General features: G+C 48.7%; 197 protein-coding genes, 10 tRNA genes, 3 rRNA genes, 2 pseudogenes and 1 riboswitch (2 of these 213 only partly in view). Of the genes and pseudogenes, 68 read left to right on the top strand and 144 right to left on the bottom strand.

Annotation, left to right across the window (positions count from 1 at the left end; all coding sequences use genetic code 11):
• The 4 genes in view from FQV43_RS07270 to cobC are tightly spaced (at most 30 nt apart) and all read right to left on the bottom strand, a layout consistent with a single transcriptional unit that may run on beyond the window.
• Positions 1–40, bottom strand: partial view of a bifunctional RNase H/acid phosphatase gene (locus FQV43_RS07270; RefSeq protein ID WP_146339738.1) — the start only. 1199 nt of this gene lie to the left of the window's left edge; the window shows 40 of its 1239 coding nt (coding positions 1–40); it begins with the start codon at positions 38–40; its stop codon lies off the left edge, out of view.
• A gap of 30 nt (positions 41–70) precedes the next feature.
• On the bottom strand, positions 71–784 hold the full coding sequence (locus tag FQV43_RS07275; RefSeq protein ID WP_146339740.1) for a zinc ribbon domain-containing protein: 714 nt from the start codon (positions 782–784) through the stop codon (positions 71–73).
• A 22-nt stretch (positions 785–806) separates the two neighbouring features.
• A complete protein-coding gene (locus FQV43_RS07280; protein WP_146339742.1) occupies positions 807–1961 on the bottom strand; it encodes a Nif3-like dinuclear metal center hexameric protein in 1155 nt (384 codons plus the stop codon).
• A gap of 14 nt (positions 1962–1975) precedes the next feature.
• Positions 1976–3067 carry an Rv2231c family pyridoxal phosphate-dependent protein CobC gene (cobC, locus tag FQV43_RS07285; RefSeq protein ID WP_146339744.1) on the bottom strand — a complete coding sequence of 364 codons (1092 nt, stop codon included), beginning with the start codon at positions 3065–3067 and terminating at the stop codon, positions 1976–1978.
• A 79-nt stretch (positions 3068–3146) separates the two neighbouring features.
• On the opposite strand from cobC, the gene FQV43_RS07290 reads away from it, so the two are divergent.
• From FQV43_RS07290 to FQV43_RS07300, 3 genes are all read left to right on the top strand, one after another.
• A complete protein-coding gene (locus FQV43_RS07290; protein WP_144273267.1) occupies positions 3147–3614 on the top strand; it encodes a low molecular weight protein-tyrosine-phosphatase in 468 nt (155 codons plus the stop codon).
• A gap of 90 nt (positions 3615–3704) precedes the next feature.
• Entirely contained in the window at positions 3705–4559 is an 855-nt protein-coding gene (zupT, locus tag FQV43_RS07295) for a zinc transporter ZupT (RefSeq protein WP_146339746.1), read from the top strand.
• Between the two features lie 46 nt (positions 4560–4605).
• Entirely contained in the window at positions 4606–5541 is a 936-nt protein-coding gene (locus FQV43_RS07300) for an SURF1 family protein (protein ID WP_144273269.1), read from the top strand.
• Here the strand turns inward: FQV43_RS07300 and cbiB are convergent.
• The 3 genes from cbiB to FQV43_RS07315 all read right to left on the bottom strand — a co-directional run bounded on the left by cbiB (position 5470) and on the right by FQV43_RS07315 (position 7072).
• Positions 5470–6405, bottom strand: coding sequence for an adenosylcobinamide-phosphate synthase CbiB (cbiB, locus tag FQV43_RS07305; RefSeq protein ID WP_146339748.1), 936 nt, complete (start codon positions 6403–6405; stop codon positions 5470–5472). The genes FQV43_RS07300 and cbiB overlap by 72 nt on opposite strands.
• A gap of 70 nt (positions 6406–6475) precedes the next feature.
• Positions 6476–6551 (bottom strand) — tRNA-Val (locus FQV43_RS07310).
• Positions 6552–6637: 86 nt separating this feature from the next.
• The gene (locus FQV43_RS07315; protein WP_144273462.1) at positions 6638–7072 is read right to left on the bottom strand and encodes a DUF3052 domain-containing protein; all 435 of its coding nucleotides are present in this window, start codon (positions 7070–7072) and stop codon (positions 6638–6640) included.
• A 263-nt stretch (positions 7073–7335) separates the two neighbouring features.
• Here FQV43_RS07315 and aceE point away from each other — a divergent pair, with 263 nt between their 5' ends.
• Positions 7336–10074, top strand: a complete 2739-nt coding sequence (gene aceE / locus FQV43_RS07320) for a pyruvate dehydrogenase (acetyl-transferring), homodimeric type (protein ID WP_146339750.1) — start codon at positions 7336–7338, stop codon at positions 10072–10074.
• Positions 10075–10191: 117 nt separating this feature from the next.
• Here the strand turns inward: aceE and FQV43_RS07325 are convergent, their stop codons facing one another.
• A complete protein-coding gene (locus FQV43_RS07325) occupies positions 10192–11127 on the bottom strand; it encodes an alpha/beta fold hydrolase (RefSeq protein WP_146339752.1) in 936 nt (311 codons plus the stop codon).
• A 71-nt stretch (positions 11128–11198) separates the two neighbouring features.
• Between FQV43_RS07325 and FQV43_RS07330 the strand changes: the two genes are divergently transcribed.
• The gene (locus FQV43_RS07330; RefSeq protein WP_146339754.1) at positions 11199–11498 is read left to right on the top strand and encodes an acyl carrier protein; all 300 of its coding nucleotides are present in this window, start codon (positions 11199–11201) and stop codon (positions 11496–11498) included.
• 5 nt (positions 11499–11503) lie between these two features.
• Here the strand turns inward: FQV43_RS07330 and FQV43_RS07335 are convergent, their stop codons facing one another.
• The gene (locus FQV43_RS07335) at positions 11504–12346 is read right to left on the bottom strand and encodes a serine hydrolase (RefSeq protein WP_146339756.1); all 843 of its coding nucleotides are present in this window, start codon (positions 12344–12346) and stop codon (positions 11504–11506) included.
• A gap of 48 nt (positions 12347–12394) precedes the next feature.
• Positions 12395–12468 (bottom strand) — tRNA-Ile (locus FQV43_RS07340).
• Between the two features lie 217 nt (positions 12469–12685).
• On the opposite strand from FQV43_RS07340, the gene FQV43_RS07345 reads away from it, so the two are divergent.
• The 3 genes from FQV43_RS07345 to FQV43_RS07350 all read left to right on the top strand — a co-directional run bounded on the left by FQV43_RS07345 (position 12686) and on the right by FQV43_RS07350 (position 13394).
• Positions 12686–12758 (top strand) — tRNA-Asn (locus tag FQV43_RS07345).
• 85 nt (positions 12759–12843) lie between these two features.
• Complete coding sequence (locus tag FQV43_RS10125) at positions 12844–13011, top strand: hypothetical protein (protein WP_168195066.1); 168 nt, start codon at positions 12844–12846, stop codon at positions 13009–13011.
• 140 nt (positions 13012–13151) lie between these two features.
• A complete protein-coding gene (locus tag FQV43_RS07350) occupies positions 13152–13394 on the top strand; it encodes a hypothetical protein (protein WP_144273275.1) in 243 nt (80 codons plus the stop codon).
• Between the two features lie 101 nt (positions 13395–13495).
• Here FQV43_RS07350 and FQV43_RS07355 read toward each other — a convergent pair whose 3' ends face one another.
• Complete coding sequence (locus tag FQV43_RS07355) at positions 13496–13876, bottom strand: SdpI family protein (RefSeq protein ID WP_144273276.1); 381 nt, start codon at positions 13874–13876, stop codon at positions 13496–13498.
• A gap of 208 nt (positions 13877–14084) precedes the next feature.
• Between FQV43_RS07355 and FQV43_RS07360 the strand changes: the two genes are divergently transcribed.
• Together FQV43_RS07360 and FQV43_RS07365 are read left to right on the top strand one after the other, a co-directional pair.
• Positions 14085–14900, top strand: coding sequence for a PTS sugar transporter subunit IIA (locus tag FQV43_RS07360; RefSeq protein ID WP_146339758.1), 816 nt, complete (start codon positions 14085–14087; stop codon positions 14898–14900).
• Positions 14901–14903: 3 nt separating this feature from the next.
• Entirely contained in the window at positions 14904–16412 is a 1509-nt protein-coding gene (locus tag FQV43_RS07365; protein ID WP_146339760.1) for a PTS ascorbate transporter subunit IIC, read from the top strand.
• Between the two features lie 16 nt (positions 16413–16428).
• Here the strand turns inward: FQV43_RS07365 and dnaG are convergent, their stop codons facing one another.
• Together dnaG and glmS are read right to left on the bottom strand one after the other, a co-directional pair.
• Positions 16429–18321 carry a DNA primase gene (dnaG, locus tag FQV43_RS07370; protein ID WP_144273279.1) on the bottom strand — a complete coding sequence of 631 codons (1893 nt, stop codon included), beginning with the start codon at positions 18319–18321 and terminating at the stop codon, positions 16429–16431.
• A gap of 90 nt (positions 18322–18411) precedes the next feature.
• The gene (gene glmS, locus FQV43_RS07375) at positions 18412–20289 is read right to left on the bottom strand and encodes a glutamine--fructose-6-phosphate transaminase (isomerizing) (RefSeq protein WP_146339762.1); all 1878 of its coding nucleotides are present in this window, start codon (positions 20287–20289) and stop codon (positions 18412–18414) included.
• A 101-nt stretch (positions 20290–20390) separates the two neighbouring features.
• On the opposite strand from glmS, the gene FQV43_RS07380 reads away from it, so the two are divergent.
• A complete protein-coding gene (locus FQV43_RS07380; RefSeq protein ID WP_146339764.1) occupies positions 20391–20900 on the top strand; it encodes a ribonuclease domain-containing protein in 510 nt (169 codons plus the stop codon).
• 29 nt (positions 20901–20929) lie between these two features.
• On the opposite strand, the gene FQV43_RS07385 is transcribed toward FQV43_RS07380, so the two are convergent.
• The 5 genes from FQV43_RS07385 to FQV43_RS07405 form a co-directional block, all read right to left on the bottom strand.
• Entirely contained in the window at positions 20930–22204 is a 1275-nt protein-coding gene (locus tag FQV43_RS07385) for a deoxyguanosinetriphosphate triphosphohydrolase (RefSeq protein WP_144273282.1), read from the bottom strand.
• An 11-nt stretch (positions 22205–22215) separates the two neighbouring features.
• Positions 22216–22788, bottom strand: a complete 573-nt coding sequence (locus FQV43_RS07390; protein WP_146339766.1) for a hypothetical protein — start codon at positions 22786–22788, stop codon at positions 22216–22218.
• A gap of 218 nt (positions 22789–23006) precedes the next feature.
• Positions 23007–24488: a hypothetical protein gene (locus tag FQV43_RS07395; RefSeq protein WP_168195067.1), complete on the bottom strand. Its 1482-nt coding sequence runs from the start codon at positions 24486–24488 to the stop codon at positions 23007–23009.
• A 339-nt stretch (positions 24489–24827) separates the two neighbouring features.
• A complete protein-coding gene (locus FQV43_RS07400; protein WP_144273285.1) occupies positions 24828–26096 on the bottom strand; it encodes an MFS transporter in 1269 nt (422 codons plus the stop codon).
• Between the two features lie 197 nt (positions 26097–26293).
• Positions 26294–27748 carry a hypothetical protein gene (locus FQV43_RS07405; protein WP_146339770.1) on the bottom strand — a complete coding sequence of 485 codons (1455 nt, stop codon included), beginning with the start codon at positions 27746–27748 and terminating at the stop codon, positions 26294–26296.
• A gap of 342 nt (positions 27749–28090) precedes the next feature.
• Between FQV43_RS07405 and FQV43_RS07410 the strand changes: the two genes are divergently transcribed.
• The gene (locus FQV43_RS07410; protein ID WP_168195068.1) at positions 28091–30172 is read left to right on the top strand and encodes a TPM domain-containing protein; all 2082 of its coding nucleotides are present in this window, start codon (positions 28091–28093) and stop codon (positions 30170–30172) included.
• A 27-nt stretch (positions 30173–30199) separates the two neighbouring features.
• On the opposite strand, the gene FQV43_RS07415 is transcribed toward FQV43_RS07410, so the two are convergent.
• The 17 genes from FQV43_RS07415 to FQV43_RS07495 all read right to left on the bottom strand — a co-directional run bounded on the left by FQV43_RS07415 (position 30200) and on the right by FQV43_RS07495 (position 47697).
• Complete coding sequence (locus FQV43_RS07415) at positions 30200–30646, bottom strand: hypothetical protein (RefSeq protein ID WP_144273289.1); 447 nt, start codon at positions 30644–30646, stop codon at positions 30200–30202.
• The gene (locus FQV43_RS07420) at positions 30643–31185 is read right to left on the bottom strand and encodes a hypothetical protein (RefSeq protein ID WP_146339774.1); all 543 of its coding nucleotides are present in this window, start codon (positions 31183–31185) and stop codon (positions 30643–30645) included. The genes FQV43_RS07415 and FQV43_RS07420 overlap by 4 nt, the downstream gene beginning before the upstream one ends.
• Before the next feature lie 2 nt (positions 31186–31187).
• Positions 31188–32573, bottom strand: a complete 1386-nt coding sequence (locus FQV43_RS07425) for a glycine--tRNA ligase (protein WP_144273291.1) — start codon at positions 32571–32573, stop codon at positions 31188–31190.
• Between the two features lie 112 nt (positions 32574–32685).
• The gene (locus FQV43_RS07430; protein ID WP_146339776.1) at positions 32686–33855 is read right to left on the bottom strand and encodes a VIT1/CCC1 transporter family protein; all 1170 of its coding nucleotides are present in this window, start codon (positions 33853–33855) and stop codon (positions 32686–32688) included.
• Entirely contained in the window at positions 33852–34616 is a 765-nt protein-coding gene (locus FQV43_RS07435; protein ID WP_371710878.1) for an isoprenyl transferase, read from the bottom strand. Before FQV43_RS07435 ends, FQV43_RS07430 begins: the two co-directional genes overlap by 4 nt.
• 60 nt (positions 34617–34676) lie before the next feature.
• Positions 34677–35420: a DNA repair protein RecO gene (gene recO / locus FQV43_RS07440; RefSeq protein ID WP_144273293.1), complete on the bottom strand. Its 744-nt coding sequence runs from the start codon at positions 35418–35420 to the stop codon at positions 34677–34679.
• Entirely contained in the window at positions 35420–36337 is a 918-nt protein-coding gene (gene era / locus FQV43_RS07445) for a GTPase Era (RefSeq protein ID WP_144273294.1), read from the bottom strand. Before era ends, recO begins: the two co-directional genes overlap by 1 nt.
• A gap of 137 nt (positions 36338–36474) precedes the next feature.
• Positions 36475–37326 (bottom strand): pyridoxal kinase PdxY, encoded by an 852-nt coding sequence (pdxY, locus tag FQV43_RS07450; protein ID WP_144273295.1) that lies wholly within the window; start codon positions 37324–37326, stop codon positions 36475–36477.
• Positions 37327–37377: 51 nt separating this feature from the next.
• On the bottom strand, positions 37378–38799 hold the full coding sequence (locus tag FQV43_RS07455; protein WP_146339778.1) for a hemolysin family protein: 1422 nt from the start codon (positions 38797–38799) through the stop codon (positions 37378–37380).
• Between the two features lie 12 nt (positions 38800–38811).
• Positions 38812–39441 (bottom strand): rRNA maturation RNase YbeY, encoded by a 630-nt coding sequence (ybeY, locus tag FQV43_RS07460; RefSeq protein ID WP_146339780.1) that lies wholly within the window; start codon positions 39439–39441, stop codon positions 38812–38814.
• Positions 39438–40505 (bottom strand): PhoH family protein, encoded by a 1068-nt coding sequence (locus FQV43_RS07465; RefSeq protein ID WP_146339782.1) that lies wholly within the window; start codon positions 40503–40505, stop codon positions 39438–39440. Before FQV43_RS07465 ends, ybeY begins: the two co-directional genes overlap by 4 nt.
• Before the next feature lie 133 nt (positions 40506–40638).
• Positions 40639–41439: a 16S rRNA (uracil(1498)-N(3))-methyltransferase gene (locus FQV43_RS07470; protein ID WP_246846889.1), complete on the bottom strand. Its 801-nt coding sequence runs from the start codon at positions 41437–41439 to the stop codon at positions 40639–40641.
• 38 nt (positions 41440–41477) lie between these two features.
• On the bottom strand, positions 41478–42614 hold the full coding sequence (dnaJ, locus tag FQV43_RS07475; protein ID WP_146339784.1) for a molecular chaperone DnaJ: 1137 nt from the start codon (positions 42612–42614) through the stop codon (positions 41478–41480).
• Between the two features lie 75 nt (positions 42615–42689).
• On the bottom strand, positions 42690–43739 hold the full coding sequence (gene hrcA / locus FQV43_RS07480) for a heat-inducible transcriptional repressor HrcA (RefSeq protein ID WP_144273300.1): 1050 nt from the start codon (positions 43737–43739) through the stop codon (positions 42690–42692).
• A 63-nt stretch (positions 43740–43802) separates the two neighbouring features.
• Complete coding sequence (gene hemW, locus FQV43_RS07485; RefSeq protein WP_246846891.1) at positions 43803–44993, bottom strand: radical SAM family heme chaperone HemW; 1191 nt, start codon at positions 44991–44993, stop codon at positions 43803–43805.
• A gap of 17 nt (positions 44994–45010) precedes the next feature.
• On the bottom strand, positions 45011–45697 hold the full coding sequence (locus tag FQV43_RS07490; RefSeq protein ID WP_144273302.1) for a hypothetical protein: 687 nt from the start codon (positions 45695–45697) through the stop codon (positions 45011–45013).
• Positions 45698–45867: 170 nt separating this feature from the next.
• The gene (locus tag FQV43_RS07495) at positions 45868–47697 is read right to left on the bottom strand and encodes a long-chain fatty acid--CoA ligase (RefSeq protein WP_144273465.1); all 1830 of its coding nucleotides are present in this window, start codon (positions 47695–47697) and stop codon (positions 45868–45870) included.
• A 180-nt stretch (positions 47698–47877) separates the two neighbouring features.
• Between FQV43_RS07495 and malQ the strand changes: the two genes are divergently transcribed.
• Positions 47878–50079 (top strand): 4-alpha-glucanotransferase, encoded by a 2202-nt coding sequence (gene malQ / locus FQV43_RS07500; RefSeq protein WP_146339786.1) that lies wholly within the window; start codon positions 47878–47880, stop codon positions 50077–50079.
• 25 nt (positions 50080–50104) lie between these two features.
• Here malQ and FQV43_RS07505 read toward each other — a convergent pair whose 3' ends face one another.
• Genes FQV43_RS07505 through FQV43_RS07515 form a run of 3 tightly spaced genes read right to left on the bottom strand, consistent with a single transcriptional unit; the run spans position 50105 to position 52617 of the window.
• Positions 50105–50245, bottom strand: coding sequence for a hypothetical protein (locus FQV43_RS07505; protein WP_144273466.1), 141 nt, complete (start codon positions 50243–50245; stop codon positions 50105–50107).
• Positions 50246–50278: 33 nt separating this feature from the next.
• A complete protein-coding gene (locus FQV43_RS07510) occupies positions 50279–50557 on the bottom strand; it encodes a hypothetical protein (protein ID WP_146339788.1) in 279 nt (92 codons plus the stop codon).
• Positions 50558–50562: 5 nt separating this feature from the next.
• Positions 50563–52617 (bottom strand): M3 family metallopeptidase, encoded by a 2055-nt coding sequence (locus FQV43_RS07515; protein WP_146339790.1) that lies wholly within the window; start codon positions 52615–52617, stop codon positions 50563–50565.
• Here FQV43_RS07515 and FQV43_RS07520 point away from each other — a divergent pair.
• A complete protein-coding gene (locus tag FQV43_RS07520) occupies positions 52616–54172 on the top strand; it encodes a carboxylesterase family protein (RefSeq protein WP_146339792.1) in 1557 nt (518 codons plus the stop codon). The two genes, FQV43_RS07515 and FQV43_RS07520, sit on opposite strands and share 2 nt — an antisense overlap.
• A 5-nt stretch (positions 54173–54177) precedes the next feature.
• Positions 54178–55155: a phosphotransferase gene (locus FQV43_RS07525; RefSeq protein ID WP_146339794.1), complete on the top strand. Its 978-nt coding sequence runs from the start codon at positions 54178–54180 to the stop codon at positions 55153–55155.
• Positions 55156–55192: 37 nt separating this feature from the next.
• On the opposite strand, the gene FQV43_RS07530 is transcribed toward FQV43_RS07525, so the two are convergent.
• The 3 genes from FQV43_RS07530 to FQV43_RS07540 form a co-directional block, all read right to left on the bottom strand.
• Positions 55193–56926: a hypothetical protein gene (locus FQV43_RS07530; protein ID WP_146339796.1), complete on the bottom strand. Its 1734-nt coding sequence runs from the start codon at positions 56924–56926 to the stop codon at positions 55193–55195.
• Positions 56910–57614 (bottom strand): DUF3558 family protein, encoded by a 705-nt coding sequence (locus tag FQV43_RS07535; protein ID WP_168195069.1) that lies wholly within the window; start codon positions 57612–57614, stop codon positions 56910–56912. Before FQV43_RS07535 ends, FQV43_RS07530 begins: the two co-directional genes overlap by 17 nt.
• 138 nt (positions 57615–57752) lie before the next feature.
• Positions 57753–58253, bottom strand: coding sequence for a hypothetical protein (locus tag FQV43_RS07540; protein WP_144273310.1), 501 nt, complete (start codon positions 58251–58253; stop codon positions 57753–57755).
• 146 nt (positions 58254–58399) lie between these two features.
• Between FQV43_RS07540 and FQV43_RS07545 the strand changes: the two genes are divergently transcribed.
• From FQV43_RS07545 to FQV43_RS07590, 10 genes are all read left to right on the top strand, one after another.
• Positions 58400–60262: an ABC transporter ATP-binding protein gene (locus FQV43_RS07545; RefSeq protein ID WP_144273311.1), complete on the top strand. Its 1863-nt coding sequence runs from the start codon at positions 58400–58402 to the stop codon at positions 60260–60262.
• A 68-nt stretch (positions 60263–60330) separates the two neighbouring features.
• A complete protein-coding gene (locus tag FQV43_RS07550) occupies positions 60331–61458 on the top strand; it encodes a MalY/PatB family protein (RefSeq protein WP_146339800.1) in 1128 nt (375 codons plus the stop codon).
• 53 nt (positions 61459–61511) lie between these two features.
• Positions 61512–62945 carry a branched-chain amino acid transport system II carrier protein gene (gene brnQ, locus FQV43_RS07555; RefSeq protein WP_146339802.1) on the top strand — a complete coding sequence of 478 codons (1434 nt, stop codon included), beginning with the start codon at positions 61512–61514 and terminating at the stop codon, positions 62943–62945.
• Positions 62946–63015: 70 nt separating this feature from the next.
• Positions 63016–64032 (top strand): LLM class flavin-dependent oxidoreductase, encoded by a 1017-nt coding sequence (locus FQV43_RS07560; RefSeq protein WP_146339804.1) that lies wholly within the window; start codon positions 63016–63018, stop codon positions 64030–64032.
• A gap of 89 nt (positions 64033–64121) precedes the next feature.
• Positions 64122–65708 carry an ABC transporter substrate-binding protein gene (locus tag FQV43_RS07565; RefSeq protein WP_146339805.1) on the top strand — a complete coding sequence of 529 codons (1587 nt, stop codon included), beginning with the start codon at positions 64122–64124 and terminating at the stop codon, positions 65706–65708.
• On the top strand, positions 65705–66649 hold the full coding sequence (locus tag FQV43_RS07570; RefSeq protein ID WP_146339807.1) for an ABC transporter permease: 945 nt from the start codon (positions 65705–65707) through the stop codon (positions 66647–66649). The genes FQV43_RS07565 and FQV43_RS07570 overlap by 4 nt, the downstream gene beginning before the upstream one ends.
• Positions 66650–66651: 2 nt before the next feature.
• Positions 66652–67500, top strand: a complete 849-nt coding sequence (locus FQV43_RS07575) for an ABC transporter permease (RefSeq protein WP_146339809.1) — start codon at positions 66652–66654, stop codon at positions 67498–67500.
• A 37-nt stretch (positions 67501–67537) separates the two neighbouring features.
• The gene (locus tag FQV43_RS07580; protein ID WP_146340482.1) at positions 67538–69013 is read left to right on the top strand and encodes an ABC transporter ATP-binding protein; all 1476 of its coding nucleotides are present in this window, start codon (positions 67538–67540) and stop codon (positions 69011–69013) included.
• 63 nt (positions 69014–69076) lie between these two features.
• Positions 69077–69793 carry a purine-nucleoside phosphorylase gene (gene deoD, locus FQV43_RS07585; protein WP_144273318.1) on the top strand — a complete coding sequence of 239 codons (717 nt, stop codon included), beginning with the start codon at positions 69077–69079 and terminating at the stop codon, positions 69791–69793.
• A 4-nt stretch (positions 69794–69797) separates the two neighbouring features.
• Complete coding sequence (locus FQV43_RS07590) at positions 69798–71231, top strand: MFS transporter (protein WP_146339811.1); 1434 nt, start codon at positions 69798–69800, stop codon at positions 71229–71231.
• Between the two features lie 65 nt (positions 71232–71296).
• On the opposite strand, the gene FQV43_RS07595 is transcribed toward FQV43_RS07590, so the two are convergent.
• The 5 genes from FQV43_RS07595 to FQV43_RS07615 all read right to left on the bottom strand — a co-directional run bounded on the left by FQV43_RS07595 (position 71297) and on the right by FQV43_RS07615 (position 78456).
• Positions 71297–72781, bottom strand: a complete 1485-nt coding sequence (locus tag FQV43_RS07595) for a hypothetical protein (protein ID WP_146339813.1) — start codon at positions 72779–72781, stop codon at positions 71297–71299.
• Positions 72782–73166: 385 nt separating this feature from the next.
• Positions 73167–74648 (bottom strand): hypothetical protein, encoded by a 1482-nt coding sequence (locus tag FQV43_RS07600; RefSeq protein WP_146339814.1) that lies wholly within the window; start codon positions 74646–74648, stop codon positions 73167–73169.
• A 343-nt stretch (positions 74649–74991) separates the two neighbouring features.
• Positions 74992–76281, bottom strand: a complete 1290-nt coding sequence (locus FQV43_RS07605) for a hypothetical protein (RefSeq protein WP_146339816.1) — start codon at positions 76279–76281, stop codon at positions 74992–74994.
• Positions 76282–76719: 438 nt separating this feature from the next.
• Positions 76720–77934 (bottom strand): NupC/NupG family nucleoside CNT transporter, encoded by a 1215-nt coding sequence (locus FQV43_RS07610; RefSeq protein WP_146339818.1) that lies wholly within the window; start codon positions 77932–77934, stop codon positions 76720–76722.
• A 111-nt stretch (positions 77935–78045) separates the two neighbouring features.
• The gene (locus FQV43_RS07615) at positions 78046–78456 is read right to left on the bottom strand and encodes a cytidine deaminase (protein ID WP_146340484.1); all 411 of its coding nucleotides are present in this window, start codon (positions 78454–78456) and stop codon (positions 78046–78048) included.
• 129 nt (positions 78457–78585) lie between these two features.
• Here FQV43_RS07615 and FQV43_RS07620 point away from each other — a divergent pair, with 129 nt between their 5' ends.
• From FQV43_RS07620 to FQV43_RS07630, 3 genes are read left to right on the top strand one after another with little or no spacing between them, the layout of a single operon-like run.
• On the top strand, positions 78586–79878 hold the full coding sequence (locus FQV43_RS07620; protein ID WP_144273325.1) for a thymidine phosphorylase: 1293 nt from the start codon (positions 78586–78588) through the stop codon (positions 79876–79878).
• Between the two features lie 31 nt (positions 79879–79909).
• On the top strand, positions 79910–80596 hold the full coding sequence (gene deoC / locus FQV43_RS07625) for a deoxyribose-phosphate aldolase (RefSeq protein WP_146339820.1): 687 nt from the start codon (positions 79910–79912) through the stop codon (positions 80594–80596).
• The gene (locus tag FQV43_RS07630) at positions 80589–82259 is read left to right on the top strand and encodes a phospho-sugar mutase (protein ID WP_146339822.1); all 1671 of its coding nucleotides are present in this window, start codon (positions 80589–80591) and stop codon (positions 82257–82259) included. The genes deoC and FQV43_RS07630 overlap by 8 nt, the downstream gene beginning before the upstream one ends.
• 28 nt (positions 82260–82287) lie before the next feature.
• On the opposite strand, the gene FQV43_RS07635 is transcribed toward FQV43_RS07630, so the two are convergent.
• Positions 82288–83580: an alpha/beta fold hydrolase gene (locus FQV43_RS07635; protein WP_210415266.1), complete on the bottom strand. Its 1293-nt coding sequence runs from the start codon at positions 83578–83580 to the stop codon at positions 82288–82290.
• Between the two features lie 73 nt (positions 83581–83653).
• On the opposite strand from FQV43_RS07635, the gene FQV43_RS07640 reads away from it, so the two are divergent.
• The 3 genes from FQV43_RS07640 to FQV43_RS07650 all read left to right on the top strand — a co-directional run bounded on the left by FQV43_RS07640 (position 83654) and on the right by FQV43_RS07650 (position 85653).
• Positions 83654–84406, top strand: a complete 753-nt coding sequence (locus FQV43_RS07640; RefSeq protein ID WP_146339824.1) for a YggS family pyridoxal phosphate-dependent enzyme — start codon at positions 83654–83656, stop codon at positions 84404–84406.
• A 36-nt stretch (positions 84407–84442) separates the two neighbouring features.
• Entirely contained in the window at positions 84443–85393 is a 951-nt protein-coding gene (locus FQV43_RS07645; protein WP_146339826.1) for an AEC family transporter, read from the top strand.
• Positions 85394–85488: 95 nt separating this feature from the next.
• On the top strand, positions 85489–85653 hold the full coding sequence (locus tag FQV43_RS07650) for an antitoxin (RefSeq protein ID WP_144273330.1): 165 nt from the start codon (positions 85489–85491) through the stop codon (positions 85651–85653).
• 83 nt (positions 85654–85736) lie between these two features.
• On the opposite strand, the gene lepA is transcribed toward FQV43_RS07650, so the two are convergent.
• Complete coding sequence (lepA, locus tag FQV43_RS07655) at positions 85737–87584, bottom strand: translation elongation factor 4 (RefSeq protein ID WP_144273331.1); 1848 nt, start codon at positions 87582–87584, stop codon at positions 85737–85739.
• Positions 87585–87654: 70 nt separating this feature from the next.
• Positions 87655–87801 (bottom strand): hypothetical protein, encoded by a 147-nt coding sequence (locus FQV43_RS10215; protein WP_246847024.1) that lies wholly within the window; start codon positions 87799–87801, stop codon positions 87655–87657.
• On the opposite strand from FQV43_RS10215, the gene FQV43_RS07660 reads away from it, so the two are divergent.
• From FQV43_RS07660 to rpsT, 3 genes are all read left to right on the top strand, one after another.
• Positions 87758–88909 (top strand): MFS transporter, encoded by a 1152-nt coding sequence (locus FQV43_RS07660; RefSeq protein WP_246847002.1) that lies wholly within the window; start codon positions 87758–87760, stop codon positions 88907–88909. The two genes, FQV43_RS10215 and FQV43_RS07660, sit on opposite strands and share 44 nt — an antisense overlap.
• A gap of 125 nt (positions 88910–89034) precedes the next feature.
• On the top strand, positions 89035–89595 hold the full coding sequence (locus FQV43_RS07665; RefSeq protein WP_146339830.1) for a type II toxin-antitoxin system PemK/MazF family toxin: 561 nt from the start codon (positions 89035–89037) through the stop codon (positions 89593–89595).
• Between the two features lie 220 nt (positions 89596–89815).
• A complete protein-coding gene (gene rpsT / locus FQV43_RS07670; RefSeq protein ID WP_144273334.1) occupies positions 89816–90079 on the top strand; it encodes a 30S ribosomal protein S20 in 264 nt (87 codons plus the stop codon).
• 108 nt (positions 90080–90187) lie between these two features.
• Here the strand turns inward: rpsT and FQV43_RS07675 are convergent, their stop codons facing one another.
• From FQV43_RS07675 to nadD, 13 genes are all read right to left on the bottom strand, one after another.
• The gene (locus FQV43_RS07675) at positions 90188–90529 is read right to left on the bottom strand and encodes a hypothetical protein (protein ID WP_146339832.1); all 342 of its coding nucleotides are present in this window, start codon (positions 90527–90529) and stop codon (positions 90188–90190) included.
• Between the two features lie 7 nt (positions 90530–90536).
• Entirely contained in the window at positions 90537–90845 is a 309-nt protein-coding gene (locus FQV43_RS07680; RefSeq protein ID WP_146339834.1) for a hypothetical protein, read from the bottom strand.
• A 2-nt stretch (positions 90846–90847) separates the two neighbouring features.
• A complete protein-coding gene (locus FQV43_RS07685; RefSeq protein ID WP_144273336.1) occupies positions 90848–91738 on the bottom strand; it encodes a carbohydrate ABC transporter permease in 891 nt (296 codons plus the stop codon).
• Positions 91735–92580: a carbohydrate ABC transporter permease gene (locus tag FQV43_RS07690; protein WP_144273469.1), complete on the bottom strand. Its 846-nt coding sequence runs from the start codon at positions 92578–92580 to the stop codon at positions 91735–91737. The genes FQV43_RS07685 and FQV43_RS07690 overlap by 4 nt, the downstream gene beginning before the upstream one ends.
• Positions 92577–93920 carry an ABC transporter substrate-binding protein gene (locus tag FQV43_RS07695; RefSeq protein ID WP_246846892.1) on the bottom strand — a complete coding sequence of 448 codons (1344 nt, stop codon included), beginning with the start codon at positions 93918–93920 and terminating at the stop codon, positions 92577–92579. The genes FQV43_RS07690 and FQV43_RS07695 overlap by 4 nt, the downstream gene beginning before the upstream one ends.
• Positions 93921–94023: 103 nt before the next feature.
• The gene (locus tag FQV43_RS07700) at positions 94024–94422 is read right to left on the bottom strand and encodes an ankyrin repeat domain-containing protein (protein WP_370511211.1); all 399 of its coding nucleotides are present in this window, start codon (positions 94420–94422) and stop codon (positions 94024–94026) included.
• A gap of 54 nt (positions 94423–94476) precedes the next feature.
• Positions 94477–95433, bottom strand: coding sequence for a DNA polymerase III subunit delta (gene holA / locus FQV43_RS07705; RefSeq protein ID WP_144273339.1), 957 nt, complete (start codon positions 95431–95433; stop codon positions 94477–94479).
• A gap of 484 nt (positions 95434–95917) precedes the next feature.
• Complete coding sequence (locus FQV43_RS07710) at positions 95918–96925, bottom strand: IS1595 family transposase (RefSeq protein ID WP_146339836.1); 1008 nt, start codon at positions 96923–96925, stop codon at positions 95918–95920.
• A gap of 62 nt (positions 96926–96987) precedes the next feature.
• Positions 96988–98379: a ComEC/Rec2 family competence protein gene (locus FQV43_RS07715; RefSeq protein ID WP_146339838.1), complete on the bottom strand. Its 1392-nt coding sequence runs from the start codon at positions 98377–98379 to the stop codon at positions 96988–96990.
• Entirely contained in the window at positions 98376–99086 is a 711-nt protein-coding gene (locus tag FQV43_RS07720; RefSeq protein ID WP_146339840.1) for a helix-hairpin-helix domain-containing protein, read from the bottom strand. Before FQV43_RS07720 ends, FQV43_RS07715 begins: the two co-directional genes overlap by 4 nt.
• Before the next feature lie 129 nt (positions 99087–99215).
• Positions 99216–99896 carry a histidine phosphatase family protein gene (locus FQV43_RS07725; RefSeq protein ID WP_146339842.1) on the bottom strand — a complete coding sequence of 227 codons (681 nt, stop codon included), beginning with the start codon at positions 99894–99896 and terminating at the stop codon, positions 99216–99218.
• 3 nt (positions 99897–99899) lie between these two features.
• Positions 99900–100364: a ribosome silencing factor gene (rsfS, locus tag FQV43_RS07730; RefSeq protein WP_146339844.1), complete on the bottom strand. Its 465-nt coding sequence runs from the start codon at positions 100362–100364 to the stop codon at positions 99900–99902.
• A gap of 186 nt (positions 100365–100550) precedes the next feature.
• Complete coding sequence (nadD, locus tag FQV43_RS07735; RefSeq protein ID WP_146339846.1) at positions 100551–101225, bottom strand: nicotinate-nucleotide adenylyltransferase; 675 nt, start codon at positions 101223–101225, stop codon at positions 100551–100553.
• A gap of 205 nt (positions 101226–101430) precedes the next feature.
• On the opposite strand from nadD, the gene FQV43_RS07740 reads away from it, so the two are divergent.
• Entirely contained in the window at positions 101431–103080 is a 1650-nt protein-coding gene (locus FQV43_RS07740) for an MFS transporter (protein WP_246846894.1), read from the top strand.
• A 32-nt stretch (positions 103081–103112) separates the two neighbouring features.
• Here FQV43_RS07740 and FQV43_RS07745 read toward each other — a convergent pair whose 3' ends face one another.
• The 7 genes from FQV43_RS07745 to ndk form a co-directional block, all read right to left on the bottom strand.
• On the bottom strand, positions 103113–104423 hold the full coding sequence (locus FQV43_RS07745) for a glutamate-5-semialdehyde dehydrogenase (protein WP_146339848.1): 1311 nt from the start codon (positions 104421–104423) through the stop codon (positions 103113–103115).
• Between the two features lie 94 nt (positions 104424–104517).
• Complete coding sequence (gene proB / locus FQV43_RS07750) at positions 104518–105621, bottom strand: glutamate 5-kinase (protein ID WP_146339850.1); 1104 nt, start codon at positions 105619–105621, stop codon at positions 104518–104520.
• 8 nt (positions 105622–105629) lie between these two features.
• Entirely contained in the window at positions 105630–107138 is a 1509-nt protein-coding gene (obgE, locus tag FQV43_RS07755) for a GTPase ObgE (protein WP_146339852.1), read from the bottom strand.
• A gap of 108 nt (positions 107139–107246) precedes the next feature.
• Complete coding sequence (gene rpmA, locus FQV43_RS07760; protein ID WP_144273348.1) at positions 107247–107510, bottom strand: 50S ribosomal protein L27; 264 nt, start codon at positions 107508–107510, stop codon at positions 107247–107249.
• Positions 107511–107554: 44 nt separating this feature from the next.
• A complete protein-coding gene (rplU, locus tag FQV43_RS07765) occupies positions 107555–107860 on the bottom strand; it encodes a 50S ribosomal protein L21 (protein ID WP_144273349.1) in 306 nt (101 codons plus the stop codon).
• 230 nt (positions 107861–108090) lie between these two features.
• Positions 108091–111060 carry an Rne/Rng family ribonuclease gene (locus FQV43_RS07770; RefSeq protein ID WP_146339854.1) on the bottom strand — a complete coding sequence of 990 codons (2970 nt, stop codon included), beginning with the start codon at positions 111058–111060 and terminating at the stop codon, positions 108091–108093.
• Positions 111061–111311: 251 nt separating this feature from the next.
• Positions 111312–111722, bottom strand: coding sequence for a nucleoside-diphosphate kinase (gene ndk, locus FQV43_RS07775; protein ID WP_144273351.1), 411 nt, complete (start codon positions 111720–111722; stop codon positions 111312–111314).
• 244 nt (positions 111723–111966) lie between these two features.
• On the opposite strand from ndk, the gene FQV43_RS07780 reads away from it, so the two are divergent.
• On the top strand, positions 111967–112209 hold the full coding sequence (locus FQV43_RS07780; protein WP_146339856.1) for a hypothetical protein: 243 nt from the start codon (positions 111967–111969) through the stop codon (positions 112207–112209).
• A gap of 8 nt (positions 112210–112217) precedes the next feature.
• Here FQV43_RS07780 and FQV43_RS07785 read toward each other — a convergent pair whose 3' ends face one another.
• The 4 genes from FQV43_RS07785 to FQV43_RS07800 all read right to left on the bottom strand — a co-directional run bounded on the left by FQV43_RS07785 (position 112218) and on the right by FQV43_RS07800 (position 118536).
• Complete coding sequence (locus FQV43_RS07785) at positions 112218–113486, bottom strand: phosphatase PAP2 family protein (RefSeq protein ID WP_185967148.1); 1269 nt, start codon at positions 113484–113486, stop codon at positions 112218–112220.
• A 212-nt stretch (positions 113487–113698) separates the two neighbouring features.
• Positions 113699–114148: a DUF4233 domain-containing protein gene (locus tag FQV43_RS07790; protein ID WP_144273353.1), complete on the bottom strand. Its 450-nt coding sequence runs from the start codon at positions 114146–114148 to the stop codon at positions 113699–113701.
• A complete protein-coding gene (locus FQV43_RS07795) occupies positions 114145–115683 on the bottom strand; it encodes a folylpolyglutamate synthase/dihydrofolate synthase family protein (RefSeq protein ID WP_210415267.1) in 1539 nt (512 codons plus the stop codon). Before FQV43_RS07795 ends, FQV43_RS07790 begins: the two co-directional genes overlap by 4 nt.
• A gap of 138 nt (positions 115684–115821) precedes the next feature.
• A complete protein-coding gene (locus FQV43_RS07800) occupies positions 115822–118536 on the bottom strand; it encodes a valine--tRNA ligase (protein WP_146340492.1) in 2715 nt (904 codons plus the stop codon).
• Positions 118537–118823: 287 nt separating this feature from the next.
• Between FQV43_RS07800 and FQV43_RS07805 the strand changes: the two genes are divergently transcribed.
• On the top strand, positions 118824–119549 hold the full coding sequence (locus FQV43_RS07805) for a TetR family transcriptional regulator (protein ID WP_144273354.1): 726 nt from the start codon (positions 118824–118826) through the stop codon (positions 119547–119549).
• A gap of 27 nt (positions 119550–119576) precedes the next feature.
• Here FQV43_RS07805 and clpX read toward each other — a convergent pair whose 3' ends face one another.
• The 5 genes from clpX to FQV43_RS07830 form a co-directional block, all read right to left on the bottom strand.
• Positions 119577–120860, bottom strand: a complete 1284-nt coding sequence (clpX, locus tag FQV43_RS07810) for an ATP-dependent Clp protease ATP-binding subunit ClpX (RefSeq protein ID WP_144273474.1) — start codon at positions 120858–120860, stop codon at positions 119577–119579.
• Positions 120861–121051: 191 nt separating this feature from the next.
• A complete protein-coding gene (locus FQV43_RS07815) occupies positions 121052–121678 on the bottom strand; it encodes an ATP-dependent Clp protease proteolytic subunit (protein ID WP_144273355.1) in 627 nt (208 codons plus the stop codon).
• 32 nt (positions 121679–121710) lie between these two features.
• Positions 121711–122283 carry an ATP-dependent Clp protease proteolytic subunit gene (locus FQV43_RS07820; protein WP_144273356.1) on the bottom strand — a complete coding sequence of 191 codons (573 nt, stop codon included), beginning with the start codon at positions 122281–122283 and terminating at the stop codon, positions 121711–121713.
• Between the two features lie 232 nt (positions 122284–122515).
• A complete protein-coding gene (tig, locus tag FQV43_RS07825) occupies positions 122516–123883 on the bottom strand; it encodes a trigger factor (RefSeq protein ID WP_144273475.1) in 1368 nt (455 codons plus the stop codon).
• A gap of 93 nt (positions 123884–123976) precedes the next feature.
• A tRNA-Pro gene (locus tag FQV43_RS07830) sits at positions 123977–124053 on the bottom strand.
• 291 nt (positions 124054–124344) lie between these two features.
• Between FQV43_RS07830 and FQV43_RS07835 the strand changes: the two genes are divergently transcribed.
• From FQV43_RS07835 to FQV43_RS07850, 4 genes are all read left to right on the top strand, one after another.
• Positions 124345–124417, top strand: a tRNA-Ala gene (locus FQV43_RS07835).
• 379 nt (positions 124418–124796) lie between these two features.
• Entirely contained in the window at positions 124797–125945 is a 1149-nt protein-coding gene (locus FQV43_RS07840) for a hypothetical protein (RefSeq protein WP_146339858.1), read from the top strand.
• An 86-nt stretch (positions 125946–126031) separates the two neighbouring features.
• The gene (locus FQV43_RS07845; RefSeq protein ID WP_146339860.1) at positions 126032–127186 is read left to right on the top strand and encodes a DNA glycosylase AlkZ-like family protein; all 1155 of its coding nucleotides are present in this window, start codon (positions 126032–126034) and stop codon (positions 127184–127186) included.
• A gap of 36 nt (positions 127187–127222) precedes the next feature.
• Positions 127223–128647 (top strand): Fic family protein, encoded by a 1425-nt coding sequence (locus FQV43_RS07850; RefSeq protein ID WP_146339862.1) that lies wholly within the window; start codon positions 127223–127225, stop codon positions 128645–128647.
• A gap of 84 nt (positions 128648–128731) precedes the next feature.
• Here FQV43_RS07850 and FQV43_RS07855 read toward each other — a convergent pair whose 3' ends face one another.
• From FQV43_RS07855 to pgm, 3 genes are all read right to left on the bottom strand, one after another.
• Positions 128732–129496 (bottom strand): thioredoxin domain-containing protein, encoded by a 765-nt coding sequence (locus FQV43_RS07855; RefSeq protein ID WP_146339864.1) that lies wholly within the window; start codon positions 129494–129496, stop codon positions 128732–128734.
• 61 nt (positions 129497–129557) lie between these two features.
• The gene (locus FQV43_RS07860; protein ID WP_255455974.1) at positions 129558–130046 is read right to left on the bottom strand and encodes a DoxX family protein; all 489 of its coding nucleotides are present in this window, start codon (positions 130044–130046) and stop codon (positions 129558–129560) included.
• Between the two features lie 47 nt (positions 130047–130093).
• Positions 130094–131743 (bottom strand): phosphoglucomutase (alpha-D-glucose-1,6-bisphosphate-dependent), encoded by a 1650-nt coding sequence (gene pgm / locus FQV43_RS07865; protein WP_146339866.1) that lies wholly within the window; start codon positions 131741–131743, stop codon positions 130094–130096.
• A 166-nt stretch (positions 131744–131909) separates the two neighbouring features.
• Between pgm and FQV43_RS07870 the strand changes: the two genes are divergently transcribed.
• Both FQV43_RS07870 and FQV43_RS07875 read left to right on the top strand, forming a co-directional pair.
• Positions 131910–132263: a CrcB family protein gene (locus tag FQV43_RS07870; RefSeq protein ID WP_168195070.1), complete on the top strand. Its 354-nt coding sequence runs from the start codon at positions 131910–131912 to the stop codon at positions 132261–132263.
• A complete protein-coding gene (locus FQV43_RS07875; protein ID WP_146339870.1) occupies positions 132256–132633 on the top strand; it encodes a CrcB family protein in 378 nt (125 codons plus the stop codon). Before FQV43_RS07870 ends, FQV43_RS07875 begins: the two co-directional genes overlap by 8 nt.
• Here the strand turns inward: FQV43_RS07875 and FQV43_RS07880 are convergent.
• From FQV43_RS07880 to FQV43_RS07895, 4 genes are all read right to left on the bottom strand, one after another.
• Entirely contained in the window at positions 132588–133145 is a 558-nt protein-coding gene (locus tag FQV43_RS07880) for a hypothetical protein (protein ID WP_210415237.1), read from the bottom strand. The genes FQV43_RS07875 and FQV43_RS07880 overlap by 46 nt on opposite strands.
• Positions 133142–133903, bottom strand: a complete 762-nt coding sequence (locus FQV43_RS07885; RefSeq protein WP_146339872.1) for an energy-coupling factor transporter transmembrane protein EcfT — start codon at positions 133901–133903, stop codon at positions 133142–133144. Before FQV43_RS07885 ends, FQV43_RS07880 begins: the two co-directional genes overlap by 4 nt.
• The gene (locus FQV43_RS07890) at positions 133900–135300 is read right to left on the bottom strand and encodes an ABC transporter ATP-binding protein (RefSeq protein WP_146339874.1); all 1401 of its coding nucleotides are present in this window, start codon (positions 135298–135300) and stop codon (positions 133900–133902) included. Before FQV43_RS07890 ends, FQV43_RS07885 begins: the two co-directional genes overlap by 4 nt.
• 33 nt (positions 135301–135333) lie before the next feature.
• The gene (locus FQV43_RS07895) at positions 135334–135921 is read right to left on the bottom strand and encodes an ECF transporter S component (RefSeq protein WP_146339876.1); all 588 of its coding nucleotides are present in this window, start codon (positions 135919–135921) and stop codon (positions 135334–135336) included.
• Positions 135912–136014: riboswitch (TPP riboswitch) on the bottom strand. (Overlaps the previous gene by 10 nt.)
• A gap of 226 nt (positions 136015–136240) precedes the next feature.
• On the opposite strand from FQV43_RS07895, the gene cmrA reads away from it, so the two are divergent.
• The 3 genes from cmrA to FQV43_RS07910 all read left to right on the top strand — a co-directional run bounded on the left by cmrA (position 136241) and on the right by FQV43_RS07910 (position 137873).
• Positions 136241–137053, top strand: coding sequence for a mycolate reductase (gene cmrA / locus FQV43_RS07900; RefSeq protein WP_246847005.1), 813 nt, complete (start codon positions 136241–136243; stop codon positions 137051–137053).
• A 40-nt stretch (positions 137054–137093) separates the two neighbouring features.
• On the top strand, positions 137094–137744 hold the full coding sequence (orn, locus tag FQV43_RS07905; protein WP_146339878.1) for an oligoribonuclease: 651 nt from the start codon (positions 137094–137096) through the stop codon (positions 137742–137744).
• Positions 137745–137797: 53 nt separating this feature from the next.
• A tRNA-His gene (locus tag FQV43_RS07910) sits at positions 137798–137873 on the top strand.
• A 38-nt stretch (positions 137874–137911) separates the two neighbouring features.
• Here the strand turns inward: FQV43_RS07910 and FQV43_RS07915 are convergent.
• From FQV43_RS07915 to FQV43_RS07935, 5 genes are all read right to left on the bottom strand, one after another.
• Positions 137912–138418, bottom strand: a complete 507-nt coding sequence (locus FQV43_RS07915) for a hypothetical protein (protein ID WP_168195071.1) — start codon at positions 138416–138418, stop codon at positions 137912–137914.
• Positions 138396–139664, bottom strand: coding sequence for a cation:proton antiporter (locus tag FQV43_RS07920; RefSeq protein WP_146340496.1), 1269 nt, complete (start codon positions 139662–139664; stop codon positions 138396–138398). The genes FQV43_RS07915 and FQV43_RS07920 overlap by 23 nt, the downstream gene beginning before the upstream one ends.
• Before the next feature lie 139 nt (positions 139665–139803).
• A complete protein-coding gene (locus FQV43_RS07925; RefSeq protein ID WP_168195072.1) occupies positions 139804–140994 on the bottom strand; it encodes an Ig-like domain-containing protein in 1191 nt (396 codons plus the stop codon).
• A gap of 159 nt (positions 140995–141153) precedes the next feature.
• Positions 141154–142332, bottom strand: a complete 1179-nt coding sequence (locus tag FQV43_RS07930; protein WP_144273368.1) for an FAD-dependent oxidoreductase — start codon at positions 142330–142332, stop codon at positions 141154–141156.
• Between the two features lie 63 nt (positions 142333–142395).
• Entirely contained in the window at positions 142396–143544 is a 1149-nt protein-coding gene (locus FQV43_RS07935; protein WP_144273369.1) for a tyramine oxidase subunit B, read from the bottom strand.
• A 324-nt stretch (positions 143545–143868) separates the two neighbouring features.
• Between FQV43_RS07935 and FQV43_RS07940 the strand changes: the two genes are divergently transcribed.
• From FQV43_RS07940 to FQV43_RS07955, 4 genes and pseudogenes are all read left to right on the top strand, one after another.
• Positions 143869–145353 (top strand): APC family permease, encoded by a 1485-nt coding sequence (locus FQV43_RS07940; RefSeq protein WP_146339881.1) that lies wholly within the window; start codon positions 143869–143871, stop codon positions 145351–145353.
• 127 nt (positions 145354–145480) lie between these two features.
• Positions 145481–145553, top strand: a tRNA-Lys gene (locus tag FQV43_RS07945).
• Between the two features lie 241 nt (positions 145554–145794).
• A complete protein-coding gene (locus tag FQV43_RS07950) occupies positions 145795–147036 on the top strand; it encodes a Fic family protein (protein ID WP_146339883.1) in 1242 nt (413 codons plus the stop codon).
• 52 nt (positions 147037–147088) lie between these two features.
• Positions 147089–147653: pseudogene (locus FQV43_RS07955) on the top strand (isochorismatase family protein).
• Positions 147654–147705: 52 nt separating this feature from the next.
• On the opposite strand, the gene FQV43_RS07960 reads toward FQV43_RS07955, so the two are convergent.
• A complete protein-coding gene (locus FQV43_RS07960) occupies positions 147706–147981 on the bottom strand; it encodes a DUF3618 domain-containing protein (RefSeq protein ID WP_144273373.1) in 276 nt (91 codons plus the stop codon).
• Between the two features lie 137 nt (positions 147982–148118).
• Here FQV43_RS07960 and bcp point away from each other — a divergent pair, with 137 nt between their 5' ends.
• Both bcp and FQV43_RS07970 read left to right on the top strand, forming a co-directional pair.
• Positions 148119–148592, top strand: a complete 474-nt coding sequence (bcp, locus tag FQV43_RS07965) for a thioredoxin-dependent thiol peroxidase (RefSeq protein ID WP_144273374.1) — start codon at positions 148119–148121, stop codon at positions 148590–148592.
• Between the two features lie 16 nt (positions 148593–148608).
• Entirely contained in the window at positions 148609–149265 is a 657-nt protein-coding gene (locus FQV43_RS07970; RefSeq protein ID WP_144273375.1) for a TetR/AcrR family transcriptional regulator, read from the top strand.
• A 3-nt stretch (positions 149266–149268) separates the two neighbouring features.
• Here the strand turns inward: FQV43_RS07970 and FQV43_RS07975 are convergent, their stop codons facing one another.
• The 3 genes from FQV43_RS07975 to FQV43_RS07985 all read right to left on the bottom strand — a co-directional run bounded on the left by FQV43_RS07975 (position 149269) and on the right by FQV43_RS07985 (position 159430).
• The gene (locus FQV43_RS07975; RefSeq protein WP_210415238.1) at positions 149269–149661 is read right to left on the bottom strand and encodes a holo-ACP synthase; all 393 of its coding nucleotides are present in this window, start codon (positions 149659–149661) and stop codon (positions 149269–149271) included.
• Between the two features lie 118 nt (positions 149662–149779).
• Entirely contained in the window at positions 149780–158947 is a 9168-nt protein-coding gene (locus FQV43_RS07980) for a fatty acid synthase subunit beta domain-containing protein (RefSeq protein ID WP_371710941.1), read from the bottom strand.
• Positions 158948–159348: 401 nt separating this feature from the next.
• A tRNA-Leu gene (locus FQV43_RS07985) sits at positions 159349–159430 on the bottom strand.
• 374 nt (positions 159431–159804) lie between these two features.
• Here FQV43_RS07985 and FQV43_RS07990 point away from each other — a divergent pair.
• A complete protein-coding gene (locus FQV43_RS07990) occupies positions 159805–160164 on the top strand; it encodes a hypothetical protein (RefSeq protein WP_246847006.1) in 360 nt (119 codons plus the stop codon).
• 34 nt (positions 160165–160198) lie between these two features.
• Positions 160199–160549 (top strand): DUF3817 domain-containing protein, encoded by a 351-nt coding sequence (locus FQV43_RS07995; RefSeq protein ID WP_146339885.1) that lies wholly within the window; start codon positions 160199–160201, stop codon positions 160547–160549.
• A 4-nt stretch (positions 160550–160553) separates the two neighbouring features.
• On the opposite strand, the gene rdgB is transcribed toward FQV43_RS07995, so the two are convergent.
• The 10 genes from rdgB to clpS form a co-directional block, all read right to left on the bottom strand.
• Complete coding sequence (gene rdgB, locus FQV43_RS08000) at positions 160554–161189, bottom strand: RdgB/HAM1 family non-canonical purine NTP pyrophosphatase (protein WP_146339888.1); 636 nt, start codon at positions 161187–161189, stop codon at positions 160554–160556.
• 10 nt (positions 161190–161199) lie between these two features.
• The gene (gene rph, locus FQV43_RS08005; protein WP_146339890.1) at positions 161200–161967 is read right to left on the bottom strand and encodes a ribonuclease PH; all 768 of its coding nucleotides are present in this window, start codon (positions 161965–161967) and stop codon (positions 161200–161202) included.
• Positions 161968–162011: 44 nt separating this feature from the next.
• Entirely contained in the window at positions 162012–162779 is a 768-nt protein-coding gene (locus FQV43_RS08010) for an MBL fold metallo-hydrolase (RefSeq protein WP_144273485.1), read from the bottom strand.
• A 55-nt stretch (positions 162780–162834) separates the two neighbouring features.
• A complete protein-coding gene (gene murI / locus FQV43_RS08015; protein WP_146339892.1) occupies positions 162835–163671 on the bottom strand; it encodes a glutamate racemase in 837 nt (278 codons plus the stop codon).
• Positions 163668–164396, bottom strand: coding sequence for a rhomboid family intramembrane serine protease (locus FQV43_RS08020; protein WP_246846901.1), 729 nt, complete (start codon positions 164394–164396; stop codon positions 163668–163670). The genes murI and FQV43_RS08020 overlap by 4 nt, the downstream gene beginning before the upstream one ends.
• Before the next feature lie 155 nt (positions 164397–164551).
• A complete protein-coding gene (locus tag FQV43_RS08025) occupies positions 164552–166042 on the bottom strand; it encodes a hypothetical protein (RefSeq protein ID WP_146339896.1) in 1491 nt (496 codons plus the stop codon).
• A 378-nt stretch (positions 166043–166420) separates the two neighbouring features.
• Positions 166421–167866 (bottom strand): hypothetical protein, encoded by a 1446-nt coding sequence (locus FQV43_RS08030; protein WP_146339898.1) that lies wholly within the window; start codon positions 167864–167866, stop codon positions 166421–166423.
• 149 nt (positions 167867–168015) lie between these two features.
• Positions 168016–168993, bottom strand: a complete 978-nt coding sequence (locus FQV43_RS08035) for a P1 family peptidase (protein WP_146340504.1) — start codon at positions 168991–168993, stop codon at positions 168016–168018.
• Between the two features lie 41 nt (positions 168994–169034).
• Positions 169035–169577 carry a DUF2017 domain-containing protein gene (locus FQV43_RS08040; RefSeq protein WP_144273383.1) on the bottom strand — a complete coding sequence of 181 codons (543 nt, stop codon included), beginning with the start codon at positions 169575–169577 and terminating at the stop codon, positions 169035–169037.
• Positions 169578–169596: 19 nt separating this feature from the next.
• Positions 169597–169926, bottom strand: a complete 330-nt coding sequence (clpS, locus tag FQV43_RS08045; protein ID WP_210415239.1) for an ATP-dependent Clp protease adapter ClpS — start codon at positions 169924–169926, stop codon at positions 169597–169599.
• A gap of 101 nt (positions 169927–170027) precedes the next feature.
• Here clpS and FQV43_RS08050 point away from each other — a divergent pair, with 101 nt between their 5' ends.
• From FQV43_RS08050 to FQV43_RS08060, 3 genes are read left to right on the top strand one after another with little or no spacing between them, the layout of a single operon-like run.
• Positions 170028–171347: a nicotinate phosphoribosyltransferase gene (locus FQV43_RS08050; protein ID WP_256371487.1), complete on the top strand. Its 1320-nt coding sequence runs from the start codon at positions 170028–170030 to the stop codon at positions 171345–171347.
• A gap of 6 nt (positions 171348–171353) precedes the next feature.
• Entirely contained in the window at positions 171354–173333 is a 1980-nt protein-coding gene (locus FQV43_RS08055) for an ATP-dependent DNA helicase (protein WP_146339901.1), read from the top strand.
• A 19-nt stretch (positions 173334–173352) separates the two neighbouring features.
• Complete coding sequence (locus FQV43_RS08060; RefSeq protein WP_144273385.1) at positions 173353–173886, top strand: GNAT family N-acetyltransferase; 534 nt, start codon at positions 173353–173355, stop codon at positions 173884–173886.
• Here the strand turns inward: FQV43_RS08060 and FQV43_RS08065 are convergent.
• The 4 genes from FQV43_RS08065 to nrdF all read right to left on the bottom strand — a co-directional run bounded on the left by FQV43_RS08065 (position 173883) and on the right by nrdF (position 179345).
• The gene (locus tag FQV43_RS08065) at positions 173883–174668 is read right to left on the bottom strand and encodes an aminoacyl-tRNA hydrolase (RefSeq protein ID WP_144273386.1); all 786 of its coding nucleotides are present in this window, start codon (positions 174666–174668) and stop codon (positions 173883–173885) included. The two genes, FQV43_RS08060 and FQV43_RS08065, sit on opposite strands and share 4 nt — an antisense overlap.
• A gap of 44 nt (positions 174669–174712) precedes the next feature.
• Positions 174713–175987 carry a phosphoserine phosphatase SerB gene (gene serB, locus FQV43_RS08070; RefSeq protein ID WP_246846902.1) on the bottom strand — a complete coding sequence of 425 codons (1275 nt, stop codon included), beginning with the start codon at positions 175985–175987 and terminating at the stop codon, positions 174713–174715.
• Between the two features lie 126 nt (positions 175988–176113).
• Complete coding sequence (gene ctaD, locus FQV43_RS08075) at positions 176114–177847, bottom strand: cytochrome c oxidase subunit I (protein WP_144273387.1); 1734 nt, start codon at positions 177845–177847, stop codon at positions 176114–176116.
• A 442-nt stretch (positions 177848–178289) separates the two neighbouring features.
• The gene (nrdF, locus tag FQV43_RS08080; RefSeq protein ID WP_371710882.1) at positions 178290–179345 is read right to left on the bottom strand and encodes a class 1b ribonucleoside-diphosphate reductase subunit beta; all 1056 of its coding nucleotides are present in this window, start codon (positions 179343–179345) and stop codon (positions 178290–178292) included.
• 344 nt (positions 179346–179689) lie between these two features.
• Between nrdF and FQV43_RS08085 the strand changes: the two genes are divergently transcribed.
• On the top strand, positions 179690–180175 hold the full coding sequence (locus tag FQV43_RS08085; RefSeq protein WP_144273389.1) for a ferritin: 486 nt from the start codon (positions 179690–179692) through the stop codon (positions 180173–180175).
• Between the two features lie 119 nt (positions 180176–180294).
• Here FQV43_RS08085 and nrdE read toward each other — a convergent pair whose 3' ends face one another.
• The 3 genes from nrdE to nrdH form a co-directional block, all read right to left on the bottom strand.
• Positions 180295–182457 (bottom strand): class 1b ribonucleoside-diphosphate reductase subunit alpha, encoded by a 2163-nt coding sequence (gene nrdE, locus FQV43_RS08090; RefSeq protein WP_146339903.1) that lies wholly within the window; start codon positions 182455–182457, stop codon positions 180295–180297.
• Between the two features lie 3 nt (positions 182458–182460).
• A complete protein-coding gene (gene nrdI, locus FQV43_RS08095; protein WP_146339904.1) occupies positions 182461–182925 on the bottom strand; it encodes a class Ib ribonucleoside-diphosphate reductase assembly flavoprotein NrdI in 465 nt (154 codons plus the stop codon).
• Between the two features lie 79 nt (positions 182926–183004).
• Positions 183005–183238, bottom strand: coding sequence for a glutaredoxin-like protein NrdH (gene nrdH, locus FQV43_RS08100; RefSeq protein WP_144273392.1), 234 nt, complete (start codon positions 183236–183238; stop codon positions 183005–183007).
• A 133-nt stretch (positions 183239–183371) separates the two neighbouring features.
• On the opposite strand from nrdH, the gene FQV43_RS10130 reads away from it, so the two are divergent.
• Positions 183372–183533, top strand: coding sequence for a hypothetical protein (locus FQV43_RS10130; RefSeq protein WP_168195074.1), 162 nt, complete (start codon positions 183372–183374; stop codon positions 183531–183533).
• Between the two features lie 112 nt (positions 183534–183645).
• On the opposite strand, the gene ykgO is transcribed toward FQV43_RS10130, so the two are convergent.
• Positions 183646–183768 carry a type B 50S ribosomal protein L36 gene (ykgO, locus tag FQV43_RS08105; protein WP_005511141.1) on the bottom strand — a complete coding sequence of 41 codons (123 nt, stop codon included), beginning with the start codon at positions 183766–183768 and terminating at the stop codon, positions 183646–183648.
• 162 nt (positions 183769–183930) lie between these two features.
• Here ykgO and nadE point away from each other — a divergent pair, with 162 nt between their 5' ends.
• The gene (gene nadE / locus FQV43_RS08110) at positions 183931–184812 is read left to right on the top strand and encodes an ammonia-dependent NAD(+) synthetase (protein WP_146339906.1); all 882 of its coding nucleotides are present in this window, start codon (positions 183931–183933) and stop codon (positions 184810–184812) included.
• Between the two features lie 93 nt (positions 184813–184905).
• On the opposite strand, the gene FQV43_RS08115 is transcribed toward nadE, so the two are convergent.
• The 5 genes from FQV43_RS08115 to FQV43_RS08135 form a co-directional block, all read right to left on the bottom strand.
• Positions 184906–186399 (bottom strand): hypothetical protein, encoded by a 1494-nt coding sequence (locus tag FQV43_RS08115; RefSeq protein WP_146339908.1) that lies wholly within the window; start codon positions 186397–186399, stop codon positions 184906–184908.
• 330 nt (positions 186400–186729) lie between these two features.
• Positions 186730–188298 carry a hypothetical protein gene (locus FQV43_RS08120; protein ID WP_146339910.1) on the bottom strand — a complete coding sequence of 523 codons (1569 nt, stop codon included), beginning with the start codon at positions 188296–188298 and terminating at the stop codon, positions 186730–186732.
• A 302-nt stretch (positions 188299–188600) separates the two neighbouring features.
• The gene (locus FQV43_RS08125; protein WP_146339912.1) at positions 188601–189791 is read right to left on the bottom strand and encodes an MFS transporter; all 1191 of its coding nucleotides are present in this window, start codon (positions 189789–189791) and stop codon (positions 188601–188603) included.
• Between the two features lie 13 nt (positions 189792–189804).
• On the bottom strand, positions 189805–190635 hold the full coding sequence (locus FQV43_RS08130; protein WP_146339914.1) for a TrmH family RNA methyltransferase: 831 nt from the start codon (positions 190633–190635) through the stop codon (positions 189805–189807).
• 98 nt (positions 190636–190733) lie between these two features.
• Positions 190734–190808: transfer RNA gene (locus FQV43_RS08135), tRNA-Gly, on the bottom strand.
• A 294-nt stretch (positions 190809–191102) separates the two neighbouring features.
• Between FQV43_RS08135 and FQV43_RS08140 the strand changes: the two genes are divergently transcribed.
• Positions 191103–191327: an AlpA family transcriptional regulator gene (locus FQV43_RS08140; protein WP_144273397.1), complete on the top strand. Its 225-nt coding sequence runs from the start codon at positions 191103–191105 to the stop codon at positions 191325–191327.
• An 80-nt stretch (positions 191328–191407) separates the two neighbouring features.
• Positions 191408–192190, top strand: coding sequence for a DUF1542 domain-containing protein (locus FQV43_RS08145; RefSeq protein WP_146339916.1), 783 nt, complete (start codon positions 191408–191410; stop codon positions 192188–192190).
• A gap of 109 nt (positions 192191–192299) precedes the next feature.
• Here the strand turns inward: FQV43_RS08145 and FQV43_RS08150 are convergent, their stop codons facing one another.
• Entirely contained in the window at positions 192300–192785 is a 486-nt protein-coding gene (locus tag FQV43_RS08150; RefSeq protein ID WP_146339918.1) for a ribose-5-phosphate isomerase, read from the bottom strand.
• A 34-nt stretch (positions 192786–192819) separates the two neighbouring features.
• Positions 192820–193437 carry a DsbA family protein gene (locus tag FQV43_RS08155; protein ID WP_146339920.1) on the bottom strand — a complete coding sequence of 206 codons (618 nt, stop codon included), beginning with the start codon at positions 193435–193437 and terminating at the stop codon, positions 192820–192822.
• Between the two features lie 155 nt (positions 193438–193592).
• Here FQV43_RS08155 and pepN point away from each other — a divergent pair, with 155 nt between their 5' ends.
• Complete coding sequence (gene pepN / locus FQV43_RS08160; RefSeq protein WP_146339922.1) at positions 193593–196205, top strand: aminopeptidase N; 2613 nt, start codon at positions 193593–193595, stop codon at positions 196203–196205.
• Here the strand turns inward: pepN and FQV43_RS08165 are convergent.
• Positions 196202–197356 carry a cystathionine gamma-synthase gene (locus FQV43_RS08165; protein WP_146339924.1) on the bottom strand — a complete coding sequence of 385 codons (1155 nt, stop codon included), beginning with the start codon at positions 197354–197356 and terminating at the stop codon, positions 196202–196204. The two genes, pepN and FQV43_RS08165, sit on opposite strands and share 4 nt — an antisense overlap.
• 153 nt (positions 197357–197509) lie before the next feature.
• Here FQV43_RS08165 and FQV43_RS08170 point away from each other — a divergent pair, with 153 nt between their 5' ends.
• Both FQV43_RS08170 and FQV43_RS08175 read left to right on the top strand, forming a co-directional pair.
• A complete protein-coding gene (locus FQV43_RS08170) occupies positions 197510–198448 on the top strand; it encodes a mechanosensitive ion channel family protein (protein ID WP_146339926.1) in 939 nt (312 codons plus the stop codon).
• 9 nt (positions 198449–198457) lie between these two features.
• On the top strand, positions 198458–198895 hold the full coding sequence (locus FQV43_RS08175; protein WP_144273404.1) for a globin: 438 nt from the start codon (positions 198458–198460) through the stop codon (positions 198893–198895).
• Here the strand turns inward: FQV43_RS08175 and FQV43_RS08180 are convergent.
• The 5 genes from FQV43_RS08180 to FQV43_RS08200 all read right to left on the bottom strand — a co-directional run bounded on the left by FQV43_RS08180 (position 198882) and on the right by FQV43_RS08200 (position 204583).
• Positions 198882–199550 (bottom strand): hypothetical protein, encoded by a 669-nt coding sequence (locus FQV43_RS08180; protein ID WP_146339928.1) that lies wholly within the window; start codon positions 199548–199550, stop codon positions 198882–198884. The genes FQV43_RS08175 and FQV43_RS08180 overlap by 14 nt on opposite strands.
• Before the next feature lie 53 nt (positions 199551–199603).
• The gene (locus FQV43_RS08185; protein ID WP_144273406.1) at positions 199604–200026 is read right to left on the bottom strand and encodes a thioesterase family protein; all 423 of its coding nucleotides are present in this window, start codon (positions 200024–200026) and stop codon (positions 199604–199606) included.
• A 160-nt stretch (positions 200027–200186) separates the two neighbouring features.
• Positions 200187–201857, bottom strand: a complete 1671-nt coding sequence (gene ettA, locus FQV43_RS08190) for an energy-dependent translational throttle protein EttA (protein ID WP_144273407.1) — start codon at positions 201855–201857, stop codon at positions 200187–200189.
• A 111-nt stretch (positions 201858–201968) separates the two neighbouring features.
• On the bottom strand, positions 201969–202469 hold the full coding sequence (locus tag FQV43_RS08195; protein WP_168195075.1) for a single-stranded DNA-binding protein: 501 nt from the start codon (positions 202467–202469) through the stop codon (positions 201969–201971).
• Between the two features lie 134 nt (positions 202470–202603).
• On the bottom strand, positions 202604–204583 hold the full coding sequence (locus tag FQV43_RS08200; protein ID WP_144273409.1) for a cytochrome c oxidase assembly protein: 1980 nt from the start codon (positions 204581–204583) through the stop codon (positions 202604–202606).
• Positions 204584–204738: 155 nt separating this feature from the next.
• Between FQV43_RS08200 and FQV43_RS08205 the strand changes: the two genes are divergently transcribed.
• A tRNA-Arg gene (locus FQV43_RS08205) sits at positions 204739–204812 on the top strand.
• A gap of 179 nt (positions 204813–204991) precedes the next feature.
• On the opposite strand, the gene FQV43_RS08210 is transcribed toward FQV43_RS08205, so the two are convergent.
• From FQV43_RS08210 to FQV43_RS08270, 13 genes are all read right to left on the bottom strand, one after another.
• Positions 204992–205585: a hypothetical protein gene (locus FQV43_RS08210; RefSeq protein WP_146339932.1), complete on the bottom strand. Its 594-nt coding sequence runs from the start codon at positions 205583–205585 to the stop codon at positions 204992–204994.
• A gap of 257 nt (positions 205586–205842) precedes the next feature.
• Positions 205843–205959 (bottom strand): 5S ribosomal RNA (gene rrf, locus FQV43_RS08215).
• A gap of 157 nt (positions 205960–206116) precedes the next feature.
• Positions 206117–209178 (bottom strand): 23S ribosomal RNA (locus FQV43_RS08220).
• Positions 209179–209502: 324 nt separating this feature from the next.
• A 16S ribosomal RNA gene (locus tag FQV43_RS08225) occupies positions 209503–211021 on the bottom strand.
• The 16S, 23S and 5S rRNA genes sit together here, the layout of an rRNA operon.
• A 416-nt stretch (positions 211022–211437) precedes the next feature.
• Complete coding sequence (locus FQV43_RS08230) at positions 211438–212532, bottom strand: Fic family protein (protein WP_168195076.1); 1095 nt, start codon at positions 212530–212532, stop codon at positions 211438–211440.
• 127 nt (positions 212533–212659) lie between these two features.
• A complete protein-coding gene (locus FQV43_RS08235; RefSeq protein WP_144275518.1) occupies positions 212660–213427 on the bottom strand; it encodes an ABC transporter ATP-binding protein in 768 nt (255 codons plus the stop codon).
• On the bottom strand, positions 213424–214452 hold the full coding sequence (locus FQV43_RS08240; RefSeq protein ID WP_146339936.1) for an iron chelate uptake ABC transporter family permease subunit: 1029 nt from the start codon (positions 214450–214452) through the stop codon (positions 213424–213426). The genes FQV43_RS08235 and FQV43_RS08240 overlap by 4 nt, the downstream gene beginning before the upstream one ends.
• A complete protein-coding gene (locus tag FQV43_RS08245) occupies positions 214445–215470 on the bottom strand; it encodes an ABC transporter permease (RefSeq protein WP_146339938.1) in 1026 nt (341 codons plus the stop codon). The genes FQV43_RS08240 and FQV43_RS08245 overlap by 8 nt, the downstream gene beginning before the upstream one ends.
• A 6-nt stretch (positions 215471–215476) precedes the next feature.
• Complete coding sequence (locus tag FQV43_RS08250; protein ID WP_146339940.1) at positions 215477–216499, bottom strand: siderophore ABC transporter substrate-binding protein; 1023 nt, start codon at positions 216497–216499, stop codon at positions 215477–215479.
• A gap of 231 nt (positions 216500–216730) precedes the next feature.
• Complete coding sequence (locus FQV43_RS08255) at positions 216731–217564, bottom strand: hypothetical protein (protein WP_146339942.1); 834 nt, start codon at positions 217562–217564, stop codon at positions 216731–216733.
• Between the two features lie 274 nt (positions 217565–217838).
• Positions 217839–218573, bottom strand: coding sequence for a hypothetical protein (locus FQV43_RS08260; RefSeq protein WP_146339944.1), 735 nt, complete (start codon positions 218571–218573; stop codon positions 217839–217841).
• 291 nt (positions 218574–218864) lie between these two features.
• Positions 218865–219566 (bottom strand): class F sortase, encoded by a 702-nt coding sequence (locus tag FQV43_RS08265; protein WP_210415240.1) that lies wholly within the window; start codon positions 219564–219566, stop codon positions 218865–218867.
• Between the two features lie 142 nt (positions 219567–219708).
• On the bottom strand, positions 219709–221223 hold the full coding sequence (locus FQV43_RS08270; protein WP_144275502.1) for an acetyl-CoA hydrolase/transferase family protein: 1515 nt from the start codon (positions 221221–221223) through the stop codon (positions 219709–219711).
• A gap of 216 nt (positions 221224–221439) precedes the next feature.
• On the opposite strand from FQV43_RS08270, the gene dusB reads away from it, so the two are divergent.
• Together dusB and phoU are read left to right on the top strand one after the other, a co-directional pair.
• Positions 221440–222585, top strand: a complete 1146-nt coding sequence (gene dusB, locus FQV43_RS08275; RefSeq protein WP_144275568.1) for a tRNA dihydrouridine synthase DusB — start codon at positions 221440–221442, stop codon at positions 222583–222585.
• Positions 222586–222657: 72 nt separating this feature from the next.
• Positions 222658–223416 carry a phosphate signaling complex protein PhoU gene (phoU, locus tag FQV43_RS08280; protein WP_146339948.1) on the top strand — a complete coding sequence of 253 codons (759 nt, stop codon included), beginning with the start codon at positions 222658–222660 and terminating at the stop codon, positions 223414–223416.
• 111 nt (positions 223417–223527) lie between these two features.
• On the opposite strand, the gene FQV43_RS08285 is transcribed toward phoU, so the two are convergent.
• From FQV43_RS08285 to mshD, 6 genes and pseudogenes are all read right to left on the bottom strand, one after another.
• Complete coding sequence (locus FQV43_RS08285) at positions 223528–225444, bottom strand: YhgE/Pip family protein (RefSeq protein WP_146339950.1); 1917 nt, start codon at positions 225442–225444, stop codon at positions 223528–223530.
• 256 nt (positions 225445–225700) lie between these two features.
• Positions 225701–226480 (bottom strand): phosphate ABC transporter ATP-binding protein PstB, encoded by a 780-nt coding sequence (gene pstB / locus FQV43_RS08290; RefSeq protein WP_144275496.1) that lies wholly within the window; start codon positions 226478–226480, stop codon positions 225701–225703.
• A 14-nt stretch (positions 226481–226494) separates the two neighbouring features.
• A pseudogene (gene pstA, locus FQV43_RS08295) lies at positions 226495–227392 on the bottom strand (phosphate ABC transporter permease PstA).
• Positions 227393–227404: 12 nt separating this feature from the next.
• Positions 227405–228466 carry a phosphate ABC transporter permease subunit PstC gene (gene pstC, locus FQV43_RS08300; RefSeq protein ID WP_144275492.1) on the bottom strand — a complete coding sequence of 354 codons (1062 nt, stop codon included), beginning with the start codon at positions 228464–228466 and terminating at the stop codon, positions 227405–227407.
• A gap of 144 nt (positions 228467–228610) precedes the next feature.
• Positions 228611–229759 (bottom strand): phosphate ABC transporter substrate-binding protein PstS, encoded by a 1149-nt coding sequence (pstS, locus tag FQV43_RS08305; RefSeq protein ID WP_146340508.1) that lies wholly within the window; start codon positions 229757–229759, stop codon positions 228611–228613.
• A 243-nt stretch (positions 229760–230002) separates the two neighbouring features.
• On the bottom strand, positions 230003–230686 hold the 3' portion of the coding sequence (gene mshD / locus FQV43_RS08310; protein WP_146339955.1) for a mycothiol synthase. The gene runs 204 nt beyond the window's last position; only the last 684 of its 888 coding nucleotides appear in the window; the start codon falls outside the window, past its right edge; the stop codon is at positions 230003–230005.

The following is a 230686-nucleotide window of genomic DNA, read 5'->3' on the forward strand; positions in this document are numbered from 1 at the left end:
CACGCGAACCACCATCTGTTTCGAGGATAATCTCTGCCATAATTGTGTGTCCTTGATTCTTCAGCGATTTTTAGCGCACTAAATAACTATTACAATCAGGGCATTGCGCAAGCTCATCAGCTGGCGTTTGGCGAATTTTAGCAATCTCTACTGGAGGCAATGTAATAAAGCACCCACTACAACTGCGTCCATTAAACTTTGCTACCCCCACCCCATTTTCCGCAAAACTCTGATCAAAAAGAGCAACACTATCGTGGGGTAATGTCGCACGCAAATGCGCAATGCGCTCATGTTTTTCTTGTAAGCTCCAAGCCGTTGGCGCTGCGTCGGCAGCACGGCTGGCAAGCTCAATTTTGCGATCCAACTCTGATAAATGCGCCCCATGCACAGCCACATTATTGCGCAGTGCATGAATCTGATTGTGTGCTTCTTGCAACTCAGACATTAAATCTGCAATGCGCGACTTTACCGAGTAGAGGTCATGCTCTAAATCTTTACGGGTTTCCCTGTCGATACTTGCGCCAAGTTGTCGTTTATCATCAGCTTCTCGACGCCGCAGCTTTGTCTCATCAGCCTGAATGCGCGCAATCTCTAATTCCATATCATCCACAGCTAATTGTGCAGAGGATGCAGCTTGCGCCATTCTTTCTCGTTCATCAACGAGCCGAGCTAGTTCTTTATGTTCTTCGCTTGGTTCTGGCTCAATATGAGAATTATGTTTTAGAGCACGACTGAGCGTTGCCAGTTCTAAAAGTTCTTCTTGCTGTTGTGGCGATAGTTTCATATGTTTTCCTCTACTTTCCTCATTATCTTTCCGGTATCGAATACGCTGAATGTGCAGAAATAGTCCACGGATCAGTACGAATATCAAGCACTTCGACGCTTACCTCAGGCAATTGTTCTCGCAGAATCTGTGCCGCTTGCTCAGTCCAAGGAAACTCACTTGCCCAATGCGCAGTATCAATAATGAATGGTCCGCCAGCACGCAATGACTCATCAACTGGGTGGTGGCGTAAATCTGAGGTGACATATACATCAACGCCTAGTCCACGTACTGCGTCCAAGAAACTATCACCAGCTCCAGAGGATACTGCTATGGTCTGCACCATTGCATCCGGATCACCTGCGGCACGTACTCCCCACGTGGTAGTTGGCAGTGCGTTGGCGACCTGTTGCACAAAGTCACGCAAACGCATAGGCTGCGGCAATTGCCCAACGCGCCCTAGCCCATAAGCGTGTTCCAGCTCCTGAGTATCGTGCAATGCCACAACGTCGTAGGCAGGTTCCTCATAAGGATGTGCGGCACGCAATGCTGTCATAATCCGTTGCCGATCTTGTGGTTTAGCCACAAATTCCACCCGAATCTCAGCAACGCGTTCTAGTTCTCCCACTGTGCCTTGTGCTGGTTGAGCACCGGATTGTGGGCGAAATTGCCCTGTTCCAGGTGTCTCAAAACTACACTCACTGTAGTTTCCTATCTTTCCTGCACCTGCCGCAAAGACTTGTTCTTTGAGCTTGTCGACGTCCGCAGCAGGAACATATACGCCCCATTTATCTAAGGATTCAGCATGGGGTTGAATCGGTCGACCAGAGCTAATGCCCACAAGCTCTGCTAGTTTGTCGTTCACGCCGGGGCGCGCGGAATCTGCATTAGTGTGCGCGCTAAATAATGCCACACCTGAGCGAATGAGTTGATGGATAATCGCACCTTTGGGGGTATCGGCTGCTACTGAGCTTACGCCTCGCAAAAGCAACGGATGGTGTGTGATAAGCATATCAGCGCCTTGGTCCACTGCTGCTTGGGCAACTTCCTGAGTGCAATCTAGGGCTAGGACAATTTTCGACACTTCTGCAGCGGGATCACCGCACACTAAACCAACTTGATCCCAGCTTTGCGCCAAATACGGCGGATAGGCATTATCCATTACTTTTCTGACGTCTTCTACAGTGGTATTCACCATTATCAGTGTACCTGTTAGTGAACTATTCTTTGGCTCTCTTCGGCAAAAGCCGCCAAGAATGCCTTGACTTGGGATTGCTCTCGCACAGCGAGTCGCCAATACGTTACGCCAAGGCCGGGGAAGGTATCGCAGCGCCTAATTGCTATTCCTCTTTGCAAAAGTGCTTGTCGGATAGGTTCTGGATGAGGATGGGGTACTTTTACCAATAAGAATGGTGCTAGGGAATCACTTGCAAGGCGAAAGCCTGCCGTCGATAAGCTGTGTTGCATGGCTTCTCGTTGTTTGGCGACCTGTTGCTGCAATTGCGGTAATTGTGTGATGCCACGTTCATATACTGCTGCCGCAGCCGCTAATTGCATACTCCCCAGGGGCCAGTGCATTCTGCCGCGTTCTAGTTGGGCAATGAGTTTGGTACTGGCCAGTGCGTAGCCTATGCGCAAGCCGGCTAATCCCCAGGTTTTCGTAAGGCTACGCAGCACAATAATATGCTCTTCACCTGAGGAAATAGCTGCCGCCATGCTATAGGATTCTCCATTTGGAACAATATCCAAAAATGCTTCGTCGACGACGAGCAGAGGTTTCTGCTGAGTTCCTACCCTGGTATGAGTGGCAAGCTCAGCTATGTTTTCTCGGTCATGGAGAACCCCTGTAGGGTTTGTCGGATTGCCGATAATGACCAGGTCATTGTCATTGTGTTGTAGCTGCTCGGAAATATCACCTAAGTCCTTAAAAGGTTCTTGGAGAATAATCCGATCGCTCTCGACGCCACTCTCATGGAAAATAAGCTCTGGTTCGCTAAAACCAGGGTGAATAATTGCTGGTTTTTGTGCCAGGCGCGGCAAGAGGGAAAAACCTTCTGCTGCTCCATTGAGTAGCAGCACGTTTTCTGGGTGCACATTGTGATACTGGGCAATAGATGTGCGTACTTTTTGGGCAAGGCGCGCGTCGGGATACGCGGACAAGGTGGGAATATGTTTGGCCAGGCTTTCTTGAAGCCAGGTTGGGGGCATATTATCTAACACATTGACGCTAAAGTTCAGCGTTGCGCCTCTGGCATCTTCGTCGCCGTGTATTCGTACTCTGGTAGGAGGTGGTGGAACCGTCACTCGCCTATTGTATATAGCAGTGTATGTAGCTAGAGTTCTTTCCCGGCGGTTGCTCATAAAATTTTAAGGAGAAACATAAATGTACCATGTGGTTTTTGTATGTACTGGCAATATCTGTCGTTCCCCTATTGCTGATGTGGTACTAACACAGCATTTACGCAAGAGCACTATGGCTGAGGTTATGGTTTCTTCCTGTGGGATTGGTGGTTGGCATAGCGGGCAACCAGCTGATTCGCGTGCGCTTCGCACATTAGAAACTGCTGGTTATGATGGTTCCGCACATAGGGCTGCACAATTTGGTGCGTCACATCAATCAGCTGATTTATTCATTGCTCTTGATAGTGGGCATGTGCGTGAGTTACAAGCGCTTGGCGTTGCACCAGAAAAGATCCGTTTGCTGCGTAGTTTCGATCCTGCAGCAGACGGCGATCTTGACGTGGCTGATCCTTATTATGGCTCGCTGGATGATTTTGCACTCACCTTAGCTCAGGTCGAGGCTGCCATTCCAGGAATAATTGCGCATATTTCTGCAGAATATAAGGGGTAGAAACTGCAATGACCTTGTAATTTGACAACTAATCTACAGTGATAGTTGTTAGGTATTTTTACTCTTTTCTAGGTTGTTTGTTAAATAAATATGATTACTGATTATTCTGTTTCGACAGTGCTTTTTGCCTTTGCATTGACTGTTTTCGCCGGACTTGCCACAGGAATTGGTGGGTTGATTGCCATTGCAAAGAAAAACCCTGGTCCGCATTTTTTGGCAGGAACAATGGGCTTGTCTGCTGGTGTCATGCTTTATGTCTCTTTTATTGAGCTACTGCCTGAAAGCATTGAATCGCTCACCAGTCATAGTCACGATCATGCAGGGCATGCAGACCATGCAGCGCACACTGCTTCATGGATAGCAGTTTCTGTGTTTTTCTTAAGTATGGCAGCGATTGCACTCATCGATCGTCTTATTCCAGAACCCATGCACGTGTCTGAGCATGATATGTCAGATAAAGCGGCACGCCAACATCAACAAGCAATGATGAAAACAGGTTCTATGGCTGCTCTTGCGCTTATGATTCATAATTTCCCTGAAGGTGCTGCTTCTTTTGTGGCCGGTACTGCACAAGCCTCTATCGCACTCCCGGTGGTATGTGCAATTGCCATACACAATATCCCAGAAGGAATCGCAGTAGGGGTTCCGATTAGAGAAGCCACCAGTTCTAAAAAGAAGGCACTATTGTGGACGCTTATCTCTGGTCTTACTGAACCACTCGGTGCTCTTGTTTGTTTATTGTTCCTTATGCCTTTTATGAATGGCATGGCACTCGGTATCATTTTTGCTTGTGTTGCCGGCGTTATGGTTTTTATTAGTCTCGATAAATTACTCCCGGCTGCTCTATCAACCAATAAGCAGCACACAGCGATCTATGGTGTCATCCTGGGCATGGCCATTATGGCGTTGTCGTTATTATTGTTCCACCATACCCACGCGGTATAAGAGCTGGGTGCAGCAGTCAATCTCTGAGGTGTATTCTTAAGACATCATGGCTAAGCAGCGAAAAAAGCACACAGATGCTACACAACCTTGGTGGAAAACTTTTCTACACCCGGGGTGGGTTATTACTTTCCTTTTAGTTATTGCCTTTTCCTATGCTGCGCTGACTGTGTTGTCACCGTGGCAGCTGGGCAAGGATGAGGCAATTGTATCGCGTAATGAGCACGTCGAGAAGGCTTATAAAACAGACCCGCAACCGTTCACCGCGGTATTCACTAATGATGGCAGTGTCAAAGACGGGCAAGAATGGATGCGTGTGACTATTCGCGGCAGATTTTTGAGCGATAAAGAAGTGTTGCTTCGATTACGCCCGGTAGAATCTGGTCCTTCTTATCAATCTCTTGTTCCTTTTCAGCTTGACGACGGCACTGTCATGCTCATTAATCGCGGTTGGGTTCCCACTAAGGCAAGTGAAAAACCAGATATCCCCACCCCTCCTAGTGCCGAGATGACGATCACTGCCAATGCCCGTCTCAATGAACAAAAACCAGCTACCAATCCCATGAATGACGGTGGCTACCAGCAAGTTTATGGTATTAACACTCAACAAATTTCCGAACTCATCGGGGTAAGCCTGGGCACAGACTACTTGCAGCTTTCTGAGGATTCAGCTGGTGGACTTAATCCAATACCAGTGCCAAAGTTAGATCGAGGGAATCATTTGTCTTATGGTTTCCAATGGATTGCTTTTGGCATTATGGCACCGCTGGGCTTGGGCTATATGGTGTACTCTGAGCTACGCGAACGCAGACGCGTGCGCGAAGAAGAAGCAGAAATGCTTAGCGCGCCTACTGCTCAAGACCACAATGCTGACACGAAACCCTCACTCCCTAGTGAGTCCGCCCAACAGCAATCACTTCCGACGCGTAGCCGCTATGGTAATACGCGCCCCGATCATTATCGAAACAAGCGTAATCGTTACTAGGCGTTGATCCCACCGGGATAACGCCACTGCCTGCTGAATATGATGTATCTGTGGTGGGTTTCCGCTACCTAATGTTGGGCGCTGTTCTACCCCATGTGCATATTGAGTTTTCCCACCCAATTGCACGCCAAGTGCACCAGCAGCCGTTGCCTCAACCACACCAGCATTGGGGCTAGGATGTGCGGCAGCATCTGTACGCCATGCACCAAGCACCCGACGTGCATTGCCGTGCACCCACCCATAGGCAAGGTGGCTCAATGCTGTAATACGGGCAGGAATAAACGCTAATACATCGTCAAGTTTTGCTGCTGCATAACCAAATTGTGCATAGCGTTGGCTGCGATACCCCACCATTGCGTCAAGAGTATTAGCAAGCCGGTGCACGACTACTGCTACTGCGGCATAACGACCGCAGGCTGCAAAGAATAACGGAGCGATCGCTGCGTCGGAAGTGTTTTCTGCTAAAGACTCCACAGTGGCGCGAATGATACCCGCGCGATCCAATGCCTCTGGATCACGAGAACACAACCAAGGAATAAGCGCACGTGCTGCTGTTATATTGTCTTGTGCTAGTTCCTCATGCACCCGCTGACCTATTTTTTCTAGTGTTGTTCCACCAAGACTTGACCATAATCCCAACGCAAGTGCCAATTGTGGTCTTTTCTTTGCCCACAGCGCAACCACCAATGTAGGCGGCAAAATGCACGCACATACATATGTTGCTCCTGCTGCTTTGGTGGGGCGATAACAGATTTTTTCCATCTGCGCGGCATAGGAACCAAATAAGGCAACGGGATGGAGCCGCCCTCCTGGATCGCCAATAATTCTGTCGGCAATTACTCCGGCCAATAGACCACGAAACATATGACCCCCGCATTTTAAGGGTATAGGCTATATAAAAATAAAAGCACTTCCCTTTGGAAAGTGCTTTTTGTGGTGCGCCCTGACGGGATCGAACCGCCGACCTGCTGGGTGTAAACCAGCTGCTCTCCCAGCTGAGCTAAAGGCGCAGTATGCTGAGAAACTTACTGAACATCTCAGCAGCTCTCTTAGCAACGTCGTAAAGCTTAACACACAGTAGTGAAATAAAGAAAATTCACTTGTTTCCGCTGGGTACAAGGCATGAGCCTTGCCATGCTCCTAAGCGTTCTGCTTTAGTTTGCACCAATCCAGCCAACTGTGCGGATTCTGCAATAAGGCCTGGCTCTAATGAACCCGGTTTCCCAGCACCAGGAGTCAATAGCCAGATGCGACCATTACCAGCCAACGGACGAATAACGTCGACGAGGCCGTCTACTAGGTCACCATCTTCTTCGCGCCACCAGAGCAAAACGGCGTCACATACCTCATCTGTGTCCTCGTCTAAGAGTTCTTCACCGATGATGTCTTCGATTGCTTCGCTTAGCTCAGAGTAGCAATCTTCATCCCAGCCAATTTCTTGCACCACCATGCCGTCTGTAAAACCTAAACGGCGTGCATGATCCGCAGGAGTTACTGCGGCTTTTTTCTCCTTCGATACTGTTTCGTTCATCACTAGGAACAATACTCCCATTCTGTGATTTTCTCTCATTTTCTGGGGTTATTTTCTTAATTTTTAGAAAAAATTAGACCGCAGAATAGTTCGTAGAACAGTTCAAGAAATATCCACTGTCCCCTAATTGGGTTTGACCATGAGCAAAGCAACCGCAACTGGCGTATTCTAGAAAACGTAATGTGTGCCTTTTTATGCACATACATGCACATATAAATCTCATTGTGATTACACAATCATGAACTCTCACTTGGAGGTGTGGAATGGCGGACCCAACTCAGGGAAAGCACGCTGAGGACACTAATTTTGCGATGATCCGCGATGGTGTTGCGTCTTATCTCAACGACGCCGATCCAGAAGAAACAAATGAATGGATCGATTCTCTCGACGGAATGTTGGCAGACTCAAGTCCAGAACGAGCACGTTTTATCATGCTGCGTCTACTAGAACGTGCCTCAGCACAGCGAGTAGCTTTGCCTCCGCTCACCTCCACTGACTATGTGAACACCATCCCTACCAGCATGGAACCAGATTTCCCTGGTGACGAGGAGATGGAAAAGCGCTACCGCCGTTGGATTCGTTGGAATGCAGCGATTATGGTGCACCGCGCTCAACGCCCTGGGATTGGCGTCGGCGGGCATATTTCGACATATGCTGGTGCAGCTCCACTCTATGAGGTTGGCTTCAACCACTTCTTCCGCGGTAAAGATCATCCAGGTGGCGGTGACCAAATTTTCTTCCAGGGTCACGCTTCTCCTGGTATGTACGCTCGTGCTTTCCTTGAAGGACGCCTCACTGAGGACGACCTCGACGGATTCCGTCAGGAAGTATCGCGCCCACAAGGCGGTTTGCCTTCTTATCCTCACCCACATGGCATGAGAGACTTCTGGGAGTTCCCTACCGTTTCTATGGGTCTTGGCCCAATGGACGCTATTTATCAGGCACGTTTTAACCGTTACCTGCATAATCGCGGTATCAAAGATACTTCTCAGCAGCACGTTTGGGCTTTCCTTGGCGATGGTGAGATGGACGAGCCAGAATCACGCGGTCTTATCCAAATGGCAGCGCTGAACAACCTCGACAACCTCACCTTTGTCATCAACTGTAACTTGCAGCGTCTCGACGGTCCGGTTCGTGGTAATACCAAGATCATCCAAGAGCTTGAGTCTTTCTTCCGTGGAGCTGGTTGGTCAGTTATCAAAGTGGTATGGGGTCGCGAATGGGATCAGCTATTCGAGGCTGACAAAGACGGTGCCCTCGTTGAGTTGATGAATACCACTCCTGATGGGGATTTCCAGACCTTCAAGGCCAATGACGGAAAGTATGTGCGTGAGCACTTCTTCAACCGCGATCCACGTACTGCAAAACTCGTAGCAGATTGGACCGATGAGGAAATCTGGAAACTTCCTCGCGGTGGACACGATTACCGCAAGATTTACGCAGCTTATAAGCGTGCCCTAGAAACCAAGGATCGCCCTACTGTTATCTTGGCGCACACCATTAAAGGTTATGGTCTTGGTCATAACTTCGAGGGACGCAATGCAACGCACCAGATGAAGAAACTCACCCTCGAGGATCTCAAGAAATTCCGCGATAAGCAGGGCATTCCTATTTCTGATGAACAATTAGAAAAAGATCCTTATTTGCCACCTTACTACCACCCAGGTGAAGACTCGCCAGAAATTAAATACTTGCTGGAGCGTCGTAAAGCTCTTGGTGGTTTCTTGCCAGAGCGTCGGGAAAACTACACGCCACTAGAATTACCGGGTCTGGATAAACTGCGTAGTATCCGCAAGGGATCTGGTAAGCAAGAAGTTGCCACCACCATGGCTATTGTGCGCGCGTTCAAGGAGCTTATGCGCGATAAGGAATTGGGCAAGCGCATTGTGCCTATTATTCCTGACGAGGCTCGTACCTTTGGTATGGACTCCTGGTTCCCAACGCTGAAAATCTATAACCCACATGGTCAAAACTATGTGCCGGTGGACCATGACCTCATGCTGTCCTATCGTGAAGCAACAGATGGTCAGATCATGCACGAGGGTATCAATGAAGCAGGTTCTAGCGCAGCATTCATTGCAGCTGGTACAGCGTATGCAACGCATGGCGAACCAATGATTCCAATTTATATCTTCTACTCCATGTTTGGTTTCCAGCGCACAGGCGATTCTTTCTGGGCAGCAGGCGACCAAATGGCTCGTGGCTTTATACTTGGCGCTACTGCAGGACGCACCACCTTAACAGGTGAAGGTTTGCAGCACATGGATGGTCATTCCCAAATTTTGGCATCCACTAACCCTGCAATGGTTTCTTATGACCCTGCCTTTGCTTATGAGATCGCTCACCTCATCCATCGAGGCATTGATCGTATGTACGGCAAAGATGGTGGCGAGAACATCATGTACTACCTCACCATTTACAATGAGCCGATTCCTCAGCCAGCAGAGCCAGAAAACCTCGATGTTGAAGGGCTCCACAAAGGTATTTACCTTTACGAAAAGGCAGAAACTGGCACTGAGCTTGAAGTATCATTGCTTGGTTCTGGTATCGGTATGCAGCAAGCATTGCGCGCACGTGATATTTTGCGCGACGAATACAACATTGGTGCCAATGTATTCTCGGTGACTTCTTGGGTTGAGCTTGCTCGTGAAGGACGCAAGAAAGAACTCGAGCAATTGCGCCACCCAGAAGCTGAGGTAGCAGAAGCATTTGCGACAACTCAGTTGAAGAAGGCTGCTGGCCCATACATTGCAGTTTCCGACTTCGCATCTGACCTCCAAGAGCAAATCCGACGCTTTGTCCCAGGTGATTACACCACCTTGGGCGCAGATGGCTTTGGATTCTCCGATACTCGCCCTGCTGCACGACGATTCTTCAACATTGACGCTGAATCCGTTGTGGTTGCCGCTTTGGCAGCACTGGCACGCCAAGGCAAAGTTGAGCGCAAAATTGTTGCCCAGGCAGCAGAAAAGTTCAACTTGAACGACCCAACCAAAGCATAATCTATGGCGCTAGGCGCATTTCGCGCCACAAACCTCGATTAAGCTCAACGCGCTACCTCACCTAAGTGAGGTAGCGCGTTATGTATATGAGTGGCGTATGCAGCTAGAACCCAATAATTACTGAGCTATGAAATGCGCAATTGCTTTATTGACAACGGCAGGGTTTTCTAGCGGCAACATATGCCCCGCCTGCGGTATTACTTGCAACGCAGCGTGCGGCATAAGCTCACAAATCTTCTCTGCCTGTGCCAGTGGTGTCACGTCGTCTTTGTCACCAACGATGACTACAGCGGGAATATCAGCTACTGCTTGGGCTGCTGCTAACTCATCGTGTTTTTCTAGATCATCAAGGAAACCGACATAGGTTTCTATGGGAGTGGAATTGAGCAATTGTGCGTGCAGTTTCACTGCGGGGCTCATGCCACTGTTCTTGAACATGGTCACACCCAGCGTGGGGGCAATCAAAGCCGCAAACTCCGAGCGTAGTTTTTGCGCTTCTTCTGGAGAGATTTCCATAGCATTTCTAATGTCATCTGCCACGGGGAGCTTTAAGAGTTGAGGGGTACCTTTTCCGGAAAAGGATTCGATTGCGGTGGCTATGAGCACCATGCCACGTATTTGTTTGCGCAGCTTGGGGTAGCGTCGTAAGAGATTAAAACTGACCATTCCGCCTAGAGAGTGCCCGACAAGAATAATCGGTCCGGTAATGTTTGCGTCGGTGATGGCTGCATAGACATCATCGGCAGCTCCATCGACGCTGCATTCTGCCACGGGATATTGGGGGGTTTGTCCATGCCCGCGAAAATCAGGCAGCAGGCAACGAGCTCGATGTGCTATTTCTTCAGTTTGGTATTGCCATTGGGTTGCGGCAAGAGTGAAGCCGTGCACGAACACGACTGTTACTGCGCTATCTTCAGGGCCGGTGAGGAAATAGGTATTTTTGCCCACTGTGCGCTTGGTCGAAAAATGTTCTTCCCCGCGTGGCGGTGTTGCCGGCACGCTAGCAAGCCCATGATTGCGCTTGGAACGTTTCGTTAGTCGAAGAAAAGCCATGCGTTGTAGTCTAGTCGAGTGCAGCATAAACTTAGCAAGGAACTAAATCTTCATGGGCAGAAAGGACAAGGATGGCTTCGCTGCAAGAACAATTAGCAAAACTCCAGAGCACTCAGGACTCTGATGCGCGCACTGCCCAACCGACAACTGCACAAAAAATTCGTACCATCATCGCCCGCGTCCTTGGCGAAGAACCAGAATCCATTGCTACGAGCACTCTCTTGCAAGACCTCGGCGCGAGTTCGCTCGATATCATTGAGATCGCAGTGCGCTTGGAGATTGAGTTTCCACAGCAGCTACGTAGCGACAAGGTTCGGGCAACCATGAGCATTGCTGATCTTGCAGTACTTATCGACGCCACCCAAGGGTAACGTGCTCAGTGGGTTAACTCCTGCCAGATGTGGTCATTGGTTTGACCCCATACTTCTTTAGCCCACGGTCCAAAAGCTCGATCGGTCAGCGCTATCATTGCTCGCTTGCTAGGACGATGCAGCCACATATATGTTCCCGACTGCCCAAAATGCCCTACCACATCGCTGGGCATACTCTGCCCTGTCCAGTGTGGGTTCTTTGCACCTTTGATCTCAAAGCCCAACCCCCAGTCGCAGGGTTTGTACATTCCATAGCCAGGCACGATTCCGGCTAGACCAGGAAATGTGGTGTGGCAGGCTTGTGCTACTGTCTGGTCGTCGAGAAGCTGTGGGAATAGCACCTCACGAGCAAAAAGCGTGAGGTCATGAACACTCGAGCGTGCGCCGTGCCCTGCGCTGCCATGCAATAAAGAATTGTGCATACCTAATGGGGCGAATACTGCTTCATGGAGGTACTCGGGAAAGGGAATGTCTGTTTCGCGTTCTACTGCCGCGCTGAGTAGCTCGAAACCGTAGGAAGAATAGATGCGGCGCTGCTCAGGTTTTTTGATTGGGTCGTCTTGGCTAAAACCCACTCCTGCGGCATGAGCTAATAGGTGTTTTACTGTAGCGTCCGTGGGACCGCATGGGGTATCTAGCTCAACAACCCCTTCTGAGATGGCAATGAGAAATCCGTAGGCACATAGTAGTTTTGTGACGCTGGCTAGCTCAAAAACGCGGTGAATATCGCCAGCAGTAGCAACGAGTGCGCTTTCGACGCCATGAGCATGGGCATTATCGCCCCAGTCAAGCACTGCTGCTGCTTTGTTGGTGACGTCCCATTGTGCCAAATGTGCTTCAAGATCCATAGGGCATATTATAAGGCTCCGCGGCGATACTGCTGCGGAGCCTATGTGTGGGGCCACCCGGGCTCGAACCGGGGACCGACGGATTATGAGTCCGCAGCTCTAACCGACTGAGCTATAGCCCCTAACACCATTCTTATGTGTGATTGCTGGGCAACCGCACGCAAGACTAGAAAAGTATAACACTAGAATGCTCTCTAGTGAAAAAAGGGCAAGTAGCTTATGGACGGAAGAATAACTTTCGAGAAAAATATGCAATAAGCTGCAGATTTGCAAGTGCAAGATTGGGTAGATATAGTTTATTTCGGTTGAACGCGTTGATGCGTTTCAGCTAGATAACATTCCTCCATAGCTCAGTTGGCAGAGCATTCGACTGTTAATCGAAGGGTCACTGGTTCGAGCCCAGTTGGGGGAGCTTTCTTCTACCGCCTACAAAAGTGTAGGCGGTTTTTTGAGTTACTGCTGTGTATTATGCGCTCACCTATGCGATAGTGGGGTTTGTGTCGTCGGCTATATTGATGACTTCGGTGGCTGTTGGTGTAGAACTGGTGTCGGTTTTGTTGTTGAAGTCTTGGCGACCAGGAATGACAAGTGATGAGGTACGTCAGGCTTGGAGACAAACTGTTGAAATGACTAAGCGGATGACACTAGAGGAAACAAACGAGTAATGCACAAAGAGAATGCGGATAGGGGTAATTCCACGCAAGTGTGTTAACAGCTGACCTGCCACCACTTCCTTCCCCCTTCCTGTGCTAAAACCCGTATAGTGGTGGGCAGAAGGTTCACAATAATATGGGAGGCTATTTTCATGATTCAATTCGTCGTAGGTGCAGCTGCTGGCTATATTTTTGGTACTAAAGCAGGGCGACGCAGATATGAACAAATCAAGAAGGGCTATCACACAGCCGTTAATTCCCCTATTACTAAAAAGGCAGTGACCACCACTCGTCGGGTGATTGCTAATAAAATTGATCCACAGCCACGGATGAAGGAAGTAAAAAACATTAGGACTAAAGATAATTCCACTATTTTGGAACCAGATCACGACTAATACAAAAGCTCTTGGCTACCGCGATCTCAACACAATCGACGGTGACCAAGAGCTTTTTGTCGCACTAGACAAGCCGCACGACGCAAGACAGCGGAAATAAATTATGCCGCTACCTGGTTATTTACCTTTTTTGCAGCTTTATCTGCGATAACAGCTGCCCAGATGATTCCACCTATCGCTAAGACATAAGAGATAGCTCCGGTGGTCAAAGAAACAAATGGAACATCCTGCACAAAAAATGCTGAAATGAGTAGCACTGCGGTGAGGGCAATAACGAGCATTCCTGTCACTTTCAAGATAGGTGCGGCTTCTTTATGACCCTGCAGCCACGCTGCATCAGATTTTTTGGTTTGTGTTGTCCGTAGTCCCATTATTGAATTGCGATATAGTTTTCCCGAGGTAGCTGTATTAGGAATACTTAAGCACAATGTGCTCAATAGAATCAGTCCCACAGCAGCGATGAATACAGCAGCAATCTGCATGGTTTTTCCTTCCTTATTGTGAACGTCCCTGCTCTTTTATTGTAAATAACCGCGGTGACCTCGTAGTCCTTCGTGATGAAAGATTCATCGAACCTTTACTTTTTTTAACTTCGCCCCTTCTTGCGCCATATTGTGCTTAGTAACGTCGGCTGCCGCTGTTAGGATAGTTAATCACTTCGTGTTTTTACTACTTGTAAGAAAAGAGCTCATGTCTAGTCTTAATGATCTCCTTGGGGATCGGATTCTCCTCGATGTTAGCGCTGATAGCTGGCAAGAATCCATAAGCATTGCAGGTGAATTATTAGAGCGCAGCAATAGTATTACTGCCGCCTATACTCAGGCAATGATTGATAATGTCACTGAGAATGGTCCTTATATTGTCATTGCTCCTGGTATTGCTTTTGCTCATGCCCGCAGCTCTGACGCTGTTATACGCAGTTGTCTTTCTTTTGTGCGGCTGCGTACCCCCATCACGTTTGGGCACCCCAAAAATGATCCAGTGCATATAGTTTTTGCTTTGGCAGCAGCTGATTCTCACGCACATATCGACGCTATGCGCAGCCTTGCTACCCTCTTGTCCACCAAGAGCACTCGCCAAGCACTCAGCCAAGCGCAGACCCCGGAGCAGATTGCAGAGATACTTGCTGGTGGTGCCCAACCAAACACAACGAGCACAACGAGCGCAACGAGCGCAGTGAAGAAGGCTCAGGCGAACGTCGAAAAGCAAGAAAGCACTGGTCACGTTTTGACCGTGTGCGGCAATGGATTAGGTACTTCGCTTTTCCTCAAAAGCACCCTCGAACAGGTACTAGAGCGTTGGGGCTGGTCAAGCTATGTTTCGGTGGAGGCGACAGACACAATTTCTGCAAAGGGAAAAGCCCAGTCGGCTGATTTTGTTCTCACGTCCGACGCTATCGCGCGCACCTTGGGCGAGATTGGCATACCGGTGTATGTTATTGAGAATTTTTCTTCCCCACAAGAAGTAGATCATGTGCTTCGTACCATCTATGACCTTGGAGAATAACCTATGCAGATTCTAGAGTTTCTTGTTAATGAGATTTTGTCAGTGCCCGCATTTCTCATTGGTATCATCACCGCAGTCGGATTGTTTGCGCTACGACGCAGTGTTGGTGATGTCATTGGTGCTGCCTTAAAAGCTGTGCTGGGTTTCATGCTCATTGGTGCAGGCGCTGGTGTAGTATCGGGCGCACTCGAACCATTGGGGGCAATGATTAATGCGGCTACCGGTGCACAAGGTGTTATTCCCACCAATGAGGCAATCGCAGGAATTGCGCAAGCAGAATATGGCTCTCAAGTAGCCTGGCTGTTGATATTAGGTTTTGGACTTAGCCTAGTCATTGCGCGTTTTACCAGCCTGAGGTATGTGTTTCTCACTGGTCACCATGCCTTATTCATGGCAACAATGCTGACCATTATCCTTGACACCGCAGGGTATAACAGTGTGACTGTGATTCTTGTCGGCGCTATTGTGCTTGCCATTATGATGGTTTCTTTGCCGGCACTATCCCAGCGATGGACCCGCACAATCACTGGTGATGATTCCATCGCAATGGGGCATTTTGGTACCTTGGGCTATGTTAGCTCGGCGTGCGTTGGCAGCGCACTGAATAAAATAGCTCGCCCCTCCCCTTCCACAGAGGATCTGCAACTGCCTTCTGGGTTAAAGTTCTTGCGTGATTCTATGGTCACTACTGCGCTTTCGATGGCACTGATGTATGTGATCATTGCGGCAATAGCACTGCCACGACTAGGCAACACGGATGCCTTTGCCATTTTTGAGCAAGAGGCCAGTTCAGTGGGTAATTACTTTATGCAGTCTGTCACCCAAGGGCTCACCTTTGGTGTTGGTGTTGCCATTATTCTTTTCGGGGTGCGTACAGTGTTGGGTGAACTGATTCCCGCATTCCAAGGCATTGCCGATAAGGTAGTTCCTGGTGCGATTCCTGCTCTTGATTGTCCGATCGTGTTCCCTTATGCACAAAACGCAGTGCTGATTGGGTTCTTTGCTTCATTCTTAGGCGGACTGCTTGGCTTGGCTGTGCTTTCTGCATGGTTATCACCCGCATTCGGTGTGGCTCTTATTTTGCCTGGTCTTGTGCCACATTTCTTTACCGGTGGTGCGGCTGGTGTGTATGGTAATGCCACTGGTGGGCGTCGGGGAGCATTTTTTGGCGCGCTGACTAATGGACTCATCATCACATTCTTACCTGCGTTTTTGATGTCTGTTTTGGGTAAGTTCAGCTCAAACACCACCACTTTTGGCGACGCCGACTTTGGTTGGTTGGGCTTGCTCATCGGATACAGCACTCACGCCGGACAGGCTGTGGGACTGATTCTCATTCTGCTCATTGGTGTTGGGGTGCTGGGGTTGGCTCTGCTTGCGCAGAAAAATCTTGCACCGCTAGCTGCTCAAGAAACACCTAAGGTATCTGCTTCTAGGCAACAGCATGATTATCCCAAAATTCCGCGCCCGCATGGGGCTCCTATTCCACCAGCCCATATTGAGTATGAGTAGTGGCCCAAGGAGCGCCTTAGCTACCAAAAGCTAAGTCCAATAGCTCCCGACGACGCTGCTCTAATTCCACAAGTTCGGCAAATAACGCATTGTAAGTGCGCTCATCTTCTGATGGGCGCATTCTTTGCATTTTGCCCTTGAGCAGGGCAATTTGGTTGCCGATCTGTTGCTCTTGCAATCTAGCCAATGTGGTGTCGATGTGTGGCAAGAAATCTTCTTCAGTAACGTGGAATGCTTCTACTGCAAGTTCAGATACTAATGATTTTCCTACGAGATCGAGCATATGATCGCTTACCGAGGAAATCCATTGCGCCCCTGATTGCTGCGCACTGCACCCACCAGCAGAATCAATTGCTTTTTTGAGCGCTCGGTATGTCTCATGGGTAAATACTTGTGGGGCGAGGTCGTCGAATCGCTTTCCCACAGCCTCAGGGTATTGCAGGGCAATTTTCAGACATTCGCGCTGTGTCCAAAGCCGCGGATCTTTGGGGTTGGGCAAAGATAGCACTGAGTCAGGTTGAGCGGCAGGGGCAGCATTATGAAAACGCTGTGCTTTGCGCTGTGGTGTACGGGGTTTGCGTGCTTGTGCTCGTACTTGCTGCACTACCTCATGCGGGTCTTGCCAACCAATCCACCCAGCTAATAGCCTGGCGTATTCATCTTGAAGTGGTTTGTCTTTGATACTTGCGACCACTGGAACTGTGCGACGCAGTGCTTGTAAGCGCCCTTCCACAGAATCAAGAGAGTATTGGGCAATGAGGGTTTGGAGTGCGAACTCCACCATGGGAACCCTTGAGGCGATAAGTTCGCGCACAGCACTATCACCACGTTGCAGACGCAGGTCACAAGGATCCATTCCTTCTGGTGCCACTGAAACAAAGGATTGCCCAGTAAATTTTTGATCCCCCTCAAAAGCACGCATAGCTGCTTTTTGTCCAGCTTCATCGCCGTCGAAAGTATAGATGAGTTCCCCGCGGAAGAAGTTATCGTCAAGCATGAGCCTACGGATCATTTGCAGGTGATCATCGCCAAAAGCAGTACCACAGGCTGCTACTGCTGTGGTAATCCCTGCTGCGTGCATGGCCATCACATCGGTATAGCCCTCGACGACTACCGCCTGGTGTCTGGTAGCAATATCACGCTTTGCCACATCAAGGCCAAAGAGTACCTTTGATTTTTTATACAAGAGCGTTTCCGGGGTATTCATGTATTTACCGAGGTTATCGTCGTCGAAAAGTTTTCTGGCGCCGAATCCGATTACATCACCCGATATGTTTTTAATCGGCCAGAGTAGTCTGCGATGAAAACGATCAATGGGCCCGAGTTTACCCATGCGCGATAAACCAGCAGCCTCTAGTTCCTGGAAACTAAAGCCTTGACGAAGTAACTGCTTGGTGAGAGTATCCCAGCCCTCGGGGGCATAACCGCACTCAAAGGAATAGATGAGTTCTTTAGAAAACCCACGGTTGAGTAAGAAATTACGTGCAGTGGCTGCCTGAGGTGTTTCTAATTGTTCTCGGTAAAACTTATGTGCTGCTCGGTTAGCTTCAATGAGGCGTTTACGGGTTCCAGGTTCTTCTCTGCGGGCACCAGTGGAACCACCCTCATAGTTAATTCGGTACCCAATTTTGTCTGCGCATATTTCCACTGCCTCCGGGAAAGAAACGTGCTCCATTTCCATGAGGAAAGCAAACACATCTCCGCCTTTTCCAGTGGAAAAACAGTGGTAGTAGCCGTGTTGCGGACGCACGAAGAAAGAAGGGGTGTTTTCGTCCTTGAATGGGCTAAGCCCGCGCAACGAATCAGCACCGGCAGGCTTGAGCTGCACATACTCACCGACGACGTCCTCTAGGCTAATTCTCTCTCGAATTGCCTGCACATCAGATGCCGGTATTTTTCCTTTTCTCATATGTCTGCTCAACCTCCTTTCACCGCAGATGCCACCCTGGGCACCGCTACTACCTCACATATCCCACGTATCCCAGGCGCGTGCCGTGGATTATTCCACAGTAACTGCCTTAGCTAAATTGCGTGGCTGATCCACATCCAAGCCTTTAGCCGCAGCAACGGCACAAGCAAAAATCTGCAATGGCACAGTAGCAAGCAAAGGCTGCAACAGTGTTGGGGCTTGAGGAATCCGAATCACATGGTTAGCGTAAGCGTCTACGACTTCATCGCCTTCCTCAGCGATCACAATGGTAATCGCACCACGTGCCCGAATCTCTTGGATATTAGACACTACCTTTGCGTGCAAAGAATTACGCCCTTTTGCAGAAGGGACAATCACAAACACGGGTTGTCCTTCTTCGATCAAGGCAATCGGACCATGTTTGAGCTCACCAGCAGCAAAACCTTCTGCGTGGAGGTAGGCAATTTCTTTGAGCTTCAGGGCACCTTCGAGTGCTACTGGGAAACCAACATGGCGACCAAGGAAAATCACCGAGTTGGCATTTTGCATATTCTTGCCCAGGGTTTCAATACTTGCTTTAGCATCAATAACTTGCTGAATTTTATCTGGCATGGCTTTGAGCTCACGCACAATAAGCTCAATCTCATCAGCAAACATATTGCCACGCAATTGTGCTAAATACAGACCCAGCAGATAGGATGCTGTGATTTGCGCCAAGAATGCTTTGGTCGAGGCCACTGCAATCTCTGGGCCAGCATGGGTGTATAGGTTTGCGTCTGCCTCGCGTGGAATAGAGGAACCACGGGTGTTGCAGATGGCGAGTACCTTTGCGCCTTGTTCTTTAGCGTGGCGCACTGCCATGAGCGTGTCCATCGTCTCACCAGATTGAGATAACGCAACCACCAGGGTTTTCTCATTCACAATGGGGTCGCGGTAACGGAACTCATGCGCGAGCTCTACTTCAGTAGGGATACGACACCAATGCTCAATGGCGTAGCGTGCCACTTGACCAGCATAAGCAGCTGTACCACAGGCAATAACAATGATTTTGTCTATACTGCGTAGCACTGCCTCATCAATGTGGAGTTCGTCGAGAGTGAGCTTGTTATTCTCATCAAAACGCCCCATGAGGGTTTCGCGCACGGCAGTGGGTTGGTCATGAATCTCTTTGACCATGAAGAAGTCATAGCCGCCTTTTTCAGCAGCAGAAATATCCCACTCCACCACAAATTTCTTGCCCTCATCAGGGTTATTGTCAAAATCAGTAATGTCATAACCTTGTGCGGTAAGCGTAATCACTCGGTTATCTGTCAGCTCGACGACGTCTTTCGTGTATTCAATAAAACCACTGACATCAGAACTCAGGAAGAACTCCCCCTCGCCTACACCAACCAGCAAGGGTGAACCAGAGCGCGATGCCACAATACGATCCGGGCATTGCTTATGAATAGCCAGAAGGGTAAACGCCCCCTCCAAACGCTTACTGGTCAGGCGCATGGCATGGCTTAAATCGCCTTGAGCCTGCGCGTCGTGAGCAAAAATATCAGCTAAGAGCGTAGCTGCTACCTCTGTGTCTGTTTCAGAAACAAAGTTATAGCCTTTATCAGTGAGCTCTTTTTTTAACTCAGCATAGTTTTCAATAATGCCATTGTGGACAACAGCAACCTGACCATCGGCAACAATATGCGGATGCGCATTAGTATCACTGGGCGCACCATGAGTTGCCCAACGCGTATGCCCAATGCCAACCTGAGCACTGCCTAGTGGTGATTGGGTGATAGCGTCTTCTAAAACCGCAACTTTTCCAGTTTTTTTACAAAAAGCAATGCCCTTTTCAGAGGCAACGGCAATACCTGCGGAATCATAACCGCGATATTCCAAACGTTTAAGCCCCTGTAAAACAACATCTGAAGCTGTATATTCTGCAGCTGATTGCGAAGAGCCTACATATCCAACAATTCCACACATAGTGTCGCATTCTACTCCAAATATGCCTCTAGTGGGGCACGGCTTGGGGCTGCCAAAAGGTTCTACTAGCGTTCCAGGAACAACTATGCCACCATAGCACTATGAGTGGACAATCACGGTCACCCAAAACTACCTCAAAATTGATTGCCGGTGCTGGCACCACTGCACTCGCATTAGCCGGCATCTGGTTTGGCATTTCGCACAATAATTCCACCGATAATTCCACTAACGACGCTCATGCAACCAGCACAAAAAGCGCACGCCTACCCGCTGGTGCTACGCAATCCGCTAAGGCGGGTCGCGCAACACTCAAAAACTGTGAGCTGGATACTTTACCGGCAGAGGCCGAGGAAGTCGTAGCCGATATTTTGCAGGGTGGTCCCTATGAGTTTCCAGAGACTGATGGTTCTCACTTTGGCAACTATGAGCGCAAACTCCCCCGCCAAAGCAGTAGTTACTACCGCGAATATACCGTGGAAACCCCAGGTCTTGGGCACCGAGGAGAGAAAAGGATTGTCACAGGTGGCGGCACAGAAACCGACCCCGAGGTATGGTACTACACTGAGGATCATTACGAGAGTTTTTGCGCCATACCTGACGCTGAGGACTAACGCTGCGACTCTAGCGTGGCAACAAAGGACTATCCCAGGAAACCCGACCACTGTGCCGCCTGAGCAGCTACCCGCTCCAAACGCGATTCTGTCATTGACGCAATTTGATCAATAATGACTCGCTCACGTTGTGCAGCAGTATCAGCCTGCTCCCACCACAGGCGAAAGAGAGGGTCAAGAGTACCAGCGCCACCTGCGGAAAAATAATCGTAGACTCTAAAAATACGGTCGCGCTGCCGATCTTGACGCGCTAAATGCGCAGGCTGATCCATCACATAGAGCACCGCAATGGTTTTGAGCAACGTCACCTCAGCCCATACCTGTTCAGGAATAACTACCGTGCCATACATTCGCCCCAATGGCTGCCCTTGAGCTGCTTCTTGGGTAGCGCTTACTACTGCTCCTACATATCTGCCCACCAACTGCGAAGTCATTGCTTTGAGCTGAGTGTAGTCACGCAACCTACCGTGGAATTCTGCGGCACTGGCTACTACGTCAAGATCGCGCAGGCGATCCGCGGCGTCGATAAGCTGCTCTGGTTCACCGCCAAAAGCTCGTGCCCCTTTATGCGCCAATGCAGCTAATTCGACGAAGTCCCACAGCACACTTAATGTGATTCTGCCAGCAATAATGCCATCTTCTACATCGTGGACGCTATACGCAATGTCATCACTAAAATCCATGACCTGAGCCTCTGCACAAGGACGGTCATCAGTATGCCCCTGGCGTATCCACGTAAGAATGTCACGGTCTTCGTCATAGCAACCATATTTTTTATTGATACTGCCATCGGTATTGGTTTTGGTGCGCGGATATTTACAGGCAGCGTCGAGAGCTGCGCGGGTGAGATTAAGCCCAAAAGAAGTATCGCTCTCGTCAAGAATCTTTGGCTCTAGGCGAGTTAAAATCCGCAGCGTTTGCGCATTTCCCTCAAAACCACCACAGTCTTGTGCGACCTGGTCGAGCGCACGCTCACCATTATGCCCATACGGTGGATGCCCAATGTCGTGAGTAAGACCAGCCATCTCGCATAAATCAGCATTTAAGCCCAACCCGCTACCGATGCCACGCGCTATTTGTGCCACTTCAAGAGAATGAGTAAGCCGAGTACGCGGCGTATCACCAATCCCAGGTGCCACTACCTGTGTTTTATCAGCTAAACGACGCAGCGCCGCAGAATGCAACACCCGCGCACGATCACGCGCAAAAGGGTGACGGGTGTCAGTGTGCGCAATGAGCACACTTCCCTTTTCCCCTTCTGAATACCGGCGCTGACAATCCTGATCAATGTAGTGGTAGCTCACCCTTGACGATTCTAGACGATTCTCGTGCCTCGCCCAGCAATCCAGCGTCGATAGACTGCAACCAGGGCGAATATATTAACCACAAGCCACATCACACCATAAATAATCGACCGAGCACTCGGATTATTGACTTTCAGTTCCCAACCAAAAGACAACACAATGAGCACAGCAAAAGTAACCAACGCGCATAATGCCACAGGCCTACGTGCAGTAATAACAACACAACCCAAAAACGCCACCACAAAGCCACAACCAGTACCAACAATAAACCACATTGCCGCCTCTACAACCGGAGTAAAGCTAGCACCAACACCTAAGAGCACATCCGTACCAGTTTCGATTGCTAACGCTGCCCCAGTACACACAGCCCCAAGCATAATGCTCACAAACGCGCCTGCATCAGCAAAAACCAAAGCAGCACAAAAACCAATCCATAACCACAACCACGGAAAAGCAACCAAAGAAATGAGAAAATCAGAACTAATCTTCGCTTCAAGAGAAGAAAGAAAAGGTAAAACTACTAAGAAACAAAGGATATAGGATATATGCGTATGTAATTTTCCATAATTGCGGTGGTTGCGCATACTGTAATCCCTTCATAGACGCCCGACAAGCTCAGTATCACCGCCATAGGAAAGACTGTCAAAAGATATTTAAGCTATCCACCTAGCTGCACATTTCATCATGACGCGAAACAACACTCATCACATACCACCTGAGTCAACTAACGCAAAAACTCCCCGCCAGCTAAGAATCATGTACTGATCCAACCAGCGGGGAGCTTTCAACTCTTAAGCAAGAATTACGCTGCGCGCAGATGTCCGCCAGTAGTAACTTTAGGACGGTCTTTCTTCGCCACAGTCTTAGCCTGCTTAGCGACGTTATCCTTCACGCTTTCAGAAATAACGGTCTTAGGTGCAGGCTTAGATTCTGGTTTAGAATCGGCAGGTTCGTCCTGCTCAGGCTCTACAACGGTGGTAACAACCTCACCCTGCTCAACCTCTGTGTCTGTGTCAGGCACAGTTGGTGGAACAACAGGCTTAACCGGTTCCTCACGTTCTTCAGGACACTCAGCTGGCTTCACAGGTTTCTCCTGCTCAGGTTCCTGTGGTTCTTCAGAAGGAGTAGGTTCCTGAGTTTCCTCACTTGGAGTTGGTTCCTCAGACTCCCGTGGTTCCTCAGTTTCCTTGGAAGGCTTAGCAGGTTCAACCTCCTCTTCGTCAGAAGGCGTAGGTTCTTCAGATTCCTGTGGCTCGTCAGAAGGAGTTGGTTCCTCAGACTCTACAGGCTCCTCACTAGGTGGCACCTCAGTCTCTTCATCAGGACAAAGAGTAATATGCTGGAAACCCTGATCACAATTATCCTCAGCACCATATAGTGCGCCATAATAATTCACCGCAGGATTCAAGTGAAGATTAAACGTATTTACATACTTCTCATATCTATCACCACCAGCCTCGATATCGTTACCAATCATGTCAAAACGATTCGTATTACGAGTAACTGCACAGGTTCCCACACTTGTTAAACCATGGCGAGTACCCTGATCAGCATACAAAGCAGCAATCTTCTCATTCTCTAGGGCGATTTCTTTATTACGCTGAACAATCTCTGCTTTACGAGCTGAAGACGCAGACTCATCCTCATGAATCATCGGAATAGACGCAGGAGGCAACTCATTAGTAAGCCCCCAGTGATAACTTTTCAGACTCTGACACCCCTCCTCAGCGCTACCAAACACATCTTGGCTAGAGCATTTCCACATCACATTATCAACGCGAATCGGAATATAGGTATCTTCACCAACAGCCTCCACAGTACCGGTGACCTCAAAAGTATAGACACCACCCACACTGCCCAAACTAATCTGGTAGAAATTCCACTCAGGCTGATACGAAAAAGACGAAGGATTCACACCACGAGGCTGCCCTAACTTCTCTGATTCCTCGGCAGTAAACTTATAAAACGGAGTAATACCATACGTAGCATCACGCTCAACATTAGATAAATCTAATTCAGAACTATCCTTGATAGGAACCTGATAATCAACCATACGCACAGGCATAAAACTCGTATAAAGATCTATATCTTCGTTAGGCTTAACAGGCATATGCGTCAATTTGATAGACACGTCTTTGACCGTAGATGGGATCATGATCTGTGCATTCTTCGAGGTTTGGATTTGATCCTCACCCATCGCCAATGGCGCTACCTGCACTTGCCAGGTAACCTGTGTTTCATCCCCCACTTGCTTCACACAGGTAGAACCCGTATCACAGTTCACACCACCCCAAAAACCATGAACATTATCAGCACCACCGGCTAATACCGAGGGGGGGGGGATAGAAAACCCGCACCAAGCACACCAACGGCAACCACAGCCGCAGCACGCTTAGCAAAACGATTCAACAACATTATTTCCTCTATTCTCCTAGGAAAAAGAACAAAAAAAGCACTTTCCAAGCCATCCCAGCCATAACATACAAAGCTGAGAAAAACCTAAAAGCATTTCTCATCATAACCCAAGACATGAAGAAAGTCCTAGCACCAACTGGCACTAGGACTCCACAGAAGAACAGGCGGTGACAGGCAAGCAAACAGACAAACAGGGCAAGGAAGTTACTTAAGCGATTTCTGTATCTACATCGTGCTCAATAGATGGAGCAGATTTTCGTCCTAAAAACTGACTCAGCCCAATGAGAAACGTCGCAATAGCTATTGCAGTCCAAACGATGACAGAGAACGCGTATCCCACACGATCTGCACTATATCCACCCAAGATTGCTCCTAGTGGAACCACCGCCATAACAAACGTTCGCATTGAAGAAAGTCCCACGCCGATTTTCCCTTGAGGCAGCTGGCTAACAAAGTAGTTCATTGCGGAGACGTTGATGAACGTGGCTGCTATCGACCACAGTGCGCCCGAAATTGCCGTGAAAATGAATGCTGGCGCGTCACAAATAACCACGAACAGAAAAAACAGTGCTGAGAGCACCTGACCAAAAGTTGCTAGCGTAATCATTTTTGCGAAATCGAAACGGTCAATGAGTCGTACTACCAACACTGATGCAAAAAGAGCTGCAAGGGCGTCGATTATGTTCAGGGTTGAAAAGCCCGACGGATTCATTCCTACTTCCCGCAGCAAGAACAGCGATTGTGGAGAGTCGATAAAGGCCAATCCAAGGTTTCCTGCGGCAATGAGTAGTACCGGTATCAGACGTTCCTTACTCTGTGCAATGAATAAGAAGCCGCTAAGAAGCGTTCCTTTACCGTCAGTGTCCTCTAGCTGGCTAGAGCTTTCGTCAATGTTGGTATCGCTAACATTCTGAACCATTCTTCTTACCGGGAATGCAATCATTGCTAGGGCACACATCGCGAGTGCTGCTGCCCCAATATATCCTTCCCTATAGAATTCCCCTGCTGCAATCAGTGCTACCACACCAGGGGCAGCAATACCGATCATCTTGTCTGCAGATTCAAGCTGGGCAACCAGCTTGGAATTTCCCACAATTTTTTGGATTGATACCGCTGTAATTATTTGAGAGTTGTCGATGAAAATACCGACAAACGATTGAAGAACCTGAAGAACCAGAATGGTCCAAAATGACAATCCTCCAGACAAATAAAGAAAAGCAAATGCCGTGAGGAGAGCAGCCTTAACCGTCAAGGCGTAAATCAATACCTTAATCGGGTCTAAAGAGTCGACCAACTTCCCAATGGGTACAGCGGAAACTAAGTACAAGACAATCGAGAGAGAACTCAGAAATCCCAGCTCCGTACCCGTGAATCCAAGCTGATTTACTACGACAAGTTGCGTTATTAGATCTACAGTGCGTCCGGCGAAAGCGTCGAACATATTGGAACTGGCATAGTATCGTTCAATACGTCTCATACTTTTCCTCGCTGATCAATCGTGACTGTAACTCAAAACGCCCGTTAGGGCATGCAATAAACGTAGCAAAGCGCGGTTGGCTAAAGACTTTTCTCTTGAATCTAACCTAGTTGGAAAGCTCCCATCAGAACCTAAGAAACACAGAAAAGTCCTAGCACTGGTTAGTGCCAGGACTTTTAGTTTTCTAAGGAACAGGATTACGCTGCGCGCAAGTGACCACCAGTAGTAACTTTAGGACGGTCTTTCTTCGCAACAGTCTTAGCCTGCTTAGCGACGTTATCCTTCACACTTTCAGAAATAACGGTCTTAGACTCAGGGTTAGATTCTGGCTTAGAATCGGCAGGTTTATCCTGCTCAGGTTGAGCAGGTTTGCCTTCAGGTTCAACAATGGTAGTGACAACCTCAGAATCAGTGTCCGCGTCAGGAGGTGTCGACGAAACAACAGAAACCTTAGGCTCCTCACGCTCCTCAGGACGCTCACCAGGCTTCACAGGCTTATTTTCCTCAGATTCCTGTGGCTCCTCGCTAGAAGTTGGTTCTTCAGTTTCCTTAGAAGGCTTAGCAGGCTCAACCTCCTCCTCAGAAGGCGTAGACTCTTCAGATTCCTGTGGCTCGTCAGAAGGCGTTGGTTCCTCAGACTCTACAGGCTCCTCACTAGGTGGAACCTCAGTCTCCTCATCAGGACAAAGAGTAATATGCTGGAAACCCTGATCACAGTTATCCTCACGACCAAGCAGTGAACCATAATAATCCAGCCCAGGATTCAAGCGAAGATTAAACGTATTCACATATTTCTGATAGCGAGCACTACGATCAGGATAAAGATCAACACTAATCGTATCAAAGCGATCCGTATTCAGCGTTGGCACACATGTATCGGCATAATACAGACCATGTTCAGTCCCTCTATTCTTATACACATTAACAATCTCTTCATGGGTATATTCAGACTGCTCTTTCGTCATCACAGGAGGTAATTCACCGCTTTGAGCCCAATCATAATTACTCTTCAGCGGTGCACACCCTTCCTCAGCACTACCAAATTGATCTTCGGAAGAACATTTCCATATCAGATTGTCAACACGAATTGGCACATACGTATCCTCACCAACAGCCTCTACAGTACCGGTGACCTCAAAAGTATAAACACCAGCATCATTCCCCAAATTAATCTGGTAAAAATTCCACTCAGGCTGATCAGCAAAAGACGAAAGCTCAACACCCCAAGGCTGCCCTAACTTCTCTGATTCCTCAGCAGTAAACTTATAAAACGGAGTAATACCATACGTAGCATCACGCTCAACATTAGATAAATCTAATTCAGAACTATCCTTAATGGGAACCTCATAATCCACTTCCTGTGCAGGAGCAGACTTTAACTCAGCAATAACTTCCCCATCATCTTCAAGAGCCCCTCCTACAGTATTGCCCTGAATATCTTTCCCATAGGTCTTATTAGGATCCTCCCCCTTGGACTCATCACCATACTCAGGACGCGTAGGCATATGAGTTAAACGAATAGAATTCACATCAACCGTTGCAGGCACCATAATCTGCGCGCTCTTCGAGGTCTGTATATGCTCCTCAGATTGTACTAATGGTGCTACCTGTACTTGCCAGGTAACTTCTGCTTTATCACCAATTTTTTTCACACAGGTAGTACCGGTATCGCAGTTCGCACCACCCCAATAACCATGAACATTATCACCGCCGCCACCGGCTAATACCGAGGGGGGGGGGCTAGAAAACCCGCACCAAGCACACCAACGGCAACCACAGCCGCAGCACGCTTAGCAAAACGATTCAACAACATTATTTCCTCTATTCTCCTAGGAAAAAGAACAAAAAACACTTTCCAGATTCCCTCAAAACAAAGCTGAGAAAAACCTAAAAGCACACTCATCATAACCACAAATTCACTCAATACACCACAACAAGCAGATACCACACCCCTCAACCAACCTCATACCCCCAAAATCACTATGATGAACACTATGCCAACGGTTTTTTCTTCAACGTCATCATCAGGTTTCTTCGCTAAAGCTGCCCGCCTTAGCTGCGTCGCGGGGATAAGCGCTGTGGGTATTACTGCCACCCCACTCTATGCCAGTGCCACCACGCCTTCCACGCACCTGACTTACCTGGCTGAAGCACCAGCATCGTATCCGCAGTCGCTTACCGACGCAGATAATGTGCTCAGTGAAGAAGAAAAAACACGCATTACCCAGACCATCACTGATGTTGAGCAGGAACTAGGCGCTCGGATTGTCGTCGTTATTGCAAAAAACTTTGATGGCACTAATCCTACGGTGTGGAGCTCACAAGTATTGAGCAAAAACGGTGGCACACAATCAAATACCGCAGTGTATGCCTTGAGCATGGAGGAACGTAAATTTGCGGTTCAGGTTGGCGAGAATTGGCGTGGCGGCAGCGTCGATAGCCTCTATGAAAACAGTATTGCGGTACTCCAAAATGATGCCACTGCGGTCGGCGCATCTATCGATGCTTTCCTCACCGCAGCCCGAGATACTTCCACATATATACCAAGCACAGAAACGAATACCAGCGCAAACAGTGGTAACAGTGCGCTCTGGCTCGGGGCAGGAGTGGGCAGTATAGCTCTTGTCGGTGGTGGCGCATGGGCGTACAGCCGAAGCAGGCGCAAAGAAACACACCAGCAAAACCTCGAGGCTGGGCGCGCAATTGCACCGCATAAAACCGAGGAACTAGAACAGCTGCCGCTAGAAACCTTGCATACTTTGGCAGAAGAGGAATTGGTTTCCACCGATGAGTCAATCCGCAATGCAAAACAAGAACTAGAGCTTGCTCAGGCAGAGTTTGGTGCAGAACGTATCCGTACTTTTACTCGCGCAATGAACCACTCTACGATGACCTTGCAAAAAGCATTTTCGCTCATGGGTCAGATTAACTCCGGGCGTATCAAAGACCCAATTGAAAAACGCAGCGTCCTAGTAGAAATTGTCTCTACCTGCGGGCTTGCCGACGACGCTCTCGATAAAGAAGCAGAAAACTTTGCACAACTGCGCAATGTGCTCATCAACGCACCAGAGTTGCTCGACACAATCACCCAGAAAACTATCGAGGCGAGGGCACGCCTTAGCGCAGCACGACAAACCTTGGATACCCTCAATCAGACGTACCCAGCAGAAATTCTTGAATCCATTGTGCACAATCCTGACCTAGCTCAGGTAAGTATCGAGCAGGCCGAGAAAAACCTCGAAATGGGTAAAGCTCTTGTGGCTAAACCTGCTGGGCAACAGAGTGGTTTAGTAGCAGCGATTCGTAATGCGGAAGAAGCATTAGCACACGCTGATAATTCTTTGAGCGCCATTGAGCACGCACAAGACAATATCTTGTTGGCGAAAGAACAACTGCCTGCACTCAAAGCAGAAATCGATGAAGAAATCACCGAGGCATTACACCTGCGCGAACAAGGACAACAGCAAGGCACAGCTGCAGACTGGGCCGAACTTGACGCTATCGTCGCTGCTGCACAAGGCGCACTCGAAACAGTACGAAATAAGAAAAACGATCCGCTTGGCTCGTGGACACTACTGACCGACATTGACTCTCGTCTAGACGAACAACTCGATGTGCTACGCGAGCAAACAAGCCAGCATGAGCGTCAGCTGCGGATTTTTGACCAGCAAGCCGCAGCAGCACAAGCAGCAATCCAAGCCGCTAATGACTTCATCTCTACGCGTGGTCGTGTCATTGGTTCTCGTGCACGCACTCAGCTTGCCGACGCCCAGCAACTCTTTGCCCAAGCCCTACAAAATAGAATCACGCACACACGCACTGCTACCCAGCAAGCTCGACAAGCAGCAGAAAGTGCGAAAAGTGCATTGCGTCATGCGCGTCATGATGAGGATTCTTATCAGCGTCGCAATACTGGTGGTGGCTCCGGTACCTCTTTCCTCACTGGCATGGTGCTCGGGCAGATTCTCGGCGGAAACTCCGGCGGATTTGGCGGCGGTTTCGGCGGTGGTTTCGGTGGCGGCTCTGGTATGGGTGGTAGCTTTGGCGGCGGTAGTGGTCGCAGCGGCAGCTTCTAACCGGGTAGTTTCTCACCTCGCTGCCCACTAGCGATGCACGTAACCAGTAACCCCATCAATGAGAAAACAACCATAACTCATAAATACAAGATCGAGCATAGGAACCTGCTCCGCAGCCGCCAAAAGCCCCAACTCTAGCCCCCCACCAACCAAGGCTCGGATAGTTGCCACCGGAGTGGTTCCCACCTTAATCACACGCCTACGGTGCCAATGACTTGTACGAGACAACGTATATGCTCGATCCGCGCACTGAGCAATAAGCTCAAACACTGTTATCTTTTCTTTTTGTAGTGTAAACACCTGACCATCACGGTCTGTGGCACGCATCCGAAAACTCATCAGTGTCCCAGGTGATGTTTCAATAAGCAAACGCTGTTGCCCATACTCAAGCACGTCAGAGCGCACTCTGGCAATGAGAGTGCCCTCTGGGGTTATGAGATCGCCTTTTTCCCAGGTGAACGTCGATAAGCTCATAGGATAGCGAAAAGAATAATGACCGGTGTCAAAATTAACAGCGAAATACTCAGCACTAAACTGGTGGAATCAAGCCGCGCCTCAAGAATGTGGCGGGTGACCAAAGAAAAGAAGATCTTTTCGGAATCACTGAGCTGAGAATCTGGCTCAAACTCCGTAATGGCCTGGCGCACGCCCTTATTGCCACCGGAAAATTGGCCGAGCTTATCCTCAGCAGCATCAGCGCTGACATACACCCAATCTTGTCTAGCCTCATTAACAGCGTAACTATTCCGATCAGTACGCACCACGACCCGCTTTGACCTACTGAACTTCTTGCCTTCATCTTCCGGAACAGCCCGGTACACCCGACCATCAGGCAACGTGGCTCGAATTTCAGTATGCGTGGCACATATATGCCAATGGTGCCCTAAAACTTCTACATCAGCCTGCTCAGGAGTTGGTTGCGCAAAACTGGCCAATAGCACATCGTCATTGCTGCGCAGCTCGGCAACTTTGCTGCCAGCCACACGGGTGCGATTCCACCTGGTGTGCTCCATGATTAGCAACCAATCAACCGAGAAGCCAAATAAGCCTGCAGCTCATCAAGTGGCACGCGCTCCTGCTCCATCGTGTCACGTTCACGCACAGTCACCGCATTATCCTCAAGCGTGTCAAAATCAACCGTGACACAGAATGGCGTACCAATCTCATCTTGGCGACGATAACGGCGACCAATCGCACCAGAAGTGTCATAATCGATATTCCAAATCGCCCGCAATTGTGCCGCAAGCTCCTGCGCCTTAGCAGTCAACGGCTCCTTCTTACTCAACGGCAACACCGCAACTTTCACCGGTGCCAAACGATAATCGAGCTTTAACACCACACGCTTATCGACGCCACCCTTAGCATTAGGAGCCTCATCCTCATGATAAGCATCCACCAAAAATGCCATCATTGAACGCCCAAGACCAGCAGCAGGCTCAATAACATAAGGAATCCAACGCTCGCCCGTCTCCTGGTCGAAATAGCTCAGATCTTCCCCGGAGCCCTCGGAATGAACACGCAAATCATAATCAGTACGATTCGCAACACCCTCTAGCTCGCCCCACTTAGAGCCTTGGAACCCAAAAGCATATTCCACGTCAACAGTACGCTTTGAGTAATGAGACAATTTCTCTTTAGGGTGCTCATAAAGGCGCAGATTTTCTGGCTTAATCCCCAGGTCAATGTACCACTGGTGGCGAGCGTCAATCCAGTGCTGGTGCCATTGCTCATCTTCACCCGGCTTAACAAAAAACTCCATTTCCATCTGCTCAAACTCACGAGTACGGAAAATAAAGTTACCCGGGGTGATTTCATTCCTAAACGACTTACCGATATTGGCAATACCAAAAGGCGGCTTCATACGAGCCGAGGTCATCACATTCTTAAAATTAACGAAAATGCCTTGAGCAGTTTCTGGACGAAGATAGTGCAAACCTTCTTCGTCGTCGACTGGACCCAGGAAAGTTTTGAGCAATCCAGAAAAAGCCTTTGGTTCTGTCCACGCACCCGGCTGCCCGGTTTCTGGATCGTTAATATCTGCTAAACCATTTGCAGGAGGATGACCATGCTTTTCTTCATAAGCCTCCAAAAGATGATCCGCACGATAACGCTTGTGAGTATGCAACGACTCCACCAACGGGTCAGTAAATACCTCAACGTGACCTGAAGAAACCCATGTTTGTCGTGGCAAAATAACGGAAGTATCCACACCCACAACATCAGGGCGCGACGTAACCATTGACCTCCACCACTGACGCTTAATGTTTTCTTTTAATTCCACGCCAAGTGGACCATAATCCCAAGCAGAACGAGTACCACCGTAGATCTCACCACAGGGATACACAAGCCCACGACGCTTGCAAAGGTTTACCACAGTATCAATGACAGTATTTGTTGCCATGAGGTATAGCCAACTCCTTATTTTCTCTTGAAGTACCGCTGGCTGCGATACTCTATGTAGCTTCTCAGCACCAATGCCCACAAAGCTATCAGCTATCTGTGCTTAAGTTTAGCTAAGCGACGCTAACCCCGAAAATCGAACCGAGTGCATATGTCACCCCAGCAGCAGCAAACCCAATGAGTAGCTGTCGCATAGCTCGCTTGAGCGGAGGTTTACCAGACAAAATACCCGTAATTGCCCCCGTTATCATCAAAGAAAAACCCACCAAAACCAAAGCACATATTCCTGCCGTCGGTGCGCCAAGCCCCAAAATAAACGGAATAATGGGAATAAGAGCGCCAGTGCCAAAGCACAAAAAACTCGACACTGCTGCCGACCACGCCCCACCTGTATTAGCTGCTGTATGCGTAGCCAAGCCAATATCCACGGCAGCCATATGTTCCGCGCTATTATGCGCCGAGTTCTGCATAGTAGCCAAATGAGCAAAAACTGAATCAGCTTTTTCTTGAGCAGATTCTTCACTCATACCACGAGCACGATATACCAACGCTAATTCATTAGCATCCACATCAAGCTGCGGCACCGCTTTTGTAGTCTCTGGATGAGGCGTCGAAGCCTCCAATAATTCATTCTGGCTTTTTACTGAAATATACTCCCCCGCCCCCATCGACAATGCTCCAGAAAGCAACCCAGATATCCCCGTGATAAGCACAATATGAGAGGAAACACCACTGGCCATCACCCCCAACACCAACGCCAAATTAGACACCAAACCATCATTGGCGCCAAAAACCGCAGCACGGAAATTACCACTCATGCGCTCCCTGCCCCGGGCAGCCAAACCGCGCACCACCTCTGCATGGATGGCTTCATCAGCACGCATTTGTTCTGTGGCATCGTCGTCAGCACCATAAGGGCTGCGGGCTTCCGAGGCTTGCATCATTGCCAAAGCAAAAACCGAACCAAATCTGCGCGCCAAAAACCCCAGAAAACGCGTCGATAAGTCGGGACGGCGCGGAAACCCCACTTCATCACCCAATAATGTTCGCCAATGTTGCTCATGGCGCGCCTCAGCATCCGCAATGCTCAGCAAAATGTCTTTTTCTTCGCCCTCTTTGTGCTTTGCCAGTTCCCGATACACTGCTGCTTCGGCACGTTCATTAGCAAGATACTGTTGCCAACGTCTAATCTGCTTGGCACTAGGCTGCGACTGCGATCTTGGGTGCTCAGATCGCTTACCATCTCCCGAATAGTTATGGTTTGTATCCTGCGCACCGCTCATTTGCTAGTACCCCCAAAACGGCGATCACGCTGCGCATATTCTAATACCGCATCATAGAGATCAGCTGCTGTGTAATCTGGAAACAGTTTATTTTGATACACCATTTCCGCATACGCACTATGCCATAACAAAAAGTTCGAGGTGCGCTTTTCTCCCGAGGGGCGCAAAAACAAATCCACATCTGGCATATCCGGCTGATACAAAAACTGGGGAAAGTTCTTCTCGCTAATCGCATCCGCGCTCAGCTCACCTGCCGCCACCTGCCGAGCAATCTCACGCACGCCGTCGACGATCTCTGCTCGACCACCGTAGTTAATGCACATGGTCAGCGTCATCTTTGTGTTATGCTGCGTGAGCTGTTGGGCTTGTTCAATCTCTCGGATTACGCTGCGCCACAACCGTGGGCGTCTGCCTGCCCAACGAATCCGCACTCCCCATTCATGGAGAATATCGCGTTGCCTCCTGAGCACATCACGGTTAAACCCCATGAGGAAACGAACTTCCTCAGCAGATCTGCGCCAATTCTCCGTGGAAAAAGCATAAGCAGATAAGTAAGGCACGCCCAATTCCAAGCACGCACGCACCATCTCCAGCAGCACAGCCTCACCACGCTTGTGCCCTTCCGTACGAGCCAGACCACGTTCTTGTGCCCACCGACCATTGCCGTCCATCACAAGTGCAATATGCTGTGGTAAAAATTGGCTAGGAATATGCGGCGGCTGTGCCCTGTCAGGCTGTGTTATCTCAGGTGCATTACTCACAGCACCCTATTGTGCCAGTTTTCCTAGTCGCCTGGCTAGTTAGCTCGATTATGGCGTGCACTACGCTTGATCCAAAACATTAAGACTGCTCAAACTTTTTTCGACGTGCCACTGCAAATAGGCACGCGTAAGTCGATGCACACTAGCCAAACGTTGTTTGTCGAGCAACTGATCTACCTGCCCCTGGTGCCCATGCTGCAATAGCCACATAATATGCAAAACCTCTGGATCGATATCTGCCGCACCACTCGGACGACACTGCACACACACCGCACCCCCAGCACCGGGATGAAAAGCATGATGCGGACCAGCCCGCCCACATTGCGCGCAAGCAAAAAGACTTGGCTGCCAGCCAGTCATATCCATAACCTGCAGTAAAAAACTATCCAGAATCAATAACGGATGTTCATGGTGCTGTAATGTGGCAATCGTATCCTTGACCAGATCGAATAGGGATTCTTCCTCAGCAAAACTTGCTTCGCTGAGCTTTTCGACGGCCTCCAATACCGCACTAGCTGCTAAATACCGCGTCACGTCGTCGATAATGCCTGAGCCGAAATACGTAATAGTATCTGCCCCAGTTATGGACTCAAGGTTTTTACCCGGGTACAGCTGGACATCAAGCTCTACAAAAGGTTGCAGTCTAGAACCAAACCTGCTTTTTGCTCGACGTACTCCTTTGGCTACGCCACGAATAAGACCATGATTTTTTGTGAGCAAAACAATAATGCGATCCGCTTCATTAAAATCAAAAGAGCGCACCACAAAAGCACGCTCTCGATAAGATTGACCACGAGCAACCACTAGAACCCTAATCTACCTAGCTGTTTCGGATCCCCCTGCCAATTCTTAAGCACTTTGATACGCAGGTCAAGATAGATATTTTGCCCAAGGAGTTTCATAATCTCAGGACGTGCCTCATAGACAATACGCGATAATCGACGCCCTTGCTTACCAATAATGATTGTCTTTTGCCCAGGTCGCTCCACATAAATGACCGCATGAACATTAAGCGTACCGGGGCGATCATCATCGGGAAGAATCTCATCAACCTGCACCGCCACAGAGTGCGGTAATTCATCTTTGAGCCCACGCAATGCAGCTTCACGAATCAGCTCCGCAATACGAGTCTCGGTATCGTCGTCAGTAATGTGATCATCAGGATAGAACTTTGGGCCTTGGGGCAACTGAGAGATGATAACGTCGATCAGCACATCACGCTGCTGTCCAGTCACCGCAGATACCGGCACCACTTCACTATCCGAACCAAGCAATTCATGCACAGCAATAAGCTGCTCGCCAACCTGATCCCGCGATACCTTATCAATTTTGGTAACAATCCCAATGAGCTTTGTTTTAGGCGCTACCCGACGCACCGACTCAATAATCCAACGATCACCAGGACCAATTTTCTCATCTGCAGGAATAGTAACCCCAATGAGATCCATATCGGCATACGTATCCTTAACCACCTCATTGAGACGCTCACCCAATAATGTGCGAGGACGGTGCAACCCCGGCGTATCAACGACGACAATCTGCGCCTTTTCATGGTGCACAATACCACGAATAGGGTGACGAGTTGTTTCGGGCTGGTTGGCAGTAATAGCAATTTTCTGCCCTACCAAAGCATTGGTAAGAGTGGATTTTCCAGTATTAGGACGACCCACAAAACTAATAAAACCAGAACGGAAATCTGCTGGCACTTCGGTGTACGACACCTGACTCCTTCACAACATTAGGGATATAGTTTGAGCACAACAGCACAAGCACGCAAACATTCCACCATCAATTATTTTCCTCAGCCTAACACACCAGCAACAGCAACTAGCGTCTACAGCTGACAAACTTGCACCAACTACGCGATTTTTTCCACACCAAATTGCATCTCAGGGTGAGCAAAACGCTCCTGCGAGTCAATAAGAGTAAGCTCGCGCGCGTCGGCAGCAAAGGTGTCAGAAATCAAATCAAATACACTCGATGCGGTACGAGCTAAGGCATCAGCAACATCATTGCTACGCACATAATGCCCAGTAAACAGCGCTGCCGTCACATCACCAGAACCATTGCGCTTAAAATCTAAAAATGGTGTTTGTACTTTCCACGCACCAGAATCATTAGCAGCAATCATCTCCACAGTGTTATCAGGACGATCAGGGCGCAACACCGAGGTAACCAAAATAGTATCCGGGCCAATTTTACGAGCCGCCTCAATAGCATTGAGCGTACTGCTTAAATCATGCGCTGCCACACCAGTGAGATACTCCAACTCAAATTGATTAGGGGTAATAATATCGGCAATAGGCACCACCCGATCACGCAATAGCGGTGGAATAAGATCCGAGACAAAGCACCCTGACTTCGCATTGCCCATAACAGGATCACACGCATACACCGCGCGTGGATTCACCTCTTTCACCCGCTCAACTGCCTCAATAATCACATCAGCAATATCACTACCGCCTTGATAACCCGATAGCACCGCGTCGATATCGCTATAGCCACCACGTGCCTCAATCCCCTCAAGAACACTACGCACTTGAGCTGCAGGGATAAGCTCTCCGCCCCACTGGCCATAACCAGTATGATTAGAAAAGTTCACAGTGTGAACCGGTAATACCTCATAGCCAATTCTTTGCAATGGGAATACTGCAGCAGAATTACCCACATGACCATAGCTGACGTGAGATTGTATAGAAAGAATACTCATATCTTTATCTTCTCTTATCCTGTCTTATCCTGATAAATTTTTCTTAAAAAATTAGTTATCCTCTGCCGCGGGCGCAGTATCTGCCGTATCGACCGCATGCATAGCACCTGTATGTTCCTCTTGCTCTTGTTCTGGTGTCAAGAGCGTGACCACAACCGACTGCATTCGGATTCGCCCACGACGATCACGACCGCCTTCAGCCTTCAACTCCAGCATCCCCATACGCACTGTAGTACCTGGTAGCGGCACTCGACCAAGCTCATATGCCAAAAGCCCACCAACAGTATCTACTTGGTCGCATATCTCCTCATCAAACTCAATGTTGATTCCCTCATCTCCATGATCTTCGTGAATCTGCTCCACCAGATCATCAAGCGATAACCGCGACACCACCCGATACGCCATACTGCCCGCAGCAGAAGCCACACCATCAGTCTCCTCAAGTGCTAACGGCTCAATTGGGGCAACCTCAAGCTCATCATATTCGTCAGCAATCTCGCCGACGATTTCTTCGAGAATATCCTCAATGGAAATCAGCCCAGCAATGCCACCATATTCGTCGACAAGCATGGCAATGTGATTACGATCATGCTGCATTTCCTGCAAAAGAGCGTCCAGATTTTTTGAGTCCGGCACAAAAATAGCCGGGCGCATAATCTCGTCTACTGTTACACTACGCCCGCCGTCGGTGGCATAATACGTGCGCTCCACCAGGTCTTTGAGATATACCACGCCCAGAATATCATCCACTGTCTCACCGATCACCGGAATACGAGAATGACCCGAACGAACACATAAACTTGTTGCCTGACCCGCCGTTTTACCTGATTCAATCCAGAGCATTTCTGGGCGCGGAACCATCACAGAACGCGCAGTAGTAGACGCGAGATCAAAAACTGATTGAATCATCCTGCGTTCTTCTACTTCCACCACGCCTTGCTGTTGCGCCTTATCGACGAGCTCGCGCAGCTCAACCTCGGAGGCATAGGGATCGCCCTTATCGCCACCAGGAGAAATAGTGTTTCCAATGCGGATGAGTAACCGAGAAAAAGGACTAAAAATAGTGCCGAAGATATACAGCACTAAGGAAGAACCAAGCGAAATGGAATACGGATTTTTGCGCCCGACAGTGCGCGAAAACACCCCGATAATCGCAAAGCTCACCAGAGAAATAACCGCAATAGCTATCACTAATGCCCAGGTAGAGGTATCAATCAAATGGTAGACGAGCAATGCAGCAAAAACAGCAGCTGTGGTGTCTAGAATCGTGCGCCCAAGCACCAACAAGTTGATGTATTCACCTCGCCGACGCACCATGCGCAGTAAACGTCGCACAGCGTGTGAGCCTTCTTCTTTTGCCATATTTTCCACACGGGCAACAGAAATAGTGCTCAGTGCAGTTTCGATAGTGCTTACTAATCCAGACAGCAATAGCGCTGCGCAAATAATCAATGCCGCGATAAACGGACTCACTAATTAGCCACCTTATTCACTGTTTTCGTCATGCTCACGTGGTTGTGCAATAGCAGGAATACCGCCGCCAGGAACCAACAAGTCTAATTGCGCCCGATCAGCTGCAGAAGGAAAAGCCCCTGCTCCACTAGGCTTTGGTTGATAACTCACACCACGACGCTGGCAATCAGCATACCAATCGCGCAGTAATTCATTCTGCAATGCAAACATCTGTTGTTCTTGGTCTGGTTCAATGTGATCATAGCCCAACAGATGCAAACAACCATGAGTGGTCAATAATACCAGCTCGTGACCTAAATCATGACCAGCCTTTTCTGCTTGGCGCTCGGCGAACTCTGGGCAAAGGATAATATCGCCCAGAATTGTCCCCTCTTGCTCTTCCACAGGCTCAGTCATTGTTCCATGTGGTTTCCCTCGCCCAGGAGTGAGTTCATCCATAGGAAAACTCATCACATCAGTAGGACCTTCCAACCCCATCCAGCGCATATGCAAGTCACTCATAGTGTCTAGATCCACTAATGATAGTTCTACTTCTGCATGAGGGTGAACATCCATCTCGCCAAGAACGAAGGTGGCAACGTCGATAAGCGCTTGCTCATTGACACCAGCAAAACCAGATTCATTTACTACCTCAATGCTCATTGTGTACTCCCTGTCTTAGGCGTAGTGTTCTGATTTTGGTCTTGGTCTTGTTGCGTTTGAGTTTCATAATGATCATATGCCTCTACAATGCGACCAACAAGCTGATGCCGGACGACGTCCTGGCTAGAAAGTTCAGAAAAATGCACTCCAGGTACGCCACGCAAAATATGACGTACAAGGCGCAAACCGGACTTCTGCCCAGTAGGCAAATCGACCTGGGTGATGTCGCCGGTCACGACCATTTTGGAACCAAACCCCAAGCGGGTAAGAAACATTTTCATTTGAGCAGGGGTGGTGTTTTGTGCCTCATCCAAAATGACAAATGCGTCATTGAGGGTACGACCACGCATATAAGCCAGCGGAGCTACCTCAACAATTCCCGCTTCCATCATTTTCGGGATCGCCTCTGGATCAACCATATCGCGCAGTGCATCATGCAAAGGACGCAAATAAGGATCAATTTTGTCATTGAGGGTACCGGGCAAAAATCCTAATTTTTCCCCCGCCTCCACCGCAGGTCTAGTCAAAATAATGCGATTGACCTGCTTTGATTGCAAAGCCTGCACCGCTTTTGCCATTGCCAAATATGTTTTACCAGAACCAGCAGGACCAAGCCCAAATGTGATGGTGTTCTCGTCAATGGCATCAACATATTCTTTTTGGCCATAGGTCTTAGGGCGAACAGCTTTCCCACGCCGACGAATAATATCATGCGCTAGAGCTTGGGAAATTGATTGTGGCGCTTGAGTGGTGACAATGCTAATAGCATGCTTGACTGAATCAGGGCTAATGACATGACCACGCCGGGCAATAGCTTGCAGTTCTTTGAGCACTGTCAGTGCGCGGGCTAGTTCATGTTCCCTACCAATGACGCTAATTTTGGTGCCACGGACAACAAAATTGCAGTCCAGTTGGTTTTCTAGAGTTTTTAAGTTCTCATCATTGATACCCAATATCGTATGAATATGAGCAGGATCTACTTCAACTGTTCGCGTTGCATACTCAGTGTGCGCCACTATAGGTTCACCATGTACTTTCTTAGTTTTCTCTGCACTACCATACATAACTGTTTGTGTACTCTCATGCACTCATACACTCATGCACTTTGACTGCACTTCCATCATATTGCGCTTGTGCTCATTGTGCAGTATTTTCCACGCGTACACCATCCATTCAGGTCTTATCCACATAAGATCATCATGACCAGCGCGAACTCCGTGCCCCAATGGCGGCTAGCGCTACCATGCCAGCACTTGCCGTTCTGAGCACTTCTGCCCCTAATTTGATTGAGGTAGCACCAGCAGCATGGAATTGTTCCAACTCCTGATCGGTAATCCCGCCTTCTGGACCAATAATGAGTGCCACGCGTCCAGATTCCCCAAACTCTAGACTACGAAAAGCCACCGTTGCCTCCTCATGGAGCACCACGACCATATCAAACCGACCAGCAACACTGAGGTAATCAATTATTTCTGTGGTGGAAAAAGGACCACTGACCTTAGGGATATGTGCCCGTCGGGATTGCTTAGCTGCAGCTATTGCGCTTTGCTGCCATTTCAACACCGCTTTATGAGTCTTTGCCCCCTGCCATTTAGCAATACAACGATGTGCCTGCCATGCCAGAATCTCATCTGCCCCGCCTTGGGTCAGCAAATCCACAGCCAACTCGCTGCGTTCCGACTTAGGCAACGCCTGAACCACACTCACCTGCAAAGCAGGTAACTCCTGATATTCATATGCGAGCACCACACCACTTAACTGTTCTTTGCCAGACACTGCGCTTACTTCTACCTGCGCACGCGTACCCACACCGTCGATAAGCTCAATAGTCTCACCAGGTTTTATTCTTTTCACACTCACGGCATGGCGACCTTCTGCCCCACTGAGCGTTATCTGCTCCCCCACAGATACCGCCCAAGGAGTACGCGCCTGCGCGTCCTCAGTGCCGAGGGCATTCAGATAGCCCTCTAAGTCATGAATAAAAACCGGCAAAGACACATAATCTCCTTCTCGCTTATCGACGCCAACCAGAAGTTTTACCTACGGAAATGATTACGGAACTTGCCAAAGAAAGAGCTCTCATCCTCTTTGCGCTTATGCACATCCGTGCGCTCTTTACTGGTGCCGCGCAGTTGCTCGAGAAGTTTCTTCTGCTTTTCGTCGAGATGGCTAGGCACCACCACATTGATATGGGCGTGCATATTGCCGCTGCTCTGCTGACGCAACCGCGGCATACCCTGCCCTTCCACAGTGATATCCTCACCAGGTTGAGTACCAGCAGGAACAGTGACAGTAATTTTTTCTCCAGCGAGGTTTTCTACCTCAAAATCCACACCCAATGCTGCATCAACCATAGGGACACTCACGCTAAAGTGCAGATCATCACCATCACGGTGGAAAACCGGGTGGCGCTCAATAGATATTTCGATAAATAAATCACCAGCAGGACCGCCACCATGACCTACTTCACCCTGCCCAGCCATACGAATGCGCATGCCCTCTGCAATACCAGCAGGGATATTAACGCTGAGATCACGCCTTGCCGCAACACGACCATCACCAGCACACTTGCTACAAGGATCAGTGATAACCTCACCAGTACCAGAACAGCTAGGACACGGTGATGAAGTCATCACATTGCCAAGGAAAGAACGCTGCACACTCTGTATCTCACCACTACCTTGACACTGAGTACACGTAACTGGTTTTGCTTTAGTTTGCGAACCAGTACCGGTACATTCATCACACAGCACGGCGGTGTCAATAGTTACTTCTTTCTTCGTACCGTTAAAGGCTTCCTCTAACGTAATACGCGCACGCAACAGCGCATCGGAGCCTTGTTGTACTCGTGAGCGCGGACCTCGACTACCAGCGCCACCACCAAAGAAAGTCTCAAATAGATCCCCTAAGCCACCAGCACCAAAGCCGCCACTAAAACCGCCGGCACCGCCACCTTGCTCCATAGGGTCACCACCAGCATCAACGATACGACGTTTTTGCGGATCCAACAGTACCTCTTGTGCCAAAGAAATCTCACTAAAGCGCTCGGCAGCTTCTTCTGTATCGTTAACGTCTGGATGATACTTACGTGCTAATTTTCGATATGCTTTTTTAATCTCATTATCGCTTGCACCACGATCAATACCTAGAATTGCGTAATAGTCACGAGCCACGGTGTTTTAACAGCTTCCTTTTCTCATTTTGTTCTACTCCTGGCGAGGTATTTTAGCCAAGAGAAAAATAATATACTACTCGCTATTGTCCAAAACCCTGCCAACATATTGTGCAACGGCTGACACCTTAGACATAGTTCCCAAATAATCCATATATGTCGGTCCTACCACGCCCAGTCCCCCCAAAGCCTGACCTTGCAATCCATAACCCGTAGCAACTACCGACGTCTGACTAAAATGTTCGTCCTCATTTTCATCACCAATACTCACATTCACCTGCCCCAAATCAGAAGCAGCACCCAAAAGTTTCAGCACCACAACTTGTTCTTCTAATGCCTCCAACAAAGCCGGTAGTCCTTGAGGAAAACTATGGCTTGCTCTGGTTAAATGCGAAGCACCAGCGAGAATAAGTCGATCATTAGGCTGTTCTACCAAAGTTTCAATTAACACCGTGGCACAAGCAACAAGGTGCTGATGAATATCAACAGTCACGCTGCCTTCTATGCAACTGGGATCTAAAAGTTGCGTCAACGATACCGACGCATCAGAAAGAGTCTTACCACCAAGTACCCTATTGAGCACATTGCGCATAACATGAACCTGCTGCTGGGTACATTCCTGTACTAATTCCACATTGCGCTGTTCCACTCGACCAGAATCAGTAATAAGCACCAAGAGCAAACGATGAGCACCCAGTAATACCAACTCACAATGTTTTACCCGAGCGACATGGAGATTAGGTAATTGCACCACCGCTACTTGCCTGGTGAGCTGGCTAAGAAGCTGCACACTACGTCGCAAGATATCTTCTAAATCCACACCATCTTCCAAAAACGACAGGATTGCCTTGCGTTCGGCAACAGACAAAGGCTTCACCTCATGCAAAGAATCAACAAAAAGACGATATGCTTTCTGGGTAGGAATACGCCCGGAACTGGTATGTTGCGAAACAATATAACCATCAGATTCCAACGCTGCCATATCATTACGAATCGTGGCAGAAGAAACCCCAAATTTATAGCGCTCCACCAGAGACTTTGATCCCACTGGCTCCTGAGAAGAAATATAATCAGCAACAATCGCCTGCAACACTTGTTTACGTCTTGTCTGCGCTGAATATGCCATCGTTCCTCCTCTTACCTTTACCCTTATTGCCGATCCTAGTATTGCCGGTTTCTAGCTCACGATTTAGTTATCTATCTCATCAAAGAGTATGTCAGCGATAATACCGTCGGCAAGCAAACGCCCGGCATCAGTTACTGCTACCCGGTCATCAATACGCACCAAAGAACGCTCAACAAAACTCTGCGCAACACGTAATTCACGAGCACTCAACTCAGCTTTATCAATGCCCTCGCGTAATCTTAGACCCAACATCACACGTTCTTCATGACGCTGTTGCGCACTCAACCATTCACTATCTGCAATGGGCAACTGATTCTGCGCCACAGCACGCGCATAAGTAGCTGGATGTTTGAGATGAGCAAAACGCACCGACCCCATATGAGAATGCGCACCTGGACCGGCACCCCACCAGTCACCATCACGCCAATAACATAAATTATGCTCGCACTGACCACCTGGTTGCGCCCAATTAGACACCTCATACCACTCAAAACCATGACCACGCAATGCCGTATCAATCATCTGATAACGATCAGCATAAGTATCTTCATCAGGTTGCGGTAACAATCCCTTTTTTAACTTACGCGCCATCCGCGTACCATCTTCCACAATAAGTGAATAAGCACTCACATGATCTACACCTGTAGCAAGCACCTGCTCTAAAGTATGCGCAACATCAGCATCTGTCTCTGTGGGCGTGCCATAAATCATATCCAGATTGACATGGGAAAACCCCGCTGCACGTGCTTCTCTCGCCGCCGCAAAAGCACGACCAGGAGTATGCGCGCGTTCTAGCACTTTTAACACTTGTGCTGACGCGGACTGCATTCCCAACGAAATACGCGTAAAACCCGCTTCTTTAAGCTCATCGAAGAAACGCGGCGAAGTCGATTCCGGATTGGACTCAGTTGTAATTTCGCAGTCGGGCGAAATACTAAAATTATTGCGAATTGCCCGCATAATCCGCCTCAAACCAACCGCGCCAAGCATACTTGGCGTACCCCCACCAATAAAAATTGTGCGCACCAAACGAGTATCGCCCTTGTCGGCACGTAGATGCGCAGCTAATTCAAGTTCTTTTTCTAAGGCATCAAGATAAGATTCAGTAGAAGCCTGCGCCCCCAACTCCCCAGGAGTATAAGTATTGAAATCGCAATACCCGCACCTTGAGCTACAAAACGGGACATGGATATAGAGTCCAAAAGGGGTATGCTCATCAATTGAGACGGCGTCGAAAAGCGGGAAATCGACCATGAATTTACTCACCATGTCTAGGATGCGTCAGCACTAGCAACACTATTTTTCTTGCTACGCACTCTAGCGACGATAGCATCAATGCGTGCACGCTCATTAAGGAATTGAGGTGGATTGCTACCGCGCATGGTACGAGCATAGTGCGGGTGCTCTTGAGCCACAGCAGCCAACCACGCGTGCCCAACAGAAAGAACCATATTACGCGTACGGTTATACAAACGCGGCAAGTTACTCAGGCCAGGATTCCGCGCCGCATACTCTGTCTGCCCCAGTTCCCACTGAGTCACATGGGCGAGATATTCCTTTACCAGTTCAGTGCGAGAATCAAGAGCTTGAGTTAGCTCACCAACGATAATCGGTGACTGTGTGATAGGAAACCGCTCTCGCAAACTATGCGTGTTAATCAGCACAGGAGTAGGTAAAAGAGCAATGGAAGATTCCTCACCAAGTGCTACAGTACCAGCAGCAAGACCAGAAGTAAGTGCTTGGTTTAGCCCATATAGCTCAGCCAAGATAGTGCGGGAATCCTGACTAGCTTCTGCAATAATTTCCTCGAACTCTGTGATGCAGTCTTCGACGAGTTCTTCATCCCAATCCGCAATGGCCTCAGCAAGATTTTCAATATAGGTGGCGACTTCATCACCGATATTAAAAATCTCTTGCACAAGCTCACGGTGACGCAGTGTTGCATCATGTACCTTCATGGCAGCGCCACCCCTTTTCTTGATTATTCCCAACCATTCACCATGAGAGCCAGTTATGATGAATGTGAAAATATCCTTAGTCTCGTCTTCTCTACGAAAGAAAACTCTAAAGTAGTTCTTCAAGGTTTGGGTGGCGGCTCGCCGTTATTGGCAGATAAGTTAATTCAGAGTTAGCGCTTATACAAATGATCAATAGCATCAGCATAACGACGCGCAACGATATTACGCTTTACCTTCATCGTTGGCGTAAGCTCATCAGCCTCTTCACTTAAGTCCCTATCAAGAATGTAGAATTTCTTAATTGCCTCAGCATGAGAAACAGTAGAATTAACTGCATTCACGGCATCTTGAATCTCTGCACGCAACACAGGGTCAGTAGCCAAATCACTAATCGAACGAGATTCTGGGATATTGCGATCCAAACGCCACCGTTTGAGAGCTTCCTCGTCCAATGTGATCAACAATCCCACGAAAGGCTTACCATCGCCAACAACCATCGCCTGGCTGATCATCGGATGCGCGCGCAAAGCATCTTCCATAGGACCAGGTGATACATTCTTACCACCAGCAGTAACAATCAGATCTTTCTTGCGACCAGTAATAACCAAATGACCAGAATCAAGTAGCTCACCAAGATCACCAGTATTAAACCACTCACCGTCGAAAGATTCTTTGGTGGCTTCTTCATTATTCCAGTAGCCGTCGAAAACGACATTACCTTTAACGAGAATCTCACCATTTTCGTTAATTCTCAGTGATACGCCGCCCACAGGCTTACCCACAGTGCCAATCTTTTGGTCAAGGAAATCAACCGCAGCAGCAGCAGTAGTCTCAGTTAAGCCATATCCTTCATAAATAGGCACACCGATGCCGCGGAAAAAATGGAGCAACTCTGGGCTCATCGCAGAGCCACCAGAAATACAGTATTTTACCGAATTACCAATTGCCGCACGTATTTTTGCATACACGAGCTTGTCAAATGCAGCGTGCTTGAGCTTGAGGAAACGAGAAGGTCCTTCTGGGGTATCTAATGCTTTAGAATACTCCTGGGCAATTTTTTCCGCCTGAATAAATAATGCCCCCTTGAGCGAACTATCCTCATAGGCGCTGGTTGCTGCAGAATTGCGCACCTTCTCAAACACACGCGGCACTCCCAAAATCAAGTTTGGTCTAGCACGTTGGAACTCTAGTGAGATAGTAGAAAAATCAGACCAGTGAGATTGCGTCGCACCGCCAATAGCCACCGCCAACGACACCGCCCGAGAAAACACATGAGCCAGCGGCAAGAAAGTTAACACGCGAGTACCTGGTGTCGCAATGGCACCAATAGGGTTAGTCAACACGGCACGTGCCTCTGCCAGCCAATTCGCATGAGTTAATCGACACCCTTTAGGGCGACCTGTAGTACCCGAGGTATATACAAGAGACGCAAGATCACTGGAATTAGTTGCAGCAATACGCGCATCAACTTCCGAACTATCAATGCTACGCCCCTCAAACTTGAGTGTTTCCACCGCCGAACTATTGATCTCCAAAATCCGACGCAACTGTGAATTAGATCCCTGCAACGCAGGCGTACCATCTTCACCCAACTCGAGGTGTTTTACTAAATCAGTGTGATCTCGGGTTTCTGTAATGGCAAAAACAGCTTGAGAATCTTCAATGATCCACTCAATTTGTTTCAAGGAAGAAGAACCATAAATCGGCACAGTAACAGCGCCAGCAGCCCAAATCGCAAAATCTAACAAATTCCATTCATAACGAGTCTCACTCAACAATGCCACGCGATCGCCCTGCTGAACACCAGCACTAATAAGCCCCTTCGCAACATCATAAACCTCAGTAATAAACTCAGCTGCGGTAACGTTAATCCACTCATAATTCTTCGGGCGGGTAAACAGTACACCATACGGGCGCGCCTGGGCAGTAGCCATAAGGGCAGTAAGACACGTTTCCTTCTCCCCAATAGTGTACTGAGCTTCTGTAGTTATTTCCTGCATATATTCTTTCCACCTAACGCAAGCACGCGTTTTCTTGGTAGGCGTATCGTCGGCAGCCATACCAGAGAACTAAAACTGATGTTTTACTCATATTTTAATCATATTTGCCACCAAAACTGTATATTCTCGCTTATCGACGTGGCTTAGCACCAAGAATACAGCTATGGCACAATAGCGCTTGTGAGCTACCAAGAAACTCTGCATGAACTCGCCGCTGCCTATCACATTGCCACTGGCTACCACGGATTTGGTGGCGAATACATAACCGCAAGCAACGATACGATACTAAAAATCCTCCATGCCTACGGAGTGACCTTTGACAAGGATACCGCTGCCGCAGGTGCCGAAAATTCTGCAAGCTCTGACGCACCCACTGAAGATCAATTACGCCACGCAATCCAAGCACGCCACAACGCACTCTTTAGTCAACCACTGCCACCAGCAATTGTGGCCGTGGCAGGCGATCCTCATGTATTTCACGTACACGTCCACGATGGTGCCCCAGCCGACCTAGAGATTCAGCTAGAAGACGGCTCTCTGGCCTATCCAGAACAAATCGACAACTGGACTCCCCCACGCACTATCGACGGCATTACCTGGGGAGAAGCGTCGTTTAAGCTGCCCGTAGACTTACCACTGGGCTGGCACACACTTACGCTACGCTCGCATGAGCTTAGTGCGAGCGCTTTTCTTGTGATTACTCCTGAACGCTTGCATACTGCTGATACTTTCCTTGACAAACCCGCTCATGGTGTGATGGCACAACTCTATTCTGTGCGCAGCAAAAATTCTTGGGGAATGGGTGATTTTCATGATCTGGGTCAGCTGGCGCAACTGCTTGCCACTGAAGCAGAGGCAGATTTTTTGTTAATCAACCCACTGCACGCTGCCGAACCTTTCCCACCGGTGGAAGACTCCCCTTACCTACCCACCACCAGGCGATTCATCAACCCTATTTATATTCGGATAGAGGATATACCAGAATATCTCGACTTGAGTGAAGATATTAAAGCTGACGTGCATACCATCGCCAATGAACTTCGTGCCCTCAACCACAGTAGCGACACCATCGACCGTAACCGGATATATCAAGCAAAACTACAAGTGCTGCAAGAAATTTTCCATATTGGGCGCGCAGCGGCACGCGAACAAGATTTCCAAGATTTTATCACTGACCAAGGCGAAGGACTCAAAGAATTTGCCCTATGGTGTGCCCAGGAACATAAGTCACACCATGCTGACTCAGAAACTGGCGCCCATGCTTTGCCTGAAGACATCACCCAAACCGCCGAATTCTATATGTGGCTACAGTGGATTTGCGACCAGCAACTTGCTGCCGCACAATCCCAAGCACGCGACGCTGGGATGCGCATTGGCATCATAGCTGACCTAGCAGTGGGAATTCACCCAGGTGGTGCTGATGCCCATACATTAGCGTCGGTTCTTGCTCCTGAGGCTTCCGTGGGTGCTCCCCCAGATAATTACAATCAACACGGACAAGACTGGTCCCAGCCGCCTTGGCATCCAGAACGGCTTGCCGAGCAGGGCTATATTCCTTGGCGCGATTTATTGCGCACTGTCCTTGCCCATTGTGGTGGCATTCGTGTTGATCATATTCTCGGGTTATTCCGACTTTTTTGGATTCCGCGACTGCAACCTGCCGCAACGGGCATTTATGTTCACTACGATTACAATGCGCTTATTGGTATCCTCGCACTTGAAGCCACACGAGCAAATGCCGTCGTTATTGGCGAGGATCTTGGCACATTCGAGCCGTGGATTCAGCATACTCTGGCTCATCGTGGCATCATGGGCACCTCTATTTTGTGGTTCGAGAGTTCTGACCATCATCCAGGTCCACGCTATCAGGAAGAATATCGACAATTAGCGCTTAGTTCAGTGACCACGCATGACTTACCGCCTACGGCAGGTTATTTAGCTGGCGCCCATGTTGCGCTACGTCAACAACTAGGTTTGCTAGGCGCAGACAGTGAACAATCCCATGCGGATCATGCACAGGATATGCACTGGCAAGCCGAAGTGCTCAACCGAGTTAAAGAACAAGGTGCTTTTTCCGGTTTAGCTCTCGACGCTACCGATTTCCATTCCCTCACGCGCCAGGAACGTGGCGATGTGGTGGATATTCTTGTTGGGTTACATCGCTTTATTGCTGCAACGCCTTCTGCCCTGACCTGCACAGCATTGGTAGACATGGTTGGCGATACTCGTATCCAAAATCAACCAGGAACCACTAAAGATATGTACCCTAACTGGTGCATACCCCTTAGCGATGCTTCTGGGAAAGCTCTTTTGTTAGAAGATCTTGCTGGTCTAGAACAATTTGCTCGCATAGCGCAGGCAAGTCGTCGCTTAGACACATAGGTGCCACATAGGTGCGCTGACTGTTTTAGAGAAGACTCACAAGCCACGCGATGAAAACTACCGCAAGCAATAAATATAATGCCTGGGTAACACGTGATTGTGGGTATTTTCTCTTTTGCTTGGGTAGCTGTTGATCTTCTTTACGTAATTGTTCTGGGTTTGCCATAGTCGTATCGTTGTCTCTTTGTGTCACGGTAGCTCAGTCTTGACTTTGGTCAAGATGAGGTGCGCGCACTTTTGTTTTTAATCCTGTTTTTAATCCTAGCCGTCGGGCTACGAGGGAAAAAGCCCGCGTAATCCAGGTGCCGCACGCGTCCACGCAGCGCAACCAGATCAATGCTAAAACACCACAGAGCGGCAGCACGATCATAAGCACCACAGGGCTTTGCAGCCATAGTGGCGCTGAGGTTAAAAATTGACTCAGCGCATCTACTCGCGCAATAAACCACTGATATGCGCCGCTTATCACCACACCCATATGTTTTATAGCGCCCCTGATAACCCGCGACGGCGCAGCAAAGGCGTAATATCTTTTTCTCGTCCGCGTAGTGCAATAAACGCCTGGGTGTAATCATCAGCGCCACCACGAGAAAGAACCACATCTCTAAACCGCTGACCAGCTTGGCGCGCAGCGGTATCAGTTTCCCCAGTACCAGCAGCGCCTTGTTCTTGGAACCAGTCAAAGCCATCAGCGTCGAGAGCTTCTGCCCACAAATACGAGTAATAACCGGCAGAGTAACCACCAGCAAAAATATGGTTGAAGTATGTAGAGCGGTACCGCGGCGCTATCTGCTCTAGTTCAATACCTGCCGCCGCCAATGCTTCTTTCTCGAATTGTTCAATATCAGCAGCACTCAACTGTGCAGCTTGTTCGGGGCTCAAACTATGCCAGGCGAGATCAATAATGGCAGCAGCAAGGTACTCGGTGGTGGCAAAGCCCTGCCCAAATTGACGAGATTTTTCAATAGCGGCAACAAGCTCATCACTAATCACCTCACCTGTTGTGATATGGCGTGCATAGTTGCGCAAAATCACTGGATCAAATGCCCAGTTTTCATTGATTTGCGATGGGAACTCCACATAGTCACGGGGAACATTGGTGCCCGAGAAACTTGGATAGCGCACATTGGATAGTAGTCCATGCAACGCGTGTCCGAACTCATGGAAGAGCGTGGTGAGGTTATCAATGCTGAGGAGCGCTTCGCTGCCGTCGGCAGGTTTTGTAATACCCATCACGTTTACTACCACGGGTTTGGAATCTAATAGTTGGGATTGATTCACAAAAGAAGACATCCATGCCCCGCCGCGTTTCGACGGACGGGCATAGTAATCCGTCACGAACAAACCAATACCAGTGCCATCTTCTTCTTTTACTTCCCATACTTCTACGCCCTCGGCATAACCTTTAAGATCTGGGCGCGGTTCGACGCTTATGCCATAAAGGCGTTGTGCTGCGTAGAACACTCCGTCGATAAGCACTTGACGCAGCGGGAAGTAGTGCGATAGTTCTTCTTCATCGAGATCAAAGTCACGAGCGCGAACGCGTGATTCCCAATATGGCCAGTCAGCAGCTGTGATTTCTTCAGAGGTTGCCTCGCTGAGGAGTTTTAACTCATGTTCTGCATTTGTGACTGCTGCAGGAGCAAGGTCATAGAGCAATTCACGAGCAGCACGAGCGCTACCAGCTGTTTCTTCTGCAATTACGTAGTCTGCGTGCGTATCATAGCCAAGCAACCGTGCCCGTTCTGCGCGTAATTGCACTGTTTCTATCACCAACTGAGCATTGCTGGTTTTTCCTCGTTGCTGACTTGCCTCATAGAGTGCTGCGCGTGCTTGATGCGTGGTGAGATTTGCTTGCTCAGACTGTACCGTTGGCAATTCAAGGGGCAACACATATGTACCGCTTTTACCTAAAGCTGCTGCGTCTTCCGCGGCAGAGGCAATTCTGCTAGGGCTTAGCCCTGCTAATTGTTCTGGATTGTCAAAAGATACTGCTAGTTCTTTTGTATCTTTGAGTAAGTTGCGTCCAAATTGGTCACTGAGCACAGACAATCTGGTGTTAATTTCTTTAAGACGCTCGCGTTGGTGTCCCTCTAATTGAGCGCCACGACGAGTAAAAAGGCGAAGTAAATGCTCATGCAAGCGTTCGGACTCTGCGTCTTGTGGTGGGGTTACTGCTGCTATGCGTTGGTAAAGATTATGGTTGAGGTAAATATCATCGTCATGAGCAGTAAGCGCAGGGATAATTCTTTCTGCTATTCCTTCTAATTCTTCGGTGCTATCGGTGGAAAGTAAATTGAAGAAAACATCTAGAGTACGGTTGAGGATTGCTCCTGATCGCTCAAAAGCCTCGACGGTGTTTTCCCATGTTGCTTCAGCCGGATTGTTAATGATGTCTGTTATTTCTGCACGCTGTTGTGCAATGCCGTGTGCAACAGCTGGCTCATAGTGGGAAGGGTTAATTGCTTGGAAATCAGGTAGTGCATAAGGCAACGTAGAGGGGCTAAAAAATGGGTTTTGTGTGTTATGTTCGCTCATGTTTATCTATGTTAGTGGTTTTATAGGGCTAGCACTTATTTTTGTTTTGGGCATTGCTATGATGGTGTCCATGCCGCCACATTCTGCTGATTCTTATCCCGATTACACCACTGCCCAGCGGGTACTCTGCCCTGCAGGCACGTTTGTCGGAATAAAACGCAATACACATGGCACGCGTGAAACACATAACTCACGCACCTCGTATGCCCAACATAGCGCAGGCAATGCCCACAGTGAACAGCATTTTTACCCCTATATCAGCTATGGGAAACTCAGTAGCACCTATGGCGATGCGGTCTTGGCGAGCCATCCAGATCATAATGTTGATTATGGTGCTAATCAGGGTGCTGATCATGGTGCAGCAAGCGCCAGCACCACAACCGCAGTAGATACCACTATTCCTGGCTCTAGCTCCTCTTATGCCTTTCCAGGTCATGATTTGCAATTAAGTATTACTACGCCTGCCACCGTACAAAGCGGGGATGATTTACCAGTTGTGGTTTTTATTCATGGCGGAGCGTATGAGGGTGGCTCAAGGGAAGAACCGTGGTTTTCTGGCACGGGGTTTGCTGCACGCAATATCATTACGGTCACTATTAGTTATCGACTCAGTTTGGCTGGTTTTTTACCTTTTTATGCCGATACTCCTGGCCACTATCGCGGTGTTAATGACTGTTTGCTTGCTTTGGATTGGGTACAAAAGCATATTGAGGATTTTGGTGGTGACCCCACTAATGTCACGCTCATGGGACAATCGGCGGGCGCGGGAATTGGACTGTGGTTGTGCCGAAAAGATCACTATAAAGGAACTTTTCGACGTGCATGGCTCATGTCTCCTGCTTTTCCAGCTAGCAGCTTTGCTCGTCGTAAGACTCTGTTGCGGGCAAGCCTTGGTGTGCCGCTGACTCGAGAGGGTTTAGCAAAGCTCGCTCCAGAAAAACTCACGCGACGGTATCGTCGATTTCGCAAAATGTATCTGGATCTTACCGTGGGTCCGTATCCGTGGCAGCCATCTGAGCTGGCAGAGGTGCCTATTGTATTGAGTTGCTTGGAGCAAGAATTTTATAATTTTGCTCCTGCTATCAAACTTGACCAGTCTCGCTATGGTGCTACTACACCTGTGCGTGCTTTTATGCGCAGAATGTATCGGGTTGCACGACATTATCGTTGGGATTCTTATAAACAACTGCTCACTGATTTCTTTTTCCGGTGCATTATTGAAAAAACAGCAGCTGCGGCGCCGCATTCGACGTGGGTCATACAATACTCAGGAAGTGATGCTGCTCCTGGGGTGCATTGTGCAGATATACCGTGGATATTTAATTCTCAAGCAGAAATCGCTGGAACTTCCTGGGAGTTGTTACGCAATCCTGCTCAGGAATTAGTTTCGAGTTCTCATGAGCGTGCAGTGCGGTTTATTCGTGGTCATAAACCTGACTGGAACCCCTATGGTGACTCAGCTCAGGTACTTTCGGTTTCTTTGGCTGATGCGCACGCCACACTTGTTGCTGATCCTTTTGCACACTTGCGTGGTGTGTTCCGTAGAGATGAGTAATTCAGATGAAAAATCCTTTTAGTAGCGCACAGTGCGGTGACTTAATCGCGGCACTGTGTAGTGGAGATATTCCAGATGGGGTGCAGTTACATGGGTGTGTTCCTGATGAGTTCGGTATTGTTTGCACTCAAGCTCTAGATGTTGAGCAAACTAATGACTCTTTTGTGGTTAGAGCTGATCAGGCGCGGGCACCTTATCCTCAGACTATATGGAAATTTTATGCGGATTTACCTGATGGTTTGAGTCCTGAGGTGGTGTTGCCTCAGTTCATCACGAAGCATATCCCTACCTTGGTGGGCTATATGACTTACTCTCTTGATGGGAATACCTACACTCTTGGTATTATTACCGAGTTTCTTGGCACGGCACAGGATTGTTGGTCTGCGATTCATAATGATTCTATGCGTCCACGTTTGCTTGCGCGGAGTGCTGAGCTGGGGACTTGTCTTGGTGAGATTCACCAAGAACTATTCCGGAACTGCCCACACTCACATATTTCTGGTGTTGCTCTCGCCAATCAGCTCAATGTTCGACTTGATGAGTTTGCCCAGGCTAGTGAGCTCATTTCTCCTTTCGTATCATCAGCACGTCAGCTGTATAACCAGCTTACTCAGGTAGCAACGATTCCTACCCAGCGTATTCATGGCGATTTGCACTTAGGACAGATACTCTCTGATACTTCTGGTTTTTATTTCCTCGATTTTGAGGGCGAACCAGGCTCAGACAACACAGTCCTTGATTCTCCACTGCGAGATATTGCTGGTATCGCGCGTAGTTTTCATTACGCTGGTCTTGAGTTCCCACAACACGAGTTCTTATCTGGATATCGACAAACAACTTCCGACGAAACACTCAATGACATGGTGCTATCTGCCTATATTGTTGATCGGTTCTTATATGAAGTTATTTATGAGCTTAACCATCGTCCTGATTGGGTAGAGCGCCCATTATCGAGCGCTCATTTCATCCCTGTGCTGCGTTAACCATTGGTGCCGTTGTTTTCTTTAACAGTGCCGTGAGTTAATTTCTTACCCAGGCACCAATCACTCCCGGAACAACTCCTTCGCGTTTTCCTATGAGTGCCGCAATGTTGTCGTCAACCTCTACCTCAGTGATAATCCCTTTGGGCTTTTTATTGGATTTGGCACTTGAAGCAGCAGATTGCATTGGCATCCCTCCCATCATATTTGCCCCGCGTCCTTGTGCTACTGCCTGCATTGGTGGTGCAGAGTTACTTGCCATAGCTGGCAATGATCCTGCACCTGAGCCCGAACCTGACATATTCATAGCCCGTAATGCTGACGTACCTGCCAATTGCTGAGGTAACCCGGAAGTACCACTTGCAGAAAGTGATCCTGCACCACGTACACCACCGAGTGCGCCAAGACCTAGTCCAGCAGATGCTAAGGCTGCTTTCCTGTTGGCGCTTTTAGCATTGTGCGCTGTATGACTGTCGTGCGAAGTAGTTGTCGAACCAAACTGACTATGTCCGCCTAATCCACTACTTGCACTGCGTGTAGCAGTATGACCTGCTAACTCTGAACCACCATGTGTACCATGAGCAACTGGATTAAGTGCAGAGTTCATAGCTGGTGTGCTCATCGCGTTGTGAGAAGATAGCCCCTGCGGTGATGTAGGCGCAACACCAGAAGTGGGTGTTGCTGATCCAGCTCCAGTGTGCGTATTTGTTGCTGCTGGATTGCTTGCGATATGCGCCATTTCAGCATTATTGAGTTTTGCTGCTTGCGCATCAATTGCGTTGAAATTACCTGCCCCGGGTTGTGCGGCTGCGCTATGCGTAGCCACTGGTGCACCTGTGGCACCTAACCCAGATGTGTTGGTCCGCCCCTTGCCTGCAATGGCATCCATGCCAATCTCAGTACCTATTCCCCCACTGAGTGCAGCATTGTTGACCATAAGATTGTTAATCTTTGGTACCGCTGCAGCGACATAGCTTGCCAAAGAAGCCTGCATTTTTGCAAGATAACCTTGCTCTACTGCTTTACGTTCTACCGGATCAGTGATCGCCTCTATCGCTGGTAATGCTGCCGATACTTCACTGAGCATGGCTGCTTTAATCATTGATAGTTTGTCTACGTCACTGGCTAATATCTGAGCATTGGCTGCAAAGAATTCACCTTGCGTAGCCATCTCATTGATTCGAGCTACTGCTCTATCAAATACAACACCACTATTTGCTGCTGCGATTTGTCCTGCTACACCACGTAGCTGAGCAGCGACTTGTGCACAATGGTTACTCATATTTCTCCATGTAGTGCTTGCTGCCACAACATCAGCATCATTAGTTGCCGCCAACGACGCTGCTAGTGCTTCTATTGATGTTGCTGGTGCTACTACTGGTGGTGGGAAAAAGAAATTCTCGAAACGCGTTGGTGGACGCATCGGGAAAAGAGCCGCCTCTGCACCAACACTGCCACCCTCATCAGCAATATCCATTGCTCGCCCAATGTAGCTATTTTGCCCTGTTAAAGCTCGCAATGTAATACGAGCATTCTTGCTCAACCAAGAAAGCTGCTGATTAAAAGAGTTTAGAATCGTTTGTGCAGAACCAACGCCACCATGCAACACCATAGCGTGCCCAGCACCTAACTGGTCTAAGCCAGATACGCTTGAATAGCCGCCTGAGATTGTACTGACTCCGGAAAATATACTCCCTGCTAAAGAACTCTTCGATAAAACCATCAAAGTGTTCGTTACTGCCTCTAATTCTTTTGCATCAAGCGATAGATCCATTATTCCCCCACCTCATCTGATATATCTGCTTCAATGTTTGTGCTGCCATTGAACACAATTCTTCATAGTCAACTTCAGAATGAATACCTGAAGTATAAACGGTATAAAGACGACCATTAGGCGTGGCTATACTAGCCATACATTGCTCAGGTGGCCCCTGGAGCAAACTAACATACGCCCCAGCCAACATAGGATCTGTAATATCCCGTACCCTTGTTGTCTTTTCTTCCACCATCTCTCTGCTAGAGGTATCCACTCCCAAAACAACAAGATATCTACTTAGCCCTGATACATCTATATCAGGAATATCAAAAACAGAAACATCTTTTTCTTGGGAATCAAATGAACATCCGATATGTGGATACTTATGTTCTCCTTCATAAACTTCCCCCGTAAATTCCAGCCCCATCTCCCTAAACTGTTCCGTCGAAAGCTCGGCGCAGATATTGACGTAGTGAAAGTCAGGGGAATCTCGGTCAAAAGTTGCCACAGCGGACGTCGGTTTCCCTGATGTTGATGTGACTACCGATGAGGCAAGTTTTGACGAAGCAGCAGCTTTCCCCTCCTCTTTGCTGCTGCCTGCGGTAGAACATGCGCAAAGCACAAAACATATGCTGCACAGCATGAACATACTGTGCAGCGTTATGCCCAGGTAACTGCGCATATCCTTTTGCGTTGTAAAAATCATGAACATTCCTTACTCTTCTTTTTAGTGTGCTGCGTAGTAGACACAGTTCACACTCAAAAAGAAATAGACGAGTAGAAACGCAAAAGGGTTCCACGGGGCTAAAAGAGACGACTAAAAGGAAAAGTAGCAGGTAGCACGCTATGCGTTGTTGAGGTCACCGGTGAATCTAAGATTGCCAATGCTAAAGGTAGCGTCGTAAAGGCTGCCATAGCTGGTGTCAAAAGCAAAGGCTAGGTTAGTCGACGCGTGGGGACCAAGTGGCAGGTCAAGTGCGATAGTTCCTCCAGATACTCTCGAGGCTTCTGAGCCAGAAATACTTAAGGTTGGCTGCCCAAGTGCATTTGGCGGCAGTGGAACATCATTGTTGTTAGTAATAAGCACATAAACAAAGTTTCCTCCGCCTTCTTGGTTATACCCTGTTCCTTGCAGCTCTACTGAGATATGGAGTCCAGGATCTTCCGTAGGCTTTGTAAAATCCGTTACGGTAATAGGCTCAACTGGTTGGGCAACAAACGCTGGCGCAGTGGTAGTGGTCGGTGCTAGTGAGATTTCTGAATTAGCAGTTTTTTGTTCATCACTACAGGCACTTAACGTCATGGTGGCGATAATTGTCACAGCAGCAATGCTCTTTTTCTTCATTGATAATTCCTTTGTCTAACTAGCTCAATATCCACAACAATGCAGCCGCAACGCAGCGCAGTAGGCAACATGAGCGTATTGTTTTCTTCGTTACTATGATTCTAGCTTGTCTTAAGAGTTTAGAAAGTTTCGGTGTTTATTGCATAATGGGTTCGATCACAAGAATTTTACGCAGCGCAAAAACCTTATGGCCTTATTATTTGGGAGTGATAAGCAGCGCAGTTATTATTTCGCTTTTATCATTGCTTATTCCTTTTATTTTGCGCGATGCTACAGATACGATCGTCGAAGCGCTCTCCGACAAGTCGGGTAAATCGGGGTGGGCTGAGGCAAAAAGCCATCTCATGGTGCTTGCTATTGCGTTGCTCGTAGCCCAATTATTAAACACTATTTTGCGCAATGTGGGTGGATACATTGGTGATGTTATGGCTGCACGAATGCGTCAGATTCTTTCTACGAGGTATTTTGCGCAGCTTTTGGGAATGCCGCAGCGTTATTTTGATAATCAGGTAACTGGTACGATCATTGCGCGTTTGGATCGGTCTATTTCTTCCATTACCCAAGCATTGCAGTCGATGGCTAATAGTTTCTTTCCCATGCTTATTACCCTTGGCGCTGTGCTAGGTATTTCGGCATGGTACTACTGGCCTTTGGCTTTGCTCCTTGCCGCGATTATCCCAATTTATATGTGGCTTACTTCTTTGACCAGTAAACGCTGGCAGAGTACCGAGAGTAAGAAAAATGAGCAGATTGATCTTGCCGGGGGTCGGTTTGCCGAAGTTGTTGGTCAGATTAAAGTTGTGAAATCTTTTGTCTCTGAGCTGCGCGAATTAGATACTTTTGCTAAGCGCTATCGCCATACGGTGAACTACACCAAGACGCAATCCTCGTGGTGGCATCTTATGGATGTGCTGCGCGGCGGAGTGATGGATGTGATTTTCTTCGCTATCTATCTCATGCTGTTCTTCCGCACTCTCGAAGGCGCGTTTAGCCTGGGCGATATGGTGTTGTTATTGCAGTTGGTGAATATGGCGCGTCAGCCTATGACCATGATGAGTTGGGTGGTTGACACCACGCAGCGAGCGATTGCTGGTTCCAAAGATTATTTCGAGGTTATGGAGCACAATCTTGAAAATACCGTCAACAAAGAAATTGCTGCTGCTACTCAGGCTTCCGACGTTCCACAGCTGAGCACCCATAAACCAGAACAATTGCCAGAAACTGATATTGCTTCCGATGTCATGATTAGCTTCGATAATGTCAGTTTTTCCTATGAGAGCAACGAACCGGTACTGAACTCGATTAGTTTTCAAGCCGCCAAGAATCAACGTATCGCTTTGGTCAGTGAATCAGGTGGTGGAAAATCTACGATTGTTAATCTTCTCCTTGGGTTGTATCGTCCGACGTCAGGGCAGCTCATGGTTGCTGGCCATGATGTGAGGCATCTTTCAGCTGAGCAATTGCGCGCCAATGTGGGTGTGGTATTCCAAGAGGCATCATTATTCTCGGGAACGATTTTTGAGAATATCGCTTATGGTCGCCCTGATGCGTCGCTGAACGATGTGATTGCCGTCGCTAAGCGAGCGCATGCTCATGATTTTATTTCTGCTTTCCCCGATGGCTATCACACTGTGATTGGTGAGCGCGGTTTGCGTTTATCTGGTGGGCAGAAGCAGCGCGTCTCCATTGCACGAGCGATGCTCAAGGATGCGCCTATTTTGGTTCTCGATGAGGCTACGTCAGCGCTCGACGCAAAAGCAGAGATTGCGGTACAAGCAGGTCTTGATGAGCTGATGGTGGGCAGAACAACGCTTATCATTGCGCATAGGCTTTCGACCATTGCCGATGTGGATACAATCATTACGCTAGATAAAGGCGAGGTTGATGAGATTGGCAGCCCTGCTCAATTGGCTCACACTGGCGGCATTTATTCTCAGTTATTGGATTTAACTTTGCATAGTAGTGAAGAGAACAAAGCCAAGCTCAAGCGCTTTGGTTTTCACGGCTAAAGAACTCTAAGGAGTTCTAAGGAGCTTAAATAGACTAGACGGTCTAATACTGGTCTAGTATGGAGCCTATGTTATTTCCAAGTTATGCAGAATTAAAGAATCGTCGCACGTTAAAGTGGACTCGCTACCCTGATGATGTTATCCCGCTGTGGGTAGCCGAGTCTGATTTTAGCACTTGTCCAGCAATTACCGAGGCTCTTGCACGTGCCGTGGAGCATGAGAGTTTTGGTTATCCACCTGATAATGCGGGTATTGCGGCAGCAACGGCACAGTTCTACCAGGATCATTATGGTTATCCAGCGCGCCCGGAGTGGATCTTTCCGGTGCCCGATGTGGTACGTGCGTTGTGTATCGCGATTGAGCATTTTACCCGCAAAGATTCTACTGTTATTATTCCGGTTCCTGCTTATCCACCATTTTTCCAGTTGCTTTCGACGACCAACCGCGAAGGCGTGTTTCTCGACGCCAGAGATGGCATTGATTTAGCTGAGGTAGAAGCTGCCTTCCAACAAGGTGCAGGGGCGATTGTGCTGTGTAATCCTTTTAATCCATTGGGGTTTGTCTTTAAGCAGGATTATCTCATTAAGCTCTGTGACCTGGCAGCGCGCTATGATGCTCGAGTTTTGGTTGATGAGATTCATGCCCCACTGGTGTATGAGGGCACACATATTGTCGCAGCTGGTGTTTCTGACACTGCGGCTCGGGTGTGTATCACAGCCACTGCAACCTCAAAGGCATGGAATACTGCTGGGCTTAAATGTGCACAGCTTATTTTCTCTAATGCTGAGGATGTGCGCACGTGGAATGCTCTTTCCCCTATTGTCAAAGACGGTGTTTCTACTTTTGGTCTGATTGCTGCCGAGGCTGCCTATACGCATGGGCGCGAGTTTTTGGCTGAGGAATTGGCTTATCTGGATGCTAATCGACGCTTTTTGGTTGAGGAATTACCTCGTCGTTTCCCTGGTATCAAATTATGTGCACCGGCAGCTACTTATTTACTTTGGCTTGATTTTTCCGATACTGTTGTCCCTGGCAATCCGTCTGAGTTTTTCTTGGAAAAGGCAAAAGTCATGCTGAACGACGGTGAGTGGTTTGGTGAGTTGGGCAAAAATTGCGTTCGCCTTAATTTTGCTACTTCCCGTGAGATTCTTGACCGTGCTCTTTCTCGTATGGAAGAAGCAGTACAAGCACTATGAATGCCATAGTGCACACACCTAATTTTTATTCTTTGTTACTCTAGAAAATTTTTATGTCCCACAAATCTTTATTCGCTAAAACTAAACGACATCGTCTCGCTGTACCGCCTTCGGCATTGGTAGCTATTTCTCTTATGCTCTTTTCCATGTTCTTTGGAGCGGGAAATCTTATTTTCCCGCCCGTCGTCGGGGCTGGTTCGGGAGATAATTTCCTGCCCGCTACCATTGGATTCTTAATTGGTGCCGTGGTGTTGCCTGTGATTGCAATTATTGCTGTTGCACTTTCTGGTAGGGATATTCGTGACCTCAGCGCACGTGGCGGCACAGTGTTTAGTGTGTCATTCGCGGTGGCAACTTACCTGGCGATTGGAGCTTTTTATGCAATTCCGCGCACTGGTGCCGTGAGTTTTTCGATGTCGATAACACCTGTTTTTGGTCTGGACTCAACGCTTGCGTCGGTGATTTTTAATGTGTTGTTCTTTGGCGCAGCTCTTGCGTTAGCTTTTAATCCCACCGGTTTAGTCGATCACCTGGGTAAGTGGCTCACCCCTGCCCTGTTGGTTTTGCTGGGGGTGCTCATCGTCACGGCTTTCTTTCAGTTACCGGGTAGCTCTGCCATAGCCACCGAAAAGTTTGCGCAGAATCCTTTAGCCGTAGGCTTGCATGAGGGGTATATGACTATGGATTCGCTATCAGCATTGACTTTCGGCATTCTGGTTACCTCGGCGCTGCGTCATGCCGCTTTAGAGAACTCGTCAGCTATTAGTTCTCGGGAAATTGAGGCTGCCAGCGGCCCAAGTGGCATTATCGACGCTGATGATATTAAAGAACCCACCAATTTAGTGCGTATGTCTACTATTGCGGCTCTCATCTCTGGTTCTTTGCTCGCCGCTATTTATGTGGGTTTGGCTTTCATCGGGCACAATATCCCCGATGGGCAAAGTTTCGACGATGGTGCCGCACTCTTGGCACAAGCATCATATGCAATGCTTGGTCGCCCTGGTCAGATTGTCTTAGGGGCAATCGTATTGCTCGCGTGCATGACTACTGCGGTCGGATTATTAGCAGCAACGAGTGAGTTTTTTCACCGACTACTGCCGCGTTTTTCTTATCGCACCTGGGTCATCAGCTTTAGTCTGATTTCTTTTATTGTGGCTTCTTTGGGGCTTTCCACAGTGCTCACTATTGCAGTTCCTATTATTTCTTTCCTCTACCCCATTGCAATTAGCATTATTTTCCTTACTATCGTCGATAAGCTCTTCCCTGTGCTTCAGCTTCACTATGGTTTTGCGTTTGCGGTGTGGACTGCAGCGATTTTTAGTGCGCTGAGCATTGTAGTTCCTCACTATGTTGCTTGGGTACCATTGTCCGCAATGGATCTGGGCTGGATTATTCCGGTTCTGCTTGCTGCTGTCATTGGTACCGGGGTGGATTATCGACGCGGGACTGTTCTTTCTAGCGATCGTGCTAGGACTAGCCGGGAATAAAAGGCGTTGCTGCTGCGTTGTTCTGACAGATTACCGTGCTATTTATCGCTTCTTTTACTAAGGAAAAAATATGTCAGAACAGCTTACTCGCGCCCCTTTATCTATTTTGGACTTTGCCATGATTTTTGATCATGAGCGCCCAGGTACGAGTTTCCAGCGTTCAGTGGCATTAGCACAAGAGGCGGAAAAGCTCGGATACCAGCGTATTTGGTATGCCGAGCATCATAATATGTCTTCTATTTCTTCTGCTTCCCCCGCGGTGCTTATCGCACATATTGGTGCACAGACAAATAGTATTCGGTTAGGCGCTGGTGGGGTTATGCTGCCTAATCATTCTCCTTATGTTGTTGCTGAACAATTCGGCACCCTTGCTGAGCTTTATCCTGACCGTATTGATTTAGGTTTAGGTCGCGCCCCTGGTACCGATCAGCTCACACTTGGTCGTGCTTTACGACGCTTACCTGATGCTGCACAAACTTTCCCGGATGATGTGGTTGAGCTGCAGAAATATCTAGCTGATGAATCGATTATTGATGGGGTACGTGCTGTGCCTGGAGCTGGTACTCATATTCCGCTCTATATTCTCGGTTCGTCGCTTTTTGGTGCTGAGCTGGCTGCTCGTCTTGGTCTACCTTATTCTTTTGCTTCACATTTTGCCCCTGATTTGCTGGAGCAAGCAGTAAGTTTGTATCGTGCACAATTCCAACCACAGCGCTCTGGGGATAAGCCATATGTTATTGCTGCTGTCAATGTGTTAGCTGCGCCAACAAGTGCCCAGGCGCATGAGCGCTTTGTGCAAGTGCAACGTGCATGGGTGCGGAATATGGCATCTCGTGGACGTTATCTTAATGATGTGCAGCTCGATCAAGTTATGGATTCCTATGCTGGTCGTAAAATTTTGGACATGATGCGTTATACCGCAGTAGGAACTGCGGATGAGGTTCGAGACTATTTAGAAAAATTCCAGCGTCATGCGCAGGCAGATGAGCTGATGATTTCTTTGCGTGCACCACGTTGGCAAGACACTATGGAATCATTGCGGTTATTGGCTCAAGCATGGGAATTAAACTCTATAGACACGCTATAGATACTCGTGTAGACACGCGGTAGCTGCACCAATGGCTACTATCACCCCCATATTTGTGTCATGTCGCCTAGCGCAGTTACCCTACTGTCATGCTTGATAATGAGCAGCAGCATGGCAAATTGTGCTCCGTTTTAGTGCTTTTAGCAGTATGTTTTCTCAGTGCGTGTTCCGCTGGGCATACTGCTGTATCTACAGTCCCACCAGACACACAACGCACATTGACCATTGGTGCTACTGCTGCTCCTGCTTCTTTGGATTTCACTACCACCGCTGGTGCTGCTATTCCCCAAGCTCTCATGGGTAATGTGTATGAAGGTCTTGTGCGTATCAATCAACAAGGAACGCTCGAACCCCTGCTTGCGCATAGTTGGGAAGAAAATGCCCAAGGCACAGAATATATATTCCATTTAGTAAAGAATGTGTTTTTTAGCGATGGTACAGCTTTTAATGCTCATACCGCACAATTTTCCATTGATCGCGTACGTTCTGATGCCTGGACAAATGGCTTAAAAACCAAGATGTCTGTTGTTGCTCGCACAGAAGTAATTGACGACTACACCTTAAAAGTAGTGCTCCATTCTCGATCTAATTCTTGGTTATGGAATATGGGCACGGCCATTGGCGCTATGATGTCCCCTTCTGGGATCGCAACACTGGCTACCAACCCTATCGGTACTGGTCCTTATACCATCACTAATTGGTCGGTCGGGACGTCGATAAGCTATAAAGCGCGTCAAGACTATTGGGGGGCTCCCGCTAAGGCAAAGACTGTATTGCTGCGTTATTTTGCTGATCCTATTGCATTATCTAATGCGATTCGTAGTGGGGATATTGATATTGCTTATGGTCTGCAATCACCGGAGCTGCTTGAGTTCATCAAACAACAAAAAAACTTGGACATTTCTGTGGGGTCTACTCAAGGTGAAGTCCTACTCAGCATGAATAATAAGCGTGCCCCTTTTAATGATGTTCGGGTGCGCCAAGCGGTACTGTATGGTGTGGATCGTCAAGGAATTATCGACGCAGCCTGGGATGGTTTTGGTGTTGATACTGGAGGCACTCCGGTGGCTCCTACTGATCCCTGGTATGTGGGCAGTTCACCGTACTCATTTGATCCAGCCAAAGCACGAGAGCTCATGCGCCAAGCTCATGCATGGGGTGCCAAAATTACTATTTCAGTGCCGTCCTTGCCTTATGCGCAAAATATCTCCGAAATGTTGTACTCGCAATTGCGTGATATTGGTTTTGATGTGTCTATTGAGTCCACTGAGTTCCCCGCTGTATGGTTAGCAAAGGTAATGAAAGGAAAAGATTACGATATGTCGATTGTGGCTCATGTGGAACCGCGCGATATTCCGACTCTTTTCGCCGACCCTCATTATTACCTTGGCTTTGATAATAAAAAAGTGCAAGATGTACTGCGAGAAGCCGATCAGGCACCAGCAGCAGATTATAACGCACTCATGCAAGAAGCAGTATCAGAAATCATGAATGATGCAGGGGCAGATACCTTATTCAATTTGCCGAATATCGTCGTTGCACGGCGCTCAATTACCAACATTCCCATTAACATCGTCAGTGACGGCTTAGCCTTTGCCGGAATTGATACCGGAACTAATTCCCGAGTTAGCACCCACGCGCCCCCATCCACAGCTGCTCATGAGGAGCAACAATGAAAACCATTGCGCTCACCTTAGCCCGCTATGGACTCACCATATGGATAGCAAGCCTCATCATTTTCATTGCCCTACGCATTGTTCCTGGTAATCCTGCACACATTGCTTTAGGAATTAACGCCTCCCCGGAGACCATAGCTCAGCTAGAACATTCCCTAGGGTTAGATCGCCCCCTGACCGTGCAGTATTTTTCCTGGGTCATTGGGCTGTTAACTGGTCATTTTGGCACCTCACTTACCTCCGGTACTGATATTTCTCCACTGGTATTCGACCGCAGCGCCGTGAGCCTCATTTTGGTGCTTAGCTCCATGTTCTTTGCTTTAGTGATTGCTCTTCCTGCAGGTGTGTGGGCTGCGTGGCGTACGCAGCATATCGACGGAAAACTCATCGGGGTTTTTTCTCAGCTTGGCATTGCCATCCCGAGCTTTTTGGCAGCGATTCTCCTCGTTGCCTTGTTTGCCATCAAACTCAGTTGGCTACCCCCCAATGGCTGGGTAAGCCCTGATAGTGACTTCTCTGGGTTTTGTGCCAGACTCATCTTGCCGGTTTTTTCCTTAGGAATTGTGCAAGCTGCAATTATGACTCGCTACGTGCGTACCGCGATTCTCGACATCATGCATGAAGATTTTATGCGCACCGCCAGAGCAAAAGGATTATCTGCCTTGGGCGCATTAAGAGCTCATGGATTACGCAATGCTGCATTATCAGTGATTACCGTCTCTGGGGTGCAACTGACTTCCTTGATAGTGGGCGCTGTGGTCATTGAAAAAGTTTTTGTCATACCTGGTCTGGGCACAATGCTACTCAACGCGGTCAATGGTAGGGATCTCAATACGGTGCAAACTATTGTTATGGTGTTGGTGGTCTTTGCAATAGTCACCAATGCTGTCGTTGATCTACTGTGTATTCTCATTGATCCGCGTATCCGAAAGAAGGCATAACAATGAGCACCCCCACGCCTCAAGCATTGCAAGCTCCTAAGGCATTACGCGGATTTTCTGCCACTGGATATGTCGGTCTGGTCATCGTTATTGGCATTATGAGCACCGCCATTGTGTCTTTCTTTTGGACTCCCTATGATCCGCTCCACGTCGATCCAGCACTGCGGCTAGCTGCACCGTCATGGCAGCACCTGTGTGGTACAGACCGCTATGGTCGTGATATTTTCAGCCAACTTATGGTGGGGGCTCGTATTACATTATTCGTCGGAGTAATAGCAGTTGCCGTTGCTGCTTGTTTCGGTATTCCTTTGGGGATCTATGCAGGTATGCGTCGTGGGCTTGCGGAAATACTTATCATGCGTGGCGCTGATCTTTTCCTCGCTTTCCCGGCTTTGCTCATGGCAATTATCGCCAGTGCCATCTTTGGCGGCTCGACGCTCACCGCAATGATTGCCATTGGCATAGCCAGTGTGCCTGCTTTTGCTCGAGTGTGCCGCAGCGCCACCTTGTCGGTTATGACTCGCGACTTTATCGCAGCAAGCTATAGTGCAGGAAAAAGCAATATGCACGTAGCGCTACGTCATGTGGTGCCGAATATCATGGGAGTCATTATTGTTCAAGCCTCTATTGCTTTTGCCCTTGCTATTCTGGCTGAGGCCGGACTGAGTTTCTTAGGTCTAGGCACTGCTCCCCCGACTCCAAGCTGGGGAAGAATGCTCCAAGCTGCTGGTTCTTTTTTGAGTTCTGCCCCGCACCTAGCTCTGGCACCAGGAGGTGCCATTGCAGTGAGTGTCCTTGGGTTTAATCTACTCGGCGATGGTCTGCGAGATAACAATGATCCACGTGCATAACAACAAGAAAAACAACGAGGACACCAAAGCAGAGCACATGACTATGCCATGCGTGCTGCGTGTGGAAAATCTCAGCGTGCTTAACCAAGTGCACTCTGTGTCTTTTGATATTCATGCTCGGCAACGCCTGGGGATTATTGGCGAATCCGGCTCAGGTAAAACCCTCACTGCCCTGGCTATTATGCGGCTTATCGACGCCCAAGGCAGCATTATCTTCGACGGAAAAGAACTACTCACAACCGAAGAAAAGCAGCTGTGTGCCATCCGAGGCAATCGCATAGCAATGATTTTCCAAGAGCCTATGACTGCGCTCAACCCACTGATGAGCGTCGGAAAGCAAATTGTAGAAGCAGTGCGTATCCATGCCGGACGGACTATGAGCAGGCGCACTGCCAAGCGTATTGCACTGGAATTACTCAGTGATGTGGAATTAGGCGCTGAGCTTTTTGGGCGTTATCCTCATCAGCTCTCTGGTGGGCAGCGGCAAAGAATTATCATTGCGATGGCGCTGGCGCATAGACCTCAGCTGCTTATCTGTGATGAGCCTACTACTGCCTTAGACGTGACCAGCCAAGCGGCAATCATGCAGCTCATCGACTCGCTAGTGGACAAGTACGACATGAGCCTCTTGTTTATTACTCATGATTTAGGTCTGGTGGCCCAGGTATGCGAGCAGGTGCTGGTCATGAAGGATGGGCAGATTGTAGAACGCGGTGATACCCACACTGTGCTTCATGATCCACAACATTCTTATACCCGTATGCTTGTCTCGGCATCTATTCTCGACCCTGCGCCCGCACATCAACCAAGTAAGCAGGTGCTTATTGAGTTGCGTGATGTGGCGAAAAAATATAAGCACACGGTGGCAGTCGAGCAAGTTGATCTCACAGTTCATGGCGGCGAGCGGCTAGGTATTGTGGGTGGGTCTGGATCTGGAAAAACCACTACGCTCAAGATGATTGCAGGTTTAGAAAAACCCAGCTCAGGTGCTGTGCATATTCATGCGGATTTTCAGATGATTTTCCAAGATCCGTTTGGCTCACTTGACCCTCGTATGCGTATCGAGCACATTATCAATGAGACTTTGCCCACCCCTGACCGAGATAGAGTCGCTGAAGTACTGCGTGATGTAGGGCTCAAACCAGAGCATATGCACCGTTTCCCCCATGAGTTTTCCGGGGGACAGCGCCAACGCATTTCCATTGCGCGTGCTCTCGCCCCACGCCCACGCATTGTGCTTGCCGACGAACCAGTTTCTGCACTCGACATTTGCGTGCGCAAAAAAATTCTTGACCTGCTCAATGAGTTGGTCACTGAGCATAATCTCACTCTTGTGTTTGTTTCTCATGACATCACTGCTGTCCAGGCATTATGCAATGATCTTGTTGTGATGCATCAAGGCAGGATCGTCGAACAAGGCGCAGTTGCCGACGTGCTTGCCAACCCACAGCACTCCTACACCCAAGCGCTTATCGACGCAGTACCACACCTTCACCGACGCACCAGATCATAACCAGCTCCCCCTAGTTTTTCTCAGCAATTGCCAGCCAGGCATGAGACAGTTTAGGCTCACTATATGAATAACGTACAAACACCGCACATTAACCCTGGTGATGTGCCTATCGCCCCCACAGTGTTATTGCCCGGTGATCCACTGCGCGCCAAGTTTATTGCTGAGACTTATTTAGATAACGTGCAGCAATTTAACTCCGTGCGCAATATGCTTGGCTACACCGGAACCTTTGAGGGGGCGCCTATTTCTGTGATGGGTTCTGGCATGGGTATTCCCTCTATTTCGCTTTATGCCTACGAGCTCATTCATTTCTTTGGGGCGAAAAAACTCATTCGCGTAGGGTCGTGTGGTGCATTGCAGGAGAACCTCAACCTGTATGACGTCATCATTGCCCAATCAGCCTCGACTGATTCTCGATTCCTGCACCAATATGATATTCCGGGCACCTATGCCCCCACTGGTTCTTTCCGACTCATTGAAGATGTACGAGCGCGTGCACGCGCAGCAGGAATTGATACTCATGTGGGAAATATCCTCAGCAGTGACATTTTCTATAATGACACCGAAGATGCACATCTGCGGTGGGCACGCATGGGCGTGTTGGCGGTAGAAATGGAATCAGCTGGGTTGTATGCCACAGCTGCTCAAGCTGGTGTGGAGGCACTGGGTATTTTTACAGTCAGCGATAATATCCGCACCGGCGCAAAAACCAGCGCCCAGGAGCGCGAAACTGCGTTTACCACCATGATGGAATTGGCATTACCACTAGCAAAGGTCTAACACCATGACTTCTTCTCACGCACATAACCTCAGCAAACCCACAGCTAATGTGTCCTCACCAAAGGCAGCTGTGCCCATCTTATTGTTCTGCTTTGTGTTTAGCTTGGTCGTCGATAACGGCTTTAAGTTCATGACAAAACCCATTGCCGAAGATCTCAGTTTGAGCCCCTCAACAGCAAGTTTGCAAGCAACCCTGGCAGGTATCGTCATTGGTATTGGCGCTGTGGTCTACGCTGCGCTTGCCGACGCGATTTCAATCCGCAAACTCATGATTGCTGGCATTAGCATGGTAGCGCTAGGTTCCATCCTTGGTTTTGCGTTCCAAAATGTGTGGCCAATGGTTCTTGCCGGGCGAGTTATTCAGACCACAGGCTTAGCAGCAGCAGAAACACTATACGTTATTTATGTAACTAAGTACCTCAGCGAAAAGGATCAAAAGACCTACTTGGGCTTTTCCACATCTTCTTTCCAAGCAGCCATGCTGATTGGCACGCTCACCTCAGGTTTTATCGCCACTTATATCTCCTGGACAGCAATGTTCCTCATCTCTTGTGCTTTGGTGCTTGCCATTCCTTTCCTGATTAAGACTGTGCCGCCCCAGGCAAAAACCAGTGCTCATGTGGATATCTTAGGTTTGCTCTTTATTGCAGTCATTGCCACCTCGGTTATCTTATATATCCAAGCATTTAATGCGGTGTTCCTTATTCCCATTGCCGTTGGTATTGTGCTCTTTGCTGCGCACGTGAAATACAATAAGAACGCACTGGTCAAACCGGAATTCTTTAGCAATGCACAATATATTTTAATTTTGCTCATTGTCCTTATTGTCTACTCAGTGCAGCTAGGTTATACCGCCATTCTTTTGCCTTATATGGTTGATTCCTTGCATGGCATTAACCTCAGTGGTGCGTCGTATATCCTCGCACCTGGGTATATTTGCGCCATTTTGGCGGGTATTTTCGCTGGTCGGGTTGGTAGAGTGCTCAGCTCACACCGCACTATTATTCTTGGTTTGGTGCTCATTACCGCGGCACTGATTTTGCCAGCAATTTTTATCGACGCGCCAGTAGCCGTGTTGGTAGTCTCCATGATTCTCTTCCCCACTGGCTTTGCGACGATCTACGCGCCACTGGTTTCTACCTCAGTAAGCAGGATTAGCGCAGAAAAATCTGGGGTTGCCATCGGCTTCTACAACCTCACTATCAACATTGCAATCCCCGTCGGCATTGCCTACAGTGCAAAGCTACTGGAACTAGCCCCAACCGGGCTAGCTTTCCTCTCCTACGTTCCAGGAGGAGCTGCTACTCCTGAACAACAGACCGCAGCGACTCTCTTGTGGATTCTTGCCTTCATTGCGCTTGGTGGCATGGTGCTCTACTTGGCGACAAGTAAAATCATCCACCGCACAGGACGCACAGCAGCAGGTGCCGAAAACTAACTAAACATACCTAAAAGACCTTATACCAGTTAGTATAAGGTCTTTTGTTTTTCGCTAAACAGCTGTTACGCTACGCGCAAGTGACCACCCGTAGTAACTTTAGGACGGTCTTTCTTCGCTACAGTCTTAGCCTGCTTAGCGACGTTATCCTTCACACTTTCAGAGATAACGGTCTTAGGTGCAGGCTTAGATTCAGCAGGTTCTTCCTTATCCTCAGGCTCTACAACAGTAGTAACAACCTCACCCTGCTCAGCCTCAGCGTCTGTGTCAGGCACAGTTGGTGGAACAACAGGCTTAACCGGTTCCTCACGCTCCTCAGGATACTCAGCTGGCTTCACAGGCTTAACCTGCTCAGACTCCTGTGGTTCCTCAGAAGGTGTAGGATCTTCAGACTCCTGTGGTTCCTCAGAAGGTGTAGGATCTTCAGACTCCTGAGGTTCCTCGCTAGAGGTTGGCTCCTCTGTTTCCTTGGAAGGTTTAGTAGGCTCAACTTCCTCTTCCTCAGAAGGAGTAGGTTCCTCAGACTCTACAGGCTCCTCACTAGGCGGCACCTCAGACTCCTCATCAGGGCACAACGTAATGTGCTGGAAACCCTGATCACAGTTATCCTCAGCACCTTTGAGCGAACCATAAAAATTCACCTGAGGATTCAAGTGAAGATTAAACGTCTGCGCATATTTCCGATAACGATCACCAACAGTAGCCTCAATATCACTACCAATCGTATCGAAACGACCAATATCCGCTGTCACAGCACAGGTTCCCACACCAGTCACACCATGTTTCGAGCCTTGATTCTCGTATAATCCCACAATCTTTTTACGAGTATCCTCAGACTGCTCTTTGGTAGTAACAGGAGGCAACTCACCCGTACGACCCCACTCATAATCTTTCAAGGATTGACAGCCCTCTTTACCCTCACCGCTACCAAACACATCTTCACCAGAGCAACTCCATAACAGGGTATCAACGCGAATCGGCACATACGTATCCTCACCAACCGCTTCCACAGTACCGGTGACCTCAAAAGTATAAACACCAGCATTCATTCCCAAACTAATCTGGTAAAAATTCCACTCAGGCTGATCAGCAAAAGACGAAGGCTCAACACCACGAGGCTGATTCAACTTCTCTGATTCCTCAGCAGTGAACTTATAAAACGGAGTAACACCATAGGTAGCATCACGCTCAACATTGGACAGATCTAATTCAGAACTATCCTTAATGGGAACCTCATAATCCACTTCCTGCGCAGGACCAAACCTTAGCTCAGTAGCAGATTCCCAATCTTTTTCATATTCGTTTGAGGCTTCACCTACAGTATTTCCCTGAACGTCCTTCCAATACCATTTATCAGGATCCTCCCCCTTAGATTCATCACCAGAATCATTAAGAAGCGGCATATGAGTCAAACGAATAGAAGTCACATCAACCGTTGCAGGCACCATAATTTCAGCACCCTTCGAGGTTCGTACACGATCTTCAGCTTGCAGCAATGGTGCTACCTGTACTTGCCAGGTAACTTCTGCTTTATCACCGACTTTTTTCACACAGGTAGTACCGGTATCACAGTTCGCGCCACCCCAATAACCATGAACATTATCAACAAACTGGTAGCCACTATCATCAGAACCGCCACCACTATAAGCACCAGTACCGCCAGGACTAGCTAATACCGAGGGGGGGGGGCTAGAAAACCCGAACCAAGCACACCAACGGCAACCACAGCCGCAGCACGCTTAGCAAAACGATTCAACAACATTATTTCTCTCCTAGGAAAAAGAACAAAAAACACTTTCCAAGCCATCCCAACCACACAAAGCTGAGAAAAACCTGAAAGCGTTTCCCATCATAACCCAAGACATGAAGAAAGTCCTAGCACCATTAAGAAAGTCCTAGCACCATTGGTGCTAGGACTATTGTGCAAAATAAAAATTACGCTGCGCGCAGATGTCCACCCGTGGTTACTTTAGGGCGGTCTTTCTTCACTATGCTCTTCGCCTGCTTAGCGACGTTATCCTTTACGCTTTCAGAGATAACGGTCTTAGGTGCAGGCTTGGATTCTGGTTTAGAATCAGCAGGTTTATCCTGCTCAGGCTCTACAACGGTGGTAACAATCTCACCCTGCTCAACCTCAGTGTCTGTATCAGGCAGAGTTGGTGGAACAACAGGCTTAACTGGTTCCTCACGTTCTTCAGGACGCTCAGCTGGCTTCACAGGTTTCTCCTGTTCAGGCTCCTCAGAAGGAGTAGGTTCCTGAGTTTCCTCACTTGGAGTTGGCTCCTCAGACTCCTGTGGTTCCTCGCTAGAAGTTGGCTCCTCTGTTTCCTTAGAAGGCTTAGCAGGCTCAACTTCCTCTTCCTCAGAAGGAGTAGGTTCTTCAGACTCTACAGGCTCCTCATCAGGACAAATAGTGATGTGCTGGAAGCCCTGGTCACAGTTATCCTCAGCACCTTTGAGCGAACCATAATAATTCACCGCAGGATTCAAGCGAAGATTAAACGTCTGCGCATATTTCCGATAACGATCACCAACAGGTAACTCAGTATCACTACCAATCGTATCGAAACGACCAATATCCGCTGTCACAGCACACGCACCCACATTCGTTAAACCGTGCTTCGAGCCTTGATTCTCGTATAATTCCACAATCTTGTTACGAGTATCCTCAGACTGCTCTTTGGTGGTAACAGGAGGCAACTCACCCGTACGACCCCACTCATAATCTTTCAGACTCTGACAACCCTCTTGACCTTCACCGCTACCAAACTCATCTTCGGAAGAACATCTCCACATCACATTATCAACGCGAATCGGCACATACGTATCCTCACCAACCGCTTCTACAGTACCGGTGACCTCAAAAGTATAAACACCAAGATTCTCACCTAAACTGGTTTGATAGAAGTTCCACTCAGGCTGATCAGCAAAACGAGAAGGCTCAACACCACGAGGCTGATTCAACTTCTCTGATTCCTCAGCAGTGAACTTATAAAACGGAGTAACACCATAGGTAGCATCACGCTCAACATGAGATAAATCTAATTCAGAACTATCCTTAATGGGAACCTCATAATTCACTTCCTGCGCAGGACCAAACCTTAGCTCAGTAGCATATTCCCAATCTTCTTCATATGCTTTTCTAGCATCCTCTGGTTCTAGCAACAGACTGTATGATTCACCTACAGTATTTCCCTGAACGTCCTTCCAATAGAGTTTATGAGAATCCTCCCCCTTGGATTCATCACCCAACTCACCAGAAGTCGGCATATGAGTTAAACGAATAGAAGTCACATCAACCGTGGCAGGCACCATAATCTGCGCGCTCTTCGAGGTCTGTATATGATCCTCAGATTGTACTAATGGTGCTACCTGCACTTGCCAGGTAACCTCTGCTTTATCACCAATTTTTTTCACACAGGTAGAACCGGTATCACAGTTCGCGCCACCCCAATAGCCATAAACATTTTCCTTCTCAGGCCGAGTACCACCAGGACCGGCTAATACTGAGGGGGGGGGGCTAGAAAACCCGCACCAAGCATACTTACGGCAGCAACCGCCGCAGCACGCTTAGCAAAACGATTCAACAACATTATTTCCTCTATTCTCCTAGGAAAAGAACAAAAAAGCACTTTCCAAGCCATCCTCAACCACACAAAGCTGAGAAAAACCTAAAAGCGTTTCCCATCATAACCCAAGCAACACAGAAAGTCCTAGCACCAATGGTGCCAGGACTCTTAAACATCTTAAGAAACAAAAATTACGCTACGCGCAGATGACCACCCGTAGTTACTTTAGGACGATCTTTCTTCGCTACAGTCTTAGCTTGCTTAGCAACGTTATCCTTCACGCTTTCAGAGATAACGGTCTTAGGTGCAGACTTAGATTCTGGCTTAGAATCGGCAGGTTTATCCTGCTCAGATTGAGCAGATGGTACAAACTTACTCTCAGAAGAAACAGGTTCTTCACTAGAACTAGGTTCTCCAGGCTCCTGTGATTTCTTAGAAGATGTAGGCTCCCCAGACTCCTGTGACTCCTCAGATTCTTTAGAAGGCTTAGCAGGACCAACCTTTTCAGGCTCTTCAGAAGGAGTAGGCTCTTCAGATTCCTGTGGCTCCTCAGAAGGCGTTGGTTCCTCAGACTCTACAGGCTCTTCACTAGGCGGAACCTCAGTCTCCTCATCAGAGCACAACGTAATGTGCTGGAAACCCTGATCACAGTTATCCTCATCACCATTGAGCGGACCATAATACCTCACCGTAGGATTCAAGTGAAGATTAAACCTATTCCGATAAGCATGATGTTTCCCCTCGGCAGCATCCTCAATATCACTACCAATAGTGTCAAAACGATCCGTATTCTGCGTTACCGCACACGCACCAACACCAGTCAAACCATCAACTTTCCCCTGCTTCTTATATAGTTCGACAATCTTGTTACGAGTATCCTCAGACTGCTCTTTGGTAGTAACAGGAGGCAACTCACCAGTTTGTGCCCACTCAGATTCTTTTAACGAAACACAGCCTTCCATAGCACTACCAACACCATGGGAATCATTTGCACCTCCCTCGGAGGCACACCTCCACAACATATTATCCGCACGAATCGGCACATAGGTATCATCACCAACAGCCTCAACAGAGCCGGTGACCTCAAATGTAAAAATACCGATTGTATTCAGATACACCTGATAAAAATCCCAATCAGGCTGCTCAGCAAAAGAAGAAGGCTGAACACCATATATACCCGTTTTATCATCAGCTAAAGAACCATCAGGATTCTTCACAAACGACGACACTTTGTACGTATCATTATCAGTTACTTCATCTTTCGACTCCACAATTGGAACCTGATAATCCACAACCTGCGCAGGGTAATCACTCTCACCAAACTCTGCAAATTCAACAGGCATATGCGTAAGTTTGATCGACACATCCTTGACGGTGGAAGGAATCATAATCTGTGCACCATGCGTGGCTTGAATATGATTCTCAGCTATCGCCAGCGGTGATAACTGCACCTGCCAGGTAACCTTTGTTTCATCCCCCACTTGCTTTACACAGACCGAACCCGTATCACAGTTCGCACCACCCCACGAACCATGAACATTATCGACGTTATCAGCACCACCACCCTGGTAATCGCCGTCACCGCCACCACCGTAGACACTAGTACCGCCAGGACCGGCTAATACTGAGGGGGGGGGGCTAGAAAACCCGAACCAAGCACACCAACGGCAACCACAGCCGCAGCACGCTTAGCAAAACGATTCAACAACATTATTTCTCTCCTAGGAAAAAGAACAAAAAACACTTTCCAAGCCATCCCAACCACAAACACAAAGCTGAGAAAAACCTAAAAGCATTTCTCATCATAACCACAAAAGGGGCGTGACCACTAGCTCATAACTAGCAGTCACACCCTTAAATATGCGATTAAAGCACAACGTGCCTGGTCGTCGGAAAGCTCTATATGCTTTAACTGCGCCTTATAGAGCAACCACACCAACAATCGCCGCATTGAGCATATTGGTGGCAAAACCCGTCATCAAAGCCAGCGGTGCCAGACGCGCCACCTCACCACGGCGCTCGGGTACCAAAGCACCAATAGAACCAATCTGGATAGCAATGGAGGAGATATTAGCAAATCCCGCCAAAGCAAAAGTGGAAATCATCAGTGATTTCTTATCCAATTGGGCAAGATTTTCACCCATGCTGGTGTAACCGACAAACTCGTTAATAATCGTTTTCTCGCCAATGAAAGAGCCCACAAGCGGCGCCTGATCCCACGGCACACCAATAAGCCATGCAACAGGGGAGAAAATAGCACCAAATAAACCTTCCAAAGACCAATTGTCCTGCCCGAAAAGATGCCCCACCCCACCAATAACGGCAGAGAACATACTAATGCCGGCGATAAAAGCAATAAGCAAACAACCCACAATTACTGCCACACGTCCACCATTCATGGCTCCGCGACCAATGGCGTCGATAAGATTATGGGATTGCGTATCCCGCACATCGCGCACATTCGCATCCAAAGTGGATTCTTCCGTCTCCGGCATGAACGCCTTAGCTACCAAAATAGAACCAGGCGCATTCATCACGCTAGCGGCAAGCAGATATTCCAATGGTGCACCCAACAGGGAATAACCAATAAGTGTGGAACCAGCAACAGAAGCAAAACCACCAGTCATACAGGTGAAAAGTTCCGACTTTGTTAATTTCTTCAGATAAGGCTCAATAACCAGCGGCGCTTCAGACTGCCCAAGGAAAATAACCGTGGATGCCCACACGGATTCCACCTTTGATGTGCCAAGCAGTTTCTTGAGCGCCCCGCCAAAAATATCAACAAAGAACTGAATAACACGCAGGTAGTACAGTGCGCCAATAATGGCACCCAGCACAATAATGACCGGCAATACATTCAGCGCAAAGACAAAGCCATTCTCAGTATCAAAGAGGGAACCAAATACAAAAGAAGTACCTTCATTAGTGAATTCGGTGAGCTTTTCTAGGCCCTTGGATACCGATTCCATTGCCTTAAAGCCCACTGTCCACTTCAGCACCAGCAAGGACAATACAACTTGCAGTGCCAAGCCCACAGCGAGTGTGCGCCAGTTGATATTTCTGCGTGAGCGTGAGCACACAATCAGAATCGCCAAAATAGCAATAATGCCAAGCAGGCCTTGAAAGCGCTCCATATTTTTACCGCCATTCAATCTAAGAAATAACTATATAAGCCGCAATTAAGTTAAGAATTGAGCTAGGAAAATAATAAATTATCTATCAAGCAATAGAGAAATCTATGCAGCCTAGAGCGACTCAGGACCAAAAGAATAAGGCAAAATCTGCTCAAACGGAATACTGCGTGCCCCATCCTCGCTCTCGACGATCACCTGCTGGCACTCAAACTCGCGCAATACTTGACGACACGCCCCGCAAGGATAACAAGGCTGGCCAGCTTTGCCCACAATGGCAACCGCCTCGATACGAAACTTTGCCTCGTCGATAGCTCTGCCACCAGGTGTCTCATGTATTGCCGTGCCAATCGCATTGCGCTCAGCACAAATGGCTAATCCATAGGAAGCGTTCTCAAAGTTGCAGCCAGGAACTACCCTGCCGTCGGAAAGCAATAATGCTGCACCAACTGGAAAATGCGAATAAGGTGCGTAAGCGGTACGAGCAGCACGTCGTGCATATTCAAGCAATTCTTCTGGACTCATGATTCTTCTCTCTGCTTTTTGGTTATTAGTCACAAACTAACTCATTCAGCATAGCGCTTTCTCGCCAAGAAAATCGCTAGAATAAAAAGGACTTATTTTTATATTCTCTTAACGCGAAAGGCTCTCCTTATGGCAGAGAAATTTGATGTGGTAGACATCATTAGAACAAAACGCGACCACGGCATACTCAGTAAAGAACAGATCGACTGGGTTATTGACGCATACACCCGCGGCGTGGTGGGCGATGAACAAATGTCCGCCCTGAATATGGCAATTTTCCTCAACGGTATGAATCGGGAAGAAATTGCCCAATGGACATGGGCCATGATCCATTCCGGCGAAACTATGGATTTCTCTTCCCTCGGAAAAATAACCAGCGATAAACATTCGACGGGTGGCGTGGGAGATAAAATCACCTTGCCACTGGCCCCATTGGTGGCAAGTTTTGGCGTGGCAGTGCCGCAATTATCTGGCCGTGGCTTGGGGCACACGGGTGGCACATTAGATAAATTGGAGTCCATTGCGGGCTGGCAAGCTGCCATTTCTAATGACCGCATGATGGAGATTCTCGCAGATCCAGGCTGCGTTATCTGTGCTGCTGGTGCGGGGTTGGCGCCTGCGGATAAGAAAATCTATGCGCTTCGAGACACCACAGCAACGGTGGAGTCCATTCCACTTATTGCAAGTTCCATCATGAGTAAGAAAATCGCTGAAGGTACAGCCAACCTGGTTCTGGATGTCAAAGTTGGTTCGGGTGCTTTTATGAAAGACCTGGATAAAGCACGTGAATTGGCGCAGACAATGGTTGATTTGGGTACCGACGCCGGCACGAACACCGTGGCATTGCTGACCGATATGTCCGTCCCGCTGGGCAAAACGATTGGCAATGCCCTTGAAGTGCGTGAATCCGTGGAAGTGCTTGCCGGTGGTGGCCCTGCTGATGTGGTGGAGCTTACCGTGGCGCTGGCGCGCGAAATGCTGGAATTAGCTGGGGTGCATGACGCTGATGTGGAGCAAGCCCTCAAAGATGGGCGTGCGATGGACACGTGGCGTGCCATGATTAGTGCCCAGGGTGGCGATCCAGATGCTGCACTGCCTACCGCTGCCCATACTCATACTGTGTATGCAGATAAAGATGGCTACCTCAGCCAGATGGACGCCTTGGCGTTGGGCGTGGCGAGCTGGCGTTTGGGAGCTGGGCGTGCTCGTAAAGAGGATCCGGTACAAGCGGGTGCGGGCATTGAGATTCACCAGGATTTGGGCGCTTTTGTTCGCAGTGGCGATCCCTTGTTCACGCTTCACTCTGATGACGAGTACCGTTTTGAGCGTGCGTTGGAGTCTTTGCTACCTGGTGTGGCTGTGACCCAGGAGCCGGCTGCCGAGCGCGATAGTGTTATTTTGGGCCGGGTTACCAAGAGTTAGTTGTTCATAAATTTTTTTAAGGATGGCACATATGTCTACGCAGAAACTAAATAAAGCAGCTGTTGCAGCGCTTATCGACCACACTCTCCTTGCCCCCGAGGCAACTGCTCATCAAATTCAAGAGCTTATCGACGAAGCTCAACGCCTTGGTGTATATTCCATTTGCATTTCTCCTAGCCAATTGCCGGTCGATGTTCCAGAAAGCCTAAAGATCGCAACCGTTGTTGGTTTTCCTTCTGGCGCAGTACACGCTGAGATTAAGGCTGCTGAGACAGCACGAGCTGTTGCTGATGGCGCTGATGAAATTGATATGGTCATCAACTTAGCCCTAGTAAAAACTGCGCAATTTGACGAGCTAGAAGCAGAAATTTCCGCAGTTCGTGCTGCGTGTCCTGGCAAAGTGCTCAAAGTGATTATTGAATCAGCAGCACTAACCGACGAGGAAATCGTCGCGTGTTGTAAAGCTGCCCAGCAGGCAGGAGCTGATTTCGTCAAGACTTCTACTGGTTTCCATAAAGCTGGCGGCGCTAGTGTTGCTGCGGTGAAACTCATGGCGGATACCGTCGGCGGGCAATTGGGTGTGAAGGCATCCGGTGGTATTCGAGATGCGGAAACAGCAACTGCCATGATCGAAAATGGAGCTACTCGTTTAGGGCTTTCTGCTTCTGCTGCGGTGCTGGCAGGGTTGGATGCTGATGAGAGTCAGGCACATGACTAACGAGCAACTACTTAACCAAGCCCAGCGCTGGGCAGAACATGACCCTGATCCGCGCACTCGTGCTGAGATTCTTGAGCTGATCCGCACGCAGAACGTCGAGGAGCTGCGGGGGCGGTTTGCTGGACCATTAGAGTTCGGTACTGCTGGGTTACGCGGTGCTCTGGGAGCTGGCGAATCCCGTATGAATACTGCTGTGGTGCTTAGAGCTACTTATGGTCTGGTGAGCTGGCTCAAAGAAAATGTATCTCAGCAGCCACGAGTTGTTCTTGGCTGTGATGCACGGCATGGTTCTGCCCAATTTCACCGTGACGCCGCTGCTGTTATCTCATTACTTGGTGGTACCCCTGTGCTCTTAGAGCCACGCAATCCCACCCCGGTAACAGCCCATGCTGTGCGTGCCTTATCAGCTGATGCTGGCATTATGATTACCGCCTCACATAATCCGCCCCAAGACAATGGCTATAAAGTGTACTTGGGTGGGGCGAGCGCTGGGTCGCAAATTATTCCACCAGTAGATACTGAAATTGCAGCTCATATCGCCCAGGCTCCTCATGCCGATGAGATACACCAGCGTATTCAACACCACTGTGTGCACGCTGAATACCCACAGATTGACTATGAGGCAGCAGTATTGGCAAAGGCAGAGCTGAACCCACCACAAACGGCAGCCGCACTGCGTATCGTCGCAACAGCAATGCATGGTGTGGGCGGTGCGACCCTGACGCGGGTACTAGCTCGTGCTGGATTTGATGATGTGATTTTAGTAAGCCAACAGGCTTATCCTGATCCGGATTTCCCTACTGTTTCGTTCCCTAATCCTGAGGAACCAGGAGCCCTTGATCTTGCTATTCGCACTGCCACACAACACGATGCCGATATCATCTTAGCCCTCGACCCAGACGCAGACCGTTGTGCTGTGGCACTCAAGCATAATGGTCAGTGGCGTCAACTCAATGGCAATGAGCTTGGTTCGATCCTTGGGCATTATGCTGCGCAAACTGCCCAGCCGGGGCAAAAACTTGCCAGCTCTATTGTCTCAAGTAGATTGCTCGCGCATATTGCCGCAGCGCATGGTCTTGACTATGAGCCTACTCTTACGGGGTTCAAGTGGATTTCGCGCGTCCCGCACTTGGCGTTTGGTTATGAAGAGGCGATTGGCTTTTGTTGTCAGCCTGATGTGGTACGCGACAAGGACGGCATTTCCGCTGCGCTCTACACTGCCACTATTGCGGCTAGGCTCAAGGAACAGAATCGCACTTTGGTTGATGTGTTGGATGAGTTAGCCCATGAGCATGGTTTGTACCATAGCGACGCAGTAAGTGTGCGTAGCGATAATCAAGATGAATTGCGCGCAATTTTGGATACGCTACGCGACAATCCACCACAAACTATTGGTGCGGATAAAGTCACCACTGTCATTGACCTTGCCCGCGCCCCCGAAGAACGTGGTGCACTAGAGCACTTACCGCAAACCAACTGCCTTATCTTTGAGACGCAACACCAAGATCGCATTATCATTCGACCCTCCGGCACAGAGCCAAAAGTCAAATGCTACCTGGAAGTGTTCTGCGAATGTCTAGCCGACCAACCTGTACCGTGGCAACAGGCCTATGAGCGCATGAGCAGCCTCAAAGCCCAAGTGCAACAACTGCTCAGTGGCTAACCACGTCGAGGTGCACATGAGGTGCGTATTAGTGGTCGCGTAATTTCTCATCAAGGAGCGCAAAAATGCCGGCACCATCATGACCAATACCATCGTGTTGATAGTAATTGGTGATATGGAGTCGGCAATCTTTGTAGGTATGCGCTGTTTCCATTGATAACTCTAGCGGCACAAAAATATCGTCATAGTACACCGCTGCGGCACAAGGCACCTCAGCCTGTGCTAATACCTGCGCATTATAAGGGCTCTCCTGCCACTGGTACTGTGCGAGTTCCTGTGCCGCAGCACTAAAAGCAGCCAGCGCTGGGTCTTCGTCGAACTGCCACGGGAAGATATGCTCCCCCGTGAGATAGTATTTATCAGCCTTGCGTGGGTCTGCATGCTCCTCATAACCAGGTATTTCTTCCCGAATTCGATGTGCTGACCACGCAGTAGCCGTAGCACCAGAACCAGCACCAATGCCACCATAGATAGATTCATGAATCGCCGCATACAGTGGCGCTTGCGCAAAGCTAACAGCCGCACCTACTTTAGCCAAGAAATCACCTTTGAGCTTTTTCTCCCCACGAACCTCATGAAAAGGATCCTCAAAAAGATACGCCAAAGAATAAAATCCATTCCCACGCCCAAGATCAATACCCACCGTACGCATTCTGCGCGAACTCAACCGCTCACCAGTTGGCAACAACTCCTGGGCATTATCAAGATGATGTGCCACTTCCCTAATGCGCTGGCTCACCCAAGGGAATTGGCTAAAAAATTGCTCTTGGCGATACGTCAATTTAGCAAAAGTATGCCGATACACCTCGTCAACACTCGCGCTTATCGACGGTAATCCCCCAGTTAAATATGCCTTTTCTACAGAATCAGGATAAGCACTCAAGTACGCAGTAATACAAAAACCACCAAAACTTTGCCCAAAGAGCGACCATTTCTTAATGCCCAAGGCTTGGCGGAGTTGTTCTGCATCAGCGACGATATTTTCTTGGCGTAGCGTCGAAAGGCGTGCCAGTGTGTTATCTTCTTGGCCGCTATATGCGTCAATACGGTGTGATCTGCCAGTGCCGCGTTGATCCAACAAAATCACACGATATTTTTTGAGTGCTTCGCCAATTAGTCCGCTCGGGGCAAGAGGACGAGGAGCCGGAAAACCAGGTCCGCCTTGCAAATAGAGCAAAGCTGGGAAATTCTCGCCACCATCAGGGATTATTTCTCTGGCAAAGAGGTCAAAGTGCTCAGTGGGATGAGCATAGTCCCAGGGTAGTGTAAGGGCATATTCTTTGATGGTATGCCCATAGTGGCGGCTGGTGGCAAGGGTAATAAGCTCAGAGTGCATAAGCTCGATCATAGGACTTCTCTATGCGGCGGTAAAATATGCGCTAGGATTAGTGCCCATGAGCTCTCCTGATACTACGCGCACCGCCAGTATTCGCACCTTAAAAGATAATTATGCCCGGGTGCAGGAGCGGATAGCCCATGCTGCTGAACACGCTGGTCGTAGCGCGGAGTCAGTTCGACTTATCGCAGTGAGCAAAACTTATCCACTCACTGTCATCCACAATGCTCTCAACGCTGGTATGACTATTTTTGGCGAAAATCGTCCACAGGAATTGGCGCAGAAAGCCCAAGCGCTGCGCGATGAGCATACCGCGCTGACTACCCAGCCACGGTGGTGTGCCATTGGACGCTTGCAGCGCAATAAAGCTAGAGAGATAGCCACATATGCAGATGAGTTTCATGCGTTGGACTCTGTGCGCCTAGCGCAGGAATTGGATAAACGCCTTCGTAGCGAAAGCCGCACCTTAGATGTGTTTATCCAGGTCAATACCTCTGGCGAGGAGCAAAAAGGTGGGTTTGCGCCAGAGGAAGTGGCTGAGTTTTTACCTCATCTTGCCCAGCTATCCACCCTACGCCCACGCGGTTTCATGACCATGGCACAACGCAGCAACGAGGAAAAAGTGGTGCGATCTAGTTTTGCTCGATTACGCAACTTGCGCGACTCATTATGTACGCAATTACCACCAGGACTTAATGCCCAGGATTTCCAAGAGCTTTCTATGGGAATGTCAGGCGATTTTGAGTGGGCCATTGCAGAGGGCGCGACGAGTGTTCGAGTTGGAACCGCAATTTTTGGGCAACGCAATTAGAGAGTAGGGATTATCAATGAGAGAGGATGACGTCGCATGATTGGCGTATTAGAAGGTTTTGCAGTCATTTTTACCGTCATTTTTGTTGGCTATCTCCTTGCCCGCCTCAACATTATCGCTTCCGACGAGCAACGCCTCACCCTCAACCGCATTGCTTTCTTCGCCGCCACCCCCGCCTTGGTATTTCAAGTAGTCAGCACAGCGCCAACTGATTCTTTTTTCAGCACAGTTAGCCTGGTATCCATTGTGACCGCACTAGCCAGTGCTGCATTATTCCTTGCACTCGCTTATGCTTATACACGCTATAAAAATGCTTCTCAGGTCGATGGTGCCACATTGACAATGGGTGCTGCTGCCTCAGGCTACGTCAATTCCAACAACATTGGGCTACCAGTGGGCATATATGTCCTTGGCAGCACGGCATATGTACCACCCTTACTCTTGGTACAAATGTTGATTTTCACCCCGATTATTCTGGCGCTCATCACGAGAAATAACCAAAACACTCGTGTCTGGCAACAATTACTCCACTCCCTCAAAAATTCTCTCCTCAGCCCCGTTGTGCTGGCAGCTTTTTCTGGTTTGGTGGTGAGTATTTGCTCGCTTCATGTGCCAGAACTCATCCTCGAACCACTGAGTATCCTAGGCGGGGCATCCATTCCGGTTATTCTGCTCAGTTTTGGTGCTTCCCTGCACAAGGCCAGCGTCCTTGCACCAGAATCACTGCGAGCACTCACCATTCTTGCCACCACAATAAAAGTGCTGCTTATGCCGGTTCTCGCACTGTGCTTTGGGGCGTTATTCCACCTTCACAGCGACCAACTCTATGCAGTAGTGATCTTGGCAGCACTACCGACTGCACAAAATGTGTATAACTATGCCGCTACCTACCAGCGAGGGCAAACAATCACTCGGGATACTATTTTGCTCTCGACATTCCTCTCCCTGCCAGTGATGTTTTGCATTGCACTGCTCTTTGGGCGCTAAGGCACCTTCCTTATACGGCACCCTGCTGCATTTTATGGCACACTGGCTTGTGTTAGTTGTTTTCCCATATTCATGTTTTAAGGAGAGATTACACTATGGGTATTTTCGACAAAGCAAAAGACCTACTCAAGAATGAAGAAACCTCTGATAAAGTTCTTGACCAGGCAGAAAAGCTCGCTACTGACAAACTTGGTGCAGATAAAGCAGACAAGGTAAAGAAAGTACGCGACACCATCGACGGTAAAATCGGCGAGAACTAAACCCTAAACTCAACACAAAGCGGGTGTGTATGAATAAAATCATGCACACCCGCTTTAGCCTTTCACCATTGGAGACAAAAACATTAGTTTTCGTCGGTAGATAAGGCAGCAACGAAAGCCTCCTGCGGTACTGACACCGACCCCAGGGACTTCATGCGCTTCTTACCTTCCTTCTGCTTTTCTAGCAGCTTACGCTTACGCGAAATATCGCCACCATAACATTTAGCCAACACATCTTTGCGCATTGCTCTAATGTTTTCTCTCGCAATGATCTTCGAGCCAATTGCCGCCTGAATCGGCACCTCAAACTGCTGGCGCGGAATAAGCTCTTTGAGTTTTTTCGTCATCTTATTGCCATACCAATGTGCAGAATCACGATGCACAATAGCGCTAAAGGCATCCACTGGATCACCATTGAGCAGCACATCCACTTTCACCAAATCGGCTTCTTGTTCACCCGCATCTTCATAATTCAGCGACGCATAACCCTTGGTGCGCGACTTCAAGGAGTCAAAGAAATCAAAAATAATCTCGCCCAAAGGCATGGTGTAGCGCAATTCCACCCGATCCTCAGACAGGTAATCCATTCCACCCATCTGACCACGCTTTGATTGGCACAATTCCATCGTGCTACCGACGAACTCGCTCGGCACAATAATCGTAGTCTTGACAATAGGCTCCCATACCTCATGGAGCTTGCCAGCCGGCCAATCAGAAGGATTATGCACCTGGTGTGCAGTGAGATCCTCGGATACCACTCGGTAACTCACACTCGGTGCTGTGGAGATCAGATCCAACCCAAACTCACGCTCTAAGCGGTCACGGGTAATCTCCATATGCAACAGACCTAAGAAACCACAACGGAAACCAAAGCCCAAGGCCACAGATGTTTCTGGCTCAAAGCTCAGCGAAGCGTCGTTAAGCTGTAATTTTTCAAGAGCATCACGTAAATCCGGGAAGTCCGCCTGGGAAATAGGAAACAGACCCGAGTACACCATAGGTTTAGGCTCCGCATAACCTTGCAAAGGTTCTTGGGCACCATGTTGTGCCCACGTGACGGTATCGCCCACCTTTGATTGGCGCACGTCTTTCACTCCAGTGATCAAATACCCTACTTCACCAGGTCCTAGACCATCGCACTTTTTGGGTGTAGGAGACACAATGCCAATTTCTAGCAACTCATGCACTGCGCCAGAAGACATCATCTTGATTTTCTGGCGTGGCAAGAGTTTGCCATCAATCATACGAATGTAGGTCACCACACCCCGGTAGGTGTCGTAGACAGAATCGAAAATCATAGCGCGCGCTGGGGCTTCATCGTCATACTCAGTAGTTGGTGCTGGTACCAGCTCCGCAACCTTATCCAGGAGTGCCGCCACACCCTCGCCGGTTTTACCTGAAACGCGCAACACATCTTCTGGTTCGCACCCAATGATATTGGCGATTTCCAAAGAATACTTGTCAGGGTCGGCAGCAGGCAGATCAATTTTGTTGAGCACCGGAATAATCTCCAGGTCATTTTCCATCGCCAAATAGAGATTCGCCAAAGTTTGGGCTTCAATACCCTGGGCGGCGTCGACCAGCAAAATTGCGCCTTCACAGGCTTCAAGCGCACGCGATACCTCATAGGTGAAGTCCACGTGACCAGGGGTATCAATCATCTGCATGACGATTTCCTCCCCCGCATAAGGACCCGACTGCGGAACCCACGGCAACCGAACATTCTGGGCTTTAATCGTAATGCCACGCTCGCGTTCAATATCCATATTGTCTAGATACTGATCGCGCATATCCCGAGCATCGACAACTTGCGATAATTGCAAAATACGGTCAGCCAAGGTGGATTTACCGTGGTCAATGTGGGCAATGATGCAGAAATTTCGGATTCTACTAATATCCGTAAAAGTTTTTTCTGCGTAATTGTTCACCATGCAGTTCCTTTTCCTCAACGCTAATCGAACTCCGCTATCACACTACCGCATTTATGGTACAAAGCAGACATTAGGTACTATCAGGCACGATGTATTCTTCTTCCATAGCCCACCGACGTTCAAGCACACATTCTTTCTTCGTCTCATCGTGCCTGGTATCCGCCGCGATGGCTATGCCCCATGCAATTTTGACCCCACTCTTACTGAATAAAGGCATGACACTGCCACAAATAACTGTCATGCAAGCGCTTTTTAGCCTAGTCATTCTCCTTACCGAATTCCCCAGTGGCGTCATTGCAGACCTAGTCAACCGCAAAACTCTTTACATCGCCTCAAAAATTATTCTTGCGGTGTTCTTTCTAATGGTTTTTGCTGGCACAGGGCCGGTAATCCTCATGATCGCCTGGGGCATCTATGCCCTTTCGGCATCACTGAATTCTGGCACTCTCGACGCAGCCTTAGTCAATAACGCAAAAGCCACAGCACTAGACCAAAGACAAGCAGCACAACGCATTTCCTGGCTAGTCGGCCGCAGCAGTCAAATTGATATCAGCGGAATGATTATCGGCGGCACCCTCGGTGGCATTCTCTATACCACCATCGGATACAACATTTATCTCATCTCTGCACTACTAGCCGTACTATCCATCATTTCTGTTCTGCTATGGTTCCAGATCCCAGAAACACACGTCAAACGGGAAAGGCACAACACCACATCACTACAACTATTCAGATCGCATATATCTGAAAGTTTCCATACCGTGCGAGAATCGTCGACAGTGCAATTTTATATTGTGCTCATGACTGTCTTGCAGTGCATTATCCAAATTCATTTCCAACTGTGGCAAGGGAGTTTTTTGGATAAAGGGCTGAGCGAAAATACATTTCTTTTCCTCTATTTAACTTTCCAGGCGATCGGTTTTCTCGCCGGGTTCCTTTCTAAACAGAGTCGATTTGCTCGATTTCTTTTTGCACATCCTTTTCTCATATCTATCCCAATCCTGCTATTCCTTTATGCCAGCCTGATGTCCACCGGGATCGCCTCACTTATCCCGTACTCAGCTTTTATTTTCATCTGCACGATTATTGTCAATAGCTGTCGCGCTGGAATTAACGAAGCAGCCCCTATGGAAAAAATTGGCGCTATCACATCATTATCCAGTGCGTTGTCGAGACTCGGCGGAATCCTCTCCTTATGCTCCATGGCAGTTGCCTTGCATTATGCTTCCGCAGGAATAGTAGTGCCAATCGGATTAGCAGCATTTTGGTGTTGTGCAGCAGCTGTCATAGTCATTGGATACCAATCCACACAATTGGCGCATTAAGAATTTTTAGGCTTTCGGCAGGTAAACAGAAAAAGATCGTGCTAGACTAGGGAAATCTAAAAATAGATTAGGTATTTTCTCAGATAATGCCCGGCTAATAGCCATCACTCGAAGGTGAAACCACTATGAGCAGCAAATTTCGTGTTGGGTCACAGCTGAAATCGCTGTGGGCAAAAAATAAAACGCAACGCGGCACTAAACAAAATCCGCTTGATACTGGTTTGTCTGCGCTCAATGAACGCCTTGGTTTGCATAAAAAAAATCACTCCCCCGTCGCAGAGCATAATGCCCATAAATACATTGACTGCCAGGTAAGTTCTTCGAGTGAATGTGCCCGCAATATCATCTACGCCCCTGACATGGATGGACAAGTAGATCCAGGGGAAATCGTCTGGTTTTTTGCCCCCACAAACAAAAAGAAAGAACGAGCATTAGTGGTTATTGCCCGCCACGGTGCGGAAGTTCTTGGCTTACTCACCTCCTCTAACCCCGAGCACGATAAAGAAGATTCATGGCTCGACATCGGCGTAGGACCGTGGGATGAAAGCGGCAAACAAAACTGGGTGCGCCTAGACAAAATCATTCGAGTACCAGAAATAGCTATTCGACGACAAGGCGCTATCATTCCCCGGAGTCGTTTTGAGCGAATCGCTAACCGACTTCGCGCCGAGTACGGCTGGATATAAGAATACAAGCCTAAGCATAAATAAGGCATAGAGGTAGTTGTTTTCTTTTTCACGCCAAGCGTGCTATAGTTTCTCTTTGCTATTTATTCACGTTCGTCGCTGATATTTTTCGTGCGCCACCTAAGATGAACAGGACCTTGGGTTCATCCCTGACGCAGAACCACCTTAAGTGTGGAAGTAAATACGAGCGCCGGCATAAGTAAGAGATAAAGAGGTAATCATGGCAAATATCAAGTCACAGAAGAAGCGCGTTCTCACCAACGAGAAGGCTCGTCGTCGTAATCAATCTATCCGCTCTGCGGTTCGCACCGAGATTCGTAAGTTCCGTGCACTCGTTGAAGCTGGCGACAAAGCTGCTGCAGAAACACAATTGCGTGTTGCTTCCCGTGCCTTGGATAAATCAGTAACCAAAGGTGTTTTCCACCGCAACAATGCTGCGAACAAGAAATCTAAGATGGCACACGCTTTTAACAAGATGTCCTAATTCTTGGGTTTCCTAGTTATAAATGTTCTAGGTTACTATTTCCCGCAAACCCCTGCTCAATATGGCACATGAGTCATATCGAGCAGGGGTTTTGGGCTTTAGGAATTATCACAGTTGTTTTCGTAATGCACAAAGTTGAAATAGGTATAGCGTCAAAGCACAGCCAATAACAGCATAAAAACCCACGACGACCAGCCACCCCGGCGGGTAGAGATATATCGCAATAGCCGGCACAAACCACAATAATGCTCCCACCAAGCTAGCAGGTGCGTCGCTAAGAAAACAGCGAATTGCACGGGACAATAACCCGGTGAATGAGTAGTGCTCTTGGCGCTGGCACAACAATAACCACACCCACATCATGATGCTTATGCTTAGTGCCATGCCGGAGAATACCGCACCAAGGCACACAATTGTGCTGGTTCTGGTTAGATCGGCACGAGTAATCACCGCTATTTCATAAGCGCTGAGGAGAAAAAATCCCGAGCAAAATTAACCAAGAGCCTGTTGCGTAGCGCCAATGGGTGGTTTTCCAGGAAAAAAGTTCTCGAAAGAAGTTGCCGAGGAGTTGGAGTGTTCGTGGTTGTTGGCCTGCTTGAAGTTGAATGAGTTGCGTGCCCGCGGCATGGATAGCAGCACCAATGCTCAGCATTGGCACTGCGGATAAGATGAGAAGCCAATTGATGAGGATGACGTCGGTGGCGAGGGAAAACAGGTGCCACCATGAGGAGTCGGAAAGGGTGCGCTGCTTAGTGGGTTTGGGCATTATTATCCTTTAACTGCGCCTGCAGCTACCCCTTCGATAATGTATTTCTGCCCGAGGACATAGAAAATAACAATAGGGATAATCGCTAACACCAGCATAGCCATCATGGCTCCCATATCACGGTTACCATTAGAACCAACTAGGAATTGCAGCACAATGGGAATCGTGCGGTATTTACTTCCCGCACCAAGCACCAGGTTAGGCAGCAAATAGTCATTCCAGATCCACATTGTGTTCAAGATGCCCACAGTAATCATGGTGGGCTTGAGCATGGGCAGCACCACTCTGAAGTAGATTTGCAGTGGTGAACAACCATCTATACTTGCAGCTTCTTCTATTTCTGTGGGAATAGTTTTAAGGAATCCCACAAAAATAAACACCGATAGCCCAGCGCCAAACCCAAGATACAGCACTGCCATACCCAGCGGATTTGCTAGATAGAGTAAATCCGCAATTTTTGCGCTGGGAAACATGACCATTTGGAATGGGACAACCATAGAAAAGACAAAGACAAAATATAGTGCCTTGGTCCACCACGTGCGCACCCTGGCAATATAGTATGCAGTCATTGATGAGAAGAACACAATTGCCATAACTGAGAGCACTGTAATCACTGCTGACCATAGCACTGCCGAGAGTGTACCCGATACTGCCAATCCCTTGGCGTAGTTTTCTACTCCCACATACATATCGCCCAGTGGTAAGGCAAAGGGGTTATCGGCGATAGAGAACTTTGCCTTAAATGAGTTAATCAGCACAAAAAGAATAGGACCAAGAAAGACGAGGGCTAAGAAAATAAGAATGAGGTAGATGAGCACTCGACTTGAGGTACCGAGTTCACTGGTGTTCTTCTTTTTTATGCTGCTATTTTTTATACTGCTACGCGTACTCATGCTTCTACCTCTCGATTCCTTGTCACACGCAACTGGTACATTCCGATCACAGCCACAATCACCACAAAAATCACAGCCTTAGCTTGCGCTATTCCCTCTTTGCCTACTTCATAGAACATGGTACGTACAATGTTGAGCGCCACCATTTCCGTTTCCGAGCGCGGTGCACCATTAGTCAGCGCAAGGTTTTGGTCATACATCTTGAAGGTATTGGCGAGGGTAAGGAATAAACAGATAGTAATGGCGGGCATCACCATGGGGATAGTCACGTGCCTGAGGGTTTGCCACTTGCCTGCCCCATCGAGGGATGCTGATTCGATGAGCTCTCGTGGCACGCTGTGTAAGCCCGCAATATAAATAACCATCATGTACCCTACGAGCTGCCAGTTCAGCAAAGAAACCAGTCCCCAATAGCCAAAGGAAGAATCAGCAACAATGGTAGTTCCGTACTTTGCCAATATCGCATTAACCAGCACTTGCCAGGTATAACCAAGGACAATTCCGCCAATGAGATTGGGCATAAAGAAAATAGTGCGGAAAAAATTTGTGCCCGCCAGTTTCCTAGTCAATAACCATGCCAGGGCAAAAGCAAAAATGTTCACGCTCAGCACTGAAACCAGGGCCACCAAGAGGGTAAACACAAATGCTTTATCAAAACCACTACGCCCGCCAAAGGCAAGGCGGTAATTCTCAAGTCCAACAAACTGCGCATCGCTGAAGGTCGTGAACTTAGTAAACGATAATCCGATTCCGAGGATAAAAGGCACCAAGAACGCTATCAAAAATGCCAAGAGTGTTGGCAGTACAAAAATGGGAAAGTATTTTTTGAGAGTTCTCATTATTGCTCCTCTTTTTCTGCTTTCCACTCATCAACAAATACGTCGACGACGTCCTGCCACTGAGCACTACCAGAAGCATATTGCGCCATGCTTTGCCCCACGGTGTCCTTGAATTTTTGGGAAGGATAGATAGTAAAAATCCAGGGAATAGTCCGCAATTGCTCATTAGAAACATACTTAGCTACTTCCGCGGTAAGCGGATCACTCGGAATGTCGTCTGGACCAAAGGTAGTAAAAGGTGCATTAAACCCAAGATCTTCAGAGACATAGCGCTTACCGACGTCGGAAGAAAGAAGCCAATTCACAAACTCAATTGTGGCTCGTTGATCTGCTTTAGTGGCTCGCGCATTAACTGCCAGTGATACTTCAGTACCTACTGCAAGCCCTTGAGTTTCCTCGCCGGCATGACCGGTATAAATGGGTAAGAATTTAATGTTGTCCTCTTTGATTATGTTGCCTTTTACCCCAGAAATCTGACTCCACGCCCAATTGCCGTTTTGGATCATGGCGGCTTTTCCTTGAGCGAACTCAGAAAGGGAATCTGTTACATTCTTCGAGGGCGCTAATTTTTTATCAATAGTGGAGTTATTGAGATACAGGTCGAAAATCTGCTTGAACTCCTGGTTATATGTGAACTTAATGTCCTTTGTATCACTTATGCCTTGTTCATTGAGTTCATAGTAAATGGGGATATTGGTCAGGTGAGTTTGCCAACGCCAATCCTCACCTGATGCTAGTGATGTAGAAGCAAAAGCACCTTGAATACCAAGCTGATCTTTGCGAGCCTGCATATCTTCCGCCACTGCTTTCAGAGTGGCAAAATTATTTATCTGTGCCGCCGACGCTACCTTGGCACCTGGCAATGCACAATATCTATCAAAAATCTCCTGGTTATAAATAATTCCATAGCCTTCTACTGCCAAGGGCACGCCATAAGTTTTTCCGTCATCACCTTTGAGTGCAAGGTTGTCGTCTTTGAGATTACGGACAAACTCTGCATCAGAAATATCTGCGGTATAGGGCAACCATTTATGCAGACCAACAGGGCCATTGACATTAAAAAGCGTGGGCGAATGACGCTTCATCATCTCAATTTTGAGCGTTAGTTCATATTCGCCGGAGGCAGCTGTAGCCACTTTCACGGGCACGCCTGTTTCTTTTTCGTACTCACGAGCTATTGCTTGGAAAGTTTCATCAGCTTCTGGCTTAAAGTTGAGGAAATACACAGATCCTTTATCATCTTCTGTGCCACAAGCACTCAAGCCACACAGCATCATCGTCGCCAGAACTATTACCGCTATGAGACGTTTGAGCTGGCTTAGTGGTCTTTGGGTTGAAAACACAAAGAATCTCCTGTCATGGTGCGCTAAATCTAGAGGACACATAAGAAGCAAAGATTTATTGCTTAGATCACATAGTAGCGTCTCGATGGATATAACATACATTTCATTCTAAAAATGTAAATAAATCATCCATCCCAAACATACGAGCCGTGTCCACCGCACTCGGGTGCCCCGCATAAGGATCGGCACCAGCGGCAAGCAAAATGGAAATAATCTCCATCTCTTTCTTAAAAATAGCCCCGGCAAGCGGCGACTGTCCCCTGTCATTGAGCTTGTTCACATCTGCGCCACGAGCAATCAACGCCCGCAATGTCTGGGCATTACCACAATAAGCAGCCAACATTGCAAACGTATTACCCTCATGATTCATCAAATCAACATCAACACCCTGATCAATATAGGCAGCCAAATCTATACTCGCCTGCGGATCATTGCTGCGAGCCAAATCAAAAAGCCTGCTTGCAAACTCAGCTACTTGTTCTAGTTCTTCCTCACTATGTATATCGCTCATTGTTTTTCCCAGCCTTTCTTTGACCGACCTTCCTAACGCAAGGAGTTACCCCGCGAGCTGTGATATTTTTCGCACAGCGTCCTCCACGGCAAAGGATTCATCGCCACCACGCTGTCCTTTCACCGACGCATCAAGCTCAGCCATAAGAATGACTGCCCGACTCACCGCATCACCACTCCACCGCCGCGCCACTTTAGCCGTTTTCTCCACAGCAAAAACCGGCATACCCAATTGCCCAGCTAATGCCGCTCCATTGATTCTGCCCCGAGTAGAATACAACCTGGCAATAGCTGACACTTTGCTACTCAACGCAGCAGCTAAAGCAACAGGGCTAATCCCCAATTGCAAAGCCCGCCGTGTTGCCGATAAAGCACGCACAGCATTGCCAGAACAAGCAAAATCTGCAATATCGAATACTGAAACCTCAGCAACACCAACGTAGTATCGTCGAACAGCTGCTACATCGACCTTGCCATCAGTATCAGAAACCAATTGCGACACAGCACTAGCAAGCTCACGCAGCTCTGAGCCAACCCCTTCAAGCAGCGCATTGATGACGTCGGGAGTAGGCGAAAGCCCATAGCGACGAAACTCTGCCATAAGCCACGCAGACTTTTCATGCGCTTTGAGCTTTGCAACCTCATGCACCTGTGTATATTTCTTGAGCTTTTCGACGGCAGCTTTAGCGCGACCACCACCTTTGTGCATGATAATCAGATAAACACCTGGGGTGGGGTTATGTGTTGCTTCAAGTACAAGCTGTATGGGCTCTTTACCTGCGTCTTGCGCTTCCTCAAAAATAACAATGCGATCTTCACCAAAAAGTGAAGGCGAAAGCAATTCAATCATTTCCGCCGACGTAACATCTCCGGTACGCAACCGTGAAACAACAATGTTATCACCCAACGATGATTGCTCTTTTATCTGAGCAATCAGCTCAGTACGTATTCTTTCTGCCAAAAACTCCTCATCGCCGAGGATAAGATGTGACTGCTGAATCATTATGCTCCCGCTACTTGCTCATTTGTGCTCACTTCAGTCTAGAAAATAAGTGAGCACAATCCCACTTAAACTTTTCCTTAAGATCTTTCCTCAGGTCTTTTCTTTCGGGAACCATAAAATAATGCCAAAGAGATAACCCAGGCCACCAGCAACACACTCCACGCCTGCTGTGTTCTACCAAAATTGACATAGACTAACAATAAACCCCCTCACCTGCACGAACAGTGATTGAACGAGAAACAATTACCGCAACTGCCCAAGAGTTGCCGAAACCTAATAATATGATTGGTGCTAAAAGGAGGGCATTAAACCCCAACGGTGGGTTGGCGCAGGCACTGTATTGATACTCAATGCTTTAGGCATTCCCTTTTTTCGCATACCTATGATTGCTTCTATAACGTTGTGTAGTTACCACGTATCACAACCATTTATCCCAGCAAGGATTCCTGCACATTAACCAGCTTTGTTTATGGCGTTTTACGTGCTACATCATGCCTGTAATGGTTCGTCGTGTTAGATCATCCATTGGTGGGATATGCTCACTATTCATAGAGCAACGATGAACTGTGTATGTGGATTGGCGTAGAATATCCAGCGTTTCACGTTCTGTGTTGTTGTCGATCCATTCCATCCATGATAGATAGCGGTGTAGGTTCTTGGAGGCGACACTGCTAAAACGCCTCATAAACCGTTTGGTTTTAGAGTGCAGTGCGTTGATTGGCGCAAGTTTGCCGCGGTCATCTTTAGAATGATAAGCCCTGTGGGTAGCACCAAGTTCTTCTAGCGCTGAAACATAGCCTGAACCTTTGTCCGTGATAACAGTGCAACCAGACGTAACAATGTCACCAAGGGCTAGGCGGGCGGTATTTTTAGAAATACTACTGTATCCAGCAATTTGATGGAAAATACTTCCCGTAGATGTCACGCCCATAACCACACAAACCAACAACCTTGACTGACTTTTCCCCTTCCTTAACCCGCCGCGCTTTTTAGCTTTAACACCATCAGGCACAGCTGCCCCCTTATAGTTAATAGGGAAAAACGTTTCATCGATATAAGCTAAGTTTCCCCTGTTCACCGTAACTTTTTTAGCATTTTTCTCAACCAGCTCAAGAACACGGTGCCGCATAAAGAAAGCAGTGGCAACAGCAACCCCGCAGCGTTCGGCACTACGACGAACACTTACACCGTCGATAAAACATTCAGCGAACTTCCTCCATGTCTCTAAAGACAGTTTGGAGGTTTTGAGAACTTTGTTTGTGGAGTGTCCAAAGGTGCGCTGGCACCCTTTACACAAATAGCGTTGCCCGCCCTTTGATGTGCCTTTGCGCACAACGGAATCACACTCGCAGCGTGGACATTGTGACAGAATCTCACCATACTCTGGCTCGTGAAACAACTGCTCCAGCTGTTCAATCAAGTGTTGTCGTTCTTCTGGTGTGACTGTGGAAATTATCTCTTTGACTTGGTTAATGATGTCTGTGGTTGTCATGTCTTAAATTGTAAAAACCTCCCCCGACATGAAGAACGGGGTGTTCGTTGTTATGTTCGATGTCAATTTTGGTAGAACACAGCACTCCACGCCACCCCTACCCACCCCTGCGATAAGGAAATGTGTGCGTAAGGTAATTGAGAACCACGCTCGGCAACACAATATATCCAACGCACTAATGGTTGGCACAAGGCTATCGGAATATAGGCTACGACGCTGAAAAACCCACAGTTACTCAGCACAATTGCAAGCAAACCCAACACAGTTATTGGTGCTACCACCGCTGCAACTAAAACATTAGCGAAGAAACTCACCAGAGATAGCGTATGGTTCATCACAGCAATAACAGGAATGGTCGCCATCTCAGCAGCCAATGCCACTGCAGCTGTTCTATTTACTACATCGGGGATACGCCACCAGGGTATATTGGCGCAAACACGATAAAAGATCGGATTAAGCACGATAATCCCAGCAGTAGCAGAAACAGAGAGCAAGAACCCATAATTGCTTGCCATGTCACTATCCCACACCACAATGCCAATAACAGAAAGAGACAACGTATGTATTGGTGGTGCTCGCGTAATACTCAATGCAGCCACCATGCTCACTGCTCCGGTGGCACTTGCCCGTATCACCGAAGGCTCATACCCAATAAATAAAGCGAATAGTATCAAGGAAACTAGCCCACCAACAGCACATATGCGTGGACTACAACCGCATAATCCAAGCAGAAGCATGACAGTCGTCGTAATGATTGCCACATTACCGCCAGATACCGCACTTAAATGTGCTAATCCTGTTGCAGCATATATTTGTTTGTCATATTCGCTTTGTAAACTCGTATCCCCCATAACCATCGCAGCATACAAACCAGCGATTGCATCATCATCAATATAGTGCCCTACGGCGGATAAGAAATTATCCTTTATTCCCTGCATAAGCTGAACATATTTTTCCCATATCGTGGGTTCTGTCTGTTCCACACACCGTATATCACTCGCAATATACATATGCTTCAATAGCACAGCCTTATCTGTAGCGACTGCTTTCCCACTCACCACAAAAGGTGCTCCCGGATGTAAACAGCTGCTTTGCGAGATATGTGCACCGCGATAAAAAATAGGTATGCTACCGGGACTATGGGCAAAGCGAGCCTCGATAATCCATCCAGAATCCGTCTGAAAAGGTCGAGATTGCGCCCGCATCATCATAGTAGGTGGTAATTGATGTGCCAATCCACTACGTTGCAACACATTCATCCTTATTCCCACGCACACTAAGGCACAGAAACCGCCAAGCCCCACCACACCAGCCTGCATCTTATCCCACAATGCACATAGGCAGACTCCTATCGCTACTACTGCTGCCGCACACCACCATTGACCAGTTCGCAACATAACAAAGGTGCTTACCCAAACACTCAATGCAGCAGGTACCAGACGCAGGTCATTCATAATGTGACCTGGTTTTCTATTTGAGCAAATTTAGCAGCACCAATTCCTTTGATCTCAAGCAATTGATCAATACTGCTAAACGCACCAATGCTTTGCCGATACGCAATGATAGCTTCCGCAGTTTTTTGCCCGACTCCACTAAGAGTCTGCAATTGTTCGACACTTGCTGTGTTGATATTTATTTTCCCGCTCTCAGCACTCACACTATCTGCATCCGATTGCAGCGCGACGATAGGCTCATCTGGATACGGCACATATACTTGTTTTCCGTCTTGAAGTTGCTGCGCAAGGTTGAGGGCATGAAACCGTGGTTCGTGAAAACGCTCCTGCGAAACACCAGCTGCGCTCAGTGCATCGGCTACTCTTGCCTGTGGACTCAGCGTATGCAAGCCTGGCCTAGACACATCTCCAATAACCGAAACCACCAATTCCTTTGCTGATGGCGCAGTTGATTGCAGTGCGCTATTATCTGCCACAGAATTACCTGCCGCAGATGGAGTTATTTCTGCTGGTGGCACTACTTGTTGTGGTACAGAGGTACCAGAGAAGAAAAAGAGTGCTCCTACTATTGCCAATGCACAAACCGCTACCCCTATAAGCTGGCGACCAGATAGTGCATAGCGTGGTGGTAGTGGTTGCACATTAAGCACATCTTCTTGCCCAGTTGGTCGTGCTAATTCTTTTACTCGTTCATATACCCGCCCCATGGGCACAAGAGTAAAGGTTGTGCGTCGAAAGCAAAAACGTGCAGGGCAATAGAGCACGATATTCTGTGGAAAACCCTCTGACCTGCATTAGTTTGCTTGTGGATAACGGCTCATCCACTGGTGCCACAATTATTGATCGGCACTTGGCGCTGTGTCAGTAGCGTAGACCCCCATGTTCCAGCCCTCAAGATACCATTGCACAGGCTCATCTGTTGCAGGGGCACAACCAAAACGCGGACGCGCTATCAGTGCTGACCAGCATGTATTGCCAAGACCAGAAAAAAGTGGATATTGACTAGGGTGCAATTCCAGCAAAGAGGAGGTAAGCGCGCTAATGGTACCGCCATGCGCGACAACAAGTACTGTTGTATCCTCGTCATCCCATTGTGGATAATCGGTCACTAACTCGTCGATCACTGCACGAGCACGCTGAGCGACGCTGAGCCGAGATTCACCACCAGGCGGAGTCCACGAAGCATCATTGCGCCACCGCGCCCGAGCGCCAGGATAAGCTGCATCTACTTCCTCGTGAGTTTTCCCCTGCCACTGCCCCAAATTAGTTTCACGCAAACGCTGATCAATCTCTACCCCAACGCCAATGTTGCGATCAATAATCTCTGCAGTGACTCTAGCACGCTGCAAATCAGACGCAATGATTTTTTTAATAGGCTGACTCGCTAAGAAATCTGACACTAACTGGGCTTGTGCAATGCCGCGTTCCGCCAGTTCTGTATCAAGATGACCTTGCATACGCTTATTGGCATTATATTGCGTTTGCCCATGTCGCAGTAGAAGTAACCGTCGCGGCATAGGTTATAACTCGTCTTCAGGTTCTGGGGCAGCAAGTGGAATATCGTCCAAAGACTCTACAGTACGGACATCAATATCGTCCGCCCAATCCTCATCACGCTGCATCGTCTCCACGCCCTCGACTTCAATGAGTGGACAATCCCGATAGAGTCGATCCAAACCATAAAAATCACGCTCGATATTGCGCTGCACATGAACAATTAACATGCCATAATCAAGCAATACCCAGCGGTTTTCTCGATTCCCCTCACGTCGTTTAGGCTCTTGCCCGACAGCAGTAAGCTGATCTTCAATTTCTTCGACGATGGCTCGTACTTGACGCTCGTTATCGGCAGAAGCTAATACAAATACTTCCGCAATCGCCATAACATCCGACACATCCACAACAGCGATATTCGTTGCTTGCTTCTCATCAGCCGCACGAGCAACAATGGCAGCTAGGTCAATGGTTTCATTAGTTGCGGTCACACAAAATCCTTATTTATAGCTATTTTCCTCTTTTGTGGCAGTGCAAAACGTGCAGCAAACCAAAACACACAAACAATACCACCGCTTAAAACTTTACACTGGCTTAATATCTCTTAGCAGCCAACAACACAGCATTGTCATATACCAAGATACACACGATCACATTCAAGAGATACTAGCTTCGATCTAGCGTTGATAAAGACCACGCTTAGCGATGTATTGCACCACACCGTCGGGCACAAGATACCACACAGGCAACCCCTGGGCTGCACGTTGCCTACACCCTGTGGAAGAAATAGCCATAGCTGGAATCTCAATCAGCTTAACCTTTTGGCGCTGTGGCAACGGCAGAAAATCGTCGGCAAGCTCATAGCCAGGGCGCGTAACCCCCACAAAAGTTGCTAACTCTAAAGCTTGTTCCCAATTGTGCCACGACAAAATACTGCTCAGTGCGTCAGCTCCAGTGATAAAGAAAAGTTGTGCGCGTGGAAAAATCTTCCGAATATCGCGCAGGGTATCTACCGTATAGGTTGCACCTGGGCGTTCAATATCTACCCGGCTCACACTAAAGCGTGGGTTTGAGGCAGTAGCAATAACTGTCATGAGATAGCGATCCTCTGCAGCTGAAACATCACGATCTTGCTTCTGCCAGGGATTACCAGTGGGCACAAAAATTACTTCATCAAGCTCAAAGCGAGCGGCAACTTCGCTAGCCGCAACAAGGTGGCCATGATGAACCGGATCAAAAGTGCCACCCATGATGCCGATGCGCTGCGCTTGATGAGAGAAAGCATCATTTCCCAATACAGAAGGAGGTGTCGTGTCATGATTATGCTCATGCAATGCCTCAGGTGTAGTCATAGGCACCTAGTGTAGCTACTGTGGACAAGAACAACCAGAAGAAAGAATGCACATACTCGTTCCACTCACCTGAGAATCAGCGAAACAACACTGTGCGCCAACCCCCAACATTTGTTATGGAGAGTAAACTACTTACCTAAATTGGCGAAAACCAAAGGCATATACTGCTAAACCGATACTCCGACTTGAGATCTTTAGATTAAAAATGAGCAATTCCGACAATTCCAATACTGAGGTTACTACTGAGGTGACTTATCCTGCTGCGTCTGCAATATCAGCTCCAGCCTCGGCCGCTAAGAAAAGTAATCGTTCTGGTCGCCACCGTGTGCCGATAGCACGCCCCAAAGGATGGAGCACCACAGTTGCGACGATTTCATCAGTGATGATGACCTTAGACATCACGATCGTACTCGTTGCACTACCTGCTATTGCACAGGATTTACAGCTTTCCCTTAGCGGCGGACAATGGGTAATCAACGCCTACAGTCTGGCTTTTGCTTCTCTCTTACTTTCCGCAGGCAGCATTTCTGACATTATCGGGCGACGAACAATTTTCCTCGTCGGGCACCTTTTATTCTTAGCTGCATCTATTGCGTGTATTCTCAGCAGCTCCGAAGCAATGCTCATTGCAGCACGTGCAGTACAAGGCGCTGGTGGTGCTTTGGTTTTCGGCACCAGTATTCCACTGCTCAGCGATAGTTTCCGCGCGCATGAATCCAGGGAGCGCACTCGTGCCATTGCTATTCTCATGGGGGCAAGTGCCGCAGCCAGTGCCCTTGGCCCGCTCGTCGGCGGCTTTCTCGTGGAATACGGTGCTTGGGAATGGATTTTTATTATCAATATCCCCATTGGTATCTTCACCATAATTGCCACGCTTATTTTTGTTCCCGACCTGCATAGAGCCGGGTTACTCGAAGACGATAACGCACAAGAGTTACCACCTCTTGATATTGGTACGGTATTCATCGCAGCTGCCATGCTCTTTAGCCTGAATTATGGCATTATTTCTGGTGCAGAACGTGGGTGGACTGATGGTTTTGTCCTATTGAGTTTCTCCGCAGCGATCTTACTCTTTGTGCTTATGACGGGTATTCAACTATCCAAAGGCAACCGAGCCATGATCGATATGCGCTTATTTGCCATTCCCTCTTTCTCCGCAGTCACTTTTGCGGCTTTTGCTGCCCGTATGTTCAGCTTCGGCATGATGCCATTTCTGGTGCTCTGGCTATCTGGACACGTAGGATTATCTGCCCTAGAAATCGGCTATGTTTCCACGGCAATGGCAGGTCCCATCGTAATTTTTGCTGCTGTTGGCCTCAAACTCGGCAACTATATTCGGTTAGGTTTTGTACAAGCAATCGGCATGATTATTGTCGCCATTGGTTTAGGACTTGGCTTGCTTATTCAACCAGATAGCAGCTGGCAAGCCCTCATTCCTGCCTATGTAGTTATCGGCATGGGAACGGGTGTCATGTTGCCGCACCTGATGGATTTAGCAGTCTCTGTTGTTCCGCGTGGTCGCACAGGTACGGCAAGTGGCATTGCCAATACCGCATTACCCCTCGGCACCTCCTTTGGCGTTGCCGTCTACGGAGCTTATCTTTCCGACTCCATTCGCAATGCACTGGGCGAGGTACCACATATCCCTGCAGAGATTTCTGCTGCCCTAGCGACGGCGGCAGAAGCTGGTCAATTCACAGTGATTGAGCGGTTTTCTGCCGAATTAGCGCATACGGCACTTGAGGCTTTCGTCGACGGTTTGCATGGCATTTTCATTATTGCAGCAGTGCTTGCGATTGTCGGAGCTATTGCGTGCGCAATTTTCATCCGGGACACCCACACCCACGAGCACTAGCGCACATCTCTTAGGCTCAGCGTAGCCAGGGGCTAAGGGCGAGTTTGCCCGTCGCCATGCAAAATCCACTTCGTGGTAGTCAACTCTGGTAACGCCATAGGGCCGCGAGCATGAAGTTTTTGCGTGGAAATACCAATCTCAGCTCCCATGCCGTATTGCTGACCGTCAGTAAAAGCGGTAGAGGCATTCACCATGACCGCAGCCGCATCGACTTCCTCAGTAAATTGCGTTGCTGTGCGGATATTACCAGTTGCAATCGCCTCAGTATGACCGCTGGAATAACGTCGAATATGCGCTATTGCCCCGGCAACACCGTCGACGAGTTTCGCAGCAATATCAAAAGACAGATATTCCTCCGCCCAATCTTGCTCTGTAGCAGCGATAATGCCACTAGCGCCACAAGGAGCTAACTGCTCAATATCACCATGAACCTGCACCCCAGCTTGTTGCAGCGCATGGATGATTTTATATTGATCCTCAGTAGGTAACGCCTGGTCAATCAGCACCGTTTCTGTAGCATTACACACTGAAGGACGTCGAGTTTTGCCATTGATAAGCATGGCTATGGCCTGGTTGAGATCAAGCACATCACGATCAATATAGAAATGACAATTACCCGTACCCGTTTCAATGGTAGCAACAGTGGCATTTGTCACCACCGACTCAATCAATCCTGCCCCACCACGAGGAATAATCACATCAACCAGCCCACGAGCTTGAATAAGATCACGCACACTCTCACGCGTCTGGCATGGCAATAACTGCACACTCTCACGAGGAATATGCTGCTCGACGAGCACCTGTTGAACAAGAGCAACCAACTTCTCATTAGAATGACGTGCGCTCTTAGAACCACGCAATAACACAGCATTGCCTGATTTGAGAGCCAGTCCAAAAGCATCCACCGTCACATTCGGGCGAGCCTCATACACCATGCCCATAACCCCCAGGGGCACTCTCACCTTGCGCATCGTGATCCCATTGGGCATGACTTGTCCTGCAACAACCTCACCTACTGGGTCGGTAAGAGCTGCTACTTCTCGCAACCCTTGAGCCATTGCACTGATACGAGACTGGTCTAAACGCAGCCGATCAATGAGGGAATCACTAAGCCCATTGTCTTTAGCAGCACTAATATCATGCTCGTTAGCAGCAATAATCTCAGCACTAGCCTGCTCTAAGCGTTGTGCTACTGCATACAGTGCTGCGTTCTTTTGCTCGGTATTGAGCTTGGCCAGAGGCGTCGTTACAGCTTTGGCAGCACGCGCCATAGTAAGAATGCTCTCACGTTCTTGTGCGCGAATAGCTATCGCATCAGTGCTAGTACCAGTCTCAGTGTGCATTATGTGACGTCTCCATTACCTCAGGGCCGCAATATCTAGTATCTCAAGGACCCGATATCTCAATATCTCAGTGTCCAATTATTGTGGATAAACTTTAGTACAAAGCAAGATAATCAGCATGAATAACCGCACGATTCATCCCAGCCGGCACTTCCTCTGTTTTCTTTCCTATAAGAGTACGCACAATCTCTGAATCATAAGACACCTCACCACGACCAATGACCTTGCCTGTATTATCTGCAATATCCACAATGTCACTAGCAGCAAAATCGCCTTGCACCTGCTCAATACCCACTGCCAACAATGACGTACCACCAGCGCGCAATGCAGCACTCGCCCCTGCGTCAATGCTAATCGTTCCTGAGGTATCTGCCGCATAAAGTACCCAAAACTTCCACGCCGGCAACCGCTGAGTATGCGGATGAAACATAGTGCCCACGCTAGCGTCGCTAAGCGCAAGATCAATGTTATCTGCAGAGGTCATAAGCACGGGAATACCACCACGGGCAGCAAGTAGCGCCGCTTGCACCTTAGCAGCCATACCGCCTGTGCCTACTGCACCACCACCGCCAGCATTAACATCATGTAAGTCTCGAGCACCCCGAACATCTGTGATGAAATGCGCATCAGGCTGCGCTGGATTTTTGTCGTATAGTCCATCAACATCAGACAATAAAATCAGTGCATCCGCATACGTTAGGTGAGCAACTAAAGCAGCCAGACGATCATTATCGCCAAAGCGTAACCCTTCTGTAGCAACAGTGTCGTTTTCATTAACAATCGGCACACAGCCTAAAGAAAAAAGACGATCAATCGTACGCTGAGCATTACGCGCCCGCTCTCTGATTCCTGAATCAGCAGAGGTCAATAAAATCTGAGCAACGTGACGAGAATAGCGAGCAAAACTTGTTCCCCAGGTATGGGCAAGTTGTACCCCACCCACGGCAGCTGCCGCTTGTTTTGTGGCTAAATCACGCGGGCGCTCTGCCAAACCCAATGCGCCCATTCCTGAGGCAACTGCCCCAGACGACACGATAATGACATCGCTGCCACGTCCCATGCGCGCTTCCACTGCATCGACCACTGCGTCGATACGCGCTGGATTGACTCGATAATCTTCACCAGTAAGAGACGAGGAACCAATTTTGACTACTACACGACGAGCTGCTACGAGCTTTTGCCGAGACGCACTCACCATCTACCTGCCTAACCTTGCCAACGCTCACGTTCAGCAACTTCACCATCGCCATAATCGTATTCATCAATCAAACCACGACGCACCTGAGACTCGCGTTTACGCTCAGCTGCGGAACGACGATTATTGCGCAATAACCTGGCATCTTGACCACGACCAGCAAGCGTAGGATCTACCCCACCTGCCGTCGGCTCCCACTCAAAAGTAATTTCCCCTATGCTCACGCTACAACCCGCTTTAGCCCCAGCTTTCATTAACGCATCTTCAACGCCAATTTTGGCTAAGCGATCAGCCAGATACCCCACAGCCTCATCATTCTCAAAATCAGTTTGCCGAATCCACCGCTGTGGCTTCTCACCGATTATCAAGAAACCACCCTCAATCTCTGGATCAGGCTCAATACGGAACTGACTACCATCGCCACGCTTACGCACAGCTTGTGGGCGAATAATCTGCTTAGGCTCCATCTTTGCTACAGGACGTTGCTTACGATCTTGCTCCACAATCTCCAAAAGAGCATACTGCAACTCATCAAGACCTTTACGTGCTACTGCAGAAATAATGAACACTGGCCAGCCGAATTTCTCCTCTAAATCGTCTTTAAGGAACTCGGCTAATTCCAGAGCATCAGGAATATCAACCTTGTTGAGGATAATAATGCGCGGCCGCGAACGCAGATCCCCAAGAGTAGCATCCTGTGCCAATTCTGATTGATACGCCGCAAGTTCTTCCTCTAGAGCTTCAATGTCACTCATTGGGTCGCGCCCTGGCTCCATCGTGGCAGTATCAACCACATGCGCCAACACTGCAGTACGCTCAATGTGGCGTAAGAAATCAAGCCCCAGCCCTTTGCCCTGCGACGCTCCGGGAACTAGCCCTGGCACATCGGCAATGGTAAAAGTTTTATGCCCAATCTCTACCACACCAAGATTCGGCTGGAGCGTGGTAAAAGGATAATCACCAATTTTTGGTTTTGCTGCCGAGAGTACAGAAATCAACGATGATTTTCCGGCACTAGGAAAACCAACCAGTCCGACGTCAGCCATTGATTTGAGTTCAAGAACAATATCATGCTGCTCACCAGGTTCACCTTTGAGAGCAAAACCTGGTGCTTTGCGTACGCTCGACGCCAAAGCAGCATTACCCAAACCACCAAACCCGCCTTGTGCAGCAGTAAAACGCATACCCACGTGCGTCAAATCAGCAAGTGTTTCGCCTTGTTCATTCAGCACAACTGTCCCTGGTGGAACCGCAAGGATGAGGTCTTCTCCTCTGGCACCATTGCGGTGATCACCTGCACCATTGCTACCGCGTTGCGCCTTGATATGAGGGCGATAGTGGAGATCCAAAAGAGTATGGATCTGGGCGGATACTTCCAGAATAATATCGCCACCATGACCGCCGTTACCGCCGTCTGGGCCACCCAAAGGCTTAAACTTTTCTCGGTGAATCGACGCACAACCATTGCCGCCGTCGCCAGCTGATAAATGGAGCACTACTCGATCAACAAAACGCGCCATGACGCCACCTTTTTCATTCTTAATGGATTCTGTATCAGTCTACAGTAAAAGAAAAACACCCCTGAGTAAGGGGTGTTAAAAGCTCACTAAACCTTAAGGTTGTATGGCTTATGCAGAAACAGCCTCTGGAACAATGTTCACAGTGCGACGGTTGCGCTTGGTGCTGAACTGTACTGCACCTGCTTTTAATGCGAACAAGGTGTCATCGCCACCGCGTCCTACATTCTCGCCTGGGTGGAACTTAGTGCCACGCTGACGAACGAGGATTTCACCTGCGTTTACCTGCTCGCCGCCAAAGCGCTTTACGCCAAGGCGCTTGGCGTTGGAATCGCGACCGTTATTTGAGCTTGACGCACCCTTCTTGTGTGCCATGTGGATTCCCCTCCTTCGGGAAAAATCTAGAAGGTGGTTAGACCTTACTTAATGCCAGTAATTTTCACTACGGTCAGCGGCTGACGGTGACCTTGACGTTTCTTGTAACCAGTCTTGTTCTTGTACTTAAGGATCTTAATTTTTGGACCCTTAACGTGCTCAACAATCTCAGCTGAAACCTTTACTTTCTCAAGTTCTTCAGCTTTTGTGGTAACAGTTGCGCCATCGACGAGCAGAACAGGGGTGAGAGCCACGGACGAACCTGGCTCACCCTCGATCTTCTCGACCTTGACGAGGTCACCTTCAGCAACCTTGTACTGCTTGCCGCCGGTCTTGACGATCGCGTACATACGAGGGCTACCCCTTATCTAAAACTCGGACTCTTTGAGCAACACATCACTCTCAAATGCAATCTGCTGCAAAGAGTACTACTTAACAGAAACTTTCTTGCGTTTAGCATTCCATAACCAATAACCAACGAAAGCTAGCCAGGAAGAAAATGCTAAAACAGCGACTGTCAAAGACTACCCTTAAAAGCAGCCAAAACACAAACTGGCTGCCCTTGGGGCTAATAGCGGGGTTAATTATGCTTTCTCGTTACCCTACGTCGTCCACGACCCCGACCAGAAGTATGGGAGGTTTTCTGTTTCTCATAAACCTCAACAACATCTCTAGTAGCATTACCGACGCGCGTATCGCCTTCATCCATATGCTTATTTTTACGAACAACACGACGTCGATGTCTCTTTGCGCTCTCTCGCACACTCTGCTTAGTTTGCTTGGTTTGCTGCTCAGGGTGCGTCGTCGATGTCTGCTCAATCTCAATCACTTCAGCCTGCACCGCATGAGTATTTTTCCGCACCGCTCGACGACGCTTCACAGCCGCCCGAGAAGAACCTACTGTTTTTGTTTCTTCGGCCTGGGTTCCTCCCCTCACAGCCTCATGAGTCGCAGCCTCGTGCTGCTCATCAGTACGCTTTTCCTGTGCAGCAGCTGAATTCGCTCGGACTACACGACGACGCGACTGGGTACCGTGCTGGCGTTGTTTCCGATCAAACGCATAGTCGTCAGCTGGCAAGTAGTTCTGGGCAGATGGCTCATCCGGGTCTTCCTCATGCGCACGTGCAAGCGCAGAATCAACAATATCGAGCACACTGGTATCCGCTGTTGTATTCGATCGTGAATTATCAGCAATGACATCCTGTTCCACAGAATCCTCATCGGAATCGGTGTCCATATTCTTGATAACAGCAGCTGCCAATTCTTCGATACTACGCTTCGCCTTTGCTTTTGCTGGCTTTTCACTCGGTGCAACAGAATCTGCATCAGGGGTAGACTCTTGGTCCTGCTCTTGCGGTTTATCAAATGCAGACTCATCATAGTACTCAACGGGATCTGCATGGACGATTACGCCACGACCTTCGCAATGTTGGCATTCCGTCGCAAATGTTTCTAGTAAACCAGTGCCTAAGCGTTTTCTGGTTACTTGGACAAGTCCTAAAGAAGTAACCTCGGAGATTTGGTGGCGAGTGCGATCCCGTCCCAGTGTTTCTTTGAGACGACGCAATACTAAATCTTGGTTTTCTGGCAGCACCATATCAATGAAGTCAATAACAATCATGCCACCGAGATCACGCAAACGCATCTGGCGTACAATTTCCTCGGCAGCTTCCAAATTATTGCGCGTCACGGTTTCTTCAAGGTTGCCACCAGAACCAGTGAATTTTCCAGTATTAACATCAATGACGGTCATAGCCTCAGTGCGGTCAATAATCAATGTACCGCCAGAAGGCAACCACACCTTGCGCGATAATGCCTTTTCTAGCTGCTCATCAACCCGATACACCTCAAAAGCATTCTGCCCACCATGATCTTTAGGATTAAACCGAATGAGTTTATCGGACAAATCAGGAGCTACCGAAGAAATATATGCGTGGACGATATTCCATACACGCTTCCCCTCAACAATGAGTTCAGAAAAGTCCTCATTGAATAAATCACGAATAACCTTGACCAGCATATTTGGCTCTTCGTAGAGGGTAACTGGCTTGGCACCTTTTGATTCTTTTTCTTTGTGAGAAAGCTCGTTAATATGCTCCCACACATTATGCAAGCGCTGAACGTCGGCAGCGATAGCTTGTTCGCTTACTCCCTCAGCAGCGGTACGAATGATTGTGCCACCATTTTTCGGCACCACACGACGCAAAATATCTTTGAGTCGCTTGCGCTCTGGCGCGGGCAATTTGCGGGAAATACCAGCAGAACGCCCCTCTGGAACATAAACTAAATAGCGCCCTGCCAAAGAAATCTGGGTAGTCAACCGAGCACCCTTTTGCCCAACAGGATCCTTAGTGACCTGCACTAAAACTTGGTCACCAGACTTGAGCGCATGCTCAATTTTTCGTGATTTTCCACCTAGTCCAGCTTGACGCCAATTAACTTCACCAGCATAAAGCACACCATTGCGTCCCTTACCAATGTCAATGAACGCTGCTTCCATGCTTGGTAACACATTTTGCACTCGCCCCAGGTAGATATTGCCAATCATGGAGGCCTGTGCCTCAGAGGTCACAAAATGCTCCACCATCATGCCATCTTCAAGCACACATACTTGGGTCACTGACCCTGGATGGTCAGTACGTTCACGCTCACGCACAATCATCGTGCGCACCACAGATTCTCGCCGCGCTAAAAACTCCGCCTGCGACACAACATGGCGTTTCTTACGAGCTTCTTCACGCATTTCCGCACGACGACGTCGCTGTGCCTCCAAGCGGGTAGAACCATGAATAGATACTGGTTCGGTAATTTGCTCCGCATCCTGTGAGTCTTGAGGTGTCTTAGGCGAAGTATCTGCACTCTCCTTGCGCGCTGCCTTGCCGACGTTGCTCGCATTGTCCGCATTGCCTGCACTATCTGCACTGTCTGCATTGTCCGCAGAAGCAGCTAAATCGTCTTCTTCTGCATAATCCTCCAGCTCAGGCTCAGGCAATTGTGGCGCCAGAAAAAGCGGAACAGCTGCACTAAGCGCTGCAAGGTCAGCCTCATCTGCTTTGTGCGGTGAGGAAGAATCTCCTGTGCCGGAGTCATTACTCAAGCGCTGCTCTAACTCCTGTTCCACTTTCTGTTCAATTTGATGAACCTCATTTTCCACATTTTTTTCTACCTGATGACGCAATTTCTTTTTTTCTTGTGCATCATCAATTTTTTCATTGAGGTCTTTTTCTACCTTTTGCTCAATCTGATGAATCTCATTCTCGACATTTTTCTCAATCCGATGCCGTAATTTTTCCTCTGCCTCTGCACCATCACCTGCAGTTTCCCCCGTAGCGTCCCCCAACCACTCTATGACTTGCAATGCCTCCTGGCGCGAAAGATTGGATTGCGCCCGCTTCGCAATACCATGCTCCTGTAGCGAGGTCACAATATCTTTACTTGATCGGTGTAGATATTTTGCAAGCGCATATACTCGGATACTCTCACCAATACTCTGGTCTATCGACGCCTGGTCAAGCCGTGATTTCTTCTTTTTTTTATCGCTCACGATCATTTTCTCCTCATCGTGCCATAGCACTGTTCACCCAACTACAACCCCAGGAAAATAATCTGATAAACCGCTGCTCCGCAGGGCATAGGAGTAAAACGCACCAGCACTGTGTATGTATAACTATTCAATCTTGTTATTCAGTTTTATTTAGTTGTCGTATCCCATTGTCTCATATTTTTCACTTCCCTACGCGAAAGCCCTGCGCATAAAAATGCACAGGGCTTGAAGAAAAAAGTTCAGTATTCGTTATGGTTTTACAGGTTAGGGAACCAAATGCCGATCTCACGCTCTGCAGACTCTGGAGAATCCGAACCATGCACCACGTTCTCTGCGACGCTGAGGGCAAAGTCTCCACGAATGGTACCAGGGGTTGCCTTAGCAACTGGATCAGTACCACCAGCTAGCTGACGCCACGCGTCGATCGCTCGCTCGCCTTCCACGATACCGGCGATCAGCGGAGCTGAAGTGATGAACTCAACCAACTCACCAAAGAATGGCTTATCAGCGTGTTCTGCATAGTGCTTCTCAGCAGTCTCACGATCTGCAACACGAAGATCGAGAGCCACAAGCGAAAGACCTTTGCGCTCAATACGAGAGATGATGTCGCCTACGTGTCCATTACGAACACCATCTGGTTTAATGAGGATCAATGTACGTTCAGTCATATAAGCGAACTTACCTTAGTTATCCCCATCGTGCAGTTTTCGCACACCACAAATAAAAAATAACCGATATTTTTCGCCTCATGCGGCAAGCACGATATTTTCGTGCGCCAACCTCTGCTGCCCGTGCTCAGCGATAGTCGCTGCACCTCTAGGAGCGAAACCAGTACCTCATGGGGATGCCCATCGCACTATGCATCATGGGTTTGGCTTGGGAGCTCTAGGGTTTTGTTCCTTGGCATCATGCGTGTTACGGATAACGCAATTAACCATTGTTAGTTTTTGTACTTTGGCCAGCGTCGACAAGCCTCATAAGGGCATAGCGAGTAGGCTTATCAATACTGCTCGCCAAAGCGGCACAATCTGTGGCACTGCAATGCTTGGCGGAATCTATTTAGCCAACGAGTCAGCACCACAGTGCGCTATAGCAATCGGGATAGCAGCAGTGGCGTTGATCTTCGGTTCCCTATTGAGCACCGCAACGAGATAACCACACTATTAAATGCCACTAACAGTAACTTTTCCTGCACTATCGACGCTCACCTTAGCAGCAAAAGCAGCCGCTAGGTTGATACGCTGCCAAGAACCACGCGGGCTTTGATCATCCAATGGTGAACCAGCAGGAGCCGCAGTTGCGCGTAGAATTTCAGCTCGCTGCTCATAGCTGAGCTCAGGATACTTGGCCAACAATAAATCAGGTGCAGCTTGTGGCACAATCATAGGCGCCTGCGTGTTATAGACTGGCGCAAAACCATAGTTCATGCGCTGTGTGTACTCGGCAACAGCGGCAGCAGTGCTGCGATATGCAGAATCACCAGCTATTACCTGTGCTAATGGTTTTCCAGCACGCCACTCTAATTCAGCACGCAATTCTGCCTTGGCTTGGTTGAGCGCATCACGCATACGTGGATCATTCCAGCGATCAGCAGCGGCAGCAGTACCAGTCATGCGACCACCAATAACATCGAGCGGATAGTGCACACCCATAACAGTACGATGATAACCAGCCTCAGAACCACGGGCGAGGATTTGTGGTGCCAACTCTGGCAACATTTGCGCAAGCAGAGTGGTAGTCCACGTGGCTTGGTTGGTATGACCAGAGGGGAAAGATTTAGAGGAAGCGTCGTAAAGCTCACGATCAGCTACTTCATAGCGGTGAATGCGCTCTGGAGCCACCACAAAAGGACGCTTATAACCATACAATTCTTTTTCTACAAAAGTAGAAGAAGCAAGCCCACCGGCACGGGCGAGATAACCATTGCCGAGCAAGAATGTTGTTTTAGGCAAACGATTCTCCGCAAGAGCCTGGCGGAAATAACCACCGAGTTCCCCACCGAGAGCATCCGAGAACGCAAGCAACACACCATCTTTATCCGCTAAGGCATCTTTTTGCGCCTGTGCAACAAGTTGTGGATTGCTTGCAGCTGCATTGTTATTAGCAACTGTGATGTCAAGATTTTGCGCCATGATTTCAGGGTGATGTGCGCGCAAATCATCAAAGCCGGCGATAACATCGGCATAAACACCAAAGCTATAAGAGCTGATGTCTGAGATATACCCCGCAAGATAATCAGGAGTAAAAGGTTGCGGCACTGGTGCTCCTGGATGTTGCACAGGGGCTGGGTAACCAGGCAACAATTGTGCACCTTGTAGTGCTGGAATATCTAGTGCTGATGCTGGTGCTGCTGGTAGCACAAGTGGAGTTGCCAATGTTAAAGTGGCTAGGGCTACACTGCCAAGGCGCTGAGCAAGAGCTTTTTTATGCACGTCAAACCTTTCTCCGCAAAACCTATGCCGTATCTGGATTGTTACGCCACGGTAATTCTCTACTGGTGTTTATCTCTTAGCTGATCCATCCTGTCAGACCTTTTGGAACCCTAATGGATAAATGTAAAAAGAAAATGAACTGTGGCTTAAGTTCTTAGGTACTACACATAATTCACCAGTGCCCCCATAGGCAGCGCCCATAAGCAATAGTGCTACATATGCTGTGTTGTTAATAAACCACGTTTCATCCGCTCAATAAGGTTTTTGCGCAAATAGAATAAATATGCCCATACAGCAATAAAAATGAAGGCAATAATAGCCACACTCGGGTGCACAAAAATACCGATAAGAGCAAAAACCTGGATAATGACGTCGGCAGCAATAGCCCAACGAGTAAATTGCAGAAAACTCAATATGAGCATTGCTGTTGCCACTACAGTGATATAGCCCCAATTCACTGGAGTCCAATGGATACCATTGTCCACACGCAAAATCACAGTGAGAATAAGGTAAAAACAGATGGACTCCATCATCATGGTGCCAGACATCACCCCACGCACACCTTTGAGCGGATCCTTTGCTGGCGCATGACCAGGGCCCAGTGGACCATATTCTACTTCTTCTGCTTCTGCTACTGACTGTGCTGTAGCTTTTTCCCTCATGCTGGTTCCTTTCCAAAAAGTGCTCGGGCTTGGCCAGCGGTCACAACCGAACCAGTGATAACAACTCCCGCCCCTGATTGCATATCTGTGTCTTCAGCAAGCGCGACAGCTAGCTCTACAGCACCAGGCAAATCCTCCGCCGTATGCACTCGTTCATCACCAAAAATTTCCTGCGCATATTCTGCTAGTTCTTCCGTGGATAATGCACGCGGTGAGGAATTAGTAGTAACCACAATCTCAGATACATGAGCCTCCAACTCCATGAGCACGCCACGTACATCTTTATCCGCCAAACAAGCAACAACCGCAATGAGCTTAGAAAACTCAAATTCACCAGATAATGCCTGCCCCAAAGCCCGCGCGCCATGAGGATTATGCGCTGCGTCAATAAACACAGTTGGTGCACTACGCACTCGTTCTAATCGCCCTGGCGACTGCACCGCAGCAAACCCCGCACGTACTGTGTCTATATCCAATTGGCGACCAGTTCCTGCCCCAAAAAACGCCTCAACAGCAGCCAAAGCTACAGCAGCATTATGTGCTTGATGTATTCCTGATAATGGTAAGAAAATATCAGGGTATTCTCCTCCCAAACCGCGGATAGTTACTTGCTGCCCGCCAACCGCCAGCTGCGCAGCTACCACACCAAACTCACTGCCTGCACGTGCCACAGCATTATCAGCTGCCACTGCTTGCTCCAGGATAATTCGCAAAGCAGCAGGATCTTGCTCAGCAACAATGGTGACGTTATCTGGAGGTGCTAAGAGATCGTCACTATTCCACCGCGACTTGATGATCCCAGCTTTTTCCTCAGCAATCTCAGTTATTGTCTCGCCAAGATAATCGGTGTGGTCAAGTCCAATGGGAGTTATCACAGACACATCAGCACTAATCACATTAGTGGCATCCCATCGACCCCCCATGCCTACTTCCACAACAGCAACGTCAACTGGCGCATCAGCAAAAGCAGTATAAGCCAAAGCAGTAAGTACCTCGAATTTGCTCATCCGTGGTCCGCCCTCAGCTTGGCTACGCTGGTCCACCATCTCTACATAGGGTTTTATTTCTTCCCAATGCCGCACATAATCGCTGGGATGGATTGGGGCGCCGTCGATAGCAATACGCTCAGTAACAAGCTGCAAATGTGGACTGGTAGTTCGCCCAGTACGACGATGAAAAGCACGCAACAGTGACTCAATCATGCGCACAGTGGAGGTTTTACCATTCGTCCCAGCCACATGAATACTTGGATACGCATTCTCTGGGTGTCCAAGCACATCAACAAGCATGGCAATACGATCCAAACTCGGATCTATCTTTTCCTCACTCCACCGCTGATTCAGCTCAGCTTCCACCGCAGCCAATGCTTGCAGATCTTCATCGGTTATCTCACGACGCTGCCCAGAGGAAAAATCCTGAGCATCATCACCAGCAGGTGTATCCTGAACCTGTTGTGTCCGACCAAGCGGTAGCGACAAACCAGACTCATTGAGCTCTAATTCACCAAGATCCAACCCAGCCTCATCAGAGAGCAATTGGGAAATATCTGCCAGAGAAGCAAAAGAATCCTCGCTAATAATATCCGAGCTATGCCCTAGCTCAGCAACGTGCTCTTGCTCAGAATGCTTCTTCTCAGACGGTATGCCCTCATGTGTATCACGCGTATCGCTCACTTAATTCAGCTCCTCCAACCGAGCGCTAATACGGGTGACTTCATCTTCGGCAACCTGGTGCCTATCCCGAATTTTTGCCACCACCGCCTCGGGCGCTTTCGCTAAGAAAGACTCATTATTCAATTTCTTCTGCGTTGTCTCTACCTCTTTTTGTGCAGCAAGCAAATCCTTTTCTAGCCGCTTACGTTCTGCTGCTTTATCAACAGTGCCAGAGGTATCAAGGCTTACCACTACCACAGAGTTGCTCAACGCCACCTCAATACTTGCGCTGGCAGCAAAATCTGCACCAGGTGCGTCGACCTTTGCCAAAGAACGAACCAGTTGTTCTTGCTCCGTCAAATCACACGCAGCGAAATCAACCTGTGCTGGCACCTTTTGTGAAGGCTTAACGCCCTGATCAGAACGGAATCGACGAATCTCAGTAACGAGCTTTTCGACGTCAGCAATACGCTGTGCAGCTCGTTCATCAATAGCCGCACCACCATTGCCATAACGCTCATCTGGCCACTGAGCATGGGTAAGAGTTTCTTCACCGCTGAGAGCTTTCCACAATACTTCCGTCACAAAAGGCATTGCTGGATGCAACAAGCGCAAAACCGTATTGAGCACATGCCCAAGAACAAGCTGCGTATTCTCCCCAACCTGTAGCTGCTTAGCATCAGCAGCACTAGCCTCGCGTGGAATCTGCACTTTGGCATACTCTACATACCAATCGCAGAACTCACCCCAAGTAAAACGATAGAGTGCTTCATTAGCCTTAGCGAATTGATAGCGATCATAATAATCATCAACTGCGCAGCGTAGGGTTTCTAATCGATCAAGAATCCATCGGTCAGCGTCGGTAAGCTCTTCTCTAGCAGGCAAGCTACCAATGTGCGCGCCATTCATCAAAGCAAATTTTGTGGCATTGAATAGCTTGGTTGCAAAATTACGCGAACTTTGTGCAGCATCCTCACCCACTGGTAAATCGACACCTGGATTCGCACCGCGTGCCAAGGTAAAACGCAGGGCGTCGGCGCCAAAGCGATCCACCCAATCCATTGGATCAATACCATTACCCAAGGACTTAGACATTTTGCGTCCATGTTCATCACGAACCAAACCATGCAAATATAAATCAGTAAAAGGTACTTGTGGGCGATCAGTCTCAGCGCTCGTACCTAATAATTCTGGGGTGCACTGTGCAGCAAAAGTACCAAACATCATCATGCGCGCCACCCAGAAAAAGAGGATGTCGTAAGCTGTTACCAGTACCGATACTGGATAGAACTTCGCTAACTCTGGTGTTTTTTCTGGCCAGCCCATCGTCGAAAATGGCCAGAGTGCTGACGAGAACCACGTATCGAGCACATCAGGATCTTGTTCATAACCTGCCGGTGGTTGCTCATCGGGTCCCACGCAAACAATATCGCGCTGACCATCAGCATCCTCTGGACCATACCAAATAGGAATGCGATGCCCCCACCACAATTGGCGAGAAATACACCAATCGTGCATATCATCAACCCACTCAAAATAACGAGCTTCAAGAGCGCTAGGGTGCACTTTTGTATCCCCACTGCGCACAGCTTCACCCGCCATTTTGGCTAGTTCTTCCACTTTGACAAACCACTGCAAGGATAGTCGTGGCTCAATTGCTTCACCAGAGCGTTCAGAATGTCCGACAGAATGAACATAAGGACGTACCTCTTTTACAATGCGCCCCTGCTTGGCGAGTGCTTCTCGGATTTTCACTCGCGCCTCATAACGATCCATGCCGTCGAACTCAGTACCAGTATCAGCAATATGTCCAGTTGCGTCCATAATGGTCGGCATATCCAAACCATGTCGCATACCGAGCGCATAGTCATTAGGGTCATGCGCTGGAGTAATTTTCACCGCACCAGTACCAAACTCGGGATCAACATAATCATCTGCGACGATAATCAAAGAACGCTCAGGTAAAAATGGGTGCGGCAAACTCGTACCCACCAGATCCTTGTAGCGTTCATCCTCAGGGTGTACCGCAACAGCAACATCACCAAGCATGGTTTCCACTCGCGTCGTTGCCACAATCACATGAGGCTCACTGTCTTTAAGTGAACCATAACGGATAGAAACCAACTCGCCTTCGACGTCCTTATAGGTCACTTCAATATCAGACACTGCCGTCTCTAAAATTGGTGACCAATTCACAAGGCGATGTGCCTGGTAAATCATGCCTTTGTCATACATCGCCTTAAAAATTGTCTGTACCGCGCGCGAGAGTCCTTCGTCGAGAGTAAAGCGCTGTTTAGACCAATCAACGGAATCACCGATGGCACGCATCTGCTGGTCAATAGTGCCACCATATTTTTCTTTCCACTCCCACACCTTGTGGATAAATTCCTCGCGCCCATAATCCCAACGGCTCTTGCCTTCAGTTTCTTTGAGCATTCCCTCTACTTTGGTTTGGGTCGCAATACCTGCGTGATCCATACCAGGCAGCCACAACACCTCATAACCTTGCATACGCTTACGCCGTGCAATGCTATCCATGAGAGTGTGGTCAAGCGCATGCCCCATATGCAATTGACCAGTAACATTTGGCGGCGGCAATACAATGGAAAAAGCTAGTTTGGTGCTATGCGGATCAGCCTCAAAATATCCAGCTTTTACCCACGATTCATAAAGTTCGCTTTCGACGGCCTTAGGGTCCCATTGACGAGGTAATTTATCTGCGCGGTTGTTATTCATCACGGCAAACCATATTACCCTGTCTTGTTGGTCAGGCGGTATTTATCTTTAGGTGGTCGTCGTGAGTTATTCAGATCATTCTGTGTACTATTTTTAAGCAAGAAAACACCCCTTAGCTGCAAAGCACCCCCAAAGGTATGTAAAAATATGCGCTGTTTCGGATAGCAAGACAATGAGTTAAAAACTTTCGGTACATTTATCTCTTGTATCTTCTTGTAGAGGCTGCTGACGCTTCGTGCACGAGGGCGCCAAAAATTTAGTAACCAGCAATAGTAAAAGAGACAATAATGAACAACTCTGACTCCCTTTCACAAGCATTGACAGATGATGTCCTTGATATTGCTATGGTTGCCTTTGCTCAATCTGGTTATGCCGACACTCGTCTTGACTCAATCGCTAAAGAATCTGGCATGACAAAGCGCATGATTCACTACCACTTTGGGGATAAGAAAGGGCTCTATCACAGCTGTCTCATTCACGCCATCGAGTTATTACGCCCCTCAGCTGAGGAAATTCAGAATGACTCGGGTATTGCAGCAGAGGGAATCCGCATTATTGTCGAGGCTATCTTCCGTTGCTACATCCAAAATCCACACGCAGTTCGGCTCTTACTGATTGAAAATCTGCACCACCCTGATGCAGTGGAAGACACAAAGCTACTCGACGACCAATCCGCAGTTATCCTCGAACTCGATAAAATACTCATGCAAGGACAAGACTCTGGAGCATTCCGACCAGGTATTTCTGCTCAGGATATTTTTGCGCTCATCGTCTCTTTGGCTATTTTCCGAATTTCGCATCGGTCAATCACCTTAAATCTTTATGATATTGACCTTGCTGACGACGCTAATACGCAAGGACTCACACGTATGGCAACCGACGCAGTGCTAGCATTTTTAACCTCTCCCATTAAAGCCACCGATGAGGTGAGCTACCTCGGCAGCAGCGATAATGCCACAAATGCTAACTACAACAATGGTTATCTCAATTTCGGCATTGATGGCGATCTATAAACCGCCACCCCACGCTAGGATTTATCGCTAGGCAGTTTTTTCTGCGCCAGCTTCAATGATACGGAGCTCCTCTTCGCCCCGAATCGACGCCGCAGTAACCACAATTTCTGCAATATCTTCCCGATCAGGAATGTCATACATAATCGGCACCAATGTTTCTTCCATTATTGCTCGCAATCCACGAGCACCAGTGCCACGTTCCACCGCTTGACCAGCAATTTCTAACAGTGCATCCTCGCTAAAACGCAATGCCACACCATCCATCTCAAAAAGACGTTGGTATTGTTTCACCAAGGAGTTCTTCGGCTCAGTCAGCACTCGCACTAAGGATTGGCGATCAAGATTATCCACGGCAGCAACAATGGGCAAGCGACCAATGAACTCAGGGATAAGACCAAACTTCACCAGGTCTTCAGGCTGCACCTCACGGAATATATGTGTATTTTCCCGTTCTTCTTTGGTGGTAATTTCAGCGCCGAACCCTAACCCTTTTTTGCCTTTACGATCCTCAATAACCTTCTCTAAGCCAGCAAACGCACCTGCGACGATGAACAAGATATTTGTGGTATCAAGCTGGATAAAGTCTTGATTGGGGTGCTTGCGCCCGCCTTGAGGTGGAATGGACGCGACAGTTCCTTCCAGTATTTTCAGTAAGGCTTGCTGTACGCCCTCACCAGAAACATCACGAGTAATCGATGGGTTTTCTGATTTCCGCGAGATTTTATCAACTTCATCAATATAGATAATGCCACGTTGTGCCCGCTCAACATCATGATCTGCGGCAAGAAGAAGTTTCAGCAAGATATTTTCCACGTCTTCACCAACATAGCCAGCTTCAGTTAATGAGGTAGCGTCGGCAATAGCAAAAGGCACATCAAGCAAACGCGCTAAGGTTTGAGCTAAATAGGTTTTTCCCGACCCTGTTGGACCGAGTAAAAGGATGTTTGATTTTTGGAGCTCGGTTTGCTCCTCTTGCCCTGAACGAGCACTAATGCTGCTCGCTTCGTCGGCACGAACACGCTTGTAATGATTGTAGACTGCCACCGCAAGGGTGCGCTTTGCCTCATCCTGCCCAATAACGTATTTATCTAGAAATGCCGCAATCTCAGAGGGACGTGGGAGTTTTGCCGCAGCTTCCTGCGCCGGAGCGTTTTCTTTCCCTAGTTCTTCTTCGATGATCTCATTACATAGCTCAATACATTCATCGCAAATATATACGCCGCCACCAGCGATAAGTTTTTTCACTTGTTTTTGGCTCTTGCCACAAAATGAGCATTTGAGCAGATCAGCACTTTCTTGCATACGCGACATTGTAGAGGTGCCAGTCACTTTCTTTTGCTAATGTTTTTCCCGGTCTTACCCACTCTAGTCTTTTCTATGTATAAAACGCTGCACGACGCTTATCAATGCACGTTAATCTTCTGAAATACACAGAAAAATGAATACACCTCAGTTTTCCCGAGGTGTATTCTAAGGGTTTTCCGGGGTGTTGAACCGGTCTTTTAGCCGTTGAGCTTGCGGTAATCAAAAATTTGATCGACGATGCCATATTCTACTGCTTCTTGGGCGGTAAGAATTTTATCGCGATCAGTGTCAATGCGAATCTGCTCTGCACTACGACCAGTATGACGTGCAAGAGTTTGCTCCATGAGTGTACGCATACGCTCAATTTCTCGCGCTTGAATCTCCAAATCAGATACTTGTCCGCGCGCCCCCTCAGTAGCAGGCTGATGTATCAGCACACGAGAGTTTGGCAATACTGCACGCTTTCCTGGAGCACCAGCAGCAAGCAATACCGCAGCAGCTGATGCTGCTTGGCCAAGACATACAGTACGCACATCTGGACGCACATATTGCATAGTGTCATAGATTGCCATGAGAGATGTAAAGGAACCACCAGGTGAATTGATATACATGGTGATGTCACGATCAGGATCGAGTCCTTCAAGAACGAGTAGCTGTGCCATGATGTCGTTGGCAGAAGTATCATCTACCTGCACACCAAGGAAGATAATGCGCTCCTCGAATAATTTGGCATAAGGATTGGTTTCTTTTGTGCCATAAGCTGATTGCTCAATAAAAGATGGCAATACATAACGTGAGCTAGGCATCTGCATAGCGTTGTTCATAGTGGAATTCTCCTTGATATGTTCTGTAGATACTAATTAGCTATTGATCCCTGAGCGGAAGTAATCACATGATCGACAAGACCATATTCTTTTGCCTGCTCAGCGGTAAACCAACGATCTCTGTCAGAATCTTTTGTAATTTGTTCCACACTCTGACCAGTATGCTCTGCGATTAGCTCTGCCATAACTTTCTTAGTCTGCGCAAATTGCTCAGCCTGAATCGCAATATCCGCAGCAGTACCACCCACACCTGCCGAGGGCTGGTGCATCATAATGCGCGCATTGGGCAGCGCAAAGCGCTTACCTTTGGTACCACCAGAGAGGAGGAATTGCCCCATTGATGCAGCAAGACCCATGCCATAAGTAGCAATATCGCATGGCGAGTATTTCATGGTGTCATAAATTGCCATACCAGCAGTAACAGAGCCACCTGGGGAGTTAATGTAAAGAGAAATATCGCGATGAGGGTCTTCTGCAGAAAGCAAAAGAATCTGCGCGCATAGCTTATTAGCTATCTCATCATTGACTTCTGTTCCCAAGAAGATAATACGATCACGCAACAGGCGATCAAAAACAGAATCACCTACAGCTGGATTTTGGTTCATGGTGTCTCCTTAAATTTTTATAAAAATGCTTAATGCAAGCAATGAGATTAACAATACCAACGCTCTCGACCAAACAAGTCCTTGTTCGCTCACAGCGTTGATGAGTCACTGCTGGCGGTATAGTCAGTCGGTACAGACCAGCGATAGACAAAAGAGTTATACGCAAAGCACAAAGACCTACCCGCCACCTGGCACGTAGGTCTTCGTAGAGTGTAACGCTCACGTATAAAACTTATTCTGCAGCGTCATTCTCTTTGGATTCCGCCTCTGCTTCAGTTTCCTCACCGAAGTAGATATTAGGGTCGATTGTGTTACCCTCATCATCTGTCACAGATGCGCGGGTAAGTACGGCAGCCATTGCCTTACCACGACGAACATCAGCAAAAAGCTGAGCGATCTGACCTGATTGCTGCAACTGCGCCACAAACTGGTTTGGATCCATGCCATAAGAGCGTGCAGTAAAGAGAATGTGGTCAGTAAGCTCCTCTTGGGATACCTCTGGCTGTTCTTGTTCCGCAACAACATCAAGGAATAGCTGGTTACGAACTGACTCAGCAGCTGCCTCACGCGCCTGAGCCTCGAACTCTTCACGAGTAGTGCCCTGCGCCTCAAGGAGGGAATTCACTGCCTCGTCGTCGTGAGCAAGTTGTCCCATAACCTGATGCAACTGGGCATGAGCCTGCTCCTCGACGATTGCCTCAGGCAACTCGAAACTCGTTTGAGCAAGTGCAGCTTTGAGGACTTCGTCGCGAATAGCTGCAGCCTGAGCAGCCTTAGCCTGCTCTGCAACTCGAGAGCTCACTGACTCACGTAGCTGCTCCACAGTGTCAAACTCAGACGCAGTCTGAACGAACTCTTCATCAAGCTCAGGAAGCTTGCGTTCCTTAGTTTGCTGCACATGAACAGTCAATGTCGCCTTCTTACCAGCGTGTTCACCATCTTTAATCGTGGTAGTGAACTCAGCAGACTCACCAGTCTTAAGACCACGAAGTGCAGTATCTAGACCATCAAGCAAGGAACCATCGCCAACACGGTAAGAAAGCCCCTCTGCCTTGGTGTCTTCAACAGTTTCGCCTTCAACATCAGCAGCTGAAAGATCAATGATGGCATAGTCATCAGTCTTGAGCTTACGACGAGTATCTTTAAGCTCAGCAAAGCGCTCACGCAAACGATCAATCTCTGCGTCCACAGCCTCTTCATCAGTCTTGAGTGCCGGAACAGTCACAGAAATCTGAGAGAAATCAGGAACGGTAATCTCTGGGCGAACATCTACCTCAGCAACGAACTCAACAAGCTCACCATCTTCAATCTTGGTAACGTCGATGGTTGGCTGTGCAAGCACCACAAGCTCGTTTTCCTCAACAGCCTGCTGGTAACGAGATGGGAGCATATCGTTGACAACTTGCTCCAATACAGGACCGCGACCCACGCGAGCGTCGATAAGCTGACGTGGTGCCTTGCCTTTACGGAAACCAGGAATGGTAATCTGCTGGGCAATAGCACGGTATGCTTGATCTACTTCGCCTTGCAATTCCTCGAAAGGCACTTCAACGGTGAGCTTAACGCGGGTATCGCTCAGCTTCTCGACGGAACTCTTCAACGGAGTCACTCTCCTGTGTGTAATAGAAAAATATGAACCTAAATAAAACTATCACCCTCACCCAAAAAATACTTGGATGAGGGTGATAGTTTTTGGTCGGGACGACAGGATTTGAACCTGCGACCCCCTGCTCCCAAAGCAGGTGCGCTACCAAACTGCGCCACGTCCCGGCATACATCAACACTAATGATTATTAGCTTATAGAGCTACAACACAATAGTGCGCGGTACGGATTAAGACTATAACTCATAACAACGTAAAAAAGCTAATCGCCAGTATAAGCCCCTAAATACCGCAGCAGAACGATACGAAAACAATGGGACAAAGACACACTCAAACAACTCAACTATGACTACTTCTTCTCAGTGTGCAATGCCATTATCAGGGCAATTAACAGGCATTTTGTTTCTTAGGAATCTCGTACAGTACCATAAGCTGCAGTGTGTAACTCTTTACTCACTGGGGCTATGGCGCAGTTGGTAGCGCATCACACTGGCAGTGTGGGGGTCACGGGTTCGAATCCCGTTAGCTCCACGTATGTACTCATGCACTCAGCTTTTGCAAGGTTTGAGCACGAACCAAACCTCTCAGGTTACGCGTTTTACCTAGTCGGATACGCAAACCGAGAGGTTTTCTTTTCCTGATAGCAGGTGAGATTAGGGGTCACACCCCATCCAATACGGCAGGTGAATCACCAAGACCATAAAGAGAAAACACGTGTTGTGAGCATTGGCGGGAAAACATAAAAGATAGCAGTTTCCCTCAAGGACTCATACTCTGCGAGCGAGACAATGACGACTGGTTCATGGCCTCCATAATCCACCTCTACGCATAAGAATCAAAGTACCTATAGACTGATTGATACCTCAAGAGAAAACCATAATCCCCCACTTTATAAAGACGAGAAGACAACATGACAAAGCAGAATATCCTTCTTGCCATCGAAGCTATGTCTGAGTTGGATGAAATGGCCTCAGCTGCAACAAAATATGGCTATAGCCTACGCGTTTTGGCGGAAAATCCGAATCACTATGGCGATACCTGCGCAGAAATAGTTAAGTTCCCCACTCGAGATCGCGCACAACTCGAAAATTATGTGAAAGAGAATCAGTCAAGCATTGCCCAAGTCTTTAGCGTTACAGATACTTGGGGCGTTATCGCATCCACAATGCGAGATTCCTTTGGATACTATCAATTCAGCGATACCTCAAAGTTAAAGTTTTTTAGAGACAAGGAGTCAGTTCAACAAAAACTAATTTCTTCCGGTCTGGCATCCACGTCGCAAGACTGGCCAAAGATTATCAAACCACGCGGCGGTACCGGAAAAATTGGAATTCATCTCGTTGAATCCGAGGCAGAGATGTCCGCATTTTCTTCAGAGGCAGAACTACATCTCGAGGATTACCTCGAGCAAGATTTTTACTTCGGCCCTACCTATTCTGCTGAGGTGTGGCGTGATGGATCATCAGAGATATTATTTGGCATTACAAATCGCATTCTGTCCCAACCACCGTTTTTTACAGAACGCGTGAAGTCGTTTCCGTGGGACGCTTTCTCTCCTTGGGAAAAAGATGTAGAAAATTGGGTTTTCGATATATTGAGAGCTCTCGACTATGACCTCGGTTTAGCTCACATAGAGTTCATCGAAACAGCTACGGGGTTTGAGCTGGTTGAAATAAATGCTCGAATGGCAGGAGCACTCATCACACCTGGAATACTCAAGACAACAAATTTTAACCCTTATGCAATGGCAGTTAATCAGGCACTAGGCGCACCACTCGACTCCCCCACTCACCGGGAAATAAAAGGTGGATTCTCACACGTAAGCCTGTACGCTTCACAAACTGGAACCCTAGATTCTGTGCAAGGAATTGAGAACATCAAGCGTTACCCCGGAAACCCAGAATGGTTCCCCTTACGAAACCAAGGAGATATTATCACTGAGGTGGGCACCTACCGATCGAGAATCGGGAACCTGTGTGCAACAGCCAAAACAGCTTCCCTAGCTCAAGATAGAGCAATTTGTGCAGCGCAGTCGATTAAGATGACCATTCTTGCGTAAGGATCTCCTGCTAAAACGCTTTGTCTTATACTTTTAATCCACAATGTTGCTCCCACAACACCTCCATAATTTGAGGACGCAAAATCATGACACATAAGCCCATACCCCCGCAGCTGTACCTTAGCCTTTCCGACGCACGCGCAATTGCTGTAGCAGCACAAGGATTGGGAGGTAAACAACGCAATACCGATCTGCTCACCACCATCGAACGCTTAGGGTGTGTCCAGATTGATCCGCTCCGACCAGTGTTGCGCTCACATGAGTTGGTACTCTTAGCGCGTGGTGTACCAGCTGAAAATATCCAATCTATTTTTACCCAACAAGCAGGATTATTCGAGACGTGGGGGCACGCGCATTCATTATTAGCGCTAAGTATGTGGCCACGTCTTGAATGGCAACGCGCTCACATTCGTGACAAGGGATTATCTGGTCCTGCAATAGACAAGAAATTAGCAGCAGAAATAGCACAGCGCATTGCAGATTCCGGACCTGCAACAGTTGCCGAGTTAGGCAAACTCAACGGAAAAGGATGGGAGCGTTCTAGTCCCATTAAAACTGCGTGTGAATGGTTGCTGAGTATCGGAGAATTAGTGGTTGTAGATAGAAATGATAAATGGCAAAGAATCTACCGGACACCACAGCAAGCAGACCTTCCGGTTTATAGCAGACTTGATTGTGATACTAGCCTGAAAGAAACAGTAGCTATTGCTATCAAAGCACTAGGTATTGCCACCGAGGATCACATCCGCGATTACATCAGAATCCCAAAAACCTTAGCTATCCAGGATCATATTCTTAGTGTAGGAGCAGTGCCAACGCGTGTAGCAGACAGCACGGCGATATGGTACCTCGATACACACTACCGTGATTTTTCCCCTCACACTGTGACTGAGCAATCACCTACGCATGATCTTGATAGCATTACTGCTTTGTCTCCTTTTGATTCATTAATTTGGACACGTGGCAGACAAAAAGCACTTTTTGGAAAAACGTATTTACTCGAGGCATATAAACCGGCTCTTAAAAGGACTTTTGGTTATTATGGTTTGCCTCTGCTTTTGGGTGACGAACTGATCGGTCGTGTTGCGGCACGAAATACACAGGGGACTCTTTCCTTAGAAAACTTCGAGGTCGATCCAGGAGTACCCTTTGATGAAGCCAAGGAAATAGTAAAGAGGAAACTAGAAAAATGGACTGGTTTACCTGGTGATAGTACGTGGAAAGATTTTACAGGCAAGTAGCTAAACTGAGCTGGCATAGCTGATATAGTTTCGTGCATGGTAGCTGATTTCTCTGTCGAAGGCACTGCATATGAGTTCAAGGTTGCAGTTGAACGCACTAAACCACGTAGCTGGTTAAAAACTGTATCCGCTTTTGCTAATACCACAGGTGGTGTCATCATTTTTGGCATTGACGACACCACACACAGCATCATCGGGCTGAACAATCCTCAATCAGATACTGAATTTATTAGTCAACTCATTAGGGCACGTATTGAACCAATTCCAACTTTCGACATAAAGCATGAGCGTCACGATAATGCGACTCTTCTTAAAGTCCACATTTACCCAGATATGAATACACCACATTATTATCGCGGGGATGGACGTCGTGAAGCATATATACGGCTTGGTGACCGCAGCGAGTTAGCACCTATAGAGATTCTTAATGAACTAATTTTACGAGGAAAAAACGAGACATACGACTCCCTGATATCCAATTTTCCTTTTACCAATGGCAGTTTCACGGTCTTGAAAGCTATCTATGCAGAGGCTACCGGCAATAAGTTTAGCGACTCTGATTTCTCTTCTTTTGGTTTGGTAGATACCAGCGGGCAAATGCTCACTAATGCAGGCGCTTTATTAGCAGACGAACCGCTCATGAAACATTCTCGGGTATTTTGTACTCGGTGGGCAGGTTTAGCAAAAGACGATGCTCTCGACGACATGGAACTTTCTGGCGGTCTGCTGTTTCTCTTAAGGGAAGCTCGTGCTTTTGTCATGCGACACAACACAACCCCTTGGCAGAAAAAACCAGAAAGTCGTTCTGACCAACCAAGCTATGCACAACGCGCAATTACTGAATCCCTAGTTAATGCACTTATCCATCGAGATTATCTGCTCAACGGAACAGAAATTAATGTGGATATTTACGATGATCGTATGGTCATATCATCTCCAGGAGCCATGTTTCAGGGTGGCACGCTACCTGATGACCCATTGACAGATGAAGTAAAGAGCAGACGACGGAACCCAGTGATAGCTGACTTATTTCATCGAGTTGGACTCATGGAACGCCGCGGTAGTGGTTTACGCAGAATTTGCCGCGAAACTGAGCAGCAAAGCAATTTCCGCCCAGAACATATGCCTCACTTTAGTAGCAAAGATGATATTTTTGCTGTGACATTGGCGGATATGAATTACCAGACCCCTCAAGTCACCCCCCAAGTCACCCCCCAAGTCACCCCCCAAGTCACCCCCCAAGTCACCCCCCAAGTCACCCCCCAAGTCGCTCAGTTACTTAATACACTCGGCAACGAAGAGCTATCTAGTGCCGAGCTCATGGAAGCGCTCGGTCTATCCGATCGCAAACATTTCCGCGCAGCGTATCTCAACCCTGCAATCAAAGCTGATCTCGTGGCACTTACCATACCGGACAAGCCCAATAGCCGCCTGCAAAAATACCGGAGACACAACTATTAGGGCACAGATCCTGCCCATAAGTTGATCCCCTAGTTAGAGCCATACTAACTAGGGGATCAATCAGAAAACTATACAAGCTACAACTTATTTGGTTGCTGCCTCGACCCAGCCTTCCATGCGACCATTCTCGCCAGTATATTCTTCGCCATTGATGAAGATACGTGGTGAGGAAACGCCATCATGCTCTTTATCGAGAGTGTCATAATTTGCCAATGCTACTTTGCGATAGGATTCTTTCTCGCTACCGCTCTTAATCGTCTTCACAACGTCGCTAGAAGTACCGTAATCTGCAGCGAGCTTGGATAGTTGTTCCTCATCTACTGAGCCATAAATGTCACTCTGGTTTTCCAATAGATACTTGCGGAAATTCCAATAAGCGTCGCCTTCTTGCGCTTTAGCCACAACATAGGCAGCGGTACCAGCTTTAGTTGCGTGGCCGTTGATCGTCGTAAGTGCTTCTCTGCCTGGTTTGGATTCAGCCATGCCGTCGAGGAAGTTCAGTGAACGAATATGCACAATTATCTTGCCGTCTTCGATTGCTTTCTTCATGGCTTCATCTGTGGCAGTGGCCAAGTCGGCACAGTGTGGGCACGCAAAATCCTCATAGACCTCAACGTTTTTTGCATCCGCTGCTGCTTTATCGGACTTAAGCACCACAGCATTGTCGGCAAAGGATACGTTGAACCCCACAGATTCTGTATTTTGCGCAATACGCTCGCTATTTGCTTTTTTACCGTCAATCACAATGTAGGCAACTACGGCAATGATAACTACCAGCAATGCCACAATAGCCCAAACGAAACCATGTGATTTTTCATTTGGGTTTTTAACTTTAGAACTTGAACTCATTTTTCAACCTTGCTTTTCTTTCCACAAGTTATCTAAACCGACCTTAGCAAAAAGCTAAGGATTAGGCATATATCGCAAATTTCTTGAATGGGCGATAATAAGTCCACAACGAGAAGAATATGAACAACACATCACGTGCAATGGTGAGAGCATAATCCATACCTACGCCGGGGTCAGCGTCTTTGGGACCAAAGCAGCCACAGTCAATAACCAACCCTCGCTGCCACGCTTGAGCAATACCGATAATGAAAAGTACCAGTACAAACGTCGAAACCAGCGAAGAATGACGCAAGAAAATACCAAAGAGCAATAACACTCCACCTGCTATTTCTAATGGCGCAATGAGATAACTCAAATAATTCGACCAGGTAGCACCAAAGATGTCATATGCCCTGATTGCCTGTGCTTCCGCAACCCGCTCACCTAATTTTGTGAACCCAGCTACCAACCACACCAATGCCATAGCAAAGCGCGAAATAAAACTAATAACATCTAAAATCAGCTTTTTATTGTCGCGCTTTACATCTGCTTTTTCTACAGTATTCGTCACAAGTTAAACCCTATAGCAATTTTCTGCTCACGACGAACCATCACTAGCTAACCCTTTTGCAAAACCTCAGAAACAAGGGCTTTAGCTTCTTCCTGCACCACCTGCACATGGTCACTTCCGTGGAAAGACTCCGCATAAATCTTATATTTGTCCTCTGTCCCCGAAGGTCGTGCCGCAAACCATGCATTTTCGGTGGTTACTTTCAAGCCCCCAAGAGGCGCACCATTACCTGGCGCAACCGTAATTTTTGCAGTAATCGGCTCGCCACCAAGTGTTTGTGCAGTTACTTGCTGCGCTGATAGGTGTTTGAGTAGTGCTTTTTCTTGGCGCGTAGCTGGAGCATCAGTGCGTTTATAGGCAGGTGCACCATGTTGTGCTGCCAATTGAGCATAGCGTTGCGATGGACTAAGCCCAGTAGCTGCGGTTATTTCTGCGGCAAGCAAGTCCAAAATTATGCCATCTTTATCCGTTGACCATGTGCTACCGTCGTGGCATAAGAATGAGGCTCCTGCTGATTCTTCCCCACCAAAGCCCAGCGTACTGTGCATAAGACCGGGCACAAACCACTTAAATCCAACTGGCACTTCTACGAGAGTTCTCTCTAGTTGAGCAACCACTCGATCAATCATCGACGAGGACACCAGAGTCTTTCCTACCTGCATATCTTTGGACCACCTCGGGCGGTGGGTAAAAAGATAGTCAATGGCTACTGCGAGGTAATGATTAGGGTTGATCAGCCCACCATCGGGAGTAACAATGCCATGTCGATCTGCGTCAGCATCATTGCCGGTTGCTAGGTCGAACTTGCTGCGTTGTGCCACTAATGAGGCCATGGAATCTGGGCTGGAACAATCCATGCGGATTTTGCCATCTGTATCGAGTGTCATAAAGCGCCAGGTGGCGTCGACAAGCGGATTAACTACGCTAAGGTTAAGCCGGTGTGTATCGGCGATTGCTTGCCAATAGTCCACGGATGCGCCTCCCATAGGGTCAGCGCCAATAGAAAGCCCTGACTCGCGAATCAGATCAATATCAATGACCTGGGGTAAGTCTTGAACATAGGAGTCGAGATAATTGTATTTGTGTGCTCGTGGGTCTAATACGCCGCTCACTGGTACTCGCTTGACCGAGCTTGCTTGGGCATTGTCATGCAAAATCTCATTGGCGCGACGGGCAATCGCGTCTGTGGCGTCAGTATCAGCTGGACCACCGTGAGGAGGGTTGTACTTAAAGCCGCCGTCGCGAGGCGGATTATGCGAGGGGGTAATGATAATGCCATCAGCGTATTCATGTGTAGCTTTGCCTTGGTTATAGCGCACGAGGGCATGGGATAGCGAGGGTGTAGGTGTGTAGCGTCCTCGGTCGTCGACAAAAACTGGAATCTTATGTGCCAGCAATACTTCAAGTGCAGAAATCATTGCCGGCTCGCTCAGCGCGTGGGGGTCGCGTCCAATGAATAATGGACCGCCTATGCCCTGGGCACTGCGATATTCTACGATGGCTTGGGTGATCGCTAAGATATGGCTCTCGTTGAAAGCGCAGTCTAGAGAGCTGCCCCTATGCCCTGACGTGCCAAAAACCACGTGGTGATCGGGGTTAGTCATATCGGGGGTGCGTGTGTAATAGGCGGTGACTAATTGTGCAACATCAATTAAGTCTTGTGGTTGTGCTTGTTGGCCAGCACGCTGGTGAGCCATTGCGTTCCTCCTAGAGAACCTTAAACAGAAGTCACTTTCCATCATGCGCGCTCTGGGATAACTTTTCCAGAGCTAATCGTGTTTATTTTTCTCGTTGCATTCTCCGCGCCCCACTTACTCCCCTTTTTGGCTTATACTTTGTGCGATGAAAGAAGTGCTCAAAGAAATGGCAGTAGTAGGTTGCGGTGCTGCACTAGGCGCCTTAAGCCGCTATGCGATTGGCGTTTATGCTGCCAGTTTTGTCTCGTTAAGCCCAGCACTCATAACAATGGGGATCAATATCATCGCTTGTTTTCTCATGGGATATCTCAAACCAGCATTGTTTTGGGGCACGGGTTTCCTTGGCGGCTTGAGCACTTTTTCCACCTTTATCTTTGTGCTCGCCGCTCACAGCACTGATCTCACTTTCCTTGGTTATTATTTCTTTGCGACGACCCTCCTATGTATTTCCCTGTGGCTTCTAGGAAACATTCTGCACACCAAACACCCCAAGCACACCAAGCGGAGGACTCATGCTTAATGTCTTTGTTCTCATCGGTGGGGCATTCTGCGGCGGCGCACTACGTTATGCGATGAAGAAATATGCGCAGCACAAGCATATTCGCTCATTGTGGGCAACGCTCTTAGCCAATGCAGTGTCATGTTTTGTGCTCAGTCTTGCAGTCCACGCACAAACTTCCGACGATCACGCACTATTCTTTCAACTCTTCTGTGTTGTTGGGTTCTGTGGTGCCCTATCCACCTGGTCTACCTTGGCACAAGAATTAGGCAGCTTGGTGAAATCACATTCTTATACATTGTGCGCGGGCTATTTTTCCCTCACCTGTATCTGCTCTGTGGGAGCTTATGTGCTTGGCAGTCCCATTGCCGCCGCAATTTTCGCTACCTGAGCAAGGTAGTTATCCCCCGTCATCTGGGGCGGCGATAAACAATAATCAACTGTGAGTTTTTCTAATTCGGCACAATGGTGTTCCTCTTGGCGTGCCCACATATCCCACCACGGCGCATAGTAAGGGTCACGTGCTAAGGCTCGTTTTTTCCGTAACTGGGCAGGAGCGTGTAGTACCACGCTGATGTAGTCACCGCGTTGTTTTGCAGCTACTAAAGAAGCCGCGGTTATCGCACCTACTCCTTCGATAATCATGGGGCGATCCGCGGCCAAAGGCACTCGGGTGCTCACAGTACTGTTATGCCAATCCCATTTTGGATAGCTGGGGTTGTGGGGTGCGAGTACATCAGTAGCAACAAGTTTGGCACCGTGCGCTAGTCCGGTCCAGCCTGGATAAAACTCGTCGAGCTGCACCAGCTGCCAGCCATGAGTGTGCCCTCTACGCGCTAATTCTGTGGCGAAGGTGGTTTTACCGGAACCGGACCGACCGTCGATAAGCACAGTACGGATCATGACATTCCTAAAAAACTAAACGTGCCAGCATAGTAGGCAGAAACTAGTGCGATAACGGGCATGAGTATGCAGGCTATCAGCACGATAAAGTCTCTGGTATGCAGGCGTGCTGGACGTGCCCAGGTACGTTTAATGTCAGTGCGACCAAAACCTCGGGCTTCCATAGCTGTGGATAGTTTTGCCCCCCGACGCAGTGCTGAAACTAACACGCTAAAGGACATTCCCAACGCAGTACGTATTTTATTCTGCTGAGCGACACCTCGTGATCTCCTGGCACGCCTGATACTTGCAGCATCATCACTTACCAAACTGATCAACCTGGTTGCCGACACCGCCGCAATGATGAACCGAGCAGGTAAATGTAGTATTTGTGCCAGCCCGTCCCCAAGATCGGTGGGATCAATGCGGGCAGAAAGTACCACGACTGGCAGACCAAATGCAAGAACCCGCAGCATGATGGCAATGCTAAGTGCAATGGAATTATCAGTGATGTGCATGCTCAGAAAAGAAAAATACTCCTTGCCCCCTGGGCGCGCATAGAGCAACATTGATATACCTGTGAGTGGCGTAATGATCAATAAGGGAATACTGCGACGTATGAGGTAGCCAAAGCGTACGCCGCATATTGGCGCTGCGATGCAACTCAGAATGATGGCGATGGTTGCAGAGAGCCAGTCAATGCTGAGCAGCAATGGTGTGGTAGCAAGCGCAATGCCGATGATTCTGGTCACGGGGTTCACCGGGGCAAGTACATTCATGAGTTATTCCTTGGCGCGTGACTGGGGGTTCGGCTGGCAGATGCGTGCGGGGTACCTGCTATGTGAGAAGGAGTGTGAAGAGGATCAATGTGAATGTGTTTGTCGCCTAGGGTAGCGATGAATTGTTCATCATGGGTAATGGAAAAAATGCTCACGCCTTCGTCATTGAGTTCGCGTAGTAACTGAGTAAGTGCTGCAAATGTGGCGGGGTCTTGTCCGAATGTTGGTTCGTCAAGTACGAGCAGTTCAGGTTTGCCCATCAGTGCTGTTGCCACTGATAATCGTCGTTTTTCGCCACCGGATAAGGTAAAAGGGTGTGCGTCACGTACGTGGTCAAGCCGTAATCTATGTAGTAATTCTTCTGCTCGCTCACTACTCCCGCTCAGCAATAAATCTTCTGCCACAGTTCTTGCTAAAAATTGGTGTTCTGGATTTTGGAATACCGTGCCGATTCGGTGCACCAACTGGGCAGATTTCCACTTGTGTGGCGGGGTGTGCAGTCCTTTGGCTATTTTCTCATGCACAAGCAAAGTTCCTACTCTAGGAGCGTCGATTCCCGATAACACCATCGCGAGTTGAGTTTTTCCTACCCCATTGGGCCCAGTAAGCACAGTGGAAGCCCCCAGCGGAACGTCGAAAGTATGCTCGCGATTAGTAATAGTACGCACGTGTTGCACCTGAATGAGCGGTTCAGCCTGAGCGCGCTCTGGTTGAGCGGGGGGCAGGGTCAGTGCTTGGGGCAGGTGCTCCGGGGGGAGCTCGTGAATGCCGTGCTTGTCAAGTGATAAAAACCGTGTGGCAAGGTTGTGCCATAGTGCGGTGCGGTGCTCTACAATCAGCACAGTAACATCACGATTACTCAGCAGCTTTTCGACGGCAGCGCGTACTTCTTGGCGACCTTGAGGATCAATGTTAGCGGTGGGTTCGTCGAGGATAATAATATCTGCTCCCATAGCAATGACCCCTGCCAACGCTAGACGCTGCTTTTGCCCACCGGAAAGATAGCGGGTTGGCGTGTCAAGAGGCATATCGAGTCCAACAAGAGTCAATGCCTCATGTACTCGGTGCCATATGCTCGCAGTTGGCATACCGAGATTTTCACACCCAAACGCCACGTCATCACCTACTCGGGATGCAATGACCTGCGAATTTGGGTCTTGGAGCACTAAACCTACAAGTCCAGCAACCTCTAAACTACCGGACTGTTCGCCTTCTTCTGCCCCGCCGAGCACCCCGGCTATTGCACTGAGCAAGGTGGATTTTCCAGCACCCGACGCTCCGCTAAGCAATATGCACTCGCCTCGGTTAATGCGAAAACTGAGGGGAGAAAAAGCTGGATCTTTTCTTGTGGCATGACGCCAAGAAAAGTTCTTTGCCTCGATGACGCACTCTGACACTATGTGCTACCTGTCGTTGTTTTTCTACTCGGTTTATACTCGACCGCGTAGTTCTCGACCAACAGCAAAGCGGTCAAGGGCACCGGTTTTTGCCAGTGCTTGCACCAAGTAAAAACCGACAATACCGGCGAGGATCATTCCAGAGATGATGAGGCAAACAAGATAAATAATATTAAAACTCAGCGATAATGCTGCGTTTCCGCTAGTGAATAGTTCCAAAATAAAAGCACCAACACCAGCGCCAGCACCAGCTAGCATAGCGGCACTGAGCTTGAAGTTTTTGTAGACAAATAATAAGAAAATTAATTCTGCCCCTAGTCCTTGTGCCAGACCAGAATAAATAGTGCTGATTGCCCACTGGCTGCCAAGAAGCATGGACACAATGGATGCAAAGGTTTCTACATAGAGGGCAGCACCTGGTTTACGGATGACTAGCCCGCCGACTACTCCGCCGATGAGCCAGATTCCTGTGGTAAGCCCGCCTAATCCGGGAGTAAGTGCATCCATAACCTTGAACCAGGCGTATCCTGCCGAGTTCCACAATACAAAGATGAATCCGCAGGCAAGCCCGAGAACACTGGCAATAACAATATCAATAACGCGCCATTGAGTAGTGCGCATAGTTTCCTCCCTAGCGCCGGAATTAACCGGATCAGGTTCTTACGGTTCGCCTTATCTGGCGTCTCAGCATATATAGCACCCGTGTTGACTATGCAGATCAGGTTTCGCAAAACACCTCAGGTTCTTATTAGGTTCTAGTCCCTTGAGTGCTCTGGAAAAAATGATCCACAATGGTTTTTGAGTGTAGCACTCGATGTGACTACTCCCCAACATAAAACTAGGTATGCTCCCCCATAAAGTCCCCACAAAATACAGGTATGATGAGTGAGAAACTTCTTTTCTGATTTGCTGAAAGGTTCTTGCTGTGACTGCTCGTCCCATCTCTGCCCTGCCCACCCCTAGTATTTCTGCTCGTGCTCTGGTAACTGGGGCGAGCCAAGGAATTGGAATGGCGCTGGCACGTGGACTTGCGCGCATGGGGCATAATCTCATTTTGGTAGCGCGTCGCAAAGAAGTCCTAGAGGAGTTTGCAGCTGAACTAGAAAAACGTCATGCTATTAGCGCAGAGGTCTATGCTTGTGACCTTGCAGATAGTGCACAGCGCCAAGAACTCATTGCGCATATTGCAGAACAAGAAATCAATATCATTATCAATTCTGCTGGTATCGCTAGTTTTGGTCCTTTTATTGAGCAACAGTGGGATTATGAAACACAGCAATTTGAGCTTAACGCCACAGCGGTTTTTGAGCTCACTCATGCAGTATTACCAGGCATGATTGAACGTGGTAATGGCGCTATTTGTAATGTGGGTTCTGCTGCTGGAAATATCCCTATTCCGAATAATGCCACCTATGTGCTCACTAAAGCAGGAATCAATGCTTTTACCGAGGCTTTGCACTATGAACTCAAAGGCACAGGGGTAAGTTGTACTCTCCTTGCTCCAGGTCCAGTACGTGAGGCTGTGGTTCCAGAATCTGAGCAGTCGATCGTCGATAAGGTCGTGCCTGATTTCTTATGGACAACCTATGAGTCTTGCGCAGAAGAAACTTTAGCAGCTATGGCAAAGGGGCGTCGTCGAGTAGTTCCTGGACCTTTGTCTAAGGCCATGAATGTTATTTCTTCGGTGGCGCCAACAGCAATTTTGTCACCGATTATCGGTAATTTTTATAAGAAAATGGGCAATGACGCTTAAGTCCCCTGCCCCCTACTCACTCTATGATTCAAGGATTCTAATGACTATCTCCCCCGAAACACCGGATCAGCCGCTTGCCGACAAAGACAATCGCTTAGTGTGGATTGATCTCGAGATGACTGGTCTTGATGTCCACAAGCACACCATCGTCGAAATAGCAGCACTCATTACCGACGCCAACCTGAACATTCTTGGTCAAGGTCTTGATTTGGTTATCCATGCTGATGAGCAGCAACTAGCCCACATGGATAGTTACGTCACTGATATGCATACCTCGTCTGGTCTTCTAGCAGAGATACAGCGTTCGACGCTGACCTTAGAAGAAGCCGAGCAACGCGTTATCGAGCTTATCCATACTTATTGTGGTACTGAACATCCTATGCCATTAGCAGGCAATTCCATTGCTGTCGATCGTTCTTTTATCCGCGAATATATGCCTAAACTCGATAGTGTGCTGCATTATCGCATGATTGACGTTTCTTCATTCAAGGAATTGGCAAAGCGGTGGCAGCCTCAGGTGTACTATCACCAGCCGCAAAAAGCACTGAGCCATCGCGCGCTCACTGATATTGTGGAATCTGTCCGCGAACTTGCTTATTATCGTGAGGCTTTATTAAAAGAGAGCACGGATACACAAAGCGCACAGGCAGCTAGTGACAGCGTTACCGAGGCCTACCAGCATTTTTTGTAAATTAACTACTTTGCGTTAGTATAGACCTCGCTGCAAAAATTCCAGCAGCAATGGTGGCTGTAGTTCAGCTGGTAGAGCACCAGGTTGTGATCCTGGGTGTCGCGGGTTCGAGCCCCGTCAGCCACCCCAAAGAAACCCCGATATTCAGAATGAATATCGGGGTTGTCTCATTGTTCGCTCCAACACACATCAATGCCCAAACCATAGGTAAAGGTTTCACCTAAATCAGGTCGATACGTTGCTAGGCGTCGATAAGCACGCTTACCATCACACATTCCAAGGTCATATGCGACCACTGCGTGCGCTAAAAAAGGGCTTTCGGCAAGAGCCATCCCAGGAATCTGTGCCAAGGCCATACCCGTGCCCTCAGCAATCTCACCACCCCAACTATCCCAGACAATATCACTGATAATGCCGCTAGAAGAACCACCATTATTGGTATAGGTAGGACGAGCTACACCATAGCCAGTTGAACGATCATCATTAGACCCAAGAACAATACTTTCACTTTCTGCGTTCTCGATTGTGCTATTCACAGCAAATTGCGCTACCTCCTGCTGCCCATTCTGAACGTGTTTATCTTGTTCTTGGGCACACGAGGTTAGTGCGAGAACGCTCACACCACATATGCATATACTCAGTAGCGGTAACCTACATAGATTTTTCTTGTTCATGCTTGTCTGCTCTTTGCTTTTCTCGGCTTGGCTTTTTATGCACCGCTGCTCGCCCAACAGCAGCTGCCAATAGTGGAAAGACCAACACTGTTGCTGCTCCAGCAGCGACCAGCAATGATCCATATTGAGCACTGATGATATGCGAATGTGTTGCAACTTCTGTTACAGCAACAATGATGGGCAACCCAGTAGCAGAATAGAAACCTACCTGCACTTTGTCCTGCCAAGTCTCTAGCTGAGTGTCCTTGGCGAAGAAAAGCTCCTGAATCATAATCGGCACACCACGAGTCAGCAGAATCACTGCCACTAGGATAATCGGCGCAAATGGCGCTTGTGCTACAGCACCAATATCAATTCCCATCCCAGACACTACGAAAAACACTGGGATGAGTAATCCGTAGCCCAGCACGTCGAGACGCTCTTCTAGCGCAGAACGCAGATTCTCCGGCACTAATTGCTTGAGGATAATACCGGCAGCAAACGCCCCAAGCACCACGTCGAGTTGGAATACCGCAGCAGCAGACATCAAAATTGCCAGCATGAGTAGCACTGCACGCACGACTGTTTGGTTAGTAGCGCTCGCCCCATCGATCATGGCACGACGCACCCAAGGCGCAAAGAACCGTACAGTACGTGGCAAAAATGCGACAAATAAGGCAATGAGGAAGAAGAGCGCGAGCACAATCGCCGTGAGAAAAGTGCTACGAGTAGAAAGCAGCAGTGCCATCGCCATGATAGGCGCAAGTTCGCCGATGGCACCATGAATCATCACCCGACGACCAATCGGTGTTGCTAACCAGCCTTGTTGTTTCAGAATCGGCATAAGCGTACCTAGTGCGGTAGAGGTCAATGCGATCGCTAATACAATTGCCGCTGATGTGTCATCAGCACCTACTACAAGTAAGGCACCAAAAAAGCTAAAGACCATGCAGACTACCCAGGTTATCAGGGCACTTTTACCTGCTTTATCTTTCATGGTGTCCAGGTCTATCTCGAACCCGGCAAGCAAGAATAAAAGCCCCAGCCCTAGTTCTTTGAGCATATCAATGCTGGAATCATTGCGTGCCAAACCTAATACATGGGGTCCGATAATCACACCCAGCACGAGTAAAAACACCACAGCAGGAATATGTTTTCTTGTTGCCCACGACAGAATAGGTGCGGCTAAAGCAGCAGCCATGATCCAGGCGAAAGATACCAGAGCGTGCGTGCCTGTTTCAGCAGTGTTAGCACTAGCGCTAAGCATAAAATCCATAGATGCAGACGGCACAGAAGATGCAGCAGAAGGGACAAACAAAAATTGTGGTACGAGCATGACCACTATTATGTAGTATAAACTCCACAAAAACTAAGTATGGCAACCTTATAGCACACCAAAGTGATAGCTATTGGGCATTATTCGGCTGCGCATTACCTGCTTTCCATGTCTCCCACGGGATATTCCAACTACCCAAGCCATCATATCCACTCATAAAGCCACCAATGGTGTTCTTTACTGTGACGATATCTCCACGCTTAACTAAGCCTTGGAACCATTGTGCATTATCAGTTGAGACATTGATACAGCCATGTGATGTGTTTTGTACTCCTTGTGCCCATACTGACCAAGGCGCAGCATGAACATAAATGCCATCATAAGACATTTGTGAAGCATACTTCACCTTTGTTTTGTATCCTCCGGCTTCCAAAGATAATCCATAAGTGGTCGAGTCCATGACCATCTCTGGGTTCAGGTCGCCGATCATATACACGCCATTGGGGGTTGGCCACTGGCTTGATCCCATAGATATTGGGATGCTACGCAATAGTTCACCGTTCTTGTAGACGGTCATAGTTTTAGTGTTATCATCAGCGATTGCTTCTACGCGATCGCCAATGGTGAAATTATTGGTGACATCAGCGGTGCCATAAATATCATCACCAATGTTGACGCCATAGAGATCTGCTGCCACGTGCACTTTGGTTCCTGGTGCCCAGAATTCTCGTGGACGCCAGCGTAATTCATTAGAGGCAATCCAATAGAATGCCCCCTCTACCTTTGGTTCCGTCGTAATTTTTATCGCGTCTTGCACTGCTTTGCGGTTGGCTACGTCATAACCGAATACAAAGTTAATAGTTTGACCAACCCCTACCACAGAATCCGGCAGAGGTGTCATGGATAATGCGACTGTGTCATAAGGAGACACGGTAGAAAAGGAAGTATGGAGTTCTTTGCCATTATTGTCGACGGCTGCAATGGTATAGGTGCGACCATAGCCTAGTGGTTCAGCAGATTTCCACTCTTTTTTATCGTCGGAAAGCTGGGCGGCAACCACTTTGCCATTCTCGTTGGTCATAGTGACCTTTTTTAGACCATCACCACGAGATGTAACCGAGATAATCTCTTTAGGGTTAATGTCTGTCTCTCCGTCTTTCACACTTGCAGCAGGAGCAAGTTTTTGCCGAGGAGCTTGTGAAGTTTTTACTGTGTTATGAGCTGTGTTTGCAGTATCAGCACTGCCATGTGAACAAGCACTAAGCGTGAAAGATAAACAAAGAAAAGCTGCTGCTATACGCTTAATACTGCTATGAAACACTAGATACTTCCCTTAATTATTAAAACTATATGTGCTTATGAATAATGGGTTCAGAACCACTATCCTACGAGCATTCTCCTCTATATATCCTTATACTCAGCAACTTGTTACACAGATGTTATACGCGTGCTCATTGCTTATTGCTCTGCGACGAAACCATCACGATAAATGAGCAGCCATACTCAAGAAATCTGGTCGCAACTGGGTATCACCACTTAAGGCCAGACGTGCAGCAAGCTGCCCAAAATAAGGCGCAAATTTCATACCAGTGCCCGACATTCCCACAGCAATGCTAAAAGACTGATCTGGTTGAGTATCAATAATTGCATGACCTGTGGAGGTAAAACCATCATGATGCATACTCAACCGTGCCACATCTGGATAGAAATCTGTCACTGTCTCTGCTACTCGTTGCGCAAAGGCGTTGAGCACCTGGTCGGATACCGTCGCAGGTATATCATCTGGATGTGTGGCACGTACCTCAGACAATAGTTCCGTGGAGAACTTGACACTAAACCCATCTATGCTGGGCGCGCCATAGATGTGGAAACTTGTCCCGTCAGCATGAGGCTTGTCGTAGAGAAAAATGGGCAATGTGTCAGGCAAGAATGCAGCGGGTGTTCGGGGCATGAACCACGTCAGTACGAGTGGTCGCACTGTAATGGCTGCACGCAATTCGGGGAATAATTCACCCGCCCACGATCCTAGGGTAAAAATAGCGTGTCGTGCTTTGACAGTGCCGCGATCGGTACGCAGCACAATGCCCTCACAGCCATGCTTATCGACGCCTATCACTTTGGTGTGTGTCCATAACTGTGCTCCATTGTTGAGCGCTTGTTGCGTGGCTGTTGCCACAGCTACCTCAGGTCGAATGGCGCCACCTTGTGGGTCGAGAATGCCGATGTCAGTGTCGTCAATGCTAAATTGTGGAAAGCGTTGCCGTAGTTGTTCAGCATTAAAGTATTCATGAGGTAATGCAAACTCGTCGATTGCCTCCTGCGTTGCGACTATAGTGCGATAATCAGCCGGACCGATACTTAAGGCACCAATGGGCAAAAAGACATCTCGCCCAGATTTTTCATTCAGATCCAACCACAATTGGCGTGCTTGTTGCGCAAAAGAGACGAATTCTTGTCCCTCTTTAAGTGCTACGCGAAAAAGTCGAGACTCCCCGGTATAGCTGCCACGAGTATGGATACGACCAAACTGCTCAATGCCTAAAATTGTGCTGCCCGCGGGCGCCAATTCTGATAATTGCCACAGTGCCATCGACCCCATTGTTCCCACACCTACAACGGCATAATCAACCTCTACCACCCTGCTAGGTTGCACGTCCATTTATGTTTTCTCCTTTTGGTTTTCTGCTTTTGCCAATCAACAATCAATTAGTTTTATGCCAATCTATGCCAATTCAGGGGTGTGCCATATGTTGAGCCATGTGCCAATGCCTAACTCACGCGCACGATCGTATACATAGGACGCCCAGGCAACATCTTCGACAGGCATACCGCCAACAGAGAAGATAATCACCTCTTCTTCGCTGGTACGCGCAGGTTTTTCGTTGGTAATGATCTGCCCTATATCCGTGACTATTCCAGGAGTAAGGTCACCGTCTTGTTCCATTTGTAGGAACTTCACTCCAATGATTCCAACGTCCTCGAAAGCCTGAGGGCTGTATTCTTCTAGCCATGCTTCATAGAGTCCTCTATTGTCTACCACCATGCGTACTTTTCCAGAGCTGAGGTATTCATTATTAAAGTTCGCACAACCCGGAGCTGTAATGAGAGCACCAGCTTTGATCCATTCAGCTTCAATCATGGGATAATTTGCAGAGCCTGCTGCAGCTGTGGAGCATACGCTGACTATATCGGAGTCACGCACTGCTTCTTCTATTGTTTCTGCCGTGATAATGGTAGTAAACTGCGGCAGTGTTTCTTTGACCCACGCGATAAAAGAACGAAGTGAATCTGCACCACGACCTTTAACTTTGAGAGTATTTAGCCCAGGTCGCGCGGCAACAAAAGCCTCGAGAGCTGTCTTGCCCATGACTCCAGGGCCAATAATGCTTACTACTTTGGCATCTTCTCGGGCTAAATACCGTGCGCCTACTCCGCTAATTGCGCCAGTGCGATAGGAGGACAATAGATTAGCGCTCATAATGGAAAGTGGTGCCCCTGTCACCGCGTCGTTAAGCACGAACATATGAATTGAGCGTGGTAAACCATGATTGCGATTTTCGACGTTAGAGCCATACCATTTCACGCCTGCTCGGTGGAAAGAACCGCCTAGATATGCTGGCATTGCCATGAATCGACGATCGGTCGCATCGAGCGGCATCTGTGGATGTGGGGAAGATTCTGGGAATACCACCATTGCCCCGTGTGAATTATTATTTTTCCCAGCCATGCGATAGTCCTCGACGCTAAGGCATCTAAAAACTTCTTCCATTGTGTCTACGCACGCTGGCATATCTGTTACGCCAGCGGCAATCATGTCTGGTTCGCTGAGGAATAAGGTATCGAGTCGAGTATGTGCTGAGGTCTGCGACATAATGGCTTTCCCCTTCTTTGTGTTCTTTTCATTTTGGTTATGCAACCTTGTGCTCTGCGTAGGTTGTGTAACTTAAACTTACCCATATTCTATAGGTTGATAGAATATGGGGGTAATAATATGCAATCTGGAGAATATCTTAAATATGCGGATCTTCCAGCACATTTATTAACTATCACATGACAGTTAAACGGGGGTGAGATCCTTTTGCCTATTGATCTATAGAAAAATCTATGTAGCATAACTCCCACAGAGCATTACCACCATGACTCATCATGTGCCCTCAAGCACTACAAGCCGACAAGCAAGGAATAGGACAAGAAGATGTCACTCAAACCTTTGCCACAGACAACAGCACGTATTACACCCCACAAAGCAAAAACATCAGAGCTGAATCAAGGAACACTAGGAGTAGGCTCTATCGTCTTCATGGTCATTGCCGCCGCCGCACCACTAACAGTGATCGGTGGCGCACTTCCCATTGGCATCGCAACTGGCAATGGTGCCGGCTACCCCGCCATGTACGCACTCAGTGGCATCGTTCTCATGGTTTTTTCCGTTGGTCTTGTCACAATGTCCAGGAGAATAAGCGAACCAGGAGCGTTCTTTTCTTATGTTGAATCCGCCAGTAACCGCCGCTGGGGAATCGGCACCGCTTTCCTAGCCATGCTCACCTATACTGTCGTGCAATTTGCAATATACGCCTACCTTGGCGCACAGCTATCACTTCTCCTCACCCACATTGGAGTTAATCTCCCCTGGTGGATACCAACACTAACGATTGTGGCTATCGTCGGTTTCCTAGGCTATCGCGACATTGAATTATCCTCCAAAGCTCTCGGCGCAGCGCTCATTGCAGAAATCGCCATAACGCTCATCGTCGTCGTTGGAATTATCCTCGCAGGCGGCTCTAACGGTTTAAGCGCAGAAACATTCACCCCACAAGCAATAATGTCCGGCACCCCAGGTGTTGGACTCATGCTGGCATTCGCAGGCTTTATTGGCTTTGAGTCCACAACAGTTTTTCGCAATGAAGCTAAAAACCCTGATCGCACTATTCCTCGAGCCACATACATAGCCATTGCGATCATTGGATTGTTATACACTCTTTCCGGCTGGGCTATCGTCGAGGCATGGGGTGCAGAGAACATTGCTGCCATTGCAGCGGAAAACCCCGAAGAAATGGTCATCATCACCGCTACCCGATATGTTGGCCCCTGGGCAGGAGTAGCAGTGCAAATTCTCTTACTCACCAGCCTATTTGCCGCAGCTTTATCCTTCCACAATGTCCTGACCCGCTATCAACACGCAATCGCGAAAAAAGGATGCCTGCCACAATCAGTATCCCTAGTCCACCCTATCCACAATTCACCGCATATTTCTTCGCTGCTACAAACACTGACTATTGTTGTATTCACCCTGTGCTCACTTATCGCAGGCCTTGACCCAGTTCTAGAGATATTCACCTGGTTTAGTGGACTAGCAACTTTCGCCATCGTGGTACTCATGATCATGGTAGACATCGCCATCATCAAGTATTTCCGCTCTCATCCAGCCGGCAAAGATCCCTTTTTCCACCGCATTGGTGCCCCTTGTCTCTCCCTTATCGGACTCAGCGTGGCATGCTTTTTCATCACCGCAAATCTCGTCAGTCTCGTCGGCGGCGACAGTCAAGTTGCCTGGGCACTAGCCTTATCTGTACCACTGAGCGTCGGCAGTGGTTGGCTATGCGCTGCCCTTACTCCAGATCCCACTATGCAGCTTCTCACCCCCGAGGAACTCCCAAAAAACTACGCCAAACACGCATAATTTGACTAGCTATACGACGCTCCCCACAGTCCTGAACAGGTGATTTTACTTTAACCGTCACATGAGTTATATTTTTCTTCGTTGTAAAACACTCTATGGGCGCAAGCTCTTGAAATTTTGCAGCATTGCGCCATTAGCTCAATTGGCAGAGCAACTGACTCTTAATCAGTGGGTTCGGGGTTCGATTCCCTGATGGCGCACTCAAGAAAAGACCTTAGCTGGAATTATTCCGTTAAGGTCTTTTGCTTTCCCACTTTTCTCTTTATCTTATCCTTTTCACCATGCACTTATATTGTATAAAAGTGCTTTATTTTTTCATTAAGGAAAAAAGTAAGAATTGTTTTTGTAAAAAAAGCCATTTTTTTACAAAAAGGAACATTATTCAGTATTCTTTATAGTGAAAATAGTCAATTATGCAGATTTTATGGAGGGAGTAACGATATGTCGCACAACTACCGCCCCCTCAAAACAATTTTTCACGAAACACGTACAAATACATACGCTGTAGTAGACGATGCGCTAAGTAAACGACGTGAATCTGCGTCGACGATGAAGTGGAACTACCACATAAAAGACGAACCTATTTTTGTCATGATGACGACACAAATATGCCGCATAATAGATGAAATATGGCAGCAGGAACTCAAAATTTCACAGCTCTGGGACACCTTGCCGCTCGCTGCACAGCAACACTACATCTATACCCTCATGATCAGTGAGATCATAGCTACCAATGAAATCGAAAATATCCACTCCACACGAAAAGACATAACAGATGCTCTAGAACTTGCCCGGACATCTCCCCAAACTCACAAGCCTTTCCAAGAAATGGCACATACTTTCCTCATGCTTTTTGGGGCAAGTGAAAGCAATACACTACGCTACCCTCGCACTATGGCAGAGCTACGACAGCTATACGACGAACTTCTCGCGGAAGAAATTGCTGACCATGATATGCCAGATGGACATTTTTTCCGTGCCGATTCAGTCTATATTTCTAACGCACAAGGAACAGTCCATGCCAGTGTAACCGATGAAGCTCATATCATCAACAATATGCATTCCATGCTAGATTCTGCACAGGATAACCAGGGATCTTGTCTTGTTAATGCAATGGTTGAGCATTTCATGCTAGAACACACTCACCCGTTCTATGACGGAAACGGTCGCTTTGGGCGTTTTCTCCTCAGCCTGCGTTTAGTTTCTTTATTATCTGCACCAACCGCATTGTCACTTTCTGCACAACTCCTTGAGAAAAAAGCACTGTATTATAAAGCGTTTCAGGACGCTGAGCATCCACTCAATCATGCTGAACTAACTTTTTTTGCAGAAAAAATGTTACTGTTCACACGTGAGGCACAAACCCGCCTCTACAAAGAGCTACGTGAGAAAAAAGCGTCTTTCGAGATTCTGCAATCCCAGCTACAAGAATTACAATCTGCTGGCACCATTGCATATGACAAATACCAATCCGCTATCCTTTTCATTCTCGGTCAAGCCTATCTATTCGGACCTCGCTCCGGAGTCAAACTAGAAGATATTGCGCACAATCTAAAACGGACAAAACATACTATTCGCCCTTACCTGAACGAACTACAGCGAAAAGGTCTGATAGATATTATCGAAAAACGACCACTCATTTTTCAGCTATCCCAACAAGGAATTACCAAATTAGGGTTGTAAAATCCATTGACTTCCTACCCCAAGATAGCCACCATCAACTACACTACTGTGCATGAGAGCCTTAGTTATCGTCGATGTCCAAAAATGATTTTTGCCCTGGCGGTTCCCTTGCCACCGAACGCGGTGGACAAGTTGCACACGATATTGCCCAACTAATCGACACCCACGCTGATCGTTATAGCCACATCATTGCCACCAAAGACTGGCATATCGACCCAGGGGCACATTTCAGCGAAACCCCCGACTACAAGGATTCTTGGCCTACCCACTGCGTCGCCAATTCTGCAGGTGCACAATTTCACCCTAGCCTAGAGCGACAAGCGCACCGTATTGAAGAAACATTCCGCAAAGGTCAATACAGTGCTGCATATTCCGGCTTCGAGGGAACTAGCGCCTCAGAAGAACAACCCTTAGCCCAATGGTTACGCACAAGAGGTGTTGAGATTATTGATGTCGTCGGCATTGCAACTGATTATTGCGTCAAAGCCACTGTACTCGACGCTCTAGCCCAAGGATTAGAAGTGCGTATTCTCAGCGATCTATGTGCACCCGTGTATGAAGAAACCGCCCAAGACGCCATCGCAGAAATGCTCAATGCAGGGGCACAAATAGCTTAAGGCGCCCCTCATCACAAGGAGCGCCTATGCCAACAGTCAATATGAGAAAGGCTTAGCGATTAGCCAATAGCTTCTGGATTTCTTTGAGATCCTTGCGCTTCTTACGAGAACGTGCCACACCAATAACAATGAGAGCTGCTACAGCAGCACCAACACCTGCAAGAATTTTCTGTACTTGAGGATCTTGTATTTTAGTGGTCGCCTGGCTCTTAGCATCTTGGATAAGATGCTGTGGTTTGCTGCGATCTGCAATCTCATCTAAGGTGCTCGCAAGCTGCTTACGAGTACGCTCAATATCGCGTTGAATATCTTCAATATTGCGTGCCACGGATTTTCTCTCCTCAGTAAAACGTTTTTCTCTGGTTCCACATTACCGTAAGAACACACATCTGCGCTGTCTCAGAAACGAAAAATATCTGTGTTTCTCAAAATCCGCTACACCACGCTATGCGTTATTGTTGAAATATGGACAACGCAAATCGATTAGAACAAGGCGACAAAGCACCCGAGTTCACCCTCCCCAATGACTCTGGCAGCACCACTTCTTTGGCAGATTACGCAGGCAAACGCGTTCTCGTGTACTTCTATCCTCGCGCTAATACCCCTGGTTGCACCAAAGAAGCCTGCGATTTCCGCGATAACTTAACTGCACTCAATGACCTTGGCATAGACGTCGTAGGTATTTCACCAGATAAACCAGAAAAACTTGCCCAATTCCGCGAAGATCACCAACTCAATTTCCCTTTGCTTTCCGACGAAGACAAAAACATCATGAAAGCCTATGGCGCTTTTGGCGAGAAAAAGAATTATGGGAAAGTTGTGCAGGGTGTTATCCGCTCCACGTTCCTCATCGAACCAGACGCAACTATTGGTTTGGCTAGTTATAATGTAAAAGCTACTGGACACGTAGCACGGCTGATTCGCGATCTTAACAACTAGACTTACTCTAATGCGTATGAGCGAGAACAAGACACCCCCCGGGTCAGGGGCAGAAAATATCCTTCTGCCCCGACGTCGCCCTGCGCAACAACGTTCCCGCGAGCGCTTTTCTAAAATACTTATCACTGCGCGCCAAGTATTGGTGGATGTCGGAGTTGAGTCCTTTACTTTCGACGAAGTGGCAAAGCGCGCAGAACTGCCCATTGGTACGCTCTACCAATACTTTGCCAATAAATATGCTCTCATCTGCGAATTAGATCGAGAAGATACTGCTGCAACCTTGGAGCAAGTGCATCGCTTTGCCGAACAGGTACCAGGATTGCAGTGGCCCGACTTTTTGGATGAATTGATTGAACACCTCGCACAGATGTGGCATGCCGACCCATCTCGGCGCGCTGTATGGCACGCGGTACAATCCACACCTGCTACTCGTGATACTGCAGCTGCAACCCAACGCCCCTTACTCGACATTTTGGCGCAGGTGCTCACGCCTCTTTCCCCAGGCATGAGCGACGCTATGCGCGAAGAAATGGCACGGCTACTTATTCATACGGTAATTCCGCTACTCAATTATGCAGTGCATAATGCGACTGACGACGAATCCTTCAACCGTATCATCAGCGAAATTAAAAGAATGATCGTTGCTTATCTTTTTGCGGTTGCTACGTCTTAATGCTCAGTGTTCTGCTAGCTCTAGCACGCATACTGCCATTGCGTATTCACCGTCATGGCTGATACTTACCTGGGCTTGGTCGATGCCGCTTACCTGTGCAAGCTGCTTGGACAATCTAATCAGAGTTCTGCCATAGGCATCATTAGTGACGATGATCTGTGCCCAATCAATCTGGCTTAGCAGGGGTTTTTGTCCAAAGCGTGACTGCGACCATGCTTTCACAAAAGCCTCTTTTGCTGCCCATTTCCCTGCCAAGGATTCTTCACGCTGTGGTTTCTGCGCCGCTAGTCTTAGTTCTAGGGGGCTAAAAACCTTGGCGAAATGCGACCCTGGCATAGCCAATTGCTCAGCAAAAGCAGGGATATGCACAATATCAGTGCCAACAAACACACTCATGATTTTTAGAATAGGAGACGCACGGTGCGTGTGCTTACACAGCACACGCTTTTATCCGTCTTCTTTTTCTTGCTCTTATATTTCCCTTATGTCCTTAGGTTGTACTCCTATTGGTTCCCTATGGCTGTGCACGCAGCACACCATCTTGCAAGCGGGTATGCGTGCTCAATAGCATTTCACTTTCATATTGTTGTGTTTTATGCGACGGTGTCCCGGTGCTGGCAACAGCACCAAGATTACGGTTAACTGGACGTTCATAGAGCGCAGCACCACCATACATCGCAGATAATATCCGCAAATAACCAGCATAAAGCCGTTGTTGTGCCTGCTCATAGTGCCGCGTTGCTGCTGTTTCTCCTTGCTCTTGTCTTAGTGCTTCATAGAATGCCTCCGCATGCACAATTGCTACTAATGCAGAGACGTGACCGAAACCAAGAGAAGTAAGCAAACCGGCTTTTGGTGGGTTGTGGGCTAAATTGAGTGGTTGACTCAACCATACCAAGTACTCGTACTCTGCCAGCGCTGGATCGACGCAATCCAAACTATAATTTGCTGGGACAAGCGCCGAGTTAAGCACTTGTGTCAGACCGATTGCTTGGAATGCGGCGGCACCACCTTTGGCATGACCGGTCACAGTTTTTTGCGAAATCACATAAAGCGGATTGCCTTCGCTTCTGCCTAGTGCTCGGGCAAGTCGCTCGTGCAATTGCGACTCATTAGGGTCATTTGCCGTGGTAGAGGTGTCATGCTTGGACACTATCGCTATATCATCTGGGTGAACTCCCAACTGGGCAAGCCCACGATATAGCCGCGATTGCTGCCCACCACGTGCTGCACCTAATGCTCCCAAACCTGGTGCTGGGATTGATGTGTGTGCACCATCGGCAAAGGATTCCGCATAAGCAATGACTCCTAAAACAGGAAGTCCCAATTGTGCTGCAAGCCGTGCCCTCGCTACCAATATCGTGCCTCCACCAGCTGATTCAATGAAACCAGCTCGTCTGCGATCATTGGCGCGGGAAAAATAGCGGTCTGGGATACCTTTATCGCGTAACTGTTGGGAGTCAGCTGTTGCTGCCATATCACCAAAGCCAGTGATTCCTTCCACAGAGAGATCATCAAAACCACCAGCGACGACAAAATCAGACTTGCCAAGTGCAATTTTATCTACGGCTTCTTCAAGGGATACTGCTGCGGTAGCGCAGGCTGCCGTCGGGTGTACCATTTGACCATAGCCACCAATGTAGGATTGCATGACATGAGCTGCGATAACATTGGGTAATGCCTCTTGCAGAATGTCATTTTGCCGTGCGTTGCCCAATAGTCCATCGATATAAAGCGAGTGCATTGCGCTGGTACCGCCTAAGCCGGTGCCTTGAGTAGATGACACTGCACCAGGGTGTACATGAGCTAATAATTCTGCTGGGCTAAAACCAGAGGATAAAAACGCATCGACGGTACACACAAGGTTCCATACGGCTAACCGATCCAGATTATCAATCATATCTGCTGGTATGCCATAGACTGCTGGGTCAAAACCTTCTGGAATCTGCCCACCAACAAATCGACTCATTGCCATACGACGCGGCACCTGGACAGCAGAACCCGCTTTTCTCGTCACACGCCATTCATCAGTATCTGCTTCATACACAACCTGAGTCGACTCAGGCGCAGAATTGACAAAGCTGTAGGCTTCTTCCTCAGTAGAAACGCTAAACGATAGATCCTGATCAAGATAGATTGTGGTCAATTCTGGGGCAAGGTTCGACACCATATCACCATCATCATGGTATTGGCGCACCCCTACTCGACCTAATACTTCCTCACGGAACCGAGGATAAATGTCACTTTCTGCAATGTACTCGTCGTTGCGGTCATACCAACCAGGTTCGGGGTTAGTATCCCAATGGATAAGCCCCATAGACCACGCCAGTTCTGCAACACCAGCTGCACTGAGTTCCCCGCTCATTTCTGCCTCAAAGCGCGTCCGCGATGAACCCCACGGTCCTAGTTCCCCAGCCCCAACAATCACGATCATATCGTCGAGAGACTGCGTTACTTGTCCAGAGAAATCTGGACGAACCATGTCGAATTTAGCCATATTAGGCAATGCAGGCAACAGTCGTGACTGCGTATTGTGTTCCTCGTGAGCATCCTGGGTGTCTGTTCCATTGGATGCACTACGCATTTTCTGAGCTAGACCTGCTAGGTCTATGTCTTTTTCTGCCAATCCACCAGTGTAGTCAGCAACTATTGGCATGGTGGCTGCCTGGGTACGCGCCTGGGCAGTAACATTGTCCATGATATTGCGCGCCATTTCATCGGTACTATATGTGCGCACTCCTTGAGCTTCTACTGCCGCGACCAGCGGATCGTTGCCCGCCATAAGACCTGTACCGCGTACCCAACCAATGAGAATATGCGCTATCGACGTACGCTCACGCCATAATGGTTCTGCGTGCCAGCGCTGCACGAGAGCGTCGAGAGCTGCTTTGGCTTCACCATAAGCTCCATCGCCACCGAACTTGCCACGATTAGGTGAACCCGGTAACACAATGTGGAGCGTGCCATGCACATTTGTGTCTGCACCTAGTGCCGCCAATTGTGCAATAAGCCGCTCAACTCCCCAGAGCAACACGCGCATTTGTGATTCTGCTTGTGGCCCTGCATCTGCGAGGGTGCCATGTACCTTTGGGGCTGCAAATGGGAATAGTAGTGTTGGGTATAAGGCTGGCTTAATCAGCTGCGAACTGCCATTGACGGTGTGGCGTTGCTGTGTGCCAATCCATTGGGCAAGTGCATCAATATCACGATAAGAAGCAATGTTGGCAGGAACAACCCATAAACACGCTGAGCCACGTGCATTTTCTCGATAAAGCTGCTTGTAGAAATCCATGCGTTCATGGCTAAGCGAAGATGTTGTCGCAATCACTGTTGCGCCTTGGGCAAGCAACTGCGCTACTACTGCTGCAGCAATGGAGTGCGGCGATGCACCAGTGACCACGGCAACGTCTTCACTGTGGGGTAATGCTTGGGTATCTTGCGCTTGGGCAGCTAGCTCATGCAAACCAAAATATGCTGCTTGTGCTGCGGCAGCTTTTCCAGCACCGGTAATATCCACGGCAGATGCTGCTAATTCACCAAGGGCAACGCGGCTGATATCTTCTCGTGCTGATGCCCACCTGTCGTCTAGTTGAACTGCTTTCTCAGGTTGGAAACATGGTTGGGTTTGTCGTATCCAATCCGTACCAAGTTCTTGTGTAACAGCCGCATAGAGCTGGGCATTTTCCTCATCTCGCGTGCGGTCGTGGACTTCGGACTGTGCTGCACTGGGATCGGTTAATCCTAGTGCACGCAATAATGTACGTGCAGTGTGTGCTAATACTCCTTTGTCGCCGGTTATGGCAGATAGTGCCTCGGTGGAAATAACCTCATGGGCGCTGTTTGTGGCAGGTGCAGTTGCTGGTGCGACGCTTACCCCAAGGCGAACAGCGATAGTGTTGATCGCTGCGTCGATAAGCTGGTCTAGTTCTTGGGTGTTCTTCGGAGCAACTGGTAGTAACGTAGCTAATTCGCCACCGCGCAATGACGCGCCTTCGCGCGTGGCTATGGTTAGTTCTGCATGAACATTGTCTATCCACCCTTGTCCTAATTGCCACACTGTGCTGATACGCTCTGCAATGTAGTGGGGACGTTGTGAAGCAGGTCCGGTGAGTCTGCGCAATGCATCAGAAATTGCATCGCCAAGCACAGAACCAAATGGTTGATAGCCTTTTGCCATGCTCGCCACTGTCTGAGCAAGCTCATCTAGTGGAGCGTCAGCTGCACCATCGATAGCGCCAAGATTAAACTCCACGCCGAGGTCTAGGAGCAGCTGGTTGCGTCGAGATGATACGCCTTCGACGAGCGTCTCAATAGAGTCAGCTGCTGTTATTTGTTCAGGACGCACTTTTGTCCATAGTGCTACGAGCATACGCGTCGCATCGGCAATACTAAATTCAATATCAGCTGGTGGTGACGCTGGTGCAGCAGGCGCGGGCTCTGCTTGCGGAACTACCTGGGCATAAGCACTAGGTTCTTGTGCAATGTTGTGTGCTGTTTCAGCAGTGTCATCGTGGGGTGTTGTATTTTCTATCACGCGTAGTTGTTCATCTTTGGCAAAGATGCGCAGCTGATCTCGTTCTACATTGAGCACTTCTAACTCTGGCTTTTCGACGCTATGCTCAGGCAGGCTAAGCGTCTGCCCCATTAAGTTGGCAAGTGTTGGTGCTGATCCCACGCCTACTTCAATGTAGTGTTCGATACCTAGCCCACCTTGTTCCGGGGCACGCATGACGAGTTCTTGAGTCTCAATCCAGCGCACTGGTGAGGCAAATTGCCATGCTAAAAGCTCAATGAGTATGAGTCGCCCTAAGGCAGTGGGGTTGCTCAGGTGTGCGTCGAAATGCTTATGTACCTCTGCCAGGATGGGGGAATCAACAACGTCGAGTATGGCGGCTACGAACTCTTTACTGAGTGCGAAAGGACGCGCCACCAAGTTAGGAATATACCGATCTACTAGGACTGAGAGGTCAAGATCTGCGGGAATTAGCTGGTCGAGGTGTTCTCGGAAATCATCTACGCCCCCAAGCAAATGGCTGGAGTGGAACGGCACATCAATACCAGGGATAAGGATAAATGCGCGTTCGCCAGGTGCTCGTTGTTGGGTTTTTTCTTCTAAAATTTTCAGACCACGGTAGGTTCCTGCCACGGCGTATTGTCGACCAGCGACGTTATAGTTAACGATCTCTAAAAACTCACCAGATTCGGCGGCAATACCACGCACGTAATCAAATACTTCTGCAGCATTTAACCCCATCTTGTGTGGTCGCAACGCAGCCAGCCCAAAATTAGAGTTACCAGCTGCATCTCTTTCCACCAGTCGGTGCATAGTAAGCCCTCGACGATACACAATGGCAAGAATTGCCTCAAGAGGAATAACCTGCGCATAGGCAGCAAGCGCATTGTATTCACCAACGGAATGACCAGCAAAACACGCTTGTTCATCAAGCACCTGAGCCTCGCGTAATTGCGCCACCTGTGCAATCGCTAAGGTAGCCATTGCTACCTGGGTAAATTGGGTTAGGAACAACACGCCTTGAGGGTGCGCAAATTTTTCGCCGTCGACGATCACCTCGTGCGGATTATTCTGCACAATTTCTAGCACAGAGAAGCCAAGCTGTGTGCGTGTGTAGAGATCTGCTTGATCCCATAGGGAACGCGCTGCTGCTGATTCTTGGCGTGCTGCCATACCCATGCCTTGGGATTGGATGCCTTGACCAGGGAACACATACATGGTCTTGGGGGCTGCCATGATGGCGGTGGCTTTGAGAACTATTTTCTCCCCATTGTCTACTGTGATGGTGATTTCGCGTATCTCACCATATCCTGGGCGAGTATCGAATCCCACGCGATATACCTCTACTTCGAGCTGCTGCCCTGGCAGAATTGGTGCCAGCATAGTGCTCTTGTACTCCCGTATCTGTGCTGGTGCAGTGCCATGTTCACTATCGCCTGAGGTTGCTACTAATTGGGCAATCGCCGAGGTCCACATACCGTGCACAATAACGCCTTGAGATAATCCAGCTAGGCGAGCTGCAATATCGCTGACGTGTATGGGATTGTGGTCGCCAGATACCGCGGCAAAAGGTGCCATAGAACTTGGTGCGTTTAGCACTGCATGGGCACGCACAGCACGCGGGGTCTGTACTTGGTGCGTGGTTTTTTCTTCTTCAGGTAATGCGTGTTTTCCTTTACGACCACGCACAATAAAGCGTTCTGTGAGCCTTGCTACTGTTTCTTGTTCTTGGCTTTCTTGTCCGTCTTGGTGGTCTTTGCGACCTTCACTGTCGTTATCATCTTTATTATTTTTGCCAACAGTAAGTTCAGCACGAACTTCTATTAACCGCCCCAAGGCAGTATCTGCTACGTGTTCAACATGAGCAGATACGTCGATATTGCTGTGCTGTGTTGGTACTTGTTGGCACATTTCTATGCGGTGTTCTAGATGGACGAGTGACAACATTCCTTCTGAAACTCGTGCATCTGTTTTCCCTGGTATGTGTGCTTCTTTCACTGCGGCGAAAATTGCCGGCCATGCTAAACCTACGAGCACATCAGGAGCAGTGGTTGCTGGACTGAGTGAATGTGGCAAACAGGAAGCTAGTACATTGTGGTAGTCAGCGCGTGTGGTGTCGTCGAAAGTGGCACGCCAATGCACGTGCCCGGTCTGTGTATCAACCTCACCGAGGGTACCGCCGGCAGCAATGCGGATAAGCTCATCCATTGCTTGCTCAGCGTCAGTAGTGGTAACAACTGGAACCGCATTTCGTGGGCTGGTTGCTAATAGCTCAAGGCGAATTTCTAGCTCTGGCGTAGCCTGTTGAGCGTTTACCTGGCTTGGGCGGTGCAGTGGAATACGAAGGAGTGCGTGCTCTGCGTCTTCTATGGTCAATTGTGCGCCGGTTCCAGCGTGATAAGCCTCCTGGGCTGTGTTATCAATGCGCCAAGTATCTGGAGCACCGATAAGAGCAGTAAGGGAGGACATATGTCGTCCAGCCCAATAGGTGCCTGTTGCATGGATAATCCGCTCGAGGATTGTGGTTTCTTGCTGCTGAGGAGCTACACCTTGTTGTTCTAGGGCTTGAATTGTATTGCGATTAAAGCGTGCAAATAATTCAGCTACTGGCTCATTGAGTTGTGTGATTCCAGAAACCGCGGCAATTCCTGGGATAATCGCTACTTGATCAGCATCATAGCGATCATCGTGGGATTGCCACAATGAGTCAGATCGCCACCAACCACGCACATCTTTGTCAATGATTGGCACAAAGTTCACTGGTTTTCCTGCTGACCTGGCAAGCTGCAAGAACCAGGCGCGATCCGCAGGGTGCAAAATATGCGTGGTGTCGTACATTGCTGTGAGCTTTTCGACGATATCTCGTGGATCATCGTCAGCACTGAGGGTTATTGCAGCTGCAAAACTGCCATGATCGACGTCGCTAAGCCGCGATTGGGTGCGGTCAATCATGCGGCTAAAGCGAGTGAACCAGCTGTGATCCTGCCATGTGTTTGTTCCTGCTTGGGGGCCGGAGAGTTCGAGATAACGCTCAAGCCATTGGGCATAGGTCATGGAGTCGAGGTCACCAAAATAAGGTTTAGCAGTTTTATTGATTGCAGCAATGATCTCTGCTTTTCTTTGCGCAATGCTTTCTGCGTCGCCTGCAAGCTCATCAAGCAAGCGTCCTGCTTTGGCAAAGGAATTGTCTATTTCGTGGATGTCAGCACCAAGTTGGGAGCGCCCAGAGGTCATTCCGCCTCGTGATTGCCCTGGACGAACCCATGTATCACTGCCTTGGGTAGCGACCAGTAATTCTTTTACGCTATGGCTTGTTTTTGCTTCTTTTGTTGCCATAGCAGCGGTACCAAGAAGAATGCCGTCTACTGGCATGGCGGGAAACTCATACTTCTTAGCCCACTCGCCGGTGAGATAGTGGCTTGCTTGTTCTGGTGTGCCGATACCGCCTCCGACGCAAAGAATGAGGTTTTCTTGTTCTCGAATATCGCTATATGTAGCCAGGAGTAGATCGTCTAGGTCTTCCCATGAGTGGTGACCACCTGCTTTACCACCTTCGACCTGCATGATAATAGGTAGTTCTGGGGTGGCTTTGGCAATCGCAATGACCTGCTGAATTTGTGTTATTGCACCAGGCTTAAATGCTATCCAGGAAAAGCCTCGTGCTCTTAAATCACGCAGGAGTGCCACTGCTTCATCTTTATCTGGAATACCAGCGCTAATGACGATTCCGTTAATTGGTTTTCCTTGAGCTCTGGCTTTAGGGATGAGTGCTTTTCCGGCGATATGTAGTTGCCATAGTTTTGGATCTAAGAACATGGAGTTGAATTGTGCATTCACTCCGGGTTGTAGAAGCTGGGTTAATTTTTCCAGATTGTGTTGCGCTATTTCCGGAGTTACTTGACCGCCACCAGCAAGCTCTGCCCAATGTCCAGCATTGGCGGCAGCGGCAACAATTTCTGGGTCTACCGTTGTCGGGGTCATGCCAGCTAATAGGATGGGGCTACAACCAGTAAGTTCGGTGAATTTCGTTGCCAGACGAACCTCGGTGTTTTCATCGTCACGGACAAGTCGTGGCAAAAAGTTACTGTAGGGTTGAGCTACGTGTGGTGCGGCACCTACGTCGAAAAGCTGCTGTTGTCCTTTTTCTGTGCTCACGCATAAGGAGCGGGCACCTGTGCCAATCAACAACGCATTGGTGATTTTCTCTACCCCGGTATCAGGTCCTACGTCGAGGAACCACCGGATGCCTTGACGCTGAGCGTGTTCGACGGTCTGCTGCCAATCAACAGGGGTGAGCATCACCGCTTGTGCTGCTTGACGAGCAAGTTCGTAATCAACGCCTATGTGCTTAGCCCAGGCTACTACTTGCTCAACTCCCTCAAGCATTGCTGGGTGATGAAACCCAGCGGAGATATTCAAGGGAGTGATTTTTGGCTTAACTGTGTACTGCTCCCCATACTGCGCTAGGTAGGCAATGACCTTCTCATTGTCTTTTGGTCGACCTACTATTACATATTTTTTGCGCCCATTGCATAGCCCAATGACAGGACGTATCTGCTGGTCAGTGTGCGCACAACTTTCTTCGATAGCGTGCACTAGCTGTGTCCGAGAGATCCCGTCGACAGCGATCATAGGTACAGCACTGCCTACCTGCACTAATCCCGTTTGTTGTGCTCTGCGGGTGATCGCAGCTCCAATAAGCTGGGCGATTGCTAAAATTTCTGCTTTGCGTTCTGGCTGTTCATAGGCATAAACCGCCAATACTCCCTGCGAATGACCCAGTGCACTGACCGCTTGGGCGCTCGGCAGACCTTGTGCTTCCAAGAGGGAAAGAAGTGCAATCTGACTCAGATAAATACCTGGTACGCTACTGGCCGCATGATTCACATAGTCGGGCACATGATGTTCCTGTTCTTGGGTACGCCATGCCCATTGGATTGGTTGAAAACCATGTGGTCGTATCCTGAGCAATTCTCCAGCAACGGGAGCTAATAATTCATGTGCACTTTCGACGATTTCCGAGAGTTCTTTATCTGCGCCCTGGGCTAAGCACTGCGCTAGGGTACCCAACCACGGAACACCTTGACCAGCAAATACAAGTGCATATGGGTGCTGGACAAAAGTGTCTATCAAGCGATAATTCCAAGAGCTATCGACCAATTCGGTTATCTTAGAAGTTGCCACGATATTGTTCTCCTATTGAACGTTGAGCGCACATAAATATCTTATGCTGCTACTTAGTTTAGTTCCCCTCTGTGATCCAGCAGATTCATGCTGAGTTCCCCCATTGTTAGCACACGAGTACGACATATGGAGCAAACACCACAAAAAGTTTTCCATATGAAACATTTTGCCAAAACATGAGGAAAGTGTCATATATTTTGTTTCTTCCACCTAAGTATTACCCCCGTCAATGCGCTCAACAGGGAGAATGATCAGCAGTCTGATACCCCAACGCGCTTTCATGCCCTACATATTCCACGGCTTTACCCATTGCCCCTTAATTTATCCCCTTTTACCCCTTAACCCCCAAAGGTTGCTCAACGAGATATTGAGCAACCTTTTTATTGTGCGCCTGGAGAGACTTGAACTCTCACGCCCTAAGGCACTGGAACCTAAATCCAGCGCGTCTGCCAATTCCGCCACAGGCGCATGAGCAGAAAGTCTACCGCATTTCCATAAGTTTTACTAATGCACACGTCATAAGGGTTTTCTTAGAGAAAAGCAGATTGTAAGTCTATGAAAGTTGAGAAAAATCAAAGCAAAAAATTTTGATAAAAAGCATTGACCAAACTGCAAAATAACAATATGCTGGTTTCATCGATCTCAGCCGTTGACCCTCCAGCTACGTGGAGAGCGCCGGACGACTGAGGTCAAACCATTTTGATATAACTCAGCAGCACCCAGTACAGCTCTTTTCTAAATTAAGAGTAGACTTGTCTCTCGTGAGTTCTGCATACCCTAGCGATAGCGATTCAGTGCCACCACGGCGGTTTAAGGTGCGACTATGGCATCTGCTGTTCCTTATGGTGCTTGTTACTGCCACTATTTTCTTGGCATGGTGGCAATGGACTCGTTTTCGCTCTGGTTCTGGCACCTTCCAAAATCTTGGCTACGCCCTACAGTGGCCTTTCTTCGGCGCATTTTTTGTCTACGCTTATCGCAAGTTTGTTGAGTACGAAAATATCCGTTATCAGCAAGATATCCAAGATGAGCAGGAGTCTACGGAGCATGACTCTACTGCAGCGACTACCCTAGCCCGTCGCAAGTCAGGCGATGAAGCCGATGACCGTTTTACTGAGTTATTGCCTCAGCGCCAACAGCTCAGCGTCGAAGAGTTTAATGCGTTGAATAAGCCGCGTCGTGGTCATAGTAGCGGAACCTAATCACCTCATATCCATTTTTCAAGGAGCACTCAACATGACTCATCAGATTCACCCTGAACGCAAGCGCCGTGTCCGCCAAGCACTCTCTTTCTTTTCCATTGCTGCTTGGTGCACTGGTATCTTTTTGCTCATTCTCGTAGCGCGCATGATTGCTGAATATATTTTCCATATGGACTTACCCACATGGACAAAATATGTAGCCCAGGTTCACGGTGGTTTGTATATGATCTATCTGGTCACCACACTCAATCTAGGTACCATTGCACGGTGGCAGCCAACCAAATGGCTGATCACCGCAATCGCTGGCACAATCCCATTTTTATCTTTCTTCGTGGAGCATTCACGCCGCAAAGAAATCACCCAGGCGTTTCAGCTAGACAGCTAGGCATCTAGTCTGCGCTTATCTCCTGCTGCGCTAGCTTTTGGATTATCGGAATGAGTTGGCGCAATGCTCGCCCTCGGTGCGATATTTCATTCTTCTCCTCGCTACTGAGTTGAGCTGAACTGCGCTGGGTACCCGCAACGTCCTCTTCTGCTGGCACAAAAAGTGGGTCATAGCCAAAGCCATTTTCACCAGATTCTTCGCGTAAAATTCGCCCTTCCCAGCGTCCTTCCACCACGTGCTCTGCACCATCAGGAGTAACCAAAGCACATACCGAAACAAAAGCAGCTTGTCGACGCTCATCTGGAACATCAGCTAACTGATCCAAAAGTAAAGCATTATTGGACTCGTCTGTATGCCCTGCCCCTGACCACCGCGCGGACAAAATACCAGGCATTGCATTCAAGGCAGCCACTTCTAAACCAGAATCATCTGCAACACTGATCAGACCAGTGTGTGCCACCCCTGCACGTGCTTTGATGAGCGCGTTTTCGGCAAAACTGCTGCCGTCTTCTTTGGGTTCTGGATAGCTGGCAACGTGTGACAGTGGAACTACTGTTACTCCGTTAATGCCTGCACCATCAATGATATTTTGCAGCTCAATAAGTTTCTTTTTGTTATTCGACGCTAATAGAATCTGCACAATTCTTTCCTCATTGTTCTATTGCTTCGTGCTTATACCTAGTCAATCCCAAGGCTGCTTTTTGCGCAGCAATAAGTTCTTCACATCCTTTTTGGGCATAATCAAGCAATTCCGTTAGCTGCGCCCGAGTAAAGGTATTGTGCTCACCAGTACCTTGAATTTCCACAAATTCACCGCTTTGTGTCATGACAACGTTCATGTCTACTTCGGCTCGGGAATCTTCTTCATAAGGCAAGTCAAGGCATACTGTGCCGTCGATTAAGCCCACTGATACCGCTGCCAGTGGCTCGAGGAGTGGCTCACCAGGCACTACACCTGCTGCTTTAAGATGAGAGATGGCGTCGGCAAGCGCGACATAAGCACCGGTGATGGAAGCAGTGCGAGTGCCACCATCAGCTTGGAGGACATCACAGTCGATGTTGATGGTGTTTTCCCCTAGTTCGCGCAGATCAACAGCGGCACGGAGACTGCGACCGATGAGTCTGGAAATCTCGTGAGTGCGTCCTTTTACTTTGCCTTTCATGGACTCGCGTGGCATTCGCTCGTGCGTTGCCGCAGGTAGCATGGAGTATTCTGCAGTGAGCCAGCCTTCGCCGGAATCTTGCTTAAAGCGAGGAACGCCATACTCTACCGACGCGGTACACATGACACGCGTGTTACCAAACTCCACGAGCACACTACCAGCAGGGTTGGTGGTAAACCCTCGGGTAATTTTCACGGTTCGCATTTGATCTGGACGACGCCCGTCGGCACGGCTAAAAGTATGAGAATCAGTCATGCTGCCAGCCTACCCTAGTGCGGGGACACACTCAGCATAAGTTCCTAGAGCTCTAGTTCGTAGCCGCTTATCCCCAGTTCAACCGGACCGTCGAATTCTTTGCGAGCAGCGTCGAGGCTTTCTTGCGGATCACACCACGGTGGGATATGCACGAGAACCAAACGCTTAGCACCAGCTAGGCGTGCGATTTCACCAGCTTCTTTACCGCTGAGATGCATATTGGGAGCTTTGCCCTCACCAGTTGCGCCCCAGGTCGCCTCGCAGAAAAACACATCTGCTTCTTTGGCACATTCAATGAGTTGTTCAGTATAGGCAGTATCACCTGAGTAGGCGATGATTTTTCCGCTGCTGCGGTGTTGCAGGCGAATGCAATAGGAGTCTATGGGGTGAATAGCGCGAAATGGTGTGAGGGAGAAATCGTCGATAAGCTCTGGTTTTCCCAGCTGCCACGGGCTGAACTCGAAAGTATCAGACATATCATCAACGTCGTCAACGCTATCACTACTTAATCGCCCTAAATGAGTGGGGCTATCTTCGGGACCTAAACATATATGCTTGCGCTGTGCCGAAGCATGGGGGTGAAAGCGCCGCCATACCATGAGGCTGGGAAAATCTAGGCAATGGTCAGCGTGCAAATGGCTGAAAATGATATGCGCATCACTGGGGGCATGGACTTGCTGCAATTTTGCGAACACACCAGGTCCAAGATCCATAAGAATAGCGGGATTGCCCTCAGTACGAATGAGATACCCTGAAGCAGGGTTGCCTGGCTGCCCGACACTGCCAGAACTACCTAAGACAGTTATCTTCATCATCGCACCTTCCCTTGTGGACTACTGTTGCTATCTAGTTTCAACGCTAGTCGCGTTACATATTACCAAGCTGTTCTATGTTCATAACGTGAGGTGATAAAAAGCGTGAAGCCAAGTGAGCAAAAAGTTCTGGGTCACCAGTGGAGCCGAAACTTCGCATTGGTGGCTCAGCTGCCGCTGAAGCAAGCATATCGTGTTGCGTTAAAGTGCGCATAACATCTTTGGCGGTTTCTTCCGCACTAGACACCAAGGTCACATGATCGCCAATGGCCAACTGGATAACACCAGAGAGCAAAGGATAGTGCGTACAGCCAAGAACGAGCGTATCCACGCCTGCGGCTTGGAGGGGTTCCACATAGGCTTGTGCCACCCCAAGAATCTGCCTACCTGCGGTAATGCCACGCTCCACAAAATCCACAAAGCGTGGGCACGCCTGCACAAAACACTCCACTTGCGGGTTTACCGAAAAAAGCTCTTGATACGCACCAGAGTTGATTGTGCCTTCGGTGCCAATTACTCCCACTTTGCCATTGCGAGTTGTGGATACCGCACGACGAACAGCCGGCGAAATAACCCCCAGCACCGGTATATTATGGCGCTCACGAACATCACGCAAAGCTGCCGAGGTAGCAGTATTGCACGCAATGACAATCATTTTGCAGCCGCGTCGCACCAGCTCATCAGCAATTTTTAGAGAAAGCTCTCGCACCTGCGCAATAGGCTTTGAGCCATAGGGAGAATGCGCAGTATCCCCGATGTAGATAACAGACTCATGAGGTAGCTGCTCCATGATAGTACGGGCGACGGTCAACCCACCCACACCAGAGTCAAAAATACCGATTGGAGCCTGGGCAGTAATAGCGAGTTGTTGCTCGCCTTGTGCCGTACTCATCGCAACTCACCATACCCTCGCTGTGTTGATTCTTGTGTTGCTCGTTGTGCTTTGCGCGCAGGTGGATCGTCGGAAGTAAGAATAGCGCCAGCGCACAATCCGCCTAGAGCGCCAAAGAAGTGTGCTTGCCAACTCACGCCTTGAGTACCAGGTAAAACACCCCACATAAGCCCACTGTAGAGCAGGATCAAAACAAAACCCATGACGGATTGAGAAAAACTACGATTAAAAAAGCCGCGCACAATGAGATATAGCAACCAGCCATAAATTATTCCAGACGCACCAACATGGACTGTGCCTACCCCGCCAAGTAACCAAGTACCAAGACCCGATATGAGGCATACAATTGCGGTGACTTCAAGAAACACTCGGTGCCCTGATAGCCCAATACACCAACACAACACCACCCCGACGCTGAGATTAGAGATCAAATGGGCAATATCAATATGGATAAATGGGGCGGTAAAAATATGCCAAATCGCCGAAAAATCTAACGGTCGAATGCCAAATGCAGCAATGATGGCATTGTTATTCATGAGTTTGCCGAAGAAAAAAACCATGCACATGATGATGGGAAAACCCACGGCATACGACAGTGCTGTGGCAGTATGAAAACGAGATGCCCACCCCCGACGCGCTGGCTGCCGCCCTGGTTGCGGCTGCGGGGTGTGCTGCAGATTATGCTGTGGCACTTGCTGAAAAAATGGCGAGTTCATCACGACCATTCTACCCACTTGGGCAACTTTTCTGTAGCACGTGCGAAATTTTGGCACCGTATCCACACGCATGCATAGAGCATGTATAGAAATGTATAAATGTATAGAAGAAACCCACCCCTGAGATAGGTAGAAAAACCTTAGCTCAATGGGTGGGATAAAAATTACGCTACGCGCAGATGTCCGCCAGTAGTTACTTTAGGACGGTCTTTCTTCGCTACAGTCTTAGCCTGCTTAGCGACGTTATCCTTTACGCTTTCAGAGATAACAGTCTTAGGTGCAGGCTTAGATTCAGCAGGTTCTACCGCTGTGGTAACAACCTCACCCTGCTCAACCTCAGTGTCTGTATCAGGCAACGTTGGTGGAACAACAGGCTTCACCGGTTCCTCACGTTCCTCAGGACGATCAACCGGCTTCACAGGTTTCTCCTGCTCAGGCTCCTGTGGTTCTTCAGAAGGAGTAGGTTCCTGAGTTTCCTCACTTGGAGTTGGCTCCTCAGACTCCCCAGGTTCCTCGCTAGAGGTTGGCTCCTCAGACTGCTCAGGTTCCTCAGAATCAGTTGGTTCTTCAGTTTCCTTAGAAGGCTTAGCAGGACCAACCTCCTCATCCTCTTCAGTCACAGGAGTAGACTCCTCATCAGGACAAAGAGTAATATGCTGGAAGCCCTGGTCGCAGTTATCCTCACCACCAAGCAACGAACCATAATAATTCACGGCAGGATTCAAGTAAAGGCTAAATGTCTTCACATACTGTCGGTAGCGATCACCACCAGACTCAATATCAGTGCCAATCGTGTCAAACCGATCAGTGTTACGAGTAACAGCACAGGTACCCACACTCGTTAAACCATGCTTCGTACCTTGCTCAGCATACAAAGCAGCAATCTTCTCATTCTCCAAAGCGATTTCTTTGTTGCGCTGCTCAATCTCTGCTTTACGAGCTGAAGATGCAGACTCATCCTCCGGAATCATTGGGATAGAGACAGGAGGTAATTCACCCGTACGACCCCACACATATTCTTTCAGATTCAAGCAACCCTCTTCAGTGCTACCAGGTCCACCACCCTCAGCAGAGCACTTCCACAACATATTATCCGCACGAATCGGCACATACGTATCATCACCAACAGCCTCCACAGTACCGGTGACCTCGAAAGTGAATACACCCACTGTGTTCAAGCCGATTTGGTAGAAATCCCAATCAGGCTGATCAGCAAAAGAAGAGCGCTGAACACCATATATACCCTTGTTACCATCAGCTAAAGTGTTATTATCAGCTAAAGAACCATAAGGATTCTTCACAAACGACGACACTTTATACGTGTCATTATCAGTAAGCTCTGCTATCGAATCAACGATCGGAACCTGATAGTCCACTGCCTTGGCAGGAACATAACTATCATTCTCATGGGTAATGATATTTGCTTCAGGTAGCGGATTACCATCTGCATCTTCCCACTGAGTTTCCCGGAGATGCCCTTTGCCATCATCAACTGGTCGCATGTAAATATCAGGCATATGCGTGAGTTTGATGGATACATCTTTGACTGTAGATGGGATCATAATCTGCGCACCACTAGTAGTTTGGATGTGATCCCCAGAAAAAACCAATGGTGACAATTGCACTTGCCACGTGACCTGTGTTTCATCCCCCACTTGTTTCACACAGGTCGAACCAGTGTCACAGTTCGCACCACCCCACGAACCAAAAACACTATCAGCACCACCGCGCTGGATACCATCATCAGAACCGCCAGGACCAGCGGCTAATACTGAGGGGGGGGGGATAGAAAACCCGCACCAAGCATACCAACGGCAACCACTACCGCAGCACGCTTAGCAAAACGTTGTAAAAACATATTTCCTCTTACTTTTCTTCCTAGGAAAAAGAACAAAAACACTTTCCAAGCCATCCTCAGCCACAAAATACAAAGCTGAGAAAAACCTAAAAGCGTTTCCCATCATAACCCAAGCAACACAGAAAGTCCTAGCACCAATGGTGCTAGGACTCTTAAAAAACTTAAGAAACAAAAATTACGCTACGCGCAGATGACCACCCGTGGTTACTTTAGGACGGTCTTTCTTCGCCACAGTCTTAGCCTGCTTAGCGACGTTATCCTTCACACTTTCAGAGATAACAGTCTTAGGTGCAGGCTTAGACTCAGCAGGTTTACCTTGCTCAGATTGAGCAGATGGTACAAACTTACTCTCAGAAGAAACAGGTTCTTCACTAGAACTAGGTTCTCCAGGCCCCTGCGCTTTCTTAGAAGATGTAGGTTCCTCAGACTCCTGTGGTTCTTCGCTAGAGGTTGGCTCCTTAGTTTCCTTAGAAGGCTTAGCAGGACCAACCTTTTCAGGCTCTTCAGAAGGAGTAGGCTCTTCAGACTCTACAGGCTCCTCACTAGGTGGAATCTCAGACTCCTCATCAGGGCACAGCGTAATATGCTGGAACCCCTGATCACAGTTATCCTCATCACCATTGAGCGAACCATAAAAATTCACCTGAGGAAGTAAGTAAAGGTTAAACATATCCCGATACGCATGATGCTTCCCCTCGGCAGCCTCCTCAATATCACTACCAATAGTGTCAAAACGATCCGTATTCTGCGTTACCGCACACGCACCAACACCAGTCAAACCATCAACTTTCCCCTGCTTCTTATATAGTTCGACAATCTTGTTACGCGTTTCCTCAGACTGCTCAGCAGTTGTCACAGGAGGCAACTCACCAGTACGAAACTCCACTTTCTCTTTTAGGTTATGGCAGTCTTCCTCCGCGCTACCAGGGGTAACACCCTCAGATCCGCACTTCCATAGTGCATTCTCAGCCCGAATCGGAACATAAGTATCCGCACCAACTGCTTCCACAGTACCAGTGACCTCAAAGGTGTAAATACCGTTTCCTAGCAACCCAGCTTGATAGAAATCCCAATCAGGTTGGTTCTCAAAAGTAGAAGGCTTCACGCCATACGTCGTAACAGAATCTTCAACTTCACTCAACGAACCATAAGGGTTCTTCACAAACGACGCTATATAGTATGTTTCATCATCAGGCACTTCCTCCATTGAATCAACAATCGGAACCTGATAATCTACCTCCTGCACAGGATCATAGTCCTCAGTCTCCTGTGGAGATTCATCTGGCATATGCGTCAACTTAATTGACACATCTTTCACCGTGGATGGAATCATGATCTGCGCACCACGAGATGTTTGGATGTGATCATCAGATGATACTAATTTAGCTAGCTGCACCTGCCACGTGACTTGCTTTTCATCCCCCACTTGCTTTACACAGACCGAACCCGTATCACAGTTCGCACCACCCCACGAACCATGAACATTATCAACAGTCTTTTGGTAGCCGTCGCTACCGCTACTACTGGCTAATACCGAGGGGGGGGGGGCTAGAAAACTCGAACCAAGCACACCAACGGCAACCACAGCCGCAGCACGCTTAGCAAAACGATTCAACAACATTATTTCTCTCCTAGGAAAAAGAACAAAAAACACTTTCCAAGCCCTCCCAACCACAAACACAAAGCTGAGAAAAACCTAAAAGCATTTCTCATCATAACCACAAAACCGTCGAATAAACCAGCTCAACGTCGCAAAGCCAGCATAGTTTCTCACAGGAGCAACTCTCGATACGCTGGCACTTCATACCCCGGCTGAGCATTGCGCACCGCCGACACAATTGCCTGAGCTACTACACTCGCCACCTGACTAGAAAGCGCATACATATCCTCATCAGATACACCCTGCCCACTACCTGTAGACATACAAAACAATGTATCCCCATCTAATGGCGAATGAGCTGGTCTAATTGCAATGGCAATACCGTCATGCCCCACCATTGCTAGACGCTTTGCCTGCGCTTTCGTTAGCGGTGCGTCGGTAAGCACTACCCCAATTGTGGTGTTCAACTTACTGGCCAAAGGTTTTAATTGCGTATAACGCTTAATGTCCACCTGCTCGCATACGGGCACCGACTCACATTCCTGAGCTGCCCACAAGGTTCCAGTAGTGGGATTGATAACACTTCCGACTGGGTTAGCCACAATAATGGCACTCAGTGTCCAACCACCAACTGTGCGCGTACTAAGCCCTACCCCACCTTTCAGCACCCCTGCGGTAGCACCACAACCAGCACCAAAACAAGAATGTTCTGGTAGTGCCTGCTCCTGTTTACCAGCTGCTACGGACAAAGCTGCCTGCACCGCGTCATACCCATGTTGTGCTTGCGGGCGAGTTTTACCATCCCCGACCAATAAATCAAAAATAACCGCCGCGGGCACAATAGGCACAATAGGTGTGGTGAGCGCACCAGGGATAACAGGAAAACCAATATGTGCTTCTTCTAAAGCGCACGTAGCGCCATCAGCTGCTGCTAGTCCATAGGCAGAACCGCCACACAACAACACAGCGTGTACTCTTTGCACTGTATTTTCTGGACGCAGTAGGTCAGTCTCACGCGTACCAGGTCCGCCACCACGCACATCAACTGCACATATTGCAGACTCAGGCGCTACCACTGCCGTACACCCTGTACTACCTAAACTTGTGTGCCCGAAATAAATACCGGCTACCTCACTGGTGGCGCCTATACTCTCTGCACTATGCCGACTATCTGCACCGGCAGCCGCACTCACGGCATATCCCCCATCATGGCGGTGAGTAAACTGTCTTGATTATATGCAAGCCATTCCACAATCTGTTCCCGCTGCATAAGCTCTTGTGTAGGTACTTCGCTGGCAGAGAGGAAAAGTCGAATATCGTTGAGTCCGGCCAGCCACGCGTGTGCTTCTTCTTCGCTGATGTTGATATGCACGCCTCCATCAGGTCCGAGCGCATCAACAATAACTCTCAGGTGCTCTAATTTAGCGCGCGTGATGTCATGCTCGTGTAAAGAGCGCAGCAGAGCATTATCGCCTTCGTACTCCTCATCACAATCACGCTCAAAATCTGGTAGTAACCGAGCAAGCCCGGGATCACTCGGGGCTTCTTTATGCCCACTGATTATGCCGGTAAGCTCGGCCAGTTCATCTTGTGGTGCTGATTGTGCACGAGCAATCAGTGCTTCGCTTACTGTGGCTGCCAATTCCCCCAGGACTTCTCGCTCCATTGGCTCTAGCACGCAACTATATTTTGCGCCACGCACCAGGGATCTCTTCTTCTTCCAGTCTTGCATAGCTTTACCCTGCTTGGTTTTATCCTGCCTGCTGCATCGTCGCCCATAATCCAGCGGTATGCAGTTTCTTTACATCGGCTTCGATTTTATCTTTTTCTCCGCTAGAGACTACTGCTTTGCCTTCGGTGTGTACCTGCATCATCAGTTCCATAGCGCGTTTTTTGCTATATCCGAGCACAGTTTGGAACACATAGGTCACATAGCTCATCAAATTGACGGGATCATCCCAAACAATGCACATCCACGGCAGGTTCTCTGCGGTTTCTATGTCAATATCGACCAGTTCATCAAGCTCTGGAGTAGCCAAGGGCATACTTGCCGTCGGAAAGCTCAATTCTTGTGATTTCATGCCACCCATCATGCCACAGTTATCCGCGCTTTATCATGTGATAACCCCTAAGAAAACCTTATGGTGGCTATCTCCGGCTCAGCGGTCTAAACTACTTGCTTGTGACCAAAGAAACAGTCCAAGAATCAACAGCCCTTCTGACTGATATGTATGAGCTGACCATGCTCCAATCAGCGCTTGTCGACGGCACGGCTCATCGTTCCAGCGTCTTTGAGGTATTTGCCCGACGCCTCCAAAACGAACGACGCTATGGGGTTGTTGCTGGTACCGCTCGAGTTTTAGAAGCACTCTCGCGGTTTCAATTCACCCAAGAACAACTCGATTCCCTCACTTTCTTGGACGACAAAACCCTCGACTACCTCAGCAACTATCGCTTTACCGGCGATATCGACGGCTATCGCGAAGGCGAACTCTACTTCCCATACTCCCCTATATTGACCGTGCGGGGTAGCTTTGCCGAATGTGTCATTTTAGAAACTCTCATTTTGTCTATTATGAACACTGACTCCGCCATCGCCTCTGCCGCAGCCCGCATGGTAACCGCTGCAGACGGACGCCCCATCTTAGAAATGGGCTCGCGTAGAACTCACGAACACGCAGCAGTAAGCGCTGCAAGAGCAGCATATCTTGCCGGTTTCATGGGCACCTCCAACCTCCAAGCCGCACACAAATACGGTATCCCCAGCTCAGGTACCGCAGCGCACGCCTGGACACTTCTCCACGTCAATGAAGACGGCACCCCTAATGAAGAAGCCGCATTCCGCTCCCAAGTAACAACCCTAGGCACCGACACCACCTTACTAATCGACACTTTCGACATCACCCAAGGGGTACGCAACGCCATTGCCGTTGCTGGTACTGAACTTGGTGCCGTTCGCATTGACTCAGGTGATCTTGGGGTTATGACTCGCAAAGTGCGCCAAGAACTAGACAGCCTTGGCGCTTATAACACTCGGATTGTGGTCAGCTCTGACCTCGACGAATACGCCATTGCTGGATTACGAGGTGAACCAGTAGATTCCTTTGGCGTAGGTACCTCAGTAGTTACCGGTTCTGGTGCCCCCACCGCAGCTATGGTATACAAGCTCGTCGAGGTAGACGGGCACCCAGTGGCAAAGCGCTCCCGAGGCAAAAAGACAGTCGGTGGGGCAAAACGCGCTGCTCGTGCGCACCGGGCTACAGGCACTGCCGTAGAAGAACTCATCTTCCCATTCGACGCAGAACTACCTAGCGTAGGTAATCTTGATGTACGCCCACTGACTATTCCGCTTATTCGTGATGGGGAGATCGTCGAGGGGCTGCCTACGTTGGAACAATCCCGCGCATACTTAGCTGAACAGCTCATTACTCTGCCGTGGGAAGGGCTCGCCTTGTCTAAAGATGATCCAGTGCTTACCACGCGTTTCCTTGGGTTTGAGTAATGCCCTATGGCTGATTCCGAAGCTGACTACGCTCACACCACCCAAGCGCTCCTTGATACTGCAGTAAGCGCTATCGGTGGCGCACCCCGACCTGGGCAAAATACTATGGCACAGGCAGTAAGCAAAGCGTTTCACACCCAGCGCCACCTGGCAGTACAGGCTGGTACCGGCACCGGAAAATCATTGGCATATTTGGTTCCTGCCATTGAATACGCGCATGAAACCAACTCCACTGTGGTGGTGTCTACCGCAACTATTGCCCTACAAAACCAATTAGTGAATCGGGATCTGCCACGCCTGCGCGAGGCATTGCGCACGCAACTATCCCGCGACCCTAGTTTTGCGCTTATCAAAGGGCGTTCGCACTATGTGTGTCTCAATAAACTGCATGCCCCTGAGGATCTCGAGGCGCAAGCTGAGTCGCTCATCGAACCAGAGCAGCTCAGCAACATGGGCGAACAAATCCTTGAGCTGCGCACATGGGCAGCAGAAACCGACACAGGAGATCGCGCAGATTTAGAGATCAGTGTTTCTGACCTGGTATGGAAACAAGTCAGTGTGAGTGCCCAGGAGTGCGTCGGAGCCAAAAACTGTCCCCATTCCCAGGATTGTTTCTCAGAAAAGGCACGCCTGCGCGCGCATGACGTCGATATTGTGGTGACTAATCACTCACTGCTTGCCATTGATTCGCTTTTCGACGCCAATGTATTACCCGAACATGATGTGGTTGTTCTGGATGAGGCACATGAGCTAAGCGATCGGATCACTGCTGCTGCCGCTGATGAACTCAGCGCCACTGCCTTGTCTATGGCCGCTCGACGCGCAGAAAAACTGGGCGCACAGGTAGAAAAACTCTTGGAGGTCATCAAAGAATGGTCTGCCGAATTAGAGCGCACCCAGGCTGGTCGCTTATTAACGCTGCCCACATCTTTGCTGCATAGTTCTCAGGCCCTCAGGCAACGCATTGACCAATGCTGCCGCACTATTTCTGCTGCTCCTGCTAATGAGGCAGCGGATCACCCTACTCGTCATGCAGAGCGTTTGAGCCTGGCTAATGTGTTGCAAAGCCATAGTGATTGTTTCACTCGAGCTTTTGAGTCTTTAACTGCCAAGAACAGCACTACTGATGAGCCAGATCGTGATGTGGTATGGGTTAGCCATGATGATCGTCGAGGTAGCGTATTACATATTGCACCTTTGGCCGTATCCGATTTATTGGGCAGCCATCTTTTTGCGCGCAAAACGGTGGTTCTGACCAGCGCAACCTTGAGCATTGGTGGTAATTTCAACGCAATGGCAGCGCATTGGGGGCTGCCTGCTGGGAAATGGGATGGTATTGATGTTGGCACGCCTTTCCACCCAGAAAAAGCAGGTATTTTGTATTTGCCTACGCACTTGCCGCTGCCGGGTCGGGATGGGTTGAGTCCAGAAACTCTCGACGAAATCCATGAGCTTATCATGGCAGTTGGTGGGCGTACTCTCGGATTATTTTCCTCGCGTAGCGCAGCGGTAGAAGCAGCCCAGGCGATGCGTACCCGATTACCTTTTGATGTGCTGTGCCAGGGTGATGATGCTACTTCGGCACTGATTAGGAGATTCAGTAAGGAAGAAAATACGTGTTTGTTTGGCACGCTAAGCCTATGGCAAGGTGTTGATGTTCCCGGATCATCGTGCTCTCTGGTGATTATCGATAAAATACCTTTTCCTCGCCCCGATGATCCGCTGCTGCAAGCGCGCAAAGAGAATGCCGACCAACAACGCAGAAATGGGTTTATGGAGGTATCGGCTACTCATGCTGCATTGCTAATGGCGCAAGGGGCTGGTCGTTTGCTGCGTAGTATTGATGACCGAGGCGTGGTAGCTGTGTTGGATAAACGCATTGTGCTCAAAAGCTATGGTTCTTTCATTCGTGCCTCTATGCCAAGTTTCTGGCGCACCAGTGATCCCACAGTAGTACGTGGGGCATTAAAGCGGCTTAGGCCTTAATGCTTGGTATGCTTATCCAATGAGTTCGATGAATTCTTGGACAGTTCCAGTCAGCGTGCTAAACGACGGCGACCTCATTCTTCGCCCGCTGCGTAGCGCAGATGCCGATGCGGTATTCCAGTGTTGCACCGATACGCGTATGCGTGCGTTTATTTCACTTCCTGATCCTTATACTGTGGAACACGCACGCGATTATGTTGAGAGTCCAGCTTTGCGCTGGGCGTTATCAGATCCTGAGGATAACTACCTGGGTTCTATTGAGTTGCGTGTTCTTGATGAGCAAGCGAGACGCGTTGATGTTGGGTATAACACTGCGCCGTGGGCACGCGGTCGTGGGTTGCAGACTCGAGCGTTGAAGTTAGTGCTTGCTCATGCTTTTGCTCATGGTGTGCATCGCGTGGAAATTTATTGCCGGGTGGATAATCAGGCTTCGCGTCATGTCGCCGAGCAAGCTGGTGCTGAGTTAGAAGGTATTTTGCGCCAGCATAACTACCACAATGGTAGCTACTATGACATGGCATTATATGCGCTTATCAATCCTGGCGCGGTTTAGCATTGTGATAGTGTTAGCGGTCGCGGCGCTGCGCACACTGTGACCGACCCTGGTGCGATTTCGGTAAAGCCGGCATCTTGTACGCGTACTGGTGCTTGGTCGCACGCCAGGCGGAATTGTTGCGCATCGACTTCTCGAACTGTGCAGGCAAAATTATTGTGCTGCCACTGCAGGATGTGGGCATAGGATAATTCTGCTGCCAGCAGCATTGCCCCATGTCCGACTTGTGCCGCAGTCTTGCCCATAGTCATGCCCAGACTGCGATCCACATAAATAACAGGCAAATCTTCCGCTGGGGGTTGTGCCACAGGCTCATACGGCACATCCGTACCATGTATTTGCAATTTAGCAATCTGTGCGGGTACTTCAGCTACTGCACTGGGCACAAAGGCACGCACTTGTGCCTGTCCACTTTCGACGCTCACCCCAGGTAATACGTGCACTTTGTGCCATGCACTCCCTCGCGCTCTTCTGGCGACTTTCCGAATCCGGTGCGTGTACCAGCGCTCTAGGGCTTGTGCCCAGGCGCCATCGTGTCCAGCTTGCGGGGCAAGGCATACTGCCACTACTGCTTGTGCGCTAGCGGCAAGCACATCCGCCCGAGGTGGCGGCTGTTGTTTAGGCAGGTGGAGCACCATTTGCATGGCTTGAATAGTGCTCGGATCATCTGGGTTTTCCAGTAGCTCTGTCTGGTATTCCTGGTCATTCGCCCTAGGACGACCTGAATAACGTCCTTGACAATGCAGTGCTAATCGACGATGAGCAATGGCAAGTGTATCCATAATGTGTCCGTTTTCTCTGGGGTTTCCTGTGCTCTCTGGGGTTGTTAGTCCAGCGGTACCCGCTGGTAGCTGCTGCCTCCTTGGGCTTCTTCCTCTGCTGCTTCGATTTCATTGCGCGTTATGCCGAGCATATGCAGTACCTCGTCGAGGAACGGTGAATTAACTGAGGTATCTGCAATTTCACGCAATGCTGGTTTAGCGTTAAATGCAATGCCGAGTCCCGCTGCCGAGATCATGTCAATGTCATTTGCGCCGTCGCCCACGGCAACGGTTTGACGCATCTCGAGTCCTGAGTCCGCCGCAAACTCACGCAAAAACTCTGCTTTTGCTTCTCTATCGACGATTTTTCCAACGACTCGCCCAGTCAACTTGCCATCAACAATCTCTAGGGTATTGGCGCGGACATAGTCCAGCTCTAGGTCGGCGGCAAGACCATCAAGCACTTGGATAAACCCACCAGAAACCACTGCTGTTTTATAGCCAAGCCGCTTTAGTGTGCGAATCGTCGTGCGTGCTCCTGGGGTGAGCACAATGGCGCGCGCGACTTCATCAATGACACGTGCATCTAGGCCTGCCAGGGTTTTTACTCGCTCGCGTAAGGACTGCTCGAAATCTAATTCACCACGCATTGCTTTTTCAGTTACCTGAGCAACTTCTTCTTCTTTGCCAGCATAGGCTGCCAACATCTCGATGACTTCGCCAGTAATCAGTGTGGAGTCGCAATCAAAGCAGATGAGGCGTTTATTGCGACGTGCTAGTCCGGCTCGCTCGATGGCAATATCTACCCCTAGTTCGCCGGTTAATTGTGCGAGTGCTTTGCGCAGTGGAATGGCGCCGCCTATTTCTGGGTTCGCCACTGTCACTTTGAGTTCTAACCCTGTGACCGGGTAGTCTGCTATGCCTCGGATTGTGTCGATATTTGCCCCATAATCAGCGAGGGTTTGCCCAATGCGAGACAGGGCTAATGCCTCCACGGGATCTCCCAAGACCACTATTTCATGGGTTGATCGTGGTCGTGATGATTGCGCTGTTTCTTGCAATTCTAAGGTGATGCTTTGCCCATAGGCTTTGAGAGTTTCGGTCAGACCTTGTTCGAGATTCTCAATTGTCTGTGGATTAACACCTACGAAAGCCGCCAAGGAGAGGAAACCTCTAAATTGTGATTGTTCCACGTCGAGCACTTGAACATCATGTGAAGCTAGCACTCGGAAGAACGCTGCGGTAACACCTTGTCGATCTGCTCCAGCAGCTGTGACGACGGCAGGAATATATGATTCTTTGAGCGATACGCTAGGACGTAAATTTTTTTTAACTGACACGAGGTACTCTTTTCGATATTTAATCGAGATGTAGCACAACGACCTCCATCTTTGCGGAGTGCTTAAAGATGAAGGTCGTTGAGAATTATTTAAGTCAAGGAATGAAACGCTGTTGAGCTAACCGACTTAAACCAGTTCTTCTTGTTTCTTCTTAGTCACTGGTTCAGTGTGATGCCCCACGTGTGCTTCTCGACGCATACGCTCAACCATGTGAGGATAATGCAACTCGAATGCTGGACGCTCGGAACGAATGCGTGGCATTGACGTGAAGTTGTGGCGTGGTGGCGGACATGAGGTTGCCCACTCAAGAGAGTTACCGTATCCCCAAGGATCATCAACGGTAACGATTTCGCCATAGCGCCATGACTTAAAGACATTCCACACGAATGGGATAACTGACATACCCAACAGGAATGAGAACACTGTTGAAACTTGGTTCAAGGTAGTAAAGCCATCGGTGTCAAGGTAATCAGCATAACGACGAGGCATACCCATGTTACCGAGCCAGTGCTGTACGAGGAAGGTTCCGTGGAACCCGATAAAGGTGAGCCAGAAGTGAACTTTGCCTAGGCGCTCGTCGAGCATACGACCAGTGATCTTAGGGAACCAGAAGTACACACCAGCACAAGCAGCCAACACAACCGTACCAAAGAGGGTGTAGTGGAAGTGTGCAATGAGGAAGTAAGACTCAGAAAGGTGGAAGTCTAGTGGAGGAGACGCGAGCATAATACCGGTCAAACCACCGAAGAGGAAGGTAACGAGGAAGCCCATCACCCAGATCATTGGAGTCTCCCAAGAGATATGACCCTTCCACATTGTTCCCAACCAGTTGAAGAACTTAACACCAGTAGGAACGGAGATAAGGAAGGTCATGAAGGAGAAGAATGGCAAGAGCACAGCGCCGGTAACGAACATATGGTGCGCCCACACTGCCATAGACAAGGTAGCGATAGATAGGGTTGCGAATACCAGACCGATATAACCGAACATTGGTTTACGGGAGAATACTGGAATAATCTCAGACACAATACCGAAGAATGGCAAGGCAAGAACATATACCTCAGGGTGTCCGAAGAACCAGAATAGGTGTTGCCACAATACAGCGCCGCCATTGCCTGGATCATAAATGTGACCACCGAGTTTGCGGTCGTAGAGTACGCCCAATGCCGCTGCAAGAAGCAATGGGAAGATCATGAGCACAAGCACGGATGCCACAAAAATGTTCCAGCTGAAAATTGGCAAACGGAACATTGTCATACCAGGTGCACGCAAGCAGATCAACGTGGTGATCATGTTAATTGCAGATGCCACAGTACCAACACCGGTAGCACCCACACCTACGATCCACATATCTGAGCCGATTCCTGGTGAGTGAATAGAATCAGCAAGTGGCTGGTACATGGTCCAACCGAAGTCTGCAGCACCACCTGGGGTAAGGAACCCAGCAAGCATTGCCACAATACCAATCTGGGTAATCCAGAAACCAAAAGCATTTAGACGAGGGAATGCCACATCTGGTGCACCGATTTGCAGTGGCAAAACATAGTTAGCAAAACCCCACACGATTGGCGTACCGAATGCCAAAAGCATGACGGTTCCGTGCATGGTGAAAAGCTGGTTGAACTGTTCATTTGATAGGAATTGCAATCCTGGTGAGAACAACTCAGCACGGATAAGCAAAGCCATTAAACCACCAACAAAGAACCACACGAAAGACATGACGATATACATAACGCCAAGTAGTTTATGGTCGGTGGTGGTAAGCATTGTCCAGGCTAATGAGCCTTTTCGACCATTACCAGCTGGCGCAGGTCTGGTTGGCTCTGAGTAATCCTCACGCCGTGGCGCCACATAGGTCATACGTTCCTCCTGACTAAGAGGGCTACCATCTTTTAGCGAAAAGTAAGCAGCCCAAAAATACGCTGCCTTTATCTTATTGCAGCATAAATGTTTAATCCAGCCATTTCTTGACTAAGATTTCCTTAATTTTATCCCGAATACCTCACCGAAGAGAAACTGAGCGCATCATTTTTCCTGGAAAAAACCATAAGTCCACGCCCGATATAAATCTTTCCCATAGCTTTCCCAACACCACCCACCAAAAAATAGTGATAGGTAACACATTTTTCACTGCACTCCCCCGCTCTTTTTACCCCACACCAACCTCCCCATTTCCCCCTAACAGTAATCAATCCAAAGGTTGATAAGTGCAGGCTATGGCCATATACACCGACGACGCCCACCCGTTATTTCACAATGGATGTACTACGGGTGAGCGTCGTTAAGCAGTGGAGAGATGGTACTAGAAGTCCCAATCCTCGTCGGTGGTGTTCTCTGCCTTACCAATCACATAAGAAGAACCAGAGCCAGAGAAGAAGTCATGGTTTTCGTCGGCATTGGGCGAAAGCGCAGAAAGAATTGCAGGCGAGACACGGCACTCATCTGCTGGGAATAGCCCTTCATAGCCAAGATTATTAAGCGCCTTATTAGCGTTATAGCGCAAGAAACGCTTAACATCCTCAGTCCAACCAAGATTGTCGTAAAGATCTTCTGAATACTGAGTCTCATTATCGTAGAGATCATAGAGCAGGTCGAAAGCATATTCTTTAAGCTCATCACGACGCTGCTGCTCTACTTTCTCCAGCCCACGCTGATACTTATAGCCAATGTAATAGCCATGCACCGCTTCGTCGCGAATGATAAGCCGAATAATATCGGCAGTATTGGTCAACTTAGCGTGACTTGACCAGTACATTGGCAAGTAGAAACCAGAGTAGAACAAGAATGACTCTAAGAGAGTAGACGCTACTTTTTTCTTGAGTGGGTCCTCGCCCTCATAATAAGAAAGAATAATTTTTGCTTTTTGCTGCAGGTTTTCATTCTCTTCTGACCATCTAAACGCCTCGTTAATCTCTTTAGTGGAGGCGAGAGTCATGAAGATATTGGAATAGCTTTTGGCGTGCACTGACTCCATGAAAGCGATATTGGTATAAACCGCCTCCTCATGAGGAGTCAAGGCATCAGGAACCATTGATATTGCACCCACGGTTCCCTGGATAGTATCCAAGAGAGTAAGCCCGGTAAATACTCGCATTGTGGTTTGCTTTTCTAGCTCATTGAGCGTATTCCAGCTTTTCACATCATTAGATACTGGCACTTTCTCTGGCAACCAGAAATTACCAGTGAGACGATCCCATACTTCTAAGTCTTTTTCATCTGGAATGTTATTCCAGTTAATTGCCCGCACTGGGGTGGGAGAACTTTGAGGAGAGCCGTCGTGCACACTCATATATGCCGCCTTCTTTCTAAGAAAAACTTTACTTTTATGTAGCGTACCCTCAATCACGCGAACGAGCACATATTGTGTGAATGAAACGCATAAGAACCCCCGCGACAAACACCCGCGGCAGCGTCGACGCACCGGCAGTTCTTGCGTTCGAGAAGTGCGTCGGCAGCATATCGACGACCCGATTTTATGTTAGATTTATCACATAATTTGATGTAATAAGGTTACCCTTATACAATCCAGCTTCCACGGCGGCACTGATGGAAAGTGGGATTGACCACATCTTTTAGATAATCATCTCTTAAAAATAACCACCTATTTATTGAACTTCCCTTAGCCAAACCTATCCCAAAAATGCACTTAAGCTGCGCTTACCTTAGATGACAGCTGCCACAACTAGGCTTAATATCTGTGGCATGAGTATCAATGAAAAGCTGGCTACAGCACTAAATAATCAAGTAACCGCAGAGCTAGAAGCATCTCTTATTTACCTTCAGCTCTCTTATGTTCTCGACGACCTTGGCCTCTCCGGAATGCGCGACTGGATGAAAGCTCAGCACGCTGAAGAACTTGAGCACGCACAGGCTTTCGCTCAGCACTTGCTCGATCGTGACTACACCCCACAAATCGGCGATATTCAGCCACCAAAGGTAGATGTCAACGGTCCAATTGACGCATTTGAGGCAGCTCTTGCTCATGAGCAGAAGATCTCTGGTCTTATCCGTGAGCTGGCAGCTCTTTCTGATTCTGTTAAGGATTATGATTCTCGCCCACTGCTCGACCACTTCCTCAACGAGCAAATCGAAGAAGAATCCACAGTGAAAGAAATTCTTGACCGCCTGCGTATCGCAGATTCCGGTTCAGGTATTTTGCGGATCGACGCTGAGCTTGGCGCTCGCTAATCCCTGGCATAAACAAACCCAAGGGCGTGCACCTCACCACGAGGTACACGCCCTTTTTGCCGTTGCAATGCGATTAGGTCCGCTGCATAACGCTATACGACAACTAGCGTTTTAAGCGCTTATAGCATACAAGAAACGCAGCCCTCCACAGCGGTTCCTTCCAAAGCTACCTGACGCAAACGGATGTAGTACAAGGTCTTAATTCCTTTACGCCATGCGTAAATTTGCGCTCGGTTAATATCGCGAGTAGTAGCAGTGTCCTTGAAGAACAAGGTCAATGACAGACCTTGGTCAACATATTTGGTTGCTACTGCGTAAGTGTCGATAACCTTTTCATAGCCGATCTCATAGGCGTCAGCGTAATACTCCAAGTTATCGTTGTTCATATGCGGTGCCGGATAGTACACGCGACCAATAATGCCCTCTTTACGAATCTCAATTTTAGAGGCAATAGGGTGAATCGACGAGGTCGAGTTATTGATATAAGAAATCGAACCGGTCGGTGGCACAGCTTGAAGATAGCGATTAAAGATACCATCGCGCATGACATCTTCTTTTAGTGCCTGCCAGTCCTGAGCACTTGGGGTATGAATAGATGAGTTAGCGAAAAGTTGCTTTACTTTCTCAGTCTTTGGCTCAAACTCTGCTGGGTCAAAGCGATCAAAATATGCTCCAGAAGCATATTCAGAATCAGCGAACCCAGCAAAAGGCTGCCCATGTTCTTGCGCCAATTTATGGGAGGCACGCAAACATTGGTAGAGCACTGCGGCAAAGTAGGCATTGGTAAAGTCCAGACCTTCTTCAGAGCCATAGTGAATATGCTCTCTACCCAAATAACCGTGCAAGTTCATTTGCCCTAGCCCAATGGCATGAGCTGCGTCATTGCCTTTTTTGATGGAAGGCACAGAGTTGATTGCAGTCTGCGCAGACACCGCAGTCAAACCACGAATAGCGGTTTCGATGGTGGTGGCGAAGTCGGGTGAATCCATAGCCATTGCGATATTAAGGGAGCCAAGGTTACAAGAAATATCCTCGCCTACCTGCGCGTAGCTGAGATCATCATTGAAATAAGAGGCGGTATTTACCTGAAGAATCTCGGAACACAGGTTAGACATATTGATACGTCCAGCAATAGGGTTCGCCTTATTGACTGTGTCCTCAAACATAATGTAGGGGTAACCAGACTCAAACTGAATTTCCGCAATTGTTTGGAAGAACTCTCGCGCATTGATTTTCTTCTTACGAATGCGTGGATCTTCCACCATTTCCTCATAGTGCTCCGTGATGGAAATATCAGCAAAAGGCTTACCATAGACGCGCTCGACGTCGTATGGCGAGAAAAGGTACATATCATCATTGCGCTTGGCCAGCTCAAAGGTGATATCCGGGATTACCACGCCGAGAGAGAGAGTCTTGATACGGATTTTCTCATCAGCATTTTCACGCTTGGTATCCAAGAAGCTGAGGATGTCAGGGTGGTGCGCACTCAGATACACCGCACCTGCACCTTGGCGCGCGCCTAATTGATTTGCGTAGGAGAAAGAGTCTTCCAATAGCTTCATCACGGGAATAACACCAGAAGACTGGTTCTCAATGTGCTTAATTGGCGCTCCTACTTCACGCAGGTTAGATAGCAATAATGCGACGCCACCACCGCGCTTTGAGAGCTGTAGTGCGGAGTTAATCGAGCGTCCAATGGATTCCATATTGTCTTCGATACGCAAGAGGAAACACGATACTGGTTCACCACGTTGTGCTTTGCCGGAGTTGAGGAATGTTGGCGTTGCAGGTTGGAATCTACCAGCCATAATTTCGTCGACGAGGTTTTGCGCTAGCGTGGTGTCCCCGTCGGCAAGCGTGAGCGCTACCATGCACACGCGATCCTCAAAACGCTCTAGGTAGCGGGTTCCGTCGAAGGTTTTGAGAGTATAAGAGGTGTAGTACTTGTATGCGCCAAGGAATGTTGGGAACCGGAACTTGTGCGCATATGCCTGCTTGAACAGCTGCTTAATGAAGGCGAATTCGTATTTTTCGATCACTTCTGGGTCGTAGTATTTATTGGTGACCAGGTAGTCGATTTTTTCTTCAAGATCATGGAAGAATACGGTGTTTTGGTTGACGTGCTGCAAGAAGAATTGATTTGCTGCTTCGCGGTCTTTATCAAATTGGATATTGCCCTCAGCGTCGTAGAGGTTGAGCAATGCGTTAAGCGCGTGGTAATCCAATTGTTCCTGGCGGCTAGCAGGCTCTGCGACGGTTCGACCTAGATTTGCTGCGTTCATATTTTAGGAAACCTTTTCTTTTCTTGATTGTGGTGGTGTTGGTGTGTGTTCTAGTCCTAAGCGCTGAGCATGAGCGAGAAGACCGACTCTGACTACTCGCACATCTTCATCTGTGCCCATAAGCTCGAAACGATAAATAAAAGGCACGTTGCATTTTTTCGCGATAATATCCCCAGCCTTTGCGAAGTCTGCGCCAAAGTTGGTGTTTCCCCCGGCAATCACTGCCCGCAAAAACGAGCGATTGCGTTCATCGTTTAAGAACCGAATCACTTGCACCGGCACTGGGCGTGATATGGCTCCGCTTATCGACGCTCCCCCACCGTAGGTAGGGCATATCAGCACATAGGGTTCGCGTATTTCTAGGGGCTGTTCTGCAGAATGCAACGGGATGCGCTGCGCCGGAAAACCGAGCTTTTCGACGAAACGCTTTGTGTTTTCCGTGGCAGAGGAAAAGTAAACGATGAGCATACGCGACTCCTCTTCTGCTTCTTCTGCTTAGGAATAGACCGGAAATAGAAAAGCCCCTGTTGGGGCAAAAAGATGGCGCTTAGGCAACTTGCGCTGCGAGGGTGCGAATGCGCTCTGGGCGGAAACCTGACCAGTGCTCGCCATTAGCCTCTACGACAGGGGCTTGGAGGTATCCGAGTGCCATTACGTAGTCGCGAGCCTCATCATCAACGCTAATGTCGATGAGTTCATAGTCAAGACCTGCGCGGTCAAGTGCCTTTTTGGTGGCGTTGCATTGAACACAAGCTGGTTTGGTGTACACAGTAATCGACATTGGGTATTCCTTACGTTCTCCTCGCACCAGCAGATATGCCTTGGCACCTTGCTGCTGGTTCTCACTAGCAATCGAGATTAAACACTATACTTTGTGTCGGAAGTATGCAACATATACTATATATAGTAGTTACATGGATGAAATTCCCAGCATGGCACTTAAGCAGCCCCCAGATATAGCGATAATTTTCGTTAAAGAAATTACATCGGTGTTGTTTGCCCTTTGTTGCCATATCACCATTTGCCCAGTTCAGCGCATGATTGCCGTTTTTGAGGGAACAGAAAAATATCGATAGTGTGACACTAAACATAGTTTTTATATTTTGTGCGATTTTCTGGAGTTTTCTGGTTAATAAAAAATCGCCTTAACTACACATAAGTAGTCAAGGCGATAATGCAAAGCTGAAATTAGCCCTGGCGAGCCTTAAAACGTGGCTCTTTCTTGTTGATCACATAAACTTTGCCACGGCGACGCACAACCTGAGCGCCAGGCTTGTTCTTCAGCGACCGAAGGGATTTACGAACCTTCATTGGGCGCTCCTTTCTTGAATCATAAAAGCGAAGCCAGCAAAGCATGAGACTTCACAATACTTATACAGTAGATAGAACACGGATAAATAAATCTATCTACGACACGAAGAAACATCGTATTACAGTCGCGCCCTAAATACAAAATACTACTAGGATAAAACCATGAATACTCACAACCCTTCCCCAAGCCCCGCTACTACCACCAGCACAAATAAAGAAAAAGGGCGCAGTCTACAAGAAAAAATTATCCAAGAGTTAGATATCGCTCCCGCTTTCGACCCACAAACAGAAATCACCAAGCGCATCAATTTCCTCTGCGACTATCTCAGCACCAGCGGAGCTTGCGGCTTTGCCCTCGGCATCTCAGGCGGCCAGGATTCGACCCTGGCTGGAAAACTGGCACAGAAAGCCGTCGAAAAGCTGCGAAAGGAAGGCAAAGAAGTAGCTTTTTGGGCGATACGCTTGCCATACGGAGTACAAGCCGATGAAGCTGACGCGCGTACCGCACTAGAGTTCATTGCTCCAGATCACAGCATTGTCATCAATATCAAAGACGCTACCGACGCTGCCGTCGCCGCAGCAAGTGCCGCACTAGAACAACCACTGAGCGACTTCAACAAAGGCAATATCAAGGCACGCCAACGCATGATTGCCCAATACGCCATCGCAGGCGAAAAGAAACTGCTCGTCATTGGCACTGACCATGCCGCAGAAAATATCACCGGTTTCTTCACCAAGCATGGCGACGGCGCCGCCGACATTATCCCCCTCTTTGGACTCAACAAGCGCCAAGGCGCAGCACTACTCCAAGCACTCGGCGCACCAGAATCTACCTGGAAGAAAGTCCCCACCGCCGACCTAGAAGATAATCGCCCCGGACTCCCCGACGAAGAAGCCCTTGGCGTGAGCTACCACGACATCGACAACTACCTAGAAAACCAAGAAGTGCCAACACACAGCCGTGAACGCCTAGAACAACTCTGGTATGCAGGTGAACACAAACGCCACCTACCCGTTGCACCTGGTGATACATGGTGGCGCTAGGCACCCAAACATACGCAAAACCCCAATCCTTAGCGGTGATCACTCGACCGACCGCCACAGATTGGGGTTCACGTGTAAATGCAGTAACTAGTTTTACGCTGCGCGCAGATGTCCGCCAGTAGTAACTTTAGGACGGTCTTTCTTCGCTACAGTCTTAGCCTGCTTAGCGACGTTATCTTTCACACTTTCAGCGATAACGGTCTTAGGTGCAGGCTTAGATCCTGGTTTAGAATCGACAGGTTTATCCTGCTCAGGTTGTTCAGGATTGCCCTCAGGCTCTACCACTGTAGTAACAACCTCACCCTGCTCAACCTCTGTGTCTGTGTCAGGCACAGTTGGTGGAACAACAGGAATCTTAGGCTCCTCACGTTCTTCAGGACGCTCACCAGGCTTCACAGGTTTGTCCTGCTCAGATTCCTGTGGTTCTTCAGAAGGAGTAGGTTCCTGAGTTTCCTCACTTGGCGTTGGTTCCTCAGACTCCTGAGGTTCCTCGCTAGAGGTTGGTTCCTCGGAATCTCCAGGTTCCTCAGTTTCCTTGGAAGGCTTAGCAGGCTCAACCTCCTCTTCCTCAGAAGGAGTAGGTTCTTCAGATTCCTGTGGCTCCTCACTAGGTGGAACCTCAGTCTCCTCATCAGGACAAAGAGTAATATGCTGGAAACCCTGATCACAGTTATCCTCACCACCATTAAGCGGACCAAAATAATTCACCGCAGGATTCAAGTGAAGATTAAACGTCGACTGATAAGCACCATATTTATATGCACCAGCAGACTCAATGTCAGTACCAATCGTGTCAAACCGATCAGTGTTACGAGTAACAGCACAGGTACCCACACTCGTTAAACCATGCTTCGTACCTTGCTCAGCATACAAAGCAGCAATCTTCTCATTCTCCAAAGCGATTTCTTTGTTGCGCTGCTCAATCTCTGCTTTACGAGCTGGAGACGCAGACTCATCCTCAGGAATCATTGGGATAGACACAGGAGGTAGTTCATCAGTACGACCCCACGCATAATCTTTCAGACTCTGGCAACCCTCTTCAGCGCTACCAGGTCCACCTTCCTCAGAAGAACACTTCCACAGCATATTCTCCGCACGAATCGGAATATAGGTATCCTCACCAACTGCTTCCACAGTACCGGTAACCTCAAAAGTGAATACACCCAGCGCGTTCAAGCCGATTTGATAGAAATCCCAATCAGGCTGATCAGCAAAAGAAGAGCGCTGGACACCATACTGCATACCCTCTTGATCGCTCCGATTCTCAGGATAGCCATCATATTTCAACAAAGAACCAAAAAGATTCTTCACAAAAGACGACACATGATATGTCTCGTTATCCTTTAGTTCCTCCATTGAATCAACAATAGGAACCTGGTAATCCACCATCTTTGCAGGAACATAGCTCCAGCTAAAATTATCAGAAGAGTAGTATTTTTGCGCCGGCATATGCGTCAACCTAATCGACACATCTTTCACCGTAGATGGGATCATAATCTGCGCACCACGAGAGGTTTGGATGTGATCCTCAGACATCGCCAAAGGTGATAACTGCACCTGCCACGTGACCTGTGTTTCATCCCCCACCTGTTTTACACAGGTAGAACCTGTATCACAGTTCGCACCACCCCACGAACCACGAACATTATCCCTGCTATCGGCTAATACTGAGGGGGGGGGGCTAGAAAACCCGCACCAAGCACACTTACGGCAACAGTCGCCGCAGCACGCTTAGCAAAACGATTCAACAACATTATTTCCTCTATTCTCCTAGGAAAAAGAACAAAAACACTTTCCAAGCCATTCTCAGCCCCAAAACACAAAGCTGAGAAAAACCTAAAAGCCCCCTCATCATAACCCAAGACATAAAGAAAGTCCTAGCACCAATGGTGCCAGGACTCTTGCATGAAACAAAAATTACGCTACGCGCAGATGACCACCCGTGGTTACTTTAGGGCGGTCTTTCTTCGCTACAGTCTTAGCCTGCTTAGCGACGTTATCCTTCACACTTTCAGCGATAACGGTCTTAGGTGCAGGCTTAGATTCCGGTTTAGAATCGGCAGGTTTGTCCTCAGGTTTTTCTTCCTTATCCTCAGGCTCTACAACAGCAGTAACAACCTCACCCTGCTCAGCATCAACGTCTGTGTCAGGCACAGTTGGCGGAACAACAGGCTTAACCGGTTCCTCACGTTCCTCAGGACACTCAGCTGGCTTCACAGGCTTAGATTCAGAAGGAGTAGGTTCCTGAGTTTCCTCACTTGGAGTGGGCTCCTCAGACTCTACAGGCTCATCGCTAGAGGTTGGTGCCTCAGAATCAGTTGGCTCCTCTGTTTCCTTGGAAGGCTTAGCAGGCTCAACCTCCTCTTCCTCAGAAAGCGTAGGCTCTTCAGATTCCTGTGGCTCGTCAGAAGGCGTTGGCTCCTCAGACTCTACAGGCTCCTCACTAGGTGGAACCTCAGTCTCCTCATCAGGACACAACGTAATATGCTGGAAGCCCTGGTCGCAGTTATCCTCACCACCAAGCAACGGACCATAATATTGCACCGCAGGGTTCAAGTAAAGATTAGATATCCGCACATACTCACCATACCTGTAACCACCATGCTCAATATCCTTACTAATCGTGTCAAAACGGCCAGTATCACGAGTAACCGCACACGCACCCACACCAGTCAAACCATGCTTTGTACCTTGCTCAGCATACAACGCAGCAATCTTCTCATTCTCTAACGCAATCTCTTTATTACGTTGCTCGATTTCTACTTTACGAGCTTCAGACGCAAACTCATCCTCCGCAATCATAGGAATAGACACAGGAGGCAACTCACCCGTACGATTCCATGCGTGTTTTTTCAAGGGTGCACAACCTTGATCAGGGCTACCAGGTCCACCCCCCTCAGAAGTACACTTCCACAACATATTATCCGCACGAATCGGCACATACGTATCCTCACCGACAGCCTCAACAGTACCGGTAACCTCAAAAGTAAAGATACCTGGCATATTCAAGCCAATCTGATACGTATCCCACGCTGGTTGATAGGCAAAAGAAGACGGATCAGCACCAGTAGTGGAAGTAGGTTGTTTACCATTGGTATACTTATAGAAGGGACTTACTTTATAGCGTTCTTCATTTGCTTTATCTACCTGATTATCGTCAGAGATAAAAGGATCACCAGAAAATTCAGCAGCATCCCTGATGGGAACATCAAAATCTACTTGCTGAGCAGGCACAAACGAACCATACCCTCTATCACTTTCAGATTTGGTCGTTTCGATAATATTTCCATCCAAATCTTTCCACACATATACAGTAGCGTCATCAGTAGATACCTGCTCTGTTGGCATATGCGTCATCTTGATAGACACATCTTTAACCGTGGAAGGAATCATAATCTGCGCACCACGAGAAGTCTGCTTGTGATCTTCAGACATCAACAAAGGCGATAATTGTACCTGCCAGGTAACCTGCGTTTCATCCCCCACTTGTTTTACACAGGTAGAACCAGTGTCACAGTTCGCACCACCCCATGTACCATGAACATTATCGTAGCCACCGGCTAATACCGAGGGGGGGGGGCTAGAAAACCCGAACCAAGCATACTCGCGGCAACCACAGCCGCAGCACGCTTAGCAAAACGATTCAACAACATTATTTCCTCTATTCTCCTAGGAAAAAGAACAAAAAGCACTTTCCAAGCCCTCTCAGCCACAAAACAAAGCTGAGAAAAACCTAAAAGCACACTCATCATAACCACAGAACAGGAAATATGCCAGCTCATGCGTCGCTAAGTACGTCGTATTTTCTTCGCTATCCATGTCACACCAACAGGCAAAACAGTAAACACAACCGTCCCCACACCCGACAACACCAACGCACAACCCCCACCCACACACTGCACAAGCGGAGCACCACACACATACCCCACCAACATCGCCGAACTATTCACCGAACCCATCGTCGACAAAGCCTTCGGACGCACCCGCACATCAACAGCCCCCACCACCAACAACCGCAACGCCCCAACCTGCACCGCATTACACACCCCCGCAACCAACGCACACACCACCCCCACAATCACACTACGACCCACCCCAACACCAGCAATCGCAACACCCATCACCACACCACCAACAATCAACACCACAAACGCATTCCCCTCACGCACCCGCGACGACAACCGCGCCCCCACAATACGCCCCACAACAAACCCCTGACCCAACACCGCATACCCCAAACCCCCAGCATGCAACTCATTCAACGCAAAAAACACCAACGCCACGTTATACACCGACGTAAAAATAATCGCCACCCAAATACTCTGCAACGCCACACGCGCCTGCCGATGACGCAGCAACAACGAAGGCGCTTCCACCAAACGCCGCCAAAAACTACGCTGATCTCCCCCTGCACCCTGACACTGCTCATCATCACCCACACGCGGTGCCCCCACCACGCACAACACCACAATCACACACAGGTTCACAACAATCTCTGCGAGAAACGCACCAGAAAGCGACACCCGCTCAACCACCACACCGCCAGCAGCTGAACCAACAAAACCACCAACAAGACGCGCAGTATCAAGCCTGGAAAACACCTGCGCCGCCGCCAAATCAGGCGCAAGTTTTTCCGTTAACGAAAAAATCGCCGGGATACTCACCCCAGCCAACGCCGAACTAACCAACGTCCCCGCAATCAACACCACAGGACGCAAAAACAAAACCAGCGTCACCAGCACCACTATCTCACCAATAATGCTGCCAATGGCAACAGTACGGATTGAAAACTTATCAAACACCGGCGCTAAGAAAGGCGCAACAAAAATACTCGCACACGCACTCGCAATAAGCGTACCGCTGACCACCCCCGCACCCGCCCCCGTCGTAGCAAAATGCACAGACACCCCAATACTGGTCATAGCCCCACACAACACAGTCAAAAAATACGCAATTATTAGGGCTTTGACCTTGTGCATTGCTACTTACCTTTCATCGCATGGAGTGAGCAAATAATGCGATAGCTGTTGCCACAGACACGTTGAGTGATTCCACCTTATCGCTCATCGGTATCGAAAAACGCATTGACGCTAAAGAATCAAGTTGCGTCGACGGCCCATGACGCTCGCTGCCCATCAAAATAGCAAGCCGCTGCTGCACCTGTGCGATCTCGCTAATGGGGTGGGCGGCGTCGGCGCTTAATGTTGCTAACGCAATGCTGTGTTCTTGGACATAGCACACAAAATCGCTGCGCTGCGCTAATACAACCGGCAATGCAAAAACTGTCCCTCGGCTAGCACGCACTAAACGACGATCCACAATAGATGTTAAGTCACTATCTACTAGCACCACTGCCGAGGCATTCAGCGCACACGCAGTTCTGGTAATAGCCCCGATATTCCCCGCCAGCTTTACCCCATCTAGCACAATAATATCGCCATGTAGATGTGTAATATCGCTGAGCTGAGCAGGCTGCGGAACCTGTGCCAGCGCAAACAGACGAGAGCGTTTTTGCGTCCCAAAAAGGTGCTTTGCCACATGAACTGCCAAACGATACACAGGTAATCCGTGTTCGTCGAGTGCCCTCTGGGTAGGAGCATCAATCTCAGTGTCACCTGTAACAAATACCTCCGTGAGCACAATTCCATGCGCGAGCGCTTGAACGATATTCTCACCGTCATCAATGACAAATAGATCGCTGTCAGTATGAGCATTATCCGCGCTGAGAGCTTGTGCAATGCGTCTTACCTGGGCGGTTGTCGGGTCGTCGAGAAGCGGAATGTGGGTAGTGTGCGGGGAAGAATGCTGCGAAGTATCCGTCATTCCTCTATCTTGGCACACGCGAACCTAATGTCAATTAGGCTTTGTGGGTGACTCCGCAGAAATAAAAAAATTCTTTATGCCCCTGGCATAAAGAAAAATGGAGGGAATGACGGGAATCGAACCCGCGTCTTCAGCTTGGAAGGCTGAGGTATTAGCCACTATACGACATTCCCACAACGCTTTGCGCTTCCTCAGAGAGTAGTACAAACCTTGCAAAAAACAAAATCTCCTGCTCGAACCGCCTCTTTTCCATCTCCTCCCCGCACTTTCCTTCGCAATTGCCGCCACCGTTTCCCGCCGCTTTTCCAGCAGGGAAACAGCACAATTGCAGCTAAAAACTTTTAAGAAAAATTGCCCGGATAATATACGCACTCACCTGCTCTTTTTCTTGATCTTCCTTAGAAAATGTGCCGGTCGATAGAAACACACGCGTCGAATTGCTGAGAAAACTTAGTTACTATGCAACCATGAAACCGAAGATAATCGACATTGATACTGGTCATGAGCTATGGACAGCTATCGAATGTGCTACATTTTCTCACACTGCTCGCGGCACATTCACCAGCTATGCAGGACGCGGACGCGCACCAGCACCCGTCGCTAAGCTTCATGGACTTACTCTCTGGGACCGTAAAGACATTGAAGAGTGGGTAGCGACGCGCAAAAAGACAAAATCATCGCACAACTCTTGAGCCTGCGCATAGGAACTATTTTCGACGCTGCGTCGTTGGGGAATTAGAAAACTTAAGCCGTAATTCTCGCCTGGTTCGGAGTGCCCATGCTGATTTTACTTTCCCTACTTGCTCTTGCTGTTGTCGCACTAGCGCTTCGCGCTAAAACAAACAATAAGCAGCTAGAACAAGGAAAATTTGAGGATGCCATTGCCGACGCGCGTCGTTGGACTGAGCGTTTGGGTTCCCAAGTTCTCACTATTGCAGGCACCGATGCCGCGTCTACGCAGGCTATTGCTGATGCCTCTGAGCGCTATACTGCAGCTTCTTCACAAATCGCCCAGGCCACCACAGTTCGCCAAGCAGAACTTGCGCGAGAATCAGCTCTTGAGGGCTTGTACTATATGCACGCAGCGCGCGAAATCATGGGGCTGCCCGCAGGTCCAGAGTTGCCGCTTCTTGAGGGGCAAAAGAAAGCTGGAAAAGTCACCGAAACACGCACTATCACTCAAGAAAACGGTCAAGTGCTCACTGCTTCTCCCGTCGCTACCGACGTCACCCCAAACTACTACCCCGGTGGAGTTGTCGCAGGTCGCCCAGTGCCAGCTGGCTGGTATTCTGCACCTTGGTGGGCTGACGCCATGCTTTCTGGGGTGTGGACTGGTCTTTCCTTTGCAATGTGGAGTTCTCTCTTTACCGGAATGAGCGGTATCAATAGTGATGCCTGGTCTGATGGCTATGCCGACGGCTACCAAGAAGGACTCGATGCCGCAGATTCCGGTGCAGATGCAGATTTCAGCGATGCTGGCTCTGACGATGGTGGTTTCTTCAATTTTGATGGCTTCGGCGATTTCGGCGGCGATGGCTTTGACTTCGATTTCTAAGCATTTGCCCACTGATCGCACCCATCACACCCATAGCACCAGTACTGCCGCACGCAATAATAAAACCTGGTAGTCCACCAGGACAACCAGGTCAAAATCCACAAACTACTTAGTTTGTTTCTGGCGCAGCAGGAACCTCAGGGGCAATACCAGTACGCTCATAATCAGCAAGAATATCAATACGACGCTGATGGCGCTCCTCTTTAGACCACTCCTGCTCCAAGAATGCATCAACAATAGCCAATGCCTCTTCCTCGGAGTGCATTCGCCCACCAAGCCCAATCAACTGTGCATTATTATGCTCGCGTGCCAACCGAGCAGTCTCAGGCGACCAGGCCAGAGCACAACGCGCGCCACTTACCTTATTAGCAGCGATCTGCTCACCATTTCCTGAACCACCTAACACAATCCCTAAAGAACCAGGATCATTGACTACACGACTTGCTGCTTCAATACAAAACGCAGGGTAATCATCTTGAGCGTCATACACATACGCACCACAATCAATAACCTCATGCCCTTGTTTTTCTAAATGCTCAGCAATAATGTTTTTCATCTCGAACCCTGCATGGTCCGCTCCAAGATATACGCGCATACTCTTTATCCTATCCAAAACCCCAGCAGAACTCTCAGTCAAAACGAGGAGATTCGCTACGCGAACGCTTAATCTCAAAGAAATAAGGATACGAAGCCAACTGCACCGCCGCGTCGAAAAGCTTTCCGGCTTCTTCACCACGCGGAATACGAGTAATAACCGGACCAAAGAATGCGGTATCACCCATTTTTACCACGGGAGTTCCCACTTCATCCCCCACTGCATCCATAGCGGTACTGTGATACTTACGCAATTGCTCATCCCACTGCTGTGTATGAGCAACCTGCGCATATGCACTATCCAAACCAACTGCGACCAAAGACTCGCTAATCAACTCATCATAAGCGTCATACCCTGCTTTTGCACCCTGCCCACCAGGGTGAATACGAGTTCCTAAATCTGTATAAAGCTCATCAAGTTTCTCCGGGTGTTCTGTGGCAATGGCAGCAAAAACACGAGCCGGACCCCAATTAGCTTTCATCTTATCCATATACGCCGGATCAAGATCACGCCCTTCATTGAGCACTGACAAAGACATAGGCACCCACTGCACCTTAATATCACGCACCTGCTCTACTTCTTTTATCCAACGTGAGGTCACCCAACAAAACGGGCACGACACATCAAACCAGAACGTTACTTCATTACTCATATTCTTCCTTAACGCTTATAAACAATTGCACTCTGCACACGCCTTTACGTGGCATCCCCTTATGAGGGTACTCCGCTTAGACTTGACTCTCATCCTCCCGGATAGAATAGATGCAATAAATAACCACACACAGTAATGAACAGAAAGCAGGGAAAATGAATCATCGCTCCACAAATCTCACGCGCTCCGACGCACAACAACGCAAAGAACTACTTGAGGTGGCACATTACGACTTCACCATTGACCTCACCCACGACAGCCACACCTTTCCCTCACACACGACAGTAACATTCACCACAAAAAAGCCTGGCAGTACCTTTATTGATCTCATTGCCCGCGAAATCCACCAAGCCACACTTGATGGAAAAGACATCACCCCCACCGAGTACGACTCTCACCAAGGTCTCACCCTAGCTGACCTTGAACCTGGCCAGCACACCCTCACCATTCATGCCCTCTGCGAGTATTCTCGCACTGGGCAGGGCTTACATCGCTTTGTTGATCCTGCCGATGATGAAACATACTTCTACACCCAATTCGAGACAGCAGACGCAAAGCGAGTCTTTGCCTGCTTTGACCAGCCAGATCTTAAAGCCACCTACGACATTCATGTCATTGCGCCGCAGGATTACCACATCATCACCAACGCACGACAACGCGTCGAAAAGCATGAACAGGCAGATAAAGCACTATTCCATTCCCGCATTGACTATCCGCTTTCCACCTATCTCGTTGCGCTATGCGCAGGTCACTACCATAGCGTGCAGGATACCTGGACTGGAACTTTGACCCACCACCAGCAAACTCCAGCGGATCAACCACATAAGCTCAGCATTGACCTTGGGCTTTATTGTCGTAAATCTCTTGCACAGCATCTCGACGCCGAGGTGATTTTCCAAGAAACAAAGCAAGGTTTCGACTTCTACCACGCCAATTTTGGTATCGCCTATCCCTTTGACAAATACGACCAACTCTTCGTTCCGGAATTCAACGCAGGCGCAATGGAAAATGCGGGTGCCGTTACCTTCCGCGACGAGTACGTTTTCGCTGATAAAGTAACACGGTATCGTTATGAGCGCCGTTGCGAAACCATTTTGCATGAAATGGCACATATGTGGTTTGGGGATCTGGTCACAATGTCATGGTGGGATGATCTCTGGCTCAACGAGTCCTTCGCTACCTGGGGTTCTGTTATTGCTCAAGCAGAAAATACCCAATACGACACAGCATGGGTGACCTTTGCCAATACCGAAAAATCCTGGGCATATAAACAAGACCAACTCCCCTCCACCCACCCCATCTCTACCGATGCGCGCGACATCGAAACCGTGGAGCAAAACTTCGACGGCATCACCTACGCAAAGGGGGCAAGCGTGCTCAAACAATTGCAAGCCTACGTTGGTCGTGACGCATTTTTCGCAGGAGTGCGCCAACACTTCGCCACTCACGCTTTTGGCAACGCCACATTCGACGACCTTCTCAACGCCCTCGAACAAGCCTCTGGGCGCGACCTGTCCGACTGGGCACAGCAATGGCTCAAAACCACTGGTATCAATACCCTTGCCCCTGTCTTTGACACAGACAATGGCACATACACGAGCTTTGCCATTACCCAAAGCGGCGCTTATCCTGGCGCTGGTGAGTTACGCACCCATCGCACAGCTGTAGGCCTGTATTCGCTTATCGACGATCACCTAGTTCGCACCCAGCGCATTGAGGTAGATATTACGGGTGAGCGCGTGGAAATACCTGAATTGGTTGGTAGTGCGGTTGCTGATGTTATGCTCGTCAACGACGATGATCTTGCCTATTGTTTCATGCACCTAGATGAAAACTCATTGCACACAATCATTGAGCATATGGATAAGTTCGTCAACCCTATGCCACGCACCTTATGCTGGTCAGCTGCCTGGCAGATGACGCGCAATGCACAGATGAAAGCACGGGACTTCATTCGCTTAGTTGCCAACCATGCCCAAAAAGAAACAGAAATCTCAGTCCTAGAACTACTGCTAGGACAAGCACATACCGCCTTGGAATTGTACGCCGATCCACAGTGGGCGCAGGAACAAGGACGCGCGTATTTCGCAGCAGCTCTCGTCGAGGGGCTACGCAATGCTCAGCCTGGTTCTGATGAACAACTCGCTTTTATCCAGCACCTTGCCAAAGCACACCTCAACGACGATGCGGTAACAATTTTCCGTGATATTCTTGCCGGTTCCAGCGCACTAGCCGGAATCAGCATTGATAATTCCTTGCGCTGGTGGGCATTGACCGCTTTAATAGCGCACGGTTGCTATAGTCCCGAGCAGGCTGAACAAGAAATTGCCGCACTTCGCGCTGCGGATAATACCTCTGCAGGTCATGTAGCTGCTTTGCGAGCAGCAGCAGCGATCAATACCACAGAGAATAAACAAACAGTGTTTGCCCAGCTCACTGCGATTCCTAATCCACTGAGTAACTTAGAATTGCGGCACACAATAGAAGGTTTTGCTTTTAGCGGTAGCACACCTTATCTGGAACAATTCAATGAACAATTCTTTGAGTTAGCTACCTCAATCTGGCATAACCTCCAGCCCGACGTGGCTTTATCCATTGTCAGTGGTATTTATCCGCGCTGGGATATCAGCTCGGCTGGCATTGCGCGCGCTCAAGCCTTTTTAGCAGCCGATATTCCAGGTGGACTACATCGCGTTATTGCCGAGGCAAAAGATGATCAAGAACGCGCCTTACGCAATCAGCTTTTCGACGCAGAGCCTAAGCATTAGAGCTGTTCAAGGGCTTGGGTGACGTCGGCAAGCAAATCTTCGGTGTCTTCAATGCCCAAAGAAATACGCACCAATTCACGAGGTACCTCTAGGCTAGAGCCAGTCACAGATTGGTGCGTCATAGTTGCGGGGTGCTCAAGCAAAGATTCCACCCCGCCCAAAGACTCAGCCAAACAAATCAGCTTGGTCGATAGACAAAATGTGCGTGCTGCCTGCTCAGTATGAAAGAGTACCGACACCATGCCACCAAAGCGTTTCATCTGCTTTGTTGCAACCTCATGCCCAGGATCATCACTAAGACCTGGATAAAACACGCGCGCCACTTTGTCACTGCTGTGCAATAATTGCGCCACTGCCTCAGCATTATCGCAATGACGCTCCATGCGCAGCGCCAATGTTTTTATTCCGCGCGCAGTCAGATACGCATCAAAAACGCTAGGAATTGGCCCTACGCCACCTTGGAGGAACGCAAGTTGTTCGTCGAGGGTAGCGTCATTGGTCACCACAACACCGCCGACCACATCAGAATGTCCACCAAGGTATTTGGTAGTGGAATGAATGACAATATCAGCACCAAGGAGCAAGGGGTTCTGCAAATATGGCGAGGCAAAGGTGTTGTCCACGGCGAGGGTAATGCCATAATCGGCAATAGCACCCGCAATAGCTGCTATATCACTGACTGCCAAGGTAGGATTTGATGGAGTTTCTAACCAGACGAGCTTTGTCGTGTCTTGAATTGCTGCGGCAACATCTTCCACTTTGGTGGTGTCGACCACAGTATAGGTAATTCCCCACTCACGGAATGTGGTATCTACCAGGCGAAAAGTACCACCGTAGGCGTCATGCCCAAAGATAAGGTGATCGCCTGGGCGCAATATAGCGCGTAACACAAGGTCGATCGCTGCCATTCCGGAAGAAAAAGCACGCCCGTAGCTGGCTTGTTCCAAGGCTGCAACTGTTTTTTCTAAAGCAGCAATAGTGGGATTACCGCAGCGAGTGTACTCAAAACCACCGCGCAATTCATTCAGACCATTTTGTGCAAATGTGGTCGACGCATAAATTGGTGTATTGATTGAGCCATAGAGCGAATCTGGTTCATATCCTGCATGAATACTTGCAGTGCTAAAGCCTTGGGTTGCGTCGGAAGCCATAATTCTCCTTGGTCGGGGCACACGTGACGTTAAGGTGACCCTCATTGTAGACTACGGCGTGTGAAGGCGGTCGAAGTCTAGGGCGATCATGAATATAATTTTCTGCACAAACTCGGTGATTTAAGCTACCGTGGACAGTATATGGAAACGCACATGAATCAATTATCACTATCATCGTGGTGGCATACCTGGTGGGAATCAGAAAAAGCACAAGAATGGCTGGTCGATAAGCCAATCAGCATTGTGCTCACCCTCCTTACTGCCCTCGTACTGCATTGGGTTCTTGGCAAGCTGATCAATAAGACAGCACAGATCAACATCAATAAAAAGCCTGCCCGGGTGGCTTTATCTTTATTCGAGCGCACAGGATCAGACTCTGCTGGTCACGCATTATCGGCTACTCAAGAGCAACGGCGACAATCGCGTATTCGCACCCTCGCTGCGGTGGGTCGCTCTGCTGCGGTGATTTTCGTATGGGCGTGGGCGTGCCTTTCTATTTTGGACACTCTTGGTATCAACGTAACGCCACTTATTGCCTCTGCTGGTGTCGTTGGTGTAGCTCTTGGTTTTGGCGCACAATCGCTGGTCAAGGATTTCCTTTCGGGTATTTTCATGCTCATCGAGGATCAATATGGTGTTGGTGACACTATCGACGTCGGCGAAATCACCGGAACTGTAGAAAATGTCACCCTGCGGCTGACCACTTTGCGCGATGTCAATGGCACCCAGTGGTTTGTGCGTAATGGCGAAATACTGCGCGTGGGCAATTTCTCCCAGGAATATGCGGTGGCGTTGATCAATACACCTGTGAGTTTGGAAGCAGACCCTCAGGCCGCTATTGAGACTGTCAAACGTGCAGTTGCAGCGTGTGCCACACAGCCAGAAATCGACAAAGTCCTCTTAGCTGAACCAGTCGTAGATGGAATTAGCAGTGTGAATGTTGACCACGTTTTGATTAGAACAAGGGTGACCACCCTTCCGGATCAGCAGTGGTTTGTCGAACGCGAACTTACAGCAGCTATCATTAAAGAGATGAAACAAGACGGAATTGCTTATCCGCGTCGAATGTTCCGATCTATTGAACCAGATTAGGAAACCACTATGCCTACCCCTGAGCCTGTGCCCTTGCCGTTGAGCGAACACTACAAGCACAACCCTCACCAAACTTTTTATGAAGCAGTAGGGGGCGAAGACACTTTCCGCGCCATAGTGCATAACTTTTATCAGCAGATGCGCAGCGACGATCTTATCGGCCCGATGTATCCACATGATGACTGGGAAGGTGCCGAGGATCGACTCCGCTGGTTCCTTGCCCAGTATTGGGGCGGGCCACAAACATTTAGCCAAGAACGTGGGCACCCTCGCCTACGAATGCGGCACGCGCATTTTAGTATCGGTGAGCAAGAGGCCAAACGCTGGCTAGAGCTGATGGATAATGCGATTGCCACGATTGACGAGGATACACTCTCGCCTGTTCATCGTGCTGCCATGCGCGAGCATATGACCAGGGTTGCACATATGCTTATCAATCGGCATTGATGCGTAATAGATTCATCGACTGCGCATGATATACCGTGCCAAAAGGCGCATCGACGCGCACCCAGCGCCGAGTTCGAGATACCCGCAAATGTCGTGGCACAGATGTATTGGTGCTACTCCTGGGGATAAAACCTAACGCTGTGCACGTGAAAATCATGCGCATGGGAATATCAGCATATTCTTCCCCGCACTGCACCCGTATTACATTTTGCTCCAACAAGGACGCAGGGGGACCCAGCGGTCCAGAAAATTGCCGAGCCAATGCCCTGCCTTGGTCGGCAAGCTGATAGGCTACGTCAATCGGAATGTCATCGAGATGCAAAAAACCAGTTGTCGGTGGGAACTGCCCTAACCATGCTGCTTGTTGCGTGTTGAGTTGACTGTGGTGTCCTGGCTTCAGCACAGCTGCAACAGGCACACTCATGCTCTTTTCTGTGCCAGATACCAAGCTGCCGACGAAACGTCGAGAAGCAACTACGCCAAAAGGTGTGGGGACGAAAACATCAATGGGGGCAGGTGTTGCCACTTCCTCTGGCGCTGCCACATATGCCAGCCGTGCTACTGCGTTGGCATCCATGCTAAGGACGCGCTGCAGAAAGGAATAAAGACCTTGTTCGCCCGAGCTAATGGTGAATAAATCGGTACCTATGCTCATTATTACGCTTGCTTATTGATGTTCTCTAGGATTATTTCGATCTGTTGCCCTGGTTAAGCTGCTCCAGCACTAAACTTTTGGAGGAGTTCTTTTTCTGCTTCAGTTATTTTACGCGGTGTGGTGGTAGTAAGGTCAATAGCTACTTGCACTGCTTTTACTTCAGCACAGATATTTCCTGCTGCGTCTTTAATATGCTGTGTTGTGGTAAAAGACGTAGAGCCAATATCACTGACATAGGTGTCTACCGTCGCTGCTTGTGTATCCGGCATAATGGGACGCATATAATCGACCTCTATTTTGCGCACAAATACAGCTGGTATTTGCTTATCTGCCCCAGTAAGTTCTTCCAGCGCCATGACAGTTCGTGCTTCTTGAGCTAATTCAATATACGCAGAGTTTGTGATATGACCAAAGCGGTCAAAATCTGACCATCGACAAGCAATTTTTGTGGTGTGTACTCGTTTTTCTGATGTCATTCTTTCCCTCACAATTGACTTTATGAATATAGAGAACAGCCTGAAAACTATCTAAAAACTATAAGGTGTGGGTTTTTACATCCACACCTTATACCTATACACCCCCAACAGGAAGGCTGCCCGTTTTTAGGCGAATTGCTAGGGTTTTATTGGCATATTTTTAACGTGTGAGCTTACGGTGTGTCACACGAGATGGTCGTGCTGCTTCAGCACCAAGACGCTCAACTTTGTTCTTTTCATAGTCCTCGAAGTTGCCCTCGAACCAGAACCACTGACCTTCTGCAACATTCCCCTCCCAAGCAAGGATATGGGTACAGGTGCGATCCAAGAACCATCTATCGTGAGAAATCACCACTGCACAACCAGGGAATTTCTCCAACGCATTTTCTAGAGAACCCAAAGTTTCCACATCAAGGTCGTTTGTTGGCTCATCGAGCAAAATCAAATTACCACCCTGCTTGAGAGTCAATGCGAGGTTAAGTCGGTTACGCTCACCACCAGAAAGTACCTTAGATGGCTTCTGCTGATCTGGACCCTTAAACCCAAAAGCAGACAAATAAGCTCGAGAAGGCATCTCATTTTGACCAACGTGGATATAATCCAAACCGTCAGAGACTACTTCCCATACTGTTTTTTCTGGGTCGATATTCTCACGATTCTGGTCAACATAGCTCAGTTGCACAGTCTGCCCAACTTTTACTTCACCTGAATCTGGCTGCTCTAAACCAACAATGGTCTTGAACAAGGTGGACTTACCCACACCATTAGGACCAATCACACCCACAATGCCATTGCGAGGCAACGTGAACGAAAGGTCTTTAATGAGCACACGCCCATCAAACCCTTTGTCTAAGTGTTCTACTTCAACTACTTGATTACCCAAACGCGGTGGTGTTGGAATCTGAATTTCCTCGAAATCCAATTTCTTATACTGCTCAGCCTCTGCTGCCATTTCTTCATAGCGCTGCAAGCGAGCTTTGTTTTTAGCTTGGCGGGCTTTGGCACCAGAACGCACCCATGCCAATTCTTCTTTCAGACGACGCTGCAACTTCTGGTCTTTCTTACCTGCAACTTCAAGACGCTGCGCCTTTGTTTCCAGGTAGGTGGAGTAGTTGCCTTCATATGGGTAAAGCTTTCCGCGGTCGACCTCACAAATCCATCCGGCGACGTGATCGAGGAAATAGCGATCGTGTGTCACGGCAAGAACAGCGCCCTTATAGTCTTGCAAGTGCTTTTCTAGCCACAACACGCTCTCTGCATCAAGATGGTTGGTCGGCTCGTCGAGTAGCAAAAGATCTGGTTCAGATAGCAAGAGTTTTGCCAACGCGACACGACGACGCTCACCACCAGAAAGATGGGTAACTGGTTGGTCAGAGGGGGGACAACGCAATGCTTCCATTGCTTGTTCAATTTTTGAGTCAAGTTCCCAGGCATCTGCTGCATCGATCTTATCCTGCAGCGCGGTCATTTCTTCCATCAGCTCATCGGTGTAGTTCGTCGCCATTTCCTCGGCGATTTCCTCATAACGCTGCCGGATTTGGAAGATTTCCCCTAGGCCTTCCTCCACGTTTTGACGCACTGTTTTTTCTTCATTCAGCGGTGGCTCCTGCAAGAGGATTCCGACAGTTGCTCCTGGGTCTAAGAAAGCCTCTCCATTGGATGGCTGATCTAGACCAGCCATAATTTTGAGAATAGAGGATTTTCCGGCACCATTAGGACCAACAACACCGATCTTAGCTCCTGGGTAGAAAGCCATGGTGACGTTATCGAGGATAACTTTATCGCCAATAGCTTTGCGTACGTTTTTCATCGTATAGATGAATTCGCCCACAGTTTTGCTCCTTATGTATTCAAGAATTCACAGTATTCATGTTATGGATTGTGAAAATAAAATTTCAGTCACCCCACAGGCTACCCTACATACCCATATTCATGCTTAACTTCACACACCAATGCGCACATTATCTTCTTGACTACTATAGTCAATATCTATTTCTGGCAGCTCAGAGCTGTGTGGAACAGGTAGCTCATCATATGAAGAGTATGTCGTCTCCCCGGCAAGGGATTTGCGCGAACCAACAACATAGCGACTTAACTCCAAACCAATATAATGCGCCCGCATAACTGCTTTAGAGCGACTTTGTTGAGTTTCTTTATCTATCCACGATTGCGTAAAAATATAACCGTGCACAAGCACTGGGCGACCTTTTATCAAAGATTGTTTCGCGTTAAGAGCAAGCTGACCCCAGCATTCTACGTCGATAAATAGGGTGTCAGTATCGACCCATTCTGTATCGGAATTGGCAATCACATTCTCGTGCATATGAGAACGCCGTACCCGCCGTGAAGATGCAAGACGCAGCTTACACAGATGACTGTTCTTCGTTTTGATCAAGGTAGGCGTCTCAGTGAGGTGTCCGACGAGAGTTGTCATAATATGCATGGGCATTCCTTTCTGTATGTAGTGTGCTAACCCATGCAGCTAGTGTCCACGGAAGGTCGTCGCCAGAAAAGTGAAAAATTTTTCTGCACAAAAATCTGTGGATTACTCACCACTGGCGACGGTTATCCACAACTTTAACGCCGATTTCTCTGATTCATTTGCGCAAGCAATTCATTGTACTGAGCCAATTCATCGTCATCATCTTGGGCAGCACGCTGCTCATACTCTTTTTCCGCCTTACGATCTTCTTGCAACCACTCGATGAATAATGCACCAAACACCACCAACAGTGGAAAAGCGCCCGACGCCCACGCAATACCACCACCAACATTTTGATCGTGCATCAAATCTACCGGGAAAGGAAGATCAAGCTCGGAATAAAAATCTTTGGCAAGAATGAGCGACAATTGCATGAGATACACGCCAAAGTACAAATGAAACGGCATGGAAAACAGCAGCCACATTATCCTGATGATGACTTTATTCTTACGCGGCTTTGGATCAAGCCCAATCATTTCCCAATAATATACATAGCCAGAAAGGAGAAAAACCCAGTTCATGAGCAAGTGCCCAGCGTGTTCCGACACCATAAGGTCATACCAAGGGGTGATATAGAGCAAATAGAAAATGGTAATGAACTGGATAGTGTTAAACGCTGGATGCATGATGAACTTCAGAATCCGAGACTGACAAAAAGCCTCAATCCACTCGTGCAGCCCAGGTTGTTCAGGTGGATTCTTCTTTGTGACTTCAAGCGCAAGACTCAGTGGCGCCCCCAGAACCAAAAACACTGGTATAACCATAGAAATCACCATATGAGCGACCATGTGCATACTGAACATAGCTGGCATATACAATCCAATACCAGAACTCATCACAGTGCTTAGCCCCACAGAACCAAGCAAGAACCAAAAAGTCCGCTGCCACTTCCAGGTTTTTCCTTGCTTCTTTAATTTCCACAACCCCCACAGATAAGCAAGAGTGATAATGATGCCAAAAGTGCTAAACATGATGTCGAAACGCCACACTGACCAGATATTCCAGAAAGTCGGCGCTTTAGTAACTTCATACCCCATCTCAAGCATCATTTTTGACAGCGAAGTATAGAGCGGCGGCGGTGGCGGAGTGCGTCCCAAAGACACTGCCACTCCAATGGTTGCAGCCATAATAAATACCTCAGCAATGGCGATACGCACAAAAAGTTTTGGACGATCATCCAACTGAGGGATTGTTTTTTTGCGATGAATAAGCCCAAAGAATGCCAGTAATAGCGTCAAAATAATCTTGGCCACAATCGCTTGACCATAGCTTGTGGTAAAAAGATCCTCGAGTCGCATACGAACCGCCGCATTAATCACACCTGATGCGATCATGGCGAGCATACTAACAAAGGCGAGCATGGAGAAGCGTCGTACCGCAATGCTCAATCCTGGCCCCAACCTGCGTGCATGCGCTATCAAACCTAAAAGACCCCCCACCCATAGCAATGCAAAGAAAAGGTGCCACAATAATGAATTCGTACCATAATCATGATTGCCGCCCGACGCAGAGTGCCCTTCCAACCCCAAAGGCAGCACAATCGCAAACGCCCCCACCAGCAGCAATGGCTGCGCTGACCATTTACGACTAAAAACCGCAATAACCCCCACCACAAAAGCAATTATCGACGACACCAACCACGCTTTAGCAGCCGCAATAAGTTCCAAAGCATCACCCCATGCCGACAACTCAAGGGACTGAAAAAAAGGTTGACCCGACGTATCAGAAAGAGTCATCGGAATCATCAGCAAGGCTACACAGGCGTAGAGCAAAGCAGCAGCAGCACCAGTTCGAGTGGAAATAAGCCCGTCGACGCTCAGCCGAGAATCTATCGGCATAATAAAAAACGCCGAAGCCAAAAAACTACCCACGCTAAGCGACACCAAAGTCCAGGCTACTGCTCGCAAAAACGGATAACCCATTGTCGTCAAAATACCAGGATCAGGGATACCCAACTCTGCCAAAGATTCACCAAGAAAAACCCAGCCGAGCGTTGCTGCTACAACACCAGCTATCACTATGAAAATCAGATACACAGGTTTTGCAGAACGCACCGAAGTGGAAGAATCAGACATACATCCAGCCTAACTCACTGCGTAGGATTTCAGCTAACTCCATATCACTGGCAGAATTCCCACACAGTTCTCACATGATATTTCCTTTTCAGAGCCCTTTTTTCGCATGACCTGTGATGTTGCGCTAATCTATATAGGTTGCTTATTAAGCAATTGCCTCCATAGCTCAGTGGATTAGAGCAGTCGGCTTCTACCCGATTGGTCGCGGGTTCGAATCCTGCTGGGGGCGCTTTTGTTTACACTGTTCAGGTACCTTTTTCCTTTTTATAGCCAAGGAAACTGGGGATTTTCCCGAGCAGCAAATTATTGTAGGTACGCCACATAAGCGCAGCAGCGTAAATGCTGCCGAGCGCTTCGGTTCTTATGACTCCACCGTCAGCGTCGCGTCGACGGCATTAACTCAAGGAATCAATACTCACGCGCAATCCCTGAAACAACACGTAATGCTGCCTCGCGTAAAGTCGCCAAAGGTACCTTGTGATATTCAGCGCTAAAGGCTGTGTCTTCACTGTGCGCAGGAACATGAATAAAAGTTGATGGAACGCCACTATAGGCGGCGCAATAAGTCACGCCCTCGCAAATATAAGAACCAGCATCATCAGATGCTGCAACGGGAATTTCGGATTCAGACAACCACTCTTGAACTTGCTGAGGGCTAATATGTGGATGAACTTTCTCCGGATATTCTGCCCCCTGGCGGTACGGTTTATTCCATGACACACCATTGTTATCAGGTTTTGCTCCGCCCCAGTTTCTTGCCACTGTTTCGACTCGAATATCAGGTGTCTTACCGGATAAACCAAAAGAACAAATCGCTATCGGACTATGCTCCCCGATAAGACGCTCAAGCTCTGCAAGACCACCATCATACATCACAGGCAATTGTGCCCTAAGAATACGATGCCCGAGTATTTCCTCGGGTAATTCCGCAAGCATTTCCCAAGAAGTATTGCGAGGATTTCCAGCGAAAGGCTCGAAACCAGTAACAAGAATTAACGACATGCTTTTTGTCCTTTTTGTGTTGTAGCACCCACCCCACACAATACGCACCAACACCACCCCACAACAAACCCCCACACACAACACACCCCCGGACAGCGTGCACGATGCACCCCTACCGACACACGATGCGCACCCGCACCCCACAGGTAGCACACACCCCCTGTGCCCCCCTTGTGCACACACAAGCAAGCACACAAAAAAAAGGGGGTGTGCACCACCAACGGCACACACCCCACAACACAATATTAAAAAACCAATGTTGGCAGCGACCTACTCTCCCACACCCTCCCAGATGCAGTACCATCAGCGCAATCAGACTTAACGACCGGGTTCGAAATGGGACCGGGTGTACCCCTGACACAACAACCACCAACACAACCACAAGAAACACCACAAAAGGATGCCCCCCATGCCATGCCAGACACTGCACAGCAAACACAACACAACTCTTCTTCACCACCACACAACACAGCACAGCAGCACACATCTACCCCAAATGCATCCCAACAACCATATATTTTCCCATTATTGTTGTTGTTTTTTATCGGCCAATTAGTACCAGTCACCTCCACCACTCACATGGCTTCCAGACCCAGCCTATCAACCCCATCATCTACAGGGAACCTCAAACGAAACCTCATCTCAAAACAGGCTTCCCGCTTAGATGCTTTCAGCGGTTATCCCTCCCGTACGTAGCCAACCAGCCATGCCCCTGGCGGAACAACTGGCACACTAGAGGTACGTCCGTCCCGGTCCTCTCGTACTAGGGACAGCCTTCTTCAAGTTTCAACGCGCGCGGCGGATAGAGACCGAACTGTCTCACGACGTTCTAAACCCAGCTCGCGTGCCGCTTTAATGGGCGAACAGCCCAACCCTTGGGACCTACTCCAGCCCCAGGATGCGACGAGCCGACATCGAGGTGCCAAACCATCCCGTCGATATGGACTCTTGGGGAAGATCAGCCTGTTATCCCCGGGGTACCTTTTATCCGTTGAGCGACACCACTTCCATACGTAGATGCCGGATCACTAGTCCCGACTTTCGTCCCTGCTCGAGCCGTCACTCTCACAGTCAAGCTCCCTTATACACTTACACTCACCACCTGATTACCAACCAAGCTGAGGAAACCTTTGGGCGCCTCCGTTACACTTTAGGAGGCAACCGCCCCAGTTAAACTACCCACCAGGCACTGTCCCCAACCCGGATCACGGGCCAAGGTTAGATGCTCAATACAATCAGAGTGGTATTTCACCAACAACTCCACCACAACTAGCGTCACAGCTTCACAGTCTCCCACCTATCCTACACAAACCGCACCAAACACCAATACCAAGCTATAGTAAAGGTCCCGGGGTCTTTTCGTCCTGCCGCGCGAAACGAGCATCTTTACTCGTACTGCAATTTCACCGGGCCTGTGGTTGAGACAGCAGGGAAGTCGTTACGCCATTCGTGCAGGTCGGAACTTACCCGACAAGGAATTTCGCTACCTTAGGATGGTTATAGTTACCACCGCCGTTTACTGGGGCTTAAATTCTCCGCTTCGACCACAAGGATCTAACAGGTCCTCTTAACCTTCCAGCACCGGGCAGGCGTCAGTCCGTATACATCAACTTCCACGTTTTCGCACGGACCTGTGTTTTTAATAAACAGTCGCTTCCCTCTATTCTCTGCGACCACCACCAGCTCAACACGTCGTTCACCAACAGTGGCCCCCCTTCTCCCGAAGTTACGGGGGCATTTTGCCGAGTTCCTTAACCACAGTTCACCCGAACGCCTTAGTATACTCTACCTGACCACCTGTGTCGGTTATGGGTACGGGCCATACACACACTCGCTAGAGGCTTTTCTCGACAGCATAGGATCACCAACATCCCCACAACGGGTACGCATCACGCCTCACCCACATGTACACCGGATTTACCAAGCATACGGGCCACACGCTTACACCACAATCCAATAAGTGGCTCGGCTACCTTCCTGCGTCACCCCATCACTTGACTACTACCAGCTCAGATCCCACGCATCACACACACAACAACACAAAGCCATCACATGCTTCAGGGCAGTTAGTATCACCGATTCACCACTTGACGCGCATATACGGGTACCAGAATATCAACTGGTTATCCATCGACTACGCCTGTCGGCCTCGCCTTAGGTCCCGACTCACCCTGGGAAGATTAGCTTAACCCAGGAACCCTTAGTCATCCGGCGGAAAAGTTTTCCACTTCTCATTCGTTACTCATGCCTGCATTCTCACTCGCACACAATCCACAACCCATCACCAGACTGCTTCACACCATGCACGACGCTCCCCTACCCAAACAACAAAAAAATTGCTTGCCGCGGCTTCGGCGGTGTACTTGAGCCCCACTACATTGTCGGCGCAGAACCACTCGACCAGTGAGCTATTACGCACTCTTTCAAGGATGGCTGCTTCTAAGCCAACCTCCTGGCTGTCTTCGCGATCCCACATCCTTTCCCACTTAGTACACCCTTAGGGGCCTTAACCGGCGATCTGGGCTGTTTCCCTCTCGACCAACGGAGCTTATCCCCCGCAGTCTCACTGCCATGCTCTCACTTCACCCGCATTCGGAGTTTGGCTGACATTGCTAAGATGATAGTCCCGCTCAACCAACCAGTAGCTCTACCTCAGGCAAGAAACACACAACGCTGCACCTAAATGCATTTCGGGGAGAACCAGCTATCACGGAGTTTGATTGGCCTTTCACCCCTACCCACAACTCATCCCCTCAGTTTTCAACCTAAGTGGGTTCGCGCCTCCACAACCTCTTACAGCTGCTTCACACTGGCCATGGGTAGATCACCCCGCTTCGGGTCCAGAACATGCCACTCACACACCCCATTAGGATTCGCTTTCGCTACGACTACCCCACACGGGTTAACCTCGCGACATGCCGCTGACTCGCAGGCTCATTCTTCAAAAGGCACGCCATCACCCCAAAAGGCTCTGACGGATTGTAAACACACGGTTTCAGGTACTATTTCACTCCCTCCCGGGGTACTTTTCACCATTCCCTCACGGTACTCATCCGCTATCGGTCAATGCAAGTATTTAGGCTTACCAGATGGTCCTGGCAGATTCACAGCAGATTCCACGAGCCCGCTGCTACTCGGGTAACGCAACAACCCATGACACACACACTTTCACGTACGGGACTCTCACCCACTACGGCAGGCCATTCCAAACCACTTCCGCTAACACACATGCCACAAGCAACCAGCAGACAGACCAGTCACATCACACACCCACAACCCCCATCATGCAACCCCTGCCCGGTATCACACACAACAGGTTTAGCCTCATCCACGTTCGCTCGCCACTACTAGCAGAATCATTATTATTTTCTCTTCCTACGGGTACTAAGATGTTTCACTTCCCCGCGTAACCCCCACACCACCTATACATTCAATGGCGGGTAACCACACATAACTATGGCCAGGTTTCCCCATTCGGACACCCTCGGATCAACGCTCGATTGACAACTCCCCGAGGACTATCGCGGCCTTCCACGTCCTTCATCGGCTCACACTACCAAGGCATCCACCGTGTGCCCTTACACAAAAACAACAAACAAAAAACAAAAAACAACTAAGACACAAAAAAGAATAGACACAAAAAAAAATTGCATCGCGTCCACTATACAGTTCTCACACAACACAAGAAACACCCCACACACACAAAACCATGCGCGCACAGCAGCATCCCCACCAAGGACAAACACACAGTGCCATCCCAGACACCCAACAATGCACCAACAACAACCACAATCCAACAATCAACCAACACAAACCAACCACACACACAAAACCATGCGCGCAGCATCGTCCACAAAAAACAACACCCCACAAACAACAAAAAAAACAAAAAAGGGGGTGCACAAAAAACTCCCTAGAAAGGAGGTGATCCAGCCGCACCTTCCGGTACGGCTACCTTGTTACGACTTCGTCCCAATCGCCAATCCCACCTTCGACCACTCCCTCCCAAAAGGTTAGGCCATGGGCTTCGGGTGTTACCAACTTTCATGACGTGACGGGCGGTGTGTACAAGGCCCGGGAACGTATTCACCGCAGCATTGCTGATCTGCGATTACTAGCGACTCCGACTTCATGGAGTCGAGTTGCAGACTCCAATCCGAACTAAGACCGGCTTTAAGGGATTAGCTCCACCTCACAGTATCGCAACCCACTGTACCGACCATTGTAGCATGTGTGAAGCCCTGGACATAAGGGGCATGATGATTTGACGTCATCCCCACCTTCCTCCGAGTTAACCCCGGCAGTCTCTCATGAGTCCCCACCACCACGTGCTGGCAACATAAGACAAGGGTTGCGCTCGTTGCGGGACTTAACCCAACATCTCACGACACGAGCTGACGACAACCATGCACCACCTGTATACAGACCACAAGGGACAACACATCTCTGCGCCAATCCTGCATATGTCAAGCCCAGGTAAGGTTCTTCGCGTTGCATCGAATTAATCCACATGCTCCGCCGCTTGTGCGGGCCCCCGTCAATTCCTTTGAGTTTTAGCCTTGCGACCGTACTCCCCAGGCGGGGCGCTTAATGCGTTAGCTACGGCACAGGAATCGTGAACAACCCCCACACCTAGCGCCCACCGTTTACAGCATGGACTACCAGGGTATCTAATCCTGTTCGCTCCCCATGCTTTCGCTCCTCAGCGTCAGTTACTGCCCAGAGACCTGCCTTCGCCATCGGTGTTCCTCCTGATATCTGCGCATTCCACCGCTACACCAGGAATTCCAGTCTCCCCTACAGCACTCAAGTTATGCCCGTATCGCCTGCAGACCCGAAGTTAAGCCCCAGAATTTCACAGACGACGCAACAAACCACCTACGAGCTCTTTACGCCCAGTAATTCCGGACAACGCTCGCACCATACGTATTACCGCGGCTGCTGGCACGTATTTAGCCGGTGCTTCTTATCTAGGTACCGTCACTTACGCTTCGTCCCTAGCGAAAGAGGTTTACAACCCGAAGGCCGTCATCCCCCACGCGGCGTCGCTGCATCAGGCTTGCGCCCATTGTGCAATATTCCCCACTGCTGCCTCCCGTAGGAGTCTGGGCCGTATCTCAGTCCCAATGTGGCCGTCCACCCTCTCAGGCCGGCTACCCGTCGACGCCTTGGTAGGCCATTACCCCACCAACAAGCTGATAGGCCGCGGGCTCATCCTCCACCGAAAAAACTTTCCACCACACACACTAAAGCATGGTCCTATCCAGTATTAGACCCAGTTTCCCAGGCTTATCCCAGAGTGAAGGGCAGATCACCCACGTGTTACTCACCCGTTCGCCACTCGAGCACCCCGCAAGCAGGGCCTTTCCGTTCGACTTGCATGTGTTAAGCACGCCGCCAGCGTTCGTCCTGAGCCAGGATCAAACTCTCCACAAAAACACTCACAAACAAAAAGTAAGCAAGCACAGGCCGTGAAAAGCCCAATACCCAACAAAAAACAAAAACCAGCAAACCAACCAACCACACCACACAACACAAACCATGCCATGCAGCGCAATCAATCAATCCACCAAAAAAACAAATGAAGAGCATCCCATCGACGAGACAAAAACACTCCCCACAAAAAACAATGTTAATCAACCATCAAAAAATGATCACTATCAGTACACTATCGAGTTCTCAAACAACACAAGACCCCACACAACACACAACAAACCATGCATCACAATGGAATCCCCCACCACCCACAAGCACAACCGCCCTGAGCGACTCACACAAAGTTACACACCCCAACAAAAAAACACAAATCCCCACCACAACACCACAAAAACACGTCGAAAGAAAAATATAAATCAATGTGGAAGCGGCATCTCAAATAGGGTTCGCAAAAGTTCTGAGTTGATATACACAGAGCCTCTGCCCACTTTCTCTTTCCCAATCACACCATGGTGGGCGAGGTCATTAAGCCATCGTGCCGCGGTTTGTCTTCCCGCAAGGCCTGCGTTAACGATGTTTTCAATCCGCAGATAGGGTTGGGTGAATAGTAGGCGTGTGAGATCCCCGGCGGGAAGTTTCGGATTGACGTTTCGGATGCGTGATTCCATGTCTGTGCGTAGTGCATCGGTGACATCCACCAGGTTGAGTGTCCAGGTTGCTGTTGATTCAATTCCAGAGAGCATGAAAAGAATCCAGGGTTCCCATTCGTCATTGCGTGTGACCGCATTGAGATAGCGGTAGTACATATCTTTATGCCGCATAATATGCCCGGATAGGTACAAAATTGGCAGTTCAAGTAATCCTTTTTCAATGAGGATAAGTAGGTTGAGGACACGCCCTGTTCTCCCATTGCCATCGTAAAAAGGGTGGATTGCCTCAAACTGGTAATGTGCCATTGCCATAACAATCAAGGGGTCCAAACCGTGATCTGCGTGCAAAAACTTTTCCCACGCTGAAAGATGCTGAAGGATCACATCTTTGCCCTCTGGTGGGGTGTAGATACGGTTGCCTGTGAGCGGATTACCGATATATGTACCTGGTTGGCTTCTAATCTGCGCTGATTGTGCCTGAATATGTGAACATACTGTGATGGCGGTTTTGGTGGTGATAGGTCTTGTTCCTATCTCCTCATATCCAACTCTTAGGGCTTCCCGGTAGCGCAAAGCCTCTTTGACCTGTGGTGTCATGGTGGCTAGTACCCCATGAGCGGCCTTGAATAATTCATCATTAGTGGTAACAACATTCTCAATCTCGTTCGACGCCTGGGCTTCAAGAAGCGGAATGAGGTTGATGAGCATTGTGGGGTCAGGTAGGCGCTTGCAGGCGCCGTCTAGGCGTGCAAGGGCACGGCTGGCGGAAACAGTTGCTTTGAGAACAGCAGGTGTTTCGACGTCCTCTGCTGGCGGCAGCGGCGGCAAGTCTTGATAGGGACGCTCCGGGTGATTCCACATGGTTATACCGTAACCATATGAGAGGGATATGTCGAAAAAATGGCAAAATTTCGACACGTTCGGTTGATATGTCGAAAAAATGGCAAAATTTCGACACGTTCAGCATTCACTGTGTTAGCGCCGAACTCTAGTGATAGCAGGCAATGGGACCGTCCGGGCCGTCAATAACCTGGATAGGAGTATTGAAAATCTCACTGAGGGTAGCGTCGTCCATAATTTCTGCGGCAGAACCAAAGCGGGCAATACGGCCATCTTTAACTGCACAAATATACTGCGCATAACGTGCGGCAAAATTAATATCATGCAGTACGACGATAATAGTGCGCCCAAACTGACGGGCAGCCTGCTCCAAATGCTTCATCATCTCAACAGAATGAGCAATGTCGAGGTTATTCAGGGGTTCGTCGAGAAGAATATAATCCGTTTCTTGGCACAGCACCATCGCTACGTAGGCGCGTTGGCGTTGCCCTCCTGAAAGCTCATCGAGGTAGCGGGTTTCCAAAGAACTCAAATTGAAGAAGTCAATATAGCGGGAGATAATCTCCTCATCTGCGGCAGTTAAACGCCCTTTGCTATAGGGAAAACGCCCAAAGCCCACAAGCTGACGTACCGTCAGACGGGTCACAAAGTGATTTTCTTGGCGCAAAATACTAAGAATCTTAGCTAGATCAGCGCTTTTTGTGCTGGATACATCCAAACCAGCAACAGAGATCTGCCCACTGTCAATGCCCAGTAAGCGCCCAATCATGGTTAGGAGGGTAGATTTTCCAGCACCGTTGGGCCCCACTAAAGCAGTGATACCGCCTGCGGGAATCTCTAAAGTCACTGGACCGATCTGCACTGATTCTTCTGAGCGAGAATCATATTTTTTGCTAACGGCGTTGAGTTTTATCACAAACGTCCCCTTCTCAGCAGTACAAACAAAAACACAGAGCCTCCGACGAATTCAATAATGATGGATACTGTGCCTTGAGCATAGAAAATGTGATTCATCACAAAATATGCGCCAGTCAAAATAACAAACCCTAATGCCACAGCAAGAGGAAAAATATAGCGATGGTCAAAAGACCCAGCTAACTGGTAAGTCAAGGTAGCAACGAGGAAACCTAGGAAAGTCATGGGCCCCACAAGGGCTGTGGACACCGCCATGAGGATAGACACCATCACAAGAATAAAAATGGATAGTCTTTTATGGTTGACTCCTAGATTTGTTGCTGCCTCACGCCCTAGCAAGAGCACATTCATTTTCCGAGAACACAACACAATAGCAACCCCGGCGCAGAGGCACAGCGGAATGGCAATGGGATAATACTCAGAGTCTGCATTGGTGACTGAGCCGAAGAGGCGCGTCGTGAGCAAATCAAACTCACTGGGGGTGAGCAGTCTTTGCATAAATGCAGATAGGGAACCTAATCCCCCGCCGATGACCACACCGATTAAGAGCATGGCATGGATATTGGCGTGCTTGCTTGTCAGCAGCCAGGAATACAGCAGCAGAGACAACGCCACCATGAGCACTATTTGCAGCACAAACATTCCTGTGGTGCTGGCTTGAATGAAGCCAACGGCGCCGAAGAGAAAAATCGTGGTGGTGTGGATAGCCCGGTAGAGGGACTCAAAGCCCATGATGGAGGGGGTGACAATGCGGTTATTGGTCACTGTTTGGAAAGCAACTGTGGCTATTCCTTGACAGAAAGCCACAATCGCCATAGCGATCACACCGTCGAGACGATGCTTAGCGATAAGCCAAAACGCCCTGGTTCCAAACTCCACAGGGTTCTTGTACGCCAACAGTCCAGCCGCACACCCCACGCCCACGACGAACACCGCACACAAAATCAACCAATAACGCCACCTGGCTTGTGCGGAATGAAAAGGCCCTGAGCTGGCGGTTCTAGCCACTGAAACTGCTTTAGCCACGACGAGCTCCCCTCACAATCAGCACCACAAACACAACAGCACCAATGACACCAAGAATGACAGATACAGGAATCTCAAAAGGAGAAATAATGGTGCGAGCCAGCAGGTCACAGGTGGTAATCAGAGCAATTCCAGCAAGGCACACCCAAGGTAGATTGCTGCGAACATCGTCGCCGCGCCACATGCTGACGATATTAGGCACAATCAATCCCAGAAAGGGCAAACTTCCGACAACAACAGTGACCACGCCAGTAGCAATAGCAATAAGCCCAGTAGCAATAATCACAATGCGGTTATAATTCAAGCCCACATTAGTGGCTACGTCCTCGCCAAGACCAGCAATGGTCAAACGGTCAGCAAGAATAAAAACAGCGATCACAATAGCTAAGACCAGCCATAACACCTCATATTGTCCTTTATAGACGGAGGTGAAACTCCCCTGAAACCACACTCCGAGGGATTGCAAAGTGTCCGTTTTGAGAGCAAAGAACATAGACACGGAGCTCACCACCGCCCCCAGCATGATTCCGATAATGGGAACGACGAGGGAAGAACGCAAAGAGATGCGTCGTAAGAATAAAAAGAAAACCATGGTGCCAATGAAAGAAAAAATCACTGCGCACACCATCTTCCCGAGGATGGAAGAACCTGGTACAAAGACCATAGCGAAGAGCAAACCCAACCCAGCCCACTCGGTCGTGCCTGTGGTTGTGGGTTCCACAAAGCGGTTCTGGGTGATGAGCTGCATAACCAGACCGCTCATTGCCATAGCCGCACCGGAGAGGACAAGAGCCACAGTGCGTGGGATGCGGATACTGAGGAAAATCTCGCGCCCATCGCCTTTGCTGAAAATATCGTACTCGCCTGTCAGCAGGGACAGTAGGAGCAAAAACGCTACTGCCACTATGCCTAGCAGGAGTGTCCAGTTAAAAAGTGCGCCGCCCGTACGAAAAGTACCAGAACCACGAGGCGTAGCGGAAGCACGAGAAACAGGGCTGAGTTGGGGTTGGGTGCTCATGTAGCGTTATTTCTTCGCCTCGAAAGAATCAGCAATAGAGTTCAAGATCTCGGTGTAGGTGATGATGGACTCATTGGTGTAGGTATCCTCAGGAGCCAACACAGTTTTCTCATCTTTAATTGCCGCCACATTACCCAGTGCTGGGTTGTTCTTGATGACATCCAAGGCCGGGGTGTAGCCGTCCTTGCCTTTGCTGATGGCGCCGTCGCGGTCAAGAACAAAAATCCAGTCAGGGTTAGATTCAGCGATTGTTTCTGGGGAAATGTCATCACCCTTGTGGTTATCAGAGGCATTAGGAACCTCTAGTGCAGGCTTAAGACCTAGCAGGTCAAATACCGGACCCCATACACGGCCAGTGCTAGGCGCTACATACCCAATCTGACCACCGGAAACATTCACAGCCATGACGGTATCGTTGCCGTTATATGCTTTCTTAGCGCGCTCTACAGCCTTATCAAAGTCTTCGATCAACTTCTGGGCTTCATCTTCTTTGTCGAAGATTTTTCCTAGCTCGGTGACTTGGCGCTTAAGCTCATCGGCAAATGGCTCCCCTTCGCGAGGCTCCAGCTCAACAATAGGGGTATCTGGATTCATTTCTTTGATTTGCTCGTAGGAGCGCCCAAAACGCTGACCATTGATAATGAGGTCAGGTTCCGCTGCGACGATCACCTCAAGATTTGGTTCCTTATGAGAACCAATATCGAGAATCTCATCATCATTTTTGTAGTCAGGAATGGTGGACGGAACAAGCATTTTGGGGGCAGCTACCAGTTTCACACCCCACTGGTCGAGAACCTCAAAAGTGCGGTTATCAGTGGACACAGGGCGTGAAACTGGAGTTTTGATTTCCACAATGCCGTGGTTATCGGTGATACTCAGGGTTGCATTCTCCGCCGCAACCGATGTGGCGTTCGAGGTTTTCTCGCTGGATTTTTCTTGAGCAGAATCCGAAGCGCCTTGGGAACAAGCAGTTAGCGCAATACTTGCGGTAGCAACGACGACGGCGAGTTTAGAAAACTTAGTAAACATTCTTTCCTTTTCTCGAGGGGTCACAGATTTTTGCTTATCGACGCTCACCTAAATTTTTGGCTTGGGTGTTCGTCGACAAGCACATACATCTCATTACCGCGTACATTTTAGCTAGGCTAACCTAATTAGTCCAATATGTTTTTGGGGAAACATACAAAAATGCTCTGCACTGCGGAAAACGCAATACAGAGCATGAATAAAAAGCGAAAGACAGTCAGTGTTGCCTAAACTTTAGCCGATGTAAGCAGGAACAGCTGCGTTGTCACCAGTAGCACCAGAAGGTACAGACTTCACAGCCTTACGCTTAGCGTTAGAAGCTAGTGGCTTACCAGTAGGAGCTTTCTTAGCAGCAGAGGTAGTAGCCTTAGCTTTAGGAGCTTCTTTCTTTGCAGGAGCAGCAGGCTTTGGAGCCTCCTTCTTCTCTTCCTTGACAGGAGCAGGAGCTGGAGCAGCAGGCTTTGGCTCTTCCTTCTTCTCCTCTTCCTTAGCAGGAGTGGTAGCTGGAGCAGCAGGCTCCTCTTTCTTCTCTGAAGTAAGCTCTGCAGCGCTTGTCGTAGCAGCTACGTCAGCTGGAGAAGTAGGCGCCTCTTGAGCAGGAGAATTTTCAGGTGCAGCAGGAGCTGGTGCGCATTGCTTAATGCCACCAATTACCTGACATGTTTCACCATTAGAAGTTCCCTGGCTAATACCAGGGTTATTGTCTTCTTTAGCAGGCTTCTGGTCAGCAACTTCCTCTTTGTCAGTTGTGGTAACAGTGGTAGTCACTACTGATTCCTTTGGTGCAGGAGAAGTTGTTGCAGGAGTAGAGGCAGCAGGAGAAGCAGGAGTGTCTTCTTTTTTATCGTCCTTGCCATCAGTGCAGGCCGTAAGACCATCTTTACCACCAGTTGAAGCGCAAATAGCACCGGTAGGCTGAGCATTGACTGTTTCTGTCACAATAAAACCTGGGGAGTTGCCATTACCGCCACCAGCTTGAGCATTAGCGATAGTTACACCGGTAAGAGAAGAAACAGTCAAAGTTGACGCAGCAGCAACAGCTAGTGCACGTCGAGAGAAATGAAACATGAATACATCCTATTTATTCTTAGATTCTCTAAGCACCCGACCAATACAAGATATTTAGATTTCCTGTAATAATGAGGAACTTAGCCAACATATCGAACATTCATTATTGTGGTTAATAAGATTTTCTCAGTCAAGTTACTTGCAAGTCGCTTGAGGAAAGTTTAGCTAAAATTCATCTAGAAAAACACACGAACCCACAACGAGAAAAATAGATAATACTCCGGGCAAACACTTCGTCATGCTTGCGCGGAGTATTTATACAGAAAGAAAATGCTTAGCCGATGTAAGCAGGAACAGCTGCGTTGTCACCAGTAGCACCAGAAGGTACAGACTTCACAGCCTTACGCTTAGCGTTAGAAGCTAGTGGCTTACCGGTAGGAGCCTTCTTAGCGGCAGAGGAAGTAGCCTTAGCTTTAGCCTTAGGAGCTTCTTTCTTTGCAGAAGCAGCAGGCTTTGGAGCCTCCTTCTTCTCTTCCTTGGCAGGAGCAACAGGAGCAGGAACAACAGGCTTTGGCTCTTCCTTCTTCTCCTCTTCCTTAGCAGAAGTGGTAGCAGCAGCCTTGGACTCAGAAGCAGCAGAAGAGGAAGCAGCATTAGACTCAGAAGGCTCTGCATCCGCAGCAGCAGCCTCAGATTCAGAAGGCTTTACGTCCTCAGAAGGAGCTTCTTCTTTGGTGCTAGCAGGAGCCTCGGAATCAGCAGACTCTTCACCCGCAGCAGGAGTCTCAGACTCAGCAGGAGCGTCCTTAGCAGGAGTAGTAGAAGGCGCAGGAGACTGAGGCGCTACATCCTCGGACTCGTTACCCCCCCCCTGAGCAGGAGCAACAGGAGTAGAAGACTTAACGCTTGCATCGCCAGCATCCGGAGTTGAAACATCAGAAGACTTTTCAGAAGCTCCTTGAAGAGAAGCGCCACTTCCTGAAGAAGCGAAAGCAACGCCAGTCAAAGAGGAAACAGCCAAAGTTGATGCAGCAGCAACAGCTAGTGCACGTCGAGAGAAGTGGGACATAGGTACTTCCTATCCTTTTTCTTTTTATTCTTAAACGGATCTAAGCAACTTCATCTACGCAGATAAAGCGCTTGTCTTCATGTCAGACCAGTAACCATTGTTGTGAATAAAATTCGCTCAGTCAAGCCCCAAGCTGAAAGTTTCATAAAAATTTACCCACTTATCACCTCACTAAACCATCAATCAAGCAGCCACAACACCTCCTTAAAAGTCCAAAATGAAAAAACTACCCCAGGGGTGATTCTTCCCCACTGGAGTAGTTTCTAGGATTACTCTTTATGCGCTCATGAGCTACACCGGATCAGCAACAGTGATGATATTGTCCTCATAACCTAAAGTTCCACCCACAAAGCGACCGCCACAGGTAATGAGCACCAACTGGTTTGCGCCTTGATCCCGGTTTACAACCTCAGGCATTTCTGAGCCTTTGAGATAGTGCTGTGGTGCGATGGATACTCGGAATTTCCGTTCTTGGCCATCGACGTTGATTGAGATTTCGTCGCCAAGCTGTAGTTTTGTGAATTGGAAAGCATATCCAGCACCTTGGGAGGCGTCATTAACGTGTCCAGTGATCACAGTGGTGCCGTCATTGGCGTTACTGCCTGGAACAGCAGAGGCAGAATACCAGCCCAGCCGACTAACGTCCTCAGGAGGCAAGAGAGTGCCTGTGTCGGTAAGCTGCACAAAATCAATAGGAGCCTGCGCGCCAGCAATCATCATGGACATTGTGGTTACGTTTTCAGCTTCACCTACTGCCGGAGCTTCTAATGACTGCTGTGCACCTGAGTCATCCACATAGCCGGCGCTGGGACGCTCGAAATTCTCTGTAGTTTCAGAAACACTCGCAGCGCTTGTTTGAGTGGAAGTGGAATCAGTATTCTTCCCTAAGAAAATAAAGCTCACAACCGCAATAATCACCACAACTGCCGCAGCTAACGCGATGAGTATTCCTTTTGATTTTTGGCTTTTTTCTGGCACAAACTGTGCATTCATCTTTTTACCCTTCATTTACCCTTCGGGGTTTATGTCACTTTTTACTCAGGATTTTCCATAAAGAAACCCACATAGCCATTGAGGGATACTACATCACAGCTATGTGGGTGTAAATAGGAGAAAGCAAATCTTTACTTCTCTTTTACTTCTTCATCGTTCCAGTCTCTTGGAAACGCTGATGGAAACTCAATGCTTCACCAAGCAAGTGTGGAGTATGCATGAGCTTGTTCTCCTGAGCGTATGCAAGGGCACGATCATAGTAATCCTGCAAGAGTGGACGGTAATCAGGATGTGCAATGTCGATAATCTTTTGCGCACGACGACGTGGTGGCAAACCACGAAGATCCGCATAACCATACTCAGTGATAATGACCTTGACATCTTGCTCAGTGTGATCCACGTGAGATACGAAAGGAACAATAGCGGAAATAGCTCCACCCTTAGCGTCGGAAGGCGTGATGAATGAGGAGATGAATCCATTACGAGTGAAGTCTGCGGAACCACCGACACCATTCATAATGCGAGAACCAACAACATTGGTGGAGTTTACGTTTCCGTAAATATCTGCCTCGATCAAACCATTAGTAGCGATCAAGCCAAGACGACGCACCAACTCTGGGTGGTTAGAAATCTGCTGCGGACGCAAAATAATTTGCTTTGCATACCGCGATGCTTCATTATTCATGCGCTCTGCATACTCAGGTGACAAGGAGAAGGAAGTTGCAGAAGCCACAGTCATCTTACCTGCGTCGATAAGATCAACCATACCGTCCTGAATAACCTCAGTGTATGCCTTGATGTTCTCGAACTTGGAGTCCAACAAACCTGCCATCACAGCATTAGGCACATTACCTACACCAGACTGCATAATGTAGCCGTCATAGCTGAGGCGACCAGCTGCAACCTCACCCTCAAGGAAGTCAAGGAAGTGACCAGCAATCTGACGTGATTGGTCGTCGATAGGCTTGAATGGCGCATTGCGATCTGGGGCGTCTGTTTCTACCACAGCGATGACCTTGTCAAGATCAATGTCGATGGTGGTGGTACCAATGCGCTGCTCAGGTGCAGTCAATGGGATTGGCTGGCGATTAGGCAAGCGGTTAATGCGGTAAATATCCGCCATACCCTCTAGCTCCAAGGACTGCCAGGAGTTCACCTCGATAATGATTTTTTCTGCATTATCAAGGTATTCCACGTTATTACCAATTGAGGAAGAAGGAACAATGCTGCCATCTTCAGTAATGCGCACAGCCTCAACAATGGCAACATCCATCTTGCCGAAGAAACCCTGCTCTACATAAAGACCAGACTCAGATAGGTGGTAGTCAACATACTCACTCACGCCCTCGTTAATTTTGCTACGCAAAATTGGGTCAGACTGGTAAGGCATACGCAGGCCAATAGCATCTGCTTCTGCAAGCACACCATCACAATCAGGAGCAGTAGATGCACCTGTGAATACATTGATCTTGTACTCATCACCACGAGCATGAGCTTCTTTCGCGCGCTCAGCAATAGCAGTTGGAAGCGCTTTTGGATAGCCTGCGCCAGTAAAGCCAGACATTCCGACGGTGTCACCGTTATTAACGAATTGAGCGGCTTCTTGGGCAGTCATTACCTTGCTGCTTAGCTTGGCATTCGCAATACGCTCAGACATCAATCCTCCTCATATGAACTGTGAAACATCACAAAGCATAGGTTTTTAGTTATGACAGCCACAATAGTAACCCATAACACGTTTTACCTTAGCTATCACCCCCATAACCTCACCCCCTTTTTTTACTTTTTGCGAATCCGCCATTCCTCACATAATCCACAACACATTCCGCACACGCATTTGTATTCGTCGCAAGAAAAGAGAACAATAGCTACAGTGAGTCTTGCAATCGGTTCTTTAACACTGCACTCCCCCGTGGTTCTTGCACCCATGGCAGGAGTGACAAATGTCGCTTTCCGCACCCTGTGCCGAGAACAAGAAATCGAGAAAACAGGCACTGTAGCTGGTCTTTACGTATGCGAGATGATTACCGCGCGCGCTTTGGTAGAACGCAACGAAAAAACAATGCACATGATTACCTTTGCCCCCAGCGAGAATCCACGCAGCCTACAGCTCTACACCACCGACCCGGAATACACCTATAAAGCCGCAAAAATGATCGTCGAGGAAAATCTCGCCGACCATATCGACATGAACTTTGGATGCCCAGTACCCAAAGTAACCAGGCGCGGTGGCGGCTCCGCCCTCCCCTATAAACGACGCTTATTCGGCAATATCGTTGCAGCAGCAGTGCGCGCAACCGAGGGCACAGATATTCCTGTCACAGTAAAGTTCCGCGTAGGCATTGATGAGGAACACAAAACACATCTCGACGCAGGACGTATCGCTGTGGAAGAAGGGGCAGCAGCCGTAGCCCTCCACGCCAGAACCGCAGCACAACGCTATTCCGGCAACGCTGATTGGCAAGAAATCACCGCACTCAAGCAGCATTTGGCGCACACCGGCATTCCCGTACTCGGCAATGGCGATATTTTTAATGCTTACGACGCCCAGAAAATGATGGCGGAGACTGGTTGCGATGGGGTGGTCGTGGGTCGCGGCTGCCTTGGTCGCCCGTGGTTATTCCCCGAGCTTAGCGCAGCGTTGAGCGGCAAAGAATTGCCGGCGCAACCCACTTTAGGTGAGGTAACTCGCATCATTTATCGCCATGCACAGTTATTAGTGGCACACGACGGCGAGGAAAAAGGCTGCCGTGATCTGCGCAAACATATGGGTTGGTATTTGCGTGGTTTCCCTGTGGGGGGCGAAGTACGCGCAGCGTTATCTCGGATAAGCACACTTGAGCAATTGCGGGAAGCTCTGGCTCCGTGGCAAGACAGCACTGCCTTGGCAGATGATGCCGATGGCGCGCGAGGACGCCAAGGATCCCCTGCAAAAGTGCTACTCCCTGAAGGTTGGTTAGATGATCCAGAAGATGACCGGGTACCGGAAGGCGCCGATATTATGCATTCGGGCGGTTAATAGCTGGTAAACCCTAAGCAAACCCTTTTCGCTCGACACGCGAAAATATAGCGATTGTTCTATAGTGTCCTCATGCGTACTGCTTATCAGGAAAGTCTCGATGTCTTTGCTCACGACCTCATCATTATGTGTGATACCGTGTCGGTTCTCCTTGGCAAAGCGTCGAAAGCATTAATTGGGCAGTCACTTCAAGAAGCTGAAGACGCTCTTTCTCTTTCTGATGATCTAAACGAAATACAAGCACGGTGTACTCAGCGCGCCATTGATTTGCTAGTGCTAGAAGCACCCATTGCACGTGATCTGCGACAGGTGATTAGCTCAATTCATATCGTGCAGGATTTCAGCCGCATGGGTGCTCTTATGCAGCACACTGCTAAGTCAGCGCGACGACGCTACCCAGAGTTCACCGTTCCTGAGGAATACTTGGGTTATTTTCAAGAGATAATTCGCTTATGCACCAGTATGTTAGGGCAAATTCGAGATATTCTCATTGCACCTGACCCAGAAGATGCGCTAAAACTCCAGGAAGATGATGATGCTGTTGATGATTTACATCGTCATCTCATGGCGATTTTGACCACGCGCCCGTGGAAATACACCACCAAAGAAGCAGTAGACATGGCGCTTATCGCCCGATACTTTGAGCGGTTTGCCGACCACTGCGTCAATGTGGCAGCGCAAATCATTTTCTTGGTCACAGGACTAGACTCTTCCGCTTATCTCGATGAGCGAAAAGCACAAGAAGCAGAAAAGGAATTTGCCCAGAGGTTCCAGCAGCTAGAGAAGCAATTTAGTCGCTCTTATCGTGGTTCTCTGCCCTCGGAAGAATAACGGCAATAAAAAATTAAGAAAACTCGGTGCCTTGGCAAAAAGCAAGACACCGAGTTTTTTCTTCATGCTTCAACTGGCATCAGCCAGTCCGCATTCATTAGGCAATACCCATTAGGCAATGCCGAACTGCTGAGTGTGCTGGGCGCTGAGCAGTTCTTGTTCCTTATTGCGTCGAACGCGCAATACTCGAACAAGATAGGTCAGTGCGAGAGAAAGCACAATGCTCAGCACAAGCCCAATAATGCCAACCCAGAATGTTGAGTCAATAATGCCGTCGGTGGCACGCACGAAAGCATAACGAGCATAGGACATAGGGTGCACACTGTGGAATATCTTTAGTGCGCTTGGGGTCAGCGATAGTGGCCAAATGCCGCCGAAGGAGAAAGCGCCATAGCCTAAGAATCCTAAGGAGAAAATACCACCGACGAGGCGGCCAAAGAGTACCAGGAAGAACTGGTAGACGGCAGCACCAGTCATGGCAATGAGGGCAAGAACGAGTAGCACCGCACCCCAATTTTCCGGTTTCCAGTTCATTGTGGTCGATACACCTGCCATAACCAAGAGCACAATCATATTAACTACCGATGTCACAATGAACGACCATATTGCTGGAATCATTGCCTTAGTCTTGCGCATACGTCCCAGTACATCCGGCAACAACATTGCCACAACCGCCATGAGCAAGAATCCAAAGACCAGAATCAAAATCATAGATACACCACCGTTGAGTTTTAGCTGAGTGGGGTCATGCTCATCCATTTGAGTCTGTACTGCGTGAGCGTTGTTGCTCTCATAAATAATAGGCACGGACATTTGCTGCACAGAGCCCGGCAAATCATTGATCTTTGGCGCCTGGGCTGCACCAGCGCTTAGGCCAGTAGAAAGCTGAGTGGTACCGTCTTTGAGTTGTTGAGTTCCCGCGTTGAGCTGTTGAGTTCCGTCATAAAGACGACCTACTCCATTATCAAGCTGGACGATACCGTCGTTAAGCTGGTGCTGCCCATCGTTGAGCTTGAGCATACCACCAAGATATTGCGATGAAGGATCAGTGAGGTTGTAGCGCACCTGGGCAGTACCATCTTTTAATTTGCGCAACTGTGCTGCCATATTTTCTGGATTAGAGTTATTGAGCTGCGCCAACTGGCTTTGGAGCTGATCTGCTTGAGCATTAAGACCAATCATGCGCATGGAATCAATCATGGGTTGAATTGTGCTAGCCAGATTTTGCACCTGCTCCACTAAAGGCAACATGGTATCTGTCAATTTCCCGACACCATCATCAATTTGCGTCATGCCGTCGCCAAGCTGACGGGTACCATCTAGTATCTGATCCTGCCCCGAGACAAGTTGGTTGGAGCCATCTAGTAGCTTTGTGGTGCCCTCTTTGAGCTGGCGCGCACCATCAACACCCTGAGTAGTACCGTCATGCAATTTGGTAGCACCATTATCCAATTGAGCGGCACCATCAGCTGCGGTGCCAAGCCCCTCACCAAGCTGCTTCATTCCGCTCAAAATCTGCTCAGCATAACCTCGCTGAATACCTTTAGACACACTCTTTTGGATCTCTGATACCAACGCATTGGTAAGCAATGGCGTATTTGTACCGTTGTAATCGTTATACGAAACATCAATCACAGGCTGCTGGGGTTGATCGCTCACAACGGTAAGCACTTTTTGCGAGAAATCCTCTGGGATCTCCACAGTAAAAAGATACTTCCCTTCTACCAAACCCTTTTCTGCTTCTTCGACGCTTACCGGCTCAAAATTGAGATACTCAGTATCGATCAATCCCTCAGCAACTTTTTGCCCGAATTGCTCTTGCTTACCATTTTGTGCAGCACCAGTATCTTTATTGACCACTGCCAGCTTCACATCATGAAGGTAATGACGTGGATCCCACATTGTCCACATATATGCCACGGCGACAGCCAGTGGCACCACAAGAAGTAACACAATGAGAGTCCGAGCAAAAGCGCTACGGGGACGCCAATCTAGTATCCGATGTAATCCGGATGACGAAGTATTCATACCTGATATTCCTTATGACCCACTCTAATCTTCTATGTGCAATCGCTTAGTTTTAACAACCTAAGCTATTGTCCCTACATAATATCTGCTCTCAGGATAAAATCGCATTCAATAGGGCAAGAAGAGCATTTAATTTTCATCTCACTCATGTGGTTACCCCCATCGACATAACGACATAAAAGAAAACACCCCCGCAGGGGTGTGCTCTTTAGGGGCACTCTAGGGTGTCAATCCACTCGGGTGTCAATCCACTCGATTACCCAAAACGACCAGAAACATAATCCTCTGTTTCTTTGCAATCAGGATTATTAAAGATCTTCTTTGTATCAGCAACCTCAATCAAACGACCAGGCTCGCCCTGCTTCTGAATAGAGAAGAAAGCTGTTTGATCAGAAACTCGTCGAGCTTGCTCCATATTGTGCGTAACAATAATGATGGTCAGCTCTTCCTTGAGCTCATGAATCAAATCTTCCACCGCAAGAGTGGAGTGAGGGTCAAGCGCAGAACAAGGCTCGTCCATGAGCAAAATTTCTGGCTCCACCGCAATCGCACGCGCAATACATAGGCGCTGCTGCTGACCACCAGAGAGCTTATTGGCAGGCTGATCCAAGCGGTCTTTGACTTCTTCCCACAAGTTAGCGCCGCGCAAAGAACGCTCAGCAACTTCTTTCAGTTTCTTTTTATTCTTTTCGCCAGCAAGTTTAAGCCCTGCCACCACATTGTCTTCAATAGACATGGTTGGGAAAGGATTAGCCTTCTGGAACACCATACCAATGGTGCTGCGCACGGACACAGGATCTACATTTGCGGCGTAGATGTCTTCCCCATCAAGCAAAATTTTGCCCTTAACCATAGTTCCAGGGGTTACTTCATGCATTCGGTTCAGGGAACGCAAAACGGTAGATTTACCACAACCAGATGGCCCAATGAATGCTGTTACCGCACGTGCAGGAATTTCCAGATTGACGTTTTCTACAGCATGCTTATTGCCATTGTCGTAGTAGATGTTGAGATCTTGAATAGACAGCTTAGACATGAATTACTCCAGAACTATTGTTTGATTGAGAACTTTGCAGAGATAAACCGTGCCGCGATATTGAGCACAGCAATAATGAGAACCAAGGTGAATGCAGCTCCCCATAGCTTGTCCAAAACAGCATCTGAGGTTCCTGCCTTATACATATCAAGCATCATCAATGGCAATGACGACTGCGGACCAGTCATAGCATCCCAGTTAATCGCCTGGGTAGCACCGACCAAAATCAGCACTGGTGCCGACTCACCCATCACACGAGCAATCGCAAGCATGATACCGGTCACGATTCCAGATAGCGCCGTCGGCAGCACAATGCGCATGATGGTTTTCCACTTTGGCACACCCAAGGCATAGGAAGATTCACGCAATTCCACTGGCACAATGCGCAGCATTTCTTCTGTATTACGCACTACCACTGGAATCATCAGCAGAACCAAGGAAATAGCAACCGCCATACCAGAGCGCTCAAAACCAAACATCACGATCCACATTGAGTACACGAACAATGCAGCAACGATCGACGGCACACCAGAGAGAATATCGACCATAAAGGTAGTCATACGACCAAGTGCTCCACCACGGTCATACTCCACCAAGTAAATAGCAGTAAAAATACCGATAGGAATGGAAACAAGGGAGGCGATACCAACCTGAACGAGCGTACCGACAATAGCGTGCAAAGCACCACCACCAGCAGACGTATACATGATGCCCAACTGCGAAGTAGTCCACCACTGCGGTGAAAGCACTGGCGTCAATCCACGCTTAATCAACTCAAACAGTACCCATACCAACGGCACCAAAGCCAGCAACATACAGAAGTAGATAATGCCCGGTCATAACTTTATCGACGGCTTTACGGGAACCAGAAATCCCAGTGAAAGTCGGTTTCTTAGCAAGAGCTGTAGTCATTTTTCCCCCTGATTATTTCTTCTTCGAGACTAAAGAACGGGCAAAGGCATTAACGACGAATGTCAAGGCGAAAAGCACTAGACCAGCTGCAATATATGCGCCCGCTTTAATATCATTATTGAACTCAGGTGCCGCATTAGCAATAGCTGTCGCAAAGGTAGTACCACCGTCGAAAAGCGAGAAACGGAACGCAGAAGAAGGTGAGACAACCATATACAATGCCATCGTTTCACCAAGAGCACGACCAAGACCGAGCATGGAACCAGAAACGAAACCTGGCATACCGAAAGGCAATACACTCATGCGCACCACTTCCCAACGTGTTGCACCCAACGCCAACGCAGATTCCACATGACCGCGTGGGGTTTGCACAAATACCTCACGAGCAGTTGCTGCAATAATAGGCAAAATCATCACTGCCAATACCACGCCACCAGTCATAATGTTGCGTGCCGTGTCGAATGATGGCGAGTTGGAATAGGTGGCAAAGAGGAAGAAGCCGCCCGCCCAGCCGTTGAGCCACTCGTAGAATCCAGACAAAGCAGGACCGAGTACCTGCCAGCCCCACAAACCATAAACAATGGATGGGATAGCAGCAAGCATATCTACCAAGAATCCCAGGGGTTTCACTGCCGACTTTGGCGCATAGTTAGTCAAGAAGATCGCTACGCCAAGAGCGATAGGCATGGCGATTGCCAAGGCAACCACAGAGATAAGGACTGTCACAGCGAAAAGATTAGGAATACCGAATTTCATTGAGTCGATATTGCTGGTATCCCAAGCATCACTGTAGGTAAAGAAGCCAATGAAACCATCGGCGTTTCGAGTAAGTGCCGGCACCGCACGCCAAATCAAGAATGCTGCGATTGCTGTGATAAGCACAGTAATAATTGTTGCGCCTGCAGTAGAGAAAAACTCAAAGAAAGTATCGCCTAAACGCTTTTTGCCTGACTTTTTTACTTTTTCGACAGGTTGCGCCGGCTGCTCAGTAGTCTCTGCGGCAGCACCAACCGGCGAGGCAGTTGCTATCGTTTCTTGTTGTTCGGCAAGATCCTGCCGAGTGGATGGACTCATTTCATTCCTCACAGTTGTCTGCGTCTTATGTCTTATGCAACTCATGTGCACTAGCTGCACGTGTTTTCTGTGCTTATCGACGGCTATACACCACACCCGGAAGCTGCATAATACAGTTCCGGGCTGAATGCGAAAATTAGAGAATTACTTGATTGCGGCAACTGCCTCAGCAAGACGCTTACCGTGTGCAGATTCAGGAGCAACTGGGATAAAGCCTTGGTTTTCTAGCTCAGAATCCTGGCTGTTCAATGCTACGGTGAGGAAGTCTTTCACCATTGCACCGCTGCCTTCAGTGTCATCAGTGTTGGAGTAATCAGAGCAAACAATCTCGTAGGTGGTCAAAACGAGTGGGTAACGACCTTCCTCTTTCTGAGAGAACAATGCAGCTGAATCCACAACCATGTCATTGCCCTCGCTCTTGAATACCAAACCGTCGATTGCTGCACCAACAGTTTCAGCATTAAGCTCTACTGGGCCTGCACCGAAGTCGATCTTTGCTACAGAAAGTCCCTTTTCCTTAGCGAAGCCAGACTCAACATAGGTGATCGCACCTTCAGTTGCTTCTACCTCGTTAGCAACACCGGAAGAACCATTAGCACCGGAACCAACCTCAGTTGGGAATGCTTTACCTTCAGATGTCCATACACCAGGTGCCGCAGCAGAAAGGAACTTCTGGAAGTTATCAGAAGTACCAGACTCATCAGAGCGGTACACAACCTTGATGTCCTTGTCAGGAAGCTCAGCGCCTTCATTTGCCTCAGCAATAGCAGGATCATTCCACTTAGTGATCTCGCCCTTGAAAATCTTTGCCAAAGCGTCGGTGGTGAGCGCTACGTCGTCTACACCAGGAACGTTATACGCAATAGCAACTGGACCAATCACGAATGGAAGGTGCCATACATCTGCCCCACCACAGCGCTCTTTAGCCTTAGCAACCTGCTCCTCTTTAAGAGCAGAGTCAGAACCAGCAAATACTACCTGACCGTTGATGAACTGCTCTTGACCAGAACCAGAACCGGTTGGGTTATATGCAAGAGAAGCACCTGGAACAGCAGTCTGGTACTTCACATTGAAGTAGTCCATTGCTTTTTGCTGAGAAGAAGCGCCTTCACCAACAAGCTGTCCTTGAGTATTTGACAAGCCTTCGATTGCAGCACCATTGCTGGAGGAACCTTCAGAGCTTGAAGAACCAGACTGAGAGCCAGTCTCGGAGCAACCAGAAAGTACAAGTGCGCTCGCTGCAACGATAGAAGCAATGCCGAGTCCCTTTACACGAAGAGAACGCTTAGTCATAGATGAGGTATTCACAAAAAACCTTTCGGTAAGTTCACGAAGAAAGTTACTAACTAAATAACAGACAGTTCTGTATCTGACTGTATCCTCACAAGAACTTATGCACCCTATGTGTCCAATGATTGCCACCGGGGTTAATTGTGCATGAACTTCCGCAAAGCATTAAGCAAACGCACACCACGCGCACACTTTCTCATTGCGCTTACTGGCACTTACTCGCGCTTATCCCCGTTTACCCACGTGTTATTCAGCGGCAGAATATAATCCATGACGCTGCTGTACCTGAAAACCCAATGACTCATAGGCACGAATAGCAGGCACATTATCAGATTCAACATAGAGAATAATCTCCTGCACCCCATGAGCCATCAACTGTTTGACTCCCATCACAATAAGCGGCTGCCCAAGACCACGACCACGATACGCATCCGCCAAGCCCACGACATAAATTTCTCCGACGCGTTCATCATGCTGCTTCACCCAATGAAAACCAGCAATGCCTCCTGTTGATTCTTCAACCAAAAACAGCACATCATGAGGATTAAACCACTCAGTATCCTGAGCACGTGCCAGACGTTGCCCATCCCATCCCCCTTGCTCTGGATGCCAGGAAAAAGCCTCGTTATTCACTCGCAGCCACTGCTGATCCGCGTCTGCATAGCGCTGGCGCAATGCAGACAAATCGAGCTGAACAAAGCCTGCGGGAATATGCTTTTCGACGCTCATGCCACCCGTATTCGTGCCCATCACAAAAAGCTCACGAGTCTTTGCTAATCCAAAGCGCTGCGCCAAGTGTGTTGCAGCTGGAAAATTACCATGCGCCCACCACTTTTTTACCCCGTGCTCTTGCCCATACTCAATGAGTGTTGTGGCAATGCCTTGGCGTCGGAAAGCTGGGGCAACAACAAGCTCAGCGCTCTGTTGGGC

It is taken from the genome of Corynebacterium sp. sy039 (assembly GCF_007904105.1).
In the GTDB taxonomy this organism is placed as follows: Bacteria; Actinomycetota; Actinomycetes; order Mycobacteriales; family Mycobacteriaceae; genus Corynebacterium.

What these genes read in the sequence shown, in the direction of transcription:
- FQV43_RS07815 (WP_144273355.1), bottom strand. Translation starts at nt 121,678, where the DNA reads ATGAACAACGCTATGCAGATGCCTAGCTCACGTTATGTATTGCCATCT.
- pdxY (WP_144273295.1), bottom strand. Translation starts at nt 37,326, where the DNA reads ATGAGTATTCTTTCTATACAATCTCACGTCAGCTATGGTCATGTGGGT.
- FQV43_RS07645 (WP_146339826.1), top strand. Translation starts at nt 84,443, where the DNA reads ATGATTGGCGTATTAGAAGGTTTTGCAGTCATTTTTACCGTCATTTTT.
- FQV43_RS07425 (WP_144273291.1), bottom strand. Translation starts at nt 32,573, where the DNA reads ATGGCAACAAATACTGTCATTGATACTGTGGTAAACCTTTGCAAGCGT.
- ndk (WP_144273351.1), bottom strand. Translation starts at nt 111,722, where the DNA reads ATGACTGAACGTACATTGATCCTCATTAAACCAGATGGTGTTCGTAAT.
- FQV43_RS08265 (WP_210415240.1), bottom strand. Translation starts at nt 219,566, where the DNA reads ATGAATGCACAGTTTGTGCCAGAAAAAAGCCAAAAATCAAAAGGAATA.
- nrdE (WP_146339903.1), bottom strand. Translation starts at nt 182,457, where the DNA reads ATGAACGCAGCAAATCTAGGTCGAACCGTCGCAGAGCCTGCTAGCCGC.
- FQV43_RS07615 (WP_146340484.1), bottom strand. Translation starts at nt 78,456, where the DNA reads ATGAGTCCAGAAGAATTGCTTGAATATGCACGACGTGCTGCTCGTACC.
- FQV43_RS07390 (WP_146339766.1), bottom strand. Translation starts at nt 22,788, where the DNA reads ATGCGCAACCACCGCAATTATGGAAAATTACATACGCATATATCCTAT.
- FQV43_RS07805 (WP_144273354.1), top strand. Translation starts at nt 118,824, where the DNA reads ATGAACAACTCTGACTCCCTTTCACAAGCATTGACAGATGATGTCCTT.
- FQV43_RS07360 (WP_146339758.1), top strand. Translation starts at nt 14,085, where the DNA reads ATGTCTAGTCTTAATGATCTCCTTGGGGATCGGATTCTCCTCGATGTT.
- FQV43_RS07790 (WP_144273353.1), bottom strand. Translation starts at nt 114,148, where the DNA reads ATGAGGGAAAAAGCTACAGCACAGTCAGTAGCAGAAGCAGAAGAAGTA.
- FQV43_RS08185 (WP_144273406.1), bottom strand. Translation starts at nt 200,026, where the DNA reads ATGACATCAGAAAAACGAGTACACACCACAAAAATTGCTTGTCGATGG.
- deoD (WP_144273318.1), top strand. Translation starts at nt 69,077, where the DNA reads ATGAATAACGTACAAACACCGCACATTAACCCTGGTGATGTGCCTATC.
- aceE (WP_146339750.1), top strand. Translation starts at nt 7,336, where the DNA reads ATGGCGGACCCAACTCAGGGAAAGCACGCTGAGGACACTAATTTTGCG.
- FQV43_RS08010 (WP_144273485.1), bottom strand. Translation starts at nt 162,779, where the DNA reads ATGAAGATAACTGTCTTAGGTAGTTCTGGCAGTGTCGGGCAGCCAGGC.
- phoU (WP_146339948.1), top strand. Translation starts at nt 222,658, where the DNA reads ATGCGTACTGCTTATCAGGAAAGTCTCGATGTCTTTGCTCACGACCTC.
- FQV43_RS08210 (WP_146339932.1), bottom strand. Translation starts at nt 205,585, where the DNA reads ATGTCGTTAATTCTTGTTACTGGTTTCGAGCCTTTCGCTGGAAATCCT.
- FQV43_RS08140 (WP_144273397.1), top strand. Translation starts at nt 191,103, where the DNA reads ATGAAACCGAAGATAATCGACATTGATACTGGTCATGAGCTATGGACA.
- FQV43_RS07495 (WP_144273465.1), bottom strand. Translation starts at nt 47,697, where the DNA reads ATGCAGGAAATAACTACAGAAGCTCAGTACACTATTGGGGAGAAGGAA.
- glmS (WP_146339762.1), bottom strand. Translation starts at nt 20,289, where the DNA reads ATGTGTGGAATTGTTGGATATGTAGGCTCTTCGCAATCAGCTGCAGAA.
- FQV43_RS08175 (WP_144273404.1), top strand. Translation starts at nt 198,458, where the DNA reads ATGCCTACCCCTGAGCCTGTGCCCTTGCCGTTGAGCGAACACTACAAG.
- FQV43_RS07560 (WP_146339804.1), top strand. Translation starts at nt 63,016, where the DNA reads ATGTCAGAACAGCTTACTCGCGCCCCTTTATCTATTTTGGACTTTGCC.
- FQV43_RS07535 (WP_168195069.1), bottom strand. Translation starts at nt 57,614, where the DNA reads ATGATTTTTACAACGCAAAAGGATATGCGCAGTTACCTGGGCATAACG.
- FQV43_RS08165 (WP_146339924.1), bottom strand. Translation starts at nt 197,356, where the DNA reads ATGGCTTCCGACGCAACCCAAGGCTTTAGCACTGCAAGTATTCATGCA.
- FQV43_RS07525 (WP_146339794.1), top strand. Translation starts at nt 54,178, where the DNA reads ATGAAAAATCCTTTTAGTAGCGCACAGTGCGGTGACTTAATCGCGGCA.
- brnQ (WP_146339802.1), top strand. Translation starts at nt 61,512, where the DNA reads ATGTCCCACAAATCTTTATTCGCTAAAACTAAACGACATCGTCTCGCT.
- FQV43_RS07620 (WP_144273325.1), top strand. Translation starts at nt 78,586, where the DNA reads ATGGCAGAGAAATTTGATGTGGTAGACATCATTAGAACAAAACGCGAC.
- pgm (WP_146339866.1), bottom strand. Translation starts at nt 131,743, where the DNA reads ATGGCTCACCAGCGTGCTGGCCAACAAGCACAACCACAAGACTTAATT.
- FQV43_RS08285 (WP_146339950.1), bottom strand. Translation starts at nt 225,444, where the DNA reads ATGAATACTTCGTCATCCGGATTACATCGGATACTAGATTGGCGTCCC.
- obgE (WP_146339852.1), bottom strand. Translation starts at nt 107,138, where the DNA reads ATGGCGCGTTTTGTTGATCGAGTAGTGCTCCATTTATCAGCTGGCGAC.
- FQV43_RS07465 (WP_146339782.1), bottom strand. Translation starts at nt 40,505, where the DNA reads ATGTATGGTAGTGCAGAGAAAACTAAGAAAGTACATGGTGAACCTATA.
- nadD (WP_146339846.1), bottom strand. Translation starts at nt 101,225, where the DNA reads ATGACTACACCTGAGGCATTGCATGAGCATAATCATGACACGACACCT.
- FQV43_RS07380 (WP_146339764.1), top strand. Translation starts at nt 20,391, where the DNA reads ATGAGTGGACAATCACGGTCACCCAAAACTACCTCAAAATTGATTGCC.
- lepA (WP_144273331.1), bottom strand. Translation starts at nt 87,584, where the DNA reads ATGGTGAACAATTACGCAGAAAAAACTTTTACGGATATTAGTAGAATC.
- FQV43_RS07575 (WP_146339809.1), top strand. Translation starts at nt 66,652, where the DNA reads ATGAGCACCCCCACGCCTCAAGCATTGCAAGCTCCTAAGGCATTACGC.
- FQV43_RS07740 (WP_246846894.1), top strand. Translation starts at nt 101,431, where the DNA reads ATGAGCAATTCCGACAATTCCAATACTGAGGTTACTACTGAGGTGACT.
- FQV43_RS07420 (WP_146339774.1), bottom strand. Translation starts at nt 31,185, where the DNA reads ATGGAGCACACCAGGTGGAATCGCACCCGTGTGGCTGGCAGCAAAGTT.
- pstS (WP_146340508.1), bottom strand. Translation starts at nt 229,759, where the DNA reads ATGACTAAGCGTTCTCTTCGTGTAAAGGGACTCGGCATTGCTTCTATC.
- FQV43_RS08230 (WP_168195076.1), bottom strand. Translation starts at nt 212,532, where the DNA reads ATGTGGAATCACCCGGAGCGTCCCTATCAAGACTTGCCGCCGCTGCCG.
- FQV43_RS07850 (WP_146339862.1), top strand. Translation starts at nt 127,223, where the DNA reads ATGGTAGCTGATTTCTCTGTCGAAGGCACTGCATATGAGTTCAAGGTT.
- FQV43_RS07610 (WP_146339818.1), bottom strand. Translation starts at nt 77,934, where the DNA reads ATGGAGCGCTTTCAAGGCCTGCTTGGCATTATTGCTATTTTGGCGATT.
- FQV43_RS07330 (WP_146339754.1), top strand. Translation starts at nt 11,199, where the DNA reads ATGGCTTCGCTGCAAGAACAATTAGCAAAACTCCAGAGCACTCAGGAC.
- FQV43_RS07565 (WP_146339805.1), top strand. Translation starts at nt 64,122, where the DNA reads ATGCTTGATAATGAGCAGCAGCATGGCAAATTGTGCTCCGTTTTAGTG.
- FQV43_RS07415 (WP_144273289.1), bottom strand. Translation starts at nt 30,646, where the DNA reads ATGAGCTTATCGACGTTCACCTGGGAAAAAGGCGATCTCATAACCCCA.
- FQV43_RS07325 (WP_146339752.1), bottom strand. Translation starts at nt 11,127, where the DNA reads ATGGCTTTTCTTCGACTAACGAAACGTTCCAAGCGCAATCATGGGCTT.
- ykgO (WP_005511141.1), bottom strand. Translation starts at nt 183,768, where the DNA reads ATGAAGGTTCGTAAATCCCTTCGGTCGCTGAAGAACAAGCCTGGCGCT.
- FQV43_RS10215 (WP_246847024.1), bottom strand. Translation starts at nt 87,801, where the DNA reads ATGCCTTTATTCAGTAAGAGTGGGGTCAAAATTGCATGGGGCATAGCC.
- FQV43_RS07970 (WP_144273375.1), top strand. Translation starts at nt 148,609, where the DNA reads ATGAGCGAGAACAAGACACCCCCCGGGTCAGGGGCAGAAAATATCCTT.
- FQV43_RS07895 (WP_146339876.1), bottom strand. Translation starts at nt 135,921, where the DNA reads ATGCGCACTACTCAATGGCGCGTTATTGATATTGTTATTGCCAGTGTT.
- dnaG (WP_144273279.1), bottom strand. Translation starts at nt 18,321, where the DNA reads ATGAGAAAAGGAAAAATACCGGCATCTGATGTGCAGGCAATTCGAGAG.
- FQV43_RS07800 (WP_146340492.1), bottom strand. Translation starts at nt 118,536, where the DNA reads ATGAATAACAACCGCGCAGATAAATTACCTCGTCAATGGGACCCTAAG.
- FQV43_RS07920 (WP_146340496.1), bottom strand. Translation starts at nt 139,664, where the DNA reads ATGCTTAGCGCTAGTGCTAACACTGCTGAAACAGGCACGCACGCTCTG.
- FQV43_RS07640 (WP_146339824.1), top strand. Translation starts at nt 83,654, where the DNA reads ATGAGCTCTCCTGATACTACGCGCACCGCCAGTATTCGCACCTTAAAA.
- FQV43_RS07680 (WP_146339834.1), bottom strand. Translation starts at nt 90,845, where the DNA reads ATGCCCAAACCCACTAAGCAGCGCACCCTTTCCGACTCCTCATGGTGG.
- FQV43_RS07335 (WP_146339756.1), bottom strand. Translation starts at nt 12,346, where the DNA reads ATGGATCTTGAAGCACATTTGGCACAATGGGACGTCACCAACAAAGCA.
- pstC (WP_144275492.1), bottom strand. Translation starts at nt 228,466, where the DNA reads ATGAGTCCATCCACTCGGCAGGATCTTGCCGAACAACAAGAAACGATA.
- clpS (WP_210415239.1), bottom strand. Translation starts at nt 169,926, where the DNA reads ATGAAATCACAAGAATTGAGCTTTCCGACGGCAAGTATGCCCTTGGCT.
- FQV43_RS08150 (WP_146339918.1), bottom strand. Translation starts at nt 192,785, where the DNA reads ATGCGCGTATATCTTGGAGCGGACCATGCAGGGTTCGAGATGAAAAAC.
- FQV43_RS07940 (WP_146339881.1), top strand. Translation starts at nt 143,869, where the DNA reads ATGTCACTCAAACCTTTGCCACAGACAACAGCACGTATTACACCCCAC.
- FQV43_RS07570 (WP_146339807.1), top strand. Translation starts at nt 65,705, where the DNA reads ATGAAAACCATTGCGCTCACCTTAGCCCGCTATGGACTCACCATATGG.
- FQV43_RS08260 (WP_146339944.1), bottom strand. Translation starts at nt 218,573, where the DNA reads ATGTCCCACTTCTCTCGACGTGCACTAGCTGTTGCTGCTGCATCAACT.
- FQV43_RS07975 (WP_210415238.1), bottom strand. Translation starts at nt 149,661, where the DNA reads ATGAGTGTGTTTGTTGGCACTGATATTGTGCATATCCCTGCTTTTGCT.
- FQV43_RS07845 (WP_146339860.1), top strand. Translation starts at nt 126,032, where the DNA reads ATGACACATAAGCCCATACCCCCGCAGCTGTACCTTAGCCTTTCCGAC.
- cbiB (WP_146339748.1), bottom strand. Translation starts at nt 6,405, where the DNA reads ATGTTTCGTGGTCTATTGGCCGGAGTAATTGCCGACAGAATTATTGGC.
- FQV43_RS08155 (WP_146339920.1), bottom strand. Translation starts at nt 193,437, where the DNA reads ATGAGTAATGAAGTAACGTTCTGGTTTGATGTGTCGTGCCCGTTTTGT.
- FQV43_RS08125 (WP_146339912.1), bottom strand. Translation starts at nt 189,791, where the DNA reads ATGCACAAGGTCAAAGCCCTAATAATTGCGTATTTTTTGACTGTGTTG.
- FQV43_RS07300 (WP_144273269.1), top strand. Translation starts at nt 4,606, where the DNA reads ATGGCTAAGCAGCGAAAAAAGCACACAGATGCTACACAACCTTGGTGG.
- FQV43_RS07290 (WP_144273267.1), top strand. Translation starts at nt 3,147, where the DNA reads ATGTACCATGTGGTTTTTGTATGTACTGGCAATATCTGTCGTTCCCCT.
- murI (WP_146339892.1), bottom strand. Translation starts at nt 163,671, where the DNA reads ATGAGTACGGCACAAGGCGAGCAACAACTCGCTATTACTGCCCAGGCT.
- FQV43_RS07770 (WP_146339854.1), bottom strand. Translation starts at nt 111,060, where the DNA reads ATGATCGTGAGCGATAAAAAAAAGAAGAAATCACGGCTTGACCAGGCG.
- ctaD (WP_144273387.1), bottom strand. Translation starts at nt 177,847, where the DNA reads ATGACCTATGTGGCGCCACGGCGTGAGGATTACTCAGAGCCAACCAGA.
- FQV43_RS07530 (WP_146339796.1), bottom strand. Translation starts at nt 56,926, where the DNA reads ATGGATCTATCGCTTGATGCAAAAGAATTAGAGGCAGTAACGAACACT.
- FQV43_RS07870 (WP_168195070.1), top strand. Translation starts at nt 131,910, where the DNA reads ATGGCAGTAGTAGGTTGCGGTGCTGCACTAGGCGCCTTAAGCCGCTAT.
- rpmA (WP_144273348.1), bottom strand. Translation starts at nt 107,510, where the DNA reads ATGGCACACAAGAAGGGTGCGTCAAGCTCAAATAACGGTCGCGATTCC.
- FQV43_RS07665 (WP_146339830.1), top strand. Translation starts at nt 89,035, where the DNA reads ATGAGCAGCAAATTTCGTGTTGGGTCACAGCTGAAATCGCTGTGGGCA.
- deoC (WP_146339820.1), top strand. Translation starts at nt 79,910, where the DNA reads ATGTCTACGCAGAAACTAAATAAAGCAGCTGTTGCAGCGCTTATCGAC.
- FQV43_RS07350 (WP_144273275.1), top strand. Translation starts at nt 13,152, where the DNA reads ATGATTCAATTCGTCGTAGGTGCAGCTGCTGGCTATATTTTTGGTACT.
- pepN (WP_146339922.1), top strand. Translation starts at nt 193,593, where the DNA reads ATGAATCATCGCTCCACAAATCTCACGCGCTCCGACGCACAACAACGC.
- rph (WP_146339890.1), bottom strand. Translation starts at nt 161,967, where the DNA reads ATGACTGATTCTCATACTTTTAGCCGTGCCGACGGGCGTCGTCCAGAT.
- FQV43_RS07840 (WP_146339858.1), top strand. Translation starts at nt 124,797, where the DNA reads ATGACAAAGCAGAATATCCTTCTTGCCATCGAAGCTATGTCTGAGTTG.
- nrdH (WP_144273392.1), bottom strand. Translation starts at nt 183,238, where the DNA reads ATGTCGATTACTGTGTACACCAAACCAGCTTGTGTTCAATGCAACGCC.
- FQV43_RS08060 (WP_144273385.1), top strand. Translation starts at nt 173,353, where the DNA reads ATGAGTTCGATGAATTCTTGGACAGTTCCAGTCAGCGTGCTAAACGAC.
- FQV43_RS07545 (WP_144273311.1), top strand. Translation starts at nt 58,400, where the DNA reads ATGGGTTCGATCACAAGAATTTTACGCAGCGCAAAAACCTTATGGCCT.
- FQV43_RS07580 (WP_146340482.1), top strand. Translation starts at nt 67,538, where the DNA reads ATGACTATGCCATGCGTGCTGCGTGTGGAAAATCTCAGCGTGCTTAAC.
- FQV43_RS07315 (WP_144273462.1), bottom strand. Translation starts at nt 7,072, where the DNA reads ATGAACGAAACAGTATCGAAGGAGAAAAAAGCCGCAGTAACTCCTGCG.
- FQV43_RS07630 (WP_146339822.1), top strand. Translation starts at nt 80,589, where the DNA reads ATGACTAACGAGCAACTACTTAACCAAGCCCAGCGCTGGGCAGAACAT.
- FQV43_RS07515 (WP_146339790.1), bottom strand. Translation starts at nt 52,617, where the DNA reads ATGAGCGAACATAACACACAAAACCCATTTTTTAGCCCCTCTACGTTG.
- FQV43_RS07520 (WP_146339792.1), top strand. Translation starts at nt 52,616, where the DNA reads ATGTTTATCTATGTTAGTGGTTTTATAGGGCTAGCACTTATTTTTGTT.
- FQV43_RS07745 (WP_146339848.1), bottom strand. Translation starts at nt 104,423, where the DNA reads ATGCACACTGAGACTGGTACTAGCACTGATGCGATAGCTATTCGCGCA.
- FQV43_RS07875 (WP_146339870.1), top strand. Translation starts at nt 132,256, where the DNA reads ATGCTTAATGTCTTTGTTCTCATCGGTGGGGCATTCTGCGGCGGCGCA.
- FQV43_RS08130 (WP_146339914.1), bottom strand. Translation starts at nt 190,635, where the DNA reads ATGACGGATACTTCGCAGCATTCTTCCCCGCACACTACCCACATTCCG.
- FQV43_RS08030 (WP_146339898.1), bottom strand. Translation starts at nt 167,866, where the DNA reads ATGTTGTTGAATCGTTTTGCTAAGCGTGCTGCGGCTGTGGTTGCCGTT.
- FQV43_RS07590 (WP_146339811.1), top strand. Translation starts at nt 69,798, where the DNA reads ATGACTTCTTCTCACGCACATAACCTCAGCAAACCCACAGCTAATGTG.
- clpX (WP_144273474.1), bottom strand. Translation starts at nt 120,860, where the DNA reads ATGTCGCGTATGCAAGAAAGTGCTGATCTGCTCAAATGCTCATTTTGT.
- FQV43_RS07490 (WP_144273302.1), bottom strand. Translation starts at nt 45,697, where the DNA reads ATGAAGGTACATGATGCAACACTGCGTCACCGTGAGCTTGTGCAAGAG.
- nrdI (WP_146339904.1), bottom strand. Translation starts at nt 182,925, where the DNA reads ATGCTCATCGTTTACTTTTCCTCTGCCACGGAAAACACAAAGCGTTTC.
- FQV43_RS07275 (WP_146339740.1), bottom strand. Translation starts at nt 784, where the DNA reads ATGAAACTATCGCCACAACAGCAAGAAGAACTTTTAGAACTGGCAACG.
- FQV43_RS07685 (WP_144273336.1), bottom strand. Translation starts at nt 91,738, where the DNA reads ATGAGTACGCGTAGCAGTATAAAAAATAGCAGCATAAAAAAGAAGAAC.
- FQV43_RS07715 (WP_146339838.1), bottom strand. Translation starts at nt 98,379, where the DNA reads ATGAATGACCTGCGTCTGGTACCTGCTGCATTGAGTGTTTGGGTAAGC.
- pstB (WP_144275496.1), bottom strand. Translation starts at nt 226,480, where the DNA reads ATGTCTAAGCTGTCTATTCAAGATCTCAACATCTACTACGACAATGGC.
- rpsT (WP_144273334.1), top strand. Translation starts at nt 89,816, where the DNA reads ATGGCAAATATCAAGTCACAGAAGAAGCGCGTTCTCACCAACGAGAAG.
- FQV43_RS08170 (WP_146339926.1), top strand. Translation starts at nt 197,510, where the DNA reads ATGAATCAATTATCACTATCATCGTGGTGGCATACCTGGTGGGAATCA.
- FQV43_RS07510 (WP_146339788.1), bottom strand. Translation starts at nt 50,557, where the DNA reads ATGGGTGTGGTGATAAGCGGCGCATATCAGTGGTTTATTGCGCGAGTA.
- nadE (WP_146339906.1), top strand. Translation starts at nt 183,931, where the DNA reads ATGAATACTCACAACCCTTCCCCAAGCCCCGCTACTACCACCAGCACA.
- FQV43_RS08195 (WP_168195075.1), bottom strand. Translation starts at nt 202,469, where the DNA reads ATGCATATTATGACAACTCTCGTCGGACACCTCACTGAGACGCCTACC.
- FQV43_RS07820 (WP_144273356.1), bottom strand. Translation starts at nt 122,283, where the DNA reads ATGAACCAAAATCCAGCTGTAGGTGATTCTGTTTTTGATCGCCTGTTG.
- FQV43_RS07355 (WP_144273276.1), bottom strand. Translation starts at nt 13,876, where the DNA reads ATGCAGATTGCTGCTGTATTCATCGCTGCTGTGGGACTGATTCTATTG.
- FQV43_RS07430 (WP_146339776.1), bottom strand. Translation starts at nt 33,855, where the DNA reads ATGAGCGGTGCGCAGGATACAAACCATAACTATTCGGGAGATGGTAAG.
- FQV43_RS07915 (WP_168195071.1), bottom strand. Translation starts at nt 138,418, where the DNA reads ATGAACAAGAAAAATCTATGTAGGTTACCGCTACTGAGTATATGCATA.
- FQV43_RS07400 (WP_144273285.1), bottom strand. Translation starts at nt 26,096, where the DNA reads ATGAGACGTATTGAACGATACTATGCCAGTTCCAATATGTTCGACGCT.
- FQV43_RS07410 (WP_168195068.1), top strand. Translation starts at nt 28,091, where the DNA reads ATGCCAACGGTTTTTTCTTCAACGTCATCATCAGGTTTCTTCGCTAAA.
- proB (WP_146339850.1), bottom strand. Translation starts at nt 105,621, where the DNA reads ATGGTGAGTGCGTCTCGGCAAAAGCTCGTAGCAGCTCGTCGTGTAGTA.
- rplU (WP_144273349.1), bottom strand. Translation starts at nt 107,860, where the DNA reads ATGTACGCGATCGTCAAGACCGGCGGCAAGCAGTACAAGGTTGCTGAA.
- zupT (WP_146339746.1), top strand. Translation starts at nt 3,705, where the DNA reads ATGATTACTGATTATTCTGTTTCGACAGTGCTTTTTGCCTTTGCATTG.
- FQV43_RS10130 (WP_168195074.1), top strand. Translation starts at nt 183,372, where the DNA reads ATGGATGAAATTCCCAGCATGGCACTTAAGCAGCCCCCAGATATAGCG.
- FQV43_RS07505 (WP_144273466.1), bottom strand. Translation starts at nt 50,245, where the DNA reads ATGGCAAACCCAGAACAATTACGTAAAGAAGATCAACAGCTACCCAAG.
- FQV43_RS07880 (WP_210415237.1), bottom strand. Translation starts at nt 133,145, where the DNA reads ATGATCCGTACTGTGCTTATCGACGGTCGGTCCGGTTCCGGTAAAACC.
- FQV43_RS07710 (WP_146339836.1), bottom strand. Translation starts at nt 96,925, where the DNA reads ATGACAACCACAGACATCATTAACCAAGTCAAAGAGATAATTTCCACA.
- FQV43_RS08250 (WP_146339940.1), bottom strand. Translation starts at nt 216,499, where the DNA reads ATGTTTACTAAGTTTTCTAAACTCGCCGTCGTCGTTGCTACCGCAAGT.
- FQV43_RS08065 (WP_144273386.1), bottom strand. Translation starts at nt 174,668, where the DNA reads ATGGATACACTTGCCATTGCTCATCGTCGATTAGCACTGCATTGTCAA.
- FQV43_RS07950 (WP_146339883.1), top strand. Translation starts at nt 145,795, where the DNA reads ATGTCGCACAACTACCGCCCCCTCAAAACAATTTTTCACGAAACACGT.
- FQV43_RS07550 (WP_146339800.1), top strand. Translation starts at nt 60,331, where the DNA reads ATGTTATTTCCAAGTTATGCAGAATTAAAGAATCGTCGCACGTTAAAG.
- FQV43_RS08040 (WP_144273383.1), bottom strand. Translation starts at nt 169,577, where the DNA reads ATGCAAGACTGGAAGAAGAAGAGATCCCTGGTGCGTGGCGCAAAATAT.
- FQV43_RS07650 (WP_144273330.1), top strand. Translation starts at nt 85,489, where the DNA reads ATGGGTATTTTCGACAAAGCAAAAGACCTACTCAAGAATGAAGAAACC.
- FQV43_RS07280 (WP_146339742.1), bottom strand. Translation starts at nt 1,961, where the DNA reads ATGGTGAATACCACTGTAGAAGACGTCAGAAAAGTAATGGATAATGCC.
- FQV43_RS07885 (WP_146339872.1), bottom strand. Translation starts at nt 133,903, where the DNA reads ATGAATGTACTTGCCCCGGTGAACCCCGTGACCAGAATCATCGGCATT.
- FQV43_RS07990 (WP_246847006.1), top strand. Translation starts at nt 159,805, where the DNA reads ATGGTGCTTGTTACTGCCACTATTTTCTTGGCATGGTGGCAATGGACT.
- FQV43_RS08085 (WP_144273389.1), top strand. Translation starts at nt 179,690, where the DNA reads ATGAGTATCAATGAAAAGCTGGCTACAGCACTAAATAATCAAGTAACC.
- hrcA (WP_144273300.1), bottom strand. Translation starts at nt 43,739, where the DNA reads ATGGCATATTCAGCGCAGACAAGACGTAAACAAGTGTTGCAGGCGATT.
- FQV43_RS08255 (WP_146339942.1), bottom strand. Translation starts at nt 217,564, where the DNA reads ATGTTTCATTTCTCTCGACGTGCACTAGCTGTTGCTGCTGCGTCAACT.
- FQV43_RS07995 (WP_146339885.1), top strand. Translation starts at nt 160,199, where the DNA reads ATGACTCATCAGATTCACCCTGAACGCAAGCGCCGTGTCCGCCAAGCA.
- hemW (WP_246846891.1), bottom strand. Translation starts at nt 44,993, where the DNA reads ATGGTCGATTTCCCGCTTTTCGACGCCGTCTCAATTGATGAGCATACC.
- FQV43_RS07540 (WP_144273310.1), bottom strand. Translation starts at nt 58,253, where the DNA reads ATGAAGAAAAAGAGCATTGCTGCTGTGACAATTATCGCCACCATGACG.
- FQV43_RS07930 (WP_144273368.1), bottom strand. Translation starts at nt 142,332, where the DNA reads ATGGACGTGCAACCTAGCAGGGTGGTAGAGGTTGATTATGCCGTTGTA.
- orn (WP_146339878.1), top strand. Translation starts at nt 137,094, where the DNA reads ATGACTATCTCCCCCGAAACACCGGATCAGCCGCTTGCCGACAAAGAC.
- FQV43_RS07660 (WP_246847002.1), top strand. Translation starts at nt 87,758, where the DNA reads ATGCCCCATGCAATTTTGACCCCACTCTTACTGAATAAAGGCATGACA.
- FQV43_RS07855 (WP_146339864.1), bottom strand. Translation starts at nt 129,496, where the DNA reads ATGAGTTCAAGTTCTAAAGTTAAAAACCCAAATGAAAAATCACATGGT.
- FQV43_RS08245 (WP_146339938.1), bottom strand. Translation starts at nt 215,470, where the DNA reads ATGAGCACCCAACCCCAACTCAGCCCTGTTTCTCGTGCTTCCGCTACG.
- FQV43_RS08180 (WP_146339928.1), bottom strand. Translation starts at nt 199,550, where the DNA reads ATGAGCATAGGTACCGATTTATTCACCATTAGCTCGGGCGAACAAGGT.
- FQV43_RS08270 (WP_144275502.1), bottom strand. Translation starts at nt 221,223, where the DNA reads ATGTCTGAGCGTATTGCGAATGCCAAGCTAAGCAGCAAGGTAATGACT.
- holA (WP_144273339.1), bottom strand. Translation starts at nt 95,433, where the DNA reads ATGATTCAGCAGTCACATCTTATCCTCGGCGATGAGGAGTTTTTGGCA.
- FQV43_RS07720 (WP_146339840.1), bottom strand. Translation starts at nt 99,086, where the DNA reads ATGGGGCGGGTATATGAACGAGTAAAAGAATTAGCACGACCAACTGGG.
- FQV43_RS08055 (WP_146339901.1), top strand. Translation starts at nt 171,354, where the DNA reads ATGGCTGATTCCGAAGCTGACTACGCTCACACCACCCAAGCGCTCCTT.
- FQV43_RS08020 (WP_246846901.1), bottom strand. Translation starts at nt 164,396, where the DNA reads ATGGTCGTGATGAACTCGCCATTTTTTCAGCAAGTGCCACAGCATAAT.
- bcp (WP_144273374.1), top strand. Translation starts at nt 148,119, where the DNA reads ATGGACAACGCAAATCGATTAGAACAAGGCGACAAAGCACCCGAGTTC.
- FQV43_RS07365 (WP_146339760.1), top strand. Translation starts at nt 14,904, where the DNA reads ATGCAGATTCTAGAGTTTCTTGTTAATGAGATTTTGTCAGTGCCCGCA.
- FQV43_RS07725 (WP_146339842.1), bottom strand. Translation starts at nt 99,896, where the DNA reads ATGCCGCGACGGTTACTTCTACTGCGACATGGGCAAACGCAATATAAT.
- FQV43_RS07935 (WP_144273369.1), bottom strand. Translation starts at nt 143,544, where the DNA reads ATGTCGCAGACCTCAGCACATACTCGACTCGATACCTTATTCCTCAGC.
- FQV43_RS08200 (WP_144273409.1), bottom strand. Translation starts at nt 204,583, where the DNA reads ATGTCTGATTCTTCCACTTCGGTGCGTTCTGCAAAACCTGTGTATCTG.
- ybeY (WP_146339780.1), bottom strand. Translation starts at nt 39,441, where the DNA reads ATGAGCATTGAGGTAGTAAATGAATCTGGTTTTGCTGGTGTCAATGAG.